Here is a 230686-nt window from a genome sequence, read left to right as displayed (position 1 = left end):
GGTACGCGCTCGGCATCGGGGTGGAGTCCGCGATGGTCTCCGAGAGGAACGTATTCCTGTACGAGGGCCCTGATGCGAGCTCTGCCCTGGTGGTGGCGATCTACGGGGGTACGCGCTTCAGGGACACGGGTTCCTGGCTGAACGGCCGCCCGGCCGGACTCGACGCCGCGGCGGCGGCCGAGGCGGCCGACGGGTTCACGACCGACACCGGCTGGGCGCCCGCCGACGTCTACCCGTACCGTCCGCTGAGGTCGCCGGCCGCGGTGTGGTGGCACGTCCTGAACCACTCCGGCCCCCGCCACCGCTGAACAGAGCGGGAGCGCCACCGCGCCGTTTCATGGGGACGTACGGCTTCAGGGCTTTCGGGCGACGCCGCCCAGGGCGATCACCTCGCCGGCAGTGCCGGCCGTCGTGGGGTCGGGGCGCCAGTCGGTGATGGGTACGACACCGGGCTCCAGCAGCTCCAGGCCGTCGAAGAAGCCCGCCAGTTGCTGCGGACTGCGCAGGTGGTACGGGGCTGCGCCGCTCTCGTTGTAGAGGCGGGTGGCTTCGGCGTTGGCCTGGTTGGTGTCCACGCTGTCGTTGAACGCGAAGTAGCTGCCGGAGGGCAGCGCCGCCATGAGTGTGCTGACGATGGACCGCGCTTCGCCGTAGTCGGCGATGTGCCCGCTGACCTGCATCAGTGTGAGTGCGACCGGCTGCGACAGGTCGAGAGTGCGGGCCGCTTCCCGCAGCACGGCGCCCGGGTCGTGCAGATCCGCGTCGATGTAGTCGGTCACTCCCTCACGGGTGCTGGTCAGCAGTGCCTGGGCATGGGCCAGGACCAGGGGGTCGTTGTCGACGTAGACAATGCGGGCGTCGGGAGCCACCCGCTGGGCGATCTCATGGGTGTTGTCCGCCGTGGGCAGGCCCGTGCCGATGTCGAGGAACTGGCGGATCCCGGCCTCACCGGCCAGGTGACGCACGGCGCGGCCGAGGAAAGCCCGTGAGTCGCGGGCGAGGTCGGTGATGCCGGGGAAGACCTCGCGGAACGCGTCACCGGCTTCCTCGTCGACGGGGTAGTTGTCCTTGCCGCCGAGCCAGTAGTTCCAGATCCGGGCCGAATGCGGCACCGCCGAGTCGATCTTCGCTGACGCCGCGGTGTCGGGGGCGGACGAGTCCTGCGTCACCGTTCAGCCTCCTTCTGGGGAACCTCATTGGCCTTGGGCATCCAACGTAGAGTCAACTGCCCGCGTTCCACCGGCACTTTGCCGGGTTCAAAGGGCATGAGTACCAGGACACCCGTCGCCGTACCGAGCGCGTCACCTCGCATGACCGCCTCCTGCCGGCGAGGCAGGAGGCGGTCCGTTGTCGGCGTCCGTCGGGGGTTACAGGGGGACGCGTGACTGGGCGGCGGAGATGACCGGCTCGCGTCGGCGGTGGCGCTGCTCGTACTCCGCCACCTGGCGGGCCATGCCCAGGGAAACGTTCTGCAGCTTGGCCATGATCTGGCTGGGGTCCATGGTGTCGTAGCCGGACCACGGTTCGCTGCCGCGCAGTTGCTCGATCGCGTCCAGGACCGCGTCCCGGTTCGCGTGGGCCCGCTCGTAGCCCTCGATCACCGTCAGGTCGGACTGTGACAGCGGGCGCAGCCGCTTCTTGATCTCGTCGAGGCCGAGTCGGCCGTACCCGGCGATCGGCAGGTCCTCCTCCCGGGTCACCGCGCCCTGTACCTCCTCGGCCATCCGGGTCACTCCCGGCATCTCGCGGACCACGCCCTCGGCGGCGGACCTGGTCTGCCGGCCGCTGGTCTGGACGGCATCCCGTAGCCGGTCGACAGTCGTCCGCACCACGTGCATGAGCTCGTCTCGCACGCTGCCGTCGTGCTGCGGGCCGAAGCCATTGCCCGCGGCCGCCACCGCTCGCGCGTGCGCGGCGACGCTGTCCTCCAGCGTCTGCAGCAGCTCCTGGTCCAGGCGGCGCAGCGAACCGAGCAGGTCGGCGGCGGCCTGGTCCTGGATCTCTTCGGCGATGCTCTCCCCGGCCCGGGACGCGGCCAGCGCCCGGGCCGCGGCCGTGAACTCGTTCTCGGCGTTCTTCAGCAGCCGCCGCTCATCGGCCGGACCGCGCAGCAGCCCGGTCAGGAGCGACGAGCCGATCGTCAGCGGCAGCATGGCCGTGCGCAGGGCGCTGCGGGAGACGAGCGCCGCCATGTCGACCGTGCTGCCGAGCAGGCTGCGCCGACGCGTTTCGCGTACGTGGTGCTCGATCCGCTGAAGGCTGTCCAGGACCTCGGCGACCTGGCGCTCCAGCATCTGGCGGTACGGACCCGGAGGCGTGACCGTCACATCCGCCCGGAACCGGTCGGCGACTGCGGCATGGGTCTGCCGGGCATCTTCCAGCGCCGGTGCCAGCGCCTGTGTCATCACTGCCATGTGCTACTCCCTGAGTGGGGGATCGGGCGGCTGTCCGCCGCACGCGGGAAACGGCTGCTCGTCGGCCTTCCACGGCCGGCAATCGAAACCATCCTGCGAGACCCCCACCGCGAACGCCCGGCGAGCGGCATTCGGCGGGGCGGCACCGCACGGCTCGGTGGCCCGCCTGGTGCGGACATCGCACGCCGTGCCACACCTGCCGGATTACTCCGTACGGGTGACGGCGGCGCCGTCGTCGCGGCGCCTGTGCGGTGACAGCGGCGTCGGCGGTCCGCGTACGCAGGGAGAAGAGGGAGATACGCGTACGAAAAGGAGAAGGCGTCGGTGGCGAATTCTCGCCCCTTTCCCGGGCGTGAAGTGCTGCGTCAGCTTCTGACGCCCTTTCATGGGGCACAGTCACCTCGGGCACCATCGACCTCACCGCCTCTACACATAAGGGCGCCTGATGGAGGGTCGGGGGAGACCCTGCGTAACCCCGCCGGTACGCAGTAGGTTCGGGATCAGAACGCGCGCGGCCAGGGGGCCGCGCGCGTTCTGGATCGAGATGAGGGGAGAACCGTGCGTCGTGGAGACGAGTTCGCCGGCCGCTATGTCCTCAAGGAGGTCATCGGCGCAGGGCGGAGCGGTGATGTGTGGCTGGCCCACGACAAGGTGGTCGGGCAGGACGTCGCGCTGAAACCGGAGCGGATCGAGGGCGACCGCGAGACCGCGGTACGTCGGCTGCTGGGCGAGCCGCGCGCCATGGCCAAGTTCCGCGATCATCCCCACGTCGTGACCCTGTTCGACGTCGTGACCGTGCCGGAAGACGGGGAGGGGAGCGGGGACGGAGAGGACACGTACTGGTTCATCATGGAGTACGTGCCTGGCGGCGGCCTGGACCGGGAGCCGCCGATGTCTCCCCAGCGGGCGGCCCGCATCGGTGCCCAGCTCGCCGACGCACTCGCCGCCCTGCACCAGGCGGGCATCGTGCACTGCGACATCAAGCCCGCCAACATCGGCCTCACCGGACGCGGCACCGCGAAGCTGCTGGACTTCGGTGCCGCCCACCGGGCCGGCGGCACCGAAACCGTCACGGCCAACGGCCCGTCCAGCTTCACTCCGGCCTACGCCGCCCCCGAGCTGGCCCGGGGGAACATCCCCCGGCCGGCCTCGGACGTGTTCTGCCTGGGCGCCACGCTCTACGCGCTGGTCACCGGTTCGCCGCCGCGCGGCAACACGTCCGATGGGGACGATGAGCACGAGCAGGAAGGAGTCGACGGCCCGGACACCGAGCGCCTGACGCACTGGAAGGCCGAGCGGGGCGTCGTCGAGATGGACGCCGAGGCCGTGGGAGCGCTGTATCCCGTACTGACCGCCATGCTCCAGCGTGATCCACGGCAACGCCCCGAAGCGACCGAGGTCAAGCGGCTCCTGGCGGCCATCGCCGGGTCCGAGCAGGATGCCGGCGAGCGGACTCTCGAGGACAAGCCGACCGGGAGCGGGCGGCGGCGCCTGCCACTGCTCGCCGCGGCCCTCGGTATCAGTGCCGCCCTGGTCCTGGGCCTTGTCCTACTCCCCGATGACGAGGGCGGCGACACGCATGCCACCGACCAGGCAGGCCAGAGCCGTCCCACGGACGACGCCTCGAACGGCTCAGGAAAGGTCTCAGGGCAGTCCCTGATCGGCGATCCCCGCACCGCCGACCTGTGCACCCTGACCGACACCACTGCCCACGGCCTCGGACGCTTCGGCGAGGCCCAAGTGGACGTGGATTACGGGAACTTCGACCGCTGTGACGTGCTCGTCCACACCGGCGGCGAGAACCGTATCGACGTGTCGCTGGACCTCCGGCCGGGCTCACGTCCCGAGTCGTCGCAACCCGACAGAACCATCGGAAGCATCGGCATCATGGAGGAGGAGCCGGCGGACGACGAGTGCGAGCTGAAGCTGGTGCCTGAGAGGGCGGCCGACGGCATCCTCGTAGGGATCCGCGTCAACGTGGGTGACGGCACCGTGACCGGCGGCGCCGCGACTCTGTGCACGGTCGCCGACTCGGCCGCCCGGAGCGCGGCCGACGTGCTGAACCAGGGACCGATCCCCCGCCGTCCCGAGAACTACCCGAAAGACTCGCTGGCCTGGTCGAACGCCTGCGATCTGCTCGACGCCAAGGCGCTGTCCGTCGTCCCCGGCATCAAAGCCGACGCGCCGGCGGACATCGATGTCGCGAAATGGGGCTGCGAGTGGTCCAGCGATGACGACGACCTGGAGACGGAGGTGAGCTTCATCCGCGATCAGCCCAAGACCGCGGCGGACGGCGATTCCATCCGGCTCAGCGGCTACGACGCCATCGTCGAAGCCGAGGACGACACCTGCTCGGTCTTCGTCGAGTACCGCGAGTACAGCGGCGCGAACGCCGAAACAGCCGTTGAGATGCTCCGCCTGCGGGTCGACGGCAAGCGTCCCACCGCCGAACTCCGCTCGATGGCCACCGCCCTTGCCAGGTCCGCCGCCGCCAAGCTGCCTCGACGCTGACGTCCCGGAGGGGGCCGGGAGCCGCCCTGCACGAGGCGTGCGCCTTCGAGAAGCCAAGCCCGTGCCGGGTTCCCTGGTGCGGCGGATCCCTCTTCGGCGCCCGACCCACCACCGGGTTCCGCGCGGCCGGTACGTGGAACGGCGCACCGGCCGCAGGCGCGTGTGGTCACACCGGAGAGGCACGCCTCAGCAATTTCGAATCCCCACTCGCATGGTTTCCCATTCTTCACATCTGCGAGCGGATGATGAATTACGTCAGAGGTGGCGTACCCGCGCGGCGATGCCATGTCCGATCAACAGGTAGATCACGGCAGGCAGGCCGTAATTGAGGAGAACGCGAAGCCCTTCCGTGTCCATCGTGAAAATGTCCTGTGACCACCACGCCAGCCAGTCGGCGACATCTTCCACGAACTCGACGAAGACGTTCGCCTGGTTGGCGTCGAGCAGGTAGAGCAAGATCCACAGTCCCAGAAACAGTGCGGCGACATCGGCGATGGTGTGGATGACCAGGGCTGCTCGTCGCGCTACGGAGCCGTCTCTTGGCCTTTCGTGACGGTGACTGGGAGCCTGATTGCGATCGTATTGCTGGTTTTCGTGTACGGGTTCGAAGTTACTCACTGGGATTCCAATCCGACGTGTCCACTGCCTCGACGGCATGGAAGAGCAGCCACGGCAGAGAACGCCTTCCCCATCGGAGAATTCTCGGCCGTGGACGCATGCGGGGCGCTTTCCGCGCCTTATGGAAACTGCGCCGCGCTCGGATGGCGTGTTACACGGTGACGCGATACGTCCGATATCGACAGTTACGGTCATTCGCCGGCAGGATCCAGGACCTGGATCTTTCTGCGCGCCGATTACCGCCCTTTGACCCGGTCATGACTCCCCGTCCTGGAGGATCGAGACAGCCGCCGACTGTGGCGCATCCGACGGCTGCATGCAGGAATCGCTATATGTTAATGTCGCAATGCGTTGCCGCCCCCGAGAGCCGTCGGGCAACGTCAGACACAAGGCAAGGAGCCCTCATGACCAGCGCGACCGACCACCTCACCCACGAGAACCACACACACGCCCACGGCAAGGACTGCGGTCACGTCGCCATCCCCCACGGCGACCACACCGACTACGCCCACGACGGGCACATCCACCGGGCGCACGGCGACCACGTCGACGAGTGCGACGGCACCGGCCACTCCGTCCACGAAGGACACGAGCACCAGCACGGCGAGGGCTGCGGGCATGTCGCCGTGCCGCACGACGGCCACACCGACTACGTGCACGACGGCCACCGTCACGCCGCCCACGAGGGACACTGGGACGACCACTGACGACCGACGCCGGGTGACGCCGGGTCCGACAGGCCGCGGCACGGCCGCGCCGGGAATTATTGCCACATGCTAATGTCTGCATATGGCAACGACTTCCCCTCCTCCGGCAAGCGAGCCCGCGGAAACCCTGCAGGCCGCCAGTGAGCTGCTGCGAGCCCTGGCCTCGCCCGTGCGCCTCGGCATCGTGCGCGAACTGTCCACCGGCGGGAAGTACGTCCACGAACTGGTCGCCACCCTGGGCGTGAGCCAGCCTCTGGTCTCCCAGCACCTGAGAGTGCTGCGCACCTCCCGGATCGTCACCGCCCGGCGCCAGGCCCGCGAGACCCAGTACACCCTGACCGACGACCACGTGGCGCACATCGTGCTGGACGCCATCCGTCACGCACAGGAGTAGCGTCGGCACGCACGCCCCGTAGCGCCCCGATGGCCGCCCGGCTTCCCGCCGGGCGGCCATCGCCGCGCCTGGGCTCACACCTCTCGGATCTCGTGTCCCAACGGGGTCCGGCCGTCAACTGGTACCCGCACCGGCCGCCCGCTGCCAGGCCGACTCCCGCAGCAGGCGCAGTCCGTTCAGGCCGACGATGACGGTCGAGCCCTCGTGGCCCGCGACGCCGAGGGGCAGCGGCAGGGTGCCGGCGAGGTCCCAGATGACGAGTCCGGCGATGAACACACCGGCGATGACGAGGTTCTGGACGACCAGCTCCCGGGCGCGGCGGGAGAGGGCGACGGTGGTGGGGACCGCGGCGAGTTCGTCGCGGACGATCACGGCGTCGGCGGTCTCCAGGGCGAGGTCGGAGCCTGCCCGGCCCATGGCGATCCCCGTGTGGGCGGCGGCCAGGGCGGGCGCGTCGTTGACGCCGTCCCCGACGACCATCACCTTGCGGCCCGCGCTCTCCATGTCCTTGACCGCGCTCAGCTTGTCCTGCGGCAGCAGTCCGGCGCGTACGTCGTCGATGCCGGCCTCGGCGGCCAGGTGGGCGGCAGCCCGGGCGTTGTCACCGGTGAGCAGGGTCGGAGCGGTGCCGGTCAACGCGGTGAGGGAGGCGACGGTGGCGGCGGCGTCCGGGCGCAGCCGGTCCGCGATGCCCAGTACTCCGGCGGGGGCACCGTCGACCATCACCAGGACGGCGGTACGGCCGGACTCCTCCAGTTCCTCGGCCATCGCGACGACTGGGCTCCCGGCGTCGTCCAGCAGTCGGGCCGGGGCGCCCACCGCGACCGTGCGGCCGTCGACGACGGCCTGCACTCCGACGCCGGGTGCGGACGTGAAGTCCTCCGTGGCGGGCAGGTCGAGGCCGCGCTCGCGGGCAGCGTCCACGACCGCTCGGGCCAGCGGGTGTTCGCTGGGGTGCTCGGCTGCCGCCGCAAGCATCAGCAACTCGCTCTCGTCCAGGCCGGATTCGGACAGCGGCCGTACGTCGGTCACGCGAGGGGTGCCTTCGGTCAGGGTGCCGGTCTTGTCGAGGGCGACCGTGTCCACCTGGCCGAGCCGCTCCATCACCACGGCCGACTTGACCAGCACGCCGTGCCGTCCGGCGTTGGCGATCGCGGAGAGCAGCGGCGGCATGGTGGCCAGTACGACCGCGCACGGCGAGGCCACGATCATGAAGGTCATGGCGCGCAGGAGCGAGTCGTCGAGTTCGGCGCCGAAGGCGAGCGGTACGAGGAACACGGCAAGGGTCGCGGCCACCATGCCCAGCGAGTAACGCTGTTCGACCTTCTCGATGAACAGCTGGGTGGGTGCCTTGGTCTCGGACGCCTCCTCCACCATCCGCACGATCCGGGCGATGACCGAGTCGGAGGCGTCGCGCTCGACGCGGACCCGCAGGGCTCCGGTGCCGTTGAGGGTGCCCGCGAAGACCTCGTCCCCGGGCTCCTTCGGCGCGGGGAGCGGTTCGCCGGTGATGGTCGCCTGGTCGACCTCGCTCGCTCCGTCCAGTACGCGGCCGTCGGCGCCGACGCGCTCTCCGGGGCGTACGAGGATGGTGTCGCCGACCGTCAACTCCTCGACGGGGACGGTCTGTTCGCTGCCGTCCGGAGTCAGCCGGGTGGCCGTGGAGGGGGCCAGGTCGAGCAGACCGCGGACCGAGTCGGCGGTGCGGGCGGTGGCCAGTGCCTCCAGCGCGCCGGACGTCGCGAAGATGACGATCAGCAGGGCGCCGTCCATCACCTGACCGATCGAGGCTGCTCCGAGGGCGGCGACGATCATCAGCAGGTCGACGTCGAGGGTCTTCTCCTTGAGCGCCTTCAGTCCCTCCCAGCCCGGTTCCCAGCCACCGGTGACGTACGCCAGCGCGTAGAGCGGGCCCCAGGTCCAGGCGGGGGCGCCGGTCAGCTGGAGGGGCAGCGCGAGCAGGAAGAGGGCGGTGGCCGCGGCAGCCCAGCGGGCCTCGGGGAGCGCCAGGATGCGGGTGCGCCGCCGGGGCGCGGTCCCGGCGCGCGCGGGCCCGGCCCGGTCGACCGACGGCGGGGTGAGCGTGGAGGTCATCACTGTCCTTCGTGAGGGACGCATGGGGGCGTACGGGCAGACGGCGGTTCCCGGGGCCGGCCGTTCCCTCACCATACAGGATCACATGAAGAGGCATTCATGTCTTCATGTCCGCACTCTCCACCCCCTGTCGTCACTATGGTCACTCCAGACCCACAGAGACACCGAGACCGAGATTCCGACAGGCAGTGACAGCGTGTGGCGTGAGGGAGGAGGCGCGGGCATGGCTCGGGGCGACGAGTCCGACGAGTACCGTGACAGCGAGGCCGACGGCGGCGCGCAGGTCCCCCAGCACCCGATGCCGCCCGAGCTGAAGGAACTCCCTTCGGTGTCCGACGCGCGACTGACCGATCTGCTGCGCGCCGACGCCCGGACCGCGCGCCCCGCCTGGCGCGAGCTGCGCAGCCGCCACCGGCCCGCGGTTCTCTCGTACGCCCGTCTGTGCACCGTCGACGAGTCGGCGGCCCATCGGATCACGGCGACGGCCTTCACCCTCGCGGCCCGCGAGACGGCGCGTGGCCTGGAGCCGCGCACACCCTGGCGGCATCAACTCCTGCTGCTCGCCTGCCGCGTGGCCGCCGAGTGGTCCGCCGACGAACGTGCCGCCCGCCTCGATCCGGGTCTCCTCACCCGCCTGCGCGAGGCGGGTGCAGGCACCGACGGACCCGTCCCGCCGATGCTCGCCGCGTTCCTGACGCTGCCCACGCGGGTGCAGGGTCTGGTCTGGTACGGCGTCGTGGACGGGGAGTCCGAGGCCGACACCGCCCGCCTTCTTGGCGTCACACCCGAGGATGTGGCGTACGGCGGAGAAGGGGCGTTCCAGGCCCTGTGCGACTCCGTGCTCAAGACGCGCCTCGCCGGCTCCGACGATCCGGGCTGCCAGGATTTTCGCCGCCTGATCGAGGAGGCGGTACGCCCCGGGGCCCCTCGCCGCAGTGCGGACCTGGACGCGCATATGGGCAGCTGCCCGCACTGTGCCGCCGGATACGAGGAGTTGACGGCCCTGCGCGACACCCCACGCGCGGCTGCGGCCGAGGGGCTGCTGCCCTGGGGTGGCACGGCGTACGCCATGAGCGGTGGGGCGGTGGACGAGGAGCAGCGGGAAGCGCGTACGACGACGGGGCAGAGCGAGGGTACGGCGGCCTGGTGGAGCTGGTCGGCCTGGCGGCCGTCCCGCCGCTTCGCGATCACCTCGGCCGCCCTCGGTGTCGTCGTCGCACCGCTGCTGGTCTACCTGCTGACGCAGGGCGACTCGGGATCGCAGGAGTCGGCCGGCGCTGTGGATACCCCGCCGCAGCCACCGTCGGTCACATTGACGTCGACGTTCTCCCCGCCGCCGATCCCGTCCGCCACGACCCGGTCCCCGTCCCCCAGGCCGACGAAGTCGACGCGCCCGGCCTCACCGAGCCCGACACCGACGCCAACGCCCACACCGAAGCCGACGCCCACACCGACACGTACGACGCCCCCGGCGTCCGAGCCACCGGACGGCTCCTTCGCCCAGGTGGTGAACGTCGACTCGAGCCTGTGCCTGGACGTCGAGGACGGTGACTTCGACAACGGTACGAACGTCATCGCCGCCGACTGCTCCGCCTCAGGCACCCAGCGCTGGCGTGTCGACGCCGCAAGCGGCGCCCTCCAGTCGTACGCCGACCCGGACTTCTGCCTGGACAGCCGGGGATCCGTCGACGACGGCCTCGGCATCTGGACCTGCGAATCGCTCGAGAGCAGCAATGGCGAGAACCTTCGGTTCACGGTGGACGGCGCGGGTGTCATCCGCCCGGCCATCGCCCCGGACCACGCCCTGACCCCGGCCGACGGCGAGGGTCTGGAACTCGCCCCGGCCGACGGAGACGACGACCAGCGCTGGAAGGCGGGCGCCGGGGTCACCTGAACCTCGGCCGTGGCCGGTCCTCGGGGGGTCGTGGTGTGCCGCGGTGGCGAGTCGTCGGCGGAGAGCGACTCCGTCGCCGTGCCCCGTCAGTCCCTCACGACAAATAGGGCGAGCACCGCGACACATCACTCGCGTTTCCCTTTCCAAGGAACGTAAACGTGGTTTTCCCCCTCGCCCGGGCACCGGGGCCCGGCCGGGTGACGCCGACCGTTCTCCCGTACCGCCTGCGAACCTGATTGATCCGTCGTGCGGTGGAGACCCGTACAGCCATCAGCGCAGGGTTTGTCGGAGGCGGCCGGCCTGCACCGAAGGTGCGGCGGCGGTGTCCGGAAAGGGAGCAGCAGTGGCGCAGAACGCGGATGACGCCGCTCTCAACGGGCGGCGCCCAGTTCCTGAACTGCATCTGGCGGGCGGTGCGGCCGAGGGGAGCCGACGGCCCGATGCGGGCGCGGAGCAGCTCCCGCCCGACCGTCACCAGGCGATCCTGGAGGCGACCAAGCAGGTCGCCGCCCTCCTGAAGAGGCAGGGGCACGACTTCGCTCTCGCCGGGAGTGTCGCCGTCTACGCCCACGGCGGGGCAGGCAGCCTCCAGCACGATGCCGACTTCTGTATCAGACCCGAGGACGCCGAAGCGGTCGCCGCCACGCTGGAGGACGCCGGTCTGACGGTGTACGCGCCTCCCGAGGACTGGCTGCTGAAGGCCAAGTGCCTCGGGCAGGACGTGGACCTGATCTTCGGGCTGGCCCATGGACCGGTCAGTACCGAGCTGCTCGGCAGGGCACGGGAGATGCCGGTGGACTCCGTGCAGATGCCCGTCCTGGCACCCACCGACCTGCTGCGGAGCCTGCTCGCCGCCTTCTCCGAGCACCACTGCGACTTCGGCGCCGTACTGCCGATCGCACGGCTGCTGCGCGAGAAGGTCGACTGGGAGCGGATCCGCCGCGAGTTCGGGGACGTACCGATGCCCGCCGCTTTTTTGTACTTGCTGGAGCGCCTGGACGTCATCGCACCGCAGGGAGGAGATCAATGAACGCCCATGCCGGACACGACCCGGGTGATACGGGCACCACGGCGGACGCCGGAGCCGCCGGGAACAACATCGAGTACCGCATCGCCCATCTGCAGGAGCGGCTCGCCGCCGGGGAACTGGGCGAGCTCGGCACGCGCGTCGAGCCGCGGGGATCGGCCGTGACGGTCATCGGCACCGTGCCCACCGCGCACTGCCGCGAGGAACTGCTGCGCACCGTGAACGACGAACTGGCCGGTCTTGCCGTCCATTACGACATCGTCGTGGCCGAGGCTGCGGCTCCCGATCACCCGGAGGAGGTGGCATGATCCGCGTCGCGGCCGTCGGGGACATACATATGGGGCTGGACAGTCAGGGCCTGCTCAGGCCGGCTTTCGACACGCTGCCCGGCTGTGCCGACCTGCTGCTCCTGGCCGGTGACCTCACCCGGCACGGCACGCCGGAGGAGGCGCGGGTGGTCGCCGAGGAGGTGGGTGGTCTGCCCGTGCCGGTTGTCGCCGTGCTCGGCAATCACGATCACCACGACGAGAAGCCGGAGGAGGTCGCCGCGGTGCTGCGCGCGGCAGGTGTGCGCGTTCTCGAGGGGCAGTCGACGGTCGTCGAAGTCGACGGCGCGCGCATCGGCGTCGCGGGCACGAAGGGCTTCGGCGGCGGCTTCGTCGGCCGCAGTGGCAGCGAGTTCGGTGAACCGCTGATGAAGGAGTTCATCCGGTACTCGCGCCGCTGCGCCGACGGTCTGCGTACGGCTCTGGACGAACTGGCCGGGCAGGGCTGCGGGACGCGGGTCGCGCTCACGCACTTCTCCCCCGTGCCCGACACGCTGGCCGGTGAGCCACCGGAGATCTATCCGTTCCTCGGCAGTTACCTCCTGGCCGAGGCGATCGACACGGCGGGCGCGGACCTGGCCGTCCACGGACACGCCCACGCCGGTACGGAACACGGGATGACCAGCGGCGGCGTCCCGGTCCGCAACGTCGCGCAGCCCGTCATCCGCAGGGCGTTCAGCGTGTATCACCTGCACGGCCACGAGGTGCCGACGACGGCTTCCACCCCCGTCGGCACCTCCGTCGGCACCTTCGGCTGAGCGGGCGCCGGCCAGGCGTTAGCTCTCCCCCGGCGGGGGCACCCGGAGGCCGAGGTGGGGTCCGTACCAGGGGCCGCCGCACCTTGAGCGAGGTACTGGAGGTACTGGACATGGCACACGAAGGAAACGTCATCACCGAGCTGGTGACCGACCACCGGGAGGTCGAGGAGATCTTCGGCCGGATCGAGGCACTGCCGCCCGGCGACAAGAACCGCAAGGTCTACGCCGACCAGGCCACCATGGAGCTCGTACGGCACTCGGTGGCCGAGGAGGAGTATCTCTACCCAGCTGTGCGGCAGTACCTGCCCAACGGGGACACGGTGGCCGACAAGGAGATCGACGACCACTCCAAGGCCGAGCAGATCATGAAGGACCTGGAGAGCTGCGAGGCGGGCGATGCCGAGTTCGACCGGCTCATCGGCATGCTCATGAGTGAGGTCCGCTCGCACATCACCGACGAGGAGGAGAACCTCTTCCCCATGCTGCGCACCACGGCTTCCGCCGGGACCCTGGACGAGCTGGGTGACAAGGTCCGGCAGGCGAAGAAGCTGGCGCCGACGCGTCCGCACCCCTCCGCACCGGACAAGCCTCCGGCCAACAAGCTCCTGGCTCCCGGAGCCGGACTCGTCGACCGCGTGCGCGACACGCTGACGGGGCGCGGGAAGAAGGACTGACGGCGCATGGTCCGGCGGGTCGCGGGTACTGCGGGGAGTTGTCGGCGCAAGAGGAAGCGCCCACTCCGCAACTGTCCCGACATCTCACCACCTGGAGGGCGCCATGGCAGACGTCAGCCCCATTGACCTGCAGAAGGCCTTGTCCGGCGTGGACTACCCGGCCGACCCCAAGAAGCTTGCGAAGGCCGCCCGGGACAACGGCGCGCCGAAGGAGCTCACGGAGCGCATCTCGCACCTCGGGAAGAAGAAGTTCGAGAACCCGGCCGAGGTGAGCAAGGCCGTCTTCGGCGGCCAGTGACCGACTTCCGTCCATGACGGCCGGGGCCTTGTGCCCCGGCCGTCGCAGTCGTGGCGGGCGCTGGAAAGCTCCGTGCCTGACGTGGCAAGCACGGAGGGGTCAGGGCCAGGACGGTTCCCTGCGCGGGACGACGACGAGTTCGGACACCGCGCTGCCGGCCGGGACCGACAGGGCGTAGAGGACCGTGTCGGCCACGATGTCAGGGCTCTGCAGCATCGATACGTCGGCGTCCGGGAACCGGTCGAGGATGAACGGCGTCCGCATTCCGCCGGCGATGATCCCGGTGACACCGATCCCCTGGCAGTCCCGCTGCGCCTCCTTGAACAAGGTGTGGGTGAACGCGCGCAGACCCGACTTGCCCGCCGAGTAGGGCCCGGCCTCGGTCCAGGTGCGGTTCGCGGCCGTGGACAGGATGTTGACGATGTGGCCGCCGCCACGGGCGGCCATGCGCCGGTAGGTCTCCAGGCACAGATACATCGGCCCCAGCAGATTGGTGGCGATGACCCGCGTCACCTCGTCTGCCGTCAGCTGCTCGATCGGCTTGGTGACGTCGACGGCGGCGTTGTTGACCAGCACGTCCACCGTCTGTTCGGTCTCCTCGAGGTCCCGGAAGACCTCCGCGACGGCGTCGGCGTCCCGTACGTCCAGCTCCACGAAGCGTGCGTCGCGGCCCGCCCGGGCGAGGTCGTCGCAGAGTTCCTGTGCCAGGTCCTTGCGCACGTCGGCGACCAGTACGGATGCTCCCGCTCCGGCCAGCCTCCGCGCGATCGAGGCGCCCAGGCCTCGTGCCCCGCCGGTCACCAGCGCCTGCTTGCCGTGGAGATCGACCTGTACCGCGCCGCCTGTGCCGCCCATGTCTCTGCCTTCCGTCGTGCCGGCCGGATACTGCGGTACACGCTCGGCGACCGCTCCACGTCCCACTGTGACCGTGGCGGAAATGCCCGGCACGTCGGGTTAGCCCGCCGACGGGTGCGCGGGTGTGGCCGTCGCCACTTTCACGCGCGTCCGGTCCGTGTCGTATGTACGTATTCGGGTGCTGTGATCAACCCCACGGCGGGCGTCAATTCCCTGACGGCATCGGGGACTTCGTACGTCTACGGCACCGGAGCGGAGTGAGTCCTGTCCTGACTCGGCGGTCCCGTCTGCCACGATGGGCGACGCCGATCCGGTGGAGCGGCCGCGCAGCGCAGCCGGCATTCCGAGCTCCCGCCGATTCCTCCGCCTGAGTCCCCGGACTCGTCTTCGAGTACTTCACTGTGTCTTCTTCGCCTTCCGCGCCCGTGCCCGCCCCTGCCTCCACCGATGTGCCGTCCGCGAGCGAGTCCCGTTCGCCGTGGCGATCCCTGAAGTACCGCAGCATGCGCTGGTGGTCCGTCGCGAACCTCGTGTCGAACGCCGGCACCTGGATGCAGCTCACGGTGCAGAACCTGCTGGTCCTGCAGATCACCGGCTCTGCCGCCACCACGGGTCTTTCCGTGTCCGTACAGGCCGCGCCCGCCCTGCTCATGAGCCTCGCGGGCGGCGCGGCCGTCGACCGCTGGCCCCGCAAACTGACCGCCGCCGTCAGCCAGGCGCTGCTGGGCGCCGTGGCGTTCGTGACGGCCGTCCTTGTGGCGGTCGATCAGCTCAACGTGCCCGTTCTGATGGCGCTGGCCGCCGTCACCGGCCTCATCGCCACGGTCGACGCACCGGCGTGCTCGCTGCTGGGCAACGATCTCGTACGTACGGAGGACGTTCCCTCCGCGATCGGGGTGGGCTCGCTGGTGTCCAACGCGGGCCGGCTCGCCGGTACCGCTCTGGCCGGGGTGACGGTCGGCTTCTTCGGCACGGCCGCCGCGTACGCCGCCAACGGGGTGTCCTTTCTCTTCGTCGCCTCGGTCATCCCCTTTCTCCGTCCGGTCTACAAAGCCGCGAGGCGCTCCGAGGTACCTGCGCCCGCCGTCCCTGCCCAGCGCGGCCCCAAGAGCGCGAGCAAGGGCACGAGCGAGGACATGACCATGCGGGAGGGCCTGGCGTTCTTCATGCGCCGGCCCCGGCTGGTCGCGCTGGCCGGTGTCACCGGGATCAGCGCGGTGTTCGGGCGGAACTACTCGCTCACGCTGGCCGTGCTCGTCACCGGGCCGCTCGCCGGGGGCGCCGGAGCGTTCGGCACGGTCTCCACCGTCCTCGCCGTCGGAGGCATCGTCGGCGCCGTCCTGGGTGCCCGGCTGCGGCGGCCCTCCGTGCGGCTCGTGGGCACCATGGCTGCCGCGGGCGGACTGCTCCAAGCGGTGGCGGGGCTCTCGCCGTCGCTCGCCCTGCTGCTGGTTCTCGTCCTGCCCATGGCTGTGGTGGAGTCCGTCTCCGACACCGCCGGGACGACGGTCCTGCAGACAGACCCGCCCGCCCATCTGCGGGGGCGTGTTCTCGGCGTGTGGGGCAGCATTCGTACGGCCTGGGGTCTCGCAGGGCCGCCTGCACTGGGGCTCCTCATGGAGCTGGCAGGGGCACGCGGCGCCCTCGTGGCCGGCGGGCTGATCATCGCCGGTTCGATCGGAGCGGGTTACGTACTCCGGGAGCGCCGGGCCACGAAGCCGGTGGTCCTCCGGGCGGAGGAACGCGACATCACCGCTCAGCCCGGACTGAGCACCGCCGCCTGAGTCCTCGCGGACGGGCGGAGGGGGTCGGTGTCCGGCCGGCCGCCCGGCCGACACGGCGCGTGGCGTGGCGTGTCGGCCATGCGGGATTCCGCTGCCGGGCGCGCCGGGGCGCTCAGTACGAGCTCTACGAGTTCTCCGGCAACGGCAGCGGGCCCTGCGCCGCCCTCCCCCGCTCGTACGACGGATCCGTCTCCGGCTCCGGCAATCCGCGTACCGCCTCGACGACCTCGTCGACCGTGATCCGCAGCAGCCGTTCGTCCGGCCGCCGGCCGTGGGCGTCCCCCGGGCGTGCCGAGACGTCGGTGCCGGGATGCCACAGCGCCCGGTGCCGTGGTTCGGCCGGCGGTCCCCACAGGCGGGGGGCGACCGGGCCGAACAGGACGACGGACGGAGTGCCGAGTGCCGTGGCCAGATGGGCGAGCCCGGTGTCGCCGACCACCACGCAGCGGGCCCGTGCGACGAGCGCGGCCAGCTGATCGAACGGCACATCACCGGCGCCGCCCAGCACCGCGGCCGACGGCAGCCCCGCCTCCGCGGCCACGAACCGCGCCAGGGCCTCCTCACCACCGCCCGCGGTCACGACGACCTCGTGACCGCCACGGTGCAGCTCGCGCGCCACGGCCGCGAACCGCTCCTCCGGCCAGCGACGGGCGGCGGCGTCGGCTCCGGGGTGGACGACGATGGCGCCGAGGGCCGGGGAGTGGGTCGTGGGCGGCGGGATCCGTAGTTCCGCCGGGTCCGCGTCGATGCCGTACCAGGCGAGCAACCGGCACCAGCGTTCCCGCTCGTGTTCGTCGGCCTGCCATACGGGGCCGGAGATGCCGGGCAACTGCGGGTGCGCGTACGCGAAGAGCCGTCGGGGCCGCAGCCGCTGGAGCAGCAGATGGCTCTGCGGGCCGTTGCCGTGCAGGTCCACGGCGAGGTCGGGCGGGGGTCCGTCCCAGGCCAGCTCCGCGGGCACGGCCCGTCCGGGGGCGGAAGCGGGCAGCAGGTGGTCCACCAGTCCGGTGGCCGCCGCCGGCTCGGTCAGCCGCTCAGGAGCGGCCAGCACGATCTCGTGGCCGGGCAGGTGGCGTCGCAGCGCTCGCAGCGCGGGTACCGCGGTCAGCAGATCGCCCAGTCCCAGTGCGCGCAGTACCAGCACCCGGGGCTTCGTCACGGTGCTCACGGCGGTGGCGTCCGCAGGGGTACGGCGGCCTGTGCGGCCCGGCGGGCCAGCAGCGTGGTGGAGCGGCCGTCGAGGTAGGGCAGGACGACCGCCTGGCCGCCCCAGGCGCGCAGCACCTCCGCCTCGGGCAGGTCCTGGACGGAGTAGTCGCCGCCCTTCACCCACACGTCGGGCTTCAGGCGGCTCAGCAGTGCCTCGGGGGTGTCCTCCTCGAAGACCGTGACGGCGTCGACGCTGCCGAGGGCCGCGAGGACGCGGGCGCGGTCCGCCTCCGGGTTGAGGGGGCGGCCCGGGCCCTTGCGGCGGGCGAGGGACGCGTCGGAGTTGAGGCACACGATGAGGCAGTCGCCGATCCGCCGGGCGCTCTCCAGCAGGCCGACATGGCCGGCGTGCAGCAGGTCGAAGCAGCCGCCGGTGGCGACCACCGTGCCGCCGCGCGCCCGGACGCGCTCGGCGAGGGCGAACGCGTCGGTCGCGGGCGCGTCCTCGGGGCGGGACGCGGGGGCCGTCCGCCACAGCGCCGGGTTTCCCGCACCGCCCGCCGACACGAACGCGGCGGCTTCGGCGACCGCCCGCTGCACGGCCTCCTCCGGGAGCGCCCCGTCCGCCAGCGCCGCCGCCGCCGTCGCGGCGAAGCAGTCGCCCGCGCCGCAGGGATCGCCGGTGGCCCGGTACGGCACCGGGACGAGCATCGGCGTGCTGGTGCCGGGCCTGGCCAGCAGCACACCACGCGCCCCGAGCGTCACGGCGACGCCTGCCGCCTGCCAGTGGTCCGCCAGTTCCGCGCCTCGCTCGGCGTACGCGCGCAGTGATTCGCCGTCGCCGGGGCACAGGGCGCGCGCCTCCGCGGCGTTCGGGGTGACGAGCCGTGCTCGGGGCACCGGAGTGTCGCCCTTGGGGTGGGGATCCCAGACCAGCGGCGTACGGGGGGCGACGGCGGCGAGATGGGTTCGTACGGCGCTCGCGGTGTGGCGTCCGTAGTCGGCGACGAGTACGGCGTGGGCGTGTGCCAGCGCGTCCCGTACCGCGCCGTCCGGCTCGCCGGGCGTTCCGCCGCCCCGGTCGATCCGCACCACGGGACGGCCGCTCGCCAGGACGCGGGTCTTGACCGGCAGGGTGCCGTCGAGCGGGATCTCCAGCAGCTGGACCCTGCCGCGCAGGTCACGGCGTACGGCTTCGCTGGCCGGGTCGTCACCGAGCGCGGTCACCAGGATCACCTCGCGACCGCCCCGGGCCGCCAGCGCGGCGGCCAGGCCCGCTCCGCCGGGATGGCGCCGGTCGCCGGTGACGTCGACGACGGGGGCGGGGGCGTCCGGGGACAGCCGGGTGGCGGTGCCTTCGATGTCCTCGTCGAGCAGGACGTCTCCGACGACCACGAGGGGTTTCGGTTCGTTCACGATGCCCTCCGGTGGGCGGCGACCGTGCTGGGGGCGGGCGCGAGCGCCGCGTCGAAGCACTCGCAGAGGAGGTGTACGGCGACGAGGTGGGCCTCCTGCACGGTCGCCGTGCTGTCGGCGTCGATGCACAGCGCCTCGTCGGCGGCCTCCGCGAGGGGATTCGGCCGCGGCCCCGTCATCGCCCAGACGCGCAGCCCGGCCGAGCGGCCTGCCACGGCGGCCCTGATCAGGTTGGCGCTGCGGCCGGACGTGGACAGGAGCATGAGGACGTCTCCGGGACGGCCGTGAGCGGACACCTGCCGGGCGAAGACGTGCTCGAACCCGTAGTCGTTGCCGATGGCGGTCACGCTGGACGTCTCCGCGTGCAGGGCGATGGCCGAATAGCCGGGCCGGTCCTGCCGGTACCGTCCCACCAGCTCGGCGGTCAGGTGCTGGGCCTGTGCGGCACTGCCGCCGTTGCCCGCGGCCAGCAGCCGGCCGCCGGCGGGCAGGGCGGTGGCGAGCCTGCCGCCCCACTCCGCGACCCGGCCGAGACCGTCCCGGCGGAACCGGCCGAGCGCCTGCTGGAGTGACCGGCAGTGCAGGTGCGCGGCATCGAGTGCGGGGGAAGCAGTGGGTTCGGTCATGCTGATCGGGCGTACCGCGTCGTGGAGGACGACGGCCGGACCCGCACCTCCTTCGTGCTGCGGTGCTGCGGTGCTGCGGTGCTGCGGTCGGTCGGACCTGGGCGAGTACGGGTGTCAGACCACCCCCGTCACGGCGGGCGCGGCGTCGAGCACCGAGCAGTACGCCGCCTCGGTGGCCGCCGCGACCCGCGACCAGCCGTACCGGCTCAGTACGCGGCGTCGGCCGGCGGCCCCGCAGGCCTCGCGCACCGCCGGGTCGGCGAGGAGCTGTCCGGTCGCGCGGGCAAGGGCCTTAGGGGCACGGGGCGGTACGAGGCGTCCGGTGCCGGGGTCGGCGACGGTGTCCAGCTGCCCGCCGACGGCGCTGGCGACGACCGGCTTTCCGCAGGCCATCGCCTCCAGGGGGACGATGCCGAATGGTTCGTAGTCCGCGGGGCACAGCACCACATCGGCGGCCCGCAGCAGCGGCGGCACGTCCTCACTGGACACCCCTCCGGTGAAGCGGACCCGGTGGGCGACCCCGGCCGCGCGGGCGATCTCACGCAGTCGGCGCACCTCTGGGTCGGTGTCGAGCCGGTCCGCCGCGGGCCCGCCGACCACGACGAGTTCCGTGTCGGGCAGCAGGGTCAGCGCGGCGATGGAGACGGCGGCGCCCTTGCGGGGGACGAGGCGGCCGAGCTGGAGCAGTTGGTGGCGGTACGGGCCGCGCTCGGCGACCGGCCCCCGGGGGGTGAAGCGGTCGGTGTCGACGCCGCACGGCACGATGGTGATCCGCTCGGCGGGTATGCCCATCCGCTCCAGCTCGATGACCTCGTCGCGGCAGGTGGCCAGCACCCGGTTGCAGCCAAGGCCCACCTCCGTCTCCCAGGCGATCCGGGTGGGCGGGCTGGTGTCGGCGTCCTGCTGGTGGCGTCGCTTGACCGTGCCGAGCGCGTGGTACGTGTGCAGCATCGGCAGTCGCAGTCGGTGTGCCGCCCACAGTGAGGCGAGGCCCGACATCCAGAAGTGCGAGTGCACCAGGTCGGGTGGCCGGGCCCGCCAGGTCTTGGCGAGGTGGCGGCCGAAGGCACCCATGTGGGGCAGCAGTTCGTCCTTGGGGATCGGCTCCGGCGGTCCCGCGGGTACGTGGTGCACTTCGACGCCTTCGCGCAGCGGCACCCGATCGGGCAGGTCGGGCGAGTCACGCCGGGTGTGGACGGTGACGCGGTGGCCGCGGTCGGCGAGGGCGCTCGCGAGGCAGGCGACGTGCACGTTCTGGCCGCCCGCGTCGACGCCGCCGAGTACGGCGAGGGGGCTCGCGTGCTCGGAGACGAGTGCGATCTCCATGGTGTCGGGACCGAGCGGACCGGGGGACGTGCCGGTGGATGTGCTGACGTAGGTCATGCGCGCGCCTCCGTCATCACGCGCTCCCAGTCGTCCAGGAAACGCTTGAGTCCGTACCGTCCGAGGGCCGCCTGGCGGGCGCGTGCGCCGTCCTCGGCCGCGGCCCCGGGTTCGGCCAGGTAGTGGCGGACGGCTCGGGCGAGCACGTCGGGGCGGGTGGAGAGGGTGCCCGCGCCGGGCGGGACGGCCTCGACGGCCTCCGTGGTGGCGAGGGCGACCACGGGCATCCCCAGGTGCATGGCCTCCAGCAGGGAGAGGCCGAGGGACGTCCAGCGCACCGGGTGCAGATAGCAGCGGCGCTCCGCCAGGGCCGCGTGCAGTTCGCTCTGGGGCAGATCGGCGGTGCGACAGCGGTCCGCGGGGATGCCGAGATGCCCGGCGAGGCCCTCGGTACCCATGCCGAAGACGTCCAGCGGTGCCGCCTCGGACAGGGCGGGCAGCAGGTCCGTACCGGTGTGACGGCCGCGCCGCACCGGTTCGTTGACGACGACGGCCGCGCGGGCGAGCCGGCCGGTGTACTGCTGCCCCGGGTCGACGATGCCGTGCTCGATCACCTCGGTGCGGGTGGAGCCACAGTCCCAGAACAGCCGGTTGAAGTGGGTGACGTGGACCAGGGTCAGGTCGTCCCGGTCGGCGAACGGGTGCCGGGTGCGGGGGACGTCGCCGTCCGGCGCGTTGTGTTCCACGTACACGGCGGGCATGTCCTGCCCGGGACGGCGTCCGCCGAGCCACTCCTCGGCGAGTTCCAGCTCGTGCGGCCGTTGGAGAACGACCAGGTCGACTGGCATGTCGCGCAGTTCTTCGGGGGTCACTTCTCGCACCGAGGCGGGCCAGGAGTACGTACGGGCGCGGCCCAGGCCGTCGGGGTCGCGGGCTGGTGTGACGGGAACGAGATAGGTGTGCGGACCCTGGACGAATGCCGTCGTCCAGGAGCCGTGCACATGCCACAACAGGATGTTCATACGGTCGCTCCTCGTTCCGTTTCGGAGCCGCCGCCCTCGCGGGGTGGCTCCGCGTCGGGCTCCGTCCGGTCCTCGCCGAGCGCCGCCACGGCGGCGAGCACCTCGGCGTCGCCGATCCCGTCGAGGCAGGGGTGCCCCGGCAGCGGGCAGTGGCGGGCCCTGCTCTCCGCGCACGGCGCGCCCTGATCGCCGAGCAGTACGTGCGGCACGCCGTACGGAGCCCAGCGCTCTGCGGGAACCACCGGCGCGAACAGTGAGACGACCGGCGTCCCCACCGCGGCGGCGAGATGTGCGGGCCCGGTGTTTCCTGTCACCGCCACCCGCGCCCCGGCCAGAACGCCCGCCAGCTGCCGCAGATCGGTCGCGCCGCCGAGGTCCAGGGCGTGCCGTCCGGCGACCTTCGCGGTCAGGTCCCGCTCCGCGCGCCCGCCGGTGACCACGACCCGGTATCCCTCGGCGGCGAGGGCGGCGGCGGCACGCTCGGCCCGGGCAGGGCTCCACGCGCGGGCCGGTACGGCGGCGCCGGGATGCAGCACCACATACGGCTCGGGTCCGGTGAGGTGTGTGGTGTCCGGCGGTGCCTCGATACGCAGCGCCCCGTCGTCGCCGGGCGGCAGGGCGAACCCGGCGTCCCGGGCCAGGTCGAGCGCCGCGAGCGCTTCGTGCCGGTGGGGCAGCCTGCGGTGCCGCAGATCGAGCAGGGCTCCCGGGTAGTCCTCGCTGTCGGCCGCCGTCCAGCCGACTCCGGCCAGCTTCAGCAGCAGGGCGATCGGCAGCGGACTCTGGTGGTACGAGACGAGCACGAGGGCCCGGTCGAAACGGCGGGCCGACAGCGTGTCCAGCAGCCGGCGCGTCTCCGCGCGCGACACCGGCGCCGGTTCGAACCCCACCCAGGGGGCGTCGTACGTCAGCACCTCGTCCACCCCCGGCAGCAGCCGCCCCGCCTGCGCTCCCTGCGGCCCGCACAACAGCGCGGTGTACGAGGACCCGTCCGCGACAGCCCGTACGGCGGGCCCGGCGAGCAGCACGTCACCGGCACTGTCCAGCCGTACGACGAGGGTGCGGCGAAGGGGGCGGAGACCGGTCATGACGACTCCCCCGCCGTTCGGTCGACGCGCCCGGCACCGTGCGCGGCATGATCCGGGCCGACCACGTACGTGCCGTCGCCCGGGCGCGTGGCCGCGGCTCGATCCGGACCGGGTTGCGTCCGGCACACGCCGTCGGCCCCGCGCTCGTACCGGCCTCCCGTCCGACACGCCCGCTGCACGCCCTCGGCCGGATCCACCGGCCCCGGCCGCCCCGGCACAACTCCCGCCCGGCGCACGGGCTCCGGCCCGTCGGGGCCCGGGCCCAGCACCAGCCGCACCGCCGCGAGCAGGTCGGCAGCTGTGACCTCGGCGGCGTCGATCTCCTCGGGGCGGGTCACCGGCGTCGGCACCAGCACGCCGTGGGCACCCGCGGCATGGGCGGCCCCCATGTCGGCGCCGATGTCGCCGATGACGGTGGTGCGTTCGGCGGGGACGCCGAGTCGGTCGCAGGCAGCCAGCACCAAGCCCGGTGCCGGTTTGCGGCAGGTGCAGCCGTCGTCGGGGCCGTGCGGGCAGATCGCCCAGACGGCGAACGGGCCGATGAGGTCGTCCACGCGGCGGCGTACGGCCTGGACTTGACGGTATGTCAGCAAGCCGCGGGCCACGCCCGACTGGTTGCTCACGACTCCGACCGGGATCCCGAGGGCGCGTACCGCCTCGACGGCGTCCCGCGCGGCGGGCATCGGCTCGACCCGCGCCGGGTCGCCGTTGTAGGGCACGTCGGCCACCAGCGTGCCGTCGCGGTCGAAGAGGACCGCCGCCGGGAGGGCGCGGCCCGGCCCGGGCCGTGACAGCGGGGCCGGCGGTCCGTCGAACAGCCACGGGCCGGTCATGGGCGCACCCGTTCCTGGACGGGCTCGCGCGGTGCGCGCGGCGGCTCGCCGGCCTCGTACGGGCTCAGCGGTAGCGTCGCGCGGTGCTGCACCTGCCCGCGCAGCCAGTGCCAGGTGGCGGCGGGCGGGATGAGCACGCTGGTCAGCGTCATGGTGATGACCTCGTCCCGGGTCCGCGGCCCCGGCCCGATCCGGGCCAGGGCGAATTCGGCGGTTCCGGCCAGCCAGGCGGCACCCCAGGCGAGAGCGGCGCGGTGCCTGCCGGCAAGGACGCAGGAGACGGCCGCCACGGCCGCTCCCGTCACCGCCAGATGCCGGGAGCGGCGTCCGCGTGGCGCATCCGCCCGGCTCCACCAGTCGCGGCCGTGGCGCCGGGTCATCAGTACGTCGTCCGCGTTGCCCGCCTGGAGCCGTACGGAGATCCAGCGGTCGGCCGGACGCACCGGGTGGGTCGTGGTGCGGGCCCCGGCGGTCAGCGTCCAGCCGGCGGCGAGCACCCGCAGGGCGAGGTCCGCGTCCTCCCGGAAGGCGCGACGGAACCGTTCGTCGAATCCGCCGACGGCCTCCAGCGCCTCCCGTCGGTAGGCCATGTCGGCGGTGATCCACCGGGCGGTGGCGAGCCCGGCGGTGTTGCGTTCCCAGTCCGTGGGCCTGCGGTCCTTCGGCAGCGGCACGCGGATGCGGGCGGTGATCCCGGCGGTCCGGTACGTCGCTCCGGCGAGGTCGAGGGCCAGGTCGTCGCCCCAGGTGGGGCCAGGTACCACGTCGTCGTCGAGGAAGACGATCCAGGGCACGCGGCCGGCCGCCCGCCACCCCGTGTTGCGGGCGGCGGCCGGTCCGCGGGCGCGGCCCCGCACGATGGTGGTGACGGAACGGAGCGACATCGGAACGTCGACCGGGAGGGGTGCGCCACCGGCCTGCGGGCGGTCGTCGACGAGAACCACCCGCACCGGCCTGGGGCCACCGGCATCGGCCAGCGCGCGCAGACACGCGGACAGACTGGGCCGTCCCAGGGTGGGGATCACGACGGCGTACGACGCGTCGTCCTCCGACGTCCCCTCTCCGTCTCCGTACGCCGTCATCGCACGCCCCCTTCGGCCGCTCCGGAGCGGAAGAAACCCTCACGCCGGATCGCGTACGGCCCGATGGCCAGGAGGTCGACGGGCGAGGAGCCGAAGCACTCGAGAGCGTCGCGCGGGTCGTCCACCATGGGCCGACCCGCCGTGTTGAGGCTGGTGTTGACCAGCACGGGCAGTCCGGTGAGCCGCTCGAACTCGCCGAGCATGCGGGCGACCAGCGGCTGGCGGGCCGGGTCCACGGTCTGGATGCGGGCGGTTCCGTCGACGTGCACGACGGCCGGGATGCGCTCGCGCCAGGGCTCGGCCACGTCATGGACGAAGAGCATGTACGGGCTCGGCAGCGGCCCGTCGAAGATCTCGGCGGCGCGGTCGGCGAGCACCATCGGGGCGATGGGCCGGAACTGCTCGCGTCCCTTGACGTCGTTGAGCCGTTCCAGATTGCCCGCGTGGCCGGGGTGGGCCAGCAGCGAGCGGTGACCGAGGGCCCTGGGGCCGTACTCGGAGCGCCCCTGGAACCAGGCGACGATCTGGTTGTCCGCGACGGCGCGGGCCACGGTCGCGGCGATGTCGGGCGGCCGGTCGAACGGTACGGCGGCCGTCTTCAGCCAGGCGCCGAGTTCCGCGTCCGTCCAGTCCCGTCCGAGGTCGGCCCCGGTCATGGGCTCCGGTTCGTCCCCGCCGCCTGCGGCGAGCAGCAGCGCGCCGCCGAGGGCCGTACCGGCGTCACCGGCCGCGGGCTGCACCCACACCCGGGAGAACGGGCCCTCGCGGGCGATCCGCGTGTTGGCGACGCAGTTGAGGGCGACGCCTCCGGCGAGGGTGAGCGTGCTGTGGTGCGTCTTTCCGTGCAGCCAGCGGACGAGGTCGAGCAGTGTCTCCTCCAGGACGGCCTGGGCGCTGGCGGCCGTATCGGCGTGGTCCTGTGTCCAGGGCTCGTCCGGGGCGCGGGGTGCGCACAGTTCGTGCCAGGGCACGGCGGTGGCGTGGAATCCGCCGTCGCCCGTGGGATACACATGGCGGCGCAGCTCGGGCAGCATGCGCGGGGTGCCGTGCGAGGCGAGGGCCATCACCTTGAACTCGTCGGAGGAGCGCAGGAATCCGAGGTGTTCGGTGAGCTCCTCGTAGACCAGTCCGAGCGAGTGCGGAAGCTCCTGGGCGTGCAGGGGCTGCAGCCGGTCTCGTATTCGGTACGCGGCCAGGTGCGAGGCCTGTTCCCCGCGACCGTCCAGGACGAGTACGGAGGACGGCTCGGCGTCCGGCGCGGCGAAGGCGCTGGATGCCGCATGGGCCATGTGGTGCGGTACGAAGCGGACGATGCCCGGGTCGAGGCCGGGCAGCGCGGTCCTGAGGAAGCCGGGGGCCTCGCGTGCGTACGTCAGCCGCAGATGGTCCCAAGGATCGTCGAGGCCCATGGACTCGGCGGGCCGGGCGAGTGCCGGGTCGAAGGAGTAGGCGACGGCATCGAGGTCCTCAGGGCGCAGCCCCGCGCGCTTCAGGCACCAGGCGGCGGCCTTCTCCGGCAGTTCCCAGGCGGAGAACGGCACCGGCCGCTTTCCGTGTTTGCGCCGGGAGAACCGCTCCTCCTCCGCGGCGGCGACAGTCCTGCCGTCGATCACGAGGGCGGCGGCGGGGTCGTGGAAGAGGGCGTTGATTCCGAGGATGCGCATGGATGAAGTCCCCAGGTCGTTCGGCGGATCGGGGCGAAGGCGGCGCCGCGCGGGGGCATCGGCGGGAGGGCGTTCGCGGTGCGCCTGTTCAGCGGTCGGCGGTCGCGGTCGCACCCTCGCGGAACCAGGCGATGGTGCGGCGCAGGCCTTCTTCGGCACTCACCCTCGGTTCCCAGGCGAGCTTGTCGCGGGCCAGCGTGATGTCGGGGCAGCGCACGGCGGGGTCGTCGGTGGGGCGCCCGATGAAGCGGATCTGTGAGCGGGATCCGGTGAGTTCGATGACGAGCCGGGCCAGCTCGAGCATGGTGATCTCGGTGGGGTTGCCGATGTTGACCGGGCCGCGCATGCCGTGCGCCGCCGCCGCGAGGATGCCGCGCACGGTGTCGTCGACGTAGCACAGCGACCGGGTCTGGCGTCCGTCTCCGGTGACGGTGAGGGGTTCGCCGTCCAGCGCCTGCCGCACGAAGGTCGGCACGGCGCGGCCGTCGTGACCGCGCATCCTCGGGCCGTACGTGTTGAACAGCCGCACGATACCGGTGTCGGTGCCGTGGGTTTCGGCGTGCGCGGTGGTCAGCGCCTCACCGAACCGTTTGGCCTCGTCGTACACGCTGCGGGGTCCGACCGGGTTCACATTGCCCCAGTAGCGCTCATTCTGGGGGTTCTGCTGCGGGTCGCCGTAGATCTCGGAGGTGGAGGCGAGAAGGAAGCGTGCGCCGCAGTCGTGGGCGAGTTCCAGGGCGTTGCGGGTGCCGAGGCTGCCGGTGTCCATGGTGTGCAGGGGCAGCCGGAGGTAGTCGGCTGGGGACGCCGGAGAGGCGAAGTGCAGTACGAGATCGGGCGGCCGCTCGACGGTGAGTCCCTCGGAGACATTGGCTCGCACAAGGGTGAATCCGGGACGGTCCAGCAGCGCGGCCACGTTCTCGGGCCGGCCGGTGCTGAAGTCGTCCACACAGGTGACCGCCGTGCCGGAGTCCAGCAGAGCGGTGCACAGGTGCGAACCGACGAAGCCCGCGCCGCCGGTGACGACGGCATGGTCCCAGTTCCGTGCGAGAGCGGTGCTCATGTCGATCTCCTCTGTACGCGGCGACGGCGTACCGGCCCCTCGTCCTTCGCCTCTGGGCTCCTGACGTGGCCGAAGGCCGTCGAACTCTCGATCAGCGTCTGCCGCGGGGGCGCCGAGGGCTCGGTGATGTACGGCATTCGGGTGACTCATGGAGAGCGAAGGCCGACTCCCGGTGCCCGGTCGGAGGGGCTGCCACGGCGGTGTCGCAGAGCTGAACGCGGTCCTGGGCGCGGCCACCCGGCAGCCGGAGGGGCGCCCGCCGTCTCCGCCCACGATCCGGGGGCCGCGGCCTCGTATCGCTTGGTGCTTGACGACATGCGTCACCGGGTCCCCAGACGACCACGGGACTATGCCTGCCTTCGGACAGTCGTCGTCTCTGCCCCTGCTTCAGGCGCTCAGCGCCCGCCCCGGCTTCAGACGGTCGAGGAGGTCCGCGTGGTGCAGTTCGGCTATCGGTGCGAGGAAGTCCGGGTGGCGCAGCAGCGCCGCCGCCCGCCGGTCGCGGTCGTCGGGAGCCACCAGGCGCCGGAACTCGGCCCGCGCTCCGGCCATGTGGCTGGAGTCGGCGAGTGCGGACACCGCCTGCTCGGCCAGCACCGGGTCGGTGAGCAGGCATGCCGCCCAGCTGGCCACGATCTCGTCCACCCAGGTCCGCCACGCGTACCCGTCCGCGTCGTCGGCCGCGGCCCCTTCCGCTCCCGTGATCCAGTCGAGCCGGGCGGAGCCTCCGGGGCCCGCCACGCCGACGAGCGCGGCGTCCATCGGCGTCGGATAGCGCAGCCACGCCGCGACGGTCACGGCCTGCCGGGCCTGCACCTCACAGAGCGCGGAGTCCAGCGCACCGCCGCCCGACGGATATGAACACGTCAGCCACTGAGCGGTCGCCGCGATGACCGGGGAGAGATCTGCGTGCACGGGCCGTCCGAAATCGCTGGGGGGTGGGACCAGAACGCTAGCCCGCCGCTCCCCCGAGGGAAATGGCCCAGGCCACGAATCAGGCGTTGCCTCGCCCACATCGTCACCCGGGGTCGAGGTGCGCTTCGTCTCCGAGGGCGAGGGCCACCATCTCATTGGTTGAGAATTCACCCACCCGATGGAAAAGTTGGTAAGGCTTGCCTTATATGCTGACGCGGCCCTCGGCGCCGCATCCCGCGTGCAGGGGCGTGACCGACCCCTCGCACGACAGGACCCACCATGCGCACCCCCTCCCGCGGCCTCTTCGCGGCGCTTGCTCTCACCCCGTTGCTGACCGGCTGTTTCGTGTCGGACAGCGGCTCGGCCACCAATGGTGAGGGGGCATCGGGCGGCCGTCTGAGGGTCGCCCTCGCGGTGCCGCCGGTGCAAGCCCTGTCCCCGTACAGCAATGACGCCACCGTACTGAGCAAGCTCTCCGTGGCCGAAGGCCTCATCGCGCTGGGCAAGGATGGAGCCGCCGCGCCCGCGCTGGCGAAGTCCTGGACGCAGAAGAACGCCACCACCTGGGCCTTCGAGCTGCGCAAGGCCACGTTCCAGGACGGCACCGAGGTCACCGCCGAGACCGTCGTGGGCGCGCTCGACCAGGCAGGCAAGGCCGAGCCCAAGCCTCGTGTACTCAGCGACGTGACCCTCACCGCGAAGGCCGAGGACGCCGACACCGTCACGATCACCACCAAGGTCGCCGACCCGGTGCTCCCGCTGCGGCTCGCCAGCCCCGCGCTGGGCATCCTCGCCCCGAAGGCGTACGCGAAGGACGGCACCGTCAGCCCGGTCGGCACCGGAACCGGCCCCTTCGAGATCACGAAGCTCACCGGGAAGTCCAAGGCCGCGCTCGACCGCTTCGACGGCTACTGGGGCGGCAAGGCCAAAGCGCCCGGCGTCGACGTGACCTGGATCGCCGACGGCACCGCTCGCGCGGGCGCCCTGCGCGGCGGCGACGTCGACATCGCCGAGTGGATCCCCACCGCCCAGGCGAAGCTCCTGGACAAGGACACCCGTCACGAAGTGCCCTCCGTGCGGACCGACAGCCTGGTTCTCAACACCGGAAGCGGCCTCTTCACCGACGCGGCGCTGCGGGCGGCGGCCCGCGAGGCCGTGGACGGCGGCGCCCTCGTCGACTCGGTCTTCGGCGGGTACGCCGACCCCGCGCAGGGCCTGTTCGGGCCCGCAGTCTCCTGGGCTGCCGACGACCGCGTCGAGGTGACCGGCCGCGCCGAGGCCGCGACCACCGCCCAGGTCGAGTCGAAGACCAAGGGCAGGACGCTGCGCCTGGCCACCTACACCAACCGCGCCGAACTCCCCGAAGCCGCGACCGTGCTCCAACAGCAGCTGGAGAAGGCCGGGTTCACCGTGAAGCAGGACGTACGCGAGTACACGCAGATGGAGGCCGACCTCCTCAAGGGCGAGTACGACGCGCTCGTCTTCTCCCGGGTGACGCTGCTGGACACCGGCGACGCGGTCGCGTACCTCGCGAGCGACTACACCGGCGACGGCGTCTACAACATCGCGGGCCTGAAGGACTCGAAGGTCGACCAGGCCATCAAGTCCGCCGCCGGGGAAGACGACACGGAACGGCGGCAGCAGAAGATCATGCGGGCCGAGGCGGAGATCCTGCGCACCGACGCCGTCGTGCCGCTGGTCCACGAGAAGGTCGTACAGGGCATCGCCACCGACGTCGAGGGCGTGCTCCTCGACCCCCGCGAGCGCTCCCTGGTCGACGTCGACACGCGTGTGAAGTAGCGGCGGATGAGCGTCACGCCGGTCGGCGCCGATGCACGCCCGGCCCGGTGGCGCGCGGGGGCCGGCCGTGTCGTCGCCGGCACCGCGCTGCTGACGGCCGTCGCCCTGCTGCCCTGGCTGTCCGGGAACGACCCCGCGCTGACGGTTCTGCGGGCCCGCTCCGCCGACCAGGACCCGACCCCCGCACAACTGGCCGCCATACGGGAGCAACTGGGCCTGGACGAGGGGCCGTTCACGCATCTCGCGCACTGGCTCGGCGGGCTGCCGCGCGGCGACGCAGGCACCTCCTGGGTGTCGGGCGAACCGGTCCTGCCCCAGGTGAGCACCGCCTTCGCGGTCTCCGTCACGCTGATGCTCGGCGCCCTCGTGGTGACGATCGCGGTGGCCGCGCTGCTCTGCGCGCGCACCCTGCACCTCGGATCCCGGCGACGGCTGCGGCAGGGGCGGGCGGGCACCGGGGCCGCCGTCCTCGCCGCGCTGCCCAAGTTCCTGCTCGCCTCGCTGCTCGCCACCGTGTGCGGGGTGTGGCTCGGCTGGTTCCCGTCCCAGGGCTGGGAGGGACCGCGGTCGATGGTGCTGCCCGCGCTCGCCCTCGGCGTGCCGTCCGGGGCGATGATCGGCGGTCTCCTCGACCAGTCGCTGCCCGCCGCCTTCAACGAGCCCTGGGCGCGGACCTGGCACGCGTACGGTTTCCGGTCCGGCCATATCGCCCGGCACGCGCTGCGGCGCACGCTGGCCGGTGTGCTCCCGCAGCTCCTGCCGACCGTCGTGGCCCTGGTGGGCGGCGCGGTCGCGGTGGAGAAGATCTTCAACATTCCCGGACTCGGCCGGCTCGCCCTGGACGCCGCCACGGCCCAGGACCTCCCGCCGCTGCAGACCGCGACGCTGGTCCTCGTCCTGCTCGGCGTCGTCGCGGGTCTGCTGATCCAGGCGTTGCGCCGCGCTCTCCTCGGCCCCGCCCTACGGGACGGCGCGCTGCCCACCCTGCACGCGCCGGCTCTCCCGCGGCGACGCTCCACGCGCTGGGTCGCCGGCTTCTGTGCCGTCGCCCTGCTCACCCTGGTCGTGGCCGGGCTGCTGCGTGATCCCCTGCACGTGGACACGGCGGCCCGACTGCTGCCGCCCTCGGCCGCGCACCCGCTGGGCACGGACTCGCTCGGTCGTGATCTGCTGGCCCGGCTGGGGCACGGGGCGCTGCGTACGGCGGGTGTGGCTTTCGCGGTGACGGCGGTCAGCACCGCCCTCGGGCTGCTGCTCGGCATGGCGGCACGGGTGGGCGCGGGCCTGACGGAAGTGGTGTCGACGCTGCCGGCCGTCCTCGCCGGACTGCTGACGACCGCGGTGACCGGGCCGTCGGTGTGGGGTGCCGCGCTCGCCGTGTGCCTGGTCGGCTGGAGCCCCTACGCCGCCCAGACCGCCGCGCTGCTCGAACAGGAACGGGCGAGCGGTCACATGCTCGCGGCGATCTCGTTCGGCGCCGACCGCCGGTACCTGCTGCGCCGCCACCTGCTACCCGCGGTCCTGCCCTCCGTCCTGCGCAACGCCCTGCTGCGGCTGCCCACCACGGTCCTCGTACTGGCCTCGCTCGGCTTCCTCGGTCTGGGCGAGCAGCCGCCCACGCCGGAGTGGGGCCGCCTTCTGTCGGAGAACCAGCCGTACGTGGAACTGGCGCCCTGGACCGTACTCGGCCCGGCCTGCGCACTGGTCCTGCTGTCCGTTCTCGCCGTGTCCGGTACGGCGTCGGGACGCGGCAGAGCCCGAGGCCGCGAGAAGGTCCTGTCGCTCCAGAAGTGAAACTCCGCGTGGCCGGATCTCGATGCTGCCGAAGCCGAACTCCCCCGCGGCGCCGGATCGTGACGTATGCGGTGATCTGCTACGAGGCGTCGTCGGCCCTGCCGTGATCTCCCCCTGTCCTCCCGGCGTCTTCGCCGGACAGCCGGTGCCGTGTTGAGGGATGGTGGAGAAAGACGAAGGTGACACCGGAGGGCAGGGTGACCGCGACAAGACAGGGGAAGTCGGCGCGTGGAACAGTGTGCCGCGTGGATCGAAGGCGGTGCGAGGGATGAGCGCAGCCGGATTTCCCGTGACCGAGGGTGACGAGCCCGTTCGCGGCCCGGTGCAGCCGAGCGGGCTGCTCGATGTGCTCGGCGTGGCCTCGGTGGTGCTGGACACCAAGGGGCGCGTCGTGCTGTGGAGCCCGCAGGCCGAGAAGCTGTTCGGCTACACGGCGCAGGAGGCGCTCGGCGAGTACGCGGCCCGGCTGATGGTCAGCGAGCAGCACGCCGAGCTGGTCATCAAGCTGTTCACCGACGTCATGCTCACCGGTGAGAGCTGGGCCGGAGCGTTCCCCGTGCGGCGCAAGGACGGCACCACGCGCCTCGTGGAGTTCCGGAACATGCGGCTGCTGGACGACCGCGGTTCCGTCTACGCCCTCGGTCTCGCCGCCGACCAGTCGACCGTGCGCCGACTGGAGCGGGACATGGCGCTGTCCGCGCGGATCGTCTCGCAGTCGCCGATCGGCCTGGCCGTCCTGGACACCGATCTGCGGTACGTGTCGGTCAACCCGGCACTGGAGCGCATCAACGGCGTATCCGCGAAGGAGCACATCGGCCGGACGGTCCCCGAGGTCCTGCCGTCCGTCGATGCCGACGCCCTTCAGGCCGCGGCGCGCCAGGTGCTGGAAACCGGCGTCCCGCTCATCGAGCAGCACACCGTCGGCCGCACCCCGGCCGATCCGGACGAGGACCACGCCTGGTCCATCTCGTTCTACCGGCTGGAGGACGCCCTCGGCACGGTGCTGGGCGTGGCCACGTCGGTCGTGGACGTCACCGAGCGGCACCGGGCGGGTATCGAGCGAGAGGCCGCGCGACGGCGCCTGACCGTCATCGCCGACGCCTCCACCCGTATCGGCACCACGCTGGAACTAGACCGCACCGCCCGCGAGTTGGCCGATGTCGCCGTGCCCGAACTCGCCGACATAGCGGCCGTGGACGTGCTCGACGCGGTGATGGAGGGCCGCCCCAGCAACCTCGGGCCCGCTCAGCCGGCGGTGATCCGCGCGCTGGCCGTCAAGGCGGACCATGCCGGCGAAGCTCTCGAGGCGGCCGACCCTGCCGGGCAGCTCACCCGCTACGACTCGGACCGGCTCGTCACCCAGTGCGTACGGACGGGCCGCCCGGTCATGGTGCCGCGGGTGAAGGACACCGACCTGGCCCGCATCGCCCGCGATCCGGAATCGGCCGCGCTCCTGGCGCGGGCGGGCGTCCACTCGTATCTGGCGGTCCCGCTGATCGCACGCGGTGAGGTGCTCGGCGCCCTGGATCTCAAACGGACCCGCAATCCGCTGCCGTTCAGCGAGGACGACCTGCTGCTCGCCCGGGAGCTGGCCGCCCGTGCGGCGGTGCAGATAGACAACGCCCGCTGGTACCAGAACGCCCGCAACACCGCCGTCACCCTCCAGCGCAGCCTGCTGCCCAGCCATCCGCCCAAGACGACCGGGCTCGAGGTCGCCTCCCGTTACCAGCCCGCGGGCGCCGCGGGTGAGGTCGGCGGCGACTGGTTCGACGTGATCCCCCTGGACGGCGGCAAGACCGCTCTCGTCGTGGGTGACGTGATGGGCAGCGGTATCAACGCCGCCGCGACCATGGGCCGGCTGCGTACGGCGACGAGCACTCTGGCCTCACTGGACCTCGATCCCGCCCGGCTCCTCGAGCATCTCGACAAGATCACCGCGGGTCTGGACCACTACATCGCCACCTGTGTGTACGCCGTCCACGACCCCCATGAGCGGCAGTGCAGTTTCGCCAACGCCGGACACCTGCCGCCCGCCCTCGTCCGACGCGACCACCCCCCGAAGCTGCTCGAACTGCCCACCGGGGTACCGCTGGGCGTGGGCGGCGTCCCGTTCTCGACCACCGTCGTCGACCTCGAGCCCGGCGACCAGCTCGTGTTCTACACCGACGGTCTCGTCGAGACGCGCCGAGATTCCCTCGACAAACGCCTCGACACGCTGCTGAGCCTCCTCGACGACCCCGCCCGCCCCCTGGAAGAGGTCTGCGACCTCCTCCTGCGCACCCTGCACCACCCCGACAACCACGACGACGTGGCCCTGCTCATCGCCCGCGCCCAGGAGCTGGCGTAACGGTTCGCCTACCCCCCCAACACTCGTTGCGGGAAGGGGCGTTGACAGTAGCGGGCGCGCCGGGTCACGGTGAGAATTCGTCGTGCCGGGAGGTCGTCTTCCATGGCTGTGTCCTTAAGCCCTCGTCCCACCGCACCTCGCAGCGATGCCGAACTCGTCGAACGCGTACGGGCGTTACGCCCCCTCATCCGCGAGCAGGCTCTGCGCACCGAGCAGGAGAGGCGGGTGACGAGTGAGGTCGTCGGGGCGCTGACGGAGGCCGGGATCTACCGGTTGACTTCCTTCCCCTTGTGAACGAGGGGATTCCCACGGCTCGCGCCGTGGGGTTTTCTGCTTCGTCGCCGACTGCCCGCCCGGAATTCTCCGTTGAGGTCTTACACCGGCTCCACAGACAGACGCCGCCAGCCCGGCGGCCAGAAGGTTCTTCGCCGCGTTCACGTCCCGGTCATGGGCCGTCCCACAGCTGTCGCACGTCCACGTACGGACGCTGAGCGGCATGTTCTCCTGCAAGGTGCCGCAGGCGGAGCACAGCCTGGAGGAGGGGAAGAACCGGTCTACGGCGATCACTTCCCGCCCGTACCAGGTGGCCCTGTACTCCAGCAGGCTGCGGAACTCGGCCCACGCGGCATCCGAAATGGCGCGGGCCAGGCTCCGGTTCCTGACCATGTTGCGCACGGTCAGGTCCTCGATCACGAGCGTTTGGTTTTCACGAACGAGACGAGTGGTCAGCTTGTGCAGGTGGTCACAGCGCCGGTCGGCGATCCGGGCGTGGATCTTCGCAACCTTGCGCCGGGCTCTGCGGAGGTTGGCTCCGTCACCGCCGGCGTAGACCGCGGCAGCGGCCCGTGCCTCCCCCGCGGGCGCCAGGGCGACCAGGACGATGCCCGCGGCGAGCACCAGAGGTGCCATTCCGGCGTGCAGCCAGCCGCGCAGCCGCGGCTTGCCCTCCTCGATCAGCTCACCGACCGACGATTCCCACCCGTCCCGATGCCTGCGACCAGATGTGCCCCAGCCACGCATGCGGCAAGGTCCGTGTTCACTGCTGCCCCGGCCTGACGCCGGTCATGCAGGCCGCTTCCGGCCGGGAGCGGCTCCCCGCCAAGCGTGGCGTAATGCGGCTTTCGACGCCGCGGTCAGCAGGTTCCGCCCCGGTCGGATTCCACCCACCGATCACGGGTACCTCGTCCGCTGGACGTACGGAGCGGAGCGCAGTGAGGAGGACACGCGACACGCCCTCGGAGCGATGGGCCGGCCGCCGGAGGAGCCGACCGCAAGGAGTGACCACCCGCATGAACACCTCGGGCGATCTGCCGGTACTGCACACACTGCAGGACATCGCCCGTCTGGTCGAACGGCACCAGGGCCTGTACGTGCGCTGGTCCCGCGGCCCCGAGACGGACCTCGGCGATGCGAAGAGCAGGGACGATCTGACGGGCACGGACATGCCGGGGCTGTCCGCCAATCCTCTCGACGTCGAACCGTGGTGGGACGACCGGCCCGTCGAGCTGTGGGTGGCACGCCGTCTGCACGACTACTCGCATCTTCCGCGTGAGAAGGGCCCCGGAGTGCGCCCCTGGGTGCTGCTCGGGCGCGAGAAGGGCCGCGGGCCCGACAACGAGCCGCTGGTTCAGGACGTCGAGCCGATGGGGTGGATCGACCCGAAGGTGATCGAGGAGGCTCGCGCCGAGGTCGCCCGACAGGACAGCGCGTGGGGGCCGCTGCGGCGCGCAGATGACTGACCTGCGATCAAAAACGACCCTCTGTGCGTCACCTTGTGGTCGGCGCCTCACCGGGAAGGTTTCCTGTATGACAAAGCTCGGTCTGCCGGACGATATCCAGGCCTGCCTGTTCGACCTGGACGGGGTCATCACCAAGACGGCCGTCGTCCATGCGGCTGCCTGGAAGGAGGCCTTCGACGAGTTCCTGCGGCGGCGGGACGGCGAGGGTTTCCGTCCGTTCGATCCGGTCGGGGAATACGACGAGTACGTGGACGGCAAGCCGCGAGCCGACGGCGTACGTTCCTTCCTCGCCTCCCGAGGCATCGAACTGCCGGAAGGCCGATCCGACGACCCCCCGGACCGGCCGACGGTCCACGGGCTGGGCAACCGCAAGAACGACCTCCTGCTGGAGAAGATCCGTACCGGTGGTGTCGAGGCGTACGAGGGCACCTTGCGCTACATCGACGCCGTACGGGCCCACGGCCGGCGCACCGCCGTGGTCTCCTCCAGCGCCAACTGCCGCGACGTGCTGCGTGCGGTCGGCGCGGAATCCCTCTTCGACGTACGGATCGACGGCGTCGTCGCCGCTGAGCGGCACCTGCCGGGCAAACCACGGCCCGATACGTTCCTGGCCGCGGCGAGCGACCTCGGCGTCGAGCCGGCGCAGGCCGCGGTCTTCGAGGACGCGCTGGCCGGCATGGACGCGGGGCGCTCCGGTCACTTCGGCTACGTCGTCGGTGTGGACCGAGTCGGTCAGGCCGACGCCCTGCGCGCCCGCGGCGCGGACCGGGTCGTCCAGGACCTCTCGGAACTGGGGGGCGAGGCATGATCACGCACGCGTCCTATGGAGTCGAGCCCTGGTGCCTGCGTGAGAAGGTCCTGAATCTCGACGTACTGCCGCAGAGCGAGTCGGTGTTCGCGCTGTCCAACGGCCATGTCGGCTGGCGCGGCAACCTCGACGAAGGCGAACCGCACGGACTGCCCGGCTCCTATCTCAACGGCGTCCACGAGACCCACCCGCTGCCTTATGCGGAGGCCGGCTACGGCTATCCGGAGTCGGGGCAGACCGTCATCAACGTGACCAACGGCAAGGTCATCCGCCTGCTGGTGGACGACGAGCCCTTCGACCTGCGCTACGGGCGGCTGCTGTCCCACGAGCGGGTGCTGGACCTGCGCGCGGGTGTACTGCGGCGCACCTGCGAATGGACCTCCCCGGCCGGCCGCACCGTACGGGTGCGCTCCACCCGGCTGGTGTCGTTCACCCAGCGGGCGATGGCCGCCATCGCCTTCGAGGTCGAGGCCGTCGACAGCCCGGTCCGCGTCGTGGTCCAGTCGGAACTCGTCGCCAACGAGCAGCTGCCGACCTCGGCGAAGGACCCCCGCGCCGCGGCGGTGCTCGAGTCGCCGCTCGCGCCGGAGGACCACCTCGCGGCAGGCAGGCGTCTGCGACTCGTACACCGGACCCGGCGCAGCGGGCTGCGAGTCGCCGTCGCCGCCGACCACACGGTCGGCGGACCCGACCGGACCCGGACGAGCAGCGAGTCCGGCGACGACATGGCCCGGCTCACCGTCACCTCCGCTCTCGCCCCTGGGCAGCGGCTGCGCCTGGAGAAGTTCGTGGCCTACGGCTGGTCGAGTATGCGATCCCTGCCTGCCGTCAGCGACCAGGTGGACGCGGCGCTGGCGGCGGCCACCGACACCGGCTGGCCGGGACTCGTGGACGATCAACGGGCCTACCTGGATGCCTTCTGGGCTCACTCGGACGTCGAAGTCGACGGCGACGAAGAAGTCCAGCAAGCTGTCCGCTTCGCGCTCTTCCACGTCCTGCAGGCCGGCGCGCGGGCGGAACGGCGTGCGATTCCGGCGAAGGGGCTGACCGGCTCCGGATACGACGGTCATGCCTTCTGGGACACGGAGACGTTCGTTCTCCCCCTGCTGACGTACACCGCGCCGGGCGCCGTGGCCGAGGCACTGCGCTGGCGCCACTCGACGCTGCCCGCCGCGCGGGAACGGGCGGCCCAACTGGGCCTTCAGGGCGCGGCGTTCCCCTGGCGCACGATCGACGGCTCGGAGGGCTCCGCTTACTGGCCCGCCGGCACCGCCGCCTTCCACGTCAACGCCGACATCGCCGATGCCGTGGTGCGCTACCTCTCCATGACCGGCGACGAGCAGTTCGCCCGCGACAGCGCGGTCGAACTGCTCGTCGAGACGGCCAGGCTGTGGAGGTCGCTGGGCCACCACGACGCGCACGGAGCGTTCCACATCGACGGCGTGACCGGCCCCGACGAGTACAGCGCGATCACCGACGACAACACGTACACCAACCTCATGGCCCGGAGGAACCTGCTGGCGGCCGCCGACATCATCGAGCACCACCCCGAGCAGGCCGCCGCGCTCGGTGTCGACGAGGAGGAGAGCGCCGCCTGGCGGGACGCCGCCGAGGCCGTGCACATCCCGTACAACGCCGATCTCGGTGTGCACGAACAGCACACCGGCTTCACCCGCCATCAGCACTGGAACTTCGCGGCGACCCGGCCCGACCAGTACCCGCTGATGCTGCACTTCCCCTACTTCGACCTCTACCGCAAGCAGGTGGTCAAGCAGGCGGACCTGGTGCTCGCGATGTACACATGCACGGACTGCTTCGACGAGGAGCACCAGGCCCGCAACTTCGCCTACTACGAGCCGTTCACCGTCCGCGACTCGTCCCTGTCGGCCTGCGTCCAGGCGGTCATCGCGGCCCGCACCGGTCATCTCGGCCTCGCCTACGACTACTTGATGGAGGCGGCGCTGATGGATCTGGACGACCTGGAGAACAACACCCGCGACGGGCTGCACATCGCCTCCCTCGCCGGGACGTGGACGGCCCTGGTCGCCGGATTCGGCGGCATGCGCCGGAGCGCGGACACGCTCGAATTCACGCCCCGGCTGCCGGAGAGGCTGCGCCGGATCGCCTTCAACCTCCAGGTGCTGGACCGCTGCCTGCGGGTGGAAGTGCACGCGACAGCGGCCACGTACACGTTGCTGTCCGGTCCCCCGCTGACGATCGACCACTACGGCGAGCCACTCACCCTCGTCCCGGACGAACCACGCAGCCGGGAGACCCCACCCGTGAAACCCCGCCCGGCACCGGACCAGCCACCCCATCGCAGGCCGAACGCCCACCGCTGAGCAGGATCACGAACCGGGCCGACTGGCGGGCAGAACAGCACGTCGGCCGATCGCCCACCGCACCGGAAGCCTCCTCAACGTTTCACCGCCCTGACCAGCGACAGCACACTGCATGGCGTCCAAGGGTGCGGATTCGCCCCGGACAGTTTGTTCACCGAGAAGACATGGCATCTGACCTGCGGAAATAAAGAGCGGCAGACGAGTCAGGCTATACGCCGGGTCCTGTCGGGGCTGGATGCCGGTACGCCGTTCCTGTAGCGGACCGCGTGGCTCACTGCTCCTGCTGTTTGATGGTCACCGGCCGGTCCTCCCTCAGCTGCGCGAAGAGCTGCCGTGCCTGGCGCATGTCCCACTTCACGGCGGCGCCCTGGGGCGTTCTGAAGGCGGGGTCGGAGACGGGGACGTTGATCTGGCGCCCATTGCCTGCCGTGACCTTGCGCATCGCCTGGAACAGGGTCACGAGATCCGGCAGGCTCGTGTCCTTGTCCACGATGAGCGTGTCGAGGCCCGCGTCGGCGGTCGGCAGGACCCTGCTCGGGTTGAGGAGCGTCTGACGGTCGACCGCCTTCTTGGCGAGCGCGGCCAGGAACTTCTGCTGGTTCCGCGTGCGGCCCAGGTCGCCCTCGGCCTCCTGCTTGCGCTGCCGTACGAACGCCAGCGCCTCGGCGCCGTTCAGGGTCTGGCAGCCCTTCTGCAGGTTCGCGCCCGAGTCCTTGTCCTTGATGGCGCGGTCCAGGCACATGTCGACGCCGCCGACCGCGTCCACGATCCCGACGAAGCCCGCGAAGCCGATCTCCGCGTAGTGGTCGATGTGCAGGCCCGTGTTGCGCTCGATGGTCTGCACGAGCAGCTCGGGACCGCCCAGGGAGAACGACGCGTTCAGCTTGTTCGGCCCGCGGTAGTTCTGGCCGTTCTCGGGGCGGACGAACGACGGGAGGTTCACCCACGAGTCGCGTGGCAGGCTCATCATCGTGGTGCCGTTCGCGCCGGTGTGCAGCAGGATCATCGAGTCGGTGCGGCGGCCCTCGGTCGAGCCGGCCCGCAGATCCTGCCTGGCCTGCTCGGACAGACCCTCGCGGCTGTCCGAGCCCACGATCAGATAGTTGGTCCCCTTGCCCCGCGCGGGGCGGTCCGGGAGCGCGCCCAGGTCGACCTCCTTGGTGAGCTCGGTGTCGGCCCACACGTACGCGCCGAACGGAGAGACGAGCATTACGGCGAGCGCGAGGATCGCCAGCCGCACGGTCCGCTTACGCCGGGTGGGGCGGCGCCTGGGGCGTCTGCCGCCGCTGTCGGGAACCCTGCCTCTGCGGGATCTGGCGCGGTGCCCGTGGGGCTGGTGCGCGGCGGCCGTGCGGCCCGCGGCGGTGGACGACGGCATACCGGGCAGGGGCGCGGTGCGCCACGGGGGCGGGGCCGGGTTGCTGTCCGGCACCCGCTCCGTACCGCCCCTCACCGGATCTGGCTGGCCGCTCCCGTCCCAGCCACCCCGGCCGTCATCCGGCAGACGGTCGGTCCACTCGCTCATCGGCCTGTCCAGTCCTCACGCCATCTCGCTCACCTCGTGGTCAGGCTCTTATACGAGTCAGCGCCACCGATCTGTTCAGCGGCCGAGCCGGAACGCCGCATGCGATGCCATTTGAGCCGGCTGCCGAACAGCAGGGCGACCATGGACTGGATGACGACCAGGTACGTCAGCTGCCGGTACACGAAGAGCTGGAACGGCATCGACCACAGGGCTCGTATCTTCTCGCCGTCGAGCTTCAACGCGTAGTAGGCACAGAGCAGTTGGGCGCCCAGGAAGCTGAACCACACGGCGCCCGCCAGCCAGGAGTCGAGGAACAGCACCGCGTACAGGGCGAACACGTCGATGACCGGGGCGAGCAGCGGAAGGGCGACCTGGAACAGCGCGATGTAGGTGAGTCCGCGCCGGCCGAAGCGCCCGGACACTCCCCGGTCCAGGACGGCACCGCGGTGCTTCCACATGGCCTGGATCGTGCCGTAGCACCAGCGGTAGCGCTGCCGCCACAACTGGCCCAGCGAGGTGGGCACTTCGGTCCAGGCGACGGCGGACTCCTCGTAGAGCACCCGCCAGCCCGCCCGCCACAGCGCCATCGTGAGGTCGGTGTCCTCGGCGAGGGTGTCCTCGCTGACCCCGCCGACGCTCACCAGCGCGTCCCTGCGGTAGGCGCCGATGGCACCGGGGACCGTGGTCATGCACTCCAGGACCTCGAACATCCGGCGGTCGAGGTTGAAGCCGAAGCAGTACTCCAGGTGCTGCCACTTGGCCAGCAGGCGGCGCCGGTTGCCGACCTTGGCGTTGCCGCTGACAGCGCCGACGGCAGGGTGCGCCAGCGGCTGGACGAGCCGGCGGATGGCGTCCGGTTCGAAGACGGTGTCGGCGTCGACCATGACCACGATGTCGTACTGGGCGTGCGCGAGCCCGGTGTTGAGGGCGGCCGCCTTGCCCTCGTTCAGCTTGCGGATCACCTGCACGCGCGGGTCGCCGATCCCCTCGGCGATGTCCGCCGTGCGGTCCGTCGAGCCGTCGTCGATCACGATGATCTGCAGCTGCTCGTGAGTGGAGCCCAGCAGGGAGAGGACGGTGGACTCGATGCCGGCCTCTTCGTTGTACGCGGGCACGAGCACCGTCACCGGTTCGGTCACCTCCGGCATCCAGGCCGCGCCGGGGCGGGAGTTCTCGAGCCGGCGGACATGGGTCCGGGCGAAGTGGGCGAGCAGTGCGAGACGCAGCAGCCCGAGGGTGCCCGCGATGCCGAGTACCCAGGTCATGGCGCTCGAGAAGGCGTCCCCGAGCTTGGTCACCCAGACCAGGAAGGTGCCCTGCCAGCGCTCGGCGGTGGACGCGGGCTCGTACGGGTCAAGCCTCATCCCGTCCGACACGGTGGTGAAGCGGTCCACATTCCGGTTGTTCAGGAGCTTCTTGGTCTCCCCGAAGGCGAGCGACGTCTGGCTGAACTGCCGGACCAGGCCCAGCCTCGCCTTGCGGGACTCCGCGTCGGCGGCGACCAGTACGTAGCCCCGTGTGGCGGCCTGTTGTGCCGCCTGCCACTCGCGGCCGCACAGCGTGTCCGGTGTGGTGGTCCGCGGCAGCCGCAGCAGTTTGGGGTGTTGGCCCGCGGTGCTCCCCAACGCGCTCTCGGTCAGGTCGAGTTCGGCCGAGAAGCGAGTGGGTGACGACTCGCCGAGGACGGCGCCGGTGTACGTGTTCGAGCCGATCTCATGGCCCTCGGCGCGGATCCGCCGCACCAGCTCGGGGTAACGGGCGGCCTCGGTGCCGAAGAGGAAGAAGGTGGCACGTGCCCGGTGCTGCCGCAGCAGGTCGAGGAAGCGCGGGGTCCAGACGGGGTTGGGGCCGCCGTCGAAGGTGAGGGCGACGGTGCGGGCGGGCATCGAGGCGGTCTGGACCCTGTTGCCGTTGATGCCCACCACAGGTCCGCCCCGGGCGACGGCGTCCGGTGCGGGCGACGTGCACGGGGAGCGGGTCTTCGCGGCGTCGACCTCGTGGCTGGTCCAGCCCTGGAAGAACAGGACCGCGGCCACCACGGGGAGGACGAGAAGGAGTAACAGCCAGTGGCCGCGCGGGTCGCGGGACTGCTTGTGCCGGGCCTTCAAGAGAGATCGCCTCCCTTCGCGACGCCCTGGGCCTCTCTTCCTCTCTTCGCGCATGGTGAGCGGCTGGACGTCTTCTTCCGCGGACGGGTGGGGGCGGCCTCGCACAACATGGTGGGCGAGTGTAGCCACAGGTGTTCGGTTGGATGGCAATAACACCGGTCGCCTCTTGGGGAGACGTAACGCACACGTAGGTTGGGGCGCACAAGTTGAGCAACCGTGCCTGAATCGGCGTATGGAAGGTGGAGGGAAATCCGCCCGCGAAGCCCCTCCACGCTGGAGGTATCCCACCTGTGACCATCACCAAGGCGGCCCCGCCCCGGGGCGATCGGCGCGATGCGGACGAGCCGCGGGGGTCGCGGGTCGACTCGTCGCTCGTCCTGATCATGCTGCTGCTCGTGGTGGTGGCGCTGCAGGGACCGATCCGCGAGGCCGTGTCGACGCCGGTGATGCAGAGCTGGATGACGGTGTTCGTCGCGGTGGTGGTGCAGGCCCTGCCCTTCCTCGTCCTCGGTGTCCTGCTGTCGGCGGTCATCGCGGTGTTCGTCCCGGCGTCGTTCTTCGCCCGCGCGCTGCCGAAACGGCCCGCCCTGGCGGTGCCAGTCGCCGGGATGGGCGGGGCGGTGCTGCCCGGCTGTGAGTGCGCTTCCGTGCCGGTGGCCGGAGCGTTGGTGCGCCGGGGCGTCGCGCCCGCGGCGGCGTTCACGTTCCTGCTGTCCGCTCCGGCGATCAACCCGATCGTGCTGACCGCCACCGCCGTCGCGTTTCCCGGCAAGCCGGAGATGGTCCTCGCGCGGTTCGTGGCGAGTCTGCTGGTGGCCTGTGCGATGGGCTGGCTGTGGCAGCGGCTCGGCCGCAGCGACTGGCTGCGCCCGCCGGCCCGCCCTGAGTCGGAGGGCCTGGGCAAGGGGGCGGCGTTCTGGGGATCCGTACGGCATGACGTGATGCACGCGGGCGGTTTCCTCGTCATCGGCGCGATGGCCGCGGCCACCCTGAAGGCCGTGGTTCCGGCGAGCTGGCTGCAGGCCACGGCCGACAACCCCGTCCTCGCGGTGCTCGCCCTGGCGGTCCTCGCGGTGCTGTTGTCGATCTGCTCGGAGGCCGACGCGTTCGTGGCCGCGTCCCTGTCGCAGTTCTCGCTCACGGCGCGACTGGCGTTCCTCGTGGTCGGGCCGATGATCGACCTGAAGCTGTTCGCCATGCAGGTCGGCACGTTCGGCCGTGGCTTCGCGCTGCGGTTCGCCCCCGTGACCTTCGCCCTGGGTGTCCTGATATCGGTCCTGGTCGGGGCGGTGCTGCTGTGAGCCGACAGGCACAGGCAGCGGTGCTGTTCCTCATCGGCGGGGCGCTGCTGCACGCGAGCTTCACCGATCTCTACCTGCGGTACGTCAAGGCCGGTCTGCGTCCGCTGCTGCTGGTGGCCGGCGTCGTCCTGATCGTCGCCGCCGTCGCCACTGTCTGGTACGAGCTGCGACGGCCGCACGCGACCAAAGGGAAGGCCGCAGAGGACCAGTCCGAAAACCAGTCCGGGATCGAGCACCATGACGGGCACGGTCACGCCCACCGCGAACCGCGCGTCGCCTGGCTCCTCGCCCTGCCCATCCTCGCGCTCATCCTGGTCGCCCCGCCCGCGCTCGGCTCCTACAGCGCCATGCGCACCGGCACAGCCCTCCAAAAACCGTGGGGCTTCGAAGACCTTCCCGCGGGCGACCCCGTACGGATGAGCCTCGTCGACTACGCCGGCCGCGCGGCCTACGACCAGGGACGCGACCTCCACGACCGGCAGATCAAGATCACCGGCTTTGTCGCCCTGGACCGGGGCGGTACGCCGTACCTCGTCCGCATGGAGCTCAACTGCTGCGCCGCCGACGGCCAGCCCGTCAAGGTCGGCCTGGCGGGAAAGACTCCTCCCGTCCTGCAGCCCGACACCTGGCTCGAAGTCACCGGCACCTACACCGGCAAACAGACCAGGGATCCGGTCAACGACGGCGTCATCCCCTTCATCGACGTCACCGAGGCCAAAACGGTCCCGGCCCCGCGCGACCCGTACGACGAGGGCGGGGGCGGCTGAGCGTCGGGACATCGGCTACGCCGAGGAGGGTCAGCCGCAGTCGGCGGTTCATCGGCCGGGCTCCGTCGCCGGGGTGCCGTGCGCGGCGGCCGGGTGCAGGAGTGCGAGCGCGCCGTCGGGATCCAGGGTGATGTGGACCGAGTCGCTGATCCGGTCGAGGGTCGTGCGCAGCCAGTCCCGGTCCTCGTCGGTCGCGGGCTCCAGCCGCATCCGCCGGACCCGCAGCGGCACCATGCGCAGGCCGGCCAGCCGTCCGGTGTCCGCCTCCGCCGAGACGAAGTAGGCGAGCCGGAGGTCGTCGCGGTAGCGCTCGTAGCCCGTGATGCCCTCGTAGTCGTCGATGAAGTCGCCGCAGCCGTAGAGGATCAGCCGGTCGCGGTACACCTCGATGGTGCGGGGATGGTGCGAGGAGTGCCCGTGGACGACGTCGACGCCGCCGTCCACCAGAGCGCGCGCGAAGCGGATGTGCTCCCGGGGGATGCGGTAACCCCAGTTGGAGCCCCAGTGCACGGAGACGACCGTGATGTCACCCGGCAGCTTCTCCTGCCGCACTCGCCGGACCGTCTCGGCGGCAGCGGCGGCCGACGGCTCGACGACATGGGCGACACCGGGCACGTACTCGGTGGCCGCCCAGCCCGGCGGGATGCCGCTGGACTCCAGCCCGAGGGCGAACACCAGCACACGTGCGGTGCGGCTGACCGTCACCGTCGCGGGCGCATGCGCCTCGTCGGCGTTGCGCCCCGCTCCCACCGCCCGCAGACCCGCCCGGTACAGCGAATGGAGCGTCTCCTCGAGACCGGGGTGGCCGAAGTCCAGCACATGGTTGTTGGCCAGGACGCAGACGTCGGGCCGGGCCACGGCCAGGGCGGGCATGTTGGCCGGGTGCATCCGGTAGTGGATCTCCTTGCCCGGCTCGAAGGTGTCGCTGCGGGTGACGGCCGTCTCCAGGTTCACGATCCTGGCGTCCGGGGCGGCCTCCTCCAGCACCCGGAGCGCGTCGCCCCAGGGCCAGGAGGGCTCGACCGGCGCGGGGATCGGGCCGTTCACGGCCTCGGCCGACTCGACGTAGGAGCGGGCGTCGCGGACGTAGCCTTCGCGCAGTGTCGGGTCACCGGGATGCGGAAGGATCTGGTCGACGCCGCGCCCGAGCATCACATCGCCGCAGAGGAACAGCGTCACGACGCCGCCGCCCATGTCTCAAGCGTACGGAAATCGGTTGACGGGTGAAGTGCTGGAACGTTCGTATGGCGGTCGGCCACAGTCTTACTTCAGGAAGGTGCTCATGGGCGGCGGCAAGATGCATGCCGACGAGATCGACCTCGACGTGTCTGACGTACGTCGACTGATCGCGGCGCAGTTTCCGCAGTGGGCGGATCTTCCAGTCGAGCGGATCGAGTCCGCCGGTACGGCCAACGCCATGTTCCGGCTCGGCGGGGCCATGGCCGTGCGGCTGCCCCGTATCGAGGGGGCGGCGGGCGATGTGGAGAAGGAGCACCGGTGGCTGCCCCGGCTCGCTCCCTCGCTTCCGGTCGCCGTTCCCGTACCGCTGGTCAAGGGCATACCCGACGACGGCTTTCCATGGCCGTGGGCCGTCTACCAGTGGCTCGACGGCGAGACTCCGGCCGTCGGATGTATCGCCGAACCCGGCCGACTCGCCAAGGATCTGGCCGAGTTCGTGGCCGCGTTGCGCCGGATCGATCCCGCGGACGGACCTGCCTCGTATCGCAGCGAGCCCTTGGCCGCACGGGACGCGACGACACGTGCCGCAATCGAGGAACTGCGCTCAGTCGTCGACCCCGGCGCTGCGACCGCCGCATGGGAGGCGGCCCTGGGCGCCCCCGCGTGGCCCGGTCCGGCGGTCTGGATCCACGCGGACCTGCAACCGGGAAACGTCCTGCTCGCCGACGGGCGGCTCAGCGCCGTGATCGACTTCGGCTGCCTGGGCCTGGGCGATCCGGCGGTCGATCTGATCGCGGCCTGGTATGTGCTGCCGGCCGAAGCGCGTGGCGTCTTCCGCTCCGCTCTGGAACGCGATGACGCCGCCTGGGAGCGAGGCCGCGGCTGGGCGCTGTCGATCGCGCTCGACGAACTGCGCTACTACCAGGACACGAATCCGGTCATGGCGAGCATCGCGCGACGCGTCATCCACGCGGTTCTCACCGGTACCTGATGCCGGCGGAGCTGTAGCGGCAGTGGGTGCCGTCCGCGCCGCTGCCGAGTTTCGTCGGTTCGTCGCCGGAGTCGTTGCCCTGGAAGCGTTCGCAGACGTTCATCTCGCCGCCGACGATGGTGATGCCGGAGAGGTCGGCGGTGTCGCCGTAGTTGGCGTTGACGCCGACCAGCGACTTGCCGGGGCCGGTCGCCTTCACGTTGCTGACCACGACATGGCGCTCGTACTGGGTGTCGCAGTTGCCGCAGGACCGGTAGAGCTTGCCGAAGTTCTCGACCTGGAAGTTCTTGATCGTCACGGTGCCGGCGCCGTTGTGCTGGAAGACCTTGTCGTCGGCGTTCCTCGCGCCGCCGCCGTCGATGGTGTATTTGGCCGAGGCCGATGTTCCCTTGAAGGTGGCGGCGTCCTCTCCGACGTCCTCCCACCACACGTTCTGCAGGGTGCAACTGCCCAGGCAGTGAATGCCGTCGGCGGCCGGGGCACCCAGGATGACGTTCTTCAGCACGGCGCCGTCGGCCAGCTCGAACAGGGCGTCCTGGTCCTCGTCCTGACCGCCGCCGCCCAGTGCGCCGGAACCGGAGTAGCGCTTCATACCGCCGTCGTAACTGCCGGAGACCTCGATGGTGGCGGACACCGGCTCGCCCGCCGGGGCGTTCGGCCACGCGCCGAGGGCGGTGTCCCGGGAAGGCGTACGCGGGCGGGTCGCCGATGCGGTGGGTTCGGCGCGCTTGCCCGGCGACTTCGAGGGCGAGACGGAGGCGGACGGGGATACCGAGGGCGACGCCGATGACGAGGGAGACGCCGACGGGGACGACGGGGTTGTCGTGGGCGTCGGAGACAGGTCGGACACTGCCCGCAGGCTCCAGCTCTTGCTGCTCGCCTTGTCACAGGAGTCCTGCTGGGCCAGGCCGCTCTTGAGGTTCAGGCACTTGCCGCTCTTGCCGTTGACGAGGTGGTACGCCTCGCCGGCTTCGCTCGCCTTCCAGACCTGTGAGGTGCCGTCGCCGCAGGCCTGCTGTTGCACAGCCGTGCCGCCCGACGTCGACGCACTCTGCACGTCGACGCACAGACCGCCGGACGCGGCCTTCACCCTGAACCCCTCGCCGGACTCCGTGAGCTGCCAGACCCGCCCCGCTCCACCGTCACAGGCCGCACCGCCCAGCTGCGCGCCGCTCGACGGCTCGGCCAGGCACGTACCGTCGCCGGCGTTCACCAGCTGGTATGTCCCGGCATCGGGTCCGGACCCGGAGGCCGACACGAGCACCCCGCCGACGATCGCGCCGCAGGTCAGAACCGCGGCCAGCGCGCTGATCAGCACGTTTCTCCGGCGGTTCGACTGATTTCGCCGCGGCCCGCGATGGGCTGCTCTCTTACCCACGTCGTTGCTGTCCTTCAGGGGTGTGCAGTTCGGGTCGGTCCCGCACCCCTCTGTCGCCACCGGTCGCACAAAGGTTGCCGCCCGTGGCCGAATTTATACGGTGTCCGCTACGCGGCCGCTCCCAGCCGCTCGACGAGGTCGTACCAGCCGGCCTCCAGTCGCTCCACCGACATCCCCCGCTGGGTGAGCAGGTGGTCGGCGAGGAGGGTGCCGAGATAGCCGAGCAGTGTGTGTGCCACAAGTTCGATGTCGCCGGGCGCCTTCAACTGCCGTAGCAACAGGGCGAGATGGCCGAGCCTGAGGTGATTCGCCGGACTGTTGTAATGGCGGGCCAGGTCCCCGTGGGCGGCCAGGTAGAGGTCGCGGTGGGCGCGTTCGTGGCGGATGACGGCCGGGCCGAAGGCGCGCAGGCGCTCGGCGGCGGGCGCGTCCGGCCCGAGCGGGGGCGGCCCCGTGAGGAAAGCGGTCTGGAGCTGCTGCTCGTGGTGGTCCAGGAGGGCGAGCATGAGCCCGGCGCGGTCGCCGAACCGCCGGAAGACGGTGCCCTTGCCGACCTTGGCGGCGGTGGCGACGGCCTCCATGGTCACGTTCCCGATCCCGCGCTCGGCGGCGAGTTCGGCGGCCACTTCCAGCAGGCGTGTGCGGTTGCGTGCGGCGTCGGCTCGCAGCCGGGGCCGCTCCTCGGTCACGGTGAGAGTGAGATCCACCTGCCCGGAGGGTGGTGCCTGCGCGGTCGGAAAGAGTGGGAGCGGCTCGGTCATGGCTTCAGCGTAGCGCCGCGGGGAATAGAAGTGGACCGCGGTCCGGTTAGTCGCGGACAGAACTGGACCGCGGTCCGGTTAGGTGATACAACATTCAACGGACCACGGTCCGCTTGTTCCGGCCCACTCTTTCTGGAGTACCACCCATGTCTGTACGCATCCTCGCCCTCGTCGGCAGCCTTCGCACCGGTTCGCACAACCGTCAGCTCGCCGAGACGGCCGTCAAGCACGCTCCCGCCGGTGTCGAGATCACGCTCTTCGAGGGCCTGGCCGACGTGCCGTTCTACAACGAGGACATCGACGTCGAGGGCAGCGTTCCCGAGGCCGCCGCCCGGCTGCGTGCCGTGGCCGGTCAGGTCGACGCCTTCCTGCTGTTCTCGCCGGAGTACAACGGCACCATGCCGGCCGTGCTGAAGAACGCGATCGACTGGCTGTCCCGCCCGTACGGCGCCGGCGCGATCTCCGGCAAGCCGGTCGCCGCGGTCGGCACCGCCTTCGGCCAGTACGGCGGCGTGTGGGCGCAGGATGACGTCCGCAAGTCCGCGGGCGTCGCAGGCGCCACGGTCCTGGAGGACGTCAAGCTCTCCATCCCCGGCTCGGTCACCCGCTTCGCGGAGACCCACCCCTCCGATGACAACGAGGTTGTCGCCGGCCTGACCGAGGTCATCCAGCAGCTCTCCCAGGCCACGCCCGCCGCGGCCTGACACCGGCAGCCTGCCCGGCGGAGGCGCGAAGCGGGAGCGCGCCACCGCCGGGCAGCCGCGATCGCCCCACCCGTTCCCCCTCCCCCGCAACGCTGTCAGTCCCGGCGGAAGATCGTGATCGAGTGGCCGACCTCGTCGATCGGCCTGCTGGACTCGATCAGCGCCTCGAGCGGTCCTCCGGGCTCGGCCTTGGCGACCGCCGAATTCGAGACGACGAGCAGCCCGCGCACCTCCTCCGGCTTCGCCCTGAGCGGATCGCGGGCGTCGATGCCGTAGTACGACGGGATCCCGCTGCCCTTGTAACCGAGCCAGACCCGCTCATCGGGGTAGCGCTGCCGGAGATGTTCGGCCAGCCGTCCCAGATCCTGACCCCAGTCGACGTTCGAGTCATGCAGGTGCTGGTGGGTCTTCGAGGGCCCGCCGAACGCCTCGTTGGAGTACGGCAGGTAGTACGGGAAGGTCCGCAGCGAACTCACCGCGACGAACACGACCAGCGCCGCCGTCATCCCATACGCCCACCGTGTGCGGTGGATGAGTACGCCGGCCGCGGCGACGGCCAGGAACATCGGCATGAAGATGGCGTACCGGACCCCGAAGCCGCGCGATCCGTCCAGGAGCACCGCCAGCAGCACCGCCGGGAGCAGCAGCAGGTACGGCGCCGCGGGCCGCAGGCGACGAACCGTCAGCAGGGTCACGGCACCGGCCGCCCACAGGGCGAGCATGCCCAGCGGTGTCTTCACCAGTACCGCGGCCGGCAGGTAGTACCAGAGCGAGCCGAAGTAGCGCCGGCCGAACAGGAAGCCGCCGCCCTTCGTCGAGTACTCGATGCCGAACTGGATGCGCATACCGTCCCGGTACGGCTCCGGCACGGGCAGCCAGGCGGTGACGAGGCCGCGCTTACCGCCGATGTCCGGCACGTTCCTCGGCGTCGTCCAGGGCGGCCGGGGGTCGACGGCCAGGTAGGTGGCCCACACCACGGCTACGGCGACGAGCGCCACACCGGCCGCCGCCAGGGAGCCGTACGCGATCAGTCGCAGCGTCCCGCGCCGGTCGAGGCCGGGTGTGCGACGGGCGGACCAGTACGACACAGCGGCCAGGAGCAGCAGGACGGGCGCCGCCGCCAGGGTGTTCATGCGTGTCGCCAGAGCCGCGCCGAGAGCCAGACCGGCGAGCGGGAGGTAGCGGAGCGGCTGCCCGCGGGCCCGCCGGAGCAGCCACGCCGAGGTCAGCAGGAAACCGGCCGCGGGTACGTCGAGTGTGGCCAGCGATCCGTGCGCGATGACGTCGGGCGAGAACGCGTACAGCGCGAGCGCCGCCACCCCGCCCGCCGCACCGACGAGATCGCGCGCGAACGCGAAGACGACCAGGCCGAACAGCAGGGTCAGCGCGATCACCGGCAGTCGCGCGAACAGCATCACGCGCCACGGATCGTTGCCCGATTCGTACAGCACATGCCGTCCGAGCGCCGTCTGGTCGCCGGTGAAGCCGGGGTCGAGGTGCACATCGGTGAACGCCAGGCCGGACGCGATGATCAGCTTGCCCAGCGGAGGATGCTCGGGGTTGAAGCGCAGGTCGCGCTGGGCCAGGTAGACCTCGGCCGTCCCCACGTACACGGGCTCGTCGATGGTCGGCGTCTGCTGCACGGCCGTGGTGATCATCGCGGCGGCCATCTGGCCCAGCAGTACGGCCACGACGAGCGGGAGCAGCCATCGCCGGTGCCGCCGCAGCACCTCGATGCGGCTGCGCAGGCTCCCGACGGCCGCCGGGGCAAGACCGTCGGAAGCGGGCGCGGTGGCGGCCGGTTCGGTGTGCCTGATCGCCATGAACAGCGGCATACCCATGACTACGTCCGTCCCGTACGGGCCTGCTCATCCCCGCGCGTGCCGTCCCGGCCATCGCCTCGTACGGAACGCCCCATCCGGCCTGGAAAGACCATCGGGATCAAGTCACTTGTCGGTTCCGGACACGGCTGTCGTCGGCGTGGACTAGATTTCAAACGCTCTCGGCCCCAAGCCTCCATCCCCGAGGGCGCTGTGAGAAGAATGCTGGAGCGGCGCATGCATGTGTCCGAAGTTCCGTCCTCGGCTCTGCCCTTGATGCAGGGAGGACTCGCCGACAGTCTCTTCGACACGGCGGAGCGCACGCCCTTGCTTCCACAGATCGCGCGCCGTTCCGAGACCTCCCCGCCGACCTGGTCGCCGGTGACCACGGTCGAGTTGCGGGACGAAGTGATCGATCTGGCCAGGGGGTTCATCGCGTCCGGGCTGTATCCGGGGCATCGCGTGGCCATCATGGCCCGTACGCGCTACGAGTGGACCGTGCTCAGCTACGCGCTGTGGGCGGTGGGAGCCGAGATCGTCCCGATCTACCCGACCTCCTCGCACGATCAGGTCGCGTGGATCCTGCGCGACGCGAACTGTGTCGGTGTGGTCGTCGAGGACGAGCAGGGCCTCATGACGGTCGGCTCGGCTTGCGCCGCGCTGCCGCAGCTGCGTCACGTCTGGCAGTTGGACGCCGGGTCCCTCGCGCAGCTGGTGGAACTGGGCCGGTCGGTACCGTTCTCGGCCGTCGAGTCGATGCGCCGGATCGTGTTCCCCGACTCGACCGCGGCCATCGTGTACACGTCCGGCACGACAGGGCACCCCAGAGGCTGTGCCGTGAGCCATCGCAATCTGGCGAGCCCCTGCGACTCCCTGCTGGCCGGCTGGGCGCACACGACGGCGCCGCCCAGCCGGCAGCCGGCCGTCCTCGCCTTCCTGCCCTTCTCCCATGTGTACGGCCTCATGGTCCAAGGGATCTGTGTACGCGGCGGATTCCTGATGGGCCATGAGTCCGAGATGCACCAGGAGGCGCTGTCCGAGGCCTTCCTGTCGTTTCGCCCCACATTCATCTTCGCCGTCCCGTTCGTCTTCGAGAAGATCTACAAGAATTTCCTGCGCAAGGCCCAACAAGCGGGCCACGGTGCGCTGTTCGACCGCGCGGCGCGCATCGCACGGCGATTCGCCGGTGCCGTGGAGCGGCAGCAGCTGGGCACGGGCGCCGGGCCCAACCTCGAACTGCGCGCCCAGCACGCCTTCTACGAACGGACCGTCTACCGGAAGCTGCGAGCCGCACTGGGCGGAAGAGTGTGCGGCGCGTGTTCGGGCGGCTCGCCCCTGAACCGGCAACTCGCCCTCTTCTACTCGGGAATCGGGATCTTCATCCACGACGGGTACGGGCTCACGGAGACGAGTGGCGGGATCACCGCGCAGCCCGTCGGCCGGCAGAAGTTCGGCACCGTCGGACGCCCCGTGCCGGGCATGGAGGTCCGCGTGGCCGAGGACGGGGAGATCCTGGTGAACGGCCCCTCGGTCTTCCAGGGTTACGTCAATGACGTGCCCGGCACTCGGGAGGCGCTCCGCGGCGGCTGGCTGGCCACGGGGGACATCGGGCGGCTCGACAACGACGGGTATCTGGCCATCACCGGCCGCAAGAAGGACATCATCATCACGAGCAGCGGCAAGAGCGTGGCTCCGGCGGCCCTCGAGGAACGTCTCCGCGTCCACCCTCTCATCCATCAAGCGGTCGTCGTGGGTGACAACCGCCCCTGCGTGGGAGCCCTGATCACCCTGGATCCGGAGTTTCTCGCCCACTGGCGCGCGAACCTGCCCCTGGGGGGCGCGTCGAGCCGGGACGTACGGGAGCAGAACGCCCTGCGGGAAGAGGTCATGCGCGCGATCGCGGCGGCCAACAGCACGGTGTCCCGCGCCGAGTCCATCCGCGTGTTCCGCATCCTCCCGGAGCCCATCGACCCGGCCACCGGGCTGATGACACCGTCGATGAAGCTACGCAGGGACGCCATCACGCACCACTTCGCGGCCGAGATCGACGCGATGTACGCGACATCGCGAGCCGCGAGACGCAGCCCGGCCGTCGAGTCCTTCGCCTGGGAGGACGACAACGTGTTCCGGTGAGGCGTCCCCGGGCGGCAGGACGTCACACGTGCTCTCGGCATCCGCCGCCCGTCTTCGAAACATTCGTGAGTGACGGCGACTGTTCTGTGGAATTGGACGGAATTAGGCCTCAGGCGACTTGAAGCCAACCGGAATCCACCTTCGCGATACCCGTTGACTCCATGAAACGGCAGCCGTAAATTCTCCGCAGCAATTCGGAAACACATCCGAAACTTTCGGAGATCTGGACGTCCAGATCAACTTCAGTCACACCAGTACGTCCCACGCAGCACGCACAGCACACAGCACGTGCAACCGGAAGGAAGACCTGAAGCAAGAAGGGACGAAATGGCCATGAGTACGTCCATCAGTCACGAGCCGGCGCCTCCGCTCCGGCGTTCCCGTGCCCGCAGCGCACTGGTGCTCGGCATGGCCGGTCTGCTCGCCGCGGCCGGTGTCACCGCCCTCTCGGGGACGGCCGAGGCGGCCAGTACGCTCGGCGCCGCGGCGGCGGAGAAGGGCCGCTACTTCGGTGCCGCGGTCGCGGCGAACCACCTGGGCGAGTCCGCGTACGCCTCGACGCTCAACACCGAGTTCAACTCGGCGACACCCGAGAACGAGATGAAGTGGGACGCCGTCGAGAGGACCCGCAACACGTTCACCTTCGGCCCCGCCGACCAGATCGTCAATCACGCCCAGAGCAGGGGCATGAAGGTCCGCGGGCACACTCTCGTATGGCACTCCCAGCTGCCCGGCTGGGTCGGAGGTCTCGGCGCCGCCGACCTCAGATCGGCGATGAACAACCACATCACCAAGGTCATGCAGCACTACAAGGGCAAGATCCACTCCTGGGATGTCGTCAACGAGGCCTTCCAGGATGGCAGTAGCGGCGCCCGGCGCAGTTCGCCCTTCCAGGACAAGCTCGGCGACGGCTTCATCGAGGAGGCGTTCCGCACCGCCCGGGCCGCCGATCCCGCGGCCAAGCTCTGCTACAACGACTACAACACGGACGGCGTCAACGCGAAGAGCAATGCCGTCTACAACATGGTCAGGGACTTCAAGGCACGCGGCGTCCCGATCGACTGCGTGGGCTTTCAGTCGCACTTCAACAGCGCGTCACCGGTGCCCGGCGACTACCAGGCGAACCTCAAGCGCTTCGCCGACCTCGGCGTCGATGTGCAGATCACCGAGCTGGACATCGAAGGCTCCGGCACGGCCCAGGCCAACAGCTACAGCAACGTGGTCAAGGCCTGCCTGGCCGTGTCGCGTTGCACCGGCATCACCGTCTGGGGCGTCACCGACAAGTACTCCTGGCGCGCAAGCGGCACTCCCCTGCTGTTCGACGGCAACTACAACAAGAAGCCCGCGTACAACGCCGTGCTCACGGCACTCGGCGGCTCCGGCTGAGGATAACCGTTTCAACGGCAAGGAGCGCGTGGCGTGGCGATCCCGGTCGCCACGCCACGCCGCCGAGTGCGAGACCACCTCGAGAACGGAATGCCTCGGCAGCTCCCGGGCGTTGAACAGCGCATGCCCCACGACACGAGCCAGGACGCCTTGCTCAAGCTGCTCAGTGAGTACGACGGCGGGGTGCTGGTCACCCTCAAACGCGACGGACGGCCTCAGCTGTCGAACGTCAACCACGCGTACTACCCCGACGAGCGGACCGTGCGCGTCTCGATCACGGACGGCCGCGCCAAGACGCACAACATGCGCCGGGATCCACGGGTGTCGTACCACGTGACCAGCGAGGACCGCTGGGCCTACACCGTCGTCGAGGGCGTCGCCGACCTCTCCCCCGTCGCACGGGATCCGCACGACGAGACGGTCGAGGAACTCATCCGGCTCTACCGCGACGTCCAGGGCGAGCACCCCGACTGGGACGACTACCGCGCCGCCATGGTCCGCGACCGCCGCCTCGTTCTGCGCCTGCGGATCGAGCGGGCGTACGGAGCGCCCCGCGCCCGCTGAAGAACGGGCACGCCCGGCACCGGTGGAACTCAGGCTCGGATGGATGTGCGCACCACGGTTCCGCTCGGCGAGCCCGCCGGATTCCAGGAGCCGACGTCGGGTGCCGCTGCCGTGAGCAGGTTCGTGGGCGCGGAGTCCGCCAGGGCGGGCACCGGTGCCTCGCGGGGCATCGGACGTGCCACGCGCAGACTGGGGGCGGGGGAGGTCGGGACCAGCGGAGCGCGCTCGACGGCGCGGGCCCGGCGCGAGAACCAGATGATCCTGCCGCCGGTTCCTGTGGCGCAGCAGCCCCAGCCGTCGCTCACGGCGACGATGTGGGCGAGGCAGCCCGGTTGGGCGTACTTCGCGTGCAGGTCCGCGTCGTTGTCCGCGATGGCGGTGATGAGGTGCTGGCCGGTCCACCACATCTCGATGATGGTGTTCTTGTCCGCGGCGTGCTCGTCGATCGTGTGCAGCAGCACCTCGGCGCAGTGACAGACGGACTCGACGAGGTCCTCCAGGTTCCAGTACCGGAGGTGGGCGGCCAGAATGCGCCTGACCTGTGCAACCCGTTCCGGGCTGACCTCCACGTCGAGGTGGTAGTAGCAGGGCACTACGGTCTTCATCGTCGTTGACTCCTCACCGGCGAAGCTCTCGCTCCCCCTCGCCCGCGGACCGAGTCCCGAGCACGAAGCGTGAGCGCTGATCGCTCCTGAGTCACTCCAGGGTGAGAGTGCTACTCCGTTCGTGCAACACGAGAGGCAAGAGCACCCTGTCGTTCAAGAGACAACAGGACGTTCTGTGGCGCCGCAGGCACCATGGGTAAAGGCTTCGGCCGCTGTGACCGGTCGGCGCCGCTCCGTGCACGGCCTTCACACATTGGCCAGGTGAACCGTGCGCACTCGCGAGGAGGAAGGTGACCAGTGAGATGCTGCTGCCTGCCAAAGCCGAGGTCGCCAGGCATCTGGAGCAGTACCGGGCCTGGGAACGCCTGATGCTCGCCGCCCCCACCGACCGCGCGGCGCGGGACAACTTCGAGAGCACGGGCTACACCCTGTGCGTGCTGATGGGGAAACGCTGCGCCCGCGAAGCCGCTGACGCCGCCGAGCGCTATCTGGGCGCCGATTTAGCGGTGTATTTCGGAAGCCGGGACGGCAGGACCCGCCGCCGAAACGGCGGCCGCAGGACGACCGGCGCATGTCCGACCGGGCTCGCGACGGTACCGGGGCACTAGGTACCGCAGACACCGGCGCGGCAGGGACACACCGCCGGAACCGCAAGCGAAGGCGAACTCAAGGACAGTGGAGGTGAGACCCATTCCGCCTGCGCCGGGCGGTCCCCACCAGTCGCTCGGGCTGCTGGCGGTGGCCGTCGTGCATCGCGGCGACCGCCAGGGTCCGGGGACGCGCGGGCTCACGCCCCGGCGAGCAGCGTGGCGCCGAGGGCGATCATCGTCACGGCGACCAGGCCGTCCAGTACGCGCCATGCCGACGGCCGGGCCAGGAAGCCGCTGAGCAGCCGGGCACCGAAGCCCAGCGCGACGAACCAGCACAGGCTGGCGAGTGCGGCGCCGAGGCCGAAGGTCCAGCGGAGCGGGCCTCGGTCGGCCGCGACGGAGCCGAGGAGGAACACGGTGTCGAGGTAGACGTGCGGGTTGAGCCAGGTCATCGCCAGGCAGGTGAGTACGGCCCGCCGCCGCGAGCCCGCCGAACCGGCTTCCACCCGCAGGGCCGAGGGGCGGAAGACCCGCCGGGCCGCGAGGCAGCCGTAGACGAGCAGGAAGACGCCGCCGGCCAGCGCGACCACGGTGAGCGCCGACGGCCAGGCCACCACCACGGCGCCGACTCCGGCGACGCCCAGCGTGATGAGGGCCGCGTCGGACAGGGCGCAGATGCCCACCACCGCGAGCAACGCCTCCCGGCGGACGCCCTGGCGCAGCACGAAGGCGTTCTGCGCGCCGATGGCGACGATGAGCGAGAGGCCGGTGCCGAATCCGGCGGCCGCGGCGGTCAGGGCGTTGGTCACGGCGTCGACGTTAGGAAGCCGGGCAGCAGGAGTACAGCTAAAGATTCTTACGTATCATTAGTGTTCGTGATGACGGAGCTCCCCCTGGACCAGGTGCGTACCCTGCTGGCCGTCGTGGACGAGGGCACGTTCGACGCCGCCGCCACTGCTCTGCATGTGACGCCGTCGGCGGTCAGCCAGCGCGTCAAGGCGCTCGAACAGCGCACGGGACGCGTCCTGTTGATCCGTACGAAGCCGGTGCGGCCCACCGAGTCCGGCGAGGTCGTCGTCCGCTTCGCACGCCAACTGGCCCGGCTGGAACGGGAAGCCCACACCGAACTCGGCATGACCGGCTCGGAGGAACCGACGCGTCTGTCGATCGCCGTGAACTCCGACTCGCTGGCGACCTGGTTCCTGCCGGCGCTCACGCGCGTGCCCGAGGAGCTGCGGCTCTGCTACGAGTTGCGCCGCGAGGACCAGGACCACACGGCCGCGCTGCTGCGCGAGGGGCTGGTGATGGCGGCGGTGACCTCGTCGCCGGACCCGGTGGCCGGGTGCAGCGTCCGCAGTCTGGGCCGTATGAGCTATGTCCCGGCGGCGAGCCCCGGCTTCGCGGCGCGCTGGCTCGGCGACCCGCCGGACGTGCCGCTGCGAGACGCCCTCGCCGACGCGCCCGTGGTCTGCTTCGACCGGCGCGACGACATCCAGGACGGGTTCGTACGGGGGCTCCGGCGGGGCCGGGGCGGCGCGAGCTCGCTGCGCCACTTGGTGCCGACCTCGGAGGGCTTCGTCGACGCCGTCGCCGCCGGGATGGGCTGGGGCATGGTGCCCGAGGTTCAGGCCGCGCCCCTGCTGGACGCGGGTCGACTCGTCAATCTGGCGCCGGACCGGAAGGTCGACATTCCCTTGTTCTGGCAGCAGTGGAAACTCGACTTTCCGGCGCTCGCGACCGTCGCGGAGATCGTCGCGGCGGCAGCTGCCGAAGTTCTTGATACGGCATGACGCAACTGTCCGGACAAATCGCTGCTCGTGAGGAATCTGCTGGAAATCCGGGAAAAGAACGACGCGATCGCCAAAGACGTACATGAATTGTCAAGAGTGAGGAAATTCCCTTTTCTGGATCCTCACAAGTCCGGGACGATCCATCCTCACAAGTGCCCGATAATCTGGGCCGTCCGGCGTCAAGCGGTCGGCCCTTGCCCCGTTTCCTTCTTGAGGAAGCTCGTCACCTGGGCGGCCAGGCTGTCCCCGGCGCCCTCGGGGCGGGCGCCGACACCGACGGCCGGCTCGCGCAGGTCGACGCCTCCGGACCAGAGGTACCTGTGGGTCCACTCGTCGTCGACCTTCAGCTGGACCTGGATGTCCACCTGGCCCAGGCAGGCCTCGTCGGCCGCGGCGTACAGAACGGCCGTGACCCGGCGCAGCGGATAGACGTCGAAACCCTCGATGAACTGCGAGTTCCGCCAGTCGAGGAACGCGCTCTCGCCGTCGGTGCCGACCCGGATGTCGAGCTGGCCGTCTTCGAGGTGGATGCCGAAGTACGCCGTCGTGCGGTTCTCGACGGTCACCCGGAATCTGACGTAGGTCAGGCCCTCGGCCGCGTCGTCACGCCCCCGCGGCGGCTCCGCCTTCTCCAGGCCGTGGACGCGGACACGCAGGCCGGCATGCTCCTCGCCGTACTCCTGCCAGTCGCCCACCACGTTCGGCTCGTACACAGTCCACCTCTCCGCCTCAGAGAGCTGCTTCTTATCTGTGCGCGCGACGACGTGTCAAATGAGCGGAATGGGCCGTGGCCAGGGATTTTGCCCCACTTGATCGGCGATCAAGCCGTGGCAAGGCACGATCCGCGTCACCGGCTCCGCGGGCGGCGGTACACGCGTGCTGCACATCACGTCCCACACACGTCTCGCCCCCTGTGCGGAAGAGCCCGTGAACGACGCGCGGCGAAGGGGCGGAGGCAGGGAAAGTGACGCGCGTTGAATTTGAGTCACCGACGGCCAATAGCAATGATGCGGTTGATAGTTGAAACGCTGCAATGCCACAATCCGATGCGGCCGCGCTGACCACCCCACCAGCGGGGCCGCCCGGCATGGTCGAAGCAAGGCTTCAGTGGCATTTCGGGCGAATTCCCGACCTGCGTGAACCGAAAACGTGATACCTGTTCAAAAGTCGTCTCCCGCATATTCAGTGAGCAATTTCCGCGTTCAGACCGCGAACACAAGGCCTCAGACAAGGCACGGTATGCCAAGACACTCCAACTCGCCTCACAGCTCCCCACCCGGGCCATACAGCTCCCCACCCGGACAGATGCCGCCCGCCCCGGCGGCGGAGAACAGAGTCGCCTCGCATCCCGACTTCCGCTCCATACGCGGAGCCCACCGCTCGTTCGGGATCGTGGCGCTGCTGATCTCGGTCGGCGGCTTCCTGCTGCTCGTGCTGCTGTCGGGCTTCGCACCCGGAGTGCTGAACCAGGAAATGTTCGGCCATGTGACGGTGGGGCTGGCGGGTGGCATCGGCCAGTTCGCCGTGATGGCCCTGACCGCGTGGCGGTACACGGTCCACATGGAGCGGCGGATCGACCCGGCCGTCGACCGTCTGCGGGCGGAGATCGCCCGCGACGAGGCCGAGCAGGCTCGTGTCCAGCAAGCCCGTGGCCCCCAGCAGAGGCGGTTCGGTTCGTGGTGACTTACTCCGACGGCCGCATGATGACTCTCTCCGAGGGCGTCGTCGGCGGCACCAGTCTGAAGCTGACCTTCGTCCTGTTCGTGTCGGTCGTGGTCGTCAGCATGTTCTCGGCCCTCATCACCGCTCCGCAGGGCGACGAGATCAGCGACTTCTACCTGGGCGACCGGACCATGTCGCCCCTGCGCAACGGGCTGGCGATGTGCGGCGACTATCTGTCCGCCGTCACCCTTCTGGGCAGTACCGGACTGGTCGCACTGACCGGATACGACGGTCTGCTCTATCTCGTCGGCACCGTCGTCGCCTGGATGATGGTGATGCTGCTGATCGCCGAACCCCTGCGCAACTCGGGCAAGTTCACCCTCGGCGACACACTCGCCCTGCGGCTGCCCCGTAGCCAGCGCTCGGTACGCATCGCCCTGGCCGCCTGCACACTGATCATCTGCGTCCTCTACATCGTTGCCCAACTCGTCGGCAGCATCGCCCTGTTGACCCAGTTCATCGGCGAGCCGAGCGCCACCGTCCGCACCATGTGCGTCGTACTCATCGGCACCCTGATCGTGCTGTACGTGGCGCTCGGCGGGATGCCCGGCGCGACCTTCCTCCAGATCGTCAAGGCCGTCATGCTGATCGCCGGCGTCGCGGTGACCGCCATCATCGTGCTGCACCGCTTCAGCTGGAACATCGACGGCCTTCTCGGCGCCGCAGCCGACGGCAGCGGCATGGGGCAGCGGTACCTGGAGCCGGGGCTGCGCTACGGAGGCAGCACGACCAGCAAGCTCGACTTCTTCAGTCTGCAGATCGCCATCGCGCTGGGCCTGGCGGCACTCCCCCACATGACGATGCGTCTGCTCGCTCCCCGCGCCACCCGTGTTCTGCGCCGATCAGTGCTGTGGGCCACGGGCCTGGTCGGCTTCGTGTGTCTGGCGGCGGGCGTGCTCGGCCTGGGTGCGACGGCGATCGTCGGCCGCGACTCCATCGCGGAGGTCGACGCCAAGGGCGACGCGGCGGTACTGCTGCTCGCCAACTCCATCGGCGGCGCCGTACTCACCGCACTCATCTCCTGTCTGGCGTTCATCACCCTGATGGCCGTCGCGGCCGGGCTCATGCTCGCCGCGGCATCCTCGCTCGCACACGACCTGTACGGGCAGGTGATCCGCAAGGGCAAGGCGAGCCAGACCGAGGAGCTGAACGCGGCCCGGCTGTCCGCCGTCGTCATCGGGGTCCTCGGCATGCTCCTCGCGCTTCTGGCGTGGGGCACGAACACCGCCAGCCTGGGATTCCTGGCCTTCGCCATCGCCGCGTCAGCCATCCTGCCGACCATGGTCTACAGCCTGTTCTGGCGTCGCTTCAACGCACGCGGCGCCCTGCTGAGCCTGTACGGAGGTCTCACCACCTCCGTGCTGCTGGTCATCTGCTCCCCCGTCGTCTCCTCGACGCCCACCTCGTTCTATCCCGACGCGGACTTCGCCTTCTTCCCCCTCCAGAACCCGGGCATCGTCTCCGTACCGGCCGGGTTCCTGCTGGGCTGGCTCGGCACCGTGATGAGCCATGGCGAAGAAGAGGCCGCCGACGTGTACGAGCAGTTCGAGGTCCGCGCGATGCTCGGTACCGGCGAGCAGGAGGAGGTGCCGCAGGAGGAGCCGGTGGGCGCGCGACAGTGACGCCGGCCGGGCAAGGCATCGGCCTTCTGTGATGACGAGTGGGGCCGGTGCCGTGCGGCATCGGCCCCACTCGTCGCCCGCGGTACACCTCGTGCCGGTTGACGAACCGGGCGTCCGAGTGCGGAGATGCTCTTGCGAGCTGACGGACGACCGCGAGGCGAGGGCCCAAGAGCAATGGCATTGCACATCAGCGCCACCAATCCGGAGCATCCCGCGCTGCTGCTCGAACTGCCCTGGGATCTGCCCCTGGAGGACTGGCCCGAGCGCCACCTGGTGCCGCTGCCGCGCGGCATCTCACGGCACGTGGTGCGGTACGCGCGCGCCGGCGACGAGGTGGTGGCCGTCAAGGAGCTGGCCGAGCGGCCCGCCGTGCGGGAGTACGAGCTGCTGCGCTCTCTGCACCGGCTCAACATCCCCGCGGTGGACCCACTCGCCGTGGTCACCGGCCGCACCCGGGACGACGAGGCGCCCCTGGAGCCGGTGCTGATCACCCGGCATCTGAACGGCTCGATGCCCTACCGGTCGATGTTCGAGACGACGATGCGGCCCGCCACCATGCACCGGCTCATGGACGCGCTCGCCGTGCTGCTGGTCCGGCTCCATCTGGCCGGGTTCGCCTGGGGCGACTGCTCCCTGTCCAACACGCTGTTCCGGCGCGACGCCGGAGCGTTCGCCGCGTACCTCGTCGACGCGGAGACCGGCGAGCTGCACCAGAAGCTCAGCGACGGACAGCGCAGTTACGATCTCGATCTCGCGCGCGTGAACATCAGCGGCGAGCTGCTCGACCTGGAGGCGTCGGGGGCGCTGCACCCGTCCGTCGATCCGATCGACTTCGGTACGGAGATCTGCGGCCGCTACCAGAGCCTGTGGCAGGAGCTGACCCGTACGTCCGTGTATCCGGCGGGCAAACACCACTACATCGACCGCCGGGTCCGCCGGCTCAACGAACTCGGCTTCGACGTCGCCGAGATGCAGATCGCGCACTCCTCGAACGGTGACAGCGTGACCTTCGTGCCCAAGGTCGTCGACGCGGGCCATCACCAGCGCCAGCTTCTGCGGCTGACCGGGCTCGACACCGAGGAGAACCAGGCGCGCCGGCTCCTCAACGACCTCGAGAGCTGGATGGCCACCCAGGAGGACTACGCACCCGGCGACCCCCTCGCCGCACGCCCCGAGGTGCTGGCCCACCGCTGGGTGCGCGAGGTGTTCCGGCCCACCGTGCGCGCCATACCGAAGGAACTGCGCGGCTCCATGGACGCGGCGGAGCTGTACCACGGGCTGCTCGAGCACCGCTGGTATCTGTCCGAGCGGGCGCAGCACGACATCGGCCTGGACACGGCCGTCGAGGACTACGTCAAGCACATCCTGCCGAAGCTCCGGGCGAAGCTGCCGGCGCCGAACGCCGCCGCGTCGCGGGCGCCGTCAGCCTGAGCGCGGCGCTCAGGACGGCGGGACGACCGCCACCGGGCAGGGCGCGTGACGCATGACCGCGTGCGCCACCGAACCGATCCGTGACCCCACGGCCGAGCGGTGGGCGCGCCGCCCGACCACCATCAGCTGGGCCCGGGACGCCACCGACAGCAGCACCTCGCCCGCGCTGCCGATCTCGACGTGCTCGGTCACGGGCACCTCGGGGAAGCGTTCCCGCCAGGGCTTCAGGGCCTCGTCGAGGGCCTGCTTCTCGTACGGTTCCAGGCCGCCGGCCTCGTCGAGGGTTTTCAGCAGGCCCGGGCTGTACGAGTAGAGCGCCGGCAGGCTCCAGGCCCGTACGACCCGTACGGTCGCGCCGCGTGCCGCCGCGGTCTCGAAGGCCAGCTCCAGGGCCGTGGCGCTGTCGTCCGGGCCGCCCTGCTGTCCGACGACGATCTCGCGGCCCGCCGCCTCGTGTTCTGCGTGGTCATCGGCGCGTACGTGGACGACGGGGCGTCCGGTTTCGGCGGTCACCTGCTGGCCGACGGAACCGACAAGGAAGCCGACGATCGCTCCGTGCCCGCGCGAGCCGAGCACCAGCATCTCGGCGGCCGACGCCTCGGCTACCAGCGAGGGGACCGGGGCCGCGTCCAACAGGTCGGTGGACACCGGCAGCTCCGGGTGCCGCTCGGCGAGGCCGCTCGCGGCCTCCCGCAGCGCGTCCCGCGCCTTCGCGTCGTGCTCCCCCACGTCGTCGCTCTCCCAGGCCTGCACCAGACGCAGCGGCAGCTCGCGGCGGACGGCTTCCCGGCCGGCCCAGGCCACGGCGGCCAGGCTCTCGGGTGATCCGTCCACTCCCACGGTGATCGGGCGGGTCATACGGGTGTCCTCCTGCGTTGTCCTGCGTCGCATGCCGGCACGGAGTCGTCGGCCGGACTGCCGACAGTACACAGGACGCGGCCGGTGTGATCATCACCAGCGCACAGGCAGCTTCCGTACGCCCCGGATCAACAACCCCGGCGTCCATGGCAGTTCGGACTCGTCCGCGTCCGGCGCCAGGTCCGGGCAGCGTTCCAGCAGGGTGCGGAAAGCGATCCGGCCTTCCAGCCGTGCCAACGGCGCGCCCAGGCAGTAGTGCAGGCCGTGGCCGAAGGCGATGTGACCGCGGGAGTCCCGGCGGATGTCGAACCGGTCGGGGTCCTTGAAGCGCTCCGGGTCGCGGTCGGCATCCGCCATGCTGATCCGGACGGTGGAGCCCGCGGGGATGGTCACCCCGCCCATCTCCACATCCTCCAGGGCCAGGCGGTCCGTGCTGTTCTCCACCGGGCCGTCGTAGCGGAGCATCTCCTCGATCGCGCCGTCGAGCAGGCCGAAGTCGGCGCGCAGATCGGCGAGTTGGCCGGGATGTGCGAACAGCGCCCGCAAGCCGTTGCCGATCAGGTTGACCGTGGTCTCGTGACCGGCGATGAGCAGCAGATTGGACATGCCGATGAGCTCGTCCGGCTTGAGCCGGTCACCGTCCTCGTCCGCGGTGTGGATCAGCGCGCTGAGCAGATCCTCACCGGGCTTCGCCCGCTTGGCCGCGATCAACTCGGCGAGATACGCCGACTCCTCCTGGTAGGCGAGCGCCTCCGCCTCCGGGCTGGTGCGCGCGACCATCTCGTTGGACCAGCGGCGAAAGGCTTCCCGGTCCAGCCCGGGGACGCCGAGCAGTTCGCAGATGACGGTCATGGGCAGCGGGAAGGCGAAGGAGGCGATCAGATCGGCCCGCCGCTCCTCCACTGCCAGCATCCGGTCCAGCAGCTCATCGGTGACCTGCTGGATGCGAGGAGCCAGTGACTCGATACGTCGCGGGGTGAATTCCCGGGCCACCAGTCGCCGCAGTCGGGTGTGGTCCGGCGGGTCCGACATCAGCATGTGCATGAGGGCCGGCTGGCCCTGCTCGGTGTTGACGATCTGTTTGATGTTCCCGGACCTCAACCAGTTCCGGCTGAGCCGTGGATCGGTGAAGGCCGTTCGGCATGCCTCGTGGCCGACGACGAGCCACACCTCCTCGCCGTCGGGGTCATACACACGGTGGACGGGCCCTTGGGCACGGAGCCGGGCGTAGACGGGATACGGATCACGCAGAAAGTCCGGACCGAGCTGCTTCAGATCGACGATGGATCGGGCCACCATTCAACTCCCCCAGTTCGTGGGCCGAAATGGCACGTTAACCCGCCTTCGGTGCGGATGAACGCCGGTTTCCGGACAGTTGCGCCCGGCCGCGCCGACAGGGACGCGGGTCCCCGGGAGCGGCGGTCGGCGGCCCGGACTGGGAGTTGAGGTGAGGGTTGAGCGCCGAGCCGGAAAAGGACCTGCGTGACCGGGCCGTACTCGGGTAAATGATCACTCGGTGCACAACACGGCGGGCAGGCGACGGCCCGCCCGACTTCACAACGGGGAGACATCCGAGCCCATGGGCCACCCGCCGACCGGTCCCTCATCCTCGCCGTCACCGCCACCGACCCGCTTCGACGAGACCTTCTGCGAACTCCTGCCCCGGCTCTACCGAAGAGCCGTCATGCTGGCCGGGACGAGATCCTGGGCCGAGGACGCCGTGCACGAGGCCTATCTGAAGCTGGCCGCACGGCCGCAGCGATTCCTCGACCACCCGGAGCCGTACGCCTATGCCTTCACCGCGCTGCTCAGCGTCGTACGCGACACCCATCGCCGCGAGCGCCGTCAGGTCCTGGTGGATGATGTGGAGGTGTCGAGTGCCGCCGACGGTGCCGGGCAGGCGGGCCGACTCGGCTCGATCGGGCCGGTGGTCGCGGCGGGCTGGGACGGCGGAGTGGAGCGCCGTGACGCCGAGATGGAGGCGGTACGGCTGCTGGGCAGGCTCTCTGCCAAGCAGGCGGGTGTGGTGATACTCGTCGATCTGGACGGTTACACCATCGATCAGGCGGCCCGGATCATAGGGGTGCACCGCGGAACGGCCGCCCGGCATCGCACGCGTGCGCTTCAGAAGCTGCGCTCGCTGCTGGACAGAGGTGAGCGGGAACGCGCGGACCGTTCAGGAAAGGAGCCGGGGCATGAGGCCTGACGCAGAGCCCGACGACCGCGTTGCCGAGCTGCTGCGCGACCGGCTCAGGGCCGCCGACGAGGAGATCGAGACGCCACCCGGGCTGTGGGAGCGCGTCCGGTCCGCCGACGCTCCGCCGCGCAGGGCGGCCATCGGTGCACGGCTGCGGACAGGTTGGGTGGTCGCGGCCGCCGCCGTCCTGGTGTGTGCCGTCGCGCTGGGCGCCTGGTGGCTGGTCCGGCCGACCGACGGCACTCCTGCCGACCGGGGGCGGTTCGATGCGTCGGTGACGGTGTTCAACGCCGAAGGGCCGTGCCGTCCGCTGCGCACGCTGGAGTGCGCGCTGCGGCTGGCGAAGGACCCGTACGCCGAGTACGCGGCGCCGGGGAACACGGCCGGCCGCGTATGGCACGGCGACCGGCTGGCCACGGCGTGTGTCGTCACCCGCGGCACGATGGTGACGGACGAGAGCGGGATCAGCTCGACGCGCTGGTACCTGGTCAGGAACCGTGAGGGAGCAGAGGGCTGGCTGCCGGGTGTCCGTACCCGCAACACGGCCGAGCTGCGCACGTGTTCGGCGGACGAGGCGCGTAACTCGCCCTGACCGCTACCCCCTTGACGTGTCTCCTTGACATGTGACGAGCGTCACTCGACCCCGTGTCATACAGGGCGGCCCCTGTCTTCGTGTGCTGTGCGTAAGACAGGCACGACCAAGCCGAACACGACAACACGGGGAGATCTCATGCGACTTCGTACTGCCCTCGGTGCGGCCCTCGCCGCCACGGCCCTGACGGCGGGACTGACCGGTTCGGCCGCCGCGTCGGCCGGTGACACCTCGGACGGCGTCTCCGCCAGGGCGAGCTTCACGGTGTGGGCGACCGACGTCAATGTCCGCGACAACCCGGGCAACCCGGGTGCGTGCGACGCGTTCCCGTCGCCGGGCAACTGCCCTGTGGTGGCAGGGCAGTTGCAGCCGGGCCAGGCCTTCGAGGCGGTCTGCCAGAAGCAGGGCCAGAACGTCTCCGGCAACCCGTGGTGGGTCTACATCACGCGCGGTGACTCCCGCGGCTACATCGCGAGTTACTACGTCGACCATCCGGACAACCAACTGCCCGGCGTCCCGGTCTGCGGCGCCTGAGCCTCACGAAAGGGCTCGGAAGGGCCGGGCGCGTCCCAGCGCCCGGCCCTTCCGCTCGGCCACGTTCAGGCCAAGTTCAGGGCATGTCCTCGGACTTGGCCAGGACCGTGGTGACCCCGCGGCTGTGCAGCTCGTCGAGGACGCGGGGGTCGGCCGCGTCGTCCGTGACCAGGGTCCAGCCCGCGGGCAGGGTGGCCCAGGCGTGGAAGGGGCGGCGGCCTACTTTCGCGGCGTGGGCGAGCACGTAGACGTGGTCGGCGCGGCGGGCCATGAGCTCTTTCAGGCGGGTCTGGCGCAGGTCGGCCTCACAGATCCCGTGCTCCGGGGAGACGCCGTCCGTGCCGAGGAAGACGCGGTCGAAGGTGAGCCGTTCGAGGGCGGCCTCGGTCAGCGGGCCGACGAAGCCCTGGCTGAGCGGGCGGAGGGTGCCGCCGAGGCACTCGACGTGGACGTTCTGGACGTCGGCGAGTTCCTGGAGCGCGGTCAGGCCGGTGGTCGCGACGGTGACGTTCTTGGCCGTACGCAGTTCATGTGCGAGCGCGCCGACGGTCGAGCCCGCGTCGAGGAGGAGCGTCTCGCCGGGCTGAATCTGGTCGGCGGCCCAGCGGGCGATGGCGCGTTTGGCCTCGAAGGCCTCGCCCGTGCGCTGTCGCAGTGAGGCCTCGGGGTGCGCGGACAGCGCCATCGCGCCGCCGTACGTCCGGGCGAGGCGTCCATCCGTGGTGAGCTTCGCCAGGTCGCGGCGGATGGTGGAGGCCGTGACGCCGAACAGCTGCGAGAGTTCGTCCACGCTGGTCAGGCCGGTGGTGGTGGCAAGCTGGACGATCCGGTCGCGCCGGGACCTGGATCCGATCGCAGACATCAGTCCTGTGTCCTCCGGGTGTGCGGTGGTGTCCTCCGGGACCCACGAGAGCGGGGTCATCGGGCGGCCGAGGCGGATGACATCTCGGCGGCCTGCCGCAGCGCCTCGACCATGCTACCGGCCTCGGCACGGCCGGTTCCCGCGATGTCGAACGCGGTGCCGTGGTCCACGGAGGTACGGATGACGGGCAGTCCCACGGTGAGGTTGACGCCCGTTTCGATGCCGAGGACCTTCACCGGGCCGTGGCCCTGGTCGTGGTACATGGCGACGATGAGGTCGTAGTCGCCGCGGCCGGCGAGGAAGAAGGCGGTGTCGGCGGGGATCGGCCCGCGGGCGTCGATGCCGTCGTTGCGTACGGCCTCCACGGCGGGAACGATCTTCGACTCCTCCTCGCCGTAGCCGAACATGCCGTTCTCGCCCGCGTGCGGGTTGATGCCGCAGACGCCGATCACGGGGGCGTCGACGCCCGCGCGGACCATGGCTTCGTGGCCGCGGCGCACGGTGCGTTCGACGAGGCCGGGCTCGATGCGGTTGACGGCGTCGATCAGGCCGAGGTGCGTGGTGACATGGATGACCTTCACCCTGGGCGTGGACAGCATCATCGACACCTCGTCCACGCCGGTGAGGTGGGCGAGGAGTTCGGTGTGGCCGGGGTAGAGGTGCCCGGCGGCGTGCAGAGCCTCCTTGTTGAGGGGGGCGGTGCAGATGGCGTGGACCTCGCCGTTCAGGGCGAGCTGGGCGGCGACGCGGATGTAGTGGTACGCGGCGTCGCCCGCCGCTGCGTCGAGGGTGCCCCAGGGCAGGTCGGCCGGGAGCAGTCCGAGGTCGACGACGTTGATGCGGCGGGGCGTGAACTCGGCCTGGGCGGGGCCGTCGAGGGCAACGATGTCACAGCTGATGCCGAGGATGTCCGCCGCCTGCCGCAGGCGGTGGGCGTCGCCGATGACGACGGGTCGGCAGCCGCGCAGGGTGTCGGGGTGCAGCAGCGCCGGCACGATGACCTCCGGTCCGATGCCGGCACCGTCGCCCATGGTCACCGCGATGATCGGGAGCCGATGTCCGGCGGTGCCGGACTGCTCGGCGGACGCGGCGGTGCGGGCTGCGTTCACGTGGGTTCTCCTTGCGGGGCGAACGACGGGGTCAATGCGGCGGCGTGGTCGGGGCGCAGCGCGCGGGCGATGCGCAGCAGGGAGTCGGTGTCGCCGAAGCTTCCGGGGCGGGTGACGACGGAGCGGCCGTCGGCGGTGCGGGAGTGCACGGCGCCGTGGTGGATCTGCCCGACGGGCAGCAGCTCACGGATACCCAGGGCGTCCAGCACGCGGCGTGCGGTCTCGCCTCCTGTCAGGACCAGGTCGCTGTCGAAGGCGGTTTGGGCGACCGTGCGGGCGAGCCCGGCCACCAGAGCGCGGGCGGAGCCGGGCTCGACGGGGTCGCTGCCGTCGATGCTGACGATGGTGATGCCGTCCGGCGCGGTGGCGAACGGGTGCGGGCCGCCGTGGTCGGTGAGCATGTGCGCCGGTACGGGTATGTGGTGCGCACCGGAGGCCAGCAGTTGCGCGATCTGCGCAACTGCGCTGGGCTCGGTGGTTCCGACCACGACAAGCAGCGGTCTGGGCGGCGTGGTCGCCGGGGTTTCCCGGAGCCCGGACCCGTGCGCTCCCGCCAGTTTCCGGCCGAGGGCGACGGCCAGCCCGCCCGCCCCCAAAAGCCGTACGCCGGGGCCGAGTTGAAGAACCGCCTCGGCTATCGCGTCGAGGTCGGCGTCCGTCTCGGCGTCACACACCGGGTGGTGCCCCTTCGCGATGAGGGTGCGCAGCCAGCCGGACAGCGCCAGGACGGGCGAGCGCACCACCGACAGCGGCACCACCCACGTCGGCAGGTTACCCAGCGCCGCCCGCACCGATTCCGGCGCCGGGCCCCGCTCGGCGCGCCAGGCGTCGGTCGCGTGCAGCGCGGTGCCGTGCAGATGGACGACGCCGTCGCGCACGGTACGGCCCGCGACCGGCAGGGCGGGGGCGATCACGACGCCCGCGGCACCCTCGGCGTAAGCGGCCGTCTCCGAGGCGAAGTTGCCCCGCAGCAGCGAGTCGGCCTTCTTCAGGACCAAGCCGCCGTCGGCGTACCCCATGACGTCCCGTACGGCGTGTGCGGCCTCGTCCGCGGTGAGCTGCCGGGTGTCGAGGTCGAGTACGAGCGCCTCGCCGTCCGACGGGGGTGTGGTGGGCGGGCCCAGCAGGATCCGGCCGGGCAGGCCCAGTGCGGCGGCGGTCTCGGCGGCGCCGGACAGGTCGTCCGCGAGCGCCAGTACGCGGGATGGGCGACTGGCGAATGTGGTGCGGGACACGAGTACCTCCTCGGGCCTGTGGGTGATCGGCCCCGGACGCCGATGATGGCACGACTGCGCGAAGTGCGCGAGACTCCTTGCGCGATTCGCGCAACCGTGCCACCTTTTTCGGCGCGACACTTCTGCGCCACCCGGTGCCCGGGCGGCGTCAGCGAGAGCCGGTCGCCCTCAAGAACCGAGAAGGTCGACATGACCCCAACCCCGCATCGTGTCCCCCCGCCCGGTCACCTCACCCGCCGCACCGTGCTGCGCTGGAGCGCCCTCGGCGGTGCGGGCGTCTCCCTCGGTCCGCTGTCCGCCTGTGCCGGACCCACGGGCGCGCCCGGCCCTGGCACCCTCACCCTCGGTCTGAACCGCTCCCTGGTGAGCCTCGACAACAAGCTGAACCAGTTCGAGGCGGCGGTGACCGTGCAGCGCGCCGTGCGGCAGGCGCTCACCCGTATCGGCCCGGACCTGGAGCCCCAACTCGTCCTCGCCGACCGGTTCGAGATGACCGAGCCCACCGCGTGGGCGGTGCGGCTGCGCGAGGGCGTGTGCTACTCGGACGGCAGCCCGGTCACCGTAGAGGACGTGGCCACGGCATTACGCATGTACGGCAAGGTCCCCGGTTCGTTCCTGCTCGGCCTCTTCCCCGAGCTGCCCACCGTCGAGGCCACCGGTGAGCGGACCTTCCTCCTGCGCACGGAGCGTCCGGTGCCCGTGCTCGACCGGCTCATAGCCAACATCCACATCACCCCGGCCAAGGCCAACCGGCCCGAGGAACTGCGCTCCGGGCTCGGCTCGGGCCCGTACCGTGTCGTCCGCGCGAACAGCGGAGCCGGCGAGTACACCCTCGCCCGCAACACCCGGTACTGGGGCAGGCAGCCGTCCGTCGACACGGTCCAAGTCCGGTTCGTACCGGAGGAGTCCAGCCGTGTCGTCGCCCTGCGCAGCGGAGAACTCGACGTCGTCGACACGCTGACGCCGGACTCCGCGGAACAGCTCATCGGGCTGCCGGGCGTCACCGTCCAGGAGAACGTCGGCGTCCGCATGTGCCAGCTCTTCTACAACTTCCGTAAGCCCGAGGGGCATCCGCTCGCCGACCCCCGGGTGCGGCAGGCGCTGACGTATGCGATCGACGGCAGCGCCCTCGTCGACGACGTGCTGACCGGGACGGCCGAGGAGGCCCGCGGCGTGGTCCCGCTCGCCCTCCAGGGTGCGGTGCCCACAGGAACGTACGCCTTCGATCCGGGGCGGGCCCGACAGCTTCTGAGGTCGCTCGGCGCCGACGATCTGCGGATCAAAGTCATCTGGGAGTCAGGGGAGTTCGCCGGCGACACCTCCGTCATGGAGGCCGTGCTCGACATGCTCCAGGACGTCGGTGTGCGCGCCTCGCTCCAGCAGTTCCAGCCCGGCGGCGACATCCTCAAATGGCGTCAGGGGCGCGCCGGCGACTGGGATGTCATCGGCAACGGCTACAGCAGCCCGACCGGTCAGGCGCTCACCATGCTGCAGGGGATGTACGGCGGTACGGCCGAGAAGGAACGTACCGGCGACGCGTTCATGGGCTATGTGATCCCCCGGATCGAGCGGCAGTTGTCGGCCGCCGCCACCGAGGTCGACGACGCGGAGCGGGACCGGCGGCTCGCCGCGGTACAGCGCGCCGTCTGGGACACCTGGCCGAGCCTGTGGGCCTTCGCGCCCAAGACGCTCCTTGCCCGCCGCGACCGCGTCCAGGGGCTGGCGCTCCAGGCGATCAACTCCTACGACCTGACCGCGATACGTCTGGAGGGCTGAGCCGTGTCGAAGTACCTCGCCCGCCGCATCGGCCAGAGCCTGCTGACCGTCTTCCTCACGCTGACCACCGTCTTCCTGCTGGTGCGCCTCGCGCCCGGTGATCCGGCCTCCGCGTACGCGGCCCCCAACGCGACCACGGCCGAACTGGCCCGTATCCGTGAGCAGTTCGGGCTCGACGACCCGCTCCTCGTCCAGTACGGATTCTTCCTGCGCGACCTGTTCACGGGGGACCTCGGCACGAGCTACTCCTTCAGCTCCCCCGCCTTCGACGTGGTCCTGGACCGGATGCCGTACACCATCACGCTCGCCGTCTCCGCCATCGCGGTCACGACCGTGGTGGCCGTGCCGCTGGGCGTGTGGATGGCCCGCCGAGCCGACACACGCAGGGAGCTGGGCGCCAATGTGCTGACGATCGCCGGGCAGTCGATGCCGGACTTCTGGACCGGTGTGATGCTGCTGACGGTCTTCGCGGTGGTCCTTCCGATACTGCCCGCCTCCGGGTTCACCACCTGGAGCGGCCTGATCCTGCCGACCGCGACCGTGGCCGTCCTCCAACTCGCTCTGGTCTCACGGCTGGTGCGGCGCGAGATGACCACCGCGCTGGCCTCTTCGTACATCACCGTGGCCCGCTCCCGCGGGGTCTCCGAGTCGGCGCTGACCTGGCGCTACGCGCTCGCGAACTCCGCGGTGCCGCTGGTGACGGCACTCGGTACGCGCTTCGCGGCGCTGCTCAACGGTGTGGTCGTGGTGGAGGTCGTCTTCGGCTGGCCGGGGGTCGGCTCGCTGGTCGTACGCGCTCTGGAGACCCGCGACTATCCGCTGATCCAGGCCACCGTCCTGGTCACCGCGACCCTAGCGATCCTCGTCCAGCTCCTCGTCGACCTGGCCTATCCGCTGCTCGACCCACGGGTACGCCTCGGAAAGGCGGCCTGAGCCATGACCACAGCCGTCAGCACCGGCCGGCCCAGCGCCGTCACCGCGCGCGATCTCGCCCGGGCCACCGCGACCCGGCAGCGGCGCGGCGCCCGCCTCAAGCTGTGGGCCGGGGCGATATGCACCGCCCTCGTCGTGCTGCCCGTAACACTCGCCGGTGTACTGCCCCTGCCCGGCGCGGGCGCCCAGGACCTCTCCCGGCGCAGGCTGCCGCCGCTGAGCGAGGGGCATCTGTTCGGCACCGACCAGTTGGGACGCGATCTGCTCTCCCGCGTCCTGCACGGCGGCCAGGTGTCCCTCGCGGTGGGTGTCCTCGCCGTCCTCGTGTCCGGCCTGATCGGTATCGCGGCGGGCGCCGCGGCCGGGTTCTTCGGCGGCTGGATCGACGCGGTCGTCTCCCGGTTCCTGGAGGCCCAACTCGCCCTGCCGCTCCTGATGATGCTGCTCCTCGTGGTCGCCCTGTTCGGCCCGTCCGTCACCGTCATCACCTGCGTGATCGCTCTCGCGCAGTGGCCCGAGGTCGCGCGGCTGACCCGCTCGCTCGTCCTCGTCGAACGCGAGAAGGCGTACGTCGCCGCGGCCCGCGTACTGGGGCTGCCCTCCTGGTCGGTGCTCGCGCGCCATGTGATCCCCAACGTGGTACGCCCCGCGAGCCTGGTCGTTCTCCTGCTCCTCGCGCAGGCCGTGCTGCTGGAGAGCGCGCTGAGTTTCCTGGGAGCGGGACCTCAGCGGCCGTTCGCGACCTGGGGGCGGATCATCTCCGACGGCCAGGACTACATCACCACCTCCTGGTGGCTGGTCACCCTGCCCGGGCTGGTCATCGCGCTGCTGGTGGTCGGCGTCAACCTGCTCGGGGACGGGCTGCGGGACCGTACCCGGCCGCGTTCAGGGAAGGGAGCGTGAGGCATGGCAGAGGAAACCCCGGTCACCGCCGGCCCACCGCTGCTCGAGGCGACGGATCTGCAGATCGAGCTCATCACCGCGCACGGCGTGGTGCGCGCGGTCGACGGAGTGAGCTTCACCGTCCGCCGGGGCGAGACCGTGACCCTGATCGGCGAGTCCGGCTGCGGAAAGTCGACCACAGCGATGGGCGTACTGCGACTGCTGCCCGAAGGGCTCGCCGTGCTGTCGGGCAGCGTACGCATCGCCGGGCGGGACATCGTCGCCGATCCGGACGCCGCACGCGCGGTACGCGGGCGAACCGTTTCGCTCATTCCGCAGGATCCGATGACGGCCCTCAGCCCGGTGCACACCATCGGCCGCCAACTGGGCGACGCCCTACGCCTGCACCATCCGGGCATAACGCGAACAGAAGCCCGTGACACGGGAGTTGAACTACTCGCGCAGGTACGCATCACCGAACCTCAGACCCGCTGGAAGGCGTACCCGCACCAGTTCTCCGGCGGCATGCTGCAACGCATCCTCATCGCAACCGCGCTGGCCGCCGAACCGGAACTGCTGGTCGCGGACGAGCCCACCTCCGCGCTGGACGCAACGGTGCAGGCGAGCGTGCTCGACCTGCTGATGGAGCTTCAGGAACGCACGGGCATAGGCATGTTGATGATCACCCATGACCTCGGGGTGGCCCGGCTGGTCTCCGACCGGATCCACGTGATGAAGGACGGCCGTTTCGTCGAGTCGGGCTCCGCACAGCAGATCGTCGAGCGGCCCGCCGAACCGTACACCCGTGAACTCCTCGCCGCCGTGCCCCGTGTGGGTACATGGGACGAGGACGGCGACGGCCGGTCCGAGCCCGTCGCAGAGGAGGCGGCGTCATGACCGAACTCCCCACCGTCACAGGGCCGGTGCTCCTCTCCGTCGAGAACCTCGTCGTCGAATACGCCACGTCACGCGGCCCCTTCCGAGCCGTCGACCACGTCAACTTCCGCATCCCCCAAGGCGGTTCACTGGCGATCGTCGGCGAGTCCGGCTGCGGCAAGTCGACGCTGGCCCGAGCCCTGGTACGGCTGCTCAAGCCGGAAAGTGGCCGCATCATCCTGGACGGGACGGACATCGCCCAGCTCCCCGAACGACGACTGCGCCCCCTGCGCCGCCGCGTACAGATGGTCTTCCAGGACCCGTACGGCTCGCTGGACCCCCATCTCACCGCCCAGCAGATAGTCGCCGAACCTCTACATGTGCACGGCCTCTCCGACCGAGCCCAACGCGCCAGGCGGGCAGCCGAGTTGCTCGACCAGGTAGGTCTGCCGCCCTCGGCCCTGGACCGACGCCCACCCGAGTTCTCCGGCGGCCAGCGCCAACGCATCGGCATCGCCCGCGCCCTGGCCTCCCGCCCCGACCTGCTGGTCTGCGACGAGGCGACGTCCGCCCTGGATGTCTCCGTACAGGCGCAAGTCCTCGACCTCCTGCGGGAGTTGCAGAAGGACACCGGCATCGCCTACCTCGTCATCGCGCACCACCTTGGGGTAGTCCGGGAGATCAGCACCGATCTGCTGGTGATGCGCGCGGGCCGGATCGTCGAGTCCGGCCCGACGGCCACGGTGCTCACCTCCCCCACCGACCCCTACACCCGCGCCCTGCGCCGCGCCGCTCTGGACCCCACCGCCATTCGGGGCGTGAAACCCCGCCACCTGCTCACCTCCGCCCCGGAAGGAACCCCCACGTGACCCCCGGCATCGACCTGCCGAACATCCCCGTCCCGCTCTCCCGCCTGGTACTGGGCACCATGACCTTCGGCGACACCGTCGACGCCTCCTCCGCAGCCAACATGCTCGACGCCGCACTCGACGCAGGAATCACCGGCGTAGACACGGCCAACGGCTACGCGGGCGGCGAGAGCGAGCGCATCCTCGCCGGACTCCTGCCAGGCCGCCGCGACCGAATCGTCCTGGCGACCAAGGCCGGTATCCCCCACCCCGACCAGGGCGACAACGCCCCCCTCTCCGCAGCCGGCCTGCGAGCCGCACTGGAAGGCAGCCTGAAGCGCCTCGGCACCGACTCGGTCGACCTCTTCTACCTCCACCAGCCCGACCGCAAGACACCCCTGACCGAAACCCTGGCCACCATCGCCGAGTTCGTAGCCGAGGGAAAGATCCGCGCCCTCGGCGTCTCCAATTACGCGGCCTGGCAGATCGCCCAACTCATCAGCACCGCCGACGAGTTGAGAGCCCCACGCCCCGTCATCGCTCAACAGATGCACAACCTCCTCGCCCGCCGCATAGAGGAGGAGTACGTCGAATACGCCGCAGTCACCGGCCTGCGCACCATGGTCTACAACCCCCTGGGCGGCGGCCTCCTCACCGGCCGCCACCGCTTCGAACAGCCCCCGCAATCGGGCCGTTTCGGCGACTCCAAGGTCGCCGAGATGTACCGCCAACGCTATTGGGACGAACGCCTCTTCACCGCAGTGGACCAACTCTCCACCATCGCCGAAGCCGCGGGCATCCCTCTCACCGACCTGGCCCTCCGCTGGCTCCTGGACCGCGACTCGACCGACGCCCTGCTCCTCGGCGGCTCCAACACCACCCACCTACTGGCCAACATCACGGCCACCAACAACGGCCCACTGCCCCCCGACGTAACGGCGGCCTGCGACGAGATCGGCAAGGCACTACGCGGCCCAATGCCCGCATACAACCGCTGAAAAGGAGCCCCACATGCCCACCGTCTCGCACATCTCTGGGTGCGCCCCCAACGACCCGCGCTTGCCCTCCGGCGGGAGGGGGCGTGGGCCGGTGCGTCGCATGCCCGTCGCGTAGCTCCGGTCTCGGAGAACCAGGGCCTTGTACCAGCTAAAGGGCCGTATGCCCGCCCTGCGACGGGCTGACGCACCGGCCCACGGCCCCGCACCCCCCACCCACCCCAGGGGCGCGGGGAACTGCGCGACCAGCCACCCACCAACCCGCACCCAACCACCTGCCGGAGGAGCACCCCCCTATGACCCCCACCACCTTCGCGGCAGCGATCCGCGCACGCGACCCCCTGGTCGGCTACTGGTCCGTCCTGGACTCCCCCGTCTCCACCGAACGAATAGCCCGCCTCGGCTACGACTACGTAGCCCTGGACGCCCAACACGGCCTGATCGACTACGCCGGAGTACTCGCCTCCCTGACCGCCATAGACACCAAGGGCTCAACCGCCGTAGGCCTGGTACGAGTTGAGGCCAACGACCCCATGCCCATCGGCAAGGCCCTGGACGCAGGTGCGGCCGGCGTCATCGTCCCGCTCATCGACACCCCGCAGGACGCCGCCGCAGCGGTGGCCGCGGTCCGCTACCCCCCACAAGGCAGGCGCTCGTACGGCCCGATGCGCTCAGCCCTACGCATCGGCCCCGACCCCGCCGACGCGCACGAGCAAACCGTGGTGCTCGCGATGATCGAAACCGCCGAGGGCCTCAAGAACGTAGAAGAGATCTGCGCCACCGACGGCGTCGACGGCGTCTACATAGGCCCCTCCGACCTACGCATCGCGCTGGGCGGAGCCAGCTCCACCGACCCGACGGTCGCGGACGAGTTCGAGGCCGCACTGGTCACCGTGCGCGAAGCGGCAGCCGCCGCCGGGATAGCCGCCGGCATCCACAACGCGGACGGCGCGAGCGCCGCCAAGCGCCTCACCGAGGGCTTCACCTACGTCACGGTCGCGAGCGACCTCGTACACCTGGAGCAGGTGGCGTACCGCCACCTCACCGCCGTACGCGCGACAGGCCAGGTCCGGTGATGCCGGGCCCGGCCGTCGCCGACGGCGTCGTACGCCCGCACCCCACCGAGACGGGTCGCTTCGAGTCGTGGCTGTCCGCCCCGGCTGTGCAGAACCATGCCGCCAATCTCACCGTGTTACCCGACGGTGAGCTGGGATGCGTCTGGTTCGGGGGAACGCAGGAAGGTGTCGCGGACATCTCGGTGTGGTTCTCCCGGCTGCCCGCGGGCGGTGACACCTGGTCCCGCCCAGAGAGGCTCTCCCACGACGACACCCGGTCCGAGCAGAACCCGCTGCTGTTCACCGACCCCTCCGGCGACTGGTGGCTGCTGCACACCGCGCAGCGGGCCGGGCGCCAGGACACCGCCGAGGTACGACTGCGCGTCAGTCACGACGAGGGAAAGACGTGGGGCCCCTCCCGCGTGCTCTTCGACGGCGGAGTCTTTGTACGCCAGCCGGTGACCGTGCTGCCGTCGGGCCGCCGACTGCTGCCCCTCTTCCGCTGCGTCGCCGCGCCGGGCGAGCGATGGTCGGGCGGGCGGGACACCAGCTCGGTGATGGTCAGCGACGACGAAGGGGTGAGCTGGCGCGAGGTGCCGGTGCCCGGCTCGACCGGACTGGTCCACATGAACGTCCGCCCCCTGCCCGACAGTTCGCTCCTCGCCTTGTTCCGCAGTCGCCGGGCCGACGCCGTGTACCGAAGCGTGTCGTACGACGACGGGGAGAGCTGGGCCGAGCCGCGCCCGCTGGACCTGCCGAACAACAACTCCTCGATCCAGTACTCCCCGTTGGCCGACGGCCGTCTCGCGCTGGTCCACAACCACAGCAGCGCCGCGGACGCCGTAGCCCGCCGCGTCTCGCTGTACGACGAGATCGACGACGACGGGCTGAGCTCGGACGACGGGCCGAGCGCGAACGCACCCGCTGCCACCCCGGCGCCCGCCACCGCCCCCACGACCGGAGCCGCCTTCTGGGGCGCCCCGCGCGCGCCGCTCACCCTCTCCGTCTCCTCGGACGGCGGCCTGACCTGGCCGGTACGCCGGGACCTGGAGACCGGTGACGGCTACTGCCTGACCAACAACTCCCGCGACGGCCACAACCGCGAGCTGTCCTACCCGTCCGTCGTCCAGACCCCGGACGGCGCACTGCACATCGCCTTCACCCACCATCGCCGGACGATCAAGTACCTCCACCTGAGCCCCACTTGGGCTGACCGGGAGATCGCATGACCACGACCCCCATGACCACGACCCTCATCACCACGCCCACCTTCTCCCGCTACTCCGCCGAGCCCTGGCAGATCCTGGAGCGAGCGGGCGCGGGCCCCCTGCGTCCGTACGAGGACGAGGCGCTGCCCGCCGACGAACTCCTCAAGCGGATCCCGGAGGCCGACGCCCTGGTCGTCGGCATGGACCTGATCACCGCGGACGTCATCGACGCGGCGGACCGCCTCAAGGTCATCGCCAAGCACGGCGTGGGCGTCGACACCATCGACCTCGACGCCGCACAGGCCCGCGGCATCCCTGTGGTGTGCGCGCCCGGCAGCAACTCCCGAGCGGTCGCCGAGTTCACCTTCGGCCTCATCCTGGACGCCACCCGTCGTATCACCGATGCGCACCAGCGGCTGGCGGACGGGGAGTGGCCCAAGCTGTTCGGGCCCGAACTCGCGTGCAGAACCCTGGCCGTGATCGGCTTCGGGCGGATCGGACAGCTCGTGACCGGGTACGCCCGCGCCTTCGGCATGACGGTGCTCGCGCACGACCCGTACGTCGATCCACAGGACATGTGCGCCCTCGGCGCCCGCTCGGCCACCCTGGACGACTGCCTGGCCCGCGCCGACGTCGTCAGCCTGCATCTGCCCGCGACCCCCGGCGCGGGCCCGCTACTGGACCAGGCTCGGCTCGCCGCGATGAAGCGGGGCGCGCTGCTGGTGAACACCGCCCGCGGCGGTCTCGTCGACGAGGCGGCCCTCGCGGCGCTCCTCGAGGACGGTCACCTGAGCGGCGCCGCGCTCGACGCCTTCGCACACGAGCCGCTCGGCGACAGCCCGCTGCGCACTGCCCCGAACGTCCTGCTCACCCCGCACATGGCGGCCTGCGGCCAGGACGCCAACCGCATGATGGGCGCCATGGTCGCCGAGGAGGTCGTACGCGTCCTCGCGGGCGAGCCCCCGCAGCACCCCGCCCCTTGACCGCCTCCCCGCACCCGGGGCCGACAGCCGCTGCCGGCCGCGCCGTTCGCCGGGCTGCTGAGGGTGGCACTAGCTCTGCTGGACGTCCTTGACGAACACGATGCCGTCGCTGTCCGCCAGGTGGGCCGGGTCGAGCGGGGCGTAGCCGAACCAGGGGGATACGCGGGGCGCGGGCCGCGTGTCGCCGAGGGCGGTGGCCAGCCTCCGGGCGTCGATGACGTAGCGGTCCTCCGGGAGTGCGTACAGGAGTCCTTCGAAGGTGTCCGGCGGCGGGATGTCCACTCCCTGGTGCCGGATCGTGCCGAGGGCCGTGGCCAGGAAGGCGTAATCCTCGCCGAGCTGGGCGCTCACCAACGCACCGGCGCTCCACCACTCCACCGGACCCTGCCACATCTGCATCGTGCTCTTCTCCCGCTGGAGATGGGAGTTGTTGGCGTGGATGAGTGCCGGGCCCCGGGCGGCGACGGCAAGGAGGTTGTGGGCCATCATCAAATCCCGCAGCGCGCACAGCCGCGTCATGCGGGCCGGTGAGGTGTCGGCCATCCAGTAGTGGTAGCGCAGCAGGCCGGTGGCGGTGCGCCCGTACAGGCGTGCCCGGTCCCAGTCGTCCCGCGAGGTCGCTGTGATCAGATGTGGTGTCTGCGCGTCGAGCAGCGCCACCAAGTCGTCGGCGAGCAGCCGCAGTTCCTTGGTCTCGGCCGACTGCCCCACGGACTGGGACGGGTCCATCATCGCGGCGGGATCGGTCCACCGGTCGTCGGTGCCGAGCAGGCGGTCGAGCGTGTCCGCGGTGCAGGGGAGCAGGTCCGCGTCCACCTGGGCCGAGAGACAGCCGTGGAGTGCGGTGAGGGCCTGCCGGGGGCTTGCCGCGTGGGTGATCTCCAGCGGGCCGTCGAAGCCGGCGAAGCGGACCTGCTCGGACGCGGGCCGGCCGTCGTTGTGGGCGCGCATCCAGCGCACGAGTTCGCGGTTGGCCGCGGAGGTGCCCCAGCCGTGGCTGAATCCGCGCTCCATGACCTCGTCGAGGGTGCCCGTGCCCGAGGTGACGTAGGCGTCCACGACCAGGCCCATCATGCAGTCACTCTCGATCGAGATCGTCCGGTAGCCCTCCTGCTCGACGAGCTGCCGGAAGAGCTCGTTGCGCAGGTCGAGCAGAGTGTCCTCGCCGTGGGTGGGCTCGCCCAGGGCGAGCAGCCGCGGCCGAGCCGGAAGCAGCTTCATGACGGCGGTGGCTTCGACGGCATGGGCGATGTCTTTGATGTCAGTAGCCATGCCTTCAACGGTATCGTTGAACTTTCGATTGAAACTTTCCCGCGATATCGGCAGGTTCATGGGACGAAACCTTCAAAACGGCGAGCGGCTCAGGCCGGTTGACCTGGCGCGCGGGCACGGTCTGTCCACGCAGGCGATCAGGAACTATGAGGAGGCCGGCATCCTTCCGGCCGCCGGTCGCACACCCCACGGCTACCGCACCTACACCCCGCTGCACGCGCGGGCCCTGCGCGCTTTCCTCGCCCTGGTGCCCGGCCACGGCCACCAGACGGCGACGTCGATCATGCGGGCCGTGAACCAGGGCGCGGTCGATGAGGCGTTCCGCCTCATCGACGAGAGCCACGCCCAGCTCCTCGACGACCGCCGGACCCTCCAAGCCGTGGAGAGCGCCCTCCGCGACCTGGAGCCCACCTCGGCGCCCGAGCCCGGTGCGGGGTCCGGGCCGGCCGCGGTGTCCGGGCCCGGCGGCACGTTCATCGGGCCGCTGGCAGACAAGCTCGGAATCCGGCCCGCGACGCTGCGCAAATGGGAGCGCGCCGGGCTGGTGCGCCCGCGGCGCGACCCGCTGACCGGGTACCGCGTCTACGACGAGGCCGACGTACGGGACGCCCGGCTGGCCCACCAGCTCAGGCGGGGCGGCTACCTGCTGGAGCAGATTGCCCCGCTGATCGCCCAGGTGCGGGCGGCCGGCGGTCTTGAGCCGCTGGAGGCCGCGCTGTGCGACTGGCACGGTCGGCTGTTCGCCCGCGGGCGGGCGATGCTGACCGGGGCCGCAGAGCTGGAGGCGTACCTTCGCGAGCGTGGATGAGACTTCGGTCGCCGGCCGCCGGAGAGACCAAGAGGCTTCAACGGTTCCGTCTCGGCTGGAGCCCTGCTCACCTGGCTCACTTGCAGACCCTGATCGTGCACAGCTCCGGATCCGACGCGTCCGGGAGGTTCATGCCTCCCCGCAGGCCGGTGCGCAGGTAGCGAAGGACGGGCTCGGTGAGCCGTTCTCCCGGCAGGACGGCCGGGATGCCGGGCGGGTACGGCGTGATCATCTCGGCCGAGACACGGCCGGCCGCCCGCTCCAGGGGCACGGTTTCGGTGGGGCCGAAGTACGCGTCGCGGGGCCGTAAGGCCTGCTCCAGCCGCATGTCCTGACCACTCGGTACGTCGATGACCGGCAGCCCGGTCGCCAGTTCCCCGGCGTGCTCGGCGAGGTCGCGCAGCGCGTCGGTCAGAGGCTGGGTGGTGGCGGCCGAGTCGGCGTGGGTGAGCTGGGCGTTGATGCGCCGGTGGTCCGCGAGGTGCACGTCGATGTGGTGCTGGGTGCGGAGCCAGTCGGCCGCGCGGTAGCCGCTCGTACCGAGACCGCTGACGTCGACGACCACGGGCAGCGGGTCGAAGTCGACGGACAGGCCGGGGCCCACGAGATCGTCGCGGCCAAGGACGTGCAGGCCGGGGATCTCGTCGATGGCGCGGCGGACGTCCGCGGCGAGACGCAGCGCGTCGTCCAGGAGGTCCTTGCCGTGGAGGACCATCTGGCGGCGCCAGGCGTCGAGTCCCGCGTAGATGAGGACCGAGGGGCTGGTGGTGCCGAACAGGTCGGCGCGCGACTGGAGGGTGCTCGTCTCGATCAGGGAGCCCTGGAGGTGGTAGACGCTGCCCTGTTCCAGTCCGCTGCCCATCTTGTGGATGCTCGTCACGCAGACATCCGCGCCGGCGTCCATCGCCCAGGACGGCAGGTCCGGGTGGAAGGGCAGATGAGCGCCCCATGCCTCGTCGACGACGAGGGGCAGGTCGCGTGCGTGGAAGATGTCCGCGATGTCCCGCAGGGCGGCGCAACTGCCGTACGGGGTGGGGCTGGTGACGAGGGCGCCGCGCGCGTCCGGGTGGCGGGTGAGCGCCTCCTCGAAGGCTTCCGGGCCGGGTGCGTGGGCTAAGCGTTGCTTCTCGTCCCATTGGGGATCGACCCAGACCGGTTCGACGCCGGAGAGGATCAGTCCGGAGATCACCGACTTGTGGGCGTCGCGGCCCACGATGAGCTTCTCGTTCGGGCCCGCCACGGCGAGCATGGCCGCCTTGACGGACAGGGAGCTGCCGCAGGTGGTGAAGAACGTGTGCTCGGCGTGCACCGCGTCCGCCATCAGCCGCTCCGCACGCAGCAGCACATCGCCGCTGGTACGCCGGTCGTCGAGGCCTCCGGACGCCAGGAGGTCGGTGTGGTAGACGGCGTCACCGAGGATCGCCCGGGCCTGGGGGTCGGCGCCTCGTGCCTGCTTGTGGCCGGGCGGGGTGAAGGCGAGTTCGCCGCGCTCGTGATGGCGCCGCAGGGCCTCGAGTACGGGGGCTTGCGTGTGGTCCACGGTCGTCGGCCTCCCTCCGGCAGTGACGTCGGGCGTGGGGCGTGGAGCGTACTCCGGGGCTCCGAGGCTTACTGGCTCGGATGCTTACTGCCTAGTCGGAGCCGTCCACCTCGGTGGCTTCGCGGTTCGCTCGGGTGCTCGGGGTGATGGGGTCGCCCGGTCCGCGGTCCCGCCCCTCGGTGGTGTCCGTATCGTCTTCGTGTCCCTGTTCCTTGACTTCCTCCAAGGCCTCTTCGGTCGCGGTGCGGGTCTCCTTCTCGCGCCCGGACGGGCGCCGCATGATCTTGCGCATACGTGGCGGGTACCCGGTGCGCCGGCAGGCAGTCAGGTCCGGCGCCCGTCGTGGAGAGCGGTCACGCAAAAGCGGTCATGGAGAACGGTCACGGAGAACCCTCGCGGAAAACGCCTCCGGCGACCGCACGGGCCGAGCCCGATACGGCCGCCGGAGAGGTATCGCGCCGGCGAGCCGGGCCTACCGACCGGTCTGCTTCTTCACGCGGTCGGCGGCCTTCTGCGCGGCTTCCTGCGCCTGGCCCGACACCTGCTCGCCCCGGCCCTCGGCCTCTTGGGTCCTGTCGCCCGTGGCCTTGCCGGCGGCCTCCTTCATCTTGCCCTTCATCTGCTTGGCCTTGCCCTTTGCCTTAGCCATGGTGATCCGTCCTTTGCGGAAAGATGGACTGGCGTATCCACCCTGCGCCCCGGCCTTCACCTTCGCAATTCGTGAACCCTTCGCCACGGTGAGTGAGCAAGTACGGATCCGGCGGCGCCCGCACTGGCACACCGCCGGACAAGTGGCGACGATGGAGAAACACGTCAGCGCTCCGATCCGGAGGGGACGATGACCTCACACACCCGTTTGGGAGCTGTCGAGTCGGCCGGTGGCCCACAGGAGGCGACCGTGCCTGACGAAACGGCCCAGATCGTCGCGTTGCAGGAGCAGGTCGGTCAGTTGAAGGAAGCCGTGACCTCGCATGCCGTCGTGGATCAGGCGATCGGCATGATGGTCGCGCTGGGACGGGTGGCACCCGACCAGGGCTGGGCTGTTCTGCGGGAAGTTTCCCAGCACACCAACATAAAGCTGCGGAATGTCGCGGAACTGATCATTATCTGGGGGCAGAAAGGAGATCTCCCACCCGATATTCGAGCCACGCTGGAAGACACGCTCGATCGTTACGGGCCGACACAGATTCCGGGCGGATCACCACTGGGGTAACCGCCCCGCTCATCACCTCCGGAAATCAAGCTGCCGGACCCGTTGGCCATTCTTCAACATTCCCCAACAGGGCAGGGCAACCGCTTTGTTCGGACGGATCCGAAGTGTTTCGGATCCGTCCGAGTGGTTAATTCGGACAGCGGCGACACACTGGCAAACCGCTCCCGGGAGGGTTCGGCAGTGAGCCCGCCGCTCGGTCGTCCGGCCCGGGGACATCCCCACCGGGCGACTGGGTTTGTCCGCTCCGGGACACCGGCGCGGACGTTCCGGGACGCCTGCGCGGACACGACCGCGGGCCGGATATCAAGCGGCCTTCTCAGAGAGGGCTTTCTCCCTCAGTTCGGCGCAGCAGGCGCTGAGCAGCCGGGACACGTGCATCTGCGAGATACCGAGCTGATGCGCGATGCGACTTTGGGTCATGCCTCCGAAGAAGCGCAGGTAGAGGATTGTCCGTTCACGTTCGGGGAGTTCCTGCAGGCAAGGCTTCACGGCCTCGCGGTCGACGATCAGATCGAATCCGGCGTCGGGCTCGCCAAGGACGTCTCCCAGTGCGTAACCGTCGTCGCTGCCCGGCAGTTCGGCGTCCAGCGAGAGGGCGGTGAAACTGTCGAGGGCTTCGAGACCGACGCGTACGTCGTCCTCGCTCATCCGCGCGTGCTCGGCGATCTCGGCGATGGTCGGCTGACGGCCGGACGACGTCTGCGACAGGTCCTTCGCGGCCGTACGGACCCGGTTGCGCAGGTCCTGGACCCGGCGCGGTACGTGAAGGACCCACATATGGTCCCGGAAGTGGCGCTTGATCTCGCCGGTGATCGTCGGGATCGCGTAACTCTCGAAGGCGCAGCCACGGTCCGGGTCGTAGCGGGCGACCGCCTTGACGAGGCCGAGCGCCGCGACCTGGCAGAGGTCCTCGACCGACTCGCCGCGCCCCCGGTACTGGGTGGCGATGCGGTCGGCCATGGGCAGCCAGGCCCGGACGATCTCGTCGCGGAGGGCGTCGCGTTCGGGCCCCTCGGGCAGAGCGGCGAGCCTTTCGAAGGCCGCGGCTGTGTCGGGGGCGTCGTCGTGCGGGTGTTGCTTCGATCTGACGGTGACTCGCATGGTGCGTGCATCTCCCTCAGAAGGTGCTGAGACAGTCACCGTGGGAGCAGGTACGCACGAACCGTTCGGAACACACCCGCGATCTGGCGTACCAGCTCCCACGGACGTGCCTCCTGTCCGAAGCACTTATGAGGCATTTGCCCCGTATTTAGTCACCCAAACCCAGCCAGTCACACCGGGACGGTCCACCGATACGGGAATGGCGTGACACCGAGCCATCGACTGATTTCGGAATGTGACGGTCGCCGCGGAATACCCGGAACTCGCGGCCGGGAAATACCGAACGGGGCAGCGGCGGCTGTTTCGGTCGGTCGCTCCGGGTACTCGCGGGTGATGGACATCGTGACGACACGACTGGCCGTCTCCTCCGCGGTGATGGGCGGAGTGGTGCCGTTCCTGGTGGGGCTCGTCATCGTCGGCGCCCTGATCTGGGCCGTGTGGCGTGGCCGCCGGATCCGCGCCCGCGAACCCGCACCGCCGCACCCCGATGAGCAGCCCAGGATGCCCGACTCCGGCCCCGTGCACGAGGTCCGCGAGCGGCGTGAGCCCGCCGAGGTGCCGCGCGGCCGCCACCGGATCACTCCGCACCGGCTACGGGGGCACGGCAACCTCCGTACCCGCCGCGCGGCGGACCAGAAGGCGCCAAAGTGGGACGAGAACTCCAGCGGAGGTTTCGGCAGCGGTGGCCCCGGGCGGACCTGATCCTTCGACGCACGGGATCCCTCGACGCCCGGGTGCGCCGCCGCTCAGGAAGGAACGGGAAGGAACACGCACATGAGTCACACCGACCGCGACACCCTGCCCCTGCCCGACTTCGACCATCTGCCGCTGGGCGGCCTGCGGGCCCGTATCCGGTCGCTGTCCACAGACGAGGTCGAGCAGATACTCGCCTACGAGCGCGCGCACGCCGACCGTACGCCGGTGGTGGAGGTGATCAAGGCCCGGCTGGCCGAACTCGCCTCCGGGGCCGAACCCACGGGCGGCGACCCCACGGCCGTACGCCCCGAGCAGTCCCCGCACCGTGCGGGCCGGTCGGTGTCGCCCGCCACCGCCGCGGAGGCGACCCACCCGCCGCCCCACGGAACTCCGGACCAGCGCGGCAGGCCGAAGGGCAACCAGACCTGAGGATCAGACTTGGGGCCGGGACTTGAGGCCGACTCCGTATGGGCCGGACTCCGCTGGATACCCGTCGTCCCCATGAAGGCACTGATCATCAACTGCACCCTCAAGGCCTCCCCCGAACCGTCCAACACGGAAGCCCTCGCCACCGTCGTCGCCGAGCAGCTCGCGAAGGACGGCGTGGACGTCGATTTCGTACGGGCCGTCGACCTGGACATCAAGCCCGGCGTCACCAGTGACGCCGGGGCCGGTGACGAGTGGCCGCCCGTACACGAGAAGCTCCTCGACTCGGAGATCCTGGTCATCGCTTCTCCCACCTGGCTCGGCAGGCCCTCGTCGGTCGCGCAGCGGGTGCTGGAGCGGATGGACGCCATGATGACCGAGACGGACGAGGAGGGACGTCCCGTGGCCTACAACCGGGTCGCCGGAGTGGTGGTGACCGGCAACGAGGACGGTGCCCACCATGTGATCAGCGAGATCTCGGGCGCGCTGGGCGACATCGGCTACACCGTTCCGGGCCAGGCGTGGACCTACTGGCACCTCGGTCCCGGCCCGGGCCCCGACTACGTCGACGACGAGCGCGGCCACGACTGGTCGCACAAGACGGGCCGCGCCATGGCCGCCAACCTGCACAGTGTCGCCCGGGCCCTGGCCGACCGGCCTCTCGGGTCGCCTCCGGGCTGAGGTCGGACTGCGTGGGTGCTCTTCTCGCGCTGGCTTCGGCGGCCCTCTACGGCGTCGTCGACTACGCCGGCGGGCTGCTGTCACGCCGGATGCACTTCGCCGTGGTCACCTTTCTCGGGCAGATCGGCGGGCTGCTGCTGGCGCTGGCGGTGGCTCTGGCGATGCCCGCGGAGGCGGTGCGGTCCGCGGATGTGGTGTGGGGAGCGCTGTCCGGGGTCGGCAGCGGCTCGGCCATGCATTTCCTCAACCGGGGACTGAGCCGCGGGGCGATGAGCATCGTGGTGCCGGTGAGCGCCGTCACCGGGGTGGCCCTGTCCGTGCTGTGCGGCGTCTGCTTCCTGGGCGACCGGCCCACGCCCCTGGCCTGGCTCGGCATCTGCATCACGATGCCCGCGCTGTGGCTCGTGTCCGATGGAGAGACCCACCACGGCGCGGGTACGACCCCGGCGACCATGGACGGTCTGCTCGCCAGTCTGGGCGTGGCCGTGCAGTACATCGGGCTGGCACAGGCGGGCGCCGAAAGCGGAGTGTGGCCGGTGGTCGCGGGGCGTGTAGCGGCGGTCGTTGTGGTGCTGCCCGGCGTCCTGCGGAATGTCCCGCAGTTCCGGCAGTCCCCGAAGCCGCTGGTTCAGGCGGTCGTGATCGGAGCGGGCGCCGCTCTCGGCCTGATCCTCTACCTCTGGGCCACCCGGTTGCAGATGCTGGCCCTCGCCGTCGTACTGGCCTCGCTGTATCCGGCCATTCCGACGATCCTCGGGCTCTCGATGCTGCACGAGAAGGTCAGCCGCAGGCAGCTGGTCGGCCTGGTGAGCGCGGGCACCGCGATCGTCCTGCTGACACTGGGCTGACAGGGCCCAGCCCCAGCACCGCTCGGCCACAGGGACCTGATCGTGATGGGCGACTCCTGCCGGCATGCCTGGGAACACGCGATCCCCGAAACCACGCGTGCGACCGGGCCCGGATCAGCATCCAGTCCCGGCCGCACGGCGTGCACTGACCGAACCCGAGGCCCGGCGCTTCAGCGGAGGTCGCTCGCCTTGAGGTAGTCCGAGTCGATGAGCACCTTCTTGTAGTTGCCCTTGTCGACGCTCACCGGTTCCAGAAGGTACGCGGGCACGACCTTCTCCCCGTTGTCGTACGTACTGGTGTCGTTGATCGCCGGACGCTTGCCGTGGACCACCGCGTTGACCATGTACGAGGTGATGAGCGCGAGTTCGCGGGTGTCCTTGTAGACGGTCTGCGTCTGCTCACCGGCCATGATCGACTTCACCGAGGGCACCTCGGCGTCCTGCCCCGTGATGATGGGCAGGTCCCTGCCTCCATCGCCGCCGTAGCCGTGTGACTTCAGCGCTTTGATGATCCCGATGGACATGCCGTCGTACGGAGAGAGGACCGCGTCGACGCGCTCGTTCGTGTAGTGGGAGTCGAGCAGTTCGTTCATGCGCTTCTCGGCTCTGACGCCGTCCCAGCGCAGGGTCGTGGCCTGGTCCATCTTGGTCTGCCCGGATCTCACGACGAGCTCGCCGCTGTCGATGTAGGGCTGCAGAATCTTCATCGCGCCGTCGAAGAAGAAGCCGGTGTTGTTGTCGTCGGCCGAGCCGGCGAACACCTCGAGGTTGAACGGGCCCTCGGCGCTGCCGTTGGCCAGCCCCAGCTGCTCGATGAGGAAGTCGGCCTGGAGCTCGCCGACCTGCTCGTTGTCGAAGGTGGCGTAGTAGTCGACGTCGTCGCTGCCCAGGATCAGGCGGTCGTACGAGATCACGGGAATCTTCGCGGACTCCGCCTTGCGCAGCACATCGGTGAACGCGCGTCCGTCGACCGCCGCGATGACCAGGGCGTCCACACCGTCGTCGATCATCGCCTCCACCTGCTCGACCTGGGTCTTCGGGTCGTTCTCGGCGTACTTCAGTGTGGCGCCGTAGCCGAAGCCCTTGACCTGGTCGACCATGCTGCGGCCGTCGCTGATCCACCGCGGGGAGTCCGTGGTGGGCATCGCTATGCCGACGGTTTCGTCTCCTGAACTGCCCACGTCGCCGCTCTCACCGCAGGCGGTAAGGGACAGGGACAGGGCTGCGGACAGGGCCGCGGCTACGGTGATGCGGACGCGCATGGTCATCTTCCTCGTAAGTGACAAGTCACCGCACCGGACTGGTTCGTACGTCTCGTACGTCCGGTGAGGTGCATCAGGTGAACCGGCACTCGGGTGCGGGAGCTTTCCGGGGCCGACTGGCCCCACCGGGTTCCGGTGAGGCGGTACTGCGACAGACCGTTCGGTATGTTTCTAGGGGCGGTTTTCCGTTGAACCCGCACGCGAGCAGGCCGGGTGACCGGCCCCCAGGCGGGCGACCTCGAACGCGGGGTGCCGGGAGCGTATACCGATGCGGACGCTCTGTGGTCGTCTTTCGTCACATTCGTTGCGGCAGCGCACGACCATCGATCAAGCGTGCAACAGAATGCGTCGCACTCCGAACGCGGACCTGCCTACAACCAACACCGGCGTTCCTACGCGTTCAGTCGGGCAACCAAGTGATCGGCCAGCGCGCTGACCTGCGGCATCAGGCCGTCCCAGGACTCCTTCTCGTGCCCGAGATAGCCGGACCGCGCGCGGGCCAGTACGGGCCGGTGCCTCGCCGGCAGACGCTCGAGTGCCCAGGCGGCCGCCGCGTCCTTGGATGCGATCGTTCCGGTCTCCAGGGTCGTCCAGACACGGGCGAGCGTCAGCAGGACGTTGCGGGTGTCCGACTCCAGCTCGGCGAGCAGCTCCGGCACACCGGCGACGATCGCCCGCCGCAGGTCCTCGTGCGGGACGGGATCGAGAACGTCCGCCGGCGGCGGGCCGGACAGCGGGGCGTTCCCGAGCAGCACCATCGTGATCAGCGGCGCGAGATCGGGCGCGGGCGCCGGAGCGGGCACCGCCCCGCGCTCGAATTCGTCGCGCAGCCACTCGCCGTAGAGGAACTCGCAGCGGGGCGGAAAGCGCCAAGGACGGACGTCGTCCCGGACGACGACGGTGAGCTCGACGGGGCGGCGGCCGGGACCGCTCCGGGCCTGGCCCTCGGAGACCTCGAGCAGGCCCTGGACCAGGGCCCGCCGCTCCTGCTCCGTGGTTCGTCGTCGCGCGACGACGAACACGTCGAGATCGCTGCCCGGTCGCAGGCCGCCGAGGACGGCGGAACCGTGCTGGTAGACGCCGAGGACGTCCGTGCCGAGTACGCGATGCACCAGGCGCAGGACGTCATGGCTCTGGGAGGCGGACCGGGGTGGCGGCGAGCGGTCGTTCACGGTGGGGATCGTAGGGTCTCGGCCCAGGATCGCAGCACCCTTTCCACCGGTCCTTTGCCGGTCAGCCGCGCCTCGCGTGCAGGGTTCGCGCGAGCCTGGGACCGAGCCAGCGCTTCAGTCTGCGCAGCGTCTGGAGTTGTCCCGCTGCCCGGTCGATCCGGTAGTAGAGCTGCGGTGGGACATGCGGCAGCAGCGGGGAGTGCCGCTGGCCGAGGAGCGCGAACATCCGGTGCGGAGGGAGGTGGATGTAGCGCGGCAGGTTCTCGTACCACTGCGCGCTGAGGCGGGCCGCGCTCTGCACGGAGAGCAGGGCCGACTTGCGTTCCCTCTCGTACGCGGCAAGGGCGGGGGCGAGTCGGTACTGGCCCGGCTCGGCCCCGCGCAGGGCGTCGGCCAGGGCGATGGCGTCCTGGAGGGCGAGCGTGGTGCCAGCGCCGATGGAGTAGTGCGTGGTGTGGGCGGCGTCGCCGAGCAGGACGAGGTTGCCCCGGGACCATGTGCGGTTGGTGAGGGTGGGGAAGTTGCTCCACCGGGCGCTGGTGCCGCTGCCGGGGTGTGCGCGGCCGATCAGCCGGTGCCCGTCGAGCAGCCTGGCGAAGAGCTCTTCGAGGAGCGCCAGCCCTTCGGCCTCCCCCGCCCGGTCGAGGCCGAGCCCGGTCCAGGTCTGCGGCGAGCACTCGACGACACAGGTGCTCGCGTCCTGGCTGAAGCCGTACGCGTAGCACCAGATCCAGCCGTACGGCGTCTCGACGAAGGCGAACGTGAACGAGTCGAAGACCTTGGTGGTGCCGAGCCACAGGTACTTGTTCCGGCCGTGGGCGACCTCGGTGCCGAAGTGGCCGGCGTGCCGCTCGCGCACCGCGCTGCGGACGCCGTCGGCGGCGACCACCAGGTCGGCGTCCGGCAGTTCCACCTCGCCTTCGATCTCGTGACCGAACTCGAGGCGTACGCCGAGAGATTCGGCCCGCGCGGCGAGGAGTTCCAGCAGTCGGCGGCGGCCGATGCCGTAGCCCTCGTCGCCGTGGTGCGTGGTCGTACGGTCGCCGATGTGGGCGGTCCCGTCGCTCCAGCGGACCGAGCTGTCGCGGATGGCACGTGTCGACTCCGGGTCGCCGGCGCGCAGTTCGTGGAGCAGATCTCCCCAGTACGTCACACCCCAGCCGTACGTGGCGCCGACCGGGTTCCGTTCGTAGACGGTGATGTCGTGCGACGGGTCCTGCCGCCGCATGAGGATCGAGAAGTACAGGCCGGCCGGGCCACCGCCGACGCAGGCGATCTTCATGGGCGCACCCCAACTGTTCGCTTGTTCTCTCCAGGTGATCAATCGACAGCACAGGGTAGGAGCGAGGCGGGTGGCGTTCCGGGCTCACCACGCCGCGTGGCGGGCCGGTGAACCGGGAAAGGTGAACGGGAAGAAGCGCACTCGCGGACGAACCGAGGCAGGACGCATGGACAGCAGTACGTGGATTGTGGTCCTCCTGGTCGCCGTCCTGCTGGCCGCGGTCCTCGCGGTGGCGGTCACGTTCCTCGTACGGCTGGTCCGGACCCGGCGCGCGCTCCGTCGCGCGGGGCTCCCGACGGGCTCGCCCTGGGTCTTCTGGGGAGCCGTCGCCTACGTCGTGCTGCCCACCGACCTCCTGCCCGACCCGGTCTACCTCGACGACATCGGCGTCCTGCTCATGGCCCTGAGGTCACTGCGCGCTTCCGCGGACCCGCAGCGCTGACCCGGCCGGACTTCTGCTTGGCTTTGTCCGGCAGGCAGGGGCCCGAGGTCAGGATGATGATGCAGGCATATGTGCGCCAAGTCGCCGACAACGTCCATCTGGTGCACGGCAGCAACACCAACTGGGTGATCCTCACCGAAGGTGACGCCGTCACCCTGATCGACACCGGCTATCCCGGCGACCGCGCGAAGGTCCTCGAATCGCTGACGGCCGTGGGCGGTTCGCCCGAGGCGGTCGCGGCCGTGCTCATCACGCACGCGCACAACGACCATCTCGGCTCGGCCGAATACCTCAGCCGTACGTACGGCACGCCCGTCTACGCCCATGAGGCCGAAGTCCCGCATGCGCGCCGGGACTTCCTCCACCAGGTGACCATCGGCGAGATCCTCAAGAACGGCTGGCGCCCAGGCGTCCTGCCGTGGGCTGTGCACGCGCTGCGCTCCGGCGGCACGACGCCCGTACCAGTGACGAGCCCTCAGCCGTTTCCCCCCACCGTCGGTCCCCTGGACCTCCCCGGCCGCCCCGTCCCTGTCCACACCCCCGGCCACACCGAGGGCCACAGCGCCTTCCACCTCCCGGAGGCGGGCATCGTGATCTCCGGCGACGCCCTGGTCAGCGGCCATCCCACCTCCCGCGTGGAGGGCCCGCAGTTGCTGCCCGTCATGTTCGACCACGACCGGCGCGGGGCGCTCGCCGCGCTGGACACGTTCGAGGCGCTCTCCGGTGACGTACTGCTGCCCGGGCACGGGCCGGTTCACCGGGGTTCCGTACGCGAGGCGGCCCGGCGCGCCCGGGAGCCGGCCTCCTGACGTCACAGGCCCGGGAACCGCCGCTCACCGGTGAGACGTTGTCCGGGCAACGCCCCTCGGGGCGCGGACAGCGGATTCAGCATCCCGACAGGCGGCGGCACGATGAGCGAGTTGGTTCCCGGAGGCAATCTGGCCCTGCCGGGTGGCACCCTGACGCTTCAGGTGCCGGGGCCGTTCGACGTGTCCGCGCTGATCACCGACGACAGCGGCAAGGTGCGCTCGGACGGCGACTTCGTGTTCTACAACCAGCCGAGTGCGCCCGGTGCGCGCCTCACCGGTGAGACGATCAGCGTCGACCCGCCCGCGCTGCGGCCGGGGGCGAGCCGCGTCACCGTGGTCGTCTCTCCCGCCGAGCCCGGCACCCCGCTGGGTCGGCTCCCCGCCCCGAGCCTGCGCGTGACCGGGCCGGACGGCCGTGTCCTCGCCCGGTTCACTCCGCCGCGGCCCCGGCAGGAGACTGTGCTGCTGCTCGCCGAGATCTACCGTCGCGGCACGACGTGGAAGATCCGCGCGTTGGGCCAGGGGTACGCGGACGGACTGGCAGGCATCGCACGGGACTTCGGCGTGGACGTCAGCGAGGACGCCGACGCGGGCGGGGGCGCGGTCCCAGGGGGCTCCCCCGCCTCGGGCTCCAGGGGCACCGGTGTCGCGACAGCCCTGAGCGTCGCGCGTGCCGGGCTCGACCGGCTGCGCGGCGCCGGACGCACACCGGCTGCACGCCCGGGCACCGCACCGACCTCGACCTCGACCCCGACCCCGGCTCCGGCTCCGGCTCCGGCTCCGGCTCCGGCTCCGAGTGCTCGTATCTCACCTGCCGCACCGGCCGGAGGCCCCCGTGCCGCAGACCCCGACGGCTTTCTCGGCCTGGTCAACTCCGCGCGCGCCGCCGCCGGTTCACCGCCCGTCTCGCTCGACGCCCGGCTCCAAGCCGCGGCCCGCGCCCACGCCGCCGGCATGGCCGCACAAGGGCGTCTGGGCTCCGAGGGCGCGGACGGGCTGTCCGTGTACCAGCGCGTCACCGCGGGCGGTTACGCGTATCTCACCGTCGGCGAACACCTGGTCTCCGGCCCGCGCACCCCGGCCGAGTTCGTGGAGTACTGCCTGCCGGGCGAGCAGTCCCGCGGCACACTTCACGACCCGGCGTTCACCGAGGCCGGCGTGGCGTACGTCCCCGACAGCCGCTCCGGCACGCTCTACTGGACGGCGCTGTGGGCCCGGCCCTTCACACCCGGCGGGCTCGCGCAGACGGCCGCCGACGTCATCGCGCTCACCAACGCCGAGCGTGCCTCGGCCGGACTGCCGCCCCTCGCCCCCGACCCCCTGCTCACCACGGCGGCACAGGCGCACAGCGCGGACATGGTGGCCCGAGCCTTCTACTCCCACACCTCCCCCGACGGCAGCGAACCCTGGCACCGCGCCGCCGCCGCGGGCAGCACCCGCCGCACCATCGGCGAGAACATCGCCTGCGGCCAGCGCTCGGCCGCCGAGGTCGTACGAGGCTGGATGAACAGCCCCGGCCACCGCGCCAACATCCTCAAGCCGGCCTTCACCCACATAGGCATCGGCTTCGCGGGCGGCGGCGCGGCGGGCACGTACTGGACGCAGCTCTTCGGCGCCTGACCGCGGGCCCTCGGCAGCCTTCGGAGCCTCTCGCCGAAGAGAACCATCGGCGCTGGTCAGAGGCCTGTTAACGATGATGACAACGGTCACCGATGCAGCCTTTGCCGATCTCCGCGAGGTGCGCTTCACTGCGTGAGTCAGCCATTGAATCGAGGGGGCAACAGATGACCAGCGCGCACCACGAACACGGGCCGGGCGGGCACGCCGGGCACGAGGGGCACGCGCACGGTGTGGCCGCGGACTCGGATCGCCGCTGGCTCGCGATCGCGCTGACACTGATCGCCTCGTTCATGGCCATCGAGGTCGTCATCGGCATCCTCGCCCGCTCGCTCGCCCTGATCTCGGACGCGGCGCACATGCTCACCGACGCCGTGTCCATCGTGCTGGCGCTCATCGCGATGCGGCTGGCCGCGCGCCCGGCCCGCGGCGGTTTCACCTACGGCCTCAAGCGGGCCGAGATCCTCTCCGCGCAGGCGAACGGGCTGACGCTGCTGTTGCTCGGCGCCTGGCTGGCGTACGAGGCCGTGCTGCGGCTGATCGATCCGCCCGAGGTGGAGGGCGGGCTGGTACTCGTCACGGCGCTCGCCGGGATCGCGGTGAACGTCGCGGCAGCCTGGTGCATATCGAAGGCCAACCGCACCTCGCTCAACGTCGAGGGTGCCTACCAGCACATCCTCAACGACCTGTTCGCGTTCATCGGCACCGCGGTCGCCGGTCTCGTCGTGCTGCTCACCGGGTTCGCGCGAGCCGACGCCATCGCGACCCTCGTCGTGGTGGTCCTCATGGTCAGGGCCGGTTACGGGCTCGTACGCGAGTCCGGGCGGATCTTCCTGGAAGCGGCTCCCACGCACCTCGATCCGGACAGCATCGGGGACCGCCTCGTCGCGCACAGCACGGTGACCGAGGTGCACGACCTGCATGTGTGGACCATCACCTCGGGGCAGCCCGCCCTGTCCGCGCACGTCCTGGTCGACCCCGTCGCGGACTGCCACACGGTGCGCCGGGATTTGGAGAGGACCCTCCAGAGCGACTACGGGATCAGCCACACCACTCTCCAGGTCGACCACGCGCCCGCGGACGTCCTCGAGGTCCACGCCGGCGCATTCGACGACGCCCACTGCGAGAGACCGCACGGCCCGGTCCACCGCGACGAGCCGCACCCCCACTGACCGGGCCGTCGAGGGGCCCACCGACCGGGCTACGACGCGGACGATTACCCGCTGGTGCCGTTCAACTTCCGTAGTTCCCCGCCGACTTCGGTGCGCAGCTTCTTCAGGAGTGTGGGCTGCGCGCCGATCGCCCATCTCGGGCCCACGAGATACGTACCGCCGTACACGGCGGCGGCATCCAGCCAGGTCTCCTTGAACTTCTCCTGCGGGAACGTGGTGACCGTCCAGTCGCCGCGCGCGGTCCGGCACACCCCTTCGCGCAGTTGATCCGCCTCGATGCGGATCTCCGGTTTGCAGTCGGTCAGCGACGCGATCACCTCGACCTTCGCCGGCGCCGGTGGCTGGGAGACCGTACTCGGGCTCGGGCTCTGCTTGCTCGCCGGTTCCGCCGACTCGGCCGAACACCCCACCAGCAGGGTGCTCAACAAGGCCGCCGCGACGGTGCACATGGGGCGGAGGCGGGATCTTGTCACCGTGGTTTCCTTCCTGGACATGGGCATGGACCGGGGCATGGACCGGTTGTGCCAGGAGGTACGGGAAGTGGTGACGGGGCGTTCAGGATTCGCCGAGGGCGGAACGCGATCCCCTTCCCGTCATGCGTCACGCTCCTAGGCTGGAGCGGTGAGCAGCCACGCGCCCGACGAAGCCCGCGTCATTCCCCTGCGACCGCGACCAGTACCGGCGGATCCGACGGAACCTGCTGTGCCCGCCGAGCCGGCGCCCAAGGAGCCGCTGTGGCGGGACGTCGTCGGTGATGTCCTGCGACGTGAACGGCTCGCTCAGGAACGTACGCTCAAGGATGTCGCCGACGCGGCCCGGATCTCGATGCCGTACCTCTCCGAGCTGGAGCGCGGCCGCAAGGAGGCCTCGTCCGAGGTCCTCGCGGCCGCCGCCCACGCACTCGGACTCGGCCTCGCCGACCTGCTGGCCCGCGCCCACAGCAGGCTCGTCCGGCCCGCCCGACCGCTCAGGTCCCGCACCGCGCCCCGGCACACCGAAGCGCAGTCACGGTTCGGCGATGTACGTCTGGCCGCCTGAGCCCGAGCCGACCGGCCCCGTTACGCCGCGGCCAACACCCGTCGGCTGAGCACCTGGTCGGCGAGGCCGTACGCCACGGCCTCCTGCGCGGTGAACACCTTGTCGCGGTCCATGTCGGCGCGCAGGGTCTCCACGGAGTGCTGTGTGTGGACCGACAGCACCTCCTCGACCTGGGAACGGATGCGCATCATCTCCTTGGCCTGGAGGCTGAGGTCGGCGGCCGTTCCCCGGGCGCCGCCGCTCGCGGGCTGGCCGAGCAGCACCCGGGCGTGCTCCAGGATCAGCCGCCGTCCGGGGTCGCCCCCTGCCAGGAGCACCGCCGCGGTCGAGGCGGCCTGGCCGACGCAGAACGTCGAGATCGGCGCGCTGACGTAGGTCATCGTGTCGTAGATCGCCATGAGCGAAGTGAACGAGCCGCCGGGCGAGTTGATGTAGATCCCGATCTCCCGCTCGGGGGCGGACGACTCCAGGTGGAGCAGCTGGGCGATGACGACGTTGGCGACGCCGTCGTCGATCTCGGTGCCGAGGAAGATGATCCGCTCGGCGAGCAGCTTGCTGTAGATGTCGTACGCGCGCTCGCCCTGCGGGGTGCGTTCGACCACGTTGGGGATCGTGTACTGGGCCATGTCAGAGTCCCATCCGTCGCTTCGAGGCGGCCGGGCGGACGTCGTCGAGGGACTCGACGACGCGGTCGACCATTCCGTACGCCTGTGCCTGCTCGGCCGTGAACCAGCGGTCGCGGTCGCCGTCGCGGGCGATCGTCTCCTCGCTCTGGCCGGTGTGCTCGGCGGTGATCCGTTCGACGGTCTTCTTCGTGAACTCGAGGTTCTCCGCCTGGATCGCGATGTCGGCGGTGCTGCCGCCGATGCCGCCCGAGGGCTGGTGCATCATGATCCGCGCGTTCGGCAGCGCGTAGCGCTTGCCGGGCGTCCCGACGGTGAGCAGGAACTGGCCCATGCTCGCGGCGAAGCCCATGGCGAGGGTGGCGACGTCGTTCGGGATCAGCCGCATCGTGTCGTAGATCGCCAGGCCGGCCGACACGGATCCGCCCGGGCTGTTGATGTAGAGGCTGATGTCGGTGCGCGGGTCCTCGGCGGACAGTACGAGCAGTTGGGCGCAGACGCGGTTCGCGGACACCTCGTCGACCTGCGTGCCGAGGAACACGATGCGCTGGCCGAGGAGTTGGGCGGCCAGGTGGTCGTCGAACCGTGACGGAGGTGTGTCGCCCTCCTCGGCTCGGGGTGTCAGGGCCGGGGCCCAGCCGGTGGCCGGGGACCGGCCGGTGCTCAGTGGTGCCATCGTTCCTCCTTGTGGTGACTGCCGCATCGCCGCGGTGCTCTCCACCCTCGGCCCGACTCGGGCGTGGCGTAAGGAATCTCGGCCCGTAGCAGATTCGCCGACAGCAGAGCGTGCGGTGCCGGTCAACTGCCGGGCTGGTCCCGCTACTTGGTGGCCATGAGGGGTCATCCGGGGGTCTGGGCAGCCGCATGCCGCTTTGGTACGGTCCACAGCCACGTCAGCGACTCCCCAGCCAGCGCCTCCGAAGGGGGCTGACGCACCGGTCCGCCCGACGAGACCAGGCAAGGAGGCCGATGTTGAAAAGCACGCGGCGCTTACGCCGCCGCATCGCCCGGGCGGCCTGCGCCCTCGCCCTCGTACTGCCGCTCGCCGCCTGCGACGCCCTGACACCCGGGAGCACGGCCGCGGTTCCGGGTCCGCGCAGCGTCCCGTCCTCGACCGCCGTGCCGGAGGGGGACGTCACCCTGCGCGTCCAGTTCGCCGACGCCCCGCTGATGGTGGACGCGCTGATCGCCGCGTTCGAGAAGGGCCGTCCCGGGATCAGCGTCGAGCCGCAGTACAAGACGTTCTCCGACTACGTCCAGAACCTCAAGCTGACCATGACCTCCGATTCCGCCCCCGACATCGCGCAGTACGCGGTGGGGATGACCGACCTCGCTCAGGACGGCCACATCCTCGACCTGGCGCCGTACCGGGAGGCGTACGGCTGGGACGAGTCGATCCCTCCGGTCAGCCTCGACCAGCTCACGGCGGGGCGGAAGAGCGAGGCCACCGGCGGGCGGGCCCTGTTCGGGGTCCCGGCCGGTCTGTCGATGACCGGGATCTACTACAACAAGGAGCTCGCCGAGCAGGCCGGGATCAAGGGTCCGCCCAGAACGCTGGCGGAGTTCGAGGAGCAGCTCGCCGCCGCGAAGGACGCGGACCTGACGCCGCTCGGCGTCGGCGCCCTCGACTCCGGCGGTCTGCATCTGTGGGCCGCGCTTCTCAACCAGTTGATGCCCACGGACGACTACTGGGACTGGGTCAACGGCACCGACAGGGCCACCATCGAGACCCGGGCCGGGCTCACCGCGAGCGAGCGCGTCATCGAGTGGGGCCGCAAGGGGTACTACAACGAGTCCGCCAACGGCACCGGACAGATCGACTCCACAGCCCAGTTCGCCCAGGGCGACAGCGTCTTCCTGGTCAACGGCAACTGGGCCGCCGGACAGCTGGCGACCGCCATGGGAGACAACGTCGGCTTCTTCCCGATGCCGGGTGAGAACGCCGGCGCCCCCACGGTGGCCTCCGGGTTCAGCGTCGCCTACGCCGTCTCCTCCCGGACCGAACACCCGGAAGCGGCAGGCGCGTTCCTCGACTTCCTGACCTCGCCCGAGGCCGGCCAGATCATCAGCGACAACGGCTTCCTGCCGCCCAACCCCGAGGCCGTGGCGAAACCGGAAGGCGTGCTCGCCGACATCGCCGAGGGCCATCGGCGGGCCATCGCCGACGACGGGATCACGACGTTCCCCGACTTCGCCGCGCCCGCCATGCTCGACCGGCTGCGCTCCGGAGTGCAGAAGCTCATCGCGGATCGCGTCGAACCCGTGGACTACCTCGACTCACTTCAGGACGAGTGGGAGGAACACCATGCCGAGTAGGCCGCCGGTCCGGCCTCCGGGCACCCGCGGGCGCGGTGCGTGGCGCGGCTATGTGTACGTACTGCCCGCATTCCTCGTCTACGTCGCCTTCGCGGTGCTGCCCGCCCTGCACACGGCGTACCTGTCGCTGTTCGAGTGGGACGGCGTCACGCTGGGCGAGTGGGTCGGCCTCGGCAACTATCAGGAGATCCTCCAGGACTCCATGCTGCGCCGGTCGGTGTTCAACGCCCTTGTGCTGGTGGTGTTCTTCTCGTTCATCCCCATCGCGCTCGGCCTGGCGATGACCGGGCTGCTGGCCCGCTACCGGCGGCCCGGCATGGGTGCGTACCGCTTCCTGTTCATGCTGCCGCAGGTCATCCCCCTCGTCGCGGTGGGTGTCACCTGGCGCTGGCTGTACGGGGACGACGGGCTGGTGAACCAGGCGTTCAGCGCGGTCGGCCTGGACGGTGTGACGCGGGCGTGGCTGGGTGACTTCGACGCCGCGCTGGTCGCCGTGGGCCTGGTCGGCACGTGGGTGCTGAGCGGCCTGTGCATGATGCTCTTCCTCAGCGGCGTGCAGAAGGTGGATCCGAATCTGTACGAGGCGGCGCGGCTCGACGGGGCGGGCCCGGTCCGGGAGTTCGTCTCCGTCACCCTGCCGCATCTGCGCGGTGAGCTGGCCGTGGCCATGACCGTGACGACGGTGGCCGCGCTGGCCAGCTTCGACATCGTGTACGTGACGACGAACGGCGGGCCTGGTGAGCAGACGACCGTTCCCGGTCTCCTCGTGTACCGGCTGGCGTTCTCCGAGGGCAAGGTGGGGCTCGCGGCGGCCCTGGCCGTCGTTCTCGGCTGTCTGATCCTCGCGATCGTCTACCTCATCAACCGTCTGTCGAGGACGGAGACATGACTGGCTCCATGACCACCGCCACGCGTTCGGAGCGCTGGTCCGGCTACGGGCTTCTCACGGTCATGGCGATCGCCGTCGTGATCCCGTTCCTCAGTGTCTTCCTCGCCTCCGTGCAGCCCGCGGGCACGCCGGTGGTGGGCCTGACCTGGCCGGAGAGGTGGAGCTGGGACAACTACCAGCAGGCGTGGTCGGTGGCCGGGTTCTCCGATCTCATCCGGCACAGCCTGATCATCGCGGTCGGTGTCGTCCCGGCCTCCCTGGTGCTCGCCGCGCTGGCGGGCTACGCGCTCGGCACCATGCGACTGCCGGGCGGCAACGCGGTCGCGGCCTTCTTCATCGCCGGACTCACCATCCCGGTCGAACTGATCGTGGTCCCCCTCTACTTCGACCTGCGGGACCTCGGCCTGACCAACTCGTACCTGGGTGTGATCCTGGTGGAGATCGCGCTGTTCATGCCGTTCAGCGTGTTCTGGATGCGCACGCACTTCCGGTCCACGCCCGTGTCACTGGTGGAGGCGGCCCGCATCGACGGCGCCTCGTCGGCCACGATCCTGCTCCGGGTGCTGCTCCCGCTGGCCCGCCCGTCCCTGATGACGCTCGGTCTGCTCGTCTTCATGTGGTCCTGGAACCAGTTCCTGTTGGTGCTGGTCCTCATCCAGGACACCACCAGGCACACCGCGCCGGCCGGCCTCGGTTTCTTCGTCGGTCAGAACACCACGGACATCCCCACGCTGGCCGCGGGCACGATCATCGTGATGCTGCCGATCCTGATCCTCTTCGTGATCTTCCAGCGCAGCTTCATCGCGGGACTGCTTCAGGGGGCGATGAAGGGATGACGAGGCACTTGAAGAGCCCGCCCGGTCACGCCGCCTTGCGGGAGTCCGCGGGCGGTTGGGTCACAGGGGTGTTCGAGGCACGTTCGTAGGCGGCCGCCCACTCCAGCACCAGCCGCTGGTACTCCTGCCGCTGCTCGCCGCTGAGCGTGCCACCCGTCCGCAGCCACAGGGCGCGGATCTCCTCGTTGACCTCGGCGGCCGAGCGCCCGCCGACGGTCGGCGCACGGTGTGGAGTGGTGGACATAGCGTGAATCATACGGGCCTCGGTGTGAAGGCCAGGTGAGTGGCCGCTGTCATCCCGGCTACTCGCAAGTAGCGGCTGAGCTGCGGCGATCTCACGCTTCGACGCCTCCCAGCACCAGCACCTGGATCGCCAGTACGGCCGCACCCCGTGCCCAGTCGTGGAAGTCGGAGACCTTGGTCTCCAGGTTGACCGGTTCCGCCCGCGGGTGCCGGTTGGCCTGGATGGCCTCCTCGACCGCCGGGCCCGCGACGTCGACCAGACCCACGCCCTCGCCGGCGAGGAGGATCTTCTGGGGCATGGCGAAGTTGGCGATCTGCGCGACCAGGGTGCCGAGGGCCCCGGCCGCCTCGTCGATGACGCGGGCGGGCATGGGATCACCGGCGGCGGCGAGAGCGAGGATCTCCTCGTACGACAGGTCCTGGCCGGTGGCGGCCTGGATCTGGTAACGGATGTTGTGGCTGGTCAACAGGGAGACGGCGCTGCCGCGTTGGCCGTCGGGGGTGAGCGGGCCGTTGGGGTTCACGATCCAGAAGCGGCCGTAGCCCACTCCGTCCTCCGCGGTCGCGACCCGTTTTCCGCCGATCACCAGGGCGTAACCGATGCCCGCGCCGATGGTGAGGACCGCGAACCGGTCGAGGCCTCGGCCGGCGCCGAACCAGCTCTCGGCCTCGACGAGCGCGGCCACGTCGTTCTCGACGACGACGGGCAGCCCGGTGCGTTCCTCGACGAGTCGGCCCAGGGGCACGTCGTGCCAGTCGAGGAAGGCCGACTCGTCGACGACGGACCGGTCGTGGGCACGGCCGCCCACGCCGATGCCGATCCCGGCGAGGCCGGGGAAGTCGCGCGCGAACTCGTCCGTCAACTCCCGTAGTACGTCGACGATTTCGTCCGGGTCATGGCCGGTGATCGGACGGTCGCGGCGGGCCACGATGTCGCTTCTGAGCGTGGTGACGACGCCGTACACCATGTCCTCTGTGATCTTGAAGCCCACGAATCTGCGGGATTCGGCGACGATGTCCAGGGGCTGGGAGGGGCGGCCCTGGCGGACCTCGGCGAGCGTGGCGCCCTCGGCGACCTCGACCAGCAGGCCCGACTCGATGAGCGGCTTCGTCAGCCGGGTGACGCTGCCCGCGGAGAGGTCGAGTCGCCGGGCGAGTTCGCTGCGCGACAGCGGACCGTGGGTGAGCACCTCGATCGCCACGGAACGCTCGCCGGGACTGAGCGGCAGCCAACTGGCGGCAAGTGCGGTCATGACCGAATCCTCGCACGTTTTATTTTGCTGCGGAAGCAATAGGGAAGCGATACGGCCACCCCGAGGCCGGAAGCAGCGCTTCGAGAAGATGCGTGCACGGCTCTTGACGTACAGATTATTCCGCATCAAAAGTAAGTGAGGCCCGAGGACGAGCCGCAGAGCAGGGAGTCCCCCGATGACCGTCGCCTCCAGCAGCCCACCATCCCGCCTACCACTCAGGGGCGCCGAAGCCGTGGCGCCCATGAAGAAGGTCAAGGCCCGCCCCCAAGGTGACGGCGCCCTCGCGGCCGTCTTCATCGCACCGGCCATGCTGGGCTTCCTGGTCTTCCTGCTCTGGCCCACGCTGCGCGGCATCTGGCTCAGCTTCACCCGGTACAATCTGCTGACTCCGGCGGAGTTCGTGGGCCTGGACAACTACGTCCGTATGGTCAACGACCCGATCTTCTGGGACTCGTTGTGGGTCACCGTCGAGTACGTGGTCCTCAACATCGGCGTCCAGACGGTCGCGGCGCTCGCCATCGCGGTCCTGCTCCAGCGGCTCACACAGTCGTCCCTGCTGCGGGGCATCGTGCTCACCCCGTATCTGATGTCGAACGTCGTCGCCGGCCTCGTGTGGCTGTGGATGCTCGACACCCAGCTCGGCATCGGCAACGAGATCATCAGCGGTCTCGGCGCCGACCGCATCCCCTTCCTCGCCGACGAGACCTGGGCCATCCCCACCATCGCCCTGATCAACGTGTGGCGGCACGTCGGCTACACCGCCCTGCTCCTGTTCGCCGGGCTCCAGGCGATCCCGAACGACATGTACGAGGCGGCCAGGGTCGACGGCGCGAGTGAGTGGCGGATGTTCTGGCGGATCACGATGCCGCTGCTGCGGCCGGTACTGGCGGTGGTGCTGATCATGACGGTGATCGGCTCGTTCCAGGTCTTCGACACCGTCGCGGTGACCACCGCGGGCGGCCCGGCCAACGCGACCAACGTCCTGCAGTACTACATCTACGGCTCCGCCTTCGGCCGCTTCCAGTTCGGCTACGCCTCGGCGATGTCGGTGGCCCTGCTGGTCGTGCTGAGCGCGATCACCGTCCTGCAGTACCGGCTCACCCGGGCCGGCCAGAGCGACCTCGGCTGACGGAAGGGAGATACCGACATGGCTGCCGTAACAGCGACCAATACCGGGATACGACCGGAGCGGCGCAGGTTCTCCTTCGGGCGGGCCGCGGCCTGGACCGGGATGGGCCTGATCGTCCTCATCACCATGCTGCCCTTCTACTGGATCCTGCGCACGGCGCTCTCCACCAACGCGGGCCTGGGCGCCGACCCCACCAACCCGCTGCCCGTCGACCTCACCACCAGCGGCTTCGAGCGGGCCCTCGGTCTGCAGTCGGCCGAGGAGGCGGTCGCGCAGGGCGGCGCGGGCGGCGGGCTCGACTTCTGGCGCTATCTGCTCAACTCGGTGGGCGTCTCGACGGTGATCACCGCGTGCCAGATCTTCTTCTCCGCGATGGCCGCGTACGCCTTCGCACGGCTGCGCTGGCGCGGCCGGGACAAGGTGTTCGCCCTGTTCCTGGCCGGGCTGATGGTGCCGACCATCTTCACGCTGCTGCCGAACTTCGTGCTCATCAAGGAACTCCAGCTGGTGGACACGCTGTTGGGGATCGCGCTGCCGACGATGTTCATGACCCCGTTCGCAGTGTTCTTCCTGCGGCAGTTCTTCATGAACATCCCCCGGGAGGTCGAGGAGGCGGCACTGCTCGACGGCGCCGGAAAGATCAAGATCTTCTTCCGGGTCGTCCTGCCGATGGCGTCCACCCCGATCATCACGCTGTCGGTACTGACGTACATCACGTCCTGGAACGACTACTTCTGGCCGCTGATGGTGTCGTACAGCGACAGCTCGCGCGTGCTGACCGTGGCGCTGGCGGTCTTCCGGGCGCAGACCCCGGCGACCGGCGTCGACTGGTCCGGGCTCATGGCGGCGACGCTGATCGCCGCGCTGCCGATGCTGGTGCTCTTCGCCTGCTTCGCCCGCCGCATCGTCAGCTCCATCGGCTTCACCGGGATCAAGTGAGGGAATGACCATGCGACTTCGTACGCTGACCGCGCTGGCCGGAGCGCTGACCTTGTCCCTGGTGACCGGCTGCGCGAACGGCGACTCCACCGGGGCCTCCGCGAACACGGTGACGTACTGGCTGTGGGACGCCAACCAGCTGCCCGCCTACCAGACCTGCGCCAAGGGGTTCGAGAAGGAGAACCCGGGCCTGAAGGTCAAGATCACCCAGTTGGGCTGGAGCGACTACTGGACCAAGCTCACCGCCGGCTTCATCGCGGGCACCCAGCCGGACGTTTTCACCGACCACATCCAGAAGTTCGGCCAGTTCGCCGATCTGCAGGTGCTGGAGCCGCTCGACGACCTGGGCATCAAGAACGACGACTACCAGCCGGGGCTCGCCGCCAGCTGGATCGGCCAGGACGGTCACCGCTACGGCGCCCCCAAAGACTGGGACACCGTCGCGCTCTTCTACAACCAGAAGATGGCGAAGGACGCCGGCGTCACCGCCGAGCAGCTCAACAGCCTCTCCTGGAACCCCAAGGACGGTGGCACCTTCGAGAAGGCGATCGCCCACCTGACCGTCGACAAGAACGGCAAGCGGGGCGACGAGCCGGGCTTCGACAAGAACAACGTCAAGGTGTACGGGCTCGCCACCCAGGGCGGCGGCATGGGCGACGGCCAGACCCAGTGGAGCACCTTCACCGGCTCCGCCGGGTGGAGCTACACCGAAAAGGCCCGGTGGGGCACGGAGTACCAGTACGACAGCAAGGCCTTCCAGTCCACCATCGACTGGTACTTCGGCCTGGCGAAGAAGGGCTACATGGCCCCCTTCTCCGACTACAACATCCAGTCCAACCAGGGCATCACGCAGTTCGCCGCGGGCAAGGCCGCCGCCGTCTTCGACGGTGCCTGGATGATCTCCACGTACTACGGCACCAAGGGCATCGACGCCGGCACCGCCCTCACCCCGGCCGGTCCGACCGGCAAGCGCGCCACGATGATGAACGGCCTCGCCGACTCCATCAGCAAGGCTTCCGACAACAAGGAGAACGCCCGCAAGTGGGTGGCGTATCTGGCCTCCGACGCGTGCCAGACCGTGGTCGGCAAGGCCGGGGTCGTCTTCCCCGCCACACCGGCCGGCACCGAGGCCGCCACCGCCGCCTACAAGAAGAAGGGCATCGACGTCACGGCCTTCACCGAGCCGGTGGCCGACAAGAAGAACTTCCGGACGTTCTCCTACCCGATCACCAACTACGCGGCCGACGTCACCGCGCTCATGCAGCCCGCCATGGAGGACATCTACGGCAACGGCAAGCCGGTGAGCAGCCTCGACGAGACCAACGACCAGATCAACCTCATCCTCGACCAGTGAATCGACCAGTGAAGGGCACCCCCTACATGACGTTCTCCCTCGGCATCGTCGGTGCCGGACAGTTCTCGGGACAGTTCGCCAAGCTGTTCCTGGCCCACCCCGGCGTGAGCGAGGTCTTCGTCACCGACCTCCTGCCCGAGCGGGCCGAGCAACTGGCGTCCGCGGAAGGGCTGTCGGGCACCTTCCCCTCGTACGAGGCGATGCTGGAGTCCGAGGCGGTCGACGCCGTCGCGATCTTCACGCAGCGCTGGACCCATGGACCGCTGGTGGTCCATGGGCTGAACGCCGGCAAGCACGTGTACTCGGCGGTGCCCATGGCGATCACTGCGGAGGAGATCGCGGCGATCATCGACACCGTACGCGCCACCGGTCTGACGTACATGATGGGCGAGACCAGCCAGTACAACCCGGCGACCGTGCACGCCCGCAACCAGATCGCCGAGGGAGCCTTCGGGCGGCTCTTCTACGCCGAGGGCGACTATGTGCACGACATGGACCTCGGGTTCTACGAGGCCTACCAGTACAGCGGCGGCGAGGACTGGAAATCCACCGCCAGCTATCCGCCGCTGCTCTACCCGACGCACTCGGTGGGTGGGGTGCTGGGTGCCTGGCAGACGCATGCGGTGAGCGTGTCCGCGATCGGTGTCAAGGACGATCGCGGTGACGGGGTATTCGACCAGGAGGTCAGCCAGTTCGGCAACGACTTCTCCAACGCGACCGCGCTGTTCGAGGTCGCGGGCGGCGGATCGTTCCGTACGAACGAGTTCCGGCGGGTCGGCTACCCCTCGCACATCAGGGAGTCGCGTTTCCGGTTCTTCGGCACGGACGCCAGCATGGAACAGCTCGCCACGGTGGCCATGTGGCAGGACAAGAAGGGCGTCAAGGACATCAGCGAGCTGCTGGAGCCCAAGCCCACCATGTCTCCTGACGACCCGTCACTCCAGCACATCGCGCCGGACCTCAGGGCCGCCTTCACCTCCGGTTCGGCGCCGGTGCACGACCGCTCGCGGCTGCCGCGGGAGTTCGACCACCTGCACAACGGCCATGAGGGGAGCCACCACTTCCTGGTGGACGACTTCGTGACCGCGGTGAACACGCGCACCCTGCCGTCGGTGAACGCGTGGGTGGCCGCCCGCTACACCCTGCCGGGCATCGTCGCGCACGACTCCGCGCGGCAGGGCGGGGCAAGGCTGGAGATACCGGACTTCGGGGACGCACCCGAAGAGTGACCGGCCCGGTATCGACTCCGGCCCGGCTGCCCTTCGGGGCGGCCGGGCCGACCAGGCCAACCGGTCAGGTGCCCGGCTTGCGGCCGTACACGAAGACGTCGTCGTTCTTCTTGAGGAGCGACCAGTACTTCTTGGCGTTGGTCTTCGTCATGTTGACGCAGCCGTGCGAGCCGGGCGGGTTCCACATGCTCACGCCGACGGAGTGGAAGGCCTGGCCGCCGTCGAAGAACTGGCTGTAGGGCATCGGCACGTTGTAGATGGTCGAGACGTGGTCGATGTTGCGCCAGTAGATCTTCTTCAGGCCGGTGCGGGTCTCGTATCCGTTGCGTCCGGTGCGGACCGGGACCGGACCGTAGACGAGCCTGCTGCCGTCCTGGATCCAGCTGAGTTGCAGTGTCAGGTTCACGCAGGCGATGCGGCCCTTGTTGACCGGGCACCTGCCGTCCCTGTTGGGGTTGTTCCCGACGGCCTTCTGCTTCTTCATCAGGTCCATCACGCCCCAGGTGACCGACCCCGCGTACCCGATGTTCGGCGTGATCCCGTGCTTGGTCTGGAAGGCCTTGATCGCCCGGCAGTCGGCGGCGGACTGCCTGCCGTCGACGGTCCGGCCGAGGAACCTCTCCACCTGCTTCTGATACGGACCGGTCTGCGTGCTGCAGCTCGCCGCCTGCGCCGGCGCCGCGCCCAGCGCGACGGTCAGCGGCGCCACCAGCCCCGTGATGCCCAGTACGACGGCTCCCCGTCTGCGTATGTCCCCCATGGCGGTCCTTCCCCCTTCGTCCACATGCGTGGTGCACTCTGTGCGGGCTAGACCGGCGCCGGAGGAGTTGGGTTGTAGACCGGCCCACGCTGCGACGAAACGGTTACGCAACCCGCCGTTCCCGAGACGAAACGGTTACGCAGCCCGCCGTCCTGCGGGAGACTTCCGCCGGACGGCGGGCCCCCGCTTCCCTCGGGGACGGTGATGATCGGCGTCAGGCAACGACGCCGTATCGAGGAGGACCCGATGACCACCACTCCCCCGCCCTTCGACCCCGAGCTGGCCGCGGCGCTCGCCGTCATGGGCGATCAGGCGCCCACCACCCTCCTGCCGGAGTGGATCCCGATGGCGCGGGGGCTTGGCGACGACGGCCCCTTCGAACTGCCGACGAACGAGGCGCTGAGCCGCGACGGCGCCTTCGAGGTCGAGGAGCGTTCGGTGCCCGGGCCCGAGGGCGCACCGGACATCTCCTTGATCATCTGCCGCCCCACCTCCCTGCCCGGTCCGCGGCCGGTCGTCTATCACACACACGGCGGCGGCATGGTGCTGGGCAACAGCCGGATGGGCATGGACCTGACGATGGAGTGGGCCGAGGAGCTGGGCCTGGTCGTGGTGTCGGTGGAGTACCGGCTCGCTCCGGAGCATCCGCACCCGGCCCCGGTGGAGGACTGCTACGCGGGCCTGCTGTGGACGGCGGAGAACGCCAAGGACATCGGCGCAGACCCGGACCGGATCATCCTGGCGGGCGGCAGCGCGGGCGGCGGGCTCGCCGCGGCGCTGGCACTGCTGGCCCGCGACCGGAACGGGCCGCGTGCGATCGGCCAGATGCTGCTGTACCCGATGCTCGACGACCGCAACGACACCCCCTCCGCCCACCAGATGGCCGGCCTCGGCATCTGGGACCGTACGGCGAACGACACCGGCTGGACCGCGCTGCTCGGTGAGGCCCGCGGCACGGCGGACGTCTCCCCGTACGCGGCTCCGGCCCGCGCCGAGGACCTGTCCGGGCTGCCGCCGGCCTTCATCGACGTGGGCTCGGCCGAGACCTTCCGCGACGAGGACGTCGCCTACGCGTCCCGGATCTGGCAGGCGGGCGGCCAGGCCGAGCTGCACGTGTGGCCGGGCGCGTTCCACGGCTTCGACGGACTCGCCCCGCAGGCCGCGCTGTCCCAGGACGCCCGGGCGGCCCGGGTGCGGTGGCTGCACCGACTGCTCGGTGAGTGACGCATCACTCATGGGCGTACAGGGTGACCTCTGACCCATGGCACCAAATGGTGATTCCTGACCGAGAATGAGCAGATGGAAGAGCTGGCAGGCCGCCTGGCCGCGCTCGACCCGGACGCCGGAGCCGCCGTCCAGGTCATCGCCTACTTCGACCGGCTGGTCGAGGGGCGCGCCGGGCTCGAGGCCCTGGTGCGGGGTGCGGCGGTGCTGTCCGGCTGCCCCGCGCGACTTGTCGACGAGGCCAGGCGGGTACGGCTCCGGGTCGAGGCCGACGGGCGGCGGCGCGACGAGCCGGGGCCCGTGCGTCCCGAGTGGCCTTCGGCGCCGCTGATCCCGGGCGGGGCGCCCGCGGTGTGGCTGGAGCGCACGGGACCGCGGACGGTGGTCGACGCCATGGTCCTGGAGCGGACCGCGAGCGCCGCCCGGCATGTCCTGGACCGCACCCGGGGGCGGGCCCCTGTGCACGGCCCGACCGACGATCCGGCCCTGCTGGAGACGGTGCTCGACCCGACGGCCGCGGAGGCCGCCCGGCTGCACGCGGCGCGCGGGCTCGGCCTCGACCCGGACGGTCAGGCCCGCACGATCGCACTGCGCGGCGGCTCTCAGAAGCAGCTCTCCCTGAGCCTTGCCTCCGGCGAGCGGGCCCTCGTCCAGCCGGTCCCAGGCCCTGAGCTGCCGCACGAGGGCCGGGTGGGTGTGGGCCCGGCGGTCCCCGTCCTGGAACTGCCCCGCTCCTGGTCCGCCGCCCGCACGGCCCTGCGCTTCACGGCCGGGGGCAGCGACCAGGATCCGGGCCCGCGCGTCGTCCACGCCGACGAACTCGGCACGCTCGCCCTGCTGTCAGCCGTGGTCGCCCCGGGCATCGAGCCCCCGCCCGACGTACGCGCCCTCGACCACGCCGCCGCGGCGGCCCCGTGGCTCCTGCCCACGCTGTACGCCGTCATCACCTCCCCGAGCCTGCGCACAGCGGCCACCGAGCTGAACCTCCACCACTCCACACTCCAGGACCGCCTCGCCCACGCGGAGTCCCTGCTGGGCTGGCCGGTACGCACCCCACAGGGCCGCCTGCGCCTCCAACTGGCCCTCACCGCCCGGCACCTGGCCCGGAATCAGATCTGAGACCCGGGCTCGCCCGCCCGCTCCCCAGTGACCGCCCGGCCTTGGCAGCCAGGGCACTTCCCCCGCGCGCCCCGCTGTGCTTGTCTGGGGGCCGTTTTCGGTGGGTGGGGCGGGAGTTGCTGTATGCGCAAGGCGTGGGTCGGCGGGATGCTGGTGGGTCTGCTGCTGCTCGGAGCCTGTGGAGACCCCTCCTCCGGGCCCGAGGCCGCGCCGCCCGAGCGGCCGGTTTCCGGCACGGCGGCGGCGAAGGCGCCGGGCCCCTCGCCGTCCTCGACCACACAGCAGCAGCGGCCTCCCGCCTCGGCCGCGGCTGCGGCTCCCGCGAAGCGCCCCACCGTGCTGTACCTCGGTGACTCGCTCGCGATGGAGAACCAGAAGGTGCTCGGCGAGCTCCTCCAGGACGAGTTGAAGGCGCGCTACACCAGCGCCCCGTACTCGGGGACGACGCTCTGCGACTACCTGGAGGGCACCGGCGAGAAGTCGCTCGTCCCCGACAGCGACAAGGCGGCCGCCCTGGTGCGTTCGCTGCAGCCCGACTTCGTGGTGCTGCAGTTCTGGGCCAACGCCTGGGACTACACGTGGTGCATGGACGGGATCACCCACGGCAAGGATCCGGCCACGTACTTCGCGCGCTACACCTCCGACGCCCGCAAACTGACCGACCAGATCGCGAAAGCGGGCGGCGAGAAGCAGCCGAAGGTCGTGTGGGTGCTCCAGGGCCCGGACCCGATCACCCCCGACCGGGTCCGCCGCGTCAACGAGATCTACGACCAGCAGGCCGAAGCGTCCGGTGGTCTGGTCGCGGACGCCGGCAAGGAGGTCGGCCCGGCCGGCGCCCGCTACACCTGGTCCCAGCACCTGCCGTGCACGGCATACGAACGCGACCACCCCGCGTACTGCACCCAGCCGGACAACAACCGCACCGCCCTGCACCGCGACGACGACTACCTGCACTTCTGCCTGGCCCCCACCACCGCGAAGTCCAGGCCCTGCCCGGTCCCCTCCCCCGGCATCCTGCGCATGACCCGGGCGATCACCAAGGCGCTGACCGCCGCGACGAACTGAGAGAGCCGTGAACGGCGGGTGCCCGGGTCCGCTGACCTCTCGACGGACCCGGGCACCCGCGTGGGTACCGGCGGCGCGGCGCCCTCATCGCCGCGCCGCCGGTGGTCATGGCGTCATCGGGTCTCCCTCGCGTACGGGGCGACGGTGATCCGGTCGATCAGCGGCGCGTAGCGGGAGCGGAGCAGTACGCCGGGGAAGGTGTCCGAGGCGTACGAGGTGCCGTCGAAGTTCGGCAGCTCCTCGGAACGGAAGGCGATCGTGTTCTGCCCCTTCTTCAGCTGGACGGGGATGGTCAGCTCCCAGAAGTTGTTCTGGTGGAAGCTGTGCGGGAAGCCCACTCGCTGCACCTTGCCGCCGTTGATGCTGATGTCGGCGTGGCGGGCGAGCGGGTCCGGGTTGTAGTGGGTGGCCTCGGACTGCTCCGGGTTGGAGTAGCGGACCCGTAGCGCGTGCAGGCCTGTGCGGTCGGCCTTGACTGTGAACGTCGCGGTGTTGCCGTTGCCGGGGTCACCGCCGATGTCGGTGATCGCCGTGCCGTCGGTGGCCAGGGAGAGCTCTGCGAGCTTGGCCGAACCGGCGAGCTCGGCGTCGCCCGCCTCGTACGTACGCGCCGGGAGCGCGCCCTCGGTGGGCGTGACCCGGAGACGGTCGACGAGGGTGGTGGACGAACCTCCGGTCACCGTCACCTTGTTGACGCCGCCCGTCAGGGAGACCGCCGCACTACTGGTGCCCTTGCCCAGGCGCAGGACGTCGTGCCCGTTGACGGACAGTCGGGCACCGGAGCCGGCGAGGGTGTCGACCTTGAGGGTGGCCTCGCGGTCGGCGGATGAGTAGACCCAGAACGTGGCGGTCCCGTTCTTCGGGAGCCGGACCGCGCCCGAGCCGGTGGCGGCCGGCTTCGGCAGTGTGTAGACGGGCTGCGCGCCGCCGCCCAGCCAGGCCAGCTCGCCCTCGTACACCTGGGTGTCGGCCGAAGCCTCGGGGAGCGAGAGGGTGAGGCGGTCGACGATGGCGTCGCCCTTGGTGGCGCCCTTGCCGTCGGCGCTCTTCGCGGCGAGCGTGATGGTGTGCTTGCCCTTGGTCAGCTTGACCTTGGTGTCGGTGTGGTCCCACACCACCCACTTGTAGCCGAGCGGCAGATGCAGCTCCTGCTCGCTGTCCGCCTTGCCGTCCACGCGCAGGAAGACGTTGGTCGGGCCCTGTTCCTTCACCTTGTCGAAGGTGTTGAGGGAGTTGGCGAAGACGCTCAGGTCGTACGTGCCGTCCTCGGGCACGTCCACGGTGAAGTCGAGCGTGACGTCCGAGCCGGTGCGCAGGCCGCCCACGTCGTAGCCGCCGGAGGTGTAGAACTTCGACACGTCGCGCGGCGAGCCCTCCGGGCCGTTCTTCGTGTAGCCGGACCCGGTGTGGGCTGCATCCTCCGCCTCGTACGAGTCCTTCCACCGCGTGGGCGGGGACTGGGTGCCTTTCGCCTTGCCGGCCGGGCTGAGGACGATCTCGTACGCCGAGGACTCCTTGAGCGTCGGCAGGTCTCCGTCGCCGAAGTCGACGACGACCTTGCCGTCGGCACCGACCTTCAGGTTCTGCTCGGAGAGCAGCTTCGGGCCGGTGTTGTCGCCGACCTGACCGCTCCAGTCGATCTCCTTCACCCAGGCGTGCACCCGGTCACCGAAGACCTTCTTCGGGACGTTGTCGAAGGTGATGTGCCCCTTGCCGACAGAACCGCCGAAGACCAGCCGGGACTGCTTCTTCTTCTCGTCCAGCGTGGCGACGCCCTGCATGGTGTAGTTCTCGCCGGGGAACGGCGGGGTCACCTTCACGGTGTGCCCGCTCATCGAGGCGTACGAGTTCAGCAGCCACCACTGGCCGTTGCCGCGGTTGGACTGCACCGCGGAGTCGGAGAGGTTGCCGTCGATGTTCCAGTACGCGATGTCGGCGTCCACCTTGGACTCCTCGATCGCGGACACCCACTGGATCATCTGGCCGGGTACCGAGGTGTGGTAGTTGAAGGCGTACTCGTTGATGTTGATGGGGAGTTGGGTGCCTTCGCGGTCGGTGCCCTTGAAGAGGTCCTTCTCCCACTCGCGGTACTTGGCGGTGCTTTCGCGCACCGCCTCCGGGTGGCTCAGCTCGTGCCAGGTGATGACCTCGGGGAGGGTGCCGGCCTCCAGGGTGTGGGTCAGGAAGCCCTTCACCTGGTCATACAGGACGCTGGTGTTGGGGCCGGCGATTCGGGCGTCGGGCAGCTTGCCCTTGATGAGCTTGTAGAAGTCGTCCCAGGTGGCGAAGAAGTCGTCGGGGTCGTTGAGCCAGCTGGTCTTGTTGTAACTCCACTCGCCCGTACCGAACATGTTGCCCTCGGGCTCGTTGAACGGCACGAAGACGATGTTGTCCTGGTACTCCTTCGGCAGTTTCAGGACCTGGTCGACCTGCTTTTCGACCTTCTCCCGGTAGAGCTTGACCTTCTCCTCCGGGGTGTCGCCCGGCCACTGGTACGGGAAGCCACGGTGGATGTCCGTCATGTAGATGTACACATCACCGTCGGTGGAGTCGGCCAGCGGCTTGACCACCTCCAGCGCGTCGGCACCGGGATGCTGCGGGCCGTCCTGCGCCTTGGTGGAGACCGTGCGCAGGCCCATGCCCTCGATGAGGTTGTTGGTAGGGACGTCCGGCCCGTACACGCCGTAGAGGGTGCCGGAGGCGCCGCCGTGGAACTTACCGGTGTCCGAGCCGAGATCGACGGTCAGCTGGCCCTCGCGGACCACGGTGACGGTCGCCTTCACCTCGCGCCCGGCCGCCTTTCCGGCCACGGTGAACGTCCCGGGCTGGGCGTACTTGTCGGCCGGTATGTCGTCCCAGGTGATCGGGGTGTCGCGGTCGTAGCCGTCGGAGTAGGTGGAGCGGACGGCGGCGGGGAGGGTCGGGGCGGTCCCGTTCGTCGTACGGGCCTCGAAGGACGTCTTCGAGAGCTCCTGGAGGGTGGGCAGGGCCGGGACGGTGCCGGCCACCTGCTCGGCGCTGAGCGCCGCGTGCCACACGGCGAAGTCGTCGACCGCGCCCTTGAGCAGCGGATCCGGCCAGAGGGACTTGCCGATGTAACCGGCGGCCGTGGCCGAACTCTCCAGCACGTCCTTGGCCTTGATGCTGGTCTCGATGGAGGAGACCGCCACACCGTCGAGATACGTGGTGAGTCGCCCTGCGGAGGTGTCGAGGGTGACGGTGACGGTTTTCCACTCGTTCGCCGGGAGTGGCGCGTAACCCTTGACCTGGTTCTCCGCGCCCCCTCCGCCGGTGGTCACGGAGGTCTGCAGTACCCCGTTGCCGTTGTACGGGGTGGCGAAGAAGTACTTGGTGGTGTTGGTGCCCAGATCGAAGATCCGCTGCCAGGACGACTTGTCGCCGCTCCACTTCACCCGAGCGGAGACCGTCAAGTCGGTTGCTTCGCCGATGATTTCGCGAGGCAGGCGGACGTACGCCCCGTCGGACGTGTCCGGCCCGCCGGGCAGGGCGAGCGCCTTGCCGCCGCCCGTGCCCTCGACGGACTGGGCGGTGGAGCCGTTCACCAGGTCCGCCGTCAGTCCGTTGCCGGAGCTGTCGGTGATCTTGCCGGAGGCGAGGTCGTCCTGGTCGAAGGTGTAGTGGGCGGTCGGCTTGGGCGGCTCGGCCGCTTGCGCGGGGCCGGCCGGCGCGGCCAGCAGGCCCGCGCCGAGGGCCAGCGCCACGGCGGCCGGGGCTCTGCGCCGCGCGGCTCTGTCGGCGGATGGCATGGGTGACGTCCTTTCAGGAGGGCCGTCGAACCGGTTCGACGGCGTGGCCGCGCTCGTACCGGTTGGCACGGCTCGACCGGTGGTCAGGTGTTACCGGTGTTCAGGTGGCGGGGAACGCCGTGCGGCCGACGAGCGCGGGCGGGGGCATCCGTCGGCGGCGGCGACGTTGTGTGTGGCGCGTTTCGGACATGGGCGGCTCGGACTTTCGGCTCCGGGAGTCGAGCTCTCTCAACTCGACCCGGCTGTACGGCATTTCGAACACGGTTCGTAGCGTCGGCGGCACCGTAGGGTCGTGATCGAGTCACGGTCAAGACTTTGCGCAACCCTTTACGCAGAAGGACCCTGACGCCCCGTCCCCAACTCCGTCTCTACCAGACGGTAAAGATGCCGACGGGCGTCCTGTGTGCTCAGCGGAGGCGCCTGGCGCAGCCACTGGAGGGCCAGTCCGTCGGAGAGCGCCGCGAACCGCACCGTGAAGCCGGCCGGGTCCGCGCAGACGAACTCGCCCTCGGCGACGCCCCGTTCGACCAGGGCACGGATCTGGCTGTGCCAGTCCTCGTACCGCTTGGCCTGGCCGCGGGCGAAGGCTCGCTCGGGGTCCTGGTCGCGGTCGCCCGCGCTCCAGTAGTCGAACCACATCCGCCAGTGCCGTTCGGTGTCCTCGGTGAACAGCGCGTCGATCAGCAGCCGCAGCGCCTCACGGCCGCCGGCCGCCTGCTCGGCGGCCTCGTGCAGTGCCGCGTAGTACCGCTCGATGTGCAGCACCATCGCCTCGGAGAGGATCTCCTGCACACTGCCGAAGTGATACGTGACCGTGCCGACCGACACCCCGGCCGCGGCGGCGACATCGCGTACGCCCACCGACTGGTACCCGCGTTCCGCGATCAGCGGCACGGCCGCCTCCACGATGAGCCGGCGGCGCACCTCGGTGGGCTGCCGGATGCGGTCGGCGGCGGCGACGGCACGGCGGGGCGTCCTGGCGGCCTTCACGCCGACGTCCTCGGGATGACGCGATGCCATGTCCGCTTGGCCACTGTCTCTCCGTCCGCCCGTGCTTCGATGCGACTGTCCATGATTAACTCCGCGGCCGTGGCCCGCAGCTCCGTGCGCGCCATGATCTCAGCGTCCCAGTCGCCGTCGCGTCGCAGCCGGATGCCCCACTCGGAGACCGCCCGCGCCGAGAGCGGATCATCGGTGCGGATCCGGTACGTCTCGCATGCGCGCTCCTCGTAGCGCAGCCCGTCCGGAAAGGTCCGGGACCCTCCGTAGTTGGGGTCGACCTCCAGCGTCCACTCCCCCTCGGCGACATCGTGCGTGACCAGCCGCTCCGGCCGCGCTTCGGCGGGCCGCTCGTACGTCACCGGCAGCGGTGGGGCCTGCTCCGGCTCCTCGAAGCGGATCGGCTCCTTGCCTTCGTCGTGCGCGGGATCCCGTACGGGAAGGAGTACGGCACTGTCGGCGGGCACCACGGTCAGGCCGGCGCCGCGCTCGCCGTGCGGCCACACCCAGGGCCAGTACGTGTCGGAGACGGCGACCCGGATGCGATGACCAGGCGGGAAGGCGTACCCGGTGCCGCCGAGCTCGAACTCCACCGTCTCGTACGTGCTCGGCGTCCACTCCACGGCCCTCTCGCGCCCCCGCCTGCTGAGCAGGTTGAGCACACCGCGCGTGACGAGCGTGGAGGAGCCGTCGGGCGCGACGTCGCACACGCGGGCGATCACATGGGCGCGCGGGGTCGCGCTGTCGAGGCGGAGCCTCACGCGCGGGCGGCCCAGGATCTCCACGCGGTCGTTGAGGGGTTCCGAGTCGAAGCAGACCGAGCGGCCGTCCTCCTCCCGCTGGTCCGGCGGGAGGTCGCTCGCGTTGCCGAACGGGAAGAAGCGGCCTGCGTCGATGCCGGTGTGCTGGGGAGTGCGGACTCGGACGGGGGCGTGGCTGTCCCCCAGCGGACGTTCGTCCCAAGTGACGGACGGCGAAGGCCAGTTGGACTCGCCCACCCAGCGCCCCGGCATGACCTCGTACGAAGTGGCGGGCGGAACCGAGTCGTTGATCCAGGCGCGGAGCTTCGGCTCGCGCATGATGCCGCCCGCGCCGGAGGCGCTATCGGATGCAGACTCGCCCTTGAGGTGATGGTCCCACCAGCGCAGGGTCTCCTGGAGGAAGCCGATCGCGGGGCCGGGCGGGAGCCCGCGGTCCGGGTACTGGTGCGACCAGGGCCCGACGATCCCTCGTACGCGGTCGTCCGGCAGGTGCTCCACGAGCCTCAGCACGGTGTCGCGGTACGGATCGTTCCAGCCGCCCACGGCGAGCACGGCCGCGTCGATGGCGCCGTAGTCCTCGCAGACGCTGCCGTGCCGCCAGTAGTCGTCGCGCTGCTGGTGTTCCAGCCAGGTGTGCAGGAAGGGTTCGAGAGCGTCGAGGCGTTCGCGCCACATGGGCAGCCAGCGGTCTGGGCCGACACTGTTCGGGTCCGGCGGGCGGGCGGCGAACGCGAGCATCGTGCCCGCCCAGGCGAGCATGTCGATGCCGAGGACGGCGCCGCCGATGTAGTGCACGTCGTTGTCGTAACGGTCGTCCGTCGAGCAGACCGTCACGATCGCCTTCAGCGGTTCGGGGGCGAGGGCGGCGATCTGCAGCGCGTTGAAGCCGCCCCACGAGATCCCGAACATGCCCACCTTGCCGGTGCACCAGGGCTGCTCGGCAAGCCAGTTGACGACGTCCACCCCGTCCGCGAGTTCCTGCGCGTCGTACTCGTCGCCGGGCGTTCCCTCGCTGTCGCCGTGGCCTCGGATGTCGACGCGGACAGAGGCGTAGCCGTGGCCCGCGTACCAGGGGTGCCGTTGGGCGTCCCGAGGGGCGGTCCAGTCCGTCTTGCGGTACGGGAGGTATTCGAGCAGGGCGGGGACGGGGTCGTCCACGGCGTCGGCCGGTCGCCAGATCCGGGCGTGCAGGCGTGTCCTGCCGTCCCGGGTGGGTATCCAGACGTCCTCGCGCAGGACCCGGCGGTCGAAGTGCTCGCGGTACCTCACGCGACTCCTTCCCGCGCGAGAGGGCTCCAGCGGCGCACGCGGTGGCCGTCGCCGAGTTCCGTCCAGACGTCGCCCGGCTCGGCGGCATCCGTCCACTCGGGGGCGTCCGCCACGAGAGGCCGCGCGTCGGGATCGGGTTCGAGGGCCGCCGCCATCAGCTGCCGGGTGTAGGGGTGCCCAGGAGCGGCGAAGACCGCGTCCGTCGGGCCCTCCTCGACCACGACGCCGTTGCGCAGCACGACCACCCGGTCGGCGATCCCCCGTACGACGGCGAGATCGTGGCTGATGAACAGGCAGGCCAACTCCCGCTCCCGCCGCAGATCGTCGAGCAGCCGCAGGACGTCGGCCTGTACCGACACGTCCAGCGCCGTAGTGATCTCGTCCGCGATCAGCACATCCGGCTCCCCGGCCAGCGCCCGCGCGATCCCGATCCGCTGCCGCTGCCCGCCGGAGAGCTGCGCGGGCAGCCGGTCGACGAACGCGGGATCGAGGCGTACGTCGGAGATCAGCTGCCGGGCGCGTGCGGCGGCCTCCGCGCGCGAGCCCGCCGTACCGAAGAACCGCAGCGGCCGTCGCACCGCGTCACCGACCGAACGGCGCGGGTTCAGCGACGTGTCGGCGTTCTGGAAGACGAGCTGCACCCGGCGCCGCAACGACAACGGCCGTTTGCGGGCGGGCCCGGCGAGGTCACCCGACTCGTGGGTCATCGCGCCGCCGGACGGAGCGCGCAGGCCGGCGAGCGCCCAGGCAAGCGTGGACTTTCCGCTGCCCGACTCCCCTACGAGGGCGAGGACCTCACCGCGCCGGACCTCGAAGGACACTCCGTCCACGGCACGGGACGATCCATAGTCGACGGTGAGGTCCCGCGCGGAGACGGCGACAGGAGAAGCGTCGGAAACGACGGCCCTGGGCCGCACCTCCCGTTCCCCCGCCTCACCCACGAGCGCGAGCCCGGCGTCATCCAGCCGCGGCACGCTCGCCAACAGCCGTCTGGTGTACGGGTCTTGGGGCGCCGCGAACAGCCGGCCGGTGGGCGCGGCCTCCACGATCCGCCCGGACCGCAGCACGGTCACTTCGTCGGCCATGTGCGCGACGACGCCGAGGTCATGGCTCACCAGCACGGCGGCGAGGCCGAGTTCGTCGCGCAGGGCCCCGATCAGGTCGAGTACACCGCGCTGGGTGACGACATCGAGCCCGGTCGTCGGCTCGTCGAGGACGAGGACCTTCGGCCGGGCCGCGACGGCCATGGCGATGGCGACGCGCTGCTGCTGACCGCCGGACAGCTCGTGCGGGTAGCGGCGGGCGAGTTCGGCGGGGCGAGGCAGCCGGACCTGTTCCAGCAGGTCCACGACGGGTATGTCCCCGCCGACCTCCGCGATCTGCCGTCCGATCCGCATGGACGGCGTCAGCGCCTGCCCGGCGTTCTGCCCGACCATCGCGACCGTCCCACCTCGCAGCCGCCTCAACTCCCGTACGGTCAGGGCGAATACATCGGCGCCGTCGACCCGGACCGAACCACCCGTCACCCGCGAGCCGTGCCGCAGATGTCCGAGCAGCGTCGCCGCGACCGTCGACTTCCCGCTGCCCGACTCGCCGACCAGCGCCAGCGTCCGGCCCGCTCGTACGTCGAGCGACACCTCATGGACGACGGACACGTCACGTCCGCCCGAGCGGTAGGCGACGGACAGGGAGTCCACGGACACGATGGCGGTGGCGGCGGCGGTGGTGGCAGCAGCTTTGGCGGCCATCAGAGCCCCTCCCTGATCCGGTCGACGCCCCACGCCTTGGACAGGGCGTCGGCCGCGAGGTTGAGCCCGACCACGAGCGTCGCCAGGGCGATGATGGGTGCGAGGCTCGCCATCGGTACGACGGTGATGGCGGTGCGGTTCTCGGCAACCATCAGTCCCCAGTCGGGAGTCGGCGGATCGGCGCCGAAGCCGAGGAAGGAGAGCGAGGAGATCAGCAGCACCACCCATGAGGCCCGCATCGCGAACTCCACGCACACCACGTCGATGATGTTCGGCAGGACCTCGCGCCACAGGATCGCCCAGGTGCCCTCGCCGCGTGCTCGGGCGGCGGTCACATAGTCGGCGGGCACGATCGCCAACGCCGCGCCCCGCACGACACGTACGACCTGAGGGACGTATACGACGGCGATCGCGAGGACGATCACCGACGGCCCCGTGCCCAGCGCCGTGACGACGACCAGCAGCACCAGAACGGGCGGCACGGAGAGGACCGCGTCGAGCACCCGCCCCAGCACGTCGTCGAACCAGCCGCCGCGCAGCGCCGCCGCACACCCGGCCACCGTGCCGAGCGCGACGGTCAGCAGCGTCGCGGTCACGGAGACACCGAGCGCGTACCGACCGCCGTACAGGACCCGCGTCAGTACGTCGCGGCCGTACTGGTCGGTCCCGGCAAGATGCTCCCAACTGGGCCCGAGCAGTGCCTGGTCGGCGTTGTTCACGATGGGGTCGTACGAGGTGAGAACCGGTGCGAGCAGGGCGATCAGGACGTGGACGGCGACGATCGCGAGGCCGATCGTGGCCGCCCGCGAGGACCGGAGCGTGCGCCAGGCGCGGGCCGCGGTGGAGGGCTTGGCAAGCGGCGCGGCGGGCGCGGGCGCAGGGGTTTCCAGGGTGGTCATCAAGTCCTCCCGCGCGTACGGAGCCTGGGGTTGAGGGCCATGGCGCCGAGGTCGGCGGCGAGGTTGCAGGCGACGTACACGATCGCGCTGATCAGGGCGATGGCCTGGATGACGGGCAGGTCCCGGTTCTGCACGGAGGACAGCATCAGCTTGCCGATACCGGGATAGTTGAAGACGTTCTCGACGACCGCGACGCCGCCCGCGAGCCAGGCGACGTTCAGGGCGATGACGTGCAGGGTGGGCAGCAGGGCGCCGGGGAGCGCGTGCCGGGTGACGACCCGCCACGTCGACAGGCCCTTGAGCCGGGCCGTGGTGACGTACTCGCTCGCCATCACGTCGATGACGGACGTGCGGGCCATCCGGACGATGTACGCGGCCATGACGATCGCGAGGGCGAGGGCGGGAAGCCATACGGCGGGCAGGAGTTGACCGACGCTCGCCTCGGGTCCGTACAGCACGACGGCCGGGAACACCGGCAGCGCGACGGAGAAGCACAGCACCAGCACGGTCGCGACGACGAACTCCGGCACGCTCATCCCGACCAGGCTGACCGTGGAGATCAGATGGTCCGGCCAGCGGTCGCGGTACAGGCCGGCGAGGATGCCGAGCAGCAGAGAGCCGGTGACGGCGAACAGGACCGTGATCAAAGCGATCAGCGCGGAGTTGCCGAGATACACGCCCACTTCGCCGCCGACCGCCTTGCCGGAGACGAGCGAGACACCGAAGTCGCCGTGCAGGGCGCCGGCCGTCCAGTCGACGTACCGCTCCCAGGCGGGCCGGTCCAGCTTCAGCTGCTCGCGCAGCGCGGCCACCGCGTCCGGCGTGGCATCCCGGCCGAGGACCTGGGTGGCGACATCGCCGGGCAGTGCCTGGACGGCGAGGAAGACCAGGACCGAGGAGAGGAAGAGCGTGCCGACGGCGGCGAGTACGCGGCGGGCGATGAACGAGAGCATGCTCAGGCTCCCTTCAGGCCGATGCCGAGATAGTCGAACTCGAAGCCGTACTCGGTGTATCCGCGCACCTTCCGCGAGAGGCCGACGAGCCGGTCGGCGAACATCGGGGTCATCGCCCCGCCCTTCTCCATCACGAAGGTCTGCGCCTCGCCGTACAGTTCGCGCCGCCGCCGGTCGTCCGTCTCCTGGCGGGCCCGGTCGAGCAACGCGTCGAAGTCCTTGTCGGACCAGGCGGTCTCGTTGTAGGAGGAGCCGCTGCGGAAGACCTGGGTGAGGAGCTGGTCGACGGGTCTGCCCGTGAACCAGTACGTCGCCATGAGCGGCTTCTTCATCCAGATCTGCGTGTAGTAGGAGTCCGCCGCGGCCGTCTTGACCCGGATCCGGATCCCGGCCCGCCGGGCCGAGTCCTGGTAGGCGAGGGCCATGGGCGTGAAGACGGGGTCGTACGAGGACGTGTAGAGGTCGACCGTCAGGCCCTCGTGTCCGGCCTGCCTCAGCAAGTACCGCGCCTGCTCGGGGTCGTGCTCGGGATGCGTGGTGATGTGGGCCGGGTCGCTCGGCGGCACCGGGTTGTCCCAGCCGGCCGTGCCCGCGCCCTGCAGGGCGACCTTCACCACGTGCTCTGGGTCGTAGGCGAGCTTCATGGCCTGCCGGACGCGTACGTCGGTGAAGGGCTTCTCCGTGGTGAGCATCGGCAGCACGTACCACTGGCCGTTCTCGACCCGGGCGATCGTCGCGCGGTCGGAGGCGGCGATGACCCGGGCGGTGGCGAAGTCGAGGTTGGTCTGGGACAGCAGGTCGACCTGCCCGGCCAGCAGGGCATTCGAGCGGGCCGACATATCGGCGACCGAGTAGAACGAGATGGCGTCCAGGACCGGGCGGCCCGCCCAGTGGTCCTCGTACGCGGTGATCCGGCCGGGTCCCGCGGGAGTGAACGACTCCAGCTTGAAGGGGCCGGTGCCGATACCGGTGCGGCCGATGCCACCGGCGCTGCCGTCGGGGATGACATAGCAGTTGTAGTGCGTGAGGAGGCTCGGGAACTCCGCGTTCGGGGTCTTGAGCGGCACAACGAGCGTGTGGGCGTCGGGAGTTCGCAGTCTGTCGAGGTCGACGAGCGGGGCGAGGACTGCCGCCTGCGGGGACGCCGTCTTCTCGTCGAGGATGTGGCGCAGGGTGTACGCGGCGTCGGCGGAGGTGAGCCTGCGCCCGTCGTGGAAGGTGACGCCCTTGCGGAGGCGGAAGGTCCAGGTGCGGGCTCTGGCGTCCGGCTCCCAGGACTCGGCGAGGTCGGGGGCGACGGTGCCGTCCGCGCCGATGCGGACCAGCCGGTTGTAGAGGGCGCCGAGGTATTCGTACGCGGACAGGGCGCTCGCCGGGTCGAGGGTCTCCGCGTCGGAGGCGGGCGGCCGGGCGATCCGTAAGGTGCCGCCGCGGTCAGGGGCACCCTGTTTCTCATCCGTGGGCAGTGCGGGTGCGGCTGACGCGCCGGTACAGCCGCTGAGCAGCCAGGACGCGCCGAGCGACGCGGCGCTCGCCGCTCCCGCGGCGAGGACCGACCGCCGTCCCGGGTGATGGGTGTCGGACATGCGCACCGACCACCCCTCTCGCTATTCGTTCGACGGAACGATTGAGTGAATGGCGTGAACGATAACGCGGGCACGGACCCCCGCCAACCCTCGGAGCGTGGAACTTAACCTGGGGAAACCCAGCTGTTACGGGCTCCGGGGGGCGGGCACGCCCGGGACGGGCCCGCATTCGAACCGGTCGGTTTGCGCCAACTGGGGGCAGCATTTGCGTCAGGCCGCGCCGACCCGACCGAGTACCGACGGTAAGGGCTTGCTACGCCGCCTCTTCGGACGCGAACCTTCCCCTTCCAAGTAGCCAGGCCTCGGGGGGAAATGGCATATGCAAGGCACAGTGGACGGATTCAGCTACGGCGTTGTCACTCCGGTGGCCGCCTACCTGATGGCCTGCCTGGGCGGGGCGTTAGGGCTGCGCTGCATCGTCCGGACCCTGTTCAACAACAAGCAGGCGTGGAAGCCCGGTTGGCTGGCGCTCGGTGCGGTGTCGATCGGATGCGGCATCTGGACGATGCACTTCATCGCGATGATCGGTTTCCAGGTCGAGGAGACCCGTCTCAGCTACGACGTCGGCCTGACCGTGCTCAGTCTCGTCGTGGCGATCGTCGTGGTCGGCATCGGCGTCTTCATCGTGGGATACGGCGGCGCCTCCGGCGGCACGCTGTCCATCGCGGGGATCGTCACCGGTCTCGGCGTCGCCGCCATGCACTATCTGGGCATGGCGGCGATCCAGATGGACGGGAGCATCCGCTACGCCCCGGGCCCCGTCGCGCTCTCCATCGTGATCGCCGTCGTCGCCGCGACCGCCGCGCTGTGGGCGGCCGTTTCGATCCGGGGCTTCATGACCAGCCTGGGCGCCAGCCTGGTCATGGGTGTGGCCGTGAGCGGCATGCACTACACGGGCATGGCCGCGATCAGCGTGCACCTCCACGACACGACCGGCGGCGCACGGACCGGCGACTCGCCCATGTCGCTCCTGCTCCCCATGCTCATGGGACCGGTCATCTTCCTGGTGCTGGCCGGAGCGATCGTGATGTTCGACCCTCTCCTGGTCACGGGTGACGGCGATGAGGGCCGGCCCGCCGCTCAGCGCCGGCGCGCCACGGCCGGGAGCGACGCCGAACCGTCCGCGCCCCGGTCCAGTTCGCCCTTCGAGGGCTTCGAAAGTTCCGAGGGGCAGCCTGGCTCCGCGGGACGCCGCCAGGGACAGTACGAGGCCTCGAAGTCCGCCTACGAGTGGTGAGTTGCCCTTTGCGGCGGCGCACAGTGGCCGGCTCCCCCCACGGTGGTGTGCGGTCGGCCGGCTGCCGTGCGCCGCGCCGGCTCACTCGCCCGCGGCAGCCTTCTCCAGCGCGGCGACGTCCAGCTTCGACATCTTCATCATCGCGTCCATCGCCCTGGCCGCCGTCTCCTCGTCAGGGTCGCCGATCAGCTCGAGGAGCCTGCTCGGGACGACCTGCCAGGAGACGCCGAACCTGTCCTTCAGCCAGCCGCAGGGGCCCTCCTGGCCGCCGCCCTCGGTGAGCTTGTTCCAGTAGAAGTCCACCTCGTCCTGGTCGTCGCAGCGGATCTCGAAGGAGACGGCCTCGTTGAACTTGAACTCCGGGCCGCCGTTCAGGGCGACGAACTTCTGTCCGTTCGCCACGAACTCGACGGTCACGACGGTGCCGGCGGGGCCGGGTCCGGCCTTTGTGTAGCGGAGGACCCGGCCGAGCTTGGAGTTCTTGAAGACCGAGACGTAGAAGTCCGCAGCCTCTTCCGCCTGGCCGTCGAACCAGAGACATGTGGTGAATCCGTCGGTGGTCATGAGCACCTCCTGGTGGGTGAACGCTGTCACCTGTATCGACTGGTCCTCGGCCGGAAACTCATCGCTCCACTCGAGATGGGGTTGCCTCCGGCGGTTGCGCGGAGCGCCTGGCCTCGCCGTTTCGCTCGGGTACGGCGGCTGTTGAGGCGGAAATACGACTCGCGGCGGCCGAGCCGAAGAAGCTCCGCTACCGGCTGCTGCACGTCGACGCACGCCTCACCCGTGGCGGCGGTCGCCTGCTCTTGCGGATCTCGACGACCTGGCCCTGGAGAAACGAGCTGGTCACGGCCTTCCATCGGCTGGCCGCGCTGCCCCGCCCGGTCGGCTGACCGGCAATACCACCTGACCGCCACGACTCGAAGGACCTGGAGAACCCGACCACCGCGCCGAGACTCCACCATGCCCGAGCACCGAAAACGCCTCGCTCATCCGACAGCCGGCGATCAGCGACGTCTCATCACACCAACCGAAACGGCGAGGCCAGGAGCCCGGTCCCAGCCCCGCGGGCGAGGGCCCAGCCCTGGTCGCATGTCATCCGGGGCCGGGCCCGGTCACTCCGGTTCCGGGAGGCGGACGCGCGTGCGCCGCCGCAGCAGCACCGGTGCCACCAGCGCGGTCAGCGCCAGCGCGAGGATGGCCGCCGACGCGGGCCGGGTGAGGAAGACCGTCGGGTCACCCTCGCTGAAGGCCAGGGCCCGGCGGAACTGGGCCTCCATCAGCGGCCCCAGTACCGCGCCGAGGATCAGTGGCGCGACGGGGTAGCCGGTGCGCCGCATGAAGAGGCCGAGGACGGCGACGCCGATGGCGAGCATCACCTCGAAGGTGCTCTGCGAGATGGCGTACACGCCGAGGAGGGCGAAGCACAGGATGCCCGCGCTGAGCACGGGTGCCGGGATGCGCAGCAGCTTGACCCAGATCCGGATCATGGGGAGGTTGAGCACGAGCAGCATGACATTGCCGATGTAGAGGCTCGCGATCAGCGTCCACACCAGGGAGGTCTGCTGGTCGAACAGCTGCGGTCCGGGCTGGATGTTGTAGATCTGGAAGGCGATGAGCAGCACGCCCGCCGTGGCGGAGGTGGGGATGCCGAGGGTGAGGAGCGGCATCAGTACGCCGGAGAAGGCCGCGTTGTTGGCGGCCTCGGGGCCTGCCACGCCCTCGATGGCACCGTTGCCGAACTCGTCCTTCCGCTTCCCTCGTTCCTGTCCGCGCTTGGCCAGCCGGCGCTCGATGTTGTAGCTGAGGAACGTCGGGATCTCCGCACCGCCCGCGGGCATCGCGCCGAAGGGCACGCCGAGGGCGGTGCCGCGCAGCCACGGCCGCCAGGAGCGGCGCCAGTCGTCGCGCGTCATGCCGACCGGGCCGCGGAGCGAGGCGACCTGCTCGGATCCGTCGGGCGTCAAGGTCGTGTACAGCACCTCGGCGATGGCGAAGAGGCCGACCGCCAGGGCCACCACGGAGATGCCGTCGTACAACTGCGGCACGCCGAAGGAGTAGCGGGCCTGGCCGGTCAGCGCGTCGATGCCGACGAGCCCGACCGCGAGGCCGAGGAAGAGGCTGGACAGACCGCGGATCAGGGAGTCACCGATCAGCGAGGTCACGGTCACGAACGCCAGCACGATGATGGCGAAGTACTCGGCCGGCTGGACCAGCTTCGCCACGGCGGACATGCCGGGTGCGAGGAAGGTGATCACGACCGTCGAGATGGTGCCCGCGACGAAGGAGCCGATCGCGGCCGTGGCCAGGGCCGGGCCCGCGCGTCCCGCCCTGGCCATGGGATGGCCTTCGAGGGTGGTCGGCACCGAGGCGGTCTCGCCGGGGACGTTGAGCAGGATGGCGGTCGTGGACCCGCCGTACATGCCGCCGTAGTAGATGCCCGCGAACAGCACGAACGCGCCGACCGGGTCGAAGACGAACGTGAGCGGCAGCAGCAGTGCCACCGTCGTCGCCGGTCCGAGGCCGGGCAGCACGCCGACCAGCGTGCCCAGGGTCACGCCGGCCAGGGCCAGCAGCAGGTTCTGCAGGCTGAGGGCGCCGGCGAAACCGTTGCCGAGATTGCCTAGAACTTCCATGACTGTCAGATGGCCAATCGCAGGTAGCCGGGCGGCAGATCGATGCCGAACAGCCGGTCGAACACGAAATAGGTAGCCAGGCCGATCACCAGTCCGATCAGGACGTCGCGCACCAGCTTGCGGCTGCCCTGGATGCGGGCGGCGCCCGCGTAGAAGACGGTGGTCGCCTGCCAGTAGCCGGCCGTCGGCATGAGCAGCGCGTACGCGATCAGGGCGGCCAGCAGCATGAACGTCGCCCGCCGCCGTGCTGGGGTCGGGCCGCCGGGCTCCGCCTCCCGCGTCGCACCCGGGGCCTCCGGCTGTGCCGACCCGGCCTGGGCTGCCGGCCGCCGCGGCCCCAGGAACGCCTGGACGACGCCTATCGCGCCGACCAGGGTCCCCGCGGCCCCGATGAGCATCGGGAAGGGCCGCGGGCCCACAGCTTGGTAGCCGCCGCCCTCCGGGATGAGGAACGCCCCGATCAGCACCGTGAGGCCCACGGCGAGGACGAAGAGCGCCATCACGCGGGAGCCGAACTGCTGCTGTTTGTCCGGCTCTTGCTGTTGCTGTTGCTGTTGACGCTGCCGCGGCCGGGCAGTCTGGGGAACCGTCACTTCACCAGTCCCAGTTCCTTGAGTACGTCATTGACCTGGCCTTCCTGCTTACCGATCAGGTCGCCGAACTCGTCGCCCGGTGTCCAGGCGTCCGTCCAGTCATTGCGTTTCAGTACGTCCTTCCAGCAGTTGGAGTCGCGCATCTTCCGCACCGTGTCCACCACGGCCTGCTGCTCGGCGTCGGAGAGCCCGGACGGGGCCAGCACGCCGCCGAGGCTGGAGACGGCGGCCTCCTCCAGGCCCAGTTCGGCGAGCGACGGGGCGTCGATGCCCTCGATCTCCTGGCCCTCGGGCTTCTCGGCGAGGGCCAGGACCTTCAGCTCGCCGGCCTCGATCTGGCCGCGGAGCTCGGTCACCGTGGCCATCCCCACGGTCGCGGCCCCACTCAGCAGCTGGCTGACGGTCTCGCCGCCACCGCCGGTCGGCACGTAGTTGATCCTGTCCGGCGAAACGCCCTTGCTCTTGCCGAGCAGCGCCGCCTGGATGTGGTCGGCGCCGCCGAGCGAACCGCCGGTCCACTTGATGGACTTCGGCTTCTTCTCGAGGTCCGCGAGCAGGCTCTTCAGGTCGTCGTACGGGGACTTCTTCGGGACCACGAGGACACTGGGCGAGCTGGTGAGGCCGGCCACCGGGGTGAGCGACTTCATGTCGACCGGGGACTTGTTGACGGCGATGCCGCCGAGCATCGTCACCGTGTCCATCACCATGAGCTGGTGCATGTCGCCCTTGTGCTCGATGAACTCGGCCAGGCCGATGGTTCCGCCCGCGCCCGGTTTGTTCGTGACGGTGACCTTCTGGTCGATGACATCGCACTTGGTGAGGGCCTGCGACATGCCACGGGCCCGGGTGTCCCAGCCGCCGCCGGGGCTGCCGGGGGCGAGCACGGAGATGCCCTCGGTGGGGTAGGCGACGGTCTTGTCACCACCGCCGTCGCCCTCGTCCGCCGCGCCCACGGCACAGCCGCCGACCAGGCCCACGGTCACCAGCGCGGCAGCCGTGCGGTAGTACGTGCTCGTGCTCTTCATCTGCCGCTGCCTTCTTCCAGATCTTCCAGAATCGACGTGAAGAAATCCTTGACGGGTTCGAGGACGTACATCGCCTCGTGGCCCACGCCCGGCACGACGTCGAAGCGCACCGATATCCCGTGCCGCTCGAAGTCCGCGCTCAGTGCCTTCAGCCGCTCCAGCCGGGTCCGGCCATGGGCGTCGGCACCGTCCATCCAGTTCGAGTCGCCGACGTTGTTGATCTCCCAGGTCTCGGTGTCCTCGGAGCCGACGACCATCTGCACCGGTACGTCCCGCAGCTCCGCGAGCCGCGGCGGCCGGCCGAACTTCTCCTCGAAACCCTTGAGCCCGACCCACCAGGGCCGCTCGGCGTCGAGGTGGGTGATCCGCCCCGGGGCACCGATGGAGAGGCCGCTCAGCCGGTCCGGGTGCAGATAGGCGAAGCGGTGGACGAACTGCCCGCCTCCGGAGAAGCCGTGCAGCAGGAACCGGGAGGTGTCCGTGTTCCAGCGGGCACCGGCCTCCGCGACGATCTCCAGCAGGACCTGGTCGTAGCGGATGTCGCCGTACTCGAGGAACTTGAAGTTGTGGAGGTCGTCAGGGTCGCCGATGCCCGCGGGGAAGAGCGGGCACAGCACCAGACAGTCGTGCCGCTCGCCCCACTCGGCGAAGTTGTCGCGGTACTGGGGGCCACGTCGGCCCGTACCGTGCTGGAGCACCGCGAGCGGCAGCGGGGCGCCGTCCGGGTCATGTGCGCTCGGCACATAGGCACAGAACGAGAAGCGCTGATCGAAGCGCGAGGCGAAGATCGTGGTCGCGCCCCCCGAGTAGTACTGACTCGGATGCGCGGGCCCGCCCCGCTCCGAGGGCCGTACGTAACCGGCCACTTGTCCTCCAAACCGCAGGTCAACAGGGATTCGAGGGATGAGTCTGCGAACTTGCCGGGGGCCGGACAACAAGATTGTCGCCAAGGCGGTAACACTGGGGGATGGCCGTGACCCTGCACATTGACGCGGCGAGACCGGAGTGGATCACCGTCCGGCCCTCGCCGCTCGCGGAGTTGTGCGCCGCGCTGCACGCCCTGGACGAGCCGGGACACCACCCGGCGAGCCAGTCGTGGGTGTCCGCCGTGCACAGCGGCGTCACCGGGGACCTGCTCACCCGCGCGACGGTGTGGGCGCCGCTGTGGGGCGCCTTCCGGGCGCGCTATCTGCTCCCCCTCACGGCCGGTGCGGAGCGCTCGCTCGGCGCCGAGCTCGACGGCATCGCGCGCCTGCCGGTCGACGCCTTCACCGCTCTAACCGTGCAGGCCCTGATCGGCAAGAACCCCACCTCGGGGGAACCGCCGCCGGACCCGGCGGGTGTGCTGCCGCGGCTGCGGCTTATTTCGTTGGGGCGCTACGACCTGGGCCTGCGGCTGATCGAGGATCCGGCCCGGTTCCGGGGCGAGTTGCTGGACTTCCTCGCCGCCTTCGCCGCCGCGGCCTTCGACGAGGAGTGGCGGCGGGTGCGGGCGGCGGTGGATCCCGATGTGCAGACCCGGCTGCGGCAGCTGCGGCTGCGCGGCGTCACCGGGGCCTTCGACGGGATCGGTGCCGTGGCGGACGACCCGCCGCGGGTGGTCTTCGACAAGCTCTACCACGCGACGGTGCGGCTGGACGCGCGCATGCCGTGCGTGCTCGTGCCCAGCGCGCACGGGGATTCGCATCTGGTGGTCAAGCACGTCCCCGGTTACGCCGTCGTCGTGCAGTATCCCGTGGTGCCCGCCGTGGAGGCTGTCCCGGTCGAGGAGATGCGCAGGCGGCTCGCCGCGCTGCAGGATCCGACACGGCTGCTGATCTGCCGCGACATCCTGCGTCATCCCGCGGCCACGGCGGAGCTGGCGGCCCGGCTCGGGATGACGTCGCCGCAGATCTCACGGCATCTGCGGCAGCTCCGCGAAGTCGGTCTGGTGTCCACGCACCGGCACGGGGCCGTCGTGTACTACCGGCTCAACGTGGACGCCATCCGGCGCCTCGGCCCGGATCTCCTGTCCGGCTTGCGCCACTGAAAGACAGCCAGGCCTGCGCTTTCTGGCTCAGCCGAAACGAACTCGCCCGTCGGCGTCCACGCGGGTCGAGGGGTTCAGGTCCCGGGAAAGTTCCTCGACGCGACGCAGGATCGCTTGACCCGTGGCGGGCGAGGGAACGGTGGGTTCGCCGTCGGCGTCGAGTTCCACCGGGTGGAGGCGCAGTTCGGGTGGACCGTCCCCGAGGTCGATGTCGAACACCGCGCTTTCGAACCAGGGCCGGTCGGACATCCGTTGCTTGTAGCGGGCGGGTGGCCGCCGGTCCGGCTCGCCCACCTCCTCGCAGGGGTGGAAGAGGAAGTTTCCGGTCGAGTACAGGATGAGTCCGTCGCGGTACCTCTCCACCGGGTGCAGGCAGTGCGGGTGGTGGCCGATCACCAGGTCCGCGCCGGCGTCGATGAGGCTCCGGCCGAGCGGTTGCTGGTACTCGGCCAAGGGGCCCTGGTTGTCGGGCAGATAACACCACGGAACGCCCCAGTGCACGGCCACGACCACCGTTGCGAACCGCTCCTTGGCCCGCCGGACCGCCTGGTGCGCCCGCGCCAGGTCGGCCTCCCGCGCCCGTGTGCGCACGTAGGGCACCGTGCCCGGCTGCTCTTCCAGCAGTACGCCGTCGAACTCGTAGCTCTGCTCGATCCGTACCGGCGCGATCCCTGGCCGGTGCGATGTCGCGTTGAAACCCGGGGGCAGCGTGCTGCACAGGCTGAGGAAGGCGATCTCGGCGTTGTTCCGGCCCGTCAGACGGGTCTCGCGCAGGGCCTCGTCGAGATCCTCCCCCGCGCCGGCGTGCGCGACCGCGACCCCGTCGAGGGCCTTCAAGGTGCTCCGCAGGCCGTCGATGCCGTAGTCGAGGGCATGGTTCGTGGCGAGCGAGCAGGCGTCGAGGCCGAGCCGGGCCACCTCCGCCGCGGCGGCCGTGCCGACACGGAACGCGACGGGTTTCTCAGCCGGGTGTCCCGAATCGGTCAGCGGGGCCTCGAGGTTGCCGATCACCAGGTCGGCGTCCCGCAGGAGAGGCAGAGCCGTGGTGCCGGGACCGAGGTCGCCGTCCAGTGGCAGGGCGGGCCTCCGGGCGACCACAACGTCTCCTACCGCGATCAGCTTCATGCGTCACTCCGCTCGGCTCGTTTCTTCCTGGTCGGGCCACTGGTCGCGCCACTCCTTCGGGGCCGCTGCACCATCGCGTGCCCGGCCGACAGTAGATCCGCGGCACGCGCATGGCGTTAACGATGAACACATGTGTGTCAACCGTCGGCGAATGCTGTTGGCGGGGAATTTAGGGTGCCGTCATCGGCCGTGCCGTTCCGCCACCCATCCGAGGCCCATATGACCAGAGTCCTGAATCTCGACGCACCGCCCGATGCGCTGACGTTCAAGCGAATCAAGCGCCGGCGCCCGGCGATATGGGTGGCCAACGCCGCCGTCGTGTTGTTCGTGGCGATGATGGCGACGACGGTCCTCACCAATCCCCGCTTCGAATGGGGAACGGTGTCCCGCTATTTCTTCGAGATACGCATTCTCCAGGGCATCGGCGTCAGTCTCGGCATGACGGCGGTGACGATGCTGCTCTCGCTCGTCCTGGGCACGGTTGTGGCGCTCATGCGCATGGGGCAGGCACGCCTGATGTCCGCCGCGGCCGCGGGTTTCATCTGGGTGTTCCGCAGCATTCCGATGCTGGTGCAGCTCCTGTTCTGGTACAACCTGGCAGCGCTCTTCCCCACCCTGTCGGTCGGCATTCCGTGGGGACCGCAGTTCGCCACCTTCGACTCCAACTCCCTCATCGGCCCGCTGACCGCCGCCGTCGTCGGGCTCACCCTGCACGAGACGGCGTACATCGCGGAGTTGATACGGTCCGGACTGCTCTCCGTGCCGGACGGTCAGCGGCAGGCCGCCGCCGCGCTCGGGCTGACGCCCGCCCAGACCTTCTTCCGGGTCAGCCTGCCGCAGGCGCTGCGCATCATCGTGCCGCCCATGGGCAATGAACTGATCTCGCTCCTCAAGGCCACCTCGCTGGTCAGCGTCATCTCCCTCGCGGACCTGCTGTATTCGGTGCAGCTCATCTACGCGAAGAACTTCCAGACCGTCCCGCTGCTCATCGTGGCGGCCATCTGGTACATGGTCATCACGGGAGTCCTGACGGTCGGTCAACAGCGCCTGGAACGACGGCTTTCGCGGCACACCTTGGCCCGGACGCAGAAGAGCGCGTCTCCCAAGAGGATCGAGAATTCACTGTGATCGGAGCATCGGAGTCGGAGACGGCAACGGAGAAAGAGCCGGAATCGCAGGCGATCATTTCGCTGCACGAGATTCGAAAGTCCTTCGGCGAGACGGAAGTTCTGCACGGGATATCGCTCGACGTGCGTCGCGGTGAGACCGTCTGCCTCATCGGGCCGTCCGGATCCGGGAAGAGCACCCTGCTGCGCTGCATCAACCATCTCGAAGTGCCCGACGGCGGGTTGGTCCTGGTCGACGGAAACGTCATCGGCTACCGGCAGAACGGCGACGTCCTGGTCGAGCTCGGCAGCCGGGAACTGGCCGCGCAACGAGCGGTCATGGGCATGGTGTTCCAGAGTTTCAACCTCTTCCCCCACCTGACCGCCCGCGAGAACATCGTGCACGCTCCCCGCCTCGTACAGAAGTTGTCGAAGGCGGAGGCGGACGCCCGCGCCGAACGGCTCATGTCCCGCGTGGGTCTTGCCGAGAAGCTCGACAGCTATCCGGAGGAGCTGTCGGGCGGCCAGCAGCAGCGCGTCGCCATCGCCCGCGCGCTCGCGATGCAGCCCAAGGTCATGCTCTTCGACGAACCGACCTCGGCCCTGGACCCGGAGATGGTCCAGGAGGTCCTGAGCGTCATCCGTGACCTCGCCGACGAGGGCATGACCCTGGTCGTCGTCACCCACGAGATGAGGTTCGCCGCCGACGTCGCCGACCGGATCGTGTTCATGGACGGGGGACGCATCGTCGAGCAGGGCTCCGCCGAGCAGATCACGACCCGGCCCGGCCATGACCGTACCCGCGCCTTCCTGTCGAAAGTCGTCTCATGAGCATCCCGGCCCCCCTGCCTTCGCTGCCCTCCCTGCCCGACAAGACCCGCAAGCGGCTCGCGCTCTGGGACGCGTACCGCTCCTACCAGTACCTGGAGGCCGGGCAGGACTACGACGCCTTCGACGTCGTACCGGCCGTCGGACGTGTACCCGGCAGCGCCATCGAGTGGAGCGACGCCGTAGAGGAACGCGCCCGGGACTTCGAGGAGCGGCACCTCGTCGTCTCCGCGCACGACCACCTCTCGCTGCGCCCGGCCGACCCGCACCGCTTCTCCGAGTACCGGCGCCAGGGGCGGGAGTTCACCCCGTACGAGGGCATCGCGCACTCCGGAGTCGACCTGTTCTTCGACGGCGGACCGGCCGCCGTCAGCATGATCCGCGCCCATACATCGTGGGACTGGGACGACGCGGTCAGCGACCTGGCCATGCGCCAGGCGGACTGGGCGCACCAGTCGCTCGTCGCACCCGTACGCACCCTCGAGGATGCCCAACGGGCCCGCGCGGAGCACAAGGTCGGCGTGGTGCTCACCCTGGAGTCGGCCACCCCCATCGGCAACGACGTCGACCGCCTGGATCTGCTCTACGGACTCGGCGTACGGCTCCTGGGCCTGGTCTACAGCGAGAGCAACCAACTCGGCTCCGGTCTCGCGGACACCGGCGACGCGGGGCTGACCGTGCTCGGTCGCCGCGCGCTGCGCAGGATGAACGACCTCGGCATCATCGTGGACGTCTCGCACACCGGCGACGCCACGGCCCTCGACGCCGTCCGCCACTCCTCGTCCCCCGTGGTCATCACCCATGCCGGAGCCCGCGGCCTGTGGCCCACCCCGCGGATGAAGCCGGACGACGTCATCCGGGCCTGCGCCGAGTCGGGCGGCTTCATCGGCATCGAGGCGGCGCCGCACACGACGATCACCGCCAAGCATCCCCGGCACTGCCTGGACTCGGTGATGGAGCACGTCGAGCACTGCCTGGACCTGGTCGGCCCGGACCATGTCGCCTTCGGTCCCGACACCAACTTCGGCGACCACACGGCCTGGCACCGGGTCTTCGCCGGCCTGTTCGGCAAGGACGACGCGGAGCCGGGCGTACTGCCTCCCCATGACGAGGTCGCGTACGTGCACGGCTGCGAGAACCCCGCGGAGTCCGTGGGCAACATGATCCGCTGGCTCTTCGAGCACGGCTACTCCGACGAGGAGGTGGCCAAGCTCGCAGGCGGAAACGTACGGCGTGTGGCCGCCGCCGTCTGGGAGCGCTGACACCGCCTCACTCCTGGCTCGCCCCCTCCCCTCCTGCAATTGGACCCTGTCATGCGCAAACCGATCCGCACCGCCGTCACCGGCACCTGCGCCCTGATCCTGCCGCTCGCTCTCGCGGCCTGCTCGGTCGACGACTCCTCCGTGGGCGCCGCGTCCGACACCAGCAGAAAGCCGAAGGCGAGCGCGTCCGCCGCCATCGCCCTGGCCTCGCCCGATGCCGCCCTGCAGGCGAAAGTGCCGAAGCAGTACGCCGGCAAGGAGGTGGTGATGGGCATCAGTGAGTACGCGCCCTACGTCACGTTCGGCTCCGGCGGCGACATCACCGGTCTCGTCCCCGATCTCGACAAGCAGCTCTCCTCGATGCTCGGGCTGAAGATCACCGAGCGGAAGACGACCTTCGACGCCACCATCCCCGGCATCAAGTCCGGCCGCATCGATCTCAGCGCGCCCGTCGGGGACTTCGTGGAGCGCCAGACGGAGGTCGACCTGACCGACTTCGCGCAGAGCAACGTGACCGTGATGGTGAACAGCCAGAAGTCCTTCCTCCCCAAGGCGGGCAGCGACCTGTGCGGGCGCAAGGTCGGCGTCGAGAAGGGCGCGGGCACGCAGAACGTCGTCGCGGCACTGACCAAGCGGTGCGAGAAGAGCGGCAAGTCCGCTGTGCGGGAGCAGGTGTTCAGCGATCTGCCGTCCGCGGCTCTGGCCCTGCAGAGCAGCCGTATCGACGCCGTGGCCGCACCCAGCGCCTCCAACACGGCCGCGAGCGAGACCTCGGGCGGCCGCTTCAAGACCGTCGAGATCAAGGACATGCTCGATCTGCCCGCCGCCACGGCGATCTACGGCATCGTGTCGAAGAAGGACTCGGGCCTCGCGCCGGTCCTCGCCGAGGCCCTGCAGAAGCTGTACGACAACGGCACCTACAAGAAGCTCTTCGACAAGTGGGACCTCCCCCTGTCCACCGTGGGGAAAGAGAAGATCACGGTCAACGGCTCCCGGCAGTCCCAGAGCGGGTGACCGGCTCCATGACGCAGGCACCACCGGTCGAGTCCCCCGAGCACATCGCCGACCAGCAGGTCTGGCGGCAGGTACTGCACATCCCCGTACGCGACGGGATCCTCCTCGCCGCCGATCTGTACGCGGAGGGGGCCGACCCGTCCCCGCGCCCGGTCATCCTGGAACGCACCCCCTACGGCCGCCGCGCGCCCCGCGAATCCGACCGGAGCCGGCACGACGAGCCGGTGCCGAGCCCGGAGGAGACGTCCGCCTACTTCGTGCGGGCCGGATACCACGTCGTACGGCAGGACTGCCGGGGGCGGGGTGACTCGCAGGGCACGTTCGTGAAGTACCTCAACGAAGGGCCCGACGGCGCGGACACCGTCGAGTGGATCGCCGCCCAGCCCTGGTGCGACGGGCAGGTGGCGATGATGGGGGTGTCCTACTCGGCGCACGCCCAGACGGCGGCCGCCGCGGAGGCCCCAGGGCACCTGGCCGCGATGTTCCTGGACTCCGGAGGGTTCTCCAGCGCCTACGACGCCGGTATGCGGATGGGCGGCGCCTTCGAACTGAAGCAGGTCACCTGGGCGTTCCGGCACGGCGAGGAGAGCCCTGAGGCCGAGCGCGACCCGCTGATCCGCGCCGCGTTCGCCCGCACCGACCTGCGGGACTGGTTCAGCGCGATGCCGTGGCGGGCGGGCGCGTCCCCGCTGCGGCAGGTCGCCGACTACGAGGAGTACCTGCTGGAGCAGTGGCGCCAGGACGCCTTCGGGACGTACTGGCGGCAGCCCGCGATCTACGGACGCGGTTCCTACGACCGCTTCCCCGACGTCCCGAGCCTGCACATGGCGAGCTGGTACGACCCGTATGTGCGCTCCACCATCGAGAACTTCACCGCCCTGGACCGGCTCAAGGACTCGCCCGCCCATCTCGTGATGGGCCCCTGGACGCACGGCCAACGCTGTGTCACGTACGCCGGGGACGTCGACTTCGGCCCCGACGCCACGCTGAGCGACAACCTCGACGCGTCGTATCTCGCCTTCCGGCGGCGGTGGTTCGACGCGGTGCTCGGCCGCGGCGGTGATCCGGGCGCGCTGCCCCGGGTGCGGTACTTCCTCATGGGCGGCGGGGACGGACGCCGCGACGAGGCCGGGCGCATGCGGCACGGCGGCCGGTGGCGGACCGACAGCCAGTGGCCTCCGACGGCCGCCCGCGAGACCGCGTTCTACCTGCACACCTCCGGCGAGTTGACCACCCTGCCGCAGGACGCGCGTGAGGCGTGGGTGGAGTACGACTTCGATCCGGACAACCCCGTTCCCACGCTGGGCGGTCAGGTCACCTCGGGCGAGCCGGTCATGGTCGGGGGCGCTTTCGACCAGGTGCCGGACGCCCGGTTCCACGGGGCGCGCGAGCCGTACCTGCCGCTCAACTCACGACCGGACGTCATCTCGCTGACCACACCGCCGCTGACCGAGCCGCTCACCGTGACGGGCCCCGTCACCGCCCGGCTGTTCATCTCCTCCAGCGCTCCGGACACCGACTTCACGGTGAAGCTGATCGATGTGCACCCGCCCAACGAGGACTATCCGCACGGCTTCGCGATGAACCTCACCGAGGGGATCTTCCGGTGCCGCTTCCACAAGTCCTTCGAGCATCCCGAGCCGCTGTCGCCCGGAGAGGTCTACGAGATCCGGATCCCGGCGCCGGACACGGCGAACCGTTTCGAGGCCGGGCACCGGCTGCGGGTGGACATCTCCTCCAGCGACTTCCCGCGCTTCGACGTCAACTCCAACACCGGTGAGCCGGAGGCTCTCACCCGGCGCAAGGTCGTGGCGACGAACCGGGTTCACATGGATGCCGCGCATCCGTCCGCCGTTCTGCTGTGGGTAGGGCCCGACCAGTGACCGTCGGTCGGGTACTCAGCGCATGATGGTCGCGAGCGCGTCCTGTCCCAGTCGGAGCAAAGTGCTGGTGGCCAGCCGGTGGTAGACGTACCGGCCCTCCCGCTCCGACTCGATCAGTCCGGCCTCGCGCAACTGCCGGATGCTGCGGGAGACCTGAGTGTCGGCGAGCCCGAGCCGCTGGGCGAGCTCCGAGGTGGTGATGGGCTCGCCCAGCAGATGCCGGCACAGCTCCATCCGGCCCGGGGAGGCCAGCACGGTCAGCCGCTCATGGAGCTGACGCAGGGTCAGCTGCTCGGCGGCCCGGCCTGCGAGTGCGGCGAACTGCACCACGATCGGGAAGGGTTCCTCGTCCTTCACGGTCAGGTGCGGCCAGCCGTGCACCGAGGGGATGATGAAGAGCGGGCGCGGCCCGACGGGTATGTCGGCGATCGCCAGCTTGTCGTAGCGGACCTTCGCCCCGTCCTTGGAGACGACGGCGGTCGGGCTGAGACCGGCCAGCACCTCGGCCAGGTCGCGCCGCCGGACGTCGGTGCGCAGCTGCGCCACGGCCGGTTCCAGCCGGTCGTGCAGCAGCCGCCACTCGGAGGCGAAGAACGCGGCGGAGCACTCCCGCAGGAAGCCGATCAGCCGGGCACGCACCCGCTCCGGCGACGTCACCAGGTCGTACGCCAGCGCCCCGCGCCGGAACGACCGCCGCTCGCACTGCGTGACGTACGCCTGAGCGGCCACCGGGTCGTGGAGCAGCATCCGGGCCGGCGGAACGTCCTCCAGGAAGCCGAGCGCGCCCTGGGCGCACAGCCCCACGAACTCCTGCTGGGACAGTGTCTCCAGATGCCCCAGCTCGTCCTCGAAGGATCCGTCCAGTGGTGCCGCCAGCGGGAACAACAGCCGGCAGCGGAGCCTCGCCCACAGGGGCGAGAGGGCACTCATCTCGTCCCTGAGCCCCTCGTCGAGGCGCGCGTCCAGCAGCCTGCGCGTCCAGCGCTGGGCTTCGGGATGGTGATCCGGTTCCGCCAGGATGTGCAGGACAGTCAGCAACTCGGCGAGCGGCGAACGCCCGACATGGACATCGGCCGCCTGGGCGCTCCTGAGATCGAGGGTGATCCCCACGGGAGCAGCGTACTCGCCGCCGTTCGACGGCCGGCGCTGCGCAACGTGCCGGGCGGGCCTCTGTCTTCAGGACACCTCGGCCGTTCGGGGCGGCGCGGCAGTGGAGTCGCGTACGTCGAGACGTGTGGGGATCCGGACGCGCTGCGGGCGCCCGCCAGGGAGCGGGGTGGTCTGGAGGAGGCGGCATGCGGCGCTACCCGCTTCCTCCAGGGGGACGTGCAGTGCGGTGCTGCCGGGCTGGGTCATCCCGATGACGGTCAGGTCGTCCGAGGCGGCGAGGCTGATGTCCTCGGGCACGCGCAGCCCGGCGGTGCGCAGTCCCATCAGGAGCCCGAGCAGAACATAGCTGCTGTAGACCAGCACCGCGGTGACGCCCTCGTCCCGGCGCACCAGATCCTCGGCCGCGGCCAGGCCCGCGTCGACCTGGGGCGGTACCGGGTCCAGCACGATCAGTTCGCCTCCCCCGTCGGTAACCGCCGTGCGGGCGGCCTTCCTGCGCTGCTGGTCCATCCAGGATCCGGGCGGGCCACCGAGGTAGGCGATGCGCCGGTGGCCAAGACCGGTCAGGTGGGCCATCAACTCCCGTACGCCGCCGGGGGTGTCGACGACCACCCCGGGCAGGCCCCGGACCGTGCGGTCCACCGTCACCGTCGGGAGCCGCTCGGCGAGCTCGCGCAGCGCGGCGTCCGCGCTGACCGGGGCGACGAGGACGAGCCCGTCGACGCGGGAGCCCAGCTGCGCCGCCAGCTCGCGTTCGCGGGTCTCCGAGCGGTCGGACACGCCGAGCAGGACGTTGCCTCCCGCCTCGGTCAGTGCCTCTTGGACGCCGGTGACGATCGGCGGGAAGAACGGGTTGGCGAGGGTGGGGACGATGACGCCGACCAGGCCGGTGCGGCCGGTGGTCAGGGCGCGCGCCGTGGCGTTGAGCGTGAAGCCCATCTCGGCCGCCGCCCGCGCCACCCGCTCGCGGGTCGCTTCCGCCACCATCTCGGGCCTGCTCAGGGCCCGCGACGCCGTGGAGGTGGACACGCCCGCGGCGCGCGCGACGTCTGCCAGCCGAGCCATCCGTTCCTGCCTTCTCTTGATCCAGTGCTGATTCTGATCGGGCGCTGGTCGCACGTCTCGATCGAGTGCTGGTTACACGCTTTTTACGAGCAGCCGTTGACCGGCTCCCGGGCTCCAGCGTAGCTTGCCTGCAATCGGTTGCTGCAACCGATTGCAGCACATCGCTTCAGAACTACTCCAGGAAGGCCCCGATCGTGTCGCGCAGAGCCGCATCAGGCCTCTTGCTCCTGCCGGGCTCGGCACTTCTCGCGTTCGGCTTCCTCTATCCCTTCGGCGTCACGCTGTTCGCGCCGCCCGCCGCCGACGACCCCGACGTCCTCGGCAAGCTCGGGGGGATGCTCGGCGACACTTACGTCCTGGGTGTCGCGGCCCGCACCATCCGGGTCGCCGTCCTGACGACAACGGTCTGCCTGCTGCTCGGCTTCCCCGTGGCATACCTGATCTCCCGGGCGCCCAAGCGCCGCCAGGGGCTGCTGCTCGCCCTGGCCGTCTTCCCGCTGCTGCTCAGCACCGTCGTACGGACCTTCTCCTGGCTGGTCCTCCTCGGCCGCAACGGCCTGATCAGCGACCTGGTGGCCGGACTGGGCCTGGCCGACGACGGCACCCAGCTGCTCTACACGGAGTTCGCCCTGGTCGCCGGGCTCACCCAGCTCTTCACCCCGATCATGATCCTCACCTCGTACAGCTCGCTGTCCCACGTCGACATCAAGCTGGAGGAAGCAGCCCGCGGTCTCGGGGCCAGCTCCGGGCGCGCCTTCCGGCGTGTGGTGCTGCCGATCGCGCTGCCCGGCGTGCTGGTGGGCGCGACGTTGGTGTTCGCCGGCGCGGTCACCGCGTTCACCACGCCACTGCTGCTGGGCGGGACCCGCAACCGCACCCTGGCCACCCTCCTGTACGACTACGCGAACGTGAAGCTCGACTGGGGCGCCGCCAGTGCGGTGGCCCTCATCATGACCGCGCTGGTGCTCGCCGCGAGCTGGGTCTCCGGGCGCCTGTCCAGGGTGGGGGCGGTGTGATGCGCGGGCGTCCCGTTCTCTCCGCCGTGGCCGCGCTGGCCCTGGTCTTCCTCCTCGGACCGATCCTGCTGGTCGTCGCCGTCGCGTTCTCCTCCGGCGACACGGTGGAGTTCCCGCCGCCGGGCCTGTCGGGCAAGTGGTTCACCAAGGCGCTGTCGTACCAGCCCTTCCAGGAGTCACTCGCCACCAGTGCCCTGGTGGCGGCCGGGGCGACGCTGCTGGCGCTTCTCGTCGGCATCCCGGCCGCGCTGGCGATCCAGCGCCAGCGCTTCCGCGGCCGTAAGGCCGCCGAGGCCATGTTCCTGTCCCCGGCGATCGTGCCCGAACTCGTCCTCGGCTTCGCCCTGTTCCAACAGCTGATGGTCACCCTGCGCATCACCGCGCTCGGGGTGCTGCTGATCGGGCACACCGTGCTTCTGCTGCCGTACGCGGTACGCGTGACGGGCGCCTCGCTCGCCCTGGCCGATCCCGCGCTGGAGGAGGCGGGGCGGGGCCTGGGCGCGGGCCCGCTGCGGACCTTCCTCCACATCACCCTGCCGGTGATGACGCCCGGGATCGTCTCCGCGGCCGTGCTGTCCTTCCTCACCTCCTTCAACAACGTGCCGCTGTCGCTGCTCCTCAACGGTCCCGGCGTGTCCACCCTCCCGGTCCAGATGCTCCAGTACGTCGAGTTCTCCTTCGACCCGGTCGTCGCGGCGGTGAGCACGCTGCTGCTGGCGGCCACTGTGCTGGTCGCCCTGACCACCGAGCGACTCGTCGGCTTCAACAAGGTCTTCGGCAAGTAGGCAAGTAGGGATGTCCCCCACCATGACGACGCCAGTTGTCCAACTCCAGTCCATCACCCGGGAGTTCTCGGGCACGGTGGCCGTCGACTCCATCGATCTGACCGTGCCGCGCGGCGAGTTCACCGCGCTGCTCGGCCCCAGCGGCTGCGGCAAGACGACCACCCTGCGGATGATCGCCGGGTTCCTGGAGCCCACCGGCGGCACGATCCTGCTCGACGGCAAGGACGCCACCACCCTGCCGCCCGAGCGCCGCAACATCGGCATGGTGTTCCAGTCGTACGCGCTCTTCCCGCACCTGACCGTCGAGAAGAACGTCGCCTTCGGGCTGCGGATGCGCGGGGTGCTCGCCGCCGAGATCCGCACCCGGGTGGCGGAGGTCCTCGACCTGGTGGGACTCGCCCACCTGGCCGGGCGAAAGCCGCGGCAGCTGTCCGGCGGGCAGCAGCAGCGGGTCGCACTGGCCCGCGCGGTGGCCATCCGCCCTTCGGTGCTACTGCTCGACGAACCGCTGTCCAACCTGGACGCCCGGCTGCGCGTCCAGATGCGCCAGGAGCTGCTGCGCGTCCAGCGCGAGACCGGGCTGACGGCCATTCTGGTCACCCACGACCAGGAGGAGGCGCTCGAACTCGCCGACTCCATGGTGATCCTCGACCACGGGCGGATCGTCCAACAAGGGCCTCCACGCGAGGTGTTCCAGACTCCGGCCACCCGCTTCGTGGCGGAGTTCCTGGGCTACGAGAACTTCCTCGACCTGCCCGGGCGCGGCCCGGTCACCATCCGGCCCGAGCACATCGGCGTCCTCGGCCCCGACCGGGAACCGCCCGCGGGCGGCGAGGTGATCGACGCGACCGTCACGGCGGTCCGGTTCCGCGGCACGGACGTCGCGGTCACCGCTACCACCGGCGACCGCATCCTGCACGCCGTCACCACCGACGACACCCTGCGCGCGGGCGCACCGATACGGCTGCACCTCCCCCACGCACAGGCCATCCCCCTGCCCGGCGACGACGGCGACGCTCGGCGCGATCTGTCCGACTCCGACCGTCAGGAGCTCCCCGCATGATCCGCACCACCAGACTCACGACCGGCGTCACCGTCGCGTCCCTCGTCGCCTTCGCCCTCTCCGGCTGCGCCGAATCCGCCGCGGCGGACCCGAAGAAGCTGACGGTCAGCACCTTCGGCTTCGGGGCGGACCGTTTCGAGGAGGCGGTGGTCAAGCCCTTCGAGAAGAAGACGGGCATCGACGTCACCGTGGAGACCGGGGCGAACGCCGACCGGCTGACCAAGCTGCGCGTCAACAAAACCGACCCCACCGTCGACGTCGTGATGATCTCCGACCTCTTCGCCGCCATGGGGCAGAAGCAGGGCCTGTTCGACAAGGTCGATCCCGCCAAGGTCCCGAACATGGCGAAGACCTACGACTTCGCGCGGAGCGAGGACGGCTACGGCCCGGCGTACACCTACCAGCTGCTCGGCATGCTCTACCGCACCGACAGGTTCGAGCAGCCGCCGACGCTCCAGGACCTGTGGGATGCCAAGCACAAGGGCAAGGTCGCCGTCCCCGACATGTCCACCAGCGCCGGCGCCCCGTTCCTCCAGGCCGCCTCAGCGACGTACGGCTCGGGCCCCAAGGACACCGACACCGGGTTCAAGAAGCTGTCCGACCTCAAGCCGAACGTCCTGAAGTTCTTCAGCCGCAGCACCGAACTGGTCAGTCTCCTCGACCGCGGCGAGGTCGAGATGGCACCCGGCCTCGACCTGTTCGCCGTGGACCCGGCCAAGGCGGGCAAGCCCATCGGCTGGGCCCCGTTCGACAAGGGCCGCTACGTCGCCGCCAACACCGCTCAGATCGTCAAGGGCGGCAAGAACAAGACGGGCGCCGAGAAGTTCATCGACTACCTGCTCTCGGCCGACGTCCAGGAGCAGGCGGCCGCCTCCTTCAATGACAAGCCGGTCAACCAGGACGCCGAGGTTCCCGCGACCATCAGCGAGGTGGCCGGCAAGGCCGCGAGCGATCCGGCCGCCGCCGGATTCGCCTCCCCCGACCTGGCGTACTCCGTCGAGCACAACGACGAGTGGGTGGACCGCTTCCAGCGCGAGGTCTCCGGATGAGCCGGGCGCCCTCGCGGGTCGTCATCGACTGCGACCCGGGCATCGACGACGCGATCGCGCTGTTCCTGGTGTACGCGTCACCCGAGCTCGACGTCGCGGGCGTGACCACCGTCGCGGGCAACGTCGGCCTCGACCAGGTCGTCGACAACGCCCTGCGGCTGTGCGACCTGGTCGGCGGGCCCGCGGCGACCACGCCGGTGCTCCGAGGTCACGCCGGACCACTGGCCCGCGCGCTGCGGCAGCCCGACGAGCCGGTGCACGGCGCCTACGGCCTGGGAGGCGTCGAACTCCCCGCGGCCGTACGGCCCGTCCACCCCGGCCACGCCGTCGACTGGATCGCGGACCAGGTGTACGACAGCGGTCCGGGCGAGATCACCGTCATCGCGACCGCGCCTCTCACCAACATCGCCGCGCTCCTGCACACCCACCCCGACACCCGCGAGCGGCTGAGGGAGATCGTGGTCATGGGCGGGGCGGCCTTCGCCCCGGGCAACGCCACCCCGGCCGCCGAGTTCAACTTCCACGCCGATCCGGAGGCTGCCCGCTACGTCACCGAGTCCGGCGTCCCCTTGCGCATCGTCGGGCTCGACGTCACCCGCAAGGCCCTCACCCCGCTTACCGACGCCGACGTGCTCATCGCGGACGGCGCACCGGTGACCTCGGCCGCCGGGCGGATGCTGCGCCACCTCGTCGAGCGCTACGCCCGCCGCCACAAGGTGCGCGCCTGTGCCGTGCACGACGCGCTCGCCGTGGCCGCCGCCGTCCGCCCGGACCTTCTGGAGTGGACGGACGCGTGGGTGACCGTGGAGTGCGCGGGCGAGTTCACCCGTGGCGCCCTCGTCGCCGATGTGCACGGGCGCACCGGGCTGCCGCCCAACGCGCGCGTGGCGACCGGCGTGGACGCGCAGGCGTTCCGGACGTTCCTCATGACGCGGCTTCTGGACCGCTACGGCGCGCACCCGGACGGCGGGCACGCGTCGAACCCGGACCTTCTGACCGACCAGCGCAGGAAATGAGCGGGAGACCCATGCCGATGCCCAGCCGCTGCGACCTCCTCATCCGTGGTGCCGAGGTGGTTTCGGTACACACCGGTGAGCTCCTGCCGGCCGACGTGGTGGTGACCGGTGACCTCATCCGCGCCGTCGCCTCGCCCGGCGTACGGATCGAGGCCGATCGCGTCCTGGACGCCGACGGGCTGCTCGTCGCGCCCGGCTACATCGACGCGCACATGCACATCGAGAGCTCGCTGCTCACCCCCGCGGAGTTCGCGCGGGTCACCGTCCCGCGGGGTACGACAACGGTCCTCGCCGATCCGCACGAGATCGTCAACGTGGCGGGGCGCGCGGCCATGGCGTGGATGATCGAGCAGGGCCGCGGGGCCGCGCAGACCATGCTGTGGGCGGTGCCCTCCTGCGTGCCCGCCCTGGAGGGTTTCGAGACGGCCGGCAGCCGTCTGACCGCCGAGGACATCGCCGAGATGCTCGACTGGGACGGCGTCACCACACTTGGCGAGGTGATGGACTACCGTGCCGTCGTGGCCGGCCTGCCGCGCATGCGCTCGATCGTCGAGGCGGCACGGCGCAAGGGCGTACGTCTCGACGGCCACTGTCCGGGCCTGTCCGGCGACGACCTCGGGGAGTACCTGTGGGCCGGAATCGACTCCGACCACACCAAGAACTCCCCCGAGGTGGCCGTCGAGAAGGCGCGGCTCGGCATGCTGCTGATGCTGCAGGAGAAGTCCCTCAGCCCCGAACTCGTACGCCGACTCGACGCACTGCCCGTGCTGCCCGACTTCTGCCTCGTCACCGACGACCTGGCGGCCGACGCCATACTCGAGCACGGGCACCTGGACCACATCGCCCGCGTCGCGCTGGACGCGGGGATGAGTCCGCTGACCGTCCTGCGCGCCCTGACCCTGCATCCGGCCCGCCGACTCGGCCTCGACGACCGGGGCGTGGTGGCCCCGGGCAAGCGGGCGGACCTCGTGCTGCTGCGCGCTCTCGACGACCCGACCCCGGTGACGGTGGTCTGCGGGGGCGAGGTCGTGCCGGAGCATGACGGCCGTACGGCGGACGGGGCACGGAGCCGAACGCGAGCGCCGGAACCACAACCGGACAACCCCTTCGCTCAGCCGGACAACCCCTTCGCCGACTCGGTCCGCCTCACCCCGCTCGAGGAGGACGACTGCCTCTGGCACGCCGAACTTCCCGACGGCGACCACACCTTCCGGGCCCTGCGGGTCAACCCCGTCGACACGTACACCGAACCCGCCGAGGTGGTTCTGCCCGTACGGGGCGGCATCGTGCGCTGGGAGGGCAGAACGGCTCTGCTCGCGGTGTACGAGCGCCACCACGGCACCGGCCGCCGAGCGATGGCCCCGGTGGTGGGCTTCGACCTGGCCGAGGGCGCGGCCGCCACCACGTACGCGCACGACAGCCACAACCTCACCGTGGTCGCCACCGACGCGGGCATGCTGCGCCGGGCGGCGAACCGCGTCATCGGCTCGCGTGGCGGGATCTGTGTGGCCGTGGCCGGACAGCCCGCCGTCCATCTCCCGCTTCCCGTGGGCGGCGTGATGTCCCCCGCGCCCGCGTCCGAGGTCGCCGCGGGCGCGGCGGACGTCCGGGAGGCACTGCACGCGTGGGGCTGGCGGCACCGCAACGCCTTCATGAGCCTGTCCACGATGACCCTGCCGGTGTCCCCCCGGATCAAGCTGACGGACAAGGGGCTCGTACGGGTGGTCGACCGGGCGTGGGAAGAGCCCGTCGTCACAGCGTCCGGGGGCTGACCGCGGCCAGGACGGCTGTGCGGGATGCAAAGAGGGCCGGCACCTGCTGGTGCCGGCCCTCTCCATGAGATCAACTGCGGCAGGTCGGGCCCGCCGGGTGATGCGTGATTACAGCGGGCGGACGCGCGACGCCTGCGGGCCCTTGGGGCCCTGCACGATGTCGAACTCCACCTGCTGGTTCTCCTCGAGGCTACGGAAGCCCGAGCTGTCGATCTCCGAGTAGTGCACGAAGACGTCCGGTCCGCCTTCGGCCTGGGCGATGAAGCCGAAGCCCTTCTCGGCGTTGAACCACTTGACGGTTCCCTGAGTCATTTGCTGCTCCCTACAGGGGCTGAGTAGAGGGAACTCGCACCGTGCGAGATCCCGGCCGGTTCACGACGCGGCTCCTCCAGCAACCTGAAGGCAAGCTTCGCGCCCGCAACATTGTTCTCTGCGAGCCTGCGACTGAGACAAACACACACATAAAACTGCGACCGCCTCGTACAACCAAGCCCCCTGCCGGATTCATTCCCGCCCACCACGACCTGGTCGTCAGCCCTGGTGCGGGCGCGTCGGGGCGCAGGCTTTCAAGGCCCCTTTGGTCCGGGACCGGCTCGGAGCCGGAGGCCGGGTCATGTCGTGTCGGGGGAACCTTGGTCGGGGGACGAGTCGGCGGGCTCGGAACCAGAGGCCGGGGCGCTCGTCGTGTCGGGGGAACCTTGGTCGGGGGGCGGGTCGGCGGGCTCGGAACCAGAGGCCGGGGCGCTCGTCGTGTCGGGGGGCGAGTCGGCGGGCTCGGAACCATAGGCCGGGTCGCTCGTCGCGTCGGTGGGGTCGTCCGGAGGGGGTTCGGGCGTTGTTGGCTCGGGTTCCGGGGACGTCTCGTCGTCCGGATACGTCTCGTCCGGAGACGTTGTTTCCGTGGGCGGCTTGGTCGGGGTAGCCGGTGAGGTCGGCGGGCAGGGGCTCTTGTCGGGCGGGCAGGACGGGGGAAGCGAGCTCTCGGACGGGGACGGGCGTTTTTCGGGTGGCTTTGTCTTCTTGTCCTTGGTGCCGGTGTCGCCCTTGTGGCGCTCGATCCACTCGCCGTTGTCGGGGTCGTAGAGGACGAAGCTGTTGACGACCTGGGGCGCGGGCGAGACGACCACGACGTTCGACGGCCGGTACGAAGGCCAGGAGTCGCCCGTCCTCTTGGGCGTGCCCTGCTGCGCGACCGGCGGTGTCAGCGGGTTGCCGCAGGCGCAGCGCACCTGGGGTACGCCGCGGTCGTCGACGAGGACGGCGGTGCCGGACTGCAGGACGGCCTGGTAGCTGTTGGCGGCGCCGTCGCGGTAGCCGTGGTTGGTGACGCGGGTGTCCATCCGCAGTTGTACGGGGGTGAGCGAGCGCAGATAGCCGGGGACGCCGGAGGGCTCGAGGCCCAGGACGGAGGCGAAGGCCTTGTTCTTGGCCGGGGCTTCCTGGAGGTAGGTGATCTGCTTCTCTACGTCGCAGGCTGCCTTGTTCCGCGTACCGCCGTAGAGGCCTGGTGCCGAGCCGTCCACGCCGCGCGTCACATTGGAGGAGTCCGAGGTGGTCGTGGGCGAGGGCGTCACGGGGACGGTCGAGCTGTCCTGTGCCGTCGACTCGGTGAACGGGTCGGGACCCGCCTTGCCCGCCGCCTGGAGGAAGACCTCGCTGCCGGAGCCCGGGGTGCCACCGTCGGGGCGGGTGAGGACGACGGCCAGGACCACGGCGGCGACGGCCACGAGGGCGATGACCGCGACGCGGGGCGCGGACTTCCACCACGGCAGGGCGGGTCCGTTACCGGGGCCGGGCTCGGCCGGACCCAGCGGGCCGCTGGGTCCGGAAGGACCACCGCCTCCCGGGCCCCCGGCCCCCGAGCCGCCGCCCGACGGGCCCAGCGGGGCACGGTCCCCCGGCGACTGCGGGGGAGGAGGCCCGGACGGCCCCAGCGGGCCCGAGGGCGGTCCGGCGGGGCGGCCGGAGGACGGCGGTTCGACGCTCACGAGCTCTTCTTCCCGGAGGTGAGATTCACGGCATTTCAGACTTTTTATGCCTATTAATCTGCAATGAACCTATTGTGTGCTCCTATTCCGTATCGTCCGCAAGCCGACGCGGTCGGCCCTCTCGGCAGGCGCGCCGCCGCAGCCCTGCCTAGCGTGGCAACGTGAGCACCCGGACATCTCCTGACCAGGCAGTGGCCCGCCATGGGTGGGTCGAGGCCGTCGTGACGGTTCTCGCCGGAGTGGCCGTCATGGTCGTGGTCGCCGCGCTCGGGCTGTGGGCGGCCGGGGCGACGGATCTGCCGGAGGGCGCGTTTCCGCGGGTCGTCCTGGCCGCCGTGGTGGCGGCGGTCGGTGGTTCGGTCGAGTTCGCGGGCAACGCCGGAGCCCTCGCCGAGACAGAGGCGAACCTGACGGTGCTCCCCCTGTCGGTGGCCCTCGCCGGAGTCCTGGTCATCGCCGCCGGATTCCTGAGGCCGCTGCGCCATCGAGCCGTGGCCGGGGCTCCGGAACTGGCGGGCTGGGCCGCCCGTATCGCCGTCGTCTGGTTCCTCGCCCTGATCGCCCTCTCGCTGCCGGCCCGCCAGACCTTCGACATCTCGCTCGGGGAGGACGGCCTCGGCGACATCGGCGACCTGTTCGGGGATGTGGCTTCGCCCCGGGTGGGCTTCGAGGCCGACGTACCGGTGACGCTGTTCTTCGGGCTGCTGTGGCTCGCGGGCGTACTGGTCCTCGCGCTGCTGGTGTCGCGGAAGGCCCCGCTTCCGGCCCGGCTGCTGCGCTTCCAGGAGTCGGTACGGCCCGCCGCGTTCGCGATGGTCGTGCTGCTCCTCGCCTACGTCGTCCTCGGCCTCGTCATCGCGCTGGTGGTGGCGGCGACGCGCGGGTATGCCGTCGAGACGTTCGCCTTGATCCTCCTCGGGTTGCCCAATCTCGTCTGGCTGACCTTCACCGTCGGTCTGGGCGCCTCGTGGGAGGGCCGCGTCGACGGGCCGTTCGGGCTGCCCATGCCACGGCTGCTGGACCTTGTGATGCGTACGCCGGACATCTCGAGGCTCGATCTGCGGACGCTCTCCGAGCACGACGGCAGGGTGTGGTGGCTGGTCGTCGTGAACGCCGTGCTGCTGCTGGCCGCCGCGTTCCTGATGGCCGCCCGCTCACCGGCCCGGACGCGGCTTTGGCAGCACGCCCTGCACATGGCGGTCGCGCTCGCGCTCACGGTGCTCGCCGTCTGCCTCGTCGGCAAGATCTCCGCGCACTACGGCCTGTCGTTCCTCGGCATCGGTGACCTCGGCGGCGGGCTGTCCGGTGATCTTCTGCTGCGGCCACGACTGTGGACCGCTCTGGGGTTCGCCGCGCTCTGGGGGCTGGTGGCCGGTTTCCTGGGAGGGCTGCTCGCCTGGCGTGTGCACCGGCGGGGCGAGGTGGCCAGTACCCGACTGTGAGGCCGATGAGGCGTACTACGGTACGTCTCCATGATCGAGCCGGACTTCCTGCACACCACCCGTACGGGGTACGACGCCTGGGCCGTCCCTTATGCCGAGCTCTTCGCGAACAGACTCGACGACTATCCGCTGGACCGGGCGATGCTCGCCGCGTTCGCCGAGTTCGTGCGGGCGGACGGTGGCGGGCCGGTCGCCGACCTCGGCTGCGGGCCCGGCCATGTGACCGCGCTGCTGCACTCGCTGGGGCTGACCGTGTCCGGTGTCGACCTGTCGGCGGAGATGATCGCCATCGCCCGTAAGGCGCATCCGGAGCTGCGGTTCGAGGAGGGATCGATGACCGCGCTACCCCTTGATGACGGCGCACTCGGCGGGATCCTCGCCCGGTACTCGATCATTCACACTCCGCCCGAGCGGCTGCCGGAGATCTTCGCCGAGTTCCACCGGGTGCTGGCGCCGGGCGGTCATCTGCTCCTCGCGTTCCAGGCCCACGACGATCCCTCTCAGCTCGCGGAGGCGTTCGACCACAAGGTGGCGCTCGCCTACCGCTGGTCTCCCGGCCGCGTCGCCGATCTGCTGCGCGAGCGAGGGCTCGTCGAGGTGGCCCGTCTGGTGCGGGAGCCCGACGAGGACGACGAACGGGGCTTCCAGCAGGCCCATCTGCTGGCTCGCAAGGGCGAACCGGCCGCTTTCCGGCGACCTTTGCCCACGAGACGGAAGAATTCGGCCTGATTCCGCTGCATGGCCCGTCAATGCGGGGTTAGAGTCACCCCATGTCCCACAGCGATGCCATAACTCGTGTGTCCCTCAAGAAAATTACCCCCGACGTCTCCACAGCGATGGGCGCCCTGCACGGTGCCGCCGTTTCCGCGGCGCGGGATGCCAAGATCGAGCCGGAGCTGCTCGAGCTGCTCAGAATTCGCGCGTCGCAGATCAACGGCTGTGCGTTCTGCCTCGACATGCACACGAAGGACGCCCGCGCGCAGGGCGAGACCGAGCAGCGCATCTACGCGCTGAGTGCCTGGCGGGAGACTCCGTTCTTCACCGAACGGGAGCGCGCCGCACTGGCGTTGACCGAGGCAGTGACCCTGGTGCACGACGGACGGGTCCCGGACGCGGTGTACGCGGAGGCCGCCGAGGTCTTCGACGAGGAGCAGATCGCGGCATTGATCTGGGCGGCCACCGTCATCAACGCGTACAACCGCATCGCCATCGCGACACGCATGGCTCCGGGCGCTTATGAGCCCAAGCAGAAGACCAGTTGAGGTCTTGAAGAAATGGAATCGGACCTGATTCCGGCCTGAATCCGAGAATGGGTCGATGGCGCCGGGCGATTGAATTCATCCGGCGCCTTCGGTTTCCGCTGTTCCGTTGTCTTCGCGGGTCGCAGAAGCATCCCCTCGCACGTCGATTTCAGGTGTTCGGCAGCGGCTCCATGATGTCGTCCAGCCATTTCCTCCATTCCTCGGCCCGCATCGCCGGACCCGCCTCCATCGGTCGTCCCTCCCACGCGACCACCGGGCGGATCCCGTGCAGGGCGTTCACCAGCCACACCTCGCGGCCCTCCAGCTCCTCCAGGGTCCGCTCACACTGAGCGAGCTGGACGCCGGTGGCCGTGGCCCGTTCCTGGATGAGCCCGAGGGTGACTCCCGGGAGCAGGGGCAGCCGCGTCGGGGGCGAGCAGAGGGTGTCGTCCTCCCACCACAGGAGGCTTGAGCTCGATCCCTCCAGGACGAGGCCCGAGGGGGCGATGAGTACGGCCTCCTCGGCGCCCTGTCCGGCCGCCCGCTGCCGGACCCGGGCCAGGACGTCCAGGTCGGGGCCCTTGCGGCGGGGCACGGTCCGCGGATCAGGCTGGCCCGCCGCCCACACCCGCACTTCGGGGGCCAGTTCCGGGGCGTGCCGCAGCAGGAGCCTCAGCTGGAGGGATCCGCGGACGAGTTCGACACGGGGGAACCACGTTCCCGTTCGGGGCAGGGCCGTGGTCATGTCCCGCCAGAACTCGGCGAGTTGTCCGGTCGGTGGGGCGCCGCAGTCGGCGCAGGCGCGCTCGAAGCGTGCCCGGTGCCGCTCGAAGCCGCGCACCAGTCCGTCGCGCAGCAGCCACGAGTCCGCGGCCAGCAGTCGGGTGTCGGCCGCCAGGCCCCGGGTCAGACCACTGCCCGGGGTCCAGGCCAACAGGCCCTCCGCGGTTGCGGGTTGCGTCATAGAGACTCCTCTCAATTCACTCCGTGTCTCATCGGATGCCCTGGTAACAGGCGCCCTAGTACTTACGGCCCGCGCTCGCCGGCGGGCCCTTGCGTGGCCCGTAGGGAGCATGCTCCAGCCAAGCTCCGCACCACGGCATTACGGGTGCGAGTGCCGCTGCCGCGCGCTGTTTGACCCGTACGATCCGCCTCTGGGGCCGCAGATGGTCCAGTGCGGTGCCGGCGGCGGCGCTGTTGAACAGGGCCGCCGCGCGCCGGGCCGCGGCGAAGTGGGCGACCGCTTCCGGCACTCCGGTGGCGATGGCCTCCGCTGCCGCCGCCGCGTCGGCGATTCCGCTGTTCATGCCACGTGCGCCGAACGGCGGGAAGAGGTGCGCCGCCTCGCCGACGAGCAGCACCCGGTGGTACGGGTCGGTGAAGGAGGCGGCGACCTTGCGCAGAAAGCGGTATGTCGACACCCACAGGATCCGGTCGGCGTACCCCTGACCCACCACGGCCGGCAGCCAGCCGCGTACGGACTCCTCGGTGCCGTACGCCTCCTGGCGGTCGTCGTCCCGGCATTGGAGGTCGAGCTGGAAGCCGCCGGTGAACGGCACGCGCATCACGCTGCGTCCGCCGACACCGGGATGCTCGTAGTGGAAGACCCGTTCCAGCGGGAGTTCCGCGCCCGGGATGTCGGCGACGTCCACGACGACGTGGAAGCCGTTCGCGTGGCTGCCCTCCAGGGCGATGCCCAGTTCACGCCGCAGCGCCGAGCGCGCGCCGTCGGCGGCGACGACGTGGCTGCCGGTCCAGGTGCGGCCGTCGTCGTCGGTCAGGGTGACGCCGGTCGGGCCTGCCCGTACGCCCACCACCTCGGCGCCCCACACGAACTCCACCCCGGCGTCCTTGCAGGCGGCGAGCAGGAAGCGCTCGGTGTCCACCTGGCGCAGGCTGGTGAAGGGCGGCGGTCCCGAGGGCGGCGGGAAGGTGCGGGAGTAGACCTCGCGGCCCCGGTACAGGGTGCGCTTGGTCTGCCAGGTGCGTCCGTACGCGGTGATCTCGTCGGCCAGTCCCGGTCGCATCGAGTCGAGCAGGTGCAGGGTCTCCCGGTGGACGAACAGGGCGCGGCTGCCCGGCCGTTCGCGGCCCTCGGGGTCGGCTTCCAGGAGGGTGACCGGCAGGTCGCGGGCGCGCAGGGCGAGGGCGGCCGACAGGCCCACGGGTCCCGCGCCCACCACGATGACGGGGCTCATGTGCGGGTGCCCTCGGTCAGCATGCGGGTGATCTCCACCCGCTTCACCTTCCAGGTGGCGGTCATCGGCAGCTCCTCGAACCGCCACTGCCGTGGCTCGGCCATCGCGGGCAGGTCGTCGGTGGCCTTCCGCCAGCGCTCCATGTCCAGGGGCACGTCGCCGCGGACGCACACGACCGGTACAGGTTCGCGGTCGGCGCCCCGCACGATGACGACCTCGCGCAACTCCTCCAGGCGGGACATCAGGGTGTCCTCGACCTCCAGGTTGCTGTGCACCGAGTCGATCTGGTCGATCTCACGGTCGATCAGATACAGGGCACCCAGGCGGCTCTGGTAGCCCATGTCGCCCATCTGCCACCAGTCACCGTCGAGTTGACGCAGGTACTGCTCCCGCCCACCGAGGTAGGTGAGGATGCGCCCCCTGGTGCGGGCCTCGATCGGTCCGGGCGTTCCGGGCCTGGCCCGCCCGCCGGAGCCGTCGGCGATACGTACCCGCGTGAAGCCGGGGATGCCGATCCCGACCCGGCGGCCATCGGCGCGGGCGGCGCTGCGCCGGGTGAACCACTGGAAGGCGACCGGGCCCGTCTCGCTCTGCCCGTACAGCTGGATCAGATACGGCGAGCGGCGCTTCGACGCGTCCAGCAGCCGCCGCACGGTCCGCGGGTGGATCGCGTCGAAGGTGGAGCCGTACGAGCGGACCCGGGACAGCGGCGCTCCGGGGGCGTCGGCCAACTCCTCCCACAGTACGAAGGTGTTGGGGTGGGTCTCGACGATGCCGGGGCGGTGGCGGGTGAGCAGGGGGCCGACCGAGGCGGGTTCGGGGTGGGTGATCAGCACCAGTGGGCTGCCGAAGTGCAGCAGCACGCCGAGGAGGTGGTAGAAGCGCGAGTGCACGAACGACATGTGCAGTGCCGCGATCTCGCCGCGGGTGGGCCAGCCCATCGCCTTCTGCGGTACGAGGCGGTTCCACATGGTGTTCGGGCAGTGCACGGCGAGCTTGGGGACGCCGGTGGTGCCCGAGCTGTGCGTGATCAGGGAGGGTTCACGGGGGTGGAGCCGTACGGGCGCGGGTGGCTTGCTGCCGGCGTACTGCTCCAGGGGGACGGCTCCGGGCGCGTCGTCCACGGAGAGCGTCTGCCGTACGAGCGTGGGGAGTTCGACGTCCTTGAGCGGTCCTTCCAGCTTGGCCCGGTCGGTGATCAGCCAGGGCTTGTGGAGGCGTTCGAGGAGCTGTCCGGCCACCGGGCCCGCCAGGGCGGGCGCGAGCAGCGCGGGCACGGCGCCGATCCGGGAGACGGCGCAGGTCAGCAGCACGATGTCGACGTTGTCCGACTTGTGGATGACCACCTCCTCCGACGGCCTGACGCCGGCCTCCCACAGCCGGCCGGAGAGCTCGTCGACGAGGTCCGCGAGCACGGTGTAGCTGAGGTAGACCCCGAGGTCGGGGTTGACGTCCAGCGGCCGGTCCAGCGTGACGAAGGCCGCTCCGTGGCGGTCTGCCGCCTGCCGGAACATCGGGCCCAGATAGAAGCCGCGGTCGGGGAGCAGGGGCTGCTGCTGTCGCATGCGCCCAATCCTTTCTGCAGTGGTACCTGAGGCCGGGGTCGACGAGTCGGCGCTCATGGTCACCACGCGCCCTGGCGGACGAGGTGGCGGCGGAGTTTTCCGGTGGGGGTGCGGGGCAGCGTCGGCACGAAGCTGACACTCCGGGGGACCTTGAAGGCGGCGAGACGCTCGCGCGCCAGGGCGATGAGTTCGGCTTCGAGGCCCGCCGGTATCGGGGTGACGGGGACGACGAAGGCGCGTAACCGGTTCGCGCCGCGCCGGTCGGTGACGGCGGCGACGGCGACCTCCTTCACCGCGTGATGGGTTCGCAGTACGGCCTCCACCTCCAGCGGGGAGACGGTGATGCCGCCGACCATCTCCATGTCGTCCGCGCGGCCCAGATGCCGGATGGTGCCGTCGGGTTCGCGGCGCGCCCGGTCCCGGGTGGCCAGCCAGCCGCCGACCAGGGTGCGCTCGGTCTCCTCGGGCCGGTTCAGGTAGCCGGGCGTCAACGTCGGTCCGCGCACCCACAGTTCGCCCGATGTGCCGTCGGACACCAGTCGTCCCGCGCTGTCGCGCACCTCCACCTCGAAGCCGGGTACCGGGCGGCCGACGGTGCCCGGGTGGTTGTGCTGGAAGCTGTTGGCGCAGAAGGCGTGCCCGGCCTCGGTGGAGCCGATCTGCTCCAGCACGGGCGCGCCGAGGAGTGCCGTGATCTGTTCCCCGAGCCCGGCGGGCATGCCCTCACCGGCCGACACGGCGGCCCGTACGGAGGTGAAGCAGGTGGTGTGCCCGCCTGCCCGGTCGGCCACGAGGGCGGCGTACGCCGACGGCACGGAGTAGAGCAGGGTCACCCGGTGCCGTACGACGATCTCGTCGATGGCCGCGGGGGTCGGACGCCGGTCCACCAGTACCGCGGAGGAGCCGGAGAACAGCGGGAAGGCGAAGGTGTTGCCGAAGCCGTAGGCGAAGAACAGCTTCGACACCGACAGGGTGACGTCCTCCGGGGTGATCTTCAGCAGCCGTCGGCCGATCAGGTCGTGGTACGTCTTCGGGTCGCCGTGGCAGTGCACAACTCCCTTGGGACTGCCGGTGGTTCCGGAGGTGTACTGGATGTACAGCGGGGTGTGCGCGTCGACCGGGTGGGCCTCGGCGGCCGGCTCGGCGGTCCGGGTGAGCGCGACCAGCTGATCGGCGCCGAGGCGGGCGCGGTCCGCGAACCGGTCCTCGAGGCCGGGACCGGTCACGCACAGCGCGGCACGGGTGTCCTCGGCCATGAACTCGTGCTCGGCGGCGGTGAGTTCGGGGTTGACGAGCACCGCGACGGCTCCGAGGCGGGCGGTGGCGAGGAAGGCCGTCACCCAGGCGACGGAGTCGGGCAGCGCGATCAGTACCCGGTCGCCGGGACGCACGCCGTGGTCGGCGAGCACGGTGGCCGCGCGGGCCGCGAGGTCGTGCACCTCTCCGTGGGTCCAGGACTGGTGGCCCTGGTGGAACGCGGTACGTGCGGTCCAGTCGCGCCGTTCGGCGAGCGCGGCGAGGTGGGCGGCCAGGTTTCCGGGGGCGCCCGCGTCGGCGAAGGTCCGCGTGGCGTGCAGGGTCGTCAGACTGGTCGTGGACGGCGCGGTCGGCCGGTCTGTGTGCGTGGTCGTCATCGGGTCGGCTCCTCGGCAGCGGCGGCGGGGACAGCGGTGTGCTCCTGGTGGACGGCCCGCATCTGTGCCGCGGTCTTCAGCAGCATCTCGTCGTACTCCGCGGCCGGATCGGAGTCGAGGACGATCGCGCCGCCGGCCCCCAGGTGCATCAGGCCGTCGGCGAACACGGCGGTGCGGATGACGATGCTCAGGTCCGCGCCGCCGCCGCAGCCCAGGTAGCCGAGGGCGCCGGAGTACACGCCGCGGGCCTCGGTCTCGAGGGAGTCGATGATCTCCATGGTGCGCAACTTGGGCGCGCCGGTCATGGAGCCGCCGGGGAAGCAGGCGCGTACGCAGTCCACCGCGTCCGTGCCCTCGCGCAGCCGTCCCTCGACGGTGGAGACGAGCTGGTGGACGGTGGCGTACGTCTCGGTGGCCATGAGGCGGGAGACCCGTACCGTGCCGGTCTCGCAGACCCTGCCCAGGTCGTTGCGGAGCAGGTCGACGATCATCAGGTTCTCGGCGCGGGTCTTGGGATCCGCGGCCAGCGCGTCCCGGAGCCGGGCGTCCTCGTCGGGGGTTCCGCCGCGGGGTGCGGTGCCCTTGATGGGTTTGGCCTCGGCGATGCCGTCCGGGGTGATCCGCAGGAATCGCTCGGGGGACGAGCCGGCCACGTCGAGGTCGCCGAACCTCAGGAAGGCCGCGTAGGGCGCCGGGTTGACGCGCCGGAGCACCCGGTAGAAGTCGTACGGGTCGGGCGGCGCGGGTAACCGGGCGGCGTTGGTCAGGCAGATCTCGTAGCTGGTGCCTGCCCTGAGTTCCCGTTGGCAGGCCTCGATGTCCGCGAGGTAGGTCGCCCGGTCGCGGACCAGCCACGGTTCGGCGGCGTCGAGGTCCGGCTCGGACGTGACGGGCAGTGGCGGTTTGTCCGTGGACACGAAGGTGAGCTGGGCCATCGCGCTGTCGAGCCAGTCGGTGGCTTCGCGGGTGGCCTGCGGGGTGTCCTCGGCCAGGCAGACGGCGTAGGTGAAGCCCTCCTCGTGATCGACGGCGATCAGCCGGTCGGCGAACAGCCAGCAGGAGTCGGGGGTTTCGGCCCGGTGGCGGCCCGCCGAACCGCAGTCGGCCTTCAACTCGTAGCCGAAGTAGCCGACATAGCCGCCGGTGAAGTCGAAGGGCAGTCCCGCGCCGTCGACATGACGGGTCGCCAGCTGTCGCTTCAGGTAGTCGAAGACTGAGGAGCGGACCTTGCGCAGGGGTCGCCCGGGTCGCTCGACTTCACAGAGACCGGTGTCGACGTCGTAGCGGACGAACTCGGCAAGCGGACCCCTGCCGTCCCCGAAGAACGAGAAGCGGGACTGCCCCTCCTCGACGCGGGAGCTGTCCAGCCAGAACGCCCGCGGGGCGTCGGCGCACATCCGGGTGAAAGCGGCCTCGGCGTCCACGGCGGTGGCGATGCGGCGGGTGTGCAGCCGGTGGGCGGGACGCGGGGCGCGCCGGGGGCGGGGGATCGCCGCCGCGGCCGGGGTGACCGCTGTGTTCTTCGTACGCGGCCTGCGGTCCCGCTCCGCGGTGAGGTTGCGGAAGTTCACCAGCATGCGGTGGCCGTAGTCGGTGAGTACGGACTCGGGGTGGAACTGCACCCCCCACAGGGGTCGGGTACGGTGCCGCAGCCCCATCAGGACGCCGTCCTCGGCCCAGGCGGTGGCCTCCAGGGTCCCGGGCAGCGGCTCGCGCACGGACAGCGAGTGGTAGCGGACAGCGGTGAAGTGCTGCGGCAGCCCCTGGAACAGGTCCCGGCCGTCGTGCCGGACCGTGGAGAGGTGGCCGTGCCGGGGCTCGGGGGCGGACTCGACCAGGCCCCGCTCCCCCAGCGCGATGCCCTGATGCCCCAGGCAGACGCCCAGTACGGGGATCTCGGCCTCGGCGAGCACCTTGGCGGCGATGCCGAAGTCACGCGATGCGGCGGGGTGTCCCGGTCCCGGCGACACCACCACATTGTCGAATTCCCGCAGATCCGGAATTTCACCGACCGGGGTGTCATTGAGGATCACCACCGGCTCCTCGCCGTTGACCTCGGCGATCAGCTGGAACAGGTTGTACGTGTACGAGTCGTAATTGTCGATGAGCAGGGTCTTCACCCGCCCACCTCCTTTGTCGTTCACGGGCCTATGCGGCCCGACGTTTGTGCCGTCCGCGGAGCATCGTCTGAATCGGCGGGTACAGCCATTTCTTGAAGAAACGCTGAAGCCGTGGCATGAGAATCCAGGTGACGATGGCCGTCACACACAGACACAGCAGCAGGGTGCGGAGCAACGGGTTGAGGTCGCCGATATAGGGCAGCACGAGGAGATTGAATAAGAGCACCGGCGGAAAGACCGCGCTCATATTGATCAGCCACAGCTTCCATTTCGGTGGCGGTCGCGGAGTGGCCGGCGTGGCGGCCTGGGCTTCGAACCATGCTCTGGAGCCCTGCACGCTACGGCGCCCGGTCTCCCGCGCGAGCCCTTCCGCCTGGGCCGCCCACTCGACCCGGGTGAGCGAGTTCTCCCAGGTCCGGGCCGAATCCTCGCTATCAAAGCGGTAGACCACATGCCAATCAGCCTCTCCGTCGACGAGCACGCCACCCCCGAGAAAGCCCGGCTCACGCGCACACGCGCGCAGCGCTGCCCACCCCCAGCGATGGAAGGCGGCCTCACAGCCCGGCACCACGAGATACGCCACGGTGACGGTAACGGGATTCCTGGTCACTCCTCCGGATACGGAAAGAAACCCTCGGTCGCTCAAACCTTCAACGAGGTTTTTCAAGCTGCCCGAAACGCACCCTTAAGTCACCTTTTCATGCATCTTGACAGCTTCTGCCGAAGGGTACCCCTGGGTAACTATTACGGAATTCTGACGGTCCCCTTGAGAGCGCTTGCACGGTGAGTCGGAAAATGGAAACGCTCTTTATTCTGCTTGCCAAGAACAGCGACCGCGTAAACCATTCACCGATGAAAGACCGGCAGGGCCCAGCGTGGCGGTTCGGGCGGTGGCCCTTGATTCCCCATCGGCCCGGGCCCGACCACCCGGAGATCCACCTGAGTCGGCGCATGGCCTGTCTGCGCGGTTTCACTCGCTGCCGCCCGCAGCGCGGCGACGAAAGCGCGGCAGGATTCGTACCGGTCGTCCGGGCTTTTGGCGAGAGCCTTTGCCAGTACGCCGTCGACCGAGGCGGCGATATCGGGGCGCGACTCGGCCAGGCGGGGCGGCTGGTCGAACTGATGCGCCCATAGCAGCGCCATGTCGTCGTCTCGCTGGAAGAGCGGTTTGCCGGTCAGGGTTTCGTGCATGACGCAGGCGAGGCTGTAGACATCGCAGCGTCCGTCGACGGGGCGTCCGGCGATCTGCTCGGGCGCCACATAGTCGAGCGTGCCGACGAACTGACCGACCGTCGTGAACCCGGTCAGCGACAGCGACTTCTTCGTGAGGCCGAAGTCGGTGAGGTAGGCGTGCTCGGGGTGATCGCTGTCCGTGCCCTGGGCGACCAGGATGTTGCCGGGCTTGACGTCCCGGTGGACCAGGCCGTGGTCATGCGCGGCGTCCAGCGCGGACGCCACCTGGCCGACGATCCGCGCGGCCACCGCGACCGGCAAAGGGCCCTCGCGGTCCAGCAGATGACGCAGGTCGCGACCGGAGACGTACCGCATGGCGATGTAGAGCACGCCGTCGGTCTCGCCCGCCTCGAAGATCGGCACGATGTGGGGGTGGTCGATGGCGGCGGCCACGTACGACTCGTGGGTGAAGCGTTTACGGAAGGTGTCGTTGCGGGCGAGCTCCGGGGCAAGCAGCTTGAGGGCGACGGTCCGGTCGAGGCGCAGGTCCTTGGCGCGGTACACGACGGCCATCCCACCGCGACCGATCTCACACTCGATCCGGTAACCCGCGATCCGCTTGCCGACCAGGTCGGAGTGCCGCCCCGAGTGGAGGTTCGTCTCGTGCGACATCAGGGGTCACCGTCGCTCGTCACGATGCGGGTGGGGGCGTGGCGGGTGTCTGCGACGGCTGAGGTCGGCTCCGGGTCTTCCACGACTCGGGTCGCCTCCGGATCTCCTACGACCTGCGTCGGCTCGGGGGCTCGCACGACCTGCGTCGGTTCCGGCCCGGACGCACCACCGGCGTCCCCCACCCCACGCGTCGGCTCCGCCCCGGACGCGCCACCGGGATCCACCACCCGCGTCGGCTCCAGTGCGCCGGAGGCAGGCGCTTCCGGGGCGACAGGGGCAGGCGGCGGGTCCCGTCGGTCCGCGGCCGGGGGCTCCGTTGTCGCGTACGTGCTCAGCCGTGTGCCGTCGCAGTACACCCACCGCTCGTGTTCGGCCTCGTACAGCCACACGGACTCCCCGTCGACGACGATCCCCACCCGCAGCCCCTGCGTACGCCCGCGGAACGTTCCCCCGTCGAGGCGTCCCTCCGCCAGGTCGTCGACCGCCTGGCGATAGCGGCCGAGCGCCTGCTCGAGGCGGGTGAGCAGCGGGCGTGGGTCCGCCGTGCGGGCGAGCGGCTGCGCCGCGGCGGGTGGCTCCTGGGGTACGGCGATCAGCAGGCGGCCGTCGACCCACGCCGACCAGCCGTTGGCGCAGACGATGTGGCCCCAGTCGCCGCGCCGGTCGAGGAGCCGGACCGGCAGCAGCGCGTCGAGCGGCACGGTGGGCCGGGCGGGGTCCGGGGCCTCCCAGGCCGGCAGGCCGTCGCGGGGGACGATGTGCGTGGGGTGGAAGCCGGGAGTCGTCATCGCGCCTACTTCCGCATGACCTCGGGTTCGTGCCGCCTGAGCAGCCGGGCCACCACGTATCCGAAGACCACCGACAAAGCGACGAGCATGCCCATGTTGAGCAACCACACGTCCGCCTCGTGCCGGAACAGCGGGTCGGAGGTCAGGTCGCCCGGCACGATCTGGGCGAGACCGACGGTGCCCGCCATCGCACCGAGCGCCCACCGCGACGGCACCAGCCACGCCAACTGCTCGACCCCCAGCACCCCGTCCAGCTTCAGCAACGCCCCGCAGAACACGACCTGCACGATGGCGAGGAGCACGAGCAGGGGCATCGTCACCTCCTCCTTGCGCACCGTCGCGGACACGAGGAGACCGAGCATCATCGCCGTGAACGCGAGCAGCGCGACGGCGAGCGTGACCTCGGCGAGGGGTGGCATGAGCACCCCCTCACCGCCCGGCGCGTTCAGATCGACGCCCAGCAGCGCCACCAAGGTCAGTACGACCGCCTGCAGGACCGTGATCGTGCCGAGGACGATCACCTTGGACATCAGATACGCCGATCTGGACAGTCCGACAGCACGCTCACGCTGATAGATCACCCGTTCCTTCACCAGCTCCCGTACGGCATTGGCCGCGCCCGTCAGGACTGCGCCCACGCACAGGATGAGCAGCGCGTTCATCGCGGTCTCCTGGGTGAGCCGGCTTCCGGCGAGCGCCCTGGCCATCGCGCCCATCACGAACGGCAGCGCGATCATGATGGCGAGGAAGGTCCGGTCGGCGGAGAGCGCGGCCGCGTACCGGCGTACCAGCGTGCGCGCCTGCGCGCCCCAGCTCTGCGCCTTGGGCGGCGGTCCGACGGCCTCGGCGCGGACGAGCCCCGGACGGTGCGGCTGCGCGCTGGAGTTGGTGATGTACCGCCGCTGCAACGGCGACGCCCGGTAGTCCCCCGCCCAGTCCCGGTCACGGTCCCGCTCGAAGGCCTCGAACGCCTCGGGCCACTGCTCGAAGCCGAAGAAGGCGAGGGCCTCCTGAGGCGGCCCGTAGTAGGCGATCCTGCCGCCGGGCGCGAGTACGAGCAGCCGGTCACAGACGTCGAGGCTGAGCACGCTGTGGGTGACGACGATGACGGTGCGCCCGTCGTCCGCGAGGCCGCGCAGCATGTGCATCACGGAGCGGTCCATGCCGGGGTCGAGGCCGGATGTCGGTTCGTCGAGGAAGAGCAGCGACGGCTTGGTCAGCAGTTCCAGGGCCACGCTGACGCGCTTGCGCTGGCCGCCGGAGAGGCTGTGGACGGGCTGCCCCGTACGCTCCTCCAGGCCCAGCTCGCGGATCACCTCGTCGACCCGTTCCCGCCGCTCGGCCTTGGCGGTGTCCTGCGGGAACCGCAGCTCGGCGGCGTATCCGAGGGCCCGGCGCACGGTCAGCTGGGCGTGCAGGATGTCGTCCTGCGGTACGAGGCCGATGCGCTGGCGCAGCTCGGCGTAGTCGCGGTACAGGTCGCGGCCGTCGTACAGCACCGTGCCCTTGTCGGCGGGACGCTGCCCGGTCAGCGCGTTCAGCAGCGTGGACTTGCCCGCGCCGCTGGGACCCACGACGGCGAGCAGGCACTTCTCGCCGACGGGGAAGGACACCTGGTCCAGGAGTGTCTTGCGGCCGCGGTCGACGGCGACGGTCAGATCCTGTACGTCGAGCGAGATCTCACCGGTGTCGACGTACTCCTGCAACTGGTCGCCGACCAGGCAGAACGCCGAGTGGCCGATCCCGACGATGTCGCCCTCGGAGATCAGGGCCCGCGTCACCGGCTGCCCGTTGAGGAACGTTCCGTTGTGGCTGGCGAGGTCGACGATCTCGTACGTAGCGTCCGCGTGGGCGCGCAGTTCCGCGTGCCGTCGGGAAACGGTCAGGTCGTCGACGACCAGGTCGTTGTCGCCGCTGCGGCCGATGCGGACGGCGGTGCTGGCGGGCAGCGGGCGTACGGTCGTGGGTCGCCGGAAGGTGCCGGTCGCGGCGGGCAGGGAGACGGCGGACGGGCGCTCGGCGGGCTCGGCGGCGAGCGGGGGCCTGCTGGTGAGTACGGCGCGCGGGCCGTCGGCGGCGTTGCCGAAACGCAGGACGCTGCCGGGGCCGACGTCCCACGCCTGGACGCGGCGGCCGTCGGCGTACGTACCGTTCGTGCTGTTCTCGTCCTCGAGCTTCCAGTGACCGTCTTCGGGCCGCAGCACGGCGTGGTGCCAGGACACCCGGGCGTCGTCGATGACGATGTCGCACAGTGGGTCGCGCCCCACGTGATAGGCCCGGCTCGGGCTCATCACCATGGAACCCGTCTCGGTCTCGAGGACGAGTTCGGGCGCAACAGACCGCTCTCCCATGCCTGAATTCTATCGATTCGTTCATATATGCGCCTGGGCGGAGACGGGCCGCCCGAGGCGCGGACAGGGGTCAGGCGGCCGGGACGGTCAGCAGGGGAATCGTCCGCTGCATCCGCAGCGCGTCCACCGACTCGGCCAGCAACTCGTACTCGGTGGTGTCGTCACTCGTGGCGATACGGACGAGCCGCCCGGCGGCCAACAGGTCGGCGGCCAGCTCCTGTTGGGTCAGGTCGCCGCACCAGGCGCGCAGCATGCCGGGTACGTCGGGCGTGGTGTCCGCGACCGGTGCGACCGAGTTCGGCGGGTAGTAGGGGGCCTCGGGATCCGGATCGAGCCGCTCGGCGATCCAGGAGGCCCGGTCCCGTAACCACCACATGGCCAACGCCAGGGTGGGCGCCCGATAGCTTCCCAGGGGTACGCCCACCCGGCGCCCGCCGCATATTCCGTACGCCGTGACATGGCAAAGGAACTCGTCGTGCACGATCTCTCCCCCGTTGCCCGGCCTGCCGCCGGTCCGGCCTCTCTTTCCTTGCGATGTGCTGGTCGTGCACGATGGGGTTCCTTCGGCCTGCGGCCGAGGGAGCTCAGGAGCGAGTGCTCAGGATGCAGGTCATCGCGATACGAGTGCTCAGGGTTCGAGTACTCAGAGTTTCAGTATCGTCACTCCTGACACTCTGTCACTACGCCATTTCAGCCAGTCTCTTGGCATATTCACAGCCCGCATTGGCCGAAACGTTGCGGACCTTGACGCCCACGCCTCACGGATTGATGATCGCGTCGATTCCGGCCAGCTCGTCCGGGGCGAAGTCGAGGTTACGGGTCGCTGTCACGCTGTCCTCGAGCTGCTGAGGGCTGCTCGCGCCGACGAGCGCGGAGGTGACCCGCCCGCCGCGCAGCACCCAGGCCAGCGCCATCTGGGCCAGGGTCTGACCGCGCGACTTGGCGATGCCGTCAAGGGCGCGCAACTGCTGCACGAGGTCCTCGGTGACCGTGTCGGCGCTCAGGAACGGGCTGTCGCTCGCGGCCCGCGAGTCCTCCGGGATCCCGTCGAGGTAGCGGCCGGTGAGCAGGCCCTGCTCCAGCGGCGAGAAGGCGATGGAGCCCACCTCGAGCTCGTCGAGCGCGTCCAGCAGGCCGTCCTCGGGACGCCGGTCGAGCATCGAGTAGCGCGGCTGGTGGATCAGCAACGGGGTCCCCAACTCGCCCAGGATGCGGGCGGCTTCACGCGTCTGCTCCGGCGAGTAGTTGGAGACGCCGACGTACAGCGCCTTGCCCTGGAGGACCGCCGAGTGCAGCGCACCCATCGTCTCCTCCAGGGGAGTGTCCGGGTCGGGGCGGTGCGAGTAGAAGATGTCCACGTAGTCCAGGCCCATACGGGCCAGGCTCCGGTCGAGCGAGGACAGCAGGTACTTGCGCGAGCCCCACTCCCCGTACGGGCCCGGCCACATCAGATATCCGGCCTTGGTGGAGATGACCAGCTCGTCGCGGTACGGCGCGAAGTCCGCCGTCAGCGCCTCGCCGAGGGCCGACTCCGCGGCGCCGGGCGGCGGACCGTAGTTGTTGGCCAGGTCGAAGTGGGTGACGCCCAGGTCGAAGGCGCGGCGCAGGATCTGCCGCTGGGTGTCCACCGGCCGGTCCGGGCCGAAGTTGTGCCACAGGCCGAGCGACAGCGCGGGCAGCTTCAGACCGCTGCGTCCGGTGCGCCGGTAGGGCATGTCCGTGTAGCGGTCGGGGTGTGCGGTGTACACGCGTACTCCAGAGGGCCGGGAAAGAGGGAAACGGGCAAAGACGGCTCCACTCTCGCGCGGGCACCGAGCAGTGGTCCAACAGGAGAATCGGATGGGATTCAGCGGATACGCTTCTCAATCATGGAACTGCGCCACCTTCAGCACTTTGTCGCCGTCGCCGAGGACCAGCATTTCACCCGTGCCGCGGAGCGGCTGATGGTGTCGCAGTCGGGCCTGTCCGCCTCGATCCGCGCCCTGGAACGTGAGCTGCGGGCCCCGCTGTTCGTCCGCACCACCCGCCGCGTCACGCTCACGGAGGCCGGTCGCGCCCTGCTGACCGAGGCGGAGCGGATCCTCGCCCAGGTCCGCGCGGCCCGGGACGCCGTGGCCGCGGTGCAGGGCGTGCTGCGCGGCACGCTCTCCGTGGGCACCGAGCAGTGCATCGCCGGAGTGTGTGTGGCCCCGCTCCTCGCCGCGTTCCGGCGGCGCCACCCCGATGTCGAGATCCGGCTGAGGCAGGCGGGTTCCGGCGCGCTGGCCGAAGAAGTCGCGGCCGGCCGCCTCGACCTGGCCTTCGCGGTGACGACGCGCGCCGACACCGACCAGCTCCGCTGTCTGCCGCTGGCCAGTGAGCCGATGACCGTGCTGTGTCATCCGGCGCACCGCCTGGCGGAAGGCGGCGCGGTCACACCGGAGGATCTCGGCGGCGAGGACTTCGTCGACTTCCACCCCGACTGGGGCCCCCGGCGCACCACGGACTCGGTCTTCGCGGCGGCGGGCGTGCACCGTACGGTCGCCCTCGAGGTCAACGACGTACACAGCCTTCTCGATCTGGTCCAGGAGAACCTCGGCATCGCCGTCGTACCACGCCACTTCGGCCACAAGCGCGAGGCCTCCGCCCTCGCCGCACTCCCCCTGAAGGACGTCGCCGAGACCGCGTACGAGACGGTCGCCATGCTTCCGCCGCCGGACGCGACCAGTCCGGCGGCGCGGGCGCTGATGGACCTGCTCGAAGCGGAGGCCACGACTCCGAAGACCTGAGCCCGTCCGGGCAGGGGCCGCCCGCTGTCGCTTCGTACGCCTCCTGCATGCTGGGGGCAAGATCGAGTGACAGGAGTGACGCGCCATGTCCGAGACACCCAGGTCGACCGGGGCCCCCGCCCATCAGAACGTGACCTTCCCCAGTGCTGGAACCACCGCACACGGCTATCTGGCCCTGCCCCCGTCCGGGCAGGGCCCAGGCGTGATCGTCATCCAGGAGTGGTGGGGCCTGACCGACCACATAGCGGATGTCACCGACCGGCTGGCGGCGGAGGGTTTCGTGGCGCTCGCTCCCGACCTGTACGGCGGGAACGTCGCGCACGACAGCGGCGAGGCCCTGCGCATGTTGCAGGACCTGCCGGTCTCCCGCGGCGTCGAGCTGCTCTCCGGCGCCGTCGACCACCTGCTGACGCTCGACGAGGTCACCTCGGACTCCGTCGGCTCGGTCGGCTTCTGCATGGGCGGCGGCTTCGTCCTCTACCAGGCCGCCGTCGACCCGCGCGTGCGCGCGGCGGTTCCCTTCTACGGCGTCATCCAGGGCGAGTTGCCCGACTTCTCGGGCCTCAAGGCCGAGGTCCTCGGCCACTACGGCGAACGCGACGCCGCCATCCCGGCCGACAGCCTCGACACCCTCCGCGAGACGATCCGGCGGCAGTCCGGCATCACTCCGGACCTCCGCCTCTATCCCGCCGATCACGCCTTCTTCAACGACGGCCGCCCCGAGGTCCACGACCCCGAGTCCTCGGCCCTGGCCTGGGGCAGCACCGTCGCGTTCCTGCGCACACAGCTGGGTTGAGTTCCCTCCGTACGTGACTCAGTAGGTGTACGTGTTCAAGGTGGCCACCGCCGACGACGGCGAGCCGAGGTCATAGCGGTCCACCGCGAGGAAGTTGGGCTTCTTGCGGGCGGCCGGCTGGCAGAAGCGCTGGGCGCGGTCGGTGAGTTTGGTGTTGTCGATGGTGGCCGTGCCCGCGATCGGGACGTCGCGGAAGTGGTTCATCACGAAGAGCGGGCGGAAGGGCGGCTCGGTGCGGGTCAGCGGGATATTGGTGTTGGCGTCGTACCAGCGGCTGTGGCAGGACCAGTCGGAGGTGCCGATGCCGGATCCCATGGACCAGTAGTTCTCGACCGTCCACTCCCGCTGGTACATCACGCCGAAGCTGTCACGGGTGAGCCCCGCGGCCTGGTCGGCGGAGCGGCTGTGGTCGCTGAAGATGAGCAGGCGGTCGTTGTCGGCGATCAGGTCCGCCATCCGCGGCCAGCCGCTGGTGCGTACGCCGGTCCGGTCCGGGCGGTAGAGGACATCGGACAGACCGTTGACGCGGGCCAGTTCACTGCGCAGGACGCCCGGGTCCACGTAGTCCTCAAGGAATACGGTGATGAACTGGGTCGGATTCTGTTTCAGGAAGTCCACCATGCGCTGGAGGTCGACCCACAGCGCGACCGGGCTGCTGACGAGCGTGCAGCTGTTGTGGCACAGGATCGCGCCGTCCGGGGTCTGGTGGACGTCCATCATGAACCCGCGTACGCCGTCGGTGAGTTGCTGGTCGATGCCGCGGGTCTGGTTCGGCACGAGGTTCACGAAGGGTGGGGCGAAGCCGCCGTCGACGCCGTTCGCGTACGCGTTGTGGGAGGTGAGGAACGTGACCTGGTCCAGGGTGCGTTGGTCCGGCGACGGCATCGGCGCGGTCGGTGACGTCACCGGAGTGAGGTACCAGTTGGCCAGGGCGCCCGCCGGGCCCGCGGCCAGCTGGGCGGGGTAGTTGGCCCCGGAGGGCTTGGCGGCGACGGTCAAGTAACGCTCGGCGCCGGGGACTTTGAGCGCGTACTGGTCGGCGCCGTTCGCTCTCACCTCCCACGCGGCTTCGGCGCTCGCGCAGGCCACGGTTCTGGCCTGGTCCCCGGAACGGCCCAGACAACTGCCCGCCGTGTCGATGCTCTCCAGCACGTACGAGGCGCCGCTCGGCCGGAGCGTCCACTGCTGACGGTCCTCGTTGCCCCTGGGGTTGCGCTGGACGACCGCTCCCCCGCTGTCGGCCGCGTTCAGTCCCGTGGTCGCGCTCTGTACGTAGTAGGCGCCGACGCCCGGCACCTCCGCGGCGGGGGCGGGCGAGGGTGCGACGAAGACGGTGGCCAGCGCCGCGCCCGCGGCGGTGACGGCGAGCAGGGGGCGACGGTTCCGGGACATGGGGGGTCCTTTCCGCTGCACGAGGGTGCGGCCGCATACCGGTCAATTCCGGTACACGGCCGCACAGTTGGCGATCGGGTACGACAACGCTGTGATCCTCGGCGGTACGGCCCGTCATGGTGCCGTATCCGGTCGGCGTGTGCCAGAGGTTCGGCCTGTCCCATGGACCGCACCCGTTCAACCGAACGGCCGAACCCGGAGCCGGCTATCAGAAGGCGTACGGCTGGGGCTGGGGCGCGAAGTTCGCCGCGCAGCAGCCGCAGTTCGCCCGTGGCTCGCACACGCCGAATGTCGCGGTCACAAGCCGGCAGAAGACCATCGGGGTCGGCACGTCGGGCAGCCTGACCACGCCGCTGACCGCAGCCGCGTCGACTGAACCGCCCGTACGACCAACTCCGCTGTTAACGTTGTCACTTGAGCGAGGAGGCGTAGACAGCAGTTGACATCGACCACGTTTCGCATCGGCGGGGATCTGAACGTACGGCGGCTCGGGTTCGGGGCCATGCACTTGCCGACCGAGCCCGCCCCGGACCGTGAGAACGCCCTCGCGGTCGCCCGGCGAGCCGTCGAGCTGGGCGTCACACTGATCGACACGGCCCATCTGTACGGCGGGGGCGCCAACGAGGAACTCCTCGCCGAGGCCCTGCATCCCTACCCTGAGGGATTGCTCGTCACCACCAAGGTCGGTGTCGCGCGATCCGCCGAGACGGGCGAGTGGGGGCTCGATGCGAGGCCCTCCGTACTGCGCGCTCAGGTCGACGAGGCCCTCCGCCGGCTGCGCGTCGAGCGGCTCGAACTGCTCCAGCTGCACCGCATCGACCCGGAGACACCCTTGGCCGACCAGCTCGGCACGCTGCGCGAACTCCAGGCCAAGGGCAAGATCGGCCACATCGGACTGTCCGAGGTCACCCTCGCCGAACTCGAACGGGCACGGGAGATCATCGAGGTCGTGAGCGTGCAGAACCGCTATAACGTGCTCGACCGCGAGCACGAGCCGGTGCTCGCGGCCTGTGAGGCGGCGGAGATCGCGTTCCTGCCGTGGCGGCCCGTCGCGTGGGGTACGTCAGGCGAGCGAGCCGAGATCGCCGCCGTGGCGACCGAGCTCGACGCCAGCCCCACGCAGGTGGCGCTCGCGTGGCTGCTCGGCCACTCACCGGCCATCCTCCCGATCCCGGGCACCGCCCGGATCGACCACCTGGAGGAGAACCTCGCGGCGGAACACCTCCAGCTGCCCTCGTCCCACCGCGACCGCCTCGACCAACTGACCGAGCAGGCAACGGCGTAGGCCCACGGCAGCCAAGCCCTGGCTAGGAAGGGGCTCCCCCGAAGCCGATCTCGTTGCCGTCGGGGTCGCGGTACAGCGCCTTGCGTACGCCGTTGGAGTAGGTTTCCCGCTTCACGGGCTCGATGCCGCGCTCGGCGATCTGTGCGACGCGGGTGTCGAAATCTTCGACGAAGATCGTCTGGATGCCGTGTCCGGCGTGCTCGGCGTTCCGCTCGATGGCCACAAACCGGTGCTCGGCGAGTTCCCAGACGGCTTCCGTGTCGGATGCGATGTAGGTCGGCTCCCCCAGCAGTCGCGCGTACCAGTCTTTCGCGGCCTCGTAGTCGCGGACGTACATTCCGGCGAACAAGTCGAGTGACATCCGGTCATGCTAAGCGCCTGTCAAGCGCCCGGCGACACGAGCCCGGTCTCATAGGCGAGGACGACGGCCTGGGCACGGTCGCGGAGGGCGAGCTTGGCGAAGATGCGAGCGACGTGGGATTTCACGGTGGCTTCGCTGAGGGTCAGCTCGGCGGCCAGTTCGGCGTTGGAGAGCCCGCGGCCCAGGAGGGTGAGGACTTCGAGTTCCCTGGGAGTCAGGGCGGCGAGGTCGCGGTGCGGGGCCGCCGGTTCGCTGCTTCGGCACTCATCGTCGCCGTCGGCACCGCGCCTATGTTCGCCTCCGGCACTGCATCCATGTTCGCCTCCGGCAAAACGCTCGACGAGGCGCCGCGTGATCGAAGGGGCGAGCAGGGCGTCGCCCGTGTTGACGAGGCGTACGGCGGCGGCGAGGTGCTCGGGGGTGACGTCCTTCAGCAGGAAGCCGCTCGCGCCCAGGGCCAGAGCCTCGTACACGTAACGGTCGAGGTCGAAGGTAGTGAGCATCAACACCCGGCACTCCGGGGCCTGTTGCAGGATGAGCCGAGCCGCCTCCAGGCCGTCCATGTTGGGCATCCGGATGTCCATGAGGACGACGTCCGGCCGCAGTTCGCGTGCCGCCGCCACCGCCTCGGCTCCGTCGGCCGCCTCGCCGACGACTTCGATGCCACGAGTCGTCAGGATGAGCCGGAATCCTGTACGAATCAGGGTCTGATCGTCGGCGACGAGGACCCGCGGAGCACGCTCGACGGCGCTCATGGGCGGTCCAGCGGGATACGCGCCCGCACCCGGTAGCCCCCGCCGAGGCGACGTCGCGCATCCAACTCGCCCCCGTACACCGCGACCCGCTCACGCAGCCCCAACAGCCCTCGCCCCGTACCGTCCCCACGCCCGACCGACCCGGTCCGCGGCGGCGCGGACCCGCCGACGCCCGCTTTGCCGATCCGCCTGTCCGTGCCACCGGCGCCCGAACGTCCGGTCTTCTCGCCCGGCCGTGCCCCAGTCAGCACACTGGGCCCACTGTTCAGTACCTCCACCCGGAGGGAGTGGTCGGCATAGCGTACGGTCACTTCGGCCTCTCCGCCGTCGCCGTGTTTGAGGGCGTTCGTCAGGGCCTCCTGGACGATTCGGTACGCGGTGACGTCGATTCCGTTGGGCAGGGGGCGGGGCTCGCCGGAGATGCGTACCTCTACGGGGAGCCCGGCGAAGGCGATCCGGTCGACCAGCCGGCTCAGCGCGCTCAGGCCGGGCTGGGGCGCCAGGCCCGGGCCGGCCGCCACGACGTCACCGTCCCAGCCGACCCAGCCGTCCTCGTCGTCGCGCACCCCGTCGCCGCTCTCCTCGTCCTCGCCGCTCTGCGACGGTGCCAACACGCCCAGCAGGTGCCGCAGTTCGGTCATCGTGGAGCGGCCCGCGTCCTCGACGGCCCTGATCGCCGCCTCGGCCTCGTCGGGCATGGTCTTCAGTACGTCGCGGGCGGCCCCGGCCTGCACCACCATGAGGCTGACGTTGTGACTGACGATGTCGTGCAACTCGCGGGCGATACGGTCCCGTTCGGACCGTACGGCACCGCGGGCCGCGCTCTGCCGCTCCCGCTCGAGCAGCCAGCCCTGTTCCTCCACGGCTCTGCGGTACCGGCGCCGCGCCCGCAGGAACGCCACACCCAGCCACGCGGCGGCGACACACGCCACCACCAGCGCCGCGACAAGCCGGCCCACCCCCGACGACCACACACGCTCACCTTCGCAGAGCGGCCCGCGATGCGCATCATCCTCCGGATGCAGGCGCCTGCATCCCTGGGACGAGACGAGCCGAAAGAGGCCGGGGTTTGCCATCCGGGGACGGATGTCCTGGCGGGCTCGCCGCCTTACCGTCCTGTTCATGGTCACAGGAGAGAGCACGGGCACGGGAGAGGTCGTCGTACGGCTGGACGGCGTGCGCAAGGAGTACGGCGAGACGGCGGCGCTGGACGGCGTATCGCTGGAGATCCGGGCCGGGGAGGCGGTCGCGGTGATGGGGCCGTCGGGCTGCGGCAAGTCGACGCTGCTCAACATGATCGCGGGGCTCGACCGTCCGACATCCGGTGCGGTCCTCGTGCACGGCGAGGACGTGGGGAGGCTCGGCGAGAAGGCGCTGGCGCTGTACCGGCGCCGCCGGATCGGCATGATCTTCCAGTTCTTCAACCTCATCGACGACCTGTCGGCCCTCGACAACGTCGCGCTGGCCGCCCAGCTGACCGGAACCCCGGCCGCACAGGCCCGCAGGCGCGCACTGGAACTGTTCGACGAACTCGGCATCGCCGACCGGAAGAACGCGTATCCCGCGGTACTCAGCGGCGGCGAACGCCAGCGCGTCGGCGTCGCCCGCGCCCTGATCAACCGACCCGCCCTGCTGCTGGCCGATGAGCCGACCGGCGCGTTGGACAGCCGGGCCGGCGAGCAGGTGATGGATCTGCTGCTCGACCTCAACCAGATAGGCCAGACACTGCTGTTGGTCACGCACGACGAGCGCCTCGCGCAACGCTGCGCGAGTCGGCTGGTCGAGCTGGCGGATGGCCGCGTGGTCGGGGAGCACACCCTGGACGAGAACGACGAAAAGACCGCTGCACACGACGCGAAGCCCCTGGGACGGACCGCGTGAGCGCCGTGTGGCGGGCCGCGCGTGGGGCCGTACGCCGTCGCAGGCTGCAGACGTTCGTCATCGGCCTGGTCGTCCTGATGTCCACGGGGACGATCGTCGTCGCGCTGGGCCTGGTGGACGCCGCCTCCGCCCCCTTCGACCGCGCCTTCGGCAAGCAGCGCGGCGCCCACGCCGTCGCCACGTTCGACCCCGGCAAGGCCTCGGACGCCCAACTCGCGCGCGCGGCCCGCCAGCCGGGCGTCGAGGCCTCCGCGGGTCCCTTCCGGCAGGCCGTGCTGGACCTGCCGCGCACGACCGCCCAGTCGTTCGGCCTGGACTCCGGCCTCGCGGTCGTCGGCCGTGCGGGGCCGGGCGGTCCGGTGGACCGCCTGGACCTCTGGGCCGGCCGCTGGGCCACCCGCCCCGGTGAGATCGTCCTGAACCGCAGCCCGGGCTGGGGGACGAAGGCACTGGGCAAGCAACTCAAGGTGCCCGGTGGACCAAGTCTCACCATCGTGGGGTACGCCTTCACCCTGAGCCGGTCGGCCGACGCCTGGGTCGCGCCCGGTCAGATCGCGAGCCTGCGTCCAGCCGCCACGCAGATGCTCTTCCGGTTCGAGGAGTCCTCGACGGAAGGAGGGATCCGCTCGGGCTTGTCCGCCGTCACCGCCGGCCTGCCGCCGGACTCACTGACCGCCTCGCAGTCGTATCTCACCGTCAAACAGCAGATCGGCAGTTCGGCCCGGGCCTACGCCCCGTACCTGATGGCCTTCGGCATCCTGGGGGTCCTGGTGGCGGTGCTGATCGTCGGCAACGTGGTGAGCGGCGCGGTCATCTCCGGCTTCCGGCACATCGGGATACTCAAGGCCATCGGCTTCACACCCGGCCAAGTGGTCGGCGTCTACCTCGCGATGGTGTCCGTCCCGGCGGTCGTCGGGTGCGTATTCGGCACCGTCATCGGCAATGTCCTGGCCCGGCCCCTGCTGGAGTTCGCCTTCACGGGTCCCGACGCGGGCGTGCTGCGCGACAGCGTCGGTGGCGTCCCGACCTGGGTGAACGCCGTCGCTCTGCTGGGCCTGCCGTCCGTCGTCGTTCTCGCCGCGCTCATTCCCGCGTTGCGCGCGCACCGGATGTCAGCGGCGCGGGCGATCAGCGCGGGCAGCGCGCAGCGCACCGGGCGCGCGTTGCGGATCCAGCGCCGACTGGCGGGCAGCGGACTGCCGCGCTCGGTCAGCCTGGGCCTGGGGCTGCCGTTCGCCCGCCCGGGCCGCAGCGCGCTCACACTCGTGGCCGTGGTCCTCGGGGTGACCACCGTGACGTTCGCGACGGGCCTGGCCACGACGATGACCCGGTTCGGGAGTGTGGGCGAAGACGCCTACCAAGTCGTGGTGTACACCGGCAGCTTCAAGGACGGCCGGGCAATCGATCCGGAGCATGGGGACCGGGAACTCGAGTCACTCCTGCGCTCCCTGCCCGGCGCGCGCGAGGTAACCGCCCGGGGGTACGTCGACGCGCGCGCCGCCGGGTACCCGCGAGGGGTGGATGTCGAAGGCCGGCGGGGGGACCGGCCCGCCATGGGCGACGTACTCGTCGAGGGACGGTGGATGCGCGACACGGACGAGATCGTCGCCCCGACGCCGTTCCTGCGCGAGCGCGGCCTGGAGGTCGGCGACAGCATTCTCCTGGAGAAAGGCGACCGTCGGGAACGCGTGACGGTCGTCGGCGAGGCATTCGGCGGCAACGCCCGTAATGTGTATGCGAGTTGGGTAACGATGACCGCGCTGGCGCCGCAAGAGGAAGCCATCGCCTATCACGTCAAGCTCGCTCAAGGCACGGACACGGACGCCTACATGTCCGCGGCTCGGGCCGCCGATGCCGGGGTCAGCCTGACGGCGAACGGCCCGAACGCCGTGACCCAGACCATCATCAGCTCGGCGTCGATCCTCACCCTCATGCTGGCCGCGGTCGCGTCCCTCGGCGTCTTCAACACGGTCGTGCTCAACACCCGCGAGCGCCGCCGCGACCTGGGGATGCTCAAGTCCATCGGCATGACGCCGCGTCAGGTGACGGTGATGATGGTGTCCTCGATGGCGGCGCTGGGCGTGGCCGGCGGCTTGCTCGGCATCCCCCTCGGCATCGCCGGTCACCACTTGATCGTCCCGGAGATGGCCGAAGCGGCGGACCTCGCCCTCCCCGCGTACATGACGGACGTCTGGCAGCCCCTCTCCCTCACCGCCCTGACCTTCGCGGGCCTCACGATCACCAGCCTGGGCGCCTTCGTCCCGTCCCGCAGGGCGGCCCGGCTCACGATCGCGGAGGTACTCCACAACGAGTGACGCAGAGAGGAGGACGCGGATCGCGATGGCGCACGGCGACCGGCCCGCGACACGGTGAACGGCGGCAGGAAGCTGTCCCGGTCCACGTCGGCGGCAGACCGCCCCGGGCGGGGGAAAGCCCGCATTCCGGTCTCGGCACCGGCTGCCCACCCTGGCCGCACGTGGCGAGCCCGGCCGTCACAGTTCACTCCGGCACCACCTGCTGCTGCGCCCGTACGCGGCGACTGCGTAGCCGTGAGCTTCGAGCGCGAGGAATACGAGAAAAATCTTGTTTTGGGGGGTTCCATATGCTATGGACCGCGCTAAACTGAAAGTGCCTACGGGACGAGCGAGGGAGTTCGACCGGAGTAGCCGACTTCGGCGGAAAGCTTCGGCTTCCGCTCGGGCCGACTGCGACTGTCGGGCTGAGAGGCTGAAAAGTCGAGCAAGTGGACTGGACGGCGACCCCTAGAACCTGATCCGGACAATGCCGGCGCAGGGAGCCCGTCTCGTAGGTCTTTTGTGTGCCCTGCGCCGGCAGCACCTCACACCGCCACGCCATCCACCTGAAGTGTCTGCACCGCACCCGCCCCGAACGGCACCCGCAGCAGCTTGCCGCTGAGGTACGTGTCCGCGCGTTCCGTGTAGAGGTCGCCGCCGCCTGCGGTGGCCGTGTTCCAGCGGCGGACCAGGCCGCCCGTGCCGCCGGTCACCGTGCCGAAGCGGGAGAGGTCGAAGGTCAGGGTCTGGGCCGCGCCCGTGTTGACGGCCACGATGACCAGGCGTCGGGCCGCCGCGTCCAGGGCGGCCACCGCGTAGCCGACGCCCGTGTCGAGGATCGTCATGCCGGGGCGGATGTGGCGGCTGAACTGGGCCATCACGTAGTACTTGGTCTGGACGGCGCCGGCCTGGAGCGTGTTCTCGTCGTAGTGGATCATCGCCCAGCCGGCGGACGGGTCCATCACCTGCCAGTAGCACCAGGCCGTGGGGTGCAGCCAGCGGAAGTCCAGGCACAGGTTGCTCGCCATGGTGAGGCCGGTGCCGTCGCTGTCGCCGTACTCGGAGTTCCACAGCTGCTTGCGCGCCGTGGTGACGACGTCGGTGTAGAGGAGGTCGCGTCGGCCGCCGGAGCCCTGATAGCCGTGCACATTGAAGCGGTTGACCAGCCCCTTGGTCGACGAGCTGAACGAGTTCCACGTCGTACGTGCCAGGTCGTAGCTGGTCTCGTCGGAGGCCGAGATCCGCGTACCGGTCAGTCCGCGCTTGTCGAGTTCGCTCCGCAGGTGCGGCAGGACGGCCGACTGGACGGTGGCGTCCATGTGGCAGCCCTCCTGCCGTCCGGTGGCCGTCCACCAGTTGGACGAGGGCTCGTTGAACGGGTCGACGGTCGCGAAGTTCACGCCCCAGTTGTTCTTCGCGTACAGGGCGGTGGCGGCCAGGTGGGAGGCGTGCTGGCGGTAGTTCCAGGACTGGAGGTTGTTGCCGCCGTCGGCGGCGCCCGAGGGGTTGTGGTTGAGGCACATCCACCACATCGGGGAGTTGGCGAACAGCTCACTGACCGCGCCACGGCTGGTCGCCTTGACGAGCGCGGCGCGCTGGGCGGCGTCCGCGGACCACTTCCAGGCGGAGGACGCCGGGTCCTCGTTGTTCCAGTCCTGCCAGAAGCCCTCGATCTGCTTGAAGCGGGGGATGTTGGGCGAGGCCACCATGCTGTCGCCCTCCACGCTGTTCCAGCTGCACGCGCCGAGGTTGTAGCGGGCGATGTTCAGGCCCAGACCCGGCAGCGTACGGCCGTTGTAGGCGACGGACTTGGTGGTGAAGAAGGCATCGGCGAAGTCGTCGCGTGCCCCGAACACGTTCGCCCACCAGGCAAGGGAGGTGCCCCAGCCGTCCCAACGTCCGTACGTCGTACCGGGGTTGACCGCGATGGTCGCGTCGGCCCGTGCGGTGCCCGTCGCCAGGGCACTGCCGAGGAACGTACCGCCCGCCGCAGCCAGTACCGCCCTGCGTCTGATCATGGGGAGCTCCCTCTGTCGCGCTCATGCCACGCGTCAGCTGAAGGATGAGCCGCAGCCGTAGGGCTTGTCGAGAGCTATGACAGCGCTTTCTATTGGGTCCGTCGAATCCCTTGACGCTCATCCGTTTCATTGCTTCTCTCGAAAAGCTGCTACTGGGAGCGCTCCCAGCCCTTCGGTTGAAAGGGAACTCCGTGCAGACCACCCCCCACCCGCGCGCACTGTGCCGCCGAGCCAGACGCGCGCTGCAAGCCGTCCTCACTGTCGCTCTCGTCGCCTGCCTGCTGTCCTGGGCGGGCAGTGGCTCCCCCGCGGGGGCCGCTCCGGGCGACGGCTCGGTGTCCGATCCCAACATCGTCTATGTCGGGCGCTGGGACACCAGCTCCGGCACCGCGGCCACCCCCCATTGGAGCGGCGCCTACCTGCAGACGTCCTTCACCGGCACGACGGTGCGGGTCAAGGCACGGGACGCGGTCAACTTCTACGTCAGCATCGACGGCAAGCCGGACGTCTTCCACGCCGGCGTACGAGGAACCGTGAACCTCACTCCCCAGCCGCTGCCCGCGGGCACCCACACCCTGCGTATCTCCTACCGCTCCGGCGACACCGTCTTCCAGGGCCTGGTACTGGACTCCGGCGCACGCACCGTCGCTCCGGCCACGCCGTCCGGGCTGATCGAGTTCGTCGGCGACTCCATCACCGCGGGCGCCCTCACCGACCGGCTCGCAGTCGACTCGTACGCCTGGAAGACCGGCGAGCAGCTGAAGATGCGGCACACCCGGATCGCCCGCGCCGGCTACTGCCTCGTCGCCCAGTCCGGGTGCACCGGTCTGAGCGGCCAGTTCTTCAGGACGGGCAGCACCGGCAGCCAGAACTGGGACTTCTCGCGTTACGAAGCGAGCGCCGTGGTCATCAACCTCGGCACCAACGACATCGGGCACGGCGTGACCGGCGCCGCGTTCCAGTCGGCGTACACCACGTTCCTGCGGGACATCCGCGCCAAGTACCCGAACGCGGCCCTGTTCGCGGTGCAGACACTCAAGAAGCGGTACGTCACCGAGACCAGGGCCGCCGTCAGCGCCCGCAACAACTCCGGTGACGCCAAGGTGCATTACGTCGACACCACGGGCTGGCTCAGCGACGGCGCCGACTACGAGGACGGCAACGGGCACCCCAGCGAGGCGGGTCACAGCAAGTTCGCCAGTCGCCTCGCACCGGCCATCAGCTCCCGGCTGGGCACCGCCACGGCCAGTCCCGTGAGAGCGGCGGCTCCCGGCCAGCCCGGCGACCCGAACATCAAGTTCGTCGGACGCTGGGACACGCAGAGCTCGAGCACCCTCTACACCCCGTACTGGGCGGGCGCGTACTACCGGGTCGGCTTCACCGGCAGGACCGTGCAGCTGAAGCAGCGGAACACGATCGACTTCTGGGCACGGATCGACGACGGGCCCGTGAAGTTCTACGACGACGTCAAGGGGACGGTGAACCTGACTCCGTCGGCGTTGTCCGCCGGGAACCACACCCTCCAGGTCAACTACCAGGTGGTCGCGGGCTCTTACCGCGGCGACGCCGTGTTCCAGGGGCTGGTCCTCGACAGCGGGGCGACGACCTTCGCACCGCCGGCGCCGGGCAAGCTGATCGAGTTCGTCGGCGACTCGATCACCGTGGGCACGACGTCATCGCAGAACGCCCGTACCGCGTATGGCTGGTTGATCGGGGAACGGCTCGATGCCGAGCACACACAGATCGCCCAGGGCGGCGCCTGTCTGGTCGCCGCGGCGGACGGATGCGTGGGCCTGGAGCGGCAGTTCACCAAGCTCAATCCCAACGCGTCGACGCCCGACTGGGATTTCGGCCGCTACCGGGCGGACGCGGTCGTCATCAACCTCGGCACCAATGACGCGGGCCACGGGGTGAGCACCGCGCAGTTCCAGTCGGCGTACAGCAGCCTGCTACGCAAGGTCCGTGCCGCCTATCCGCAGGCCTGGATCTTCGCACTGGAGACGTTCCGCGGACGGTTCGTCCCGCAGACCGAGGCGGCCGTGAAGGCGGCTGTCGACGGCGGCGACCTGCGGGTCTCCTTCGTCGATACGACGGGCTGGCTGGGCTCGGGCGACCTCACGGACTCGGTCCATCCCAACGACCAGGGGCATCGCGCGATCGCCGACAGGCTCACACCGGTCATCGCGGCCAGAATCGGCGGCTGACCACCGAAGCAGGACCAGAACAGGACAAAGAGTCCCAGGTCACAGCGATGCGCCACCCGTTCCGAAGGATCAGCGGGGCGTTGCCAAAACGCCCCGCTGATGAGAATGATTCTCACGAGCAATCCTCCGGAGGAACGAACCGTGAATGTCACTCTCAATATCTGGTTGCTGACCGTCGCAGCCCTGTGTGTGCTCATCGCCGTGGACTTCTTCATCGGGCGCAAGCCGCATGAGGTGTCCATCAAGGAGGCCGGCATCTGGTCGGCCGTGTGGATAGCCCTGGCCGTGATCTTCGGGCTCGGCGTGGCGGTGTTCGGCGGCGGTCAGCCGGCCGGTGAGTTCTTCGCGGGATTCATCACCGAGAAGTCGCTCAGCGTCGACAATCTCTTCGTCTTCGTGCTGATCATGGCGAAGTTCTCGGTACCGGCCAAGTACCAGCAGCGGGTGCTGATGGTCGGTGTGCTGGTGGCGCTGGTGCTGCGGACGATCTTCATCGCGGCCGGCGCGGCGATCATCTCGACCTTCTCCTGGGTCTTCTACATCTTCGGCGCCTTCCTGATCTGGACCGCCTGGAAGCTCGTCCAGGACGCCCGCCACGACCAGCACGAGGAGGAGTACGAGGAGAACAAGCTGCTCAAGGCCGTCGAGAAGCGCTTCGGCGTCGCCGACCGCTATCACGGCACGAAGCTGTTCATCGTGGAGAACGGCAAGCGCGTGATGACCCCGATGATGGTGGTCATGCTGGCGATCGGCTCCACGGACGTACTGTTCGCGCTGGACTCGATCCCCGCGATCTACGGTCTGACCGAGGACCCGTACATCGTCTTCACCGCCAACGCCTTCGCGCTGATGGGCCTGCGCCAGCTGTACTTCCTCATCGGCGGCCTGCTCAAGAGGCTGGTCCACCTCAGCTACGGCCTGTCGATCATCCTCGGCTTCATCGGCGTGAAGCTGGTGCTGCACGCGCTGCACGAGTCCGGCGTCCACGTGCCTGAGATCTCCATCCCCTTCTCGCTCGGCTTCATCGTCCTGGTCCTCGCCGTGACGACGGTGACCAGCCTGCGCGCCTCGAAGAAGCAGGTGCTCGCGGAGGAGGCAGCGGCGGCAGAGCGGAAGGCGGACGGCTCCGGGTCCGGGTCCGCGAGTCAGCCGGACCGCACTGCCTGATCCGGTGACGCCCCGGACCGCGTGCCGGAAGTCGCTTCCTCAAGCATTGCGACTCCCGGCACGCGGCCCCCACGCCGAACGGCACGGCGTGAGGATCAGCTCGCGGACGGCACCACCGAGGAGTGGTGGTTGACGATCAGCCACTTGCCGTCGCGCTTCTCGTACTCGAAGGTGTAGCGGGCCTCGAGGGTGCTCTTCTTGCCGGTCTCCGGGTCGGTGACGTGGAACTCGTACAGACCGGCGTCGATCGCCGAGTTGCCGTCCAGGACGTTGATGACGGTTCTGAGTTTCTCGCCCTTGGGCTTCTTGAGCAGGAAGTGCTCCATGTAGTCGACGATGCCGGCGCGGTCCGTACGCACCTCGGGCGACAGGGTGGGCAGCAGCACCGCGTCCTTGGCGTAGAGGTCGGCGACCTTCTCGGGGTCGCCGGTCTGCAGGGCAGCGTTCCACTGGTCGAAGAGGGCGGCGATCTGCCCCTTGCCGGCCTTGGCCGCGGGCTTGTGCCGGGCGCTCGGTTCCTGTTCCGGTGAGGCGACGCTGATGCCCGCCGCGACGGTGCCGGCGACGACCAGTCCCGCGATCGTGTAGACCGTTGCGCGCGTGCGTATTTGACGCTTCATCATGACTCTTGTTCCTAGGGATCTCTGGGCCGATGGGAGCGGTCCCACCTTTGCGGATCACCGGTAAAGGACGAGGCAACATATGCCCTGCATATAGGCATGGGCAGGTCAAAACACGAACGGCGATCATGCGAACACGCAGGTGGAGGGGCGGTGGCGGCATCCAGGGACACCGGCATCACCGACGACTCGGCCATCGACGTGGTGCCGATGCCATGGGAATCCCACGGGCGGATCGTGAATTCCTGGAACGAATTCCGTCTCCGGGCATTATTTGCCTCCCCTGAGAGCCGGAAGATACAGACGGAGCCGTTGAGCGAAACGCCTCGGAAACGAGTCGACTTGAAGCTGTGGTCCGCACTTCACGAGCTTGTCCTCATCGGACGAGGGGGTTCATTTGTCCAGCGGTTCCAGTATTTTCCGACGCCGGATGGTGGCGGGAGCCGCCGCACTCGCGGCTGCCGTCGCGCTGTCCGCGTGCGGCGCAAAGACCGACGCGGGCGGCTCGTCCGACAAGGCGGCCAAAGCGGACACCAGCGGTGACACCGTCAAGGTCGGCCTGCTCAACTCGCTGTCCGGCACGATGGCGATCAGCGAGGTGACCGTACGCGATTCGCTGAAGCTGGCGATCGACGAGATCAACGCCAAGGGCGGTGTGCTCGGCAAGAAGATCAAGCCGATCAGCGAGGACGGCGCCTCCGACTGGCCCACCTTCGCCGAAAAGGCCAGCAAACTCATCCGGGAGGACCGGGTCGTGGCCACCTTCGGCTGCTGGACCTCCGCGAGCCGCAAGGCCGTGAAACCCGTCTTCGAGAAGAACAAGTCCCTGCTGTTCTATCCCGTGCAGTACGAGGGACTTGAAGAATCCCCGTACATCTTCTACACGGGTGCCACCACCAACCAGCAGATCGTGCCGGCGCTCGACTACCTCAAGAGCCAGGGCAAGAAGTCGATTTACCTCGTCGGCAGCGACTATGTCTTCCCGCGGACCGCCAACAAGATCATCAAGGCGTACGCGGCGGCCAACGGCATGAAGGTGCTCGGCGAGGACTACGCACCGCTGGGCTCCACGGAGTTCAGCACGATCGCCAACAAGGTGAAGGCGTCGAAGGCCGACGCGGTCTTCAACACCCTCAACGGCGATTCGAACGTGGCCTTCTTCAAGGAGTACAAGTCCGCGGGTCTGACCGCCACGAGCATGCCGGTGGTCTCGGTGTCGATCGCCGAGGAAGAGGTCAAGTCGATCGGATCGCAGTATCTGGCGGGCCAGTTGACGGCCTGGAACTACTACCAGACGACCGCGGGCGCGGCGAACACCGAGTTCGTGAAGGCGTACAAGGCCAAGTACGGCCAGGACAAACCGACCAGCGATCCGATGGAGGCCGCGTACACCTCGGTCTATCTGTGGAAGGCGATGGTGGAGAAGGCCAAGTCCTTCGACCCGGAGAAGGTCAAGGCGGCCTCGGACGGCATCACCTTCGACGCCCCTGAGGGCAAGGTGACCGTCGACGGCGCGTCCCAGCACATCTACAAGACCGCCCGGATCGGCAAGATCGGCACCGATGGGCTGATCGAGCAGGTGTGGGACTCCGGCAAGGCGATCAAGCCGGACCCGTATCTGAAGGGCTACTCCTGGGCCTCCGGCCTGTCCTGACCGCCCGTCACGCGGGGGCCGCTTTTCCCGAAGAGGCCCCCGCGTCCCGTCGCCTCCCCGGAGCCGCCGTATGACCGTGATCCTCGGTCAGACCTTCACCGGCATCAGCATCGGTGCCGTGCTGCTGCTCATCGCGCTCGGTCTCTCGCTCACCTTCGGCCAGATGAACGTCATCAACATGGCCCACGGCGAGTTCATCATGGCCGGCGCCTACACCACGTACGTCCTCCAGAAGTCCATCACCAGCGCCGGTCTGTCGCTGCTCGTCGCGCTGCCCGTCGCCTTCCTGGTCGCGGGGGCACTCGGCGCGCTGCTGGAGTGGCTGCTGATCCGCCGCCTGTATCTGCGCCCTCTCGACACGCTGCTCGTCACCTGGGGTGTCTCGCTGATGCTCCAACAGCTCGCCCGCGACATCTTCGGCGCGCCCAATGTGCAGACCCGCGCGCCCGACCTGCTCACCGGGAACATCACGCTCATCGGCGGCGACGATCCGCTCACGGTCGCCAACAGCCGTCTGTTCATCCTGGGGTTGGCGATCACGGCGGTCGTCGCGCTGTCGCTGACGCTGCGGATGACCTCGCTGGGACGCCGGATCCGAGGCGTCGTACAGAACCGCGATCTGGCCGAGGTGTCCGGCATCTCCACCGAACGCGTGGACCGCACGGCCTTCTTCATCGGATCCGGACTCGCCGGAGTAGCGGGCGTCGCCCTGACGCTGGTCGGTCCGATCGGTCCCACGATGGGCACCAACATCATCATCGACGCCTTCCTGGTGATCGTGGTCGGCGGCATCGGACAGCTCAAGGGCACCGTGATCGTCGCCTTCGTCCTTGGCGTCCTGCAGTCCGTCCTCGAGTACTCCACCACCGTCAGCGTCGCGAAGGTGCTCGTCCTCGTAGGCATCGTCGCGTTCCTCCAGTGGCGGCCCCAAGGGCTGTACACCCTGCGCACGAGGAGCCTCGTATGACCGACTCCCGTCTGCCCCTCCTCAAGGAACGCTCCGCTCTCAGGGGACGCTCCGCGCGGGCCTGGGCCGGTTTCGCCGCGGCAGCCGTGGCCCTGTTCGCCCTCGCACCGCTGGCCCTCTCCGACTTCCGGCTCGGTCTGCTCGCCAAGTACCTGTGCACCGCGATGGTCGCCGTCGGCATCTGCCTCGCCTGGGGACGCGGCGGGCTGCTCACGCTCGGACAGGGTGTCTTCTTCGGGCTCGGCGGCTACGCCATGGCGATGCACCTGAAGATCGCCGACGCCGGGCCCGGCAACCTCCCCGACTTCATGCAGCTGTACGGCACGGCCACCGAACTCCCGTGGTGGTGGCAGCCGTTCGCGAACCCCGTGTTCGCACTCGCCGCGACCGTACTGCTGCCGATGCTGGTCGCCGCGCTGCTCGGTTCGTTCATCTTCCGCCGCCGGGTCAAGGGCGCGTACTTCGCGATCCTCAGCCAGGCGCTCACCGCGGCCTTCGCGATCTGGCTCATCGGCCAGCAGGCCACCACCGGCGGCACCAACGGACTCACCGACATCCAGGGCTTCTTCGGCTACGACCTCAACGACCCGATCAACCAGCGGATGGTGTACTTCATCATCGCCGCCGCCCTGCTGCTCCTGATCGCCCTCGCCCGGCAGCTGATCCACAGCCGGTACGGCGAACTCCTCGTCGCCGTACGGGACTCGGAGGAGCGGGTGCGCTTCCTCGGGTACGACCCGGCGAATGTGAAACTCGTCGCGTATGTCGTCGCGGCGGGTATGGCAGGGCTCGCGGGTGCGCTGTTCGTGCCCGCGGTCGGCATCATCTCGCCCGCGATGATCGGGATCGTGCCGTCCATCGAGTTCGTCATCGGCGCGGCGGTCGGCGGCCGGGCGAGCCTGGCCGGCGCGGTACTGGGCGCGATCGGGGTCGCCTGGGCCAAGACGGCGCTGTCGGAGGAGTTCCCGGCGGCCTGGACGTACTTCCAGGGGCTGCTGTTCATCGTGGCCCTGGCGTTCCTGCCGGGCGGTCTCGCCTCGCTGGTGGGGATGGTGCGGCGGCGCAGGGCGTCGCATGCGAGTGAGGAACCGTCGCCTGCCCTTCCTGTGGGAGAAGCAGCATGAGTGAGCTCTCGGGTCTTCGGATACGGCAACTGCGGGTGTCCTTCGACGGGTTCAAGGCCGTCGACGGCGTGGACCTGGACGTACAGCCGGGCGATCTGCGCTTCCTCATCGGGCCGAACGGCGCGGGCAAGACGACGCTCGTCGACGCCGTCACCGGTCTGGTGAAGGCGGAGGGTTCGGCGCTCTTCGGGGATGAGGAGCTGCTCGGGCGCAGCGTCCACAAGATCGCCCGGTCGGGCATCGGCCGTACGTTCCAGACGGCCACGGTCTTCGAGGAGTTGACCGTCCTTCAGAACCTGGACATCGCGGCGGGCGCAGGACGCGGGATGCTGACGATGCTGCGGCGCCGCAAGGGCGTTCCGGAGTCCGTCGCGCGGGCCTTGGAGACGGTGGGGCTCGCGGAGCTGGCCGACAGCCCCGCCGGGACCCTCGCGCACGGGCAGAAGCAGTGGCTGGAGATCGGCATGCTGCTCGTGCAGGACGTACGGCTGCTGCTGCTCGACGAGCCGGTCGCGGGGATGAGCCATGACGAACGGCAGGCCACCGGTGAGCTGTTGGAGCGGATCAGCGAGGAGCGGACCGTGGTCGTCATCGAGCACGACATGGACTTCATGCGGTCCTTCGCGCGCAGCGTCAGCGTGCTGCACGCGGGCAAGGTGCTGAGCGAGGGAACGGTGGCCGAGGTGCAGGCGGATCCCAAGGTGCAGGAGGTGTACCTCGGGCACGCCGCCGCCGGGGACGTACTCGACACCGCGGCCCCCGCGGCCGTACAGGAGGCGTGATGCTGGAGATCGACAACGTCCGCGTCGGTTACCACCGCAGCACCGTCCTGCACGGGGTGTCGGTCGAGGTGCCGAAGGACGGCGTGGCCGCCGTGCTCGGGCACAACGGCGCCGGCAAGAGCACCCTGCTGCGGGCGGCCGTCGGACTGCTCACCCCGTCCAGCGGCGCGGTCCGCTTCGATGGCGAGGACGTCACGCGCCGCAAGCCGCATGAGCGTGTGGCGCGCGGCATGGCGTACGTACCGCAGGGTCAGCAGGCCTTCCCCCACCTCACGACCGCCGAGAACCTTCAGCTGGTCGCGGACGGGCGCAAGCGCGGCAAGGCGGCGATCGCCGAGGCACTGGACCTGTTCCCGGCGCTGCGGACGCTGTCGAACCGGCGGGCGGGGCTGCTCTCGGGCGGTCAGCGGCAGCAGCTCGCCATCGCCCGGGCCCTGGTCACCGAGCCGCGGCTGCTGCTCCTGGACGAGCCGACCGAGGGCATCCAGCCGTCGGTCGTGGCCGAGATCGAGGAGACGATCCTCGCGCTGGCCGCCCGCGGCGGGCTCTCGGTGCTCCTGGTCGAGCAGCACGTGGGCTTCGCGATGCGGGCGGCGCAGCGGTACTTCGTCCTGGAGGCCGGGCGGGTCACCTCGTCCGGTGCGGGCGGGAAGGAGTCGGTGGCGGCGGTGCGGGAGGCGCTCAGCGTGTGAGTTCCCTCCGGCGACGGTCGAGGAACGCACGTTCCGCCGCGCTCTCGGTGAGCGCGATGGCCGCCTCGTACTCCCGCGCGGCCTCCGTGTCGCGGCCCAGGCGGCGCAGCAGGTCGGCGCGGACGGCGTGGAGGACGCGGTAGTCGTCGAGGTCGAGGGCGTCCACGAGGCCGAGGGCCTGCCGCGGGCCCTCGGTCTCGGCCACGGCGACGGCCCGGTTCAGGGCCACGACCGGGCTCGGGGCCAGAGCCAGGAGCTGGTCGTAGAGCTGCCGGATCTGATTCCAGTCCGTGGCGTCCGCGGTCTCAGCGTCGCTGTGGACGGCCTGGATGGCGGCCTGGATCTGGTACGGGCCCGGTTGGTTCCGGCGCAGGCAACGACGGACGAGTTCCTGCCCCTCGGCGATCAGATCGCGGTCCCAGCAGGCGCGGTCCTGCTCCGGCAGCGGCACCAGCACGCCGTCGTCGTCCCGCCGGGCGTCCCGGCGCGACTCGACGAGGAGCATCAGCGCGAGCAGGCCGGTTGCCTCGGGCTCGTCCGGCATGAGCTCGGCGAGGAGGCGGCCGAGGCGCAGCGCCTCGGCGCACAGCTCCTCCCTACCCTCGTACCCCTGGTTGAAGATCAGGTAGACGACGGCCAGCACTCCGGTGAGCCGGTCCGGGAGGTCGGCGTCGCGCGGCACCCGGTACGGGATCCCCGCGTTGCGGATCTTCGCCTTGGCCCGCACGAGTCGCTGCGCCATCGTCGGCTCGGGCACGAGGAAGGCACTCGCGATCTGGGCCGTGGTCAGCCCGCCGAGCAGCCGCAGAGTCAGGGCGACCCGGGCTTGGAGGGCGAGGGCGGGGTGGCAGCAGGTGAAGACGAGGCGGAGCCGGTCGTCGCGCACGGGGCCCTCCTCGGGCGGTGCGTCGGGGGCGTGCAGCAGGGCGGCCTCGGCGTGCCGGGCCTGCCGGGAGGACTCACGGCGCAGCCGGTCGATCGCCCGGTTGCGGGCGGTCGTGATGATCCATCCGGCCGGGCTGGGCGGCACGCCGGTCTTCGGCCAGCGCTGCACGGCCGTGGTGAAGGCGTCCTGGACCGCTTCCTCGGCGAGGTCGATGTCGCCGAGGAAGCGGACGAGGACGGAGACGGCGCGGCCGTACTCCGCGCGGAACACGGCCTCGATGTCCGTGGTCATCCGTCGGCTTCGCCCATGAAGGGCCGCACCTCGATCGGCAGGGTCGTCGCCAGGGCCGCCTTGCGTCCCCACTCCAGGGCCGCGTCCAGGTCGGGCGCCTTGATGAGGCAGATCCCGCCGAGCATCTCCTTGCCCTCGGCATACGGGCCGTCGGTGATCAGGACGTCACCGTCGCGAGGCCGCAGCACGGTGGAGGACTCCGGGCCGTGCAGTCCCCCGGCGAACACCCAGGCATCCGCCTCCCGCAGCTCCTGGTGGAAGACGTCGAGGTTCTTGCCGATCTCCTCGAGGACCTCGGGGGCGGGCGTGCCCCCGACCGGTTGCATCACGCTGAGCAGGTAGTACTTCATCACGGCCTCCTTGGCGTCGTGGTGTCCTTCCACCTCCTACACGAACGAGACACCCCCGATTCGACACCCCGCGCTGCCCGGCCGCGAGAATTTCTCCCATGACCACCGCACCTCATCCCCTCGTCGCCCGTGCCCACCGGCTCGCGCACGACCTTCTCGCCCCACATGCCGAGCGGGTCGACCAGGAGACCGTGCCCGCGAGCCACATCGACGCGGTCAGGCGGTCGGGACTGCTCGGAGTGGGCGCGCCGACGGAGTACGGCGGGTCGGCGGCGCCCGCCGCGGTGGCACGGGAGACCGCGGAGATCCTGGCCGGGGCCTGCTGCTCCACGTGGTTCGTGCAGACCCAGCACCACACGCCCGTGAAGGTGCTCGCCACCTACGACTCTCCCGTACGGGAGAAACTGCTGCGCCCCCTGGCCACGGGCGAACTGCTGGCGGGGGTCGCGTACGCCCATGTCCGTGCCTTTCCCCGGGTTCCCGTACGGGCCGTGCCCGAGCCCGGAGGCTGGCGGTTCGACGGCACCGTGCCCTGGTACACGGGCTGGGGGCTGAACGACGTGATGCTGCTCGCCGGCGTGACGGACACGGCCGAGGTGGTGTTCGCCTTCACCGAGGCACGCGAGCAGCCGGGGCTGCGCCCGTCACCGCCGATGCGGCTCGCGGCCCTCACGGCCACCCGCACGGTGTCCATGGAGCTGGACGGCCTGCGGGTGCCGGAGGAGGCGGTCGCCCTGCGGGTGCCGTACGAGCGGTGGTCCGTGACCGACCGCACGAAGACGGTGAACGCCTCACCGGCGGTGTTCGGCATCACCGAGGCGGCCCTCGCTCTGCTGGACGACGACACCGCCGCTCCGCTGCGCACCCGCCTCGACGAGGTCCGCCGCCGGTCCTACACGCTGGCCGACCACCCGGTGCCGCACGAGCACCTGGACGAACGACTGGCTCTGCGCACCCAGGCCTACGACGTGATGCGCACGGCCACCACCGCGGCGGTGGTGACGGGAGGCGGGCGCGCGATGACCCTGACCAGCAAGGCCCAACGCCTGGTGAGGGAGGCGATGTTCCTGCTGGTGCAGGGCCAGACCGCCGAGTCGCGGGCGGCGCATCTTGCCTCGCTGGCGTTCAGCGCATCCGCTTGAAGCCGAGCAGGGTCCGGTACCGCTCTCGTGCGGCGAACTCCGCCATGCTCCACACCGCGGGGCGCCCGACCTCGGCGCACAGGTGAAGGATCCGGCCCTCCCCCACGACGACCCCTACGTGCGCGCCCCACGATTCGTCGGTGGCGTTGAAGAGGGCGAGGTCCAGGGGCTGGGCGACCGCGACGCGGCGCGTCAGCCGGATATCGGCCCACAGGTCGCTGGAGCGCCAGGCGGCGGGTTCCAGGCTGAATACGCCGAATAGTTCGAGAACCGCGTACGCGAACAGTTGGCAGTTGGCGCCGTCGATGAGGCCTGGTCGGTCGCGTACCGCCGCGGATCCCGGGAACCGCGCACCGACGTACGGGGTCGCCCACATGTCCGACGGTATCCGCGCGAGCACGTCAGCCACCGTTGCTTCCTCCCCTCCAGCCCCGCCGACCACTACACATAAGGAAAAAATAAGCGCAGTATGAAGATACGCGGCGCTTACCGCATACCGCACCAGAGCGGTCGGGCCTGCAGAGAACGAAGGAGACGAGTCATGGCCGACGTCTCACGCACCAGAGGTGACATCACCACTCACCCGGACGTAGACGAAATGCGGGACCGTTATGCCCGCATGCTTGATGGTCGCGATGTGGCGCTCGTGGACGGACCGGTGTTCCTGCTCGGTCTGTACTGTGCCACCTCCCCGTGGATTCTCCACTTCACTACAAGCCAGCCCGCACTCGTGACGCACAACCTCATCATGGGCATCGCGATAGGCCTGCTGGCACTCGGATTCACCAGAGCGCCGGAGCGGATGTACGGCCTGAGCTGGGCCATGTGCGCCATAGGTGTGTGGATGATCATCTCGCCGTGGATCGTGGGCGAGAGCCCGGACACGGGCGTGATCGTCAACAACATCATCATCGGTGGTCTCGCCGTGGTGCTGGGAGCCGTGTGCGCGGCTGTATCGGCGAAGAGCACGAAGCGCACACCGCGGGCGTAGGAGCAGGCGTAGGAGGACGTCTGCACGGATGAGGGCGGAAAGCCGGTCCGCGCGTACACGTCGCGGGCCGGCCTCCGTATGAGGTCTCCGTACAGGCCTGAGGCTGTCTTGGCCGCCCACGCGGCGTGCGGCATGATCCACGCATGGACATCCGACCGTCGCTCGCCCTGCCGCCAGGACTCCGCCTCGAAGGGGACGGGATCCGGCTGCGTGAGTGGTCGACGGACGATGTGCTCGCTCTGGTCGAGCTGTACGACGACCCCGAGATGGCGCGCTGGACGCCCGTGGCCTCGCCGTTCGACATTCCGGCGGCTCACACGTACCTCGCCGAGGCGTTCGCGGCGCGTGCTCAGGGGCGCAAGGCGCAGTTCGCGATCACCACGGACGGTGTCGTGCCGCGCGGTGAGGTCCTGCTGTTCCGCAACCAGGTGGACGAACGGGACGTCGAGCTCGCCTACGGCGTCGGCGCCGCCCACCGCGGTCAGGGCCTGGCCTCCAGAGCCGTACGCCTCGTATCGGACTATGCCCTGCGCCACACCGGCGCCCGGCGCCTGGTCCTGTGCATCGAGGAGGGCAACACGGCGAGCAGAGCGGTCGCGCGGGCCACCGGGTTCACCCTCGTCGACACCGAACCCGTCCTGCGTATGTCGAGGGGACGGGAGGTCCCCTTGCAGACCTGGGCCCGCACCCACCACACCGGCCAGCCGACCGACTGACCGACTCGCCCGCTGGCTGGCTGGCTGCACGGCAAATCCAAGTCGCGTGGCGTACGTCCGGTCCGGCACGCTGCTCGCATGGGTCATGCGGAGGTTCTGCTCATCGGTGGGCGCGCGGGGGTCGGCAAGTCGACGGTGGGCTGGGAGGTTTCGGACCGGCTGAGGAGGGCGGAGGTCGCTCATGCCCTCGTCGAGGGCGACCTCATGGGGCAGGTTCATCCGGCGCCGGAGGGCGACCCGCACCGGGCCGGGATCACTGAGCGGAATCTGACAGCGGTCTGGGGAAACTTCGCCGAGCTCGGCCATCGGCACCTCATCTATACGAACACCCTGAGCGTGCTGGCCGAGGCCGCCTCCATCTTCGAGCGTGCGATGGGAGCGGACGTGCGGATGATACGAGTGCTTCTCACCGCCACCGATACCACTGCCGCCGAGCGGCTGGCGAGGCGGGAGGTCGGCTCGGGGCTGGCGCGGGAGCTGAGGAACAGCGCGTACAAGGCACGGTTGTTGGACGAGCGTGCGCCTGCGGGCACCGTGCGGGCGGTGACCGACGATCGTTCCGTGGTCGACATCGCGGGCGAGGCGCTGGACGCCACGGGGTGGCTCGTGGACGGGACCGGAAGTGCGCTCACCACCACGGGGCACTCATAGGAACCGGATCGAGTGGCTGATCCGGATCGACCTCGCGGCACTGGGCGTCACCGCCCTGGACCGGTCCCGGTCACGCCGCTGACCACAACGGCCTGCCGCACAAAACGTGTTGCACGCCGAACCCCGTCACGCTTGGCTGCTACGGATCCCTGATCGACTTCACCACCCGCAGCCCACCGTGACGGAGACCCCGTGCCGCCTCGCATCACCGCGCTCACCGACCCCGAACCCACCCCGTCCAGCTGGCGGCGGGCCTGGCTCGCGGCCGACGCCGAGGGGATGCCGGTCGGGTCCGCCTTTCTGCGGCTCTTCGTGAAGGAGGGGCAGCGGCATCTCGCGGAGCTCGAAGTCGCCGTGCACCGGGCCGAACGGCGCCGGGGCGTGGGCAGCGCCCTGCTGGACGCGGCCGTCGCCGCGGCGCGGCACGAGGGGCGCCGGTCGGTCCTCGCGCAGGCCGAGGAGGGCTCTCCGGGCGATCTGTTCCTGGCGGCACGCGGCTTTCGCCGGGTGCTGGCGCTGACGTATGCCCGGCTCCCGCTGGCCGACGCCGACCTCACCCGGATCGACGCGATCGCCGAACAGGCCCATGACTGTTACCGGTTGACCGAGTGGGAGGGCACCGTGCCGCCCGAACTGGCGCGGACGTACGCCGAGTCGCGGCGGGCCATGGACGACATGCCGATGGAGGGCACCGACTACGGCACGGTGGTGTGGGACGTGGAACGCGTGGTGTCGGCGGCCGAGGCGATCGCCAAGCGCGGCGATCTGCTGAACACCGTCGCCGTGGTGGATACGAGGGACGGGGCGGTGGTCGGTTTCACCGAGCTGGTCGTGCCCGGCGACGGGCAGGGCGACGGTCAGCACTACGGAACCGCCGTACTCCCCGAGCACCGCGGACACGGCCTCGCCCTCTGGATGAAGGCCCACTCGATCCGCCTGGCCCGCCGACGCCACCCCGATCTCGCCGCCCTGCTCACCGACACGGCGGACAGCAACACGCCCATGCGCCGCGTCAACGACACCCTCGGCTATCTGCCCACGCTCAAGGCCGTGGAGTACCAGCTCGATCTGTGAGACGGCGACGCGTCACGCCTCCCGCCTGTCGGGGGCGTCAGCGCGGGGCGTACACGTACGGCGTCGTCGTGGTCAGCGCTGCGAAGCCGAGTCGGTCGAGGATGGGGCGGCTCTGGTCGGAGGCGTCGACCTGGAGGTAGCGGTAGCCGCGGGCGGCGGCGATGCGGGCCCGGTGGGCGACGAGTGCGCGGTAGATGCCGCGGCCACGCCAAGCCGGGACGGTGCCGCCGCCCCACAGGCCCGCGAACCTGGCCCCCGGCGTGAGTTCCATACGGGCCGAGCTCACCGGCACGTCACCGGCGAGGGCCACGACGGCGGCGACCGTGTCCGGGTCCGCGTCGAGCTGGGCCAGCAGTTGGTGGCGGAGCCGGGAGCTGTCCGTGCCGAAGGCCTGCTCGTGTACGTCCACCATGAGGTCGACGCCCGAGCGGTCGGTGACCGGGCGGAGTTCGATGCCCTCGGGCGGCTCGGCGTCGAGGCTCAGCTCGCCGCACTCGGCGATCATCAGCGTCTCCTCCGGTTCGGGGGTGAGCCCGGCCGCGCGCAGCCGCCCGCCAAGGTCCGCGGGCCGGTCGTGCCCGTACAGCTTCCACTCGAAGTCGCGGCCGAGGCCCGCGAAGTACCGCACCTGCTCGGTGATCACCGCGTCCACGTCGGCTTCCGCCAGTCCCGACAGCCGAGACCAGAGGACACCGTTCCAGCCCTGCGCGGATCCGACCTGCCGCACGACCGAATCGGCACGTTCCACCACGGCGCCAGGGCCGTCGGGCCGCGCTCCTTCGCGCATGTCCCGGTCGAACAGTTCCAGTACCGCCGCATGATCCATACCGGCACTCCACCACGCACATGCCCGCCGGGCAACGGAATTCAGTGCCCGGCGGAGGCCGTGCGGGCCCGGGATCGGGTTTCAGCCACCGGTGTCCGCCGAGCCAGATGTGAACGCCTCGTACCACCGCGCCGTATGTGACAGTGGCGGGCGGGAGGGATCAGTTCCACGTTGTCGAAGCTTGGAGACATGGTGTCGCAGGATGTGTCGGCCCCCGCACCCGTGGCGGTCTCGGAGCCGCCGCCCAGAACGCCGGCCAAGCCGCCGCCGGCCCGCCGGGACCCGTACTTCGACAACGCGAAATACCTCACCATCGTGCTGGTGGCCTGCGCTCACGCCTGGCAGCCGCTGACGTACGGGGGCCGGGCCGCCACGGCGGCGTATCTGACCGTCTACGCCTTCCACATGCCCGCGTTCGCGCTCATCTCCGGCTATTTCTCCCGGAGTTTCGATATGGCGCCGGGGCGGGTGCGCAGGCTGCTGACGGGTGTCGTCGTGCCGTATCTCGTCTTCGAGTGCGCGTACACGCTCTTCTACCGGTGGGCGCAGGACGACTGGAAGTATCCGTTCAGTCTGCTGGATCCCTGGTACGTGATGTGGTTCCTGGTGGCGCTGTTCATCTGGCGGCTGACCACCCCGGTCTGGCTGGCGCTGCGCCACCCGGTGCCGATCGCGATAGGTCTCGCCGTGTTCGCCTCGGTCTCACCGGATCTCGGCGGGGACATCTCGATCCAGCGGACCCTGCAGTTTCTGCCGTTCTTCGTGCTCGGCCTGACGCTGCGGGCCGAGCACTTCGACCGGCTGCGCACCTGGCGCGTACGGCTGCTCGCCGTGCCGGTGGGCGTGGCCGCGTGCGTGGCGGCGTACGCGGTGGCGCCCTGGTTCGACGCCAAGTGGCTGTTGCACAAGAGCAGCGTCACGGGCCAGGGTGTGCCGAACTGGGTGGGCCTGTTCAGCACGCCTGTGCTGTTCTGCCTGGCGCTGGCCCTGACCGCCTGCTTCCTGGCCTGGGTGCCGGGACGCCACCTGTGGTTCACGGCCCTGGGCGCGGGCACGATGTACGGCTACCTGCTGCACGGCTTCATCATCAAGTCGTCCCGCTTCTTCGACTGGTACGACCACCCCTGGCTGCACTCCCCGCTCGGCGAGCTGGCGGTCACGGCGGCTGCCGTCGGCCTGATCACGTTCCTGTGCTCGGGGCCGGTCCGTTCCGTCTTCCGCTTCGTCGTCGAGCCGCGCATGTCGTGGGCGTTCGGCGAGCAGAGAGACGCCCCCGCGAAGGCCGTGGAGCCGGTGCGGCGCGAAGGGTAAGTCCCCTGCGGGCGTCGCGCTCGTCCAGAGGCGTGGTCGGGGATGGGCCCTTATCGTGAGCCAGGGGGAATCCCGGTCCTGGGCCGGGGCGTCCCTGGAGGGTTCCATGCTGTTCACGCACCACCGCTGCGCTTTCGCCGGCGCTGTGACGCTGGCCCTGGTGGGAGTCGCGTTGCCGCCACAGGCTCTGCTGGGAGCCGGGCCGGCGACGGCGGGCACGGCCGATCAGCCGGTGACCGCGGCCGAGCGGCCCGGTCTGTCCCGCTTCTACGACCAGAAGATCGACTGGGGCAAGTGCGAGGACGCCGGGATGGGGATCCCCGAGGAGCTGCAGTGCGGCAAGGTGACCGTTCCGCTCGACTACGCGAAACCCGATGCCGCAACGCTCGACATAGCCATGGCCCGCTTCAGGGCGACGGGCGATTCCAGGGGTTCCGTACTGCTGAACTTCGGCGGCCCCGGCGCCTCGGGAGTCAGCGAACTCGCCGCCGGCAGCGATTACTTCATGGGCCTGACGGACGGCTACGACGTGGTGACCTTCGACCCACGCGGCGTCGGCAGGAGCTCGCCGGTCAGCTGCGGGGACGGGGTCGCGGATCCGACGGACGGCCCCGCCGAGGACACCGAACCGGACAGTGACGATCCGCAGGCCGCGCTGAAGCTGATCAGGAAGTCCGCCGACGCCTGCGCCAAGCATTCCGGGCCCGTGCTCCCGCACATCGGCACGGTCAACGTCTCCCGGGACCTGGACATCATGCGCGATGCCCTCGGCGACAAGAAGCTCAACTACCTCGGCTTCTCGTACGGAACGCGGCTGGGCGCGGTCTACGCGGCCCAGTTCCCGGACAAGACCGGCCGGCTGGTGCTCGACGGCGTGGACACCCTCACCGAGCCGCTCGATGAGCAGGCCCTCGCCGGCACCGAAGGACTGCAGACCGCTCTGGAGGACTTCCTCACCTGGTGCACCGACGACATCAGCTGCGCGTTCGGCCAGGATCCGCGCACGGCCAGGGAGGACATGGTCGACCTGGTCCGCTCGCTGGACGAGGATCCCCTGCCGACGGAGTTCGGCGAGCCCTTCTCCGGCCAGGATCTCGCGAGCGCCCTCGGACAGGCCCTCTACAGCAAGGAGTTGTGGCCCGCCCTGTCGCAGGCGCTCCGATCGCTGGTCGAGGACGGTGACACCCGAGGACTGATGCGGTTCTCCGCCGGCGGTATCGCGGCGCCCGGCAACGGCGGGCTCGTCGACGAGGCGGACATCCCTCTCGACAACCTCCCGGCCGCGCTCATGGCCGTCAACTGCGCGGACGATCCCGACCGCCCCACCGCCGCCCGGATCACCAGGAATCTCGACCGGCTACGTGCCGAGTACGAGGAGGCCTCACCGGTCTTCGGCCGCTACCGGCTCACCCAGGTGCTCATGTGTTACGGCCGCCCCAAGGGCACCGACTACATCCGGGAGGACGTACGCGACGTCGACACCCCGAAGATGCTCCTGGTCGGCACCCGCGGCGACCCGGCGACCCCGTACCGCTGGACCGTGGAGACCGCGAAGCGGCTCGGCCCGTCGGCCGTCGTGCTCGACAACAAGGGCGAGGGCCACACGGGGTACGGTTCGTCGAAGTGCGTGCACGAGAAGGTCGACGACTTCCTGCTGTACGGCCGGCTCGCGGACGCCGGAAGCTCCTGCGGGGCTCAGGAGCGACCGCCTTCCTGACCGAGCGTGGCTGTCGGCCCCGGCACGGCCCCGTACATATGCCCCATTCCCTCGCCCGGGGCACGACATTCGACAGCCGCACACACGCTCGTCGAACACGCGCTTGAAGGAGTCGGCGCCTACTGTCACAACTCCATCAACTCGCCTATCTTGTCTACGACTTGGCCACTGTCACGCGTACTCGATCCACCCGAGCCAGGGCACTCCATGAGGACGTAGACATATGCCACAGGCATGACCTCATCGCTTCTTGCCAAATCCCTTACAGCGCGTCGCGGGCTGTGCAAGAGTCGTAACCGGTCCTTCCCTCAGCCTTGGTCGTACCGGGCCTGTATCGGAGTACGTCATGCCGTCCCATCTCTCGGCGGACCACCCAGCCGCCCAGCCGCCCCCACGCGGCTCGGTCGACGCGCTGATTTCGCAGACGCGTCGGCTGCGCGGCGACGTGGACGCCGTGCGGCGTGACGCGCGGATCGACGACACGGACCCCGAAGGACGCTGGCAGCGTGCCCTGTGCGATCTGGCCGTGCACCAACTGAACGATCTCGACGAGCACTTGGCGCAGTTGCGGGACGGACCGCCGCCCGTGCCCGTGACACCCGACGATGCGGCGGCCGTGGTCCGAACCGTGCCGTCCGCACCCGGGCACGGTTCGCTGCTCAGCCGGGTCGGCAGCGCCGAATGGAACCTGCTGACCGACGAGGCGAGCTGGTCCGGCGAGCTCTACCAGATCCTCGGCCGCGACCCCGCCGCCCCCGCGCTCACCCTCGACGAATTGCCGTCCGTGGTGCTCGACGAGGACCGGCCGAGGCTGACGGTGATGGTGACGGACTGCCTCATCGACGCCAAGCCGATCGACGGGGAGTTCCGGATCGTGCGCCCGGACGGCGGCGTACGGACCGTGCACATGATGGGCGAGCCCGTGCTCGCGGCCGACGGCAGCACCGCCTCGATGTGGGCCGTGCTGCGGGACGTCAGCGAACTGCGCCGCAGCCAACGGACGGTGCGCGAGACCCGTGACTCGCTGCAACGCCAACGGCACCTCGCGCAGACCGAGCACCGGCTCGCGGTCGAGCTGCAGGAGGCTGTGCTACCGCCGTGGCGCGGCTCCCTGCGGCTCCCGCGACAAGGAGCGCCGGCCCTGGATGTGGCCGTCCGCTATCTGCCCGCCTCGACGAGCGCGCTGATCGGCGGCGACTGGTACGACGCCCTCGAACTGCCGGGCGGCGAAACGCTGTTGAGCGTGGGTGAACTCACCGGGCACGGAACCACCGTCGCCTCGGGCATGGCGATGCTGCTCGGCGCGGTGCGCGGGATGGCCATGGCGGGCAGCGAACCCGGCCAACTCATGGCCTGGCTCAACCAGTTACTGGACGCGTCGGCCCAGCCGGCCCTCGGCAGCGCCGTGTGCTGCCGCTACCGGCCCGAAACCCACACGCTCGTATGGGCGCAGGCGGGACACCCCGCCCCCCTGCTGATTCGCAACGGGACGGGGCGTGCGCTGTCGCCTCCGGACGGTGTCCTGCTCGGCGCGACCTCGGGCGCCGCCTACGGGCAGGCCGAAGTACCGCTCGAACCAGGCGACCTGCTGCTCCTGCACACCGATGGACTGGTCCCCGGGCGCAGTCGTGACGCGGCAGTGGACCGCCTCCTCGACCTGGCCCCCCGCTTCGGCGAGGCCCGTGCCGCACAGGACTGCATACGGACGGTCGTGGAGGAGTTCGGCGAGACGGAACGCGAGGACGACGCCTGCGTGCTCATCGCCAGAGTCGCCACCTGACTACTGTCTGGCTACTGTTCACATTCGTTCAGTTCACAGCACACGGTCCCCCTATGCCCGTGCGCTGTTGCCACCCCGGACGTTCCAGCCCTTGGGCAGCGACAGTTTGATCTCCTCACGCAGGTCCTGGATCTTCGGATAGCTGGAGTACTGCCCCGTCAGCCGGTACATCTCCCTCAGCCGGTCCCAGGTGCGATGGGAGGAGTTCGAGCCCATCGAGGTCAGGGCCAGGCGTGCGTACCGGTCGGCCTGTTCGGGGTCGTCGGCGATGAAGCAGGCGGACGCGAGGGAGATGTGGTCGAAGATCTGCGACCGGTCCCGTCCCTTCTCGCGCAGCTGGAGCGCCTCCTTCGCGTGGCGCTGCGCGATGGCGGCAGCCGCTGGTTCGTGCTCCGCGAGCGTCCGGTAGGCAAGGGCCTGCATACCGTGCAGGTCCGCCTCGTCGAAGAGCTGCATCCAGCTGGGCGCCGGTACGTCGTTCTTGTCCGAGACGAAGAGTTCCTCCGCTTCTCCGAGGGTGCGCCGCATGGCCTGGCCCCTGCCCATCGAGGCCTGGGCCCAGGCCTCGATGGTGTAGAGCATGGCCTTGGTGCGCGGCAGCACCTCGTCTCCGGAGCCGGACTTGGCGAGCTTCATGAGGTCGAGTGCGTCGTCGGGCCGCCCCAGGTGCACCATCTGGCGTGCGGCGCGGGAGAGCGCCTCGCCGGCTCGGGGCCGGTCACCGCCCTCACGGGCGGCATGGGCGGCGATGACGAAGTACTTCTGGGCCGTGGGCTCCAGGCCGACGTCGTGCGACATCCAGCCCGCGAGGACGGCGAGGTTGGCGGCGACGCCCCACAGGCGCCGCTGGAGATGGTCGGGGTGTCGGTAGGCGAGCATGCCGCCCACTTCGTTGAGCTGTCCCACGACAGCCTTGCGTTGCAGCCCGCCGCCGCGGGCCGCGTCCCAGGCCCGGAACACCTCGACCGAGCGCTCCAGTTCCTCGATCTCCTGCGACCCGATGGGGGCGGCCTCATAGCGGTCGTACCCGGCGGGGTCGGCGTGCAGGGGATCGTGGAGTACGGGGGCGTCGGCCGAGAGGGCCGGGTCGGAGTGCAGCCAGTCGTGCATGGCGCTGCTGAGTGCGGATCCTGCGGCGAGCGCGGCGCCCGCGCCCACCAAGCCGCGTCGGTTGAGCATGAGGTCCATTCCCGTGAATTCGGTGAGGACCGCGGCAGTCTGCTCGGGCGTCCATGGCACTCCGTCGGGATGTTCCGCACTCCCGCCGCCCGGCCGTTTCCCCGTACGCCCGTGCCGGACCAGACCGAGGTCCTCGATGGTCACGACACGGCCGAGACGCTCGGTGAACAGCGCTGCCAGCACCCGCGGAACGGGATCGCGCGGGATCTCTCCCATGTCGATCCAGCGCCGCACTCGCGAGGTGTCGGTCGCCAGCTGGGGGTGGCCCATGGCCGCCGCCTGCCGGTTGACCATCCGCGCGAGTTCGCCCTTGGACCAGCCGGCCAGGCCGAACAGATCCGCCAGACGGGTGTTGGGTTGTCCGCTCACGTCAAGCCCCCAGGTTCTCGGCTGAGTTGACAGTAACCCCGTGTCAGTTGCTGCGGGACTATTCGCCAGGGTTCGCCAGGGTGCGCCAGATGGTGTGCCAGTGCGCATCAGGTGTCAGGTAGGAACGCGCCACCCCGACCCGGTCGCCGTAGGGACATTCCCCAGGGTGCACCGAGGCGGCCGGGGCGGGTAGCGCGGTAACTCGCAGGCACACGAAGGGATCCGTATCACCCATGTACGCAGCATCGTCCTCCGTGTCCGCTCCGCCCCGGTCGCTGCGCCCGCGTCCACAGCCTCCCCGAGCCGGGGAGCCGAGGGCGGGCAGCGGCCCCTACCTGGACCCCGCGCGCCAGGGGTCACCCGTGATCGGTGCCGGTAGGACGCGGCGCGTACCGGGGGGCGGCAACCAACCGCTCAGCGGGAGACTCGACTTGTCCGGCCCTCAGGGCGCGCAGCTGCGCTCGGCGATCGCGTCGGTGCACCGGATCTGTCCGGAGTTCGCTCCGGTGCAGGTGCTGCGCCGCAGCGGCCGCGCGGTGCTCCTCGTCGGAACGACGGGGCGCAGCACCGCCGTCGCCAAGTGTTTACTGGACCATTCCCCAGTGTGGGCCGAGCGGATCCGCCATGAGATAGCGGCATACCGCTCGTTCGTGCGGCACCGGCCCCCGGTGCGGGTGCCACGGCTGATCGCGGCGGATCCGGACAACTGCACGCTGGTCATCGAGCGGATGCCGGGGCGGGTCGCGGCACTGCAACGGCACCCGACGGAGACGCCACCGCGGGCGGACATCAGGGCGGCGTTGGGCTCGATCTGCCGGCTCAACTCGTGGCGTCCGCCGGCGGGGACGTTCGACGCCCCGCTGGACTACGCGGCACGGATCTCCCGGTATCACGAGCTGGGACTGCTCACGGACCGGGACATGGGCGATCTGCAGAAGCTCGTGCACGGCATCGCGCACTCGGCGGGGCGCCAGGGGATGGGCCAGTTCTGCCACGGCGACGCGTTGCTGTCGAACATCCTGCTCTCACCGGCCGGTCCAGTGCTGGTGGACTGGGAGCACGCGGGCTGGTACCTGCCGGGCTACGACCTGGCGACGCTGTGGTCGGTCCTCGGCGACGCTCCGGTGGCCCGGCGGCAGATCAGCCAGCTCGCGCAGTCGGCGGGGCCCGCGGCACGGGACGCGTTCCTGGTGAACCTGATGCTCGTCCTGACCCGTGAGATCCGTACGTACGAGACGGCCGTGCAGCGTTCGATGCACGAGGCGACCCCGGTGGCACCGGGACCTGCCCACCCGGGTGCCGCGCCGTCCGGCGAGGAACAGCGGCTGCTGCTCAGGCGGCTGCACGACGACTGCCAGCTGGCCCGCCGGGCCGTTCGAGCGGCGGTCGGCACTCGCTGACGGGGATGAACGGTCCGCGGTACGCCCGGCACAGGGCGACCGCGGACCTTCGTCATGCGTGCGACGTCCCGGTGGGACAGAAGGGCTGGCCTGCCCGTCCCGCCCGCCGAGTCGGCCCGGCAGCAGCAGATGTCGAATTGCAAAATTTTGCAATTGATTAGATGCTGTGCTGGCCATGCTCGCAGGTAGCCGCGGGCACAGCTTTCGCTTGCCCCCGGGTGGGGCGCTGTCAGGGAAGCCGAGGGGTCGTGTCCGTTCCGCTGTACCAGGCCAAGGCCGAGTTCTTCCGGATGCTGGGACATCCCGTACGGATAAGGGTGCTGGAGCTGCTGCAGGACGGGCCGATGCCGGTACGGGAGCTGCGGGCCGCGATCGAGGTGGAGCCCTCCAGCCTCTCCCAGCAGCTGGCGGTGCTGCGCCGCTCGGGCATCGTCAGCTCCCAGCGCGAAGGCTCGACCGTGGTGTACGCGCTCGCCGGCGGGGACGTCGCCGACCTGATGAAGGCCGCGCGCCGGATCCTGACCGAGATGCTGGCCGGGCAGAACGAGCTGCTGGCCGAGCTGCAGGACACCGAGGGCTTCGCGCGATGAGAATCTCCTTGGGCCGGGTCGGGGCCCGGCTGACCGCGCTACTGCCCGGCCGTGGTGATCTGGCGCAGATGCGCCGGGATCCGCGCCGGGACCTGCTGGCCGGCCTCACGGTGGCGATCGTCGCGCTGCCACTCGCGCTCGGCTTCGGCGTCTCCTCCGGGCTCGGCGCCGAGGCAGGGCTGGCGACCGCGGTCATCGCCGGTGCGCTCGCCGCGGTGTTCGGCGGTTCGAATCTGCAGGTGTCCGGGCCGACGGGCGCGATGACCGTGGTGCTCGTGCCGATCGTCGCGGAGCACGGCCCGTCCGGGGTGCTGACCGTGGGGCTGATGGCGGGCCTGATGCTCGTCGCGCTCGCCCTGGTCAGGGCCGGGAAATACATGCAGTACGTGCCCGCGCCCGTGGTGGAGGGCTTCACGCTCGGCATCGCCTGCGTGATCGGGCTGCAGCAGATCCCGAGTGCCCTGGGGGTGCCCAAGCCGGAGGGCGACCGCGTCCTCGTGGTGACCTGGCGCGCCCTTCAGGAGTTCGCGGAGCACCCGAACTGGACCGCCGTCGCCTTCGCCCTGGTGGTCGCCGCCGTCATGCTGATCGGCACCCGTCTTCGGCCTACGATCCCCTTCTCCATCGTCGCGGTGATCGCCGCCACCCTCGTGGCGCAAGTAGCCGGCCTCGATGCGGCGAAGCCGATCGGAGACCTGCCGTCCGGACTGCCCGCGCCGTCCCTGTCGTTCCTGGACCCGGGCGCGCTCGGCTCTCTGCTGGCCCCGGCGGTCGCGGTGGCGGCGCTGGCCGCCCTGGAGTCACTGCTGTCGGCCTCGGTCGCCGACGGCATGACGGTCGGCCAGAAGCACGACCCGGACCGGGAGCTTTTCGGTCAGGGACTGGCCAACATCGCGGCCCCGCTGTTCGGCGGGGTGCCCGCGACCGGCGCGATCGCCCGCACCGCGGTCAACGTCCGTACCGGCGCGAGTTCCCGGCTCGCCTCCCTCGCCCACGCCGCGGTTCTCGCCATGATCGTCTTCGCGGCCGCCCCTCTCGTCTCGAAGATCCCGCTCGCCGCGCTCGCGGGTGTGCTGCTGGCCACGGCGATCCGCATGGTCGAGGTCGGCTCGCTGCGGGTCATGGCCAAGGCCACCCGCTCGGACGCGCTGATCCTCGTACTCACTGCCGTCGCGACCCTCGCGCTCGATCTCGTGTACGCCGTGATCATCGGCCTGGTCGTCGCGGGCGCCCTGGCCCTGCGGGCGGTTGCCATGCAGGCCCGCCTCGACCAGGTCCCGCTCGACCGCGGCGACCACAGTGCCGAGGAGCACGCACTGCTGGCCGAGCACATCGTCGCCTACCGCATCGACGGCCCGCTGTTCTTCGCCGCCGCGCATCGCTTCCTGCTGGAGCTGGCCGAGGTCGCCGATGTACGCGTCATCATCCTGCGCATGTCCCGCGTGACGACCATCGACGCCACCGGCGCCCTCGTCCTGAAGGACACGATTCAAAGGCTCAACCGGCGCGGCATCGTCGTCATGACCTCGGGAATCCGTCCGGGCCAGCGCCAAGTCCTGGAATCCATGGGCGTGTTGGAGCTGCTGCGTTTGGAGGGAAGCGAGTACGACAGCACGCCGGAGGCGATCCGGGGAGCGCGCACCCACCTGGAGTGCACCGGTGTCCTGCCGCTTCTCCCCGCCCAGAAATCCCGGACCGCCGTCCGCGAGGAAACAGAGGGAACAGAGGAAACGGTTGGATGAGCGATGAGCACTCCGTCCTCATCGCCGCGCATGGTCGAGGTCCACAGCGGTCCACGGCGTAGAGGCCCTGTGGCCGGCGGAGCACTCAGCCCTCCTTGTCCCAGACGTACCGCCGCCCGGCGATCGCCCTGAACGTGGTCTCGCCGCCCGGCAGCAGATCGCTGCGGACGGTGAGCCGTCGGGTTCGCGAGGCGGTCAGTGCGATGCGGGTCGCCTGCCCGTCGGCCCAGTCGATGTCGAGCGTGGCGCCGCCGCGGGCGCGCAGGCCGCGAACCGAGCCGTCCGGCCAGGTGGCGGGCAGGGCGGGGAGTACCTCGACCGCGTCGTACTGGCTCTGCAGCAGCATCTCGACCATCCCGGAGGTGGCGCCGAAGTTGCCGTCGATCTGGAACGGCGGATGGGTGTCCCAGAGGTTCGGTAGGGTCGAGGATTTGAGCTGCTCGCCGAGCATCTTGTGGGCGTGGTCGCCGTCGCGCAGCCGTGCCCAAAAGTTGATCTTCCAGGCCTTGGACCAGCCGGTGCCGCCGTCGCCGCGTGCCGTGAGCGAGACCTTCGCGGCGTCGGCCCACTTGGTGCCGGGCTCGATCTGCCGCCCGGGGTGCAGGGCGTAGAGGTGCGAGACATGCCGGTGGTCGTCGGCCGGGTCGTCCAAGTCGGCCTTCCACTCCTGGAGTTGGCCCCAGGAGCCGATGCGCAGGCCGGGGTCAAGGTCGGCCAGTGCCTTCTCGAGGGACCGGCGGAAGGCGGGCGAGTCGCCCAGGATGCGGGCCGCCTCAAGGGTGTTGGTCAGCAGGTCGTGCACGATCTGCTGGGACATGGCGGCGCCGGCCGTGAAGTCGCCGTGCTCGGGTGAGTAACTGGGCGTGACGACCAGCGTGCCGTCGCGTGGGTCGGTGCGTAGATTGTCGAGCCAGAACTCGGCGGCCTCCTTCATCACCGGGTACGCGGCGTTCCGGAGGTAGTCCGTGGAGCCGCCGAACCGGTAGTGCTCGTACAGCTGCCCGGTGAGCCACGCCGCCGCCTCGGGGAACCAGAAGGCGGTCGCCCAGTCGTGCACGCCGGTGAAGCCGTAGGGATTGGTCTCGTTGTGCACGACCCAGCCGCGCGAGCCGAACATCTCCTTGGCGGTTCGGCGTCCGGGTGCGCGCAGGGCTTCGACGAAGCGGTCGTACGGGGCTGTCGTCTCGGCGAGGTTCGTGGCCTCGGCGGGCCAGTAGTTCATCTGGATGTTGATGTTGGTGTGGTAGTCCGCCGACCACGGGGGCGAGGTGCTGTGGTTCCAGACGCCCTGGAGGTTGGCGGGCAGCGAGCCGGGGCGCGAGGAGGCGATGAGGAGGTAGCGGCCGTACTGGAAGTAGAGGGCTTCCAGGGCTCGGTCCGTGGCGCTCGCGGCGCCGGTGTAGTTCGCGAGGAGCCGGTCCGTGGGCACATCGGCGGGGACGCTCTGGCCGATGTCCAGGGTGACCCGGTCGAACAGGGCGCGGTGGTCGCTCAGATGCCGGGCGAACAGTGACTGGTAGCGCTCGCCGGCCCTGTCGATGGTCCGGGTGACGGCGGCGTGCGGGTCCTCACCGCGGTAGTCGGGGTACGTGTCGGCGTAGTCGGTGCCCGCGGCCAGCACGAACCAGGCGCTGTCGGCGCCGGCCACGGTGATCGTGCCGTCCGCGTTCGAGGTGACGGTGCCGCCCTTGCTGCGCAGAAGGATCTGGGCCTCGAAGCGCAGCCCGTTGTCCTCGAGCGCGCCGCGCACCGTGAGGCGCCCGCCCGCCGCGGTGGCCGTGAAGTCGCTGCGGGGCGAGGTGTAGCGAAGGGTGAAGGTGACCTTGCTGGGGCGGTTCGCGCTGAGCCGTCCCACGATCACGCCGTCGGGGTAGGAGGCGAAGAACTCCCTTTGGTGGCGTACCTGTTGGTGGGTGTAGCCGACCGTCGCGACGGCGTTGGAGATGTCGAGTTCACGGCGGTACGAGTCCGGCGGGGTGGCCGGTGCGTCCGGGATGTCGAGGTACAGGTCGCCGAAGGTCTGATGGGCGCCGTATCCGACACGCGGCTGGCCCAGCTCGGCGGCGACGCTCTCGGGGTCGAGCCTGGTCTGCGCGTCGAGCTCGTCCTGCACGGCGGCGATCGCGCCAGGCCGTGCCTCGCGCCAGTTGCCGTGGTCGTAGCCCTGGGACGAGCCGGGGCCGCCGGTCCACAGGGTCTTCTCGTTGAACTGCAGCCGCTCGGAGGCGAGCGTGCCGAACACCATGGCGCCGAGCGCGCCGTTGCCGATGGGCAGGGCCTCTCGCTCCCAGTCGGCAGCCGGAGCGGAGTACCACAGCACCATCGGCTCCCGAGATACATCGGAGGAATCAGCGGCGACCGCTCCACCGGCAGCGAGGCCGCCGCCCAGGGCGAGACCGGCTGCCCCGCCAACTGTCGTCTTCAGTGTGGCTCTTCGGGATATCTCAGGTGACTCATGCGGCTCATGCGACATGACTCAGGACGCTAAAGGTCCGATCACCGGGTGACAAGATACATGACGCAGCGTGCGAAATCCCGAACAAGTCCCGTACAAGGGGGCCGCCGATTCAGCCCTGCTGGAACAGCTCCGCCGGAAGCGGCTTCAGAAGCGCGTACAGGTCGTCGGTGATGGGGCGGTCCCAGGCGGCGATGGTCACCAGGACGTTGTCACTGCGGTCGAACTGCACACAGGAGATACGCGTCTCGGAGAGCTTGAGGCGGCGCACGATCAGGAGGTTGTCGCCCTGCATCACCGGCGCGTCCTCGGCGCCGACGACGGTGACCTCCTCGTCGTTCTCCAGCGCCAGCAGCAGCTGGGCCACCTCGAAGGGGACCTCGTCCTCGGCGACGTCCCTGGCCGGGGAGCCCTCCGGCAGATTGCCGATGATCATCGCGGGACCGCGACCGCCGAACAGGTCGTAGCGCAGGAACACGCCCTGGCAGCTGCCGTCGGGGGCGGGCAGCAGGCCCGCGCCGAGATTGCCCGGCCAGTCGCCCGGGTCCATGGCCAGAACATCGAAGTCGGGCCCTGCGGGTGTGGCGCTGCGGCGGCGGAGGAAGGACATGTCGCCATGGTACGTGCAAGTCGGGGCGCGACGAGGTACGGGAGACGACTGCCGGGAGACTGCCGGGGCCGCACCCGCAAGGCCCCGGCAACCGCCACGAACCGTCCCGCCGCCACCGACCGGAACGCTCGGCGACCCCGCCCTTGCCGTCGTGCCGGAGGTAATGTCGCCACCATCCATTGGCACCGGAGGAATCACATGGACGATCTGCGTCAACTGCTGCGCAGCCTGGAGGTGTTCGCCGGCGAACTGCCCGTTTTCGACTCCTCCGAAGCACCCGCCACGCCCTCCGAGCTGTTCACCGAGTGGCTGCTCGCGGCCGTGGACGCGGGCGTACGCGAGCCGCACGCGATGACGCTCTCGACGGCGGGCGCCGACGGCAACCCGACGGCACGCACGCTGATCCTCAAGGGGATCGGCCCCGGCGGCTGGCAGTTCGCGTCCGACGGCGGCAGCGTCAAGGCACGCAACCTCGCCGAGCGGCCCTACGCGGCGCTCACCTTCTACTGGCCGCAGCTCGCCCGGCAGGTGCGGGTGTGCGGGCCGGTCGTCCCGGAGAGCCCCGAGGACAGCGCGGCGGACTTCCGGGCGCGCGGTGCCGGGGCCCGGGCGGAGGCCCTCCTCGGCCGCCAGTCGAGGCCCCTCGCGGACCTCGCCGAGCGCGACGCCGCCGTCAAGGAGTCCCTGACACGTCTGGAGGCCGAGCCGGACCTGGTGGCCCCGGGCTGGACCCTGCACTCGGTACGCCCGGACTCCGTCGAGTTCTGGCAGGGCGACAAGGAGCGACGGCACACACGGCTCGTCTATCTGCGGTCCGACGAGAGCGAGGGCTGGGTCAGGCAGTTGCTGTGGCCCTGAACAAGCGAGGCGTACTCGACTACTGGCGCGGCGGGCTCAGCGACGTACCCGAAGAGGTGTGGGAGCACCCCGCACCGGAAGTCCTGCTGCTGCCGGACAACGCGCTCACCGAAGTGCCCGCCCGCATCGGCACCCTCACCACGCTGCACACGCTGGATCTCGGACACAACCGCCTCACCGAGGTCCCGGACGAGCTGGGCGATCTGGCAGGCCTGACGCGCTTCCTCTACCTGCACGACAACCAACTCACCGCACTCCCCGAGTCGTTGGGCCGTCTGACCCGGCTCGCCTACCTCAACGTCGGAGAGAACCGGCTCACCGCGTTGCCGAAGTCGCTGGGATCGATGACGAGCCTGGTGGAGCTCCGCGCCCAGCACAATCTGCTCACCGAACTGCCCGCTTCACTCGGCGAGTCGGTCTCGCTGCGCGAGCTCTGGCTGCGCGGCAACCAGCTCACGGCGCTCCCCGGCTCCGTACGAAATCTGCGGGAGCTGCGTGAACTGGAGCTGCGGGAGAACGAGTTCGCGGAAGTGCCCGAGGTGCTGCGCGGACTGCCCTTGCTGCGGCGGCTCGATCTACGGGCCAACCGGCTCGGCGAACTGCCGTCCTGGGTCGCGCAGTTGCCGTCGCTGGAGAAGCTGGATCTGCGGTGGAACGACATCGAGGTCCCGGCCGGAGTGTGGCGGGACCTCGAAGCGCGCGGGTGTGTGGGGCTGCGCTGAGGCGGCTCAGCTCTCCTCCCCGGCCGACGGCACCACCGCCATCGGGCTCTGGGCACCGGCAGCCGTCGGCCGACGTTCTGATCCCGGTCTCGATGGCCTCCTGGTCGTCCCGGGGCCGGCCTCGCTCAGGCGTGGCCCCGGGGCAGGGCCGAAGGTCGCGTGTCCCGGAAAGAGAAGGAAAACGCCCCTTCCCCAGGTGTCAGGTGAGGTCGAACTCCCCCTCCCGTGCCCCCGACACGAACGCGCCCCACTCCGCGGGTGTGAAGATCAGGGAGGGGCTTTCCGGGCTGCCACTGTTTCGCATGGCGATGAAGCCCTCGACAAAGGCGATCTGGACATCCCCCAGCCCGCGACTGCTGGAGCGCCAGTCGGCATTGCTGAGGTCAAGCTCCGGCTTGTCCCAGCCTGCAAGCGGATGATGCTGGATGGTGCTCTCGGCCACGTCCGTGCTCCTCCCGGTTCGTCGTCCGCGGCCAGCCTAGCGATCGGGCACCGCCAGGCACAGGCCACGTGAGGGGCACAGTTCAGGAGGCGGGCGGTTCGGCCCCCACCAGCCACATCGAGAAGAACTGAGAGCCGCCGCCGTAGGCGTGCCCCAGCGCCCTGCGCACCCCGTCGACCTGGTGTTCTCCCGCCTGGCCGCGAACCTGGAGGGCCGCTTCCGCGAAGCGGATCATGCCGGACGCGCCGATCGGATTGGTGGACAGGACGCCGCCGGACATGTTGACGGGCAGGTCCCCGTCGAGCTCCGTCACCCCGGATTCGGTGAGTTTCCAGCCCTCGCCCTCGGCGGCGAAGCCGAGGTTCTCCAGCCACATGGGCTCGTACCAGGAGAACGGCACGTACATCTCGACGGCGTCGATCTCCCGGCGCGGGTCCGTGATCCCCGCCTGCTGGTACACGTCGGCCGCGCAGTCCTTGCCGGCCTGCGGCGACACGCAGTCCTTGCCCGCGAACATGGTCGGCTCGGAGCGCATCGCGCCGCCGTGCATCCAGGCGGGCGGCCGAGGCGAACGGGCCGCCCCCGCGCGATCGGTGAGCACCATCGCGCAGGCGCCGTCCGAGGACGGGCAGGTCTCGGAGTAGCGGATCGGGTCCCACAGCATGGGCGAGGCCTGGACCTTCTCCAGCGTGATGTCGTGCTCGTGCAGATGCGCGTACGGGTTCTTGAGCGCGTTGCGGCGGTCCTTGTACGCGACCAGGGAGCCGACCGTGTCGGGGGCGCCGGTGCGCCGCATGTACGCGCGTACGTGCGGGGCGAAGAAGCCGCCCGCGCCGGCCAGCAGCGGCTGCTGGAAGGGGATCGGCAGGGACAGGCCCCACATGGCGTTCGACTCGGACTGCTTCTCGTAGGCCAGGGTCAGGACGGTGCCGTGGACGCGGCCGGCGATCAGGTTCGTGGCGACGAGCGCGGTGGAGCCGCCGACGGATCCCGCGGTGTGCACGCGCAGCATGGGTTTGCCGACCGCGCCGAGGGCGTCGGCGAGGTACAGCTCGGGCATCATGACGCCCTCGAAGAAGTCGGGCGCCTTGCCGATGACGACGGCATCGATGTCGGCCCACGTCAACTCCGCGTCGTCCAGCGCCCGTTGGGCTGCTTCGCGGACGAGTCCCGCGATGGACACGTCCCGGCGGGCGGCGACGTGCTTGGTCTGGCCGATCCCGACGACGGCCACGGGCTCCTTGCTCATCGGGCCTCCCCTTCGAGTACGGCTACCAGGTTCTGCTGCAGACAGGGTCCTGAGGTGGCATGCCCGAGCGCGCGGTCGGACTCGCCACGGTGGATACGCGCGGCGGCCTCGCCGATGCGGATGAGACCGGCGGCCATGATCGGGTTGGCGGCGAGCACTCCCCCGGAGGGATTGACCGCGACGTCCCCGTCCAGCCGCAACGCCTTGCGCAGGACCACCTCCTGAGAGGTGAAGGGCGCGTGCAACTCGGCGGTGTCGACGGGCCGTTCGAAGGCGCCGGCCTTCTCGGCCGCCAGCCGCGTGGACGGCGAGTCGGTCAGATCGCGCACGCCGAGACCGTGCGCCTCGATGCGGTGATCGATCCCCCGGATCCAGGCGGGCCGCTCGCACAGCTCACGGGCCCGCTCCCCCGCCGCGAGGATGACGGCCGCCGCCCCGTCGCCGATGGGCGGGCAGTCGCCGGTACGGAGCGGACGTACGACGTACTCCCCCTGCGGCACCGAACCCCTCAGCTGCGCATGGGAATTGACCCGCGCGTCCTCGCGACTGCGGGCGGCGACCCCGGCGAGCGCGGGCTCGTCCGTGTGGCCCGCGTCGATGAGCGCCTGCGCCTGAAGGGCGGCCAGGGTCACGGAGTCCGGCCACAGGGGCGCCACGTAGTACGGGTCGAGCTGCCGGGTCAGCACATCGCGTACGGAGCCGGGTGAGGACTTTCCGTACGAGTACACGAGCGCGGTGTCGGCATCCCCGGTGAGCAGCTTCGTCCAGGCCTCGTACAGCGCCCACGCCCCGTCCATCTCCACATGCGACTCGGAGATCGGCGGCCAGGCGCCGACCCCGTCGAGTGCCATGGTGAAGGAGAAGGCGCGGCCCGCGAGATAGTCAGTGGAGCCGGAGCAGGTGAAGCCGATGTCGCTGGTCTTCATGCCGGTCCGGTCGAGGACGTCGTGCAGGACCGGCATGAGCATCTCCACCTCGGAGGACTCGTCGCTGGTGCGCCGGTGATCGGTCTGCCCGAAGGCGACCACGGCTATCTCACGCATCACACCAGCTCCTTGTACGTCTCGTAGTCCGCGTCGGGCTCGCCGGTCGGCCGGTAGTGGTCGGGGTAGCGGCCGCCGTCCGTCCACACCGGCTCGACGCGCAGCCCCATGCGCACCTGGTCGTAGGGGATGCCGCCGATACGGCCGTGCAGGGCGAGGTCGGCGCCGTCGAGCGCGATGTGCCCGTAGACGTACGGGACTTCGATGTCCAGGTTCTTCGCCTTGATGTTGACGATGCAGTACGTGGTGACCGTGCCGCCCGGCCCCACCTCGACCTCTTCCACGGTGGCCACCCCACAGGTGGGGCACGCACCCCTCGGCGGGACGTACACCTTGCGGCAGGACGGGCAGCGTTCGCCGACGATCCGCCGGTCGGAGAGCGCGTTGATGTAGCCGGACTGGGCGCGGCCCGGCGAGTAGGTGTAGTCGAGGCGGGCGGGGGCGACGATGCCGGTCACCATGTCCTCGAACCGCCCGTCGTGACCGGCGGGTTCGGGTGTCTCCATGCTGTCGTACGGCTCGAAGCAGGCGATGTCCGTGATGGCGCCGGAGCGTTCCTCGGCCCACCGGATCCGGACGCGCATACCGGTCCGTACGGCGTCGGGGCCGGAGGCGTCCAGGGCGTGCAAGATGGAGGTGTCGGCGCCGTCGAGTCTCACCAGGACCCAGGCGAAGGGGGTGTCCAGGGGCTGGCCGCGGCGGGGGGCGTGGTTCCAGGCCCAGGTGGTGACGGTGCCGGTGGGGGCCACCTCGACGAGGTCCCGGATCTCTTCGGAGGTGACGGGGTCGTACTCGACGGGCGGGACGAGGGTCCTGCCGTCGCCGGTCTTCACGCCGAGGACGACGCGTTCGCGCAGGCCGGTGAGGAAGGCGCTCTGGACGGGGCCGAGGGAGCGGGTGAAGGGAAACTCGACGACGAGGGGGGCTTTGAGCACTTCGGGCACGGGGTCTCCTCAGGGAACGGGGGCCGCGCCCTGTGAGGGCACGGGAAGCGCCCTTCAGGGGCACGGGGCTGTGACATGTGGGGCTCCGCCGCGCGGGCACGACCAGCCACAACGAACCCGCAGCTTTCGAACCGCCTGACCAGCGGAGCTGCTCGCGGAGCTACTCGCGCCGGTACACCGGCGGCCGTTTCTCGGCGAAGGCACGCGATCCCTCCTTGGCATCAGCCGTATCGAAGATCGGCCACCCCCGCTTCAGCTCGGCAGCCAGCCCATCGACCTCGGTCATCTCGGCGGTCTCGTACACGGAGGCCTTCACCGCCTCGACGGCCAACGGCCCACACGCGTTGATCTGCTCGGCGATGGCAAGGGCCTTCTCCAGGGCTGTCCCGTCGGGGACGACATGCCCGATCAGGCCGATGTCGGCGGCCTCCCGTGCGGAGTACGGCCGCCCGGTGAGCAGCATTTCCAGCGCATGCGTCCGCGGAATCTGCCGCTGGAGCCGCACCGTCGAGCCACCGATCGGAAACAGCCCACGCTTCACCTCGAAGAGACCGAATGTGGCGGACTCCCCCGCGACCCGGATGTCGGTCCCCTGAAGCATCTCCGTACCGCCGGCCACACAGTGGCCCTCAACCGCGGCGATCACCGGCTTGCGCGGCCGGTGATGGCGCAGCATCGCTTTCCAGTGCAGATCGGGGTCGGCCTTGAGCCGGTCGCGGTACTGCTGCCCTTCCATGCCCTTGCCGGCCAGGGCCTTGAGATCCATGCCCGCGCAGAACGTGCCGCCCGCGCCGGTGAACACGATCGAGCGGATCGCGTCGTCCTCGTCGGCCTCGACCCAGCCGTCGTACAGGCCGACCAGCATCGGCAGCGAGAGGGCGTTCTTGGCCTCGGGCCTGTTGAGCGTGAGCACCAGTGTGGCGCCTTCGCGCTGCACGGTGAGGTGTTCCGTCCCACCCATGGCGGTCCTCCTGTCTCGGGACGAGAACAGGTTGCAGTAGGCGCGGAGGCAGTTCAAGGGTTTTCTGACAGGCAGTCAGATTTCTTCTGCGCGGACCCTTCACAGTTGGGGCGGGCTTTGCTCTGATGACCGTCGAACCGAAGGACGCGCGCATCTCTTAGTCGTCCAGTCGTCTTGTCGATCGTTTTGCCGGGGTCAGGAGGAGCGGTGGAGTACAACCTTGCCGACCTGTTCGAGTCGATCGTCGACGTGGTGCCCGACCGCGAGGCGCTCGTGTACATCGACCACCCCGGCACGGGGGCGGAGCGCCGCCTGACGTACGCCGAACTGGACGCGGTGGCCAACCGCATCGCGCACCACCTGATCGACAGCGGCGTACGCCCCGGCGAGCATCTCGGGCTGCACCTCTACAACAGCGTCGAGTATCTGCAGACCGTGCTCGGCTGCCTGAAGGCGCGGATCGTGCCGGTCAACGTCAACTACCGCTACGTAGAGGAAGAGTTGGTCTACCTCTATCGTGACGCGGATCTGGTGGCTCTGGTCTTCGACGCGGAGTTCACCGAGCGGGTGGCGGCGGCGTTGCCGCGGGCGGAGAAGCTGCGGCACCTGGTGCGGGTGGGGACCCCCGCGCCGGACGCTCCGCCGCTGTCCGCGGTGGACTTCACGGCGGCCGAGGCCTCCGGGTCCGCCGAGCGGGGCTTTGAGCCGCGCTCGGCCGACGACCAGTTCATCATCTACACCGGCGGCACGACCGGCATGCCCAAGGGCGTGATGTGGCGTCAGGAGGACCTCTTCTTCTCGGGCCTGGGCGGCGGCGCCCCGACCGGAGAGCCGGTCAAGAAGCCGGAGGAACTGGCCGAGCGGGTCGCGGCAGGCGGTGACGGGATCACCTTCCTCCCCGCCGCCCCGCTGATGCACGGCACGTCGACCCTCACCGCCTTCATCGGCTTCAACTTCGGCCAACGCGTAGTGATCCACCGCAAGTTCGTGCCCGAGGAAGTCCTGCGCACCATCGAGAAGGAGAAGGTCACCAGCATGTCGCTGGTCGGCGACGCGATGCTGCGACCGCTGATCGACGCCCTCAACGGCCCCATGAAGGGCACCGACTGCTCCTCCATGTTCAGCGTCTCGTCCTCCGGCGCGATCATGTCGGACACCGTGCGCGAACAGTTCCAGGCACTCTTGCCGAACGTGCTGCTGCTCAACAACTTCGGCTCCTCGGAATCCGGCTTCAACGGCACGGCGACGGAGGACTCGGGCCCGGACAAGGGCTTCAGGGTGCGCGTCAACTCCCGTACGCAGGTGGTGGATCCGGCGACGTACGAGCCGGTCGCGGTCGGTGAACCGGGCCGCGTCGCGCAGCGCGGACACGTCCCGCTCGGCTACTACAACGACCCCAGGAAAACCGCCGAGACCTTCTTCCAGAAGGACGGCGAGCGCTGGGTCCTCCTCGGCGACATGGCGACCGTCGACGAGGAGGGCGTCGTCACCGTCCTCGGCCGCGGCTCCCAGTGCATCAACACCGGAGGCGAGAAGGTCTACCCGGAGGAGGTCGAGCAGGCCCTCAAGGCCCACCCGGACGTGTACGACGCACTGGTGGCCGGAGTGCCCGACGAGAAGTGGGGCAACCATGTCGCGGCGGTGGTGCAACCCCGCGACGGGGCGAAGCCACTGTCCCTGGACGACATCCAGACACACTGCCGCGCTCGTCTCGCCGGCTACAAGATCCCACGCCAGCTGGTGATCACAGCCTCCATCCAGCGCTCCCCGAGCGGCAAGGCGGACTACCGGTGGGCGCGCTCGGTGGCGGTGGAGGCGAACCGCTGAGCCTTCGGTGAGGGTGCCGCCCACGCGAGCAGCGTGAACCCCAGGGCGAAGCCGAGCATCGTCCATACCCCGCGCGGCCAGAAGATATGGCTGTCGACGAAGGACCAGCCGGACACGAGGAGCACGGCAATGCCGGGAAGGATGCGCGCGCCGCGCCTCGGGAACAGGGCGACGGCCGTGGCCACAACAGCACAGATGAGGGCGTAGGCGCCCGCTTGCCCGAGCGCCTCGCCCACGTCGTAGAGGGGTCGCTTCAGCGGTCCCGGACTCGCTCCCGCGGCGGCGTGCTCGACCGCGGTTCCCGCCCCGATGCCGGCGACCGCGTCGAGCCCGGTGTAGAAGGCCGCGTAGACGAAGGAACCCACCCAGGCCACGACGGTGGCGAAGCCCGCGAGGTCGCGTCCGGGCCGTCGCCACAGGGGGACGAGGAGGCCGACCGCGAGCAGCGGAAAGACCGGCAGCAGCATGATGTGCATATCCGCCCAGTGCTCGGCCGTCGACCTGGAGAGCCCGCTGGGATGCGTGAGGCCGGCTGCGGCCAGGATCAGGGGTGCGGCGATGACGAGGATGATGTTCCGAAGGGTCGACACGCTGCGATCGTAGGTGCGGGAAGGCATCTGATCCGGCCGCCCGGGAGCGCGTCAGGGATTCGTAAGACGGTCCGCGCCCCCGGGCGCCACGGACAGCACTAGCAACTCAAGGCCCTGTCTGACCGGGTCTGACCGGCCCGCTACCAGGTCTAATTCGTACCGGCCCAGCGCGGTGAAGCAGGAACCCACCGAGACGGTCAGCCGACCGTGGTAGGAATCCCCGGGCTCTAGCCCGGGGAGCGGAAGTCAATTGGAGGGATTGGGCTGTGAGCCGTACGCGGTCAGGAAGCGGTCGCGGAAGGAGTCCATCCGCCAGACCGGGGCGTCCGAGTCGGGCTTGAGGCCGTCCGTCCAGTTCCAGTCGTCGATCTTGTCGAGTACGGACTTGTCCTGGGCGACGATCGAGATCGGCACGTCCCGGCTGGCTTTGCTGCCGCTGACCTTGGCCATCGGCTGGTGGTCACCGAGGAAGACGAGCACGGTGTCCTTGCTGCCGTACTTCGTCACGTAGTCGATGAGGCTGGTCACGGAGTACTGGATGGACTTGCCGTACTCCTCCGTCGCCTTCTCGGAGTCGTAGAAGACGTCCCCGGGCTTCTTGCCGGCCTTCTGGATGTCCTTGTAGACGGAGCCGTCGCCGACCTGGTCCCAGGGAACCGTCTTGGGCAGGGGCGCCCAGGGTTGGTGGCTGGAGGTCAGGATGATCTGCGACATCAGCGGCTTGTCCTGCTTCTTGCCGTGCTCCAGCTGCTCGAAGGCCTTCAGGGCGTACTGGTCGGGCATCGTCGACCAGCTGAACTTGGGGCCCTTGTAGCCGAGGTCCCGGGAGTCGTAGACCTGGTCGAGGCCATAGAACTTGCCCTCCGGCCAGTTCTTCTGGACGCCCGGCATGACACCCACCGTCCGCCAGTCGCCGGTGCGCTGGAAGGCGCCCGTCAGGGTCAGGTGTTCACCCGCGGTGACGACGCGGTAGCGGTTCTGGTTGTTGATCCACAGGCCTGACAGGAACGTGGAGTGGCCGAGCCAACTGTTGCCGCCATACGTCGAAGAGGTGAGCCACCCACTCTTGGCGGCGAACCCGGCCCGGGTCAGCTCCTCGTTCTTGGCGGTGAGGGTCGCGTTGACGCCCGGTGCGATGTCCTCGTCCTCGATGGCGCTGCGGCCGTAGCTCTCGATGAAGGTGAAGATGACGTCCTTGCCGCGCAGATCGGTGAGCAGCTGGTCGCCCGAGGTGTTGCCGAACTTGTCCTTCTTGGCCTCCTTGGCGAACGCCGCCTCGTCCTTGATGGTGGCGCGCACCCGCTTCACACGGTCTTCGGCCAGGGCGACCGTGCTTCTGGCGGCGAGCGGCGTGCCGGCGAGCTGGAGGCCGAGCGCCGCGCAGGTGACCCAGGCGGTTCCGACCAGCACGGTGGTACGGGTGGCCTTGTCGCGGTCGCGGGCCAGTACGTTGCTCAGCCGGAGCACGGCCAGGGTCGTCGTGGCGAGCAGGACGAGGACGAGGGCCACGACCCCGATGATGGCGGCGATCGTGCCGCCACTGCCCACCGAGTCCTCGAGATAGGCCTTCGTGTCGTCGAACAGGACCCAGTCGAGGACCACGTTGAATCCTCGGCCGAGGAACATGTTGAAGCCGATGTCGAGGAGGTTCAGCACGGTCATCACGCCGAGGCCCAGACCGGCGAGGGCCGCCGCCGCTATGCGTGGCTTGCGCGGCAGGAAGATCAGGATGCCGGCGCCGAGGATCGCCTCCACGGGGATGCGTACGAAGATTCCTGGCCGGAAGGCTTCGATCGACGTCGGCATGAGGAGCGCGAAGCACACGAGGCCGAGGGAAAGGGCCGTGATCGCCCAGCCCACGTAGCGCGCGGCGACCGGGTGCCTGTGCCGCCAGCGGCGGGCGGTGGCGGGTTCCTCCGGGGCGTCGGACAGGGTGTCGGTCGGGGCATCCGTGGGGGCGTCGGCGTCGCTCGTGGGGGCTTTCGCTTCGGTGGCGGCTTCAGCAGGTTCAGCGGGTTCAGCGATGGCTTGCTCTTCAGCGGGTTCAGCGGGTTCAGCGGGGGCTTCGGTGGTGGTCTGCGTGGCGGCGGGGCTTTCGTCGGCCTCGCCGTCCTGCCCAGAAACCTCGGCAACGGCGTCATCAGGCGTGTCCGCCGGTGGAACCTCCGGCGTCTCGTCCTTGTCCGGGGTTGTCCGGTCCGTGTCCGGCAGCTGAGGTGAGTTCGTGGTGCTCGACAACCCGGAGGTCCTTCCGTGCGTTTCCCGCTGGTGGCGCGGCGGACCGGGCCCGGGTGGTCGGGTCCGCCGATATGGGTACGGCTCGTCGGCCTCGACCGTTCAATCACCTGGGGCGATGGTTCGGGCGGGAGGGGGCTGCTGGTGGATCTCCGCGGAAGAAGGAGCGGCGTCTGGGGCGTGCTCTCGGCGTGCCGGCCGGAAGTCCTCGTACTGGACGTACTTTGGCTTTCGGCCGGTGCGGCGAGTGGGGGCACCTCCCACGCCCTTAAGGCAGTGGGGGAGCGTGCCGGGCGTCGCGACGCCGCGGAGATCCACCAGCAGCCCCCTAGTCCTGGAAGCGGCCCCGCAGCTCGCGCTTGAGGATCTTGCCGCTCGCGTTGCGCGGCAGCTCGTCCACGAACAGGACCCGTTTCGGCGCCTTGAAGCCGGCGAGCTTCTCACGGGCGTACGCGAGAAGCTCCTCCTCCGTCGCCTCGCCCCGGCGGACGACCACCGCGGTCACGGCCTCGATCCAGCGCTCGTCCGGCAGCCCGATCACCGCGACCTCGGCCACCGCGTCATGCGTGTAGAGCACGTCCTCGACCTGGCGCGAAGCAACCAGAACACCACCGGAGTTGATCACGTCCTTCACCCGGTCGACCACGGTGAAGTACCCATGGGCGTCGCGCACAGCGAGGTCCCCGGAGTGGAACCAGCCGTCACGGAAGGCCCCGGCCGTCTCCTCGGGCTTGTCCCAGTAGCCCTCGCACAGCTGCGTCGATCGATAGACGATCTCGCCCCGCTCCCCGTCCGGCACGTCCTTGCCGGACTCGTCCACGAGCCGCGCCTCGACGAACAGCACCGGGCGCCCACAGGAATCCATCCGTCCCTTGTGCTCGTGCGGCCCGAGAACCATGGCCAGCGGGCCGATCTCGCTCTGCCCGAAGCAGTTGAAGAAGGCCAGCTTCGGCAGCCGCTCCTTCAGGCGTTCCAGTACGGGCACGGGCATGATCGACGCCCCGTAGTACGCCTTGCGCAGCCCGCTCAGGTCGCGGGTGGCGAAGTCGGGGCGGTTCGACAGCCCGATCCACACGGTGGGCGGGGCGAACAGGCTGTCCGCGCGACCGGTCTCGATCAGGTCGAAGATCTTCTCGGCGTCGGGCGCGTCGAGGATGGTGTTCACGGCGCCGACCGCGAGATACGGCAGCAGGAACACATGCATCTGTGCCGAGTGATAGAGCGGCAGCGAGTGCACGGGCAGGTCGCCGGCGCTCAGGTCGAGGGCGGCGATCGCGCTCAGGTACTCGTGCACGAGGGAGCGGTGCGTCATCATCGCGCCCTTCGGCGCGGCCGTGGTGCCCGAGGTGTAGAGCAACTGCACCAAGTCCTCGGTACGCGGCTCCTCACCGTCGTACGGCGGCGTCGAGGCCAGCCGCGCGAGCAGCGAGTCGTCGGCGTCGCGCAGCGGCAACACCCGTACTCCGTCCGGGAGTTGACCGGCAAGGTCCGGGTCGGCCATCACCAGCGTGCTGCCGGACTGGCCGACGATGTACGCGAGGTCGTCACCGGTCAGGTTCTGGTTGACCGGTACGTGCACCAGACCGGCCCGCGCACAGGCCAGGAAGCCGATCAGGTACGCGTCCGAGTTGTGGCCATAGGCGCCGACCCGGTCGCCGGGGGCGAGGCCCGTGTCGCGCAACACCCGGGCGGCGCGGGAGACGGCGTCGTCCAACTCCTCGTAGGTCCAGGTCCGTTCGTCGTAGTTGACCGCGATGCGGGCAGGGGTACGGCGGGCACTGCGCCGCAGCACCCCGTCGACCGTCACGTTGGGTCCCACCGTCTCCGTCATGCCCGCTCCTTCGTCCCGCCGCTGCCCTGGCGCGATCCTCGTTCGGCGGCGCGAGCGGGTCAACTCCGGGCGTGGCGGTGACGGGCGTACAGGGCGGCAAACGGGTGAAGTCCGCCCACCACCTCACCTGGTGCTCTGACGGCCCGACGGCGCACCGATCTACGTGATCATGGATAACCTCTCCGCCCACACCGGTGACAAGATCCGCCGCTGGGCGGAAGAAGAACAAAGTCGAGTTGTGCTTCACCCCGACCTACGCCTCGTGGGCCAACCCGCAGCAGGCTGCCGGTGAACGCCTGGCGTACCGCCACTTTTCGTCCAGCCCGGCTCGGTCACGTCGCTATGATGTTGCAGGCAACGACGCATCAGGCCACGGGGGACGGGGCTGAATGTCCGACAACTGGGATGATGTCCGGGCAGGTTGGGACGCGGCAATTCGTGCGGTCGACGCTCCGGCACGGCGCGGTTCCCACGCCCGGGCGGGCAGGGCGGGCCCGGGTCTCGTCCGGCACACCATCGCCTTCACCGGTGAACCCGGCGCGGGCAAGACGATGCTGTTCCAGGCCCTTTCGGAGGGCGGCGTCCGGCTGGGCGGCGAGGAGACGAAGAAGAGCCTCGTCCCCGAGTTGGGACATCGCAACCTCATTCTGGGGTCACTGCGGATCAGGGTCTCCGCCCTAGTGGTGCCGGGGCAGGTGGCACAGGAGCGGGACCGGGCAATGACTCGCATCCTCAGCGAGTACACGTCACCTAAGGGCATCATCCACGTGGTCTGCTGGGGTCACAATAAGGTGTGGAACCGCTCCAACCAGAACCTGATGGAGCGGGCAGCGCGCGCCGGCTCCGGCGCCCTCACACCGGAGGCGATCCGGGCCTGGCACCTGGAGAAGGAGCTCGCCGACTTCGAGACGCTGTGCGAGCGCATCAACGAGACCCGCGCCGCCCAGCGGAGCCTGCGCTGGATGATCGTCGCGGTGTCGAAGGCCGACCTGTTCTGGGATCGCATCGAGGACGCGCGGGACTACTACGTTCCCGGCTTCGACGCCGCCGCGCAGCCGCCAACTGCCGAGTCCGGGTTCTCCACGGCACTTCGTGACCTGGCCGACCACAACGACATACGGATCGCCGTCGTCCCGATCAGTTCCCAACTGCTGCGGCACAGCTTCAGCGACTCGCTTCGGCCGCGCCTGAGCCAACTGGACAGCACGGGCGTTGGCGCGCTGCTCGACCACTTCTACCGGACGCTGAAGGAACTACTGTGATCCGGGGCTTCCGCCGCCGCGACGAACCCGGCGGTACCCCGAAGTCCAAGCCCCCTCTCTCCTCCGGGGACCGTGCTGCCCAGAACGGCCAGGAGTTCGAGGCCCTGCTGCAGAAAGCGGAGCGTCTACTTGCGTCCGTACGCCGTGGCGGTCGCCGACAACTGACGCTGCGCTGCCTCCAGGCCGCGGTGGTACTGGTTCCGGCACTCGTCCTTCTTGTCACCGACGCGCGCCGCGCGGCTCTGGTGGCAGTACTCATGGCGGCCGGAGTGCTGTGCGCGGTGGCAGAGCTGTGGGCGATACGCCCCGTCGTACGGACGCGTGAGCGACAGCTCGCGGAACTGAACGAAATGGTGGACACGTTGCGAGAAGTGCTCGTCCACCTGGCGAATCGGGAACGCTGGCCGGCGCACCGGGTGCGGGACGCCCGCGACCGCCTGGCCCAGTTCTCTGTCGAGGAACGCGGAGGTCTCTGGTGAATTCCCTGTTGTTGCTGGTCAGGCGACTGCTGTTGTTCGCTGGCGTTGCCGCGCTGGCCAGTCTCATCCTGCCGCAGCTCGGAGTGGTGATCGCCCGAAACACCTCGTACGCGACAGCCATCCACGACAACTGGGACGCGGCCGCAGCTGTGTCCGGTCTGCTGCTCTTCGGCGCTCTGGAGGTGTGGTGGGGTTGCTGGCTGTTGTTCACCGTGTCCGGCGGCATGGTGGACAACAACATCCCTAAGGGTGTGGCGAACCTGCTGCTTGGCGTGGCCCTCGTGGTGGTCGCCGCCGTGGTGTTGACCACCACGGTGTTCCCCTAGTGCTGTGACCGCATGGGTTCGCATGCGGTCACAGCACTAGCCAAAGCCGGGCGGGACCCGGTCCTGCGGCCCGGCAGCCATTTCCGCCGCCGCGTCCTCCGCCTGCGCCTTGCTGGCCACAGCCGGATCGGTCGAGTCCGAGACCAGCTCCGCGAGACGCAGGGTGCAGCGCCACAGCGTCGTTGCCCCCTTGATCAGCACAAAGTACGACTCGCGGTCGGCGTACCGGTACACCCGGCGCCACTTCTCCTTGATCCCAGGCATCGGCAGATACGTCTGGGCGGCGGCGCGGAGCTCCTCCAGTGCCTGATCCTTGTTCTCCGCCTCGCGGTTGATCTCGTGCTGGTAGTCACCCCACTGAACGATCACGACTCACTTGCCCATGCTCTCCGCCTCCCCCGCAACCGCGCCAGTCGCTCGCAGAACCGCCGCAGGACCACCTTGCGCACTCGATCCGTGAACAGAATTCTGGCGAGTCGGTCGCACAGTGGGTAGGGCGGGCCCGTACCCGCAGCGAGAGAGGCCTCCGCAGGGGCGGCCGCCCCGCCCTCACCACCGCGCCCACTCCGGCGAACCTTCCCGGTCAAAGCACTAGACGGGCCGCGTGCGCCCCTCCCAGTACGGCTCCCGCAGCCGTCGCTTGTACAGTTTCCCGTTCGGGTCGCGTGGCATCGTCTCGATGAAGTCGACGCTCTTGGGCCGTTTGTAGCCGGCCAGTTGCCGTTCGCAGTGGCCGAGGATCTCGGCGGCCAGTGCCTCGCCCGGTGTGAAGCCGGGGGCGGGCTCGACGACGGCCTTGACCTGCTCGCCCCAGTCGTCGTGCGGGATGCCGAACGCGGCGGCGTCGGCGACGGCGGGGTGGGTGAGCAGCGCGGACTCGATCTCGGCCGGGTAGATGTTGACGCCACCCGAGATGATCAGGTCGATCTTGCGGTCGCGGAGGAAGAGATAGCCGTCCTCGTCGAGATAGCCGAGGTCGCCGACGGTGAAGAAGTCGCCGATGCGGTTCTTCTTCGTCTTGGTCTCGTCCTTGTGGTACGAGAATCCGCCCGTGCTCATCTTCATGTAGACGGTGCCGAGTTCACCGGGCGGCAGCTTGTTCCCGTCTTCGTCGAAGACGGCGAGTTCGCTGATGGGCCAGGCCTTGCCGACCGTGCCGGGCTTCTTCAGCCAGTCCTCGGCGGTCGCGAAGGCTCCGCCGCCCTCGCTGGCCGCGTAGTACTCCTCGACGCAGTTGCCCCACCAGTCGATCATGGCCCGTTTCACATGGTCGGGGCAGGGGGCGGCGCCATGGATGGCATGCCGCATGGAGGAGACGTCGTAGCGGGCCCGCACCTCGTCGGGCAGCGCCAGCAGGCGGTGGAACTGGGTCGGGACCATGTGCGTATGCGTGCACCGGTGGGTGTCGATGAGGCGCAGCATCTCTTCGGGCGTCCACTTGTCCATCAGGACGAGGCGGTGGCCGATGTGCAGGGACGCGCCCGCGAACTGGAGCACGGCCGTGTGGTAGAGCGGCGAGCAGACGAGGTGCACGTTGTCGTCGAAGGGTTTGATCCCGAAGATGCCGAGGAAGCCGCCGAGGTACGACTCCTCGGGGAGCTTGCCGGACAGGGGGCGCCGGATGCCGCGAGGGCGGCCCGTGGTGCCCGAGGTGTAGTTCATGACCCAGCCGAGGGTGCGGTCGCCGGGCGCCGACTCGGGCTGTCCGTCGGTGAGTTGGGCGTACGGCCGGAAGCCCTCGACCGCGCCGACCGCGTACCGCCGCCCCTGCGGCAGCTTCGCCTCGTCGGCGGCGTGCCGTGCGGCGTCCGCGAACCGTTCGTGCGCGATGAGCACCTTGGCCCCGGAGTCGGAGACGATCCAGGCGATCTCGGGGCCGACGAGGTGGTGGTTGACGGGGACGAGGTAGAAGCCCGCCTGCGCGGCGGCGAGGTACGCGGTGAAGAACTCGACACTGTTGGGCAGCACGACCGCGAAGGCGTCGCCGCGTTCGAGCCCGGCGGCACGCAGCCCGTGGACGAGGCGGTTGGTCTCGGCGTGCAGCCGTCCGGCGGTCCACTTCTCCCCGTCGGGGGCGATCAGGACCGTACGCTCTGGGTCTGCGGCTGCCTGGGCCCAGAAGCCGTTGGCGGAAGCATGGGGGGCCTGGGTCACTCCTCGCTCCTTCCAGCGATCCGGTTGATTCGGTCGACGGCCCGCTCGAAGCCGCGGGTGAGGTCGTCGAAGACGGCCTGGACACTGCGCTCGCTGTTCATCCGGCCGACGATCTGCCCGACGGGCGTGCCGAGCAGCGGCTCCACCTCGTACTTCTGGATCCGCGAGACCGCCTCGGCGACGAGCAGGCCCTGGAGCGGCATGGGAAGCGTTCCGGGCCCGTTCGGGTCGTCCCAGGCGTCGGTCCATTCGGTACGCAGCTGCCGTGCGGGTTTCCCGGTGAGCGCACGCGAGCGGACCGTGTCGCCGGATCCGGCGGCGAGAAGTTTCCGGGTCACGGCCCGCGAGTGCATGTCGGCCTCGGTGGTGGTCAGCCACAGGGAGCCGAGCCACGCCCCCTGGGCGCCGAGAGCGAGCGCGGCTGCCACCTGCTGTCCGCTGCCGATGCCGCCGGCCGCCAGTACGGGCAACGGATCGACGGCGTCCACGACTTCGGGCGTGAGCACCATCGACGCGATCTCACCGGTGTGCCCGCCCGCCTCGTAGCCCTGGGCGACGACGATGTCGATGCCCGCCTCCGCATGCTTACGAGCGTGCCGGGCGCTGCCCGCGAGCGCGGCGACGAGCACGCTCTGGTCGTGAGCGCGCGCGATGACGTCGGCGGGCGGTGAACCGAGCGCGTTGGCCAGCAACTTGATCGGATAGTCGAAGGCGACGTCGAGCTGGTTGCGGGCCACCTGCTCCATCCAGCCGGTGATACGCCAGCCGGACGCCTCGCCCTCGGCGAGTTCCGGCACGCCGTACTTGGCCAGCGTGTCCTTGACGTACTGCCGGTGCGCCTCGGGGATCATCGCCTCGACATCGGCCTCGGTCACGCCTTCGACCTTCTTGGCGGGCATGACGACATCCAGGCCGTACGGCATGCCGTCGACGTGTTTCTCTACCCAGTCGAGGTCGCGTTTGAGGTCGTCGGGGGCGGTATAGCGGACCGCGCCGAGCACACCGAAACCGCCGGCCCGGCTGATGGCCGCGGCGACGGCGGGGAACGGCGTGAAGCCGAAAATGGCGTGCTCGACTCCCAGTTTCTTACTCAGCTCCGTCTGCATGGCCGCAGGATGCCGCAGTCCTGTGGACGAGGGAAGACCTTTTCTGATGCGCCGTCAGATTTCTGCGAGGTACGTCGGTTCTCCCTCGAGCGGGGCAAGATACTTCTCAGCGGCGACGACTCGCTACGGGAGGCTTCTCGATGACCGAAGGCGCAGCGGGCAGAGCAGGTAGAGCCGGCAGCGACGGACTGACCCGTCGCCAACTCCTCGGAAAAACCCTGGCGTTGGGCGGCGCACTGGCCCTCGTACCCTTCCCGGCGGGCCCCGCCTCCGCCGCGCCCCAGCACGGCCGGCCCACCCTGCGGCCCGGAACCCCCGAGCAGGCGGGCCTGCTCGCCGGGCATCTGCGCCAACTCGTCGCGGACGCCGAGAGGTTCCTCGGCCCCTCCCCCAAGTACCCCTGGTACGCGGGTGCCGTCTTACTCGCCGGACGTGGCGGCACGGTCGCCCTGCATCAGCCGATCGGCAAGGCTGTGCGCTACTCCGCGTACGACGAGAAGACCGACACCGGCGTGGAGTTCCCCGCCAAGCAGCAGATCCCGATGGCCGAGGACACGGTCTTCGACCTCGCCTCGGTCTCGAAGCTGTTCACCTCGATCCTGGCCGTGCAGCAGATCGAGCGGGGCGCTCTGGAGCTGGAGGGGAAGGTCGCCTCGTATCTGCCGGAGTTCGGGGGCGCGGGCAAGCAGGACATCACAACCCGTCAGCTCCTCACGCACACCTCCGGGTTCCGCGCCTGGATCCCGCTCTACAACGCACCGACGTACGAGGAGAAGCTCCAACTCATCTGGAACGAGGCGCCGGTCGACCCGCCGGGCACCAAGTACCTCTACTCGGACCTCAATCTGATCTCACTCCAGCTGGTCCTGGAGGAGATCACCGGTCATCCTCTGGATGCACTGCTCCGGAGCGAGATCACCGCTCCACTCGGGATGCACCGCACTCGCTACAGCCCGCCCGCCTCCTGGAAGCCGAAGATCGCCGCCACGGAGGACGCCCGCAAGCCCTGGTCCGGGATCGACCGCGGCCTGGTGTGGGGCGAGGTGCACGACGAGAACGCATACAGCCTGGGTGGGGTCGCGGGCCACGCCGGCGTCTTCTCCAACGCCTGGGACCTCGCGGTCCTCGGCCGTACGCTCCTCAACGGCGGCTCGTACGGCAGGGCCCGGATCCTGGAGCCCGAGTCGGTGGAGCTGATGTTCACCGACTTCAACACCGCGTTCCCCGGCGACGAGCACGGCCTCGGCTTCGAGCTCTACCAGCACTGGTACATGGGCGCGATGGCCACCCCTCGCACCGCAGGGCACACCGGTTTCACCGGCACCTCGATGGTCCTCGACCCGACGACCGACTCCTTCCTGATCGCGCTCGGCAACTCCGTTCACCCCGTACGCAGTTGGCGATCCGGCTCCGCACCCCGGGTCGCCACCGCGAACAACCTGGCGCGTGCCGTCCCGGTCCGGCCCGCGCGAGGGCGTACGGCCTGGTTCTCCGGCATGGCCACCGCGACGTCCGCGACGCTGACGCTCCCCGCGCTCGCCGTCCCCGCAGGCGGGCGGCTGCGCTGCGCCCTGTGGTGGGACACCGAACCCCGCTCCGACGCCCTGTTCCTGGAGTCCTCGGCGGACGGCGGCACGACGTGGCAGCCGGTGCCGTTCACGACGCGGCGCCAAGGCGAGGAGGCACAGGAGCATCCGGCGGGTTCGGTGACCGGCTGGTCGGGCCGGGCCTGGCACCGGCTCACCGCGGACCTCGCCGCGGCCCCACAGGTCCTGCTGCGGTGGCGGTACACGACGGACCAGCTCTACGTCGGCCGCGGCGCCTATGTGGACGCTCTGCGCATCGAGGCCGGCGACCGCGTCGTCTTCGACGAGTCCAGACCGGCGGACGCGGCCCGCATCGAGGCGGCAGGCTGGACGCCGTCCGACAACTGATCAGAAGCCCCCGCCCCCGCTACTGACCCTCCAGCACCGCCATCGCCGCGTTGTGCCCCGGCACCCCGCTCACCCCGCCGCCGCGCACGGCGCCCGCGCCGCACAGCAGGATGTTCGCGTGCCGGGTCTCCACGCCCCAGCGGCCGGTGCCTTCCTGGGCGTAGGGGAAGGCGAGGTCGCGGTGGAAGATGTTGCCGCCGGGCAGCCTCAGGTCGCGTTCCAGGTCGAGGGGGGTCTTCGCCTCGATACAGGGCCGGCCGTCGGCGTCCGTGGCCAGGCAGTCGGCGAGCGGTTCGGCCAGGTGGGCGTCCAGTTGGGCGAGGGTCGACTTGAGCAGTTCCTCGCGTACGGCGTCGTTGTCGTGGGCGAAGAGCCGGGCCGGAGTGTGCAGGCCGAAGAGGGTGAGGGTCTGATAGCCCCGCTGGACGAGGTCTGGGCCCAGGATCGTGGGGTCCGTGAGGGAGTGGCAGTAGATCTCGGAGGGCGGCGCGGCGGGCAGCTCGCCGGACGCGGCCTGTGCGTGTGCGGTCGCCAACTGCTCGTATCCCTCGGCGATGTGGAAGGTCCCGGAGAACGCCTCGCGTGGATCTACGGAGGGGTCGCGGAGCCTCGGCAGTCGCTTGAGCAGCATGTTCACCTTGAGCTGGGCGCCCTCGGCGGGGGCGGGCGGCTCCTCCCCTGTGAGGTTCGCGAGTTCCTGGGGCGAGGCGTTCACGAGGACGTGCCGGGCCGCGACGACTCCTTCCGCGTCCTCGGTCCGGTACGTGACCTCGGCGGCGTGTCCATCGCTCTCGACCCGGACCACGTCGTGCCCGGTCGCGATCACGGCACCCGCCGCGCGGGCGGCTCCGGCCAGCACGTCGGTGAGGGCGCCCATGCCGCCGACCGGTACGTCCCAGTCGCCCGTGCCGCCGCCGATCACGTGGTAGAGGAAGCATCGGTTCTGCCGCAGGGAGGGATCGTGGGCGTCCGCGAAGGTGCCGATGAGCGCGTCGGTGAGCACGACGCCGCGTACGAGATCGTCGGCGAAGGTCTCCTCGACGGCCACGCCGATCGGTTCCTCGAAGAGGGTCCGCCAGGCCTCCGCGTCGTCGATGCGGCGGCTGAGTTCGTCGCGCGTGGGCAGCGGTTCGGTGAGGGTGGGGAAGACCTGCTTGGCGACGCGGCCGGTCATGGCGTAGAAGCGCCGCCAGGCCCGGTACTCGCGGTCCGAACCGGTGAGCCGAGCGAAGGCCTCACGGGTGCGCCGTTCGCCGCCGCCGACGAGCAGTCCGGTCGGCCGTCCTTCGCGTTCGGCGGGCGTGTACGAGGACACGGTGCGGCCGCGCACCCGGAAGTCGAGGCCGAGATCCCGCACGATCTTCCGGGGCAGCAGGCTGACCAGGTACGAGTACCGGGACAGGCGTGCGTCGAGCCCGGCGAACGGCCGGCTGGACACGGCGGCGCCCCCGGTGTTTCCCAGCCGTTCCAGTAGCAGTACGGACTTCCCCGCGCGGGCCAGGTAGGCGGCGGCGACCAGACCGTTGTGGCCGCCGCCGACGATCACGGCGTCGAATTCCTCGTGTCCCTTGAGTGCACGCATGCCTCTTCGTAACACGGGGTGATCTAGGTCGGCCAGAGATACGTAGCAGGCGGCGGTGCGCCCGGACGGTTCCTTTCCCCAGCCCCGCCCCTTCCCGGCTGTATCAATTTGCGGCTCCGCCGCGTGGGGGGGGGCTGCGCCCCAGGCCCCCCCCAGGGGGTGGTGGGTGACACTGCGTGTGGCGGCTGCGGGTGCGTCGTGGCTGGTCGCGCCCGCGCGGCGGAGCCGCACATTGATACAGCCCCGCGCCCCTAAAAAGCCTGCGCCTGCCCTGACGTCCCGGAAAAGCCCGCACCCCGACGGACCCGTCACTTGCCCGCCGGCGGGAGGGGGCGTGGGCCGGTGCGTCGTATGCCCGTCGCTTAGGTTCGGTCTCGGAGAACCAGGACCTTGTACCAGGCCAGGGCCGTATGCCCGCCCTGCGACGGGCTGACGCACCGGCCCACGACCCCGCACCCCCCACCCAGGGGCGCGGGGAACGGCGCGAGCA

At 70.2% G+C, this 230686-nt stretch carries 205 protein-coding genes and 4 pseudogenes (1 of these 209 cut by a window edge); 111 read left to right on the top strand and 98 right to left on the bottom strand.

Features of this window, described 5'->3' with window-relative positions:
* Positions 1-308, top strand: the final stretch of a protein-coding gene (locus tag OP79_RS11015; protein WP_245685275.1) for a pectate lyase family protein. It extends 1084 nt beyond the left edge of the window; 308 of the gene's 1392 nt are visible here — the last part of the coding sequence; the start codon falls outside the window, past its left edge; its stop codon occupies positions 306-308.
* Between the two features lie 45 nt (positions 309-353).
* Here the strand turns inward: OP79_RS11015 and OP79_RS11010 are convergent, their stop codons facing one another.
* Together OP79_RS11010 and OP79_RS11005 are read right to left on the bottom strand one after the other, a co-directional pair.
* Entirely contained in the window at positions 354-1169 is an 816-nt protein-coding gene (locus OP79_RS11010) for an SAM-dependent methyltransferase (protein WP_033319856.1), read from the bottom strand.
* A 198-nt stretch (positions 1170-1367) separates the two neighbouring features.
* Complete coding sequence (locus tag OP79_RS11005; RefSeq protein WP_033319855.1) at positions 1368-2414, bottom strand: hypothetical protein; 1047 nt, start codon at positions 2412-2414, stop codon at positions 1368-1370.
* Between the two features lie 558 nt (positions 2415-2972).
* On the opposite strand from OP79_RS11005, the gene OP79_RS11000 reads away from it, so the two are divergent.
* Positions 2973-4925, top strand: a complete 1953-nt coding sequence (locus OP79_RS11000; RefSeq protein ID WP_033319854.1) for a serine/threonine-protein kinase — start codon at positions 2973-2975, stop codon at positions 4923-4925.
* Positions 4926-5180: 255 nt separating this feature from the next.
* On the opposite strand, the gene OP79_RS10995 is transcribed toward OP79_RS11000, so the two are convergent.
* Positions 5181-5543: a hypothetical protein gene (locus OP79_RS10995; RefSeq protein WP_033319853.1), complete on the bottom strand. Its 363-nt coding sequence runs from the start codon at positions 5541-5543 to the stop codon at positions 5181-5183.
* A gap of 404 nt (positions 5544-5947) precedes the next feature.
* On the opposite strand from OP79_RS10995, the gene OP79_RS10990 reads away from it, so the two are divergent.
* Positions 5948-6250 (top strand): hypothetical protein, encoded by a 303-nt coding sequence (locus tag OP79_RS10990; RefSeq protein WP_033319852.1) that lies wholly within the window; start codon positions 5948-5950, stop codon positions 6248-6250.
* An 82-nt stretch (positions 6251-6332) separates the two neighbouring features.
* Positions 6333-6644 (top strand): ArsR/SmtB family transcription factor, encoded by a 312-nt coding sequence (locus OP79_RS10985; protein WP_033319851.1) that lies wholly within the window; start codon positions 6333-6335, stop codon positions 6642-6644.
* A 114-nt stretch (positions 6645-6758) separates the two neighbouring features.
* Here the strand turns inward: OP79_RS10985 and OP79_RS10980 are convergent, their stop codons facing one another.
* A complete protein-coding gene (locus OP79_RS10980; protein WP_033319850.1) occupies positions 6759-8738 on the bottom strand; it encodes a heavy metal translocating P-type ATPase in 1980 nt (659 codons plus the stop codon).
* Positions 8739-8961: 223 nt separating this feature from the next.
* Here OP79_RS10980 and OP79_RS10975 point away from each other — a divergent pair, with 223 nt between their 5' ends.
* The 6 genes from OP79_RS10975 to OP79_RS10950 all read left to right on the top strand — a co-directional run bounded on the left by OP79_RS10975 (position 8962) and on the right by OP79_RS10950 (position 13715).
* Positions 8962-10632 (top strand): RICIN domain-containing protein, encoded by a 1671-nt coding sequence (locus OP79_RS10975; RefSeq protein WP_211270768.1) that lies wholly within the window; start codon positions 8962-8964, stop codon positions 10630-10632.
* A gap of 343 nt (positions 10633-10975) precedes the next feature.
* Positions 10976-11662: a nucleotidyltransferase family protein gene (locus OP79_RS10970; RefSeq protein WP_033319849.1), complete on the top strand. Its 687-nt coding sequence runs from the start codon at positions 10976-10978 to the stop codon at positions 11660-11662.
* Complete coding sequence (locus tag OP79_RS10965) at positions 11659-11967, top strand: hypothetical protein (protein WP_033319848.1); 309 nt, start codon at positions 11659-11661, stop codon at positions 11965-11967. The genes OP79_RS10970 and OP79_RS10965 overlap by 4 nt, the downstream gene beginning before the upstream one ends.
* Positions 11964-12743, top strand: coding sequence for a metallophosphoesterase family protein (locus OP79_RS10960; RefSeq protein WP_033319847.1), 780 nt, complete (start codon positions 11964-11966; stop codon positions 12741-12743). Before OP79_RS10965 ends, OP79_RS10960 begins: the two co-directional genes overlap by 4 nt.
* Before the next feature lie 110 nt (positions 12744-12853).
* Positions 12854-13417, top strand: a complete 564-nt coding sequence (locus OP79_RS10955) for a hemerythrin domain-containing protein (protein ID WP_033319914.1) — start codon at positions 12854-12856, stop codon at positions 13415-13417.
* 103 nt (positions 13418-13520) lie between these two features.
* Positions 13521-13715: a DUF2795 domain-containing protein gene (locus tag OP79_RS10950; RefSeq protein ID WP_033319846.1), complete on the top strand. Its 195-nt coding sequence runs from the start codon at positions 13521-13523 to the stop codon at positions 13713-13715.
* Between the two features lie 99 nt (positions 13716-13814).
* On the opposite strand, the gene OP79_RS10945 is transcribed toward OP79_RS10950, so the two are convergent.
* On the bottom strand, positions 13815-14570 hold the full coding sequence (locus tag OP79_RS10945) for an SDR family oxidoreductase (RefSeq protein ID WP_033319845.1): 756 nt from the start codon (positions 14568-14570) through the stop codon (positions 13815-13817).
* Positions 14571-15073: 503 nt separating this feature from the next.
* Here OP79_RS10945 and OP79_RS10940 point away from each other — a divergent pair.
* Positions 15074-16354, top strand: a complete 1281-nt coding sequence (locus tag OP79_RS10940) for an MFS transporter (RefSeq protein ID WP_033319844.1) — start codon at positions 15074-15076, stop codon at positions 16352-16354.
* Positions 16355-16478: 124 nt separating this feature from the next.
* On the opposite strand, the gene OP79_RS10935 is transcribed toward OP79_RS10940, so the two are convergent.
* The 11 genes from OP79_RS10935 to OP79_RS10885 all read right to left on the bottom strand — a co-directional run bounded on the left by OP79_RS10935 (position 16479) and on the right by OP79_RS10885 (position 28535).
* Positions 16479-17513 (bottom strand): glycosyltransferase family 9 protein, encoded by a 1035-nt coding sequence (locus OP79_RS10935; RefSeq protein WP_078491720.1) that lies wholly within the window; start codon positions 17511-17513, stop codon positions 16479-16481.
* Positions 17514-17518: 5 nt separating this feature from the next.
* Positions 17519-18919 carry a D-glycero-beta-D-manno-heptose 1-phosphate adenylyltransferase gene (gene rfaE2 / locus OP79_RS10930; protein ID WP_033319842.1) on the bottom strand — a complete coding sequence of 467 codons (1401 nt, stop codon included), beginning with the start codon at positions 18917-18919 and terminating at the stop codon, positions 17519-17521.
* Entirely contained in the window at positions 18916-19545 is a 630-nt protein-coding gene (locus OP79_RS10925) for a D-sedoheptulose-7-phosphate isomerase (protein WP_033319841.1), read from the bottom strand. Before OP79_RS10925 ends, rfaE2 begins: the two co-directional genes overlap by 4 nt.
* Positions 19546-19659: 114 nt before the next feature.
* Positions 19660-20928: a glycosyltransferase gene (locus OP79_RS10920; protein WP_051744568.1), complete on the bottom strand. Its 1269-nt coding sequence runs from the start codon at positions 20926-20928 to the stop codon at positions 19660-19662.
* Positions 20925-21890, bottom strand: coding sequence for a glycosyltransferase (locus OP79_RS10915; RefSeq protein ID WP_033319840.1), 966 nt, complete (start codon positions 21888-21890; stop codon positions 20925-20927). Before OP79_RS10915 ends, OP79_RS10920 begins: the two co-directional genes overlap by 4 nt.
* On the bottom strand, positions 21887-22978 hold the full coding sequence (locus OP79_RS10910; protein ID WP_051744567.1) for a glycosyltransferase family 9 protein: 1092 nt from the start codon (positions 22976-22978) through the stop codon (positions 21887-21889). Before OP79_RS10910 ends, OP79_RS10915 begins: the two co-directional genes overlap by 4 nt.
* Entirely contained in the window at positions 22975-23811 is an 837-nt protein-coding gene (locus OP79_RS53800; RefSeq protein WP_106972347.1) for a D-glycero-alpha-D-manno-heptose-1,7-bisphosphate 7-phosphatase, read from the bottom strand. The genes OP79_RS10910 and OP79_RS53800 overlap by 4 nt, the downstream gene beginning before the upstream one ends.
* Positions 23808-24893, bottom strand: a complete 1086-nt coding sequence (locus OP79_RS53795; protein ID WP_051744566.1) for a glycosyltransferase family 2 protein — start codon at positions 24891-24893, stop codon at positions 23808-23810. The genes OP79_RS53800 and OP79_RS53795 overlap by 4 nt, the downstream gene beginning before the upstream one ends.
* Positions 24890-26557: a carbamoyltransferase family protein gene (locus OP79_RS10895; protein WP_033319839.1), complete on the bottom strand. Its 1668-nt coding sequence runs from the start codon at positions 26555-26557 to the stop codon at positions 24890-24892. The genes OP79_RS53795 and OP79_RS10895 overlap by 4 nt, the downstream gene beginning before the upstream one ends.
* 88 nt (positions 26558-26645) lie before the next feature.
* On the bottom strand, positions 26646-27620 hold the full coding sequence (locus tag OP79_RS10890; RefSeq protein WP_033319838.1) for a UDP-glucuronic acid decarboxylase family protein: 975 nt from the start codon (positions 27618-27620) through the stop codon (positions 26646-26648).
* A 387-nt stretch (positions 27621-28007) separates the two neighbouring features.
* On the bottom strand, positions 28008-28535 hold the full coding sequence (locus tag OP79_RS10885) for a hypothetical protein (RefSeq protein WP_033319837.1): 528 nt from the start codon (positions 28533-28535) through the stop codon (positions 28008-28010).
* Positions 28536-28814: 279 nt separating this feature from the next.
* On the opposite strand from OP79_RS10885, the gene OP79_RS10880 reads away from it, so the two are divergent.
* The 3 genes from OP79_RS10880 to OP79_RS10870 all read left to right on the top strand — a co-directional run bounded on the left by OP79_RS10880 (position 28815) and on the right by OP79_RS10870 (position 34476).
* The gene (locus OP79_RS10880) at positions 28815-30335 is read left to right on the top strand and encodes an ABC transporter substrate-binding protein (RefSeq protein ID WP_033319836.1); all 1521 of its coding nucleotides are present in this window, start codon (positions 28815-28817) and stop codon (positions 30333-30335) included.
* Between the two features lie 6 nt (positions 30336-30341).
* Positions 30342-32129 (top strand): ABC transporter permease subunit, encoded by a 1788-nt coding sequence (locus tag OP79_RS10875; RefSeq protein ID WP_033319835.1) that lies wholly within the window; start codon positions 30342-30344, stop codon positions 32127-32129.
* Between the two features lie 268 nt (positions 32130-32397).
* Positions 32398-34476 carry a SpoIIE family protein phosphatase gene (locus OP79_RS10870; protein ID WP_106972356.1) on the top strand — a complete coding sequence of 693 codons (2079 nt, stop codon included), beginning with the start codon at positions 32398-32400 and terminating at the stop codon, positions 34474-34476.
* A 309-nt stretch (positions 34477-34785) separates the two neighbouring features.
* Here OP79_RS10870 and OP79_RS10865 read toward each other — a convergent pair.
* Positions 34786-35304 (bottom strand): annotated as a pseudogene (locus OP79_RS10865) (RNA-guided endonuclease TnpB family protein); the annotation flags it as partial.
* A 461-nt stretch (positions 35305-35765) separates the two neighbouring features.
* On the opposite strand from OP79_RS10865, the gene OP79_RS10860 reads away from it, so the two are divergent.
* The 3 genes from OP79_RS10860 to OP79_RS10850 all read left to right on the top strand — a co-directional run bounded on the left by OP79_RS10860 (position 35766) and on the right by OP79_RS10850 (position 39365).
* Positions 35766-36215: a DUF6098 family protein gene (locus OP79_RS10860; RefSeq protein ID WP_033319834.1), complete on the top strand. Its 450-nt coding sequence runs from the start codon at positions 35766-35768 to the stop codon at positions 36213-36215.
* A gap of 67 nt (positions 36216-36282) precedes the next feature.
* On the top strand, positions 36283-37023 hold the full coding sequence (locus OP79_RS10855; protein WP_033319833.1) for an HAD family hydrolase: 741 nt from the start codon (positions 36283-36285) through the stop codon (positions 37021-37023).
* Positions 37020-39365: a glycoside hydrolase family 65 protein gene (locus OP79_RS10850; protein WP_033319832.1), complete on the top strand. Its 2346-nt coding sequence runs from the start codon at positions 37020-37022 to the stop codon at positions 39363-39365. The genes OP79_RS10855 and OP79_RS10850 overlap by 4 nt, the downstream gene beginning before the upstream one ends.
* Before the next feature lie 271 nt (positions 39366-39636).
* Here the strand turns inward: OP79_RS10850 and OP79_RS10845 are convergent, their stop codons facing one another.
* Positions 39637-40890, bottom strand: coding sequence for an LCP family protein (locus OP79_RS10845; protein WP_033319831.1), 1254 nt, complete (start codon positions 40888-40890; stop codon positions 39637-39639).
* Between the two features lie 29 nt (positions 40891-40919).
* Positions 40920-43052: a bifunctional polysaccharide deacetylase/glycosyltransferase family 2 protein gene (locus OP79_RS10840; RefSeq protein WP_078491711.1), complete on the bottom strand. Its 2133-nt coding sequence runs from the start codon at positions 43050-43052 to the stop codon at positions 40920-40922.
* Positions 43053-43288: 236 nt separating this feature from the next.
* On the opposite strand from OP79_RS10840, the gene OP79_RS10835 reads away from it, so the two are divergent.
* The gene (locus tag OP79_RS10835; RefSeq protein WP_033319829.1) at positions 43289-44299 is read left to right on the top strand and encodes a permease; all 1011 of its coding nucleotides are present in this window, start codon (positions 43289-43291) and stop codon (positions 44297-44299) included.
* Positions 44296-45066: a TIGR03943 family putative permease subunit gene (locus OP79_RS10830; protein WP_033319828.1), complete on the top strand. Its 771-nt coding sequence runs from the start codon at positions 44296-44298 to the stop codon at positions 45064-45066. Before OP79_RS10835 ends, OP79_RS10830 begins: the two co-directional genes overlap by 4 nt.
* A 48-nt stretch (positions 45067-45114) precedes the next feature.
* Here OP79_RS10830 and OP79_RS10825 read toward each other — a convergent pair whose 3' ends face one another.
* Positions 45115-46260 carry a CapA family protein gene (locus OP79_RS10825; protein WP_033319827.1) on the bottom strand — a complete coding sequence of 382 codons (1146 nt, stop codon included), beginning with the start codon at positions 46258-46260 and terminating at the stop codon, positions 45115-45117.
* Positions 46261-46348: 88 nt separating this feature from the next.
* Here OP79_RS10825 and OP79_RS10820 point away from each other — a divergent pair, with 88 nt between their 5' ends.
* Entirely contained in the window at positions 46349-47236 is an 888-nt protein-coding gene (locus OP79_RS10820) for an aminoglycoside phosphotransferase family protein (protein WP_033319826.1), read from the top strand.
* Here the strand turns inward: OP79_RS10820 and OP79_RS58485 are convergent.
* Both OP79_RS58485 and OP79_RS10810 read right to left on the bottom strand, forming a co-directional pair.
* Entirely contained in the window at positions 47223-48554 is a 1332-nt protein-coding gene (locus tag OP79_RS58485; protein ID WP_037973517.1) for a pectate lyase, read from the bottom strand. The genes OP79_RS10820 and OP79_RS58485 overlap by 14 nt on opposite strands.
* A 167-nt stretch (positions 48555-48721) precedes the next feature.
* On the bottom strand, positions 48722-49375 hold the full coding sequence (locus OP79_RS10810; RefSeq protein ID WP_033319825.1) for a TetR/AcrR family transcriptional regulator: 654 nt from the start codon (positions 49373-49375) through the stop codon (positions 48722-48724).
* Between the two features lie 146 nt (positions 49376-49521).
* Between OP79_RS10810 and OP79_RS10805 the strand changes: the two genes are divergently transcribed.
* Complete coding sequence (locus OP79_RS10805; protein WP_033319824.1) at positions 49522-50079, top strand: NAD(P)H-dependent oxidoreductase; 558 nt, start codon at positions 49522-49524, stop codon at positions 50077-50079.
* A 95-nt stretch (positions 50080-50174) separates the two neighbouring features.
* On the opposite strand, the gene OP79_RS10800 is transcribed toward OP79_RS10805, so the two are convergent.
* Entirely contained in the window at positions 50175-51914 is a 1740-nt protein-coding gene (locus OP79_RS10800) for a glycosyltransferase family 39 protein (protein ID WP_425428558.1), read from the bottom strand.
* 222 nt (positions 51915-52136) lie between these two features.
* Between OP79_RS10800 and OP79_RS10795 the strand changes: the two genes are divergently transcribed.
* The 3 genes and pseudogenes from OP79_RS10795 (at position 52137) to OP79_RS10785 (ending at position 55982) form a co-directional block, all read left to right on the top strand.
* Positions 52137-54032: an AMP-dependent synthetase/ligase gene (locus tag OP79_RS10795; protein WP_033319823.1), complete on the top strand. Its 1896-nt coding sequence runs from the start codon at positions 52137-52139 to the stop codon at positions 54030-54032.
* Positions 54033-54440: 408 nt separating this feature from the next.
* Positions 54441-55415 (top strand): annotated as a pseudogene (locus tag OP79_RS10790) (glycoside hydrolase family 10 protein); the annotation flags it as partial.
* A gap of 126 nt (positions 55416-55541) precedes the next feature.
* Positions 55542-55982 (top strand): PPOX class F420-dependent oxidoreductase, encoded by a 441-nt coding sequence (locus tag OP79_RS10785; protein ID WP_033319904.1) that lies wholly within the window; start codon positions 55542-55544, stop codon positions 55980-55982.
* Between the two features lie 29 nt (positions 55983-56011).
* Here the strand turns inward: OP79_RS10785 and OP79_RS10780 are convergent, their stop codons facing one another.
* Positions 56012-56587 (bottom strand): pep a2, encoded by a 576-nt coding sequence (locus OP79_RS10780; protein WP_245685274.1) that lies wholly within the window; start codon positions 56585-56587, stop codon positions 56012-56014.
* A 302-nt stretch (positions 56588-56889) separates the two neighbouring features.
* Here OP79_RS10780 and OP79_RS10775 point away from each other — a divergent pair, with 302 nt between their 5' ends.
* Positions 56890-57195: a DUF5133 domain-containing protein gene (locus OP79_RS10775; RefSeq protein ID WP_078491717.1), complete on the top strand. Its 306-nt coding sequence runs from the start codon at positions 56890-56892 to the stop codon at positions 57193-57195.
* 179 nt (positions 57196-57374) lie between these two features.
* Here the strand turns inward: OP79_RS10775 and OP79_RS10770 are convergent, their stop codons facing one another.
* Positions 57375-57986, bottom strand: coding sequence for a LysE/ArgO family amino acid transporter (locus OP79_RS10770; RefSeq protein WP_033319822.1), 612 nt, complete (start codon positions 57984-57986; stop codon positions 57375-57377).
* A 69-nt stretch (positions 57987-58055) separates the two neighbouring features.
* On the opposite strand from OP79_RS10770, the gene OP79_RS10765 reads away from it, so the two are divergent.
* A complete protein-coding gene (locus tag OP79_RS10765) occupies positions 58056-58967 on the top strand; it encodes a LysR family transcriptional regulator ArgP (protein WP_033319901.1) in 912 nt (303 codons plus the stop codon).
* A gap of 179 nt (positions 58968-59146) precedes the next feature.
* On the opposite strand, the gene OP79_RS10760 is transcribed toward OP79_RS10765, so the two are convergent.
* The gene (locus tag OP79_RS10760) at positions 59147-59680 is read right to left on the bottom strand and encodes a hypothetical protein (RefSeq protein WP_033319821.1); all 534 of its coding nucleotides are present in this window, start codon (positions 59678-59680) and stop codon (positions 59147-59149) included.
* 592 nt (positions 59681-60272) lie between these two features.
* Here OP79_RS10760 and OP79_RS10755 point away from each other — a divergent pair.
* From OP79_RS10755 to OP79_RS10745, 3 genes are all read left to right on the top strand, one after another.
* Entirely contained in the window at positions 60273-60650 is a 378-nt protein-coding gene (locus OP79_RS10755) for a DUF485 domain-containing protein (RefSeq protein ID WP_033319820.1), read from the top strand.
* Positions 60651-60667: 17 nt separating this feature from the next.
* Positions 60668-62311 carry a solute symporter family protein gene (locus OP79_RS10750; RefSeq protein WP_051744576.1) on the top strand — a complete coding sequence of 548 codons (1644 nt, stop codon included), beginning with the start codon at positions 60668-60670 and terminating at the stop codon, positions 62309-62311.
* Between the two features lie 174 nt (positions 62312-62485).
* Positions 62486-63742: a DUF4032 domain-containing protein gene (locus OP79_RS10745; protein WP_033319819.1), complete on the top strand. Its 1257-nt coding sequence runs from the start codon at positions 62486-62488 to the stop codon at positions 63740-63742.
* A 9-nt stretch (positions 63743-63751) separates the two neighbouring features.
* On the opposite strand, the gene OP79_RS10740 is transcribed toward OP79_RS10745, so the two are convergent.
* Both OP79_RS10740 and OP79_RS10735 read right to left on the bottom strand, forming a co-directional pair.
* Entirely contained in the window at positions 63752-64600 is an 849-nt protein-coding gene (locus tag OP79_RS10740; protein ID WP_033319818.1) for a universal stress protein, read from the bottom strand.
* Positions 64601-64693: 93 nt separating this feature from the next.
* Positions 64694-65899: a cytochrome P450 family protein gene (locus OP79_RS10735; RefSeq protein WP_033319817.1), complete on the bottom strand. Its 1206-nt coding sequence runs from the start codon at positions 65897-65899 to the stop codon at positions 64694-64696.
* 280 nt (positions 65900-66179) lie between these two features.
* Between OP79_RS10735 and OP79_RS10730 the strand changes: the two genes are divergently transcribed.
* The 3 genes from OP79_RS10730 (at position 66180) to OP79_RS10720 (ending at position 67923) form a co-directional block, all read left to right on the top strand.
* Positions 66180-66806, top strand: a complete 627-nt coding sequence (locus tag OP79_RS10730; protein ID WP_078491709.1) for an RNA polymerase sigma factor — start codon at positions 66180-66182, stop codon at positions 66804-66806.
* Entirely contained in the window at positions 66796-67389 is a 594-nt protein-coding gene (locus tag OP79_RS10725; protein WP_033319816.1) for a hypothetical protein, read from the top strand. Before OP79_RS10730 ends, OP79_RS10725 begins: the two co-directional genes overlap by 11 nt.
* 138 nt (positions 67390-67527) lie before the next feature.
* The gene (locus OP79_RS10720) at positions 67528-67923 is read left to right on the top strand and encodes a hypothetical protein (RefSeq protein WP_051744565.1); all 396 of its coding nucleotides are present in this window, start codon (positions 67528-67530) and stop codon (positions 67921-67923) included.
* Positions 67924-67999: 76 nt separating this feature from the next.
* On the opposite strand, the gene OP79_RS10715 is transcribed toward OP79_RS10720, so the two are convergent.
* From OP79_RS10715 to OP79_RS10705, 3 genes are read right to left on the bottom strand one after another with little or no spacing between them, the layout of a single operon-like run.
* Positions 68000-68785: a DeoR/GlpR family DNA-binding transcription regulator gene (locus tag OP79_RS10715; protein ID WP_033319897.1), complete on the bottom strand. Its 786-nt coding sequence runs from the start codon at positions 68783-68785 to the stop codon at positions 68000-68002.
* A 56-nt stretch (positions 68786-68841) separates the two neighbouring features.
* Positions 68842-69894 (bottom strand): 4-hydroxythreonine-4-phosphate dehydrogenase PdxA, encoded by a 1053-nt coding sequence (pdxA, locus tag OP79_RS10710; RefSeq protein WP_245685273.1) that lies wholly within the window; start codon positions 69892-69894, stop codon positions 68842-68844.
* Complete coding sequence (locus OP79_RS10705; RefSeq protein WP_051744564.1) at positions 69891-71129, bottom strand: four-carbon acid sugar kinase family protein; 1239 nt, start codon at positions 71127-71129, stop codon at positions 69891-69893. The genes pdxA and OP79_RS10705 overlap by 4 nt, the downstream gene beginning before the upstream one ends.
* 189 nt (positions 71130-71318) lie before the next feature.
* Here OP79_RS10705 and OP79_RS10700 point away from each other — a divergent pair, with 189 nt between their 5' ends.
* The 9 genes from OP79_RS10700 to OP79_RS10660 all read left to right on the top strand — a co-directional run bounded on the left by OP79_RS10700 (position 71319) and on the right by OP79_RS10660 (position 80685).
* A complete protein-coding gene (locus OP79_RS10700; RefSeq protein WP_033319815.1) occupies positions 71319-72905 on the top strand; it encodes an ABC transporter substrate-binding protein in 1587 nt (528 codons plus the stop codon).
* Between the two features lie 3 nt (positions 72906-72908).
* Positions 72909-73838 carry an ABC transporter permease gene (locus tag OP79_RS10695; RefSeq protein ID WP_033319814.1) on the top strand — a complete coding sequence of 310 codons (930 nt, stop codon included), beginning with the start codon at positions 72909-72911 and terminating at the stop codon, positions 73836-73838.
* 3 nt (positions 73839-73841) lie between these two features.
* On the top strand, positions 73842-74741 hold the full coding sequence (locus tag OP79_RS10690; protein ID WP_033319813.1) for an ABC transporter permease: 900 nt from the start codon (positions 73842-73844) through the stop codon (positions 74739-74741).
* Positions 74742-74744: 3 nt separating this feature from the next.
* Positions 74745-75617, top strand: coding sequence for an ABC transporter ATP-binding protein (locus OP79_RS10685; protein WP_051744563.1), 873 nt, complete (start codon positions 74745-74747; stop codon positions 75615-75617).
* Positions 75614-76465, top strand: a complete 852-nt coding sequence (locus OP79_RS10680) for an ATP-binding cassette domain-containing protein (protein ID WP_051744562.1) — start codon at positions 75614-75616, stop codon at positions 76463-76465. Before OP79_RS10685 ends, OP79_RS10680 begins: the two co-directional genes overlap by 4 nt.
* Positions 76462-77442 (top strand): aldo/keto reductase, encoded by a 981-nt coding sequence (locus tag OP79_RS10675; RefSeq protein WP_106972346.1) that lies wholly within the window; start codon positions 76462-76464, stop codon positions 77440-77442. The genes OP79_RS10680 and OP79_RS10675 overlap by 4 nt, the downstream gene beginning before the upstream one ends.
* Before the next feature lie 293 nt (positions 77443-77735).
* Complete coding sequence (locus OP79_RS10670) at positions 77736-78515, top strand: HpcH/HpaI aldolase family protein (protein WP_033319812.1); 780 nt, start codon at positions 77736-77738, stop codon at positions 78513-78515.
* Entirely contained in the window at positions 78515-79723 is a 1209-nt protein-coding gene (locus tag OP79_RS10665; RefSeq protein WP_033319811.1) for a sialidase family protein, read from the top strand. Before OP79_RS10670 ends, OP79_RS10665 begins: the two co-directional genes overlap by 1 nt.
* Positions 79720-80685, top strand: a complete 966-nt coding sequence (locus OP79_RS10660; RefSeq protein ID WP_245685272.1) for a phosphoglycerate dehydrogenase — start codon at positions 79720-79722, stop codon at positions 80683-80685. The genes OP79_RS10665 and OP79_RS10660 overlap by 4 nt, the downstream gene beginning before the upstream one ends.
* 69 nt (positions 80686-80754) lie before the next feature.
* Here the strand turns inward: OP79_RS10660 and OP79_RS10655 are convergent, their stop codons facing one another.
* Entirely contained in the window at positions 80755-81957 is a 1203-nt protein-coding gene (locus OP79_RS10655) for an erythromycin esterase family protein (RefSeq protein WP_033319810.1), read from the bottom strand.
* Between the two features lie 58 nt (positions 81958-82015).
* On the opposite strand from OP79_RS10655, the gene OP79_RS10650 reads away from it, so the two are divergent.
* Positions 82016-82765 carry a TioE family transcriptional regulator gene (locus tag OP79_RS10650; RefSeq protein WP_033319809.1) on the top strand — a complete coding sequence of 250 codons (750 nt, stop codon included), beginning with the start codon at positions 82016-82018 and terminating at the stop codon, positions 82763-82765.
* A 76-nt stretch (positions 82766-82841) separates the two neighbouring features.
* Here the strand turns inward: OP79_RS10650 and OP79_RS10645 are convergent, their stop codons facing one another.
* The 3 genes from OP79_RS10645 to OP79_RS51500 all read right to left on the bottom strand — a co-directional run bounded on the left by OP79_RS10645 (position 82842) and on the right by OP79_RS51500 (position 84954).
* Positions 82842-84305, bottom strand: coding sequence for an aminotransferase class I/II-fold pyridoxal phosphate-dependent enzyme (locus OP79_RS10645; RefSeq protein WP_033319808.1), 1464 nt, complete (start codon positions 84303-84305; stop codon positions 82842-82844).
* A gap of 91 nt (positions 84306-84396) precedes the next feature.
* Positions 84397-84597, bottom strand: a complete 201-nt coding sequence (locus OP79_RS10640) for a hypothetical protein (protein ID WP_033319807.1) — start codon at positions 84595-84597, stop codon at positions 84397-84399.
* A 180-nt stretch (positions 84598-84777) separates the two neighbouring features.
* Positions 84778-84954, bottom strand: coding sequence for a CsbD family protein (locus tag OP79_RS51500; RefSeq protein ID WP_078491708.1), 177 nt, complete (start codon positions 84952-84954; stop codon positions 84778-84780).
* Positions 84955-85203: 249 nt separating this feature from the next.
* Here OP79_RS51500 and OP79_RS10635 point away from each other — a divergent pair, with 249 nt between their 5' ends.
* Complete coding sequence (locus OP79_RS10635) at positions 85204-85518, top strand: ANTAR domain-containing protein (protein ID WP_033319806.1); 315 nt, start codon at positions 85204-85206, stop codon at positions 85516-85518.
* Between the two features lie 303 nt (positions 85519-85821).
* On the opposite strand, the gene OP79_RS10630 is transcribed toward OP79_RS10635, so the two are convergent.
* Positions 85822-86619, bottom strand: a complete 798-nt coding sequence (locus OP79_RS10630; protein WP_033319805.1) for an RNA polymerase sigma factor SigF — start codon at positions 86617-86619, stop codon at positions 85822-85824.
* A gap of 333 nt (positions 86620-86952) precedes the next feature.
* Here OP79_RS10630 and OP79_RS10625 point away from each other — a divergent pair, with 333 nt between their 5' ends.
* The 4 genes from OP79_RS10625 (at position 86953) to OP79_RS10610 (ending at position 89270) form a co-directional block, all read left to right on the top strand.
* Positions 86953-87321, top strand: coding sequence for a DUF6479 family protein (locus tag OP79_RS10625; protein ID WP_033319804.1), 369 nt, complete (start codon positions 86953-86955; stop codon positions 87319-87321).
* Between the two features lie 72 nt (positions 87322-87393).
* Positions 87394-87744 (top strand): DUF8129 domain-containing protein, encoded by a 351-nt coding sequence (locus OP79_RS10620; protein WP_033319803.1) that lies wholly within the window; start codon positions 87394-87396, stop codon positions 87742-87744.
* A gap of 72 nt (positions 87745-87816) precedes the next feature.
* Positions 87817-88422, top strand: a complete 606-nt coding sequence (locus OP79_RS10615; protein ID WP_033319802.1) for a flavodoxin family protein — start codon at positions 87817-87819, stop codon at positions 88420-88422.
* A gap of 11 nt (positions 88423-88433) precedes the next feature.
* Complete coding sequence (locus OP79_RS10610) at positions 88434-89270, top strand: EamA family transporter (protein ID WP_033319801.1); 837 nt, start codon at positions 88434-88436, stop codon at positions 89268-89270.
* 170 nt (positions 89271-89440) lie between these two features.
* Here the strand turns inward: OP79_RS10610 and chvE are convergent, their stop codons facing one another.
* The 3 genes from chvE to OP79_RS10595 form a co-directional block, all read right to left on the bottom strand.
* Positions 89441-90538, bottom strand: coding sequence for a multiple monosaccharide ABC transporter substrate-binding protein (gene chvE / locus OP79_RS10605; protein ID WP_033319800.1), 1098 nt, complete (start codon positions 90536-90538; stop codon positions 89441-89443).
* Between the two features lie 386 nt (positions 90539-90924).
* Positions 90925-91704 carry an aminoglycoside adenylyltransferase family protein gene (locus OP79_RS10600; protein ID WP_051744561.1) on the bottom strand — a complete coding sequence of 260 codons (780 nt, stop codon included), beginning with the start codon at positions 91702-91704 and terminating at the stop codon, positions 90925-90927.
* Positions 91705-91765: 61 nt separating this feature from the next.
* Positions 91766-92986 (bottom strand): FAD-dependent monooxygenase, encoded by a 1221-nt coding sequence (locus tag OP79_RS10595; protein ID WP_033319799.1) that lies wholly within the window; start codon positions 92984-92986, stop codon positions 91766-91768.
* Positions 92987-93152: 166 nt separating this feature from the next.
* Between OP79_RS10595 and OP79_RS10590 the strand changes: the two genes are divergently transcribed.
* The 4 genes from OP79_RS10590 (at position 93153) to OP79_RS10575 (ending at position 97026) form a co-directional block, all read left to right on the top strand.
* Positions 93153-93428, top strand: coding sequence for a YkvA family protein (locus OP79_RS10590; RefSeq protein ID WP_033319889.1), 276 nt, complete (start codon positions 93153-93155; stop codon positions 93426-93428).
* Positions 93429-93487: 59 nt separating this feature from the next.
* Positions 93488-94237, top strand: a complete 750-nt coding sequence (locus OP79_RS10585) for an MBL fold metallo-hydrolase (protein WP_033319888.1) — start codon at positions 93488-93490, stop codon at positions 94235-94237.
* 102 nt (positions 94238-94339) lie between these two features.
* Positions 94340-95857 carry a CAP domain-containing protein gene (locus OP79_RS10580; protein WP_033319798.1) on the top strand — a complete coding sequence of 506 codons (1518 nt, stop codon included), beginning with the start codon at positions 94340-94342 and terminating at the stop codon, positions 95855-95857.
* Positions 95858-96021: 164 nt separating this feature from the next.
* Complete coding sequence (locus OP79_RS10575) at positions 96022-97026, top strand: cation diffusion facilitator family transporter (RefSeq protein ID WP_033319797.1); 1005 nt, start codon at positions 96022-96024, stop codon at positions 97024-97026.
* A gap of 44 nt (positions 97027-97070) precedes the next feature.
* On the opposite strand, the gene OP79_RS10570 is transcribed toward OP79_RS10575, so the two are convergent.
* The gene (locus OP79_RS10570) at positions 97071-97499 is read right to left on the bottom strand and encodes a hypothetical protein (RefSeq protein ID WP_245685271.1); all 429 of its coding nucleotides are present in this window, start codon (positions 97497-97499) and stop codon (positions 97071-97073) included.
* Positions 97500-97647: 148 nt separating this feature from the next.
* Between OP79_RS10570 and OP79_RS10565 the strand changes: the two genes are divergently transcribed.
* Complete coding sequence (locus OP79_RS10565; RefSeq protein WP_033319795.1) at positions 97648-98064, top strand: helix-turn-helix domain-containing protein; 417 nt, start codon at positions 97648-97650, stop codon at positions 98062-98064.
* 20 nt (positions 98065-98084) lie between these two features.
* On the opposite strand, the gene OP79_RS10560 is transcribed toward OP79_RS10565, so the two are convergent.
* Together OP79_RS10560 and OP79_RS10555 are read right to left on the bottom strand one after the other, a co-directional pair.
* Complete coding sequence (locus OP79_RS10560; protein ID WP_033319794.1) at positions 98085-98690, bottom strand: ClpP family protease; 606 nt, start codon at positions 98688-98690, stop codon at positions 98085-98087.
* 1 nt (position 98691) lies between these two features.
* A complete protein-coding gene (locus OP79_RS10555) occupies positions 98692-99363 on the bottom strand; it encodes a ClpP family protease (RefSeq protein WP_033319793.1) in 672 nt (223 codons plus the stop codon).
* Positions 99364-99656: 293 nt separating this feature from the next.
* On the opposite strand from OP79_RS10555, the gene OP79_RS10550 reads away from it, so the two are divergent.
* From OP79_RS10550 to OP79_RS10540, 3 genes are read left to right on the top strand one after another with little or no spacing between them, the layout of a single operon-like run.
* Positions 99657-101003, top strand: coding sequence for an extracellular solute-binding protein (locus OP79_RS10550; RefSeq protein WP_051744560.1), 1347 nt, complete (start codon positions 99657-99659; stop codon positions 101001-101003).
* Entirely contained in the window at positions 100993-101892 is a 900-nt protein-coding gene (locus OP79_RS10545) for a carbohydrate ABC transporter permease (RefSeq protein WP_033319792.1), read from the top strand. Before OP79_RS10550 ends, OP79_RS10545 begins: the two co-directional genes overlap by 11 nt.
* The gene (locus OP79_RS10540; protein ID WP_245685270.1) at positions 101889-102728 is read left to right on the top strand and encodes a carbohydrate ABC transporter permease; all 840 of its coding nucleotides are present in this window, start codon (positions 101889-101891) and stop codon (positions 102726-102728) included. The genes OP79_RS10545 and OP79_RS10540 overlap by 4 nt, the downstream gene beginning before the upstream one ends.
* A 25-nt stretch (positions 102729-102753) precedes the next feature.
* Here OP79_RS10540 and OP79_RS10535 read toward each other — a convergent pair whose 3' ends face one another.
* Complete coding sequence (locus tag OP79_RS10535) at positions 102754-102984, bottom strand: hypothetical protein (protein WP_051744559.1); 231 nt, start codon at positions 102982-102984, stop codon at positions 102754-102756.
* 79 nt (positions 102985-103063) lie between these two features.
* Positions 103064-104224, bottom strand: coding sequence for an ROK family transcriptional regulator (locus tag OP79_RS10530; protein WP_033319789.1), 1161 nt, complete (start codon positions 104222-104224; stop codon positions 103064-103066).
* Between the two features lie 175 nt (positions 104225-104399).
* Here OP79_RS10530 and OP79_RS10525 point away from each other — a divergent pair, with 175 nt between their 5' ends.
* The 4 genes from OP79_RS10525 to OP79_RS10510 are packed head-to-tail and all read left to right on the top strand — an operon-like array spanning position 104400 to position 108875.
* Entirely contained in the window at positions 104400-105353 is a 954-nt protein-coding gene (locus tag OP79_RS10525; RefSeq protein ID WP_033319788.1) for a carbohydrate ABC transporter permease, read from the top strand.
* A gap of 18 nt (positions 105354-105371) precedes the next feature.
* Positions 105372-106292: a carbohydrate ABC transporter permease gene (locus tag OP79_RS10520; protein ID WP_033319787.1), complete on the top strand. Its 921-nt coding sequence runs from the start codon at positions 105372-105374 to the stop codon at positions 106290-106292.
* Positions 106293-106302: 10 nt separating this feature from the next.
* Positions 106303-107646, top strand: coding sequence for an ABC transporter substrate-binding protein (locus OP79_RS10515; protein ID WP_033319786.1), 1344 nt, complete (start codon positions 106303-106305; stop codon positions 107644-107646).
* Between the two features lie 26 nt (positions 107647-107672).
* Positions 107673-108875: a Gfo/Idh/MocA family protein gene (locus tag OP79_RS10510; RefSeq protein ID WP_033319886.1), complete on the top strand. Its 1203-nt coding sequence runs from the start codon at positions 107673-107675 to the stop codon at positions 108873-108875.
* Positions 108876-108939: 64 nt separating this feature from the next.
* Here OP79_RS10510 and OP79_RS10505 read toward each other — a convergent pair whose 3' ends face one another.
* A complete protein-coding gene (locus OP79_RS10505; protein ID WP_033319785.1) occupies positions 108940-109635 on the bottom strand; it encodes a L,D-transpeptidase family protein in 696 nt (231 codons plus the stop codon).
* 246 nt (positions 109636-109881) lie between these two features.
* On the opposite strand from OP79_RS10505, the gene OP79_RS10500 reads away from it, so the two are divergent.
* The 3 genes from OP79_RS10500 to OP79_RS10490 all read left to right on the top strand — a co-directional run bounded on the left by OP79_RS10500 (position 109882) and on the right by OP79_RS10490 (position 113043).
* Positions 109882-110859 carry an alpha/beta hydrolase gene (locus OP79_RS10500; RefSeq protein ID WP_033319885.1) on the top strand — a complete coding sequence of 326 codons (978 nt, stop codon included), beginning with the start codon at positions 109882-109884 and terminating at the stop codon, positions 110857-110859.
* A gap of 75 nt (positions 110860-110934) precedes the next feature.
* Entirely contained in the window at positions 110935-111978 is a 1044-nt protein-coding gene (locus OP79_RS10495; protein WP_033319784.1) for a helix-turn-helix domain-containing protein, read from the top strand.
* A 123-nt stretch (positions 111979-112101) separates the two neighbouring features.
* Complete coding sequence (locus tag OP79_RS10490) at positions 112102-113043, top strand: SGNH/GDSL hydrolase family protein (protein ID WP_033319783.1); 942 nt, start codon at positions 112102-112104, stop codon at positions 113041-113043.
* A 113-nt stretch (positions 113044-113156) separates the two neighbouring features.
* Here the strand turns inward: OP79_RS10490 and OP79_RS10485 are convergent, their stop codons facing one another.
* The 7 genes from OP79_RS10485 to OP79_RS10455 form a co-directional block, all read right to left on the bottom strand.
* Positions 113157-116810: a LamG-like jellyroll fold domain-containing protein gene (locus tag OP79_RS10485; RefSeq protein WP_051744558.1), complete on the bottom strand. Its 3654-nt coding sequence runs from the start codon at positions 116808-116810 to the stop codon at positions 113157-113159.
* A 327-nt stretch (positions 116811-117137) separates the two neighbouring features.
* Positions 117138-117830: a TetR/AcrR family transcriptional regulator gene (locus OP79_RS10480; RefSeq protein ID WP_051744557.1), complete on the bottom strand. Its 693-nt coding sequence runs from the start codon at positions 117828-117830 to the stop codon at positions 117138-117140.
* Positions 117797-119839, bottom strand: a complete 2043-nt coding sequence (locus OP79_RS10475) for a CocE/NonD family hydrolase (protein ID WP_033319782.1) — start codon at positions 119837-119839, stop codon at positions 117797-117799. The genes OP79_RS10480 and OP79_RS10475 overlap by 34 nt, the downstream gene beginning before the upstream one ends.
* Positions 119836-121587, bottom strand: a complete 1752-nt coding sequence (locus OP79_RS10470; RefSeq protein ID WP_051744556.1) for a dipeptide ABC transporter ATP-binding protein — start codon at positions 121585-121587, stop codon at positions 119836-119838. The genes OP79_RS10475 and OP79_RS10470 overlap by 4 nt, the downstream gene beginning before the upstream one ends.
* On the bottom strand, positions 121587-122486 hold the full coding sequence (locus OP79_RS10465; protein ID WP_033319781.1) for an ABC transporter permease: 900 nt from the start codon (positions 122484-122486) through the stop codon (positions 121587-121589). The genes OP79_RS10470 and OP79_RS10465 overlap by 1 nt, the downstream gene beginning before the upstream one ends.
* Positions 122486-123439 (bottom strand): ABC transporter permease, encoded by a 954-nt coding sequence (locus OP79_RS10460; protein ID WP_033319780.1) that lies wholly within the window; start codon positions 123437-123439, stop codon positions 122486-122488. The genes OP79_RS10465 and OP79_RS10460 overlap by 1 nt, the downstream gene beginning before the upstream one ends.
* A gap of 2 nt (positions 123440-123441) precedes the next feature.
* The gene (locus OP79_RS10455; RefSeq protein WP_033319779.1) at positions 123442-125025 is read right to left on the bottom strand and encodes an ABC transporter substrate-binding protein; all 1584 of its coding nucleotides are present in this window, start codon (positions 125023-125025) and stop codon (positions 123442-123444) included.
* Positions 125026-125344: 319 nt separating this feature from the next.
* Between OP79_RS10455 and OP79_RS10450 the strand changes: the two genes are divergently transcribed.
* Entirely contained in the window at positions 125345-126262 is a 918-nt protein-coding gene (locus OP79_RS10450; RefSeq protein ID WP_078491705.1) for an MHYT domain-containing protein, read from the top strand.
* An 81-nt stretch (positions 126263-126343) separates the two neighbouring features.
* On the opposite strand, the gene OP79_RS10445 is transcribed toward OP79_RS10450, so the two are convergent.
* Positions 126344-126826, bottom strand: coding sequence for a VOC family protein (locus OP79_RS10445; RefSeq protein WP_033319880.1), 483 nt, complete (start codon positions 126824-126826; stop codon positions 126344-126346).
* Between the two features lie 158 nt (positions 126827-126984).
* Here OP79_RS10445 and OP79_RS58480 point away from each other — a divergent pair.
* Positions 126985-127155: pseudogene (locus OP79_RS58480) on the top strand (IS1380 family transposase); the annotation flags it as partial.
* 222 nt (positions 127156-127377) lie between these two features.
* Here OP79_RS58480 and OP79_RS10440 read toward each other — a convergent pair.
* Genes OP79_RS10440 through OP79_RS10425 form a run of 4 tightly spaced genes read right to left on the bottom strand, consistent with a single transcriptional unit; the run spans position 127378 to position 131382 of the window.
* Positions 127378-128898, bottom strand: coding sequence for a tripartite tricarboxylate transporter permease (locus OP79_RS10440; RefSeq protein WP_033319778.1), 1521 nt, complete (start codon positions 128896-128898; stop codon positions 127378-127380).
* Positions 128899-128903: 5 nt separating this feature from the next.
* Positions 128904-129491: a tripartite tricarboxylate transporter TctB family protein gene (locus OP79_RS10435; protein WP_051744555.1), complete on the bottom strand. Its 588-nt coding sequence runs from the start codon at positions 129489-129491 to the stop codon at positions 128904-128906.
* A complete protein-coding gene (locus OP79_RS10430) occupies positions 129488-130516 on the bottom strand; it encodes a Bug family tripartite tricarboxylate transporter substrate binding protein (protein WP_051744554.1) in 1029 nt (342 codons plus the stop codon). Before OP79_RS10430 ends, OP79_RS10435 begins: the two co-directional genes overlap by 4 nt.
* A complete protein-coding gene (locus tag OP79_RS10425; protein ID WP_051744553.1) occupies positions 130513-131382 on the bottom strand; it encodes a hydrolase in 870 nt (289 codons plus the stop codon). Before OP79_RS10425 ends, OP79_RS10430 begins: the two co-directional genes overlap by 4 nt.
* Before the next feature lie 101 nt (positions 131383-131483).
* Here OP79_RS10425 and OP79_RS10420 point away from each other — a divergent pair, with 101 nt between their 5' ends.
* Positions 131484-132545, top strand: a complete 1062-nt coding sequence (locus OP79_RS10420) for an ArsR/SmtB family transcription factor (RefSeq protein ID WP_033319777.1) — start codon at positions 131484-131486, stop codon at positions 132543-132545.
* A gap of 27 nt (positions 132546-132572) precedes the next feature.
* On the opposite strand, the gene OP79_RS10415 is transcribed toward OP79_RS10420, so the two are convergent.
* Positions 132573-133670 (bottom strand): CapA family protein, encoded by a 1098-nt coding sequence (locus OP79_RS10415; protein ID WP_051744552.1) that lies wholly within the window; start codon positions 133668-133670, stop codon positions 132573-132575.
* Between the two features lie 219 nt (positions 133671-133889).
* On the opposite strand from OP79_RS10415, the gene OP79_RS10410 reads away from it, so the two are divergent.
* From OP79_RS10410 to OP79_RS10390, 5 genes are read left to right on the top strand one after another with little or no spacing between them, the layout of a single operon-like run.
* Complete coding sequence (locus tag OP79_RS10410; RefSeq protein ID WP_033319776.1) at positions 133890-134798, top strand: amino acid ABC transporter permease; 909 nt, start codon at positions 133890-133892, stop codon at positions 134796-134798.
* On the top strand, positions 134798-135607 hold the full coding sequence (locus OP79_RS10405; protein WP_106972352.1) for an amino acid ABC transporter ATP-binding protein: 810 nt from the start codon (positions 134798-134800) through the stop codon (positions 135605-135607). The genes OP79_RS10410 and OP79_RS10405 overlap by 1 nt, the downstream gene beginning before the upstream one ends.
* Positions 135604-136866: a dipeptidase gene (locus OP79_RS10400; protein WP_033319775.1), complete on the top strand. Its 1263-nt coding sequence runs from the start codon at positions 135604-135606 to the stop codon at positions 136864-136866. The genes OP79_RS10405 and OP79_RS10400 overlap by 4 nt, the downstream gene beginning before the upstream one ends.
* A 51-nt stretch (positions 136867-136917) precedes the next feature.
* The gene (locus OP79_RS10395; protein ID WP_033319774.1) at positions 136918-137880 is read left to right on the top strand and encodes a transporter substrate-binding domain-containing protein; all 963 of its coding nucleotides are present in this window, start codon (positions 136918-136920) and stop codon (positions 137878-137880) included.
* Positions 137881-137888: 8 nt separating this feature from the next.
* Positions 137889-139763, top strand: coding sequence for a CocE/NonD family hydrolase (locus OP79_RS10390; protein WP_033319874.1), 1875 nt, complete (start codon positions 137889-137891; stop codon positions 139761-139763).
* Positions 139764-139778: 15 nt separating this feature from the next.
* Here OP79_RS10390 and OP79_RS10385 read toward each other — a convergent pair whose 3' ends face one another.
* Both OP79_RS10385 and OP79_RS10380 read right to left on the bottom strand, forming a co-directional pair.
* Positions 139779-140873 carry an ArsR/SmtB family transcription factor gene (locus OP79_RS10385; protein WP_033319773.1) on the bottom strand — a complete coding sequence of 365 codons (1095 nt, stop codon included), beginning with the start codon at positions 140871-140873 and terminating at the stop codon, positions 139779-139781.
* Between the two features lie 66 nt (positions 140874-140939).
* Positions 140940-141938 (bottom strand): LacI family DNA-binding transcriptional regulator, encoded by a 999-nt coding sequence (locus OP79_RS10380; protein ID WP_033319772.1) that lies wholly within the window; start codon positions 141936-141938, stop codon positions 140940-140942.
* A 194-nt stretch (positions 141939-142132) separates the two neighbouring features.
* Between OP79_RS10380 and OP79_RS10375 the strand changes: the two genes are divergently transcribed.
* Genes OP79_RS10375 through OP79_RS10350 form a run of 6 tightly spaced genes read left to right on the top strand, consistent with a single transcriptional unit; the run spans position 142133 to position 148639 of the window.
* Positions 142133-142954 (top strand): ABC transporter permease, encoded by an 822-nt coding sequence (locus OP79_RS10375; protein WP_245685269.1) that lies wholly within the window; start codon positions 142133-142135, stop codon positions 142952-142954.
* Complete coding sequence (locus OP79_RS10370; RefSeq protein WP_211270766.1) at positions 142954-143739, top strand: ABC transporter permease; 786 nt, start codon at positions 142954-142956, stop codon at positions 143737-143739. The genes OP79_RS10375 and OP79_RS10370 overlap by 1 nt, the downstream gene beginning before the upstream one ends.
* Before the next feature lie 22 nt (positions 143740-143761).
* Positions 143762-144802 (top strand): ABC transporter ATP-binding protein, encoded by a 1041-nt coding sequence (locus tag OP79_RS10365; RefSeq protein WP_245685268.1) that lies wholly within the window; start codon positions 143762-143764, stop codon positions 144800-144802.
* Entirely contained in the window at positions 144799-145851 is a 1053-nt protein-coding gene (locus OP79_RS10360; protein WP_033319769.1) for an ABC transporter substrate-binding protein, read from the top strand. Before OP79_RS10365 ends, OP79_RS10360 begins: the two co-directional genes overlap by 4 nt.
* Positions 145848-146867, top strand: a complete 1020-nt coding sequence (locus OP79_RS10355) for a nucleoside hydrolase (RefSeq protein ID WP_051744551.1) — start codon at positions 145848-145850, stop codon at positions 146865-146867. Before OP79_RS10360 ends, OP79_RS10355 begins: the two co-directional genes overlap by 4 nt.
* An 11-nt stretch (positions 146868-146878) precedes the next feature.
* Entirely contained in the window at positions 146879-148639 is a 1761-nt protein-coding gene (locus tag OP79_RS10350) for an adenine deaminase (protein WP_033319768.1), read from the top strand.
* A 108-nt stretch (positions 148640-148747) separates the two neighbouring features.
* On the opposite strand, the gene OP79_RS10345 is transcribed toward OP79_RS10350, so the two are convergent.
* Positions 148748-148951 carry a cold-shock protein gene (locus OP79_RS10345; protein WP_033319767.1) on the bottom strand — a complete coding sequence of 68 codons (204 nt, stop codon included), beginning with the start codon at positions 148949-148951 and terminating at the stop codon, positions 148748-148750.
* A gap of 299 nt (positions 148952-149250) precedes the next feature.
* Positions 149251-150627: a DUF6777 domain-containing protein gene (locus tag OP79_RS10340; RefSeq protein WP_078491704.1), complete on the bottom strand. Its 1377-nt coding sequence runs from the start codon at positions 150625-150627 to the stop codon at positions 149251-149253.
* Between the two features lie 161 nt (positions 150628-150788).
* On the opposite strand from OP79_RS10340, the gene OP79_RS10335 reads away from it, so the two are divergent.
* The 3 genes from OP79_RS10335 to OP79_RS10325 are packed head-to-tail and all read left to right on the top strand — an operon-like array spanning position 150789 to position 153331.
* Complete coding sequence (locus OP79_RS10335) at positions 150789-152069, top strand: streptophobe family protein (protein ID WP_033319766.1); 1281 nt, start codon at positions 150789-150791, stop codon at positions 152067-152069.
* Positions 152070-152099: 30 nt separating this feature from the next.
* The gene (locus OP79_RS10330; RefSeq protein ID WP_051744550.1) at positions 152100-152798 is read left to right on the top strand and encodes a class I SAM-dependent DNA methyltransferase; all 699 of its coding nucleotides are present in this window, start codon (positions 152100-152102) and stop codon (positions 152796-152798) included.
* Between the two features lie 41 nt (positions 152799-152839).
* A complete protein-coding gene (locus tag OP79_RS10325) occupies positions 152840-153331 on the top strand; it encodes a carboxymuconolactone decarboxylase family protein (RefSeq protein WP_033319765.1) in 492 nt (163 codons plus the stop codon).
* Between the two features lie 148 nt (positions 153332-153479).
* Here the strand turns inward: OP79_RS10325 and OP79_RS10320 are convergent, their stop codons facing one another.
* The 11 genes from OP79_RS10320 to mgrA all read right to left on the bottom strand — a co-directional run bounded on the left by OP79_RS10320 (position 153480) and on the right by mgrA (position 167559).
* On the bottom strand, positions 153480-154274 hold the full coding sequence (locus tag OP79_RS10320) for an aminotransferase class IV (RefSeq protein ID WP_033319764.1): 795 nt from the start codon (positions 154272-154274) through the stop codon (positions 153480-153482).
* A 55-nt stretch (positions 154275-154329) separates the two neighbouring features.
* Positions 154330-155508: an FAD-dependent monooxygenase gene (locus OP79_RS10315; protein WP_033319763.1), complete on the bottom strand. Its 1179-nt coding sequence runs from the start codon at positions 155506-155508 to the stop codon at positions 154330-154332.
* Positions 155505-157073 carry a class I adenylate-forming enzyme family protein gene (locus tag OP79_RS10310; protein WP_033319762.1) on the bottom strand — a complete coding sequence of 523 codons (1569 nt, stop codon included), beginning with the start codon at positions 157071-157073 and terminating at the stop codon, positions 155505-155507. The genes OP79_RS10315 and OP79_RS10310 overlap by 4 nt, the downstream gene beginning before the upstream one ends.
* Before the next feature lie 59 nt (positions 157074-157132).
* A complete protein-coding gene (locus tag OP79_RS10305; RefSeq protein ID WP_078491703.1) occupies positions 157133-158707 on the bottom strand; it encodes an AMP-binding protein in 1575 nt (524 codons plus the stop codon).
* The gene (gene pabB / locus OP79_RS10300) at positions 158704-160827 is read right to left on the bottom strand and encodes an aminodeoxychorismate synthase component I (protein WP_033319761.1); all 2124 of its coding nucleotides are present in this window, start codon (positions 160825-160827) and stop codon (positions 158704-158706) included. The genes OP79_RS10305 and pabB overlap by 4 nt, the downstream gene beginning before the upstream one ends.
* A gap of 28 nt (positions 160828-160855) precedes the next feature.
* A complete protein-coding gene (locus OP79_RS10295; protein ID WP_033319760.1) occupies positions 160856-161437 on the bottom strand; it encodes a putative antibiotic biosynthesis monooxygenase in 582 nt (193 codons plus the stop codon).
* A gap of 236 nt (positions 161438-161673) precedes the next feature.
* Positions 161674-162672 (bottom strand): serine/threonine-protein kinase, encoded by a 999-nt coding sequence (locus OP79_RS10290; RefSeq protein ID WP_033319759.1) that lies wholly within the window; start codon positions 162670-162672, stop codon positions 161674-161676.
* Complete coding sequence (locus OP79_RS10285) at positions 162672-163460, bottom strand: SH3 domain-containing protein (RefSeq protein WP_033319758.1); 789 nt, start codon at positions 163458-163460, stop codon at positions 162672-162674. Before OP79_RS10285 ends, OP79_RS10290 begins: the two co-directional genes overlap by 1 nt.
* Positions 163461-163465: 5 nt before the next feature.
* Positions 163466-165811: an FHA domain-containing protein gene (locus tag OP79_RS10280; RefSeq protein ID WP_033319757.1), complete on the bottom strand. Its 2346-nt coding sequence runs from the start codon at positions 165809-165811 to the stop codon at positions 163466-163468.
* A 70-nt stretch (positions 165812-165881) separates the two neighbouring features.
* Positions 165882-166292 (bottom strand): hypothetical protein, encoded by a 411-nt coding sequence (locus OP79_RS10275; RefSeq protein WP_033319756.1) that lies wholly within the window; start codon positions 166290-166292, stop codon positions 165882-165884.
* A 277-nt stretch (positions 166293-166569) separates the two neighbouring features.
* Entirely contained in the window at positions 166570-167559 is a 990-nt protein-coding gene (gene mgrA, locus OP79_RS10270; protein ID WP_033319755.1) for an L-glyceraldehyde 3-phosphate reductase, read from the bottom strand.
* A gap of 120 nt (positions 167560-167679) precedes the next feature.
* Between mgrA and OP79_RS10265 the strand changes: the two genes are divergently transcribed.
* Entirely contained in the window at positions 167680-168579 is a 900-nt protein-coding gene (locus OP79_RS10265) for a LysR family transcriptional regulator (RefSeq protein ID WP_033319754.1), read from the top strand.
* A gap of 85 nt (positions 168580-168664) precedes the next feature.
* Positions 168665-169375: a dienelactone hydrolase family protein gene (locus OP79_RS10260; protein WP_033319753.1), complete on the top strand. Its 711-nt coding sequence runs from the start codon at positions 168665-168667 to the stop codon at positions 169373-169375.
* A gap of 18 nt (positions 169376-169393) precedes the next feature.
* Here OP79_RS10260 and OP79_RS10255 read toward each other — a convergent pair whose 3' ends face one another.
* Positions 169394-170767, bottom strand: coding sequence for a phosphoinositide-specific phospholipase C-related protein (locus OP79_RS10255; RefSeq protein WP_033319752.1), 1374 nt, complete (start codon positions 170765-170767; stop codon positions 169394-169396).
* 116 nt (positions 170768-170883) lie between these two features.
* On the opposite strand from OP79_RS10255, the gene OP79_RS58245 reads away from it, so the two are divergent.
* Positions 170884-171210 (top strand): hypothetical protein, encoded by a 327-nt coding sequence (locus tag OP79_RS58245; RefSeq protein WP_078491702.1) that lies wholly within the window; start codon positions 170884-170886, stop codon positions 171208-171210.
* Positions 171207-172052, top strand: coding sequence for an aldo/keto reductase (locus OP79_RS10250; protein ID WP_033319751.1), 846 nt, complete (start codon positions 171207-171209; stop codon positions 172050-172052). Before OP79_RS58245 ends, OP79_RS10250 begins: the two co-directional genes overlap by 4 nt.
* Before the next feature lie 22 nt (positions 172053-172074).
* Here the strand turns inward: OP79_RS10250 and OP79_RS10245 are convergent, their stop codons facing one another.
* From OP79_RS10245 to OP79_RS10235, 3 genes are read right to left on the bottom strand one after another with little or no spacing between them, the layout of a single operon-like run.
* Positions 172075-172413, bottom strand: a complete 339-nt coding sequence (locus tag OP79_RS10245; protein WP_033319750.1) for a VOC family protein — start codon at positions 172411-172413, stop codon at positions 172075-172077.
* Between the two features lie 20 nt (positions 172414-172433).
* The gene (locus OP79_RS10240; RefSeq protein WP_033319749.1) at positions 172434-173168 is read right to left on the bottom strand and encodes a response regulator transcription factor; all 735 of its coding nucleotides are present in this window, start codon (positions 173166-173168) and stop codon (positions 172434-172436) included.
* Complete coding sequence (locus tag OP79_RS10235; protein WP_245685267.1) at positions 173165-174142, bottom strand: sensor histidine kinase; 978 nt, start codon at positions 174140-174142, stop codon at positions 173165-173167. Before OP79_RS10235 ends, OP79_RS10240 begins: the two co-directional genes overlap by 4 nt.
* A 148-nt stretch (positions 174143-174290) precedes the next feature.
* Between OP79_RS10235 and OP79_RS10230 the strand changes: the two genes are divergently transcribed.
* The gene (locus tag OP79_RS10230; RefSeq protein ID WP_051744571.1) at positions 174291-175049 is read left to right on the top strand and encodes an ABC transporter ATP-binding protein; all 759 of its coding nucleotides are present in this window, start codon (positions 174291-174293) and stop codon (positions 175047-175049) included.
* Positions 175046-177364: an ABC transporter permease gene (locus OP79_RS10225; protein WP_033319747.1), complete on the top strand. Its 2319-nt coding sequence runs from the start codon at positions 175046-175048 to the stop codon at positions 177362-177364. The genes OP79_RS10230 and OP79_RS10225 overlap by 4 nt, the downstream gene beginning before the upstream one ends.
* A 524-nt stretch (positions 177365-177888) precedes the next feature.
* Here the strand turns inward: OP79_RS10225 and OP79_RS10220 are convergent.
* Positions 177889-179361: a glycoside hydrolase gene (locus OP79_RS10220; protein WP_033319746.1), complete on the bottom strand. Its 1473-nt coding sequence runs from the start codon at positions 179359-179361 to the stop codon at positions 177889-177891.
* A 191-nt stretch (positions 179362-179552) separates the two neighbouring features.
* Here OP79_RS10220 and OP79_RS10215 point away from each other — a divergent pair, with 191 nt between their 5' ends.
* Positions 179553-181565 carry a GDSL-type esterase/lipase family protein gene (locus OP79_RS10215; RefSeq protein ID WP_033319745.1) on the top strand — a complete coding sequence of 671 codons (2013 nt, stop codon included), beginning with the start codon at positions 179553-179555 and terminating at the stop codon, positions 181563-181565.
* Positions 181566-181706: 141 nt separating this feature from the next.
* Positions 181707-182732, top strand: coding sequence for a TerC family protein (locus OP79_RS10210; RefSeq protein ID WP_033319744.1), 1026 nt, complete (start codon positions 181707-181709; stop codon positions 182730-182732).
* Positions 182733-182827: 95 nt separating this feature from the next.
* Here the strand turns inward: OP79_RS10210 and OP79_RS10205 are convergent, their stop codons facing one another.
* Positions 182828-183352 carry an SgcJ/EcaC family oxidoreductase gene (locus OP79_RS10205; RefSeq protein ID WP_033319867.1) on the bottom strand — a complete coding sequence of 175 codons (525 nt, stop codon included), beginning with the start codon at positions 183350-183352 and terminating at the stop codon, positions 182828-182830.
* Positions 183353-183782: 430 nt separating this feature from the next.
* On the opposite strand from OP79_RS10205, the gene urtA reads away from it, so the two are divergent.
* From urtA to urtE, 5 genes are all read left to right on the top strand, one after another.
* The gene (gene urtA, locus OP79_RS10200; RefSeq protein WP_033319743.1) at positions 183783-185006 is read left to right on the top strand and encodes an urea ABC transporter substrate-binding protein; all 1224 of its coding nucleotides are present in this window, start codon (positions 183783-183785) and stop codon (positions 185004-185006) included.
* Positions 185007-185076: 70 nt separating this feature from the next.
* A complete protein-coding gene (gene urtB / locus OP79_RS10195; RefSeq protein WP_033319742.1) occupies positions 185077-185973 on the top strand; it encodes an urea ABC transporter permease subunit UrtB in 897 nt (298 codons plus the stop codon).
* A complete protein-coding gene (urtC, locus tag OP79_RS10190; protein WP_033319741.1) occupies positions 185970-187097 on the top strand; it encodes an urea ABC transporter permease subunit UrtC in 1128 nt (375 codons plus the stop codon). The genes urtB and urtC overlap by 4 nt, the downstream gene beginning before the upstream one ends.
* Entirely contained in the window at positions 187094-187879 is a 786-nt protein-coding gene (urtD, locus tag OP79_RS10185) for an urea ABC transporter ATP-binding protein UrtD (RefSeq protein WP_033319740.1), read from the top strand. Before urtC ends, urtD begins: the two co-directional genes overlap by 4 nt.
* A complete protein-coding gene (gene urtE, locus OP79_RS10180) occupies positions 187879-188571 on the top strand; it encodes an urea ABC transporter ATP-binding subunit UrtE (RefSeq protein WP_033319739.1) in 693 nt (230 codons plus the stop codon). Before urtD ends, urtE begins: the two co-directional genes overlap by 1 nt.
* On the opposite strand, the gene OP79_RS10175 is transcribed toward urtE, so the two are convergent.
* Together OP79_RS10175 and OP79_RS10170 are read right to left on the bottom strand one after the other, a co-directional pair.
* Positions 188561-189748, bottom strand: a complete 1188-nt coding sequence (locus OP79_RS10175) for an RNA polymerase sigma factor (RefSeq protein ID WP_033319738.1) — start codon at positions 189746-189748, stop codon at positions 188561-188563. The genes urtE and OP79_RS10175 overlap by 11 nt on opposite strands.
* Positions 189745-190098 carry a YciI family protein gene (locus tag OP79_RS10170; RefSeq protein ID WP_033319866.1) on the bottom strand — a complete coding sequence of 118 codons (354 nt, stop codon included), beginning with the start codon at positions 190096-190098 and terminating at the stop codon, positions 189745-189747. Before OP79_RS10170 ends, OP79_RS10175 begins: the two co-directional genes overlap by 4 nt.
* Before the next feature lie 98 nt (positions 190099-190196).
* Between OP79_RS10170 and OP79_RS10165 the strand changes: the two genes are divergently transcribed.
* Entirely contained in the window at positions 190197-191240 is a 1044-nt protein-coding gene (locus OP79_RS10165; RefSeq protein ID WP_033319737.1) for an acyl-CoA dehydrogenase family protein, read from the top strand.
* Here the strand turns inward: OP79_RS10165 and OP79_RS10160 are convergent.
* On the bottom strand, positions 191224-191649 hold the full coding sequence (locus OP79_RS10160) for an NlpC/P60 family protein (protein WP_106972345.1): 426 nt from the start codon (positions 191647-191649) through the stop codon (positions 191224-191226). The two genes, OP79_RS10165 and OP79_RS10160, sit on opposite strands and share 17 nt — an antisense overlap.
* 132 nt (positions 191650-191781) lie before the next feature.
* Between OP79_RS10160 and OP79_RS10155 the strand changes: the two genes are divergently transcribed.
* From OP79_RS10155 to OP79_RS10140, 4 genes are all read left to right on the top strand, one after another.
* Entirely contained in the window at positions 191782-192231 is a 450-nt protein-coding gene (locus OP79_RS10155) for an SPW repeat protein (protein WP_033319736.1), read from the top strand.
* 143 nt (positions 192232-192374) lie between these two features.
* A complete protein-coding gene (locus OP79_RS10150) occupies positions 192375-192947 on the top strand; it encodes a GNAT family N-acetyltransferase (protein ID WP_033319735.1) in 573 nt (190 codons plus the stop codon).
* Positions 192948-193025: 78 nt separating this feature from the next.
* The gene (locus OP79_RS10145; protein WP_033319734.1) at positions 193026-193598 is read left to right on the top strand and encodes a nucleoside/nucleotide kinase family protein; all 573 of its coding nucleotides are present in this window, start codon (positions 193026-193028) and stop codon (positions 193596-193598) included.
* Between the two features lie 192 nt (positions 193599-193790).
* Positions 193791-194672, top strand: coding sequence for a GNAT family N-acetyltransferase (locus OP79_RS10140; RefSeq protein ID WP_033319733.1), 882 nt, complete (start codon positions 193791-193793; stop codon positions 194670-194672).
* 37 nt (positions 194673-194709) lie between these two features.
* On the opposite strand, the gene OP79_RS10135 is transcribed toward OP79_RS10140, so the two are convergent.
* On the bottom strand, positions 194710-195498 hold the full coding sequence (locus tag OP79_RS10135) for a GNAT family N-acetyltransferase (RefSeq protein WP_033319732.1): 789 nt from the start codon (positions 195496-195498) through the stop codon (positions 194710-194712).
* Positions 195499-195687: 189 nt separating this feature from the next.
* On the opposite strand from OP79_RS10135, the gene OP79_RS10130 reads away from it, so the two are divergent.
* From OP79_RS10130 to OP79_RS10120, 3 genes are all read left to right on the top strand, one after another.
* Positions 195688-196809: an acyltransferase family protein gene (locus OP79_RS10130; protein WP_078491700.1), complete on the top strand. Its 1122-nt coding sequence runs from the start codon at positions 195688-195690 to the stop codon at positions 196807-196809.
* A gap of 106 nt (positions 196810-196915) precedes the next feature.
* Positions 196916-198526 carry an alpha/beta hydrolase gene (locus OP79_RS10125; RefSeq protein WP_033319731.1) on the top strand — a complete coding sequence of 537 codons (1611 nt, stop codon included), beginning with the start codon at positions 196916-196918 and terminating at the stop codon, positions 198524-198526.
* 346 nt (positions 198527-198872) lie between these two features.
* A complete protein-coding gene (locus OP79_RS10120; RefSeq protein WP_033319730.1) occupies positions 198873-200306 on the top strand; it encodes a PP2C family protein-serine/threonine phosphatase in 1434 nt (477 codons plus the stop codon).
* Positions 200307-200357: 51 nt separating this feature from the next.
* Here OP79_RS10120 and OP79_RS10115 read toward each other — a convergent pair whose 3' ends face one another.
* Positions 200358-201854, bottom strand: a complete 1497-nt coding sequence (locus tag OP79_RS10115) for a DNA-binding protein NsdB (protein ID WP_033319729.1) — start codon at positions 201852-201854, stop codon at positions 200358-200360.
* A 233-nt stretch (positions 201855-202087) separates the two neighbouring features.
* Between OP79_RS10115 and OP79_RS10110 the strand changes: the two genes are divergently transcribed.
* The 3 genes from OP79_RS10110 (at position 202088) to OP79_RS10100 (ending at position 205586) form a co-directional block, all read left to right on the top strand.
* On the top strand, positions 202088-203254 hold the full coding sequence (locus OP79_RS10110; RefSeq protein WP_033319728.1) for an aminoglycoside phosphotransferase family protein: 1167 nt from the start codon (positions 202088-202090) through the stop codon (positions 203252-203254).
* A gap of 248 nt (positions 203255-203502) precedes the next feature.
* Entirely contained in the window at positions 203503-203844 is a 342-nt protein-coding gene (locus tag OP79_RS10105; RefSeq protein ID WP_033319727.1) for an ArsR/SmtB family transcription factor, read from the top strand.
* Positions 203841-205586, top strand: a complete 1746-nt coding sequence (locus tag OP79_RS10100; protein WP_033319726.1) for a SulP family inorganic anion transporter — start codon at positions 203841-203843, stop codon at positions 205584-205586. The genes OP79_RS10105 and OP79_RS10100 overlap by 4 nt, the downstream gene beginning before the upstream one ends.
* 85 nt (positions 205587-205671) lie before the next feature.
* Here the strand turns inward: OP79_RS10100 and OP79_RS10095 are convergent, their stop codons facing one another.
* Complete coding sequence (locus tag OP79_RS10095) at positions 205672-207906, bottom strand: glycoside hydrolase family 95 protein (protein WP_078491716.1); 2235 nt, start codon at positions 207904-207906, stop codon at positions 205672-205674.
* 247 nt (positions 207907-208153) lie between these two features.
* Entirely contained in the window at positions 208154-208651 is a 498-nt protein-coding gene (locus OP79_RS10090; RefSeq protein WP_033319725.1) for a hypothetical protein, read from the bottom strand.
* Between the two features lie 198 nt (positions 208652-208849).
* On the opposite strand from OP79_RS10090, the gene OP79_RS10085 reads away from it, so the two are divergent.
* Both OP79_RS10085 and OP79_RS10080 read left to right on the top strand, forming a co-directional pair.
* Positions 208850-209509, top strand: a complete 660-nt coding sequence (locus OP79_RS10085; protein WP_051744549.1) for a pyridoxine/pyridoxamine 5'-phosphate oxidase — start codon at positions 208850-208852, stop codon at positions 209507-209509.
* Entirely contained in the window at positions 209500-210231 is a 732-nt protein-coding gene (locus OP79_RS10080) for a leucine-rich repeat domain-containing protein (protein ID WP_033319724.1), read from the top strand. Before OP79_RS10085 ends, OP79_RS10080 begins: the two co-directional genes overlap by 10 nt.
* Before the next feature lie 199 nt (positions 210232-210430).
* On the opposite strand, the gene OP79_RS10075 is transcribed toward OP79_RS10080, so the two are convergent.
* From OP79_RS10075 to OP79_RS10055, 5 genes are all read right to left on the bottom strand, one after another.
* Positions 210431-210673, bottom strand: coding sequence for a DUF397 domain-containing protein (locus tag OP79_RS10075; protein ID WP_033319723.1), 243 nt, complete (start codon positions 210671-210673; stop codon positions 210431-210433).
* A gap of 82 nt (positions 210674-210755) precedes the next feature.
* A complete protein-coding gene (locus tag OP79_RS10070; protein ID WP_033319722.1) occupies positions 210756-211922 on the bottom strand; it encodes a thiolase domain-containing protein in 1167 nt (388 codons plus the stop codon).
* Entirely contained in the window at positions 211919-212965 is a 1047-nt protein-coding gene (locus OP79_RS10065; RefSeq protein WP_211270765.1) for a thiolase domain-containing protein, read from the bottom strand. Before OP79_RS10065 ends, OP79_RS10070 begins: the two co-directional genes overlap by 4 nt.
* Positions 212965-213909: a Zn-ribbon domain-containing OB-fold protein gene (locus OP79_RS10060; protein ID WP_033319720.1), complete on the bottom strand. Its 945-nt coding sequence runs from the start codon at positions 213907-213909 to the stop codon at positions 212965-212967. The genes OP79_RS10065 and OP79_RS10060 overlap by 1 nt, the downstream gene beginning before the upstream one ends.
* 160 nt (positions 213910-214069) lie before the next feature.
* Positions 214070-214870 (bottom strand): crotonase/enoyl-CoA hydratase family protein, encoded by an 801-nt coding sequence (locus OP79_RS10055; protein ID WP_033319719.1) that lies wholly within the window; start codon positions 214868-214870, stop codon positions 214070-214072.
* Positions 214871-215077: 207 nt separating this feature from the next.
* On the opposite strand from OP79_RS10055, the gene OP79_RS10050 reads away from it, so the two are divergent.
* On the top strand, positions 215078-216697 hold the full coding sequence (locus OP79_RS10050) for an acyl-CoA synthetase (RefSeq protein WP_033319718.1): 1620 nt from the start codon (positions 215078-215080) through the stop codon (positions 216695-216697).
* On the opposite strand, the gene OP79_RS10045 is transcribed toward OP79_RS10050, so the two are convergent.
* From OP79_RS10045 to OP79_RS10035, 3 genes are all read right to left on the bottom strand, one after another.
* The gene (locus tag OP79_RS10045) at positions 216655-217287 is read right to left on the bottom strand and encodes a hypothetical protein (RefSeq protein WP_157857300.1); all 633 of its coding nucleotides are present in this window, start codon (positions 217285-217287) and stop codon (positions 216655-216657) included. The genes OP79_RS10050 and OP79_RS10045 overlap by 43 nt on opposite strands.
* 246 nt (positions 217288-217533) lie before the next feature.
* Positions 217534-219525, bottom strand: coding sequence for a sulfatase-like hydrolase/transferase (locus tag OP79_RS10040; RefSeq protein WP_106972344.1), 1992 nt, complete (start codon positions 219523-219525; stop codon positions 217534-217536).
* Positions 219526-219850: 325 nt separating this feature from the next.
* The gene (locus tag OP79_RS10035; RefSeq protein WP_033319717.1) at positions 219851-221353 is read right to left on the bottom strand and encodes an acyl-CoA synthetase; all 1503 of its coding nucleotides are present in this window, start codon (positions 221351-221353) and stop codon (positions 219851-219853) included.
* 139 nt (positions 221354-221492) lie between these two features.
* Here OP79_RS10035 and OP79_RS56870 point away from each other — a divergent pair.
* The 4 genes and pseudogenes from OP79_RS56870 to OP79_RS10020 all read left to right on the top strand — a co-directional run.
* Positions 221493-221637, top strand: a pseudogene (locus OP79_RS56870) (transposase); the annotation flags it as partial.
* A gap of 105 nt (positions 221638-221742) precedes the next feature.
* Positions 221743-222615 (top strand): hypothetical protein, encoded by an 873-nt coding sequence (locus OP79_RS10030; RefSeq protein WP_033319716.1) that lies wholly within the window; start codon positions 221743-221745, stop codon positions 222613-222615.
* On the top strand, positions 222612-223094 hold the full coding sequence (locus OP79_RS10025; RefSeq protein ID WP_033319715.1) for a hypothetical protein: 483 nt from the start codon (positions 222612-222614) through the stop codon (positions 223092-223094). Before OP79_RS10030 ends, OP79_RS10025 begins: the two co-directional genes overlap by 4 nt.
* Complete coding sequence (locus OP79_RS10020; RefSeq protein WP_033319714.1) at positions 223091-223420, top strand: hypothetical protein; 330 nt, start codon at positions 223091-223093, stop codon at positions 223418-223420. Before OP79_RS10025 ends, OP79_RS10020 begins: the two co-directional genes overlap by 4 nt.
* 36 nt (positions 223421-223456) lie before the next feature.
* Here OP79_RS10020 and OP79_RS10015 read toward each other — a convergent pair whose 3' ends face one another.
* The 3 genes from OP79_RS10015 to OP79_RS10005 form a co-directional block, all read right to left on the bottom strand.
* A complete protein-coding gene (locus OP79_RS10015) occupies positions 223457-223789 on the bottom strand; it encodes a hypothetical protein (protein ID WP_033319713.1) in 333 nt (110 codons plus the stop codon).
* A gap of 222 nt (positions 223790-224011) precedes the next feature.
* Positions 224012-225574: an acyl-CoA synthetase gene (locus OP79_RS10010; protein ID WP_078491698.1), complete on the bottom strand. Its 1563-nt coding sequence runs from the start codon at positions 225572-225574 to the stop codon at positions 224012-224014.
* Complete coding sequence (locus OP79_RS10005; protein WP_033319712.1) at positions 225571-226680, bottom strand: nitronate monooxygenase; 1110 nt, start codon at positions 226678-226680, stop codon at positions 225571-225573. The genes OP79_RS10010 and OP79_RS10005 overlap by 4 nt, the downstream gene beginning before the upstream one ends.
* 140 nt (positions 226681-226820) lie before the next feature.
* Between OP79_RS10005 and OP79_RS10000 the strand changes: the two genes are divergently transcribed.
* On the top strand, positions 226821-228614 hold the full coding sequence (locus tag OP79_RS10000) for a serine hydrolase domain-containing protein (protein ID WP_033319711.1): 1794 nt from the start codon (positions 226821-226823) through the stop codon (positions 228612-228614).
* A gap of 19 nt (positions 228615-228633) precedes the next feature.
* Here the strand turns inward: OP79_RS10000 and OP79_RS09995 are convergent, their stop codons facing one another.
* Positions 228634-230196, bottom strand: a complete 1563-nt coding sequence (locus tag OP79_RS09995; protein WP_033319710.1) for a phytoene desaturase family protein — start codon at positions 230194-230196, stop codon at positions 228634-228636.
* Positions 230197-230686: the final 490 nt, after the last annotated feature.

The organism is Streptomyces yerevanensis (genome assembly GCF_000716805.1).
Lineage (GTDB): Bacteria > Actinomycetota > Actinomycetes > Streptomycetales > Streptomycetaceae > Streptomyces > Streptomyces flaveus.
The sequence above is the reverse complement of the archived record's forward strand: the minus strand, read 5'-3'. Positions and strand labels throughout refer to the sequence as shown.

Coding starts and splice junctions, on each gene's coding strand:
- OP79_RS53800 (WP_106972347.1), bottom strand. CDS start 23,811: ATGACCGGCCCGTGGCTGTTCGACGGACCGCCGGCCCCGCTGTCACGG.
- OP79_RS10650 (WP_033319809.1), top strand. CDS start 82,016: ATGGGACGAAACCTTCAAAACGGCGAGCGGCTCAGGCCGGTTGACCTG.
- OP79_RS10135 (WP_033319732.1), bottom strand. CDS start 195,498: ATGGATCATGCGGCGGTACTGGAACTGTTCGACCGGGACATGCGCGAA.
- OP79_RS10450 (WP_078491705.1), top strand. CDS start 125,345: ATGCAAGGCACAGTGGACGGATTCAGCTACGGCGTTGTCACTCCGGTG.
- OP79_RS10870 (WP_106972356.1), top strand. CDS start 32,398: ATGAGCGCAGCCGGATTTCCCGTGACCGAGGGTGACGAGCCCGTTCGC.
- OP79_RS10310 (WP_033319762.1), bottom strand. CDS start 157,073: ATGCGACAGCAGCAGCCCCTGCTCCCCGACCGCGGCTTCTATCTGGGC.
- OP79_RS53795 (WP_051744566.1), bottom strand. CDS start 24,893: ATGACGGCGTACGGAGACGGAGAGGGGACGTCGGAGGACGACGCGTCG.
- OP79_RS10120 (WP_033319730.1), top strand. CDS start 198,873: ATGCCGTCCCATCTCTCGGCGGACCACCCAGCCGCCCAGCCGCCCCCA.
- OP79_RS10460 (WP_033319780.1), bottom strand. CDS start 123,439: ATGCTCTCGTTCATCGCCCGCCGCGTACTCGCCGCCGTCGGCACGCTC.
- OP79_RS10625 (WP_033319804.1), top strand. CDS start 86,953: ATGGACATCGTGACGACACGACTGGCCGTCTCCTCCGCGGTGATGGGC.
- OP79_RS10360 (WP_033319769.1), top strand. CDS start 144,799: ATGATCCGCACCACCAGACTCACGACCGGCGTCACCGTCGCGTCCCTC.
- OP79_RS10525 (WP_033319788.1), top strand. CDS start 104,400: ATGACCGTCGCCTCCAGCAGCCCACCATCCCGCCTACCACTCAGGGGC.
- OP79_RS10990 (WP_033319852.1), top strand. CDS start 5,948: ATGACCAGCGCGACCGACCACCTCACCCACGAGAACCACACACACGCC.
- OP79_RS10325 (WP_033319765.1), top strand. CDS start 152,840: ATGTCCCACAGCGATGCCATAACTCGTGTGTCCCTCAAGAAAATTACC.
- OP79_RS10925 (WP_033319841.1), bottom strand. CDS start 19,545: ATGACCGAACCCACTGCTTCCCCCGCACTCGATGCCGCGCACCTGCAC.
- OP79_RS10355 (WP_051744551.1), top strand. CDS start 145,848: ATGAGCCGGGCGCCCTCGCGGGTCGTCATCGACTGCGACCCGGGCATC.
- OP79_RS10265 (WP_033319754.1), top strand. CDS start 167,680: ATGGAACTGCGCCACCTTCAGCACTTTGTCGCCGTCGCCGAGGACCAG.
- OP79_RS10965 (WP_033319848.1), top strand. CDS start 11,659: ATGAACGCCCATGCCGGACACGACCCGGGTGATACGGGCACCACGGCG.
- OP79_RS10630 (WP_033319805.1), bottom strand. CDS start 86,619: ATGCGAGTCACCGTCAGATCGAAGCAACACCCGCACGACGACGCCCCC.
- OP79_RS10220 (WP_033319746.1), bottom strand. CDS start 179,361: ATGATCAGACGCAGGGCGGTACTGGCTGCGGCGGGCGGTACGTTCCTC.
- urtB (WP_033319742.1), top strand. CDS start 185,077: ATGACCGTGATCCTCGGTCAGACCTTCACCGGCATCAGCATCGGTGCC.
- OP79_RS10500 (WP_033319885.1), top strand. CDS start 109,882: ATGACCACCACTCCCCCGCCCTTCGACCCCGAGCTGGCCGCGGCGCTC.
- OP79_RS10845 (WP_033319831.1), bottom strand. CDS start 40,890: ATGAGCGAGTGGACCGACCGTCTGCCGGATGACGGCCGGGGTGGCTGG.
- OP79_RS10875 (WP_033319835.1), top strand. CDS start 30,342: ATGAGCGTCACGCCGGTCGGCGCCGATGCACGCCCGGCCCGGTGGCGC.
- OP79_RS10785 (WP_033319904.1), top strand. CDS start 55,542: ATGCCCCACGACACGAGCCAGGACGCCTTGCTCAAGCTGCTCAGTGAG.
- OP79_RS10205 (WP_033319867.1), bottom strand. CDS start 183,352: ATGAAGCGTCAAATACGCACGCGCGCAACGGTCTACACGATCGCGGGA.
- OP79_RS10445 (WP_033319880.1), bottom strand. CDS start 126,826: ATGACCACCGACGGATTCACCACATGTCTCTGGTTCGACGGCCAGGCG.
- OP79_RS09995 (WP_033319710.1), bottom strand. CDS start 230,196: ATGCGTGCACTCAAGGGACACGAGGAATTCGACGCCGTGATCGTCGGC.
- OP79_RS10945 (WP_033319845.1), bottom strand. CDS start 14,570: ATGGGCGGCACAGGCGGCGCGGTACAGGTCGATCTCCACGGCAAGCAG.
- OP79_RS10420 (WP_033319777.1), top strand. CDS start 131,484: ATGGCCGTGACCCTGCACATTGACGCGGCGAGACCGGAGTGGATCACC.
- urtD (WP_033319740.1), top strand. CDS start 187,094: ATGAGTGAGCTCTCGGGTCTTCGGATACGGCAACTGCGGGTGTCCTTC.
- OP79_RS10940 (WP_033319844.1), top strand. CDS start 15,074: ATGCGCTGGTGGTCCGTCGCGAACCTCGTGTCGAACGCCGGCACCTGG.
- OP79_RS10740 (WP_033319818.1), bottom strand. CDS start 64,600: ATGACCCGCCCGATCACCGTGGGAGTGGACGGATCACCCGAGAGCCTG.
- OP79_RS10765 (WP_033319901.1), top strand. CDS start 58,056: ATGACGGAGCTCCCCCTGGACCAGGTGCGTACCCTGCTGGCCGTCGTG.
- OP79_RS10715 (WP_033319897.1), bottom strand. CDS start 68,785: ATGTCTGCGATCGGATCCAGGTCCCGGCGCGACCGGATCGTCCAGCTT.
- OP79_RS10455 (WP_033319779.1), bottom strand. CDS start 125,025: ATGTCCGACACCCATCACCCGGGACGGCGGTCGGTCCTCGCCGCGGGA.
- OP79_RS10660 (WP_245685272.1), top strand. CDS start 79,720: ATGACCACGACCCCCATGACCACGACCCTCATCACCACGCCCACCTTC.
- OP79_RS10285 (WP_033319758.1), bottom strand. CDS start 163,460: ATGACGACTCCCGGCTTCCACCCCACGCACATCGTCCCCCGCGACGGC.
- OP79_RS10415 (WP_051744552.1), bottom strand. CDS start 133,670: ATGAAGCTGATCGCGGTAGGAGACGTTGTGGTCGCCCGGAGGCCCGCC.
- OP79_RS10330 (WP_051744550.1), top strand. CDS start 152,100: ATGATCGAGCCGGACTTCCTGCACACCACCCGTACGGGGTACGACGCC.
- OP79_RS10400 (WP_033319775.1), top strand. CDS start 135,604: ATGAGCATCCCGGCCCCCCTGCCTTCGCTGCCCTCCCTGCCCGACAAG.
- OP79_RS10465 (WP_033319781.1), bottom strand. CDS start 122,486: ATGACCACCCTGGAAACCCCTGCGCCCGCGCCCGCCGCGCCGCTTGCC.
- OP79_RS10915 (WP_033319840.1), bottom strand. CDS start 21,890: ATGAACATCCTGTTGTGGCATGTGCACGGCTCCTGGACGACGGCATTC.
- chvE (WP_033319800.1), bottom strand. CDS start 90,538: ATGACCATGCGCGTCCGCATCACCGTAGCCGCGGCCCTGTCCGCAGCC.
- OP79_RS10170 (WP_033319866.1), bottom strand. CDS start 190,098: ATGAAGTACTACCTGCTCAGCGTGATGCAACCGGTCGGGGGCACGCCC.
- OP79_RS10795 (WP_033319823.1), top strand. CDS start 52,137: ATGCATGTGTCCGAAGTTCCGTCCTCGGCTCTGCCCTTGATGCAGGGA.
- OP79_RS10890 (WP_033319838.1), bottom strand. CDS start 27,620: ATGAGCACCGCTCTCGCACGGAACTGGGACCATGCCGTCGTCACCGGC.
- OP79_RS10065 (WP_211270765.1), bottom strand. CDS start 212,965: ATGCGTGAGATAGCCGTGGTCGCCTTCGGGCAGACCGATCACCGGCGC.
- OP79_RS10485 (WP_051744558.1), bottom strand. CDS start 116,810: ATGCCATCCGCCGACAGAGCCGCGCGGCGCAGAGCCCCGGCCGCCGTG.
- OP79_RS10655 (WP_033319810.1), bottom strand. CDS start 81,957: ATGGCTACTGACATCAAAGACATCGCCCATGCCGTCGAAGCCACCGCC.
- OP79_RS10780 (WP_245685274.1), bottom strand. CDS start 56,587: ATGAAGACCGTAGTGCCCTGCTACTACCACCTCGACGTGGAGGTCAGC.
- OP79_RS10365 (WP_245685268.1), top strand. CDS start 143,762: ATGACGACGCCAGTTGTCCAACTCCAGTCCATCACCCGGGAGTTCTCG.
- OP79_RS10390 (WP_033319874.1), top strand. CDS start 137,889: ATGACGCAGGCACCACCGGTCGAGTCCCCCGAGCACATCGCCGACCAG.
- OP79_RS10145 (WP_033319734.1), top strand. CDS start 193,026: ATGGGTCATGCGGAGGTTCTGCTCATCGGTGGGCGCGCGGGGGTCGGC.
- OP79_RS10535 (WP_051744559.1), bottom strand. CDS start 102,984: ATGATTCACGCTATGTCCACCACTCCACACCGTGCGCCGACCGTCGGC.
- OP79_RS10585 (WP_033319888.1), top strand. CDS start 93,488: ATGCAGGCATATGTGCGCCAAGTCGCCGACAACGTCCATCTGGTGCAC.
- OP79_RS10820 (WP_033319826.1), top strand. CDS start 46,349: ATGGGCGGCGGCAAGATGCATGCCGACGAGATCGACCTCGACGTGTCT.
- OP79_RS58245 (WP_078491702.1), top strand. CDS start 170,884: ATGGTGCCGTATCCGGTCGGCGTGTGCCAGAGGTTCGGCCTGTCCCAT.
- OP79_RS10245 (WP_033319750.1), bottom strand. CDS start 172,413: ATGTCACTCGACTTGTTCGCCGGAATGTACGTCCGCGACTACGAGGCC.
- OP79_RS10955 (WP_033319914.1), top strand. CDS start 12,854: ATGGCACACGAAGGAAACGTCATCACCGAGCTGGTGACCGACCACCGG.
- OP79_RS10055 (WP_033319719.1), bottom strand. CDS start 214,870: ATGGGTGGGACGGAACACCTCACCGTGCAGCGCGAAGGCGCCACACTG.
- OP79_RS10555 (WP_033319793.1), bottom strand. CDS start 99,363: ATGGCACCACTGAGCACCGGCCGGTCCCCGGCCACCGGCTGGGCCCCG.
- urtE (WP_033319739.1), top strand. CDS start 187,879: ATGCTGGAGATCGACAACGTCCGCGTCGGTTACCACCGCAGCACCGTC.
- urtA (WP_033319743.1), top strand. CDS start 183,783: ATGGTGGCGGGAGCCGCCGCACTCGCGGCTGCCGTCGCGCTGTCCGCG.
- OP79_RS10910 (WP_051744567.1), bottom strand. CDS start 22,978: ATGACCGGTCTCCGCCCCCTTCGCCGCACCCTCGTCGTACGGCTGGAC.
- OP79_RS10855 (WP_033319833.1), top strand. CDS start 36,283: ATGACAAAGCTCGGTCTGCCGGACGATATCCAGGCCTGCCTGTTCGAC.
- OP79_RS11005 (WP_033319855.1), bottom strand. CDS start 2,414: ATGGCAGTGATGACACAGGCGCTGGCACCGGCGCTGGAAGATGCCCGG.
- OP79_RS10730 (WP_078491709.1), top strand. CDS start 66,180: ATGGGCCACCCGCCGACCGGTCCCTCATCCTCGCCGTCACCGCCACCG.
- OP79_RS10595 (WP_033319799.1), bottom strand. CDS start 92,986: ATGAAGATCGCCTGCGTCGGCGGTGGCCCGGCCGGCCTGTACTTCTCG.
- OP79_RS10700 (WP_033319815.1), top strand. CDS start 71,319: ATGACCCCAACCCCGCATCGTGTCCCCCCGCCCGGTCACCTCACCCGC.
- OP79_RS10800 (WP_425428558.1), bottom strand. CDS start 51,914: ATGCCGCTGTTCATGGCGATCAGGCACACCGAACCGGCCGCCACCGCG.
- OP79_RS10510 (WP_033319886.1), top strand. CDS start 107,673: ATGACGTTCTCCCTCGGCATCGTCGGTGCCGGACAGTTCTCGGGACAG.
- OP79_RS10380 (WP_033319772.1), bottom strand. CDS start 141,938: ATGGCTCGGCTGGCAGACGTCGCGCGCGCCGCGGGCGTGTCCACCTCC.
- OP79_RS10370 (WP_211270766.1), top strand. CDS start 142,954: ATGCGCGGGCGTCCCGTTCTCTCCGCCGTGGCCGCGCTGGCCCTGGTC.
- OP79_RS10920 (WP_051744568.1), bottom strand. CDS start 20,928: ATGACCTACGTCAGCACATCCACCGGCACGTCCCCCGGTCCGCTCGGT.
- OP79_RS10110 (WP_033319728.1), top strand. CDS start 202,088: ATGTACGCAGCATCGTCCTCCGTGTCCGCTCCGCCCCGGTCGCTGCGC.
- OP79_RS10755 (WP_033319820.1), top strand. CDS start 60,273: ATGCCGCCCGCCCCGGCGGCGGAGAACAGAGTCGCCTCGCATCCCGAC.
- OP79_RS10960 (WP_033319847.1), top strand. CDS start 11,964: ATGATCCGCGTCGCGGCCGTCGGGGACATACATATGGGGCTGGACAGT.
- OP79_RS10470 (WP_051744556.1), bottom strand. CDS start 121,587: ATGGCCGCCAAAGCTGCTGCCACCACCGCCGCCGCCACCGCCATCGTG.
- OP79_RS10895 (WP_033319839.1), bottom strand. CDS start 26,557: ATGCGCATCCTCGGAATCAACGCCCTCTTCCACGACCCCGCCGCCGCC.
- OP79_RS10840 (WP_078491711.1), bottom strand. CDS start 43,052: ATGCGCGAAGAGAGGAAGAGAGGCCCAGGGCGTCGCGAAGGGAGGCGA.
- OP79_RS10000 (WP_033319711.1), top strand. CDS start 226,821: ATGACCGAAGGCGCAGCGGGCAGAGCAGGTAGAGCCGGCAGCGACGGA.
- OP79_RS10130 (WP_078491700.1), top strand. CDS start 195,688: ATGGTGTCGCAGGATGTGTCGGCCCCCGCACCCGTGGCGGTCTCGGAG.
- OP79_RS10620 (WP_033319803.1), top strand. CDS start 87,394: ATGAGTCACACCGACCGCGACACCCTGCCCCTGCCCGACTTCGACCAT.
- OP79_RS10640 (WP_033319807.1), bottom strand. CDS start 84,597: ATGCGCAAGATCATGCGGCGCCCGTCCGGGCGCGAGAAGGAGACCCGC.
- OP79_RS10035 (WP_033319717.1), bottom strand. CDS start 221,353: ATGACGGAGACGGTGGGACCCAACGTGACGGTCGACGGGGTGCTGCGG.
- OP79_RS10090 (WP_033319725.1), bottom strand. CDS start 208,651: ATGTCCTTCCTCCGCCGCCGCAGCGCCACACCCGCAGGGCCCGACTTC.
- OP79_RS10290 (WP_033319759.1), bottom strand. CDS start 162,672: ATGTCGCACGAGACGAACCTCCACTCGGGGCGGCACTCCGACCTGGTC.
- OP79_RS10810 (WP_033319825.1), bottom strand. CDS start 49,375: ATGACCGAGCCGCTCCCACTCTTTCCGACCGCGCAGGCACCACCCTCC.
- OP79_RS10980 (WP_033319850.1), bottom strand. CDS start 8,738: ATGACCTCCACGCTCACCCCGCCGTCGGTCGACCGGGCCGGGCCCGCG.
- OP79_RS10230 (WP_051744571.1), top strand. CDS start 174,291: ATGGTCACAGGAGAGAGCACGGGCACGGGAGAGGTCGTCGTACGGCTG.
- OP79_RS10530 (WP_033319789.1), bottom strand. CDS start 104,224: ATGACCGCACTTGCCGCCAGTTGGCTGCCGCTCAGTCCCGGCGAGCGT.
- OP79_RS10255 (WP_033319752.1), bottom strand. CDS start 170,767: ATGTCCCGGAACCGTCGCCCCCTGCTCGCCGTCACCGCCGCGGGCGCG.
- OP79_RS10590 (WP_033319889.1), top strand. CDS start 93,153: ATGGACAGCAGTACGTGGATTGTGGTCCTCCTGGTCGCCGTCCTGCTG.
- OP79_RS10615 (WP_033319802.1), top strand. CDS start 87,817: ATGAAGGCACTGATCATCAACTGCACCCTCAAGGCCTCCCCCGAACCG.
- OP79_RS10155 (WP_033319736.1), top strand. CDS start 191,782: ATGGCCGACGTCTCACGCACCAGAGGTGACATCACCACTCACCCGGAC.
- OP79_RS10550 (WP_051744560.1), top strand. CDS start 99,657: ATGTTGAAAAGCACGCGGCGCTTACGCCGCCGCATCGCCCGGGCGGCC.
- OP79_RS10305 (WP_078491703.1), bottom strand. CDS start 158,707: ATGACGACCACGCACACAGACCGGCCGACCGCGCCGTCCACGACCAGT.
- OP79_RS10430 (WP_051744554.1), bottom strand. CDS start 130,516: ATGAAGAGCACGAGCACGTACTACCGCACGGCTGCCGCGCTGGTGACC.
- urtC (WP_033319741.1), top strand. CDS start 185,970: ATGACCGACTCCCGTCTGCCCCTCCTCAAGGAACGCTCCGCTCTCAGG.
- OP79_RS10825 (WP_033319827.1), bottom strand. CDS start 46,260: ATGGGCGGCGGCGTCGTGACGCTGTTCCTCTGCGGCGATGTGATGCTC.
- OP79_RS10750 (WP_051744576.1), top strand. CDS start 60,668: ATGATGACTCTCTCCGAGGGCGTCGTCGGCGGCACCAGTCTGAAGCTG.
- OP79_RS10395 (WP_033319774.1), top strand. CDS start 136,918: ATGCGCAAACCGATCCGCACCGCCGTCACCGGCACCTGCGCCCTGATC.
- OP79_RS10260 (WP_033319753.1), top strand. CDS start 168,665: ATGTCCGAGACACCCAGGTCGACCGGGGCCCCCGCCCATCAGAACGTG.
- OP79_RS10515 (WP_033319786.1), top strand. CDS start 106,303: ATGCGACTTCGTACGCTGACCGCGCTGGCCGGAGCGCTGACCTTGTCC.
- OP79_RS10805 (WP_033319824.1), top strand. CDS start 49,522: ATGTCTGTACGCATCCTCGCCCTCGTCGGCAGCCTTCGCACCGGTTCG.
- OP79_RS10850 (WP_033319832.1), top strand. CDS start 37,020: ATGATCACGCACGCGTCCTATGGAGTCGAGCCCTGGTGCCTGCGTGAG.
- OP79_RS10125 (WP_033319731.1), top strand. CDS start 196,916: ATGCTGTTCACGCACCACCGCTGCGCTTTCGCCGGCGCTGTGACGCTG.
- OP79_RS10985 (WP_033319851.1), top strand. CDS start 6,333: ATGGCAACGACTTCCCCTCCTCCGGCAAGCGAGCCCGCGGAAACCCTG.
- OP79_RS10950 (WP_033319846.1), top strand. CDS start 13,521: ATGGCAGACGTCAGCCCCATTGACCTGCAGAAGGCCTTGTCCGGCGTG.
- OP79_RS10085 (WP_051744549.1), top strand. CDS start 208,850: ATGGACGATCTGCGTCAACTGCTGCGCAGCCTGGAGGTGTTCGCCGGC.
- OP79_RS10720 (WP_051744565.1), top strand. CDS start 67,528: ATGCGACTTCGTACTGCCCTCGGTGCGGCCCTCGCCGCCACGGCCCTG.
- OP79_RS10975 (WP_211270768.1), top strand. CDS start 8,962: ATGGCTCGGGGCGACGAGTCCGACGAGTACCGTGACAGCGAGGCCGAC.
- OP79_RS10070 (WP_033319722.1), bottom strand. CDS start 211,922: ATGAGCAAGGAGCCCGTGGCCGTCGTCGGGATCGGCCAGACCAAGCAC.
- OP79_RS10320 (WP_033319764.1), bottom strand. CDS start 154,274: ATGACGCAACCCGCAACCGCGGAGGGCCTGTTGGCCTGGACCCCGGGC.
- OP79_RS10240 (WP_033319749.1), bottom strand. CDS start 173,168: ATGAGCGCCGTCGAGCGTGCTCCGCGGGTCCTCGTCGCCGACGATCAG.
- OP79_RS10495 (WP_033319784.1), top strand. CDS start 110,935: ATGGAAGAGCTGGCAGGCCGCCTGGCCGCGCTCGACCCGGACGCCGGA.
- OP79_RS10030 (WP_033319716.1), top strand. CDS start 221,743: ATGTCCGACAACTGGGATGATGTCCGGGCAGGTTGGGACGCGGCAATT.
- OP79_RS10560 (WP_033319794.1), bottom strand. CDS start 98,690: ATGGCCCAGTACACGATCCCCAACGTGGTCGAACGCACCCCGCAGGGC.
- OP79_RS10150 (WP_033319735.1), top strand. CDS start 192,375: ATGGACATCCGACCGTCGCTCGCCCTGCCGCCAGGACTCCGCCTCGAA.
- OP79_RS10725 (WP_033319816.1), top strand. CDS start 66,796: ATGAGGCCTGACGCAGAGCCCGACGACCGCGTTGCCGAGCTGCTGCGC.
- OP79_RS10175 (WP_033319738.1), bottom strand. CDS start 189,748: ATGACCACGGACATCGAGGCCGTGTTCCGCGCGGAGTACGGCCGCGCC.
- OP79_RS10315 (WP_033319763.1), bottom strand. CDS start 155,508: ATGAGCCCCGTCATCGTGGTGGGCGCGGGACCCGTGGGCCTGTCGGCC.
- OP79_RS10490 (WP_033319783.1), top strand. CDS start 112,102: ATGCGCAAGGCGTGGGTCGGCGGGATGCTGGTGGGTCTGCTGCTGCTC.
- OP79_RS10665 (WP_033319811.1), top strand. CDS start 78,515: ATGCCGGGCCCGGCCGTCGCCGACGGCGTCGTACGCCCGCACCCCACC.
- OP79_RS10860 (WP_033319834.1), top strand. CDS start 35,766: ATGAACACCTCGGGCGATCTGCCGGTACTGCACACACTGCAGGACATC.
- OP79_RS10280 (WP_033319757.1), bottom strand. CDS start 165,811: ATGGGAGAGCGGTCTGTTGCGCCCGAACTCGTCCTCGAGACCGAGACG.
- OP79_RS10670 (WP_033319812.1), top strand. CDS start 77,736: ATGACCCCCACCACCTTCGCGGCAGCGATCCGCGCACGCGACCCCCTG.
- OP79_RS10520 (WP_033319787.1), top strand. CDS start 105,372: ATGGCTGCCGTAACAGCGACCAATACCGGGATACGACCGGAGCGGCGC.
- OP79_RS10685 (WP_051744563.1), top strand. CDS start 74,745: ATGGCAGAGGAAACCCCGGTCACCGCCGGCCCACCGCTGCTCGAGGCG.
- OP79_RS10540 (WP_245685270.1), top strand. CDS start 101,889: ATGACTGGCTCCATGACCACCGCCACGCGTTCGGAGCGCTGGTCCGGC.
- OP79_RS10440 (WP_033319778.1), bottom strand. CDS start 128,898: ATGGAAGTTCTAGGCAATCTCGGCAACGGTTTCGCCGGCGCCCTCAGC.
- OP79_RS10100 (WP_033319726.1), top strand. CDS start 203,841: ATGAGAATCTCCTTGGGCCGGGTCGGGGCCCGGCTGACCGCGCTACTG.
- OP79_RS10575 (WP_033319797.1), top strand. CDS start 96,022: ATGACCAGCGCGCACCACGAACACGGGCCGGGCGGGCACGCCGGGCAC.
- OP79_RS10680 (WP_051744562.1), top strand. CDS start 75,614: ATGACCGAACTCCCCACCGTCACAGGGCCGGTGCTCCTCTCCGTCGAG.
- OP79_RS10505 (WP_033319785.1), bottom strand. CDS start 109,635: ATGGGGGACATACGCAGACGGGGAGCCGTCGTACTGGGCATCACGGGG.
- OP79_RS10005 (WP_033319712.1), bottom strand. CDS start 226,680: ATGCAGACGGAGCTGAGTAAGAAACTGGGAGTCGAGCACGCCATTTTC.
- OP79_RS10480 (WP_051744557.1), bottom strand. CDS start 117,830: ATGGCATCGCGTCATCCCGAGGACGTCGGCGTGAAGGCCGCCAGGACG.
- OP79_RS10545 (WP_033319792.1), top strand. CDS start 100,993: ATGCCGAGTAGGCCGCCGGTCCGGCCTCCGGGCACCCGCGGGCGCGGT.
- OP79_RS10690 (WP_033319813.1), top strand. CDS start 73,842: ATGACCACAGCCGTCAGCACCGGCCGGCCCAGCGCCGTCACCGCGCGC.
- OP79_RS10345 (WP_033319767.1), bottom strand. CDS start 148,951: ATGACTCAGGGAACCGTCAAGTGGTTCAACGCCGAGAAGGGCTTCGGC.
- OP79_RS10165 (WP_033319737.1), top strand. CDS start 190,197: ATGACCACCGCACCTCATCCCCTCGTCGCCCGTGCCCACCGGCTCGCG.
- OP79_RS10350 (WP_033319768.1), top strand. CDS start 146,879: ATGCCGATGCCCAGCCGCTGCGACCTCCTCATCCGTGGTGCCGAGGTG.
- OP79_RS10880 (WP_033319836.1), top strand. CDS start 28,815: ATGCGCACCCCCTCCCGCGGCCTCTTCGCGGCGCTTGCTCTCACCCCG.
- OP79_RS10745 (WP_033319819.1), top strand. CDS start 62,486: ATGGCATTGCACATCAGCGCCACCAATCCGGAGCATCCCGCGCTGCTG.
- OP79_RS51500 (WP_078491708.1), bottom strand. CDS start 84,954: ATGGCTAAGGCAAAGGGCAAGGCCAAGCAGATGAAGGGCAAGATGAAG.
- OP79_RS10580 (WP_033319798.1), top strand. CDS start 94,340: ATGAGCGAGTTGGTTCCCGGAGGCAATCTGGCCCTGCCGGGTGGCACC.
- OP79_RS10775 (WP_078491717.1), top strand. CDS start 56,890: ATGCTGCTGCCTGCCAAAGCCGAGGTCGCCAGGCATCTGGAGCAGTAC.
- OP79_RS10410 (WP_033319776.1), top strand. CDS start 133,890: ATGACCAGAGTCCTGAATCTCGACGCACCGCCCGATGCGCTGACGTTC.
- OP79_RS10735 (WP_033319817.1), bottom strand. CDS start 65,899: ATGGTGGCCCGATCCATCGTCGATCTGAAGCAGCTCGGTCCGGACTTT.